We start from the raw sequence: 206871 nt of genomic DNA, 5'->3' as shown, positions 1-206871 counted from the left end.
CCCAAAGGCCGCGGTATCCGGTTCTCAAGGTCCGTCGCGCCGGGACCACCAGGCGGTGGGTGCCGCGGCGCGAGAAAGAACAATACAGGGCTTGGAGCCCCATGCCTTCGAGAATCTCGGAATAGGCTTTCCCCTCATTTTTCCTTCACAAGGACGAGGGGGCATCATTCGTACCCGCACCGGCGGACAACGGCGTCGGCGCACTACAACTATGGCCCGATTCCTGCGATTTCCCGTGCTAACGCCGGCAAACGGCACCGTTCCGTCGGCAAGCGAACCCCATGGATGCGAAGGGGCGGGGCACCGGGAAGGCGCCCCGCCCCGAGGGACGTGCCGTATGGGACGAGCCGTATGGGACCCCTAGGCGGCCGCCACCTTGGCGGGGCCGTCGATCCCCTTGCAGTCGTCGAAGGTGACGGTGCGCAGGGCCGGGTCCTCGTAGGTGCTGTAGTAGTACGTCTTCGTGGCGGAGGAGTAGCCGCCCGTGTAGAAGGTGTACTCGAAGTCGCCGGACTCCTGGCGGCAGTAGCCCTTGACCATCGAGACGGCGCCGAGGGTCCTGAAGAGGCGGGCGACGTTGGCCTTCTCCCCCTCCTCGTCGGGATAGAGGGCGTTGAGGATGGCGACGCGGACGAAGCGCGAGATGGCGGAGGGGTCGCCGGGCAGGCCCATCATCGAGGGGCCGACGCCCATGGCGGAGAGGTGCTCCTCGCGCAGGGTGACCTCGGGGGTCCAGGCGTTGTCGAGGTGCACGTAGTTGCGCATGTTCTCGCAGTGGAACCTGAACTCGGGCTGGTTGGTGAGGACGTCGAAGCCATCGTGGCTCACCTTGAGGCCGTCGGCGTCCTGCTCGACGACGATGGAGCGCTCGCCGTCGGCGACGAACCAGTGGAGGGGCGCGGGCTCGAGGGACGGGGAGAAGCTGTCGTTGGCGATCACGGTCCCGGCGAGGGCCTTCTCGACCTCGTCAACCGAGGAGAACGTCCCGCACACCCAGAGCGGCATCTCGAAGCTGGCGATGTTGGTCTTGCCCTCCTCGGGGTCGCGGTAGACGCCGAAGCCGCCCGCGAACGAGAGGCCGGCGCAGTAGAGGCCGTCCTCGTTGGCGCAGTCGAAGAACAGGGGCATGCCCTCCTCGACGATGGCCATGCCGATCAGGCCGGTGCGCGTCTTGAACGCGCCCTCGTGGCGCGACTGCCACTCCCAACCGGCGGGGACGGCCACGGGCCCCTCGCCGTAGCTGATGCCCCAGTCGTAGTTACGACCGCAGTACAGATGACCCTCGGGGTCGCAGAACCGAACCGCTGTGCACATCGCAAGCCGCCTTTCCCGGGCCTGACCCGGACTCGTTTTGATGTCTGTCGGCTCGTACCCGTATCGCGGCGGTGCAGACTACCAGCAGTAGCTTCTGCCGAACTGGTCCACAAGCTCATGGACCTCGTCGTCGGAGCAGTCGATGCCCAGGCCGCGGATGCGCTCGGGGAGCTCACCCTCCGAGGCGAGGAGCAGGGAGTCGAGGCGCCGCTGGTTGGTGCGGGCGCACTTGAGGGCGGCGAAGAGGCTCTTGACGAGCGCCTCGGCGCTCACCTCCTCCTCGGCGTCCATCTGGTCGAGGGCGAGTCTCGCCTCGTAGGCGATGTCGGAGGAGTCTACGGAGAAATCCCGGGCCTTCATCTGCGGACCTCCCTATGGGGTGACGGTTTGCGGCGCACGTCGCCGCGCGCTGGGAGGGCTATCCCCCCTTTTTCGGGCCCCGTGGCACTCCCATGGGGACCACCCCCGACTCGCCCCATACCTGATACGTCTCCCAAGGAATCTGGAAGGGGCCTTGAGGGGAGACATAAGAAGAGGGTCCCGTCGTCCATCGAGCTGGGAGCATGCAAATTGCTAACCGGTGGTTAGTGGAGGCCCCGACCGGCCTCACCCATCTTCAGAGCCATGAAGGATTCTGCTTACACCACGTTTCTCGCAGGGCTCGGCCGCAGGCTCGGCGCCGTGCGACGCTCCCGCGGGCTCTCCCAGGAGCGCGTGGCGCAGATGCTGGACATGGACCGCGTCTCCATCGGCTACATCGAGCAGGGGCGCCGCTCGCCGCGGCTGGCCACGCTCTACCGCCTGGCCACGCTCTACGACGTCCGGGTCACGGACTTCTTCGACTTCGAGGAGACCGCGGACGAGGCCCTGGGGCGCCTCGTCGACGACGGGCCCGGGGCCTGATCCCACGCACAAGACAAGGGAGGGGCCGCGCCTCGACGGGCGCGGCCCCTCCCCCGTTCTCGCGTCGGGTCGCCCCTACTCGTGGTCGTGGTGGCAGCAGCCCTCGCCGTGGCCATGGCCGTGGCCGTTGCCGTGGCAGCAGCCGTCGCCGTGGTCGTGGCCGTGGCAGCAGCCGTCGTCGTCGCCATGGTCGTGGCCGCAGCCGCAGCCCTCGTCCTCCTCGTCGTCGAACATGTCGGCCGCGAGGTACATGTGCTCGATGGAGCCCACGTACAGGGTGTGGAGGTCGTCGTCGGGATAGTTTTCGCCGTAGACCTCGGGCGCCGTGAAGCAGCCCTTCTCGAGCTGCTGGGCGTAGAGCTTGTGGCAGACGATGACGAGCTGGGCCTCCTCGAAGGCCATGCTGCCGTCCACCTGCATGGGGGAGAGGCCGGCCTCGAGGGCCTTGTCGGTGTCGCGGCCGCTCGTGGAGCCGCAGACCCTGAGGGCGTCGCGCTGCTCCTCCCCGAAGAAGCTCAGCGTGAAGTCGTCGGACCGGTCCACGAACTCCTTGGTGTAGCGCTGCGGGCGGATGTAGCACGTGGCGACGGGGCGGTCCCACAGGACCCCGAGCCCGCCCCACGACGCGGTCATGGTGTTGAAGGCGGAGTCGTTGCCCGCGGTGACCAGCATCCAGTCGTCGCCGATCAGCTCGAACGGGTTGAACTGCAGGTCCTTGGGGTCGATCTCAACGAACTCTCTGGGCATTGTCCCTCCTTGTAGACGATGGGCGCCCGGCCGGCAGCGGCGCCGGCGCCCTCCATGGTCCCAGCTTATCCAAAAACGGGGCTACGGCCCCACGGCGGCGGACGCCACGGCGGCCTTGACGGCGTCGACGACGGCTGCGGGGGCGTCGGGGGACCAGGCGCCCTCGACGACGTGGACCTCTCCGCCTTCGGCCAGCAGGAGCTCCGTGCCCTCCATACCGTCCTCCCGCAGGGGGAGCGTGGCGCGCCACAGGCCGTCCGCGCCCCGCTCGACGGCCACGTCGGCGTCGGCGGAGCCGCCCTGGGCCGACGAGACGGTGCGGGCGAGCGCCTCCATGTCGTCGGCCGAGGAGACTGACGGCACGGGGCCCATGGCGCTCGCCTCGGCGGTGTCGGCGGTCACGCGGGCGACGTCGCCGTCCGACGTGGGGGAAGCCCCCTTGACGCCCGCGACGTCGACCTCCACCCAGTTGTCGGGGACCTGCACCGTGACCCCGCCCGCGGAGAGGGACGTGAGGGTCCCGGAGGGCTCGGGCACGGACCCGCCGGAGGCCCCGTCGGAGGACTCCGCCGCCCCGGACCCGCCGTCGGCCGGCGCGGCGCCGCCCAGGGACCCGAGCGGCGAGAAGACGTCGAGGTCGAACGCCACTGCGAGCACGGCCGCCACGGCGACCACGGCGGCCACGGGCAGCCAGCGCCGCCAGCGCGCCGCGGGGGCTCCCCCGTCCCGGCCTTCCCCGATATGCCTGTCGTCCATGGGCCCTCCCGTCGCCGGCTCTCGTCCCAGGGACCCTACCCGCCCCGGCGCCGGCCTAGCGCGGGACGGCCCCCGGTGTGGAGACGAGCCCCTCCAGGGCGCGGGCGACCCCGTCCTCGCCGCAGGGGCCCACCACCCAGCGGGCCCGCTCGAGAACGGCGGGCTTGGCGTCGGCCACCGCGCAGGAGTTGGGGAACGCCCCGAGGACCTCGAGGTCGTTGTCGGAGTCGCCGAAGACGAGCACCTCGTCAGGGGCGGCGCCCACCGCCTCGGCGAGGGCCCGGGCGCCGGTGGCCTTGGAGCAGCCGGCTGCGAGCACGTCGAGGATGGGCCGGCCGCGGGTGGGGCTCACGAGGTCGAAGGCCGGGTACAGGGCGGAGAGGTAGCCCGCGGCCGCCGCGAGGTCCGCCCCCTCGGGCAGGTGGATGTTGGCCTTGGTGAGGCCGGCCAGGGCCCCCTCCCCGTGGCTCGCGAGCCAGGGGCCGTCCACGACGACGAACTCCCCTGGCAGGCCCGGGAGCCCGCACACCCCGAGCTCGCCGATGCCCTCACGCCGCACCCTGAGGGCGAGGTCGGCCAGGGCCGCCGGGTCGTAGAAGCGGGCGTGGACGCGCTCGCCGTCGAGGTAGGCGACCATGCCGTTGTCGAACACGCCGGACCGATACAGGTCGCCCGTGCCCGGGCCGAAGAGCCCCGGCAGGTGCGCCGGGGAGCGCCCGGTGCAGGGGCCGAAGACCGCGCCGTGGGCCATGACGGCGCGGATGGCGGCCGCCGCGCGGCCGGTGAGCCCGGAGCGGGGCGTGTCAAGCAGGGTCGCATCGAGGTCGGAGAGGACGAGCTTTATCAACGTTTTCCTCCATCGGGACGGGCGTCGGGTCACCCCACGATTATAGGGACGGCCCCGTAGCTGCATGGAGCCTGACAGCGGGGCCGACCCCCTGAAACAGAGGCGACACGGTCTTGGGGTACAGTCTTCGGCGCATAGGTGAACCCTTTGGACGAGGAGTTTGGCGTGACCCAGACAGAGACTCACCCTATGGAGCGGCTGAAGGACGACGGGATCGACACCCCCGAGCGGCAGGTGGCCGCGGAGCGGGCCCTCGACCTCATCGACATCCCCGACGAGCTCAAGCACAACATGATGTTCTTCCTGCACCTCGTGCGCGAGGTGCTCGACGAGTACGACGGCGGGCTGCTCGACCTCTTCGACCGCCTGCTCGTGGACGCCGTGGTGGTGAACCTCCCCGTCACGGCGAGCCGCACGGAGATCTCCCCCCTCCTCGGCCGGTACTCCGCCGACGACGCGTTCGAGGACGCCGTGGCCACCCTCGACGGGCTGCCCGTCGACCGCGCGACCATGCTCGTGCGCGCCTTCACCGTCTTCTTCCACCTCGCCAACATCTGCGAGGAGGACTACCGCGTCCACAGCCTCGACGCCCGCGAGGCCGCCGTGGCCACCACCGAGGCCGAGGACCCGGTGAACGAGCTCACCGTGGGTTTCCACCACCTGATCGACGAGCGCGGGCGCGTGAAGGCGCAGGGCATCCTCGACCGCCTGGAGTTCCGCCCCGTGTTCACGGCGCACCCCACGGAGGCCCGGCGCAAGGCCATCGAGGGCAAGATCCGGAGGCTCTCCGCCCTCCTCGACGAGCGCGGCCGCCTCCATGGCATCAACCTCTTCGAGAACGAGCGGCAGATGAAGCAGGAGATCAGCGCCATGGTGCGCACCTCCCCCATCTCCCACCGCAAGCCCACGCCCGTCGAGGAGGCCGACACCGTCATCGACATCTTCGACAGCACCCTCCTCGACGCGGTCCCCGAGGTCTACCGCCGGTTCGACGACTGGGAGCTGGGCCCCAAGGCCGGCGCCGTGCCCCCGATGTGCCCGGCCTTCTTCCACCCGGGCAGCTGGATCGGCTCGGACCGCGACGGCAACCCCAACGTCACCGCCAAGGTGAGCCGCCTCGTGGCCGAGAAGTACCGCATCCACGCCGTCAAGACGCTGGCCGCGCGCTGCGCCGAGGTGGGCCGCAACCTCACCCTGGACAGCACCTACACCAAGCCCTCCCGGGAGCTCGCCAACCTGTGGAACCACCAGGTGGAGATGAGCGAGGTCCTCACCTCCAAGGCCGCGGGCATGTCCACCCGCGAGACGCACCGCGCCGTCATGCTCGTGATGAGCGAGCGGCTCCTGGCCACGGCCACCCGCACGGCCGACATCATGTACCGGTCCGTGGACGAGTTCCTCGACGACCTCCGCGTGGTGCAGCGCTCCCTCGAGGAGGCCGGCGCCCGCCGCGAGGCCTACGGCCCCCTGCAGAAGCTCGTCTGGCAGGCGGAGACCTTCGGCTTCTCCCTCGTGGAGATGGAGTTCCGCCAGCACTCCCTCGTGCACCGCCGCGCCCTCGAGGACATCCGCGAGCACGGCCGCTGGGGCGAGCGAGGCGAGCTCGAGCCCATGACCCGCGAGGTGCTCGACACGTTCCGCGCCATCGGCTCCATCCAGCGCAAGAACGGCGTCGACGCCGCCCGCCGCTACATCATCTCGTTCACCCAGAGCGCCGAGGACGTGGCCAACGTCTACGAGCTGGCGCGGCTGGCCTTCGCCCACTCCAAGGACGTGCCGCAGCTGGACGTCATCCCGCTCTTCGAGCAGGTGGAGGACCTCGAGCGCGCCGTGGACACCCTCGACCAGATCATCGAGCTCCCCGACGTCCAGCGCCGCCTGGAGCAGACCGGGCGCCGCATGGAGGTCATGCTCGGCTACTCCGACTCCTCCAAGGACGCCGGCCCCACCGCCGCGACCTTCGTGCTCAACACCGCCCAGGAGGCCATCGCCCGCTGGGCCGAGCGCAACGCCATCGACCTCGTGCTCATGCACGGCCGCGGCGGCGCCGTGGGCCGCGGCGGCGGCCCCGCCAACCGCGCGGTTCTGTCCCAACCCAAGGGGTCGGTCAACTGCTGCTTCAAGCTCACGGAGCAGGGCGAGGTCATCTTCGCCCGCTACGGCAACCCCACCCTGGCCCGGCGCCACATCGAGGGCGTGGCCGGCGCCACCCTGGTGCACGCCAGCACCTCGACGCAGCAGGTGAACGGCGAGGCGGGCATCGAGTTCGCCGACCTCGCCCAGACCCTCGAGGACGCCTCCACGGCCAAGTACGCCGAGCTCCTCGGCACGGACGGCTTCGTGGAGTGGTTCTCCCAGGTGACGCCGCTGGCCGAGATCGGCCTCCTGCCCATCGGCAGCCGCCCGGCCAAGCGCGGCCTGGGCGCCAAGTCGCTCGACGACCTCCGCGCCATCCCCTGGATCTTCTCGTGGTCCCAGGCGCGCCTCAACCTGGCCGCCTGGTACGGCCTCGGCACGGCCTGCGAGACCGTGGGCGACCTCGAGCTGCTCCAGGAGGCCTACCGCCGCTGGCCGCTCTTCACCACGTTCATCGACAACATCGAGATGTCGCTCGCCAAGACCGACGAGCGCCTGGCCCGCATGTACCTCGCCCTGGGCGACCGCGACGACCTGGCCGAGACGGTGCTGGACGAGATGACCCTCACCACCCGCTGGGTCCTGGCCATAACCGGCAACGAGTGGCCGCTGCAGAAGCGCCGCGTCCTCGGCCCGCTCGTGCGCATGCGGCGCCCCTTTGTGAACGTGCTCTCGCTGGCCCAGGTGCGCGCCCTCGACCGCCTGCGGTCGAAGGAGGGCGACGAGATGGGTGACGAGGAGCGCGCCGAGCTCACCTACCTCATCCTCTGCACCGTGAGCGGCGTGGCCGCCGGCCTCCAGAACACGGGCTGAGGTGCCGCAAGGAAGCCCCAACCTATATGGCGGGAGCGTGGACGCCCCTATGGGTTTGACAGGCGCCACGGAGCGGCGTAGTGTCTCTTCTTGCGCTGAGGCGCACCCGATATTGCGGGGTGGAGCAGTCTGGTAGCTCGTCGGGCTCATAACCCGAAGGCCGTAGGTTCAAATCCTGCCCCCGCGACCACACAAGATGCGGGCCGGCTCCCCTTCCGGGGCAGCCGGCCCGCTTTTTGTCTCCCTATCGGGCCGCGGCCGGCCCTCCCTGGCCGGGGGCGCCAAAGCCCCCGGGAGGCTCCGTCGCCCCGCCGCCCGGCGAATCGCCCGCCGACGGCGGCTCGGGCGCCAACCCGGACGCCGCCCCCGGCTCCCCTGCCGCCCCGGGGTCCCTGCCGCCCGGGGCACCGGGCACCGTCTGGCCCACGGTGGTCACCCCTTCCGTCAGCTCCGCCTCGCACGACCCGCCCTCCCAGGTCACGGTGCAGGGCCCTGCCTGCAGCTCCGGGCTCGACACCACGGCGTAGGTACTGGCCTGCGGGACCTCGAACCGCGCCATCTCGGCGCCGTCGGAGTCGGCGAGCACCACGGCGCTGCCCGCCGGCACCGTGGCCCCGAAGCCCACGACCGCGACGGGCTGGGTGGCCTCGGTGGGCCACGCCGCCATGCCCCCGCCCACGGCCACGAGCGTGCCCCCGGAGACGACGCAGCTCTCCTCGAAGTCGAGGGCGCCGTCTGCCTGGCCGGTGCAGGCGGCCACCACCGTGCCGCCGGAGAGCTCGAGCGTCCCATTGGAGTCGATGGCGTCGCCGGCGGCCGTGAGGCTGACGGTGCCGCCGCTCACCCTCACCTCGAAGGGACCCGTGTCGCCCGCGGCGTTGATGGCGTCGTCTGTGGAGGAGACCGACACCTCTCCCCCCGACACGGTCACCGAGGAGCCCTCCAGCCCCTCGGTGCAGGAGGTCACGGTGTGGGTGCCGGCGGTGACCGAGAGGGCGCCCTCCGTGTGGACGCCGTCGTCCCCGGCCGAGACCGTGGTCGTGGCGTCCGCGAGCACGAGGTCGCCGTCGGAGCGGAGGCCGTCGCCCTCACCTGCTTCCACCTCCACCTCGGCCCCCTGGTCGACGGTGAGCGATCCCTTTCCCTCGATGCCGTGGTCGGGGGCGGACACCACGAGATGGACGCCCGTGACGCTCAGGGAGCCCTTGGAGGTCACCGCGTCCTTGGCCCCCGCCTGGACCTCGAGGGTGCCCGTCCCGCAGAGGACGAGGTCGGTCTCGGAGTAGAGGCAGGCGTCGGCCCCGTCGGCCGGGGCGTCGCCGGCGTCCGAGACGCGGTTCTGGGTGCCGTCGGCGACCTCGACCACCACCTCCCCGGCCGCGACGACGTCGAACGCACAGGGACCCGAGCTCGCCAGGGAGACGCCGTCGAACACCACGGACACGTCCTGGCCGTCGGCATCCACCACCACGGAGCCATCGGAGAGCGACCCCGAGAGCCGGTAGGAGCCGCCCTGGGAGATGGTCACGACGTCGCCGTCGGCCCTGGCGCCCGCCCCGTCCACGGTGGTGGCGCCGTCGGCGAGGGCGATCGTCGTGGAGGGGCCGGCCGTCCCGGCGCCATCGGGGGCGGCCGGGACGGGGGCCGCGCAGCCGCCCAGGGCAAGGGCGGCGCAGACACCCGGCACAAGGGCGATCGCACCGCCTCGGACCCAGTCGAATCCTCTCATGGCCACAGGCCCCCTTCCCTCTCGGCTTCCTTCCGTCGAGGCCACTGTGGACGCCGGGCCTAAAGCCTCCCTAAACCGCGCCCGCCACTTAAGGGACGCTTTAGGGCCCGGGGCCACCATGACGGCGGTAGCGGCGAGACGGGAAGGAGTGCCGTGCCCCCCAACCTCACGCGCTTCGAGCGCATCGAGAAGAAGTACCCCTTGGACCGCGGTGCCATGGTGGCCCTGGAGCGGATCCTGGAAGGCCGCCTGGAGCCCGACCCCTGGGGAGCCTCCACGGTGTCCAACGTCTACTACGACACCTGCGACCTGGCCCTGGCACGACGTTCCCTGGCAAAGCCCCCGTACAAGGAGAAGCTCCGGGTGCGCTCCTACGGCCCCACCGGCCCGGATGACACCGTCTTCGTGGAGCTCAAGAAGAAGTGGCGGGGCGTCGTCTACAAGCGCCGCATCGCCGCGACCGAGGCCCGGGCCGCCCTCTGGCTCTCCGGGGGACCGGCACCTCCCCTCGAGGGCCGCGCCGACGCCCAGGTGGCGGCCGAGGTCGAGCGCTTCATGGCCGACTGCCCCGTGAGGCCCGCCATGGTGGTCGCCTACGAGCGCCACAGCCTCGTGGACCCCGGCGACGGCGGGCTGCGCGTGACCTTCGACGAGAACCTCCGCTGGCGCCGGGACCGGCTGCGCCTCTCGGCGGGGTCCCACGGGGAGGCGCTGCTCGACGGGGACCGGGTGCTCATGGAGGTCAAGGTGTGCGGCGCGATGCCCCTCTGGCTCTCCCGGGCCCTCGGGGAGGTGGGCGCCCGACCCTCGTCGTTTTCAAAGTACGGCGCGTGCTGCCGGGAACTCGCGGCCCGCGACCGGTCCGTGCTCGTCCGACCCTCTGCGGCCGGACACCGCCATCTGACAGAGGAGGAGCCATGTCCGATCTTCTGAACCTGCTGGGCGCCCAGGGGACCACGGCCTTCGACCCGGTCCGGTTCGGGGCCCTCATCCTTGCCTCCCTGGCCCTGGGATGCATCCTGGCCGCACTCTACGAGCGGCGCTACGGGGGCAGCGGGGGCCTTATCGTCACCCTGGCCCTGCTGCCCGCCACAGTGCAGACCGTGATCATGCTCGTGAACGGCAACGTTGGCACGGGCGTGGCCGTGGCCGGGGCCTTCTCCCTCGTGCGCTTTCGCTCGGTGCCCGGCACCGCCACAGAGATAGGGGCGGTCTTCGTGGCCATGGCCCTGGGCCTGGGCTGCGCCATGGGCCAGGTGGTGTGTGCCGCGATGCTCCTGGGGGCGTCGGTGGCCCTGGTGGCCGCGGCCGAGGCTGTGGGCCTGGGGCGTCGCAACGGGGGCAGCCGCCTCCTCAAGGTGACGCTCCCCGAGGGGACCGATTGGGACGGCCTTCTCGACGACCTGTTCCGGGACCACGGGGCAACCTGGGAGCTCACGGAGGTGCGCACGAGCCACCTGGGGTCGCTCATCGACCTCAGGTACCGGGTGAGGTTCAGAGGGGGCGAGATGCCCGCAACGTTCCTCGACGCAGTGCGCACCCGCAACGGCAACCTCCCGGTGTCGTGCGCCAAGGTAGAGGACGGGCAGTCCCTGTAAGGCGGCCCTTGACGCGGGCGGGGCGGCGGCGTATCGTGTCTGTCTGCGCTGAGGCGCACCCGATATTGCGGGGTGGAGCAGTCTGGCAGCTCGTCGGGCTCATAACCCGAAGGCCGTAGGTTCAAATCCTGCCCCCGCGACCACACATGATGCGGGCCGGCTTCCCTTCTGGGGCAGCCGGCCCGCTTTTCCTTTACCGCACGTTCGCCTTGATAATCTTACAGAGGAACGCGGTCGCCCCCGCGCAAGAGGCAGGGCCCCGCGATGGCCACGGGCCGCCCTCAATACTATCTTTTTAGATAGTATTGGACAAAATAGTGCGTTCTTTCTTCTCGGCATGCTCCGACCTAGAGTTCGACCTGTAGGGGACGTCGGCGACGGCGCCGGCGGCGACCAAGGGAAAGGCAGGTAGACCATGGCAACAAAGAACCTGGGCGGCATCGGCGAGCTGTTCCCGCAATCGGTGTTCATCATCGCGACCTACGGCGAGGACGGCACCCCCAACGCCATGAACGCGGCGTGGGCCGGCGAGTGCACGCGCAACGAGGTGTGCCTCAACATCGGCGACCACAAGACCACCGCCAACATCGTGGCCAAAGGCGCCTTCACCGTGGCGCCGGCCGACGCGGCCCATGTGGTGGAGGCCGACTACTTCGGCATCGCCACAGGGAAGAAGGTGGACAAGGCCGCCGCGTCGGGCCTCACGTTCACCCCGTCGGAGTTCGTGGACGCACCCGTCATCGAGGAGTTCCCGCTCACCATGGAGTGCGAGGTGACGGCCGTGCAGGGCGACGAGCACGGGGCGCGCATCGCGGGCCGGGTGGTGAACACCCGCGCAGACGAGTCGATCCTCGACGGGGAGGGCCGCGTCGACTTCACCAGGATGCGCCCGATCGTCTACGACAGCAGCCACCGGTCCTACCGCGTGGTGGGCGAGGAGGTCGGCGGCGCCTGGAAGGCCGGCAAGGCCCTGATGTGACAGGGAACGGCACCGTGGGCGTATGGGGCCCCGGCCCGGGACCGCGGTCCCGGGCCGGGGCCCCATCGCAAAAGGGATGCGGAAGCGGCGGGTGACGGCGTAAAGTGCGTGGGGACACGAAAGGAGCCTCGATGACCGACATGCTGCTCGTGGCCGCAGGCGGGGCGGCGGGCTCCGTTGCCCGCTACCTGCTCTCCCTCGTGCCTGCGCCGGGCCCGTGGCCCGCCATGACGCTGCTCATGAACCTCGCCGGCGCCGTGCTCATCGGCATCGTCGCCGGGCTCGCGCCCGCGCGGCTCTCCCCCCAGGCCACCCTCCTCCTCAAGACCGGCCTCTGCGGCGGGTTCACGACCTTCTCCACGTTCTCGCTGGAGACCGTGACGCTCTGGCAGCAGGGCCACACGGGGCTCGCCTGCCTCTACGCGGCGACCTCGGTGGTGCTGTGCGTGGCAGGCGTCCTCGTCGGCCAGGCCGTGGCCGGCTCACTGGCCCGGGGTTAGGCGGGCGCCGGACGCCGGGCGGGGCGGGCGGCAGAGGCGCCCGGACCGGGCTTGGCGTCAGCGGCCGCGGTGGCGGCGCTTCCGACGCTCCCTGCGAAGCTCGTAGCGGGCCTCGGCATCCACGGCCTTGCGGTCGCGTTCTCGGCCCTTGCGCTCCTGCGCGCACGCCTCCCGCTGGCGCGCCAGGGCCTCCTGGGCCTTGGTGGACGGGCCCCGGTCACCGAGGGCGCGGGCGACCTCGCGCTGACAGCGCTTGGGGTTTGTGGGCAGCGGGTCCTGCGGGCGGCCCTCCCCCATGGGAAAGCGGATGGACGACCACCGCGCCAGCACGAACCGGTGCAGCTCCTCGGCGGACGGCTCCGCCCCAAAGACCTGCCGCACGCACCCGTAGCGGCTGCCGTCGACATGCTCCATCAGGCCCACCCAGAACTGGCCGTCGAAATAGACGGTGAGGGTGGACGACGTGCCGGTCATCCCCATGGCGATCCTCCTTTATGTGGTGGCGACGCGTTGGAGAAGGGACAACCAAGGAGGCAGGTTACTGGCGGCGTGGGCCGCGCCCCGACTACCCGACGGGGCCGTGTTTTCATCTCCGTGAGCCGATGGTAGCAAAGGGAGAGACTCGGCAGCGGGCGGCGGCCGTCGGGTGGAGGCGCGACGGCAGGCGGCAGAGGTGCCTGGCCAAGATGCAAGGGGGGTCAGGCCTGGCGGAAGAAGCGCTTGCCGAGGAGGCGGCCGGTCCCGGCACCCGGGCCCCAGCTGATGAGGCCGCGGTCGTCGTAGACGCCATGGGAGTCCATGCCGTCGACCTCCACCCCCTCCACATGCTCGTCGAGGGCGGAAAGCGAGAAGGCATTGAGGAAGCGGCCGTCCAGCACCTCGCGCCAGTCGCGTCCCAGGCCCCGGGACACCGACTCGAGGTCCCCCATGGAGAAGAGGCCTCGGGCGAGGCAGGTGGCCGCGGTGTCGTCGGGGATCTCGGGGAAATGCTCGAACACCCAGTCCTCGAACAGCCAGCGGACCTCGTCGGGAAGACAGGGAATGCGGGACGCACCGTCGATGGTCACCATGGCGAGCCTCCCATCGTCGCGTGGGCGGAGCATCATCATATTACACGTTTTCGATATATTCAAGTTAGTTTAAGACTGCGGACACAGGAGCGCGACACAGACGCCGTGGCTAGAATGGTTCCTTGCAGATTCCGCAGAAAGGACACCATGACGACACCCCACGCACCCCTGGTCGCATTCTTCGACATCGACGGCACCCTCATCGACTCGGACCCCGAGGCCTACGCCGCCGCCCAGGCGCCCGGCGCCTCCCCGGAGGAGCAGGAGCGCGTCTTCCTCCCCACCCGGAACGTGCGCGACGCCGTGGCCGAGTTCGTGGACGCGGGCAACCTGGCGTTCCTCTGCTCGGGACGGCCGCCCTCGGGCCTCGCCCTCCTCATGGACTCCGTGCCCTTCTCGGGCTACGTGGCCCTCGCGGGCGCCTTGGGCGTGATGGACGGCCGCGAGCTGTTCAGCCACACGGTGGACCGCGAGACCATGGCGCGCGCCATCGGGGTGTTCGACGAGTGCTCCGTGGCGGCGCTCCTCGAGGGCACCCGCGGCTCCGTGGTGTTCATGCCGGCCGGCGAGCACCCGGACATCGACCTGTCGGTGCCCGTGGTGACGAGCGTCGCAGAGGCCGTGGCCGCCATCGACGACCTCGCCCTGGTGAAGGCCTTCTGGATGGCCGAGGAGGACGGCCGCCTGGACCCGCGCCGCGAGGAGCTCGCAGGGCTCTTCCGCATCAGCGACCTCGGCGTGGGCGGGTTCGAGCTCACGGTGCCAGAGATCTCCAAGGCGAGCGGCATGGCCGACGTCCTGGCCGCCGTGGGCGACCACGGGACGGTGTACGGGTTCGGCGACTCCGAGAACGACACCCCCATGCTCGAGGCGGCCGACGTGGCCGTGGTCATGGAGAACGGCGTGCCCTCCGTGCGGCCGCTCGCCGACGTGACCGCCCCGCCCGTCTCGGAGGACGGCGTGGCGACGGTGCTGAGGGCGATCCTCGCCGGCGAGCTGTAGGCGGAACGACGCGAAAAAGCGGGCGCGACCCGGCATCCGGGACGCGCCCGCTTCCATGTCTGCCCGATGCCCCCTAGCCCCGGACCTCCAGCAGCTTCTTGCGGAGCTCGGCCTCCATGGCGCGGAGCTCGGTCTCGGCCTCGGCGCGCTTGGCGCGGCCCTCCTGCTGGATCTGCATGACCTCGTCGAAGGTCTGGATGAGGCTCTCGTTGGTGGCCTTGAGGGTCTCGATGTCCACGATGCCGCGCTCGTTCTCGCGGGCGATCTGGGTGGTGGACGTCTTGAGCATCTCGGCGTTCTTCTTGAGCAGGTCGTTGGTCATGTCGGTGACCGTGGTCTGCGCCTTCACCGCGGCGTCGGCGTTGGCGATGCCCAGGGCCAGCACCATCTGGCTCTTCCACAGCGGGATGGTGTTGACGATGGTGGTCTGGATCTTCTCCACCATGAGCATCTCGTTGTTCTGGACGAACCGGATCTGGGGCGCCGTCTGCATGGCGATGGTGCGGGTGAGGTCGAGGTCGGAGAGCTTCTTCTCGAAGCGGTCGCAGGCGGCCGTGAGCTTCTGCACCGCCTCGGCGTCCTCGGTGCGGCCCGTGGCGCGGGCCTTGGCGGCGAGCTCGGCGAGCTGGCCGGAGCGCACCTCCTCCAGCTTCTTGCGGCCCGCCAGGATGTACATGGTGAGCTCTTTGAAGTACGTGAGGTTGAGGTCGTAGAGCCTGTCGAGGATCTTGGCGTCCTTCATGAGGGTGAGCTGCTGGTCCTTGAGGTGCCCCACGATCTTGTTGACGTTGTTCTCGGCCTTGTCGTACTTGGCCGTGAGGGCCTCCACGCGGCTGGCCCCGCGCTTGAAGATGCCGAGGAACCCGCGCTCCTCCCCCACCTCGAGGCTGCGGAGCTCGCCCACGACGTCGGTGATGAGCTCGCCCACCTCGCCGAGGTCCTGGGTGCGCACCTTCTCGAGGGCGCTTTGGGAGAAGTCGGCCATCTTCTTCTGGGCGCCGGCGCCGTAGGAGAGCACGAGCGCGGAGTCGGTGAGGTCGATCTGCTTGGCGAAGGCGTCCACCTGGCGGCGCTCGTCGTCGGAGAGGAGGTCCTCGTCGAGGGAGGCCACGGGGACCGCGGCCTCTTCCTCCTCCACGGCCACGACGGGCTCGTCGCCGAGGTCGGGGCTGAGGGTGAGGGTGGGTACGGGCTCGCCCGCGAGGGCGTCGAGCTGGTCGTCCATGGGTACCTCCTAGTCCTTGGCGGCCGGGCCGCCGCGATCGATGAGACCTTCCTGGGCGAGGACGTCGTTGAGCACGGAGATGTCGGCCGAGACGTCCCAGGTCATGTCGCGGAAGATGGTGTCGAGGAGGCGCTCGTAGGCCACCGCGAGGGTGTCGAGCGTGCCCTCGATCTCCTTGCGCGACGTGGAGATGTTGACGCCCTGCACCGGCTGCTCCTCGAGGTCGTCGTAGGCCTTGAGGAGCTTGACGGTGGTGGGCAGGTAGTAGTTCATGAAGCGCTCGAGGTCGTCGGCCACCTCGGGGTGCTGGGACGCGTAGGCGAGGATGTTGGTGGCCACGCACTGGATGCGGTCCACCTTGGCCGACACGGCGTCGTCGTCGATGGCCGCGTTTGCCTCGTCGAGCTCCGCCAGGTAGGCGGCGCCGCGCCGCAGCAGGGGGCGCACCTGCTCGGGGGCGTCGTCCACGGAGAACGGCGCGTCCCCGGCCTCGGCCGCCGACGCGGGCCCCACGGGCTCCACCTTGGCCTCCACCCGCTGCGCCCGGCTGGCGCGGCGGGCCTCGGCGGCAGCGCGCTCCTGCTCCTCCACGGCGGCGAAGGCGGTCTCGGTGACCACGAGGGTGCGGCCCGAGGACGACAGGCGCCCCTCGCGGAGGAGGCCCTTGACGATGAGGCGCCGGGCGTCTGCCCGGACGGCGTCGGCCTTGCGGCCCACCTGGTGGGAGAGCTCCGCGACGGTGCAGGCCTCTCGGCTGCCGATGACGCGGCGGTAGGCGTCGAACCGCCGGGCGAGGGAGAGCCGGTCGACGCCCCCGCGCAGGAGTCCCACGGACAGGAACAGGAAGACGGCGATGACGGCCACCAGCCCCATGTCCATCACACGCAGCGCCAGGGCGCCGAGGAGCCCAAGGACGAACGTGAGGGTGAGCATGGCGCCGAGGAACGCGGCGACGGCGCCCGTGACGCGGAGGCCGACCGCGGAGCCGTAGCGGGCCGCCACGCGCTCCCGGGCCACGCGCTCCTCCTCCTTGCGGCGGGCCTCGGTCATGGAGGCCGCCACGGCCTCCTGGGCCTTGCGCACACCCTCCCCCGCCGCCGCGGCGGTGCGCTCCACCATGGTGCGGAGCTCGGCGAACTCGCGACTGTCGATGGCGTCCTGGACCATCGACCCCAGCGACTGGAAAACGTCCTTGTCCCCGTTGTCTGCCATGGGAGCCTTTCCGCCGGGCGCACAGGGCGTGCCCGATTTCCTAGAATGGAAGGTGCTTTTCAGCAGCCATTGTAGTCTACCCGCCCCATCCGACCATGCCCGGGGCACGGGGAGGGGCGGTTTCCATGGTTATACTCGGCGCCTTGGTCAACGGAGCGCTCACGGTGGCCGGCGGCGTGGCGGGGCTCGCCCTGCGGCGCCACGTGTCCCAGGGGCTGGGAGACTTCCTCATGGAGGGCCTGGGGCTCTGCGTCATCCTCGTGGCCGCGGGCGGCATGACCGGCTCCACCCCGGTGCTCGCGGTGGTGGCCTCCGTGGTGCTCGGCAGCCTCCTGGGTCGGGCGCTGGGCATCGAGGGCGCCCTCAGGCGCCTGGGGGACCGGGTGCAGGACGCCCTGGCCCACCGCTTCCGGGGCTCGGCGGCCATGGGCCGCTTCTCGGAGGGGTTCGTCGCGGCCACGCTGTTCATCTGCGTGGGCTCCATGGCCGTCGTGGGGTCGCTCCAAAGCGGTCTCTCGGGCGACCACTCGACGCTGTTCGCCAAGGGCGTCATCGACATGGTGGTGGTGGCCGTCATGGCCGCCTCCATGGGGGTGGGCGTGCCCTTCTCGGGGCTCTGCGTCTTTGCCTACGAGGCGCTGCTCAGCGCGGGCGCGAGCCTGCTCTCCCCCGTGCTCACCGACGCCGTCATCTCGGCCATGACGGTCACGGGCTCGCTGCTGCTCCTGGCCGTGGGCCTCAACATGCTCGGGGTCACCCGCATCAAGGTGGCCGACATGCTGCCGGCGGCCTTCGTCCCGGTGCTGCTCGCCCCCTGGCTGGGATAGCGGCCCCGGCCGGGTCCGCCGGGCGCCCGTGCGGGCCCTGGGGCAAGCCGCGCCGCCTAGAAGAGGCGCGCGGCCTCCCCGCGCCCGCCCGCCGAGAGAATCTCCTCGGCCTCGCGCGCCGCGAGGGCGGCCTCGTCGGGGACCGCGGCCTCCTCGTCGGGAGACCCCTCCACGGTGGGGAGCCCCTGGTCGCAGGGGTCGAACTCGGCGCCTCGGTAGGGACGGTCCTCGGATGCCATGGTCCTCTCCTTCCCGCCCACTCGGGGCGTCTGGGGTTTCCGAGGGCCTATGCCCGGTAGCGGGCCGGCTTTTTCGCCGCCGTGGGCGAAGCCGCGGAATCTGCGGGGGTACCGTGGCGCCCGAGCACCTCCACGGGCGGCACGGAGTCGCTGGGCCTGAGCCCCGCGTCGCCGCCGTGCTCCCAGAGACGGCCCTCGAGGACGCGGAAGGGCGCCGTCACCACGGGCACGCAGCCGTGGTCGAAGGGCGCGGCGCCCGCGCTCACGAGCGTGAGGACGTAGGGCGCCAGGACGAACGAGGCCACCTGCCAGCCCACGCCGGCATGGAAGCACTCCGCCACCGCGGCCACGCACCAGGCGTAGCAGATCCACACGACGGCGGCCGGCACCACCCAGAACTGCTGGAGAAAGCCCGTGGGCATGGCCCAGAAGACGCCCACGGCGGCGGTCCCGGCGAGGGCGACGCCGTAGAGGAGCACGCAGCGCGCGGAGCGGAACAGGAGGTAGGGGCCGTAGAGCGGCACGAGGAAGAGCCAGGGCCTCTCCCCCGTGCGGCCGAGCGCCCGGCAGCCACCCACGAAGAACAGCACGACGCCCACCACGGCGACCGCGGCCGCCAGGCCCACGAGGGCAGAGAAAGCGATGACGCCCATAGAACCTCCCACCGGTGCGCCCCGGGCCGCGTCGCCCGGGGCCGTCCCCTTCTCGGGCTCATTCCCCGATTATGGCGGGACCTGCGCGTCATGGGCAACAAGGTGCGGGGTGCGCAGGAACGGCATCCAAGGTACGTGGCCGTCCTGTGGTCAAACGGCGGGGGCATTGTGGAACCGTCCCGGCCGTGTCCCAACGGACCCGGCGATGCCACACCATGGGGCAAGGCAGAGACGAGAGGGGGCACCATGGGAAAAGGGAGACGGGCCTTGGCGGCCGTGGGAACGGTCGCCGTCGCCGGCGCGCTCTGCGGCCTCGCGTTCTTCTCCAAGTCCAGCTACCCCACGGTCACGGTGCAGCTGCCCGCCAACCGGGCGGCCGGCTACACCTGGGTGTGCTCGGTGAAGCCGGAGGGCTCCTTCGTCACGGTGGGCACGCGCTACGCGCCCGAGGACGGCGACGACCCGGACGGCGGCGGCGTGGAGACCTTCGTCCTCCAGAGCCGAAGCCAAGGGACGTCGCAGGTGTCGTTCGCCTGCGTCGACGGCGACGACGGCAGCATCGACTCCACGGCCACCTACGAGTTCACCACCGAGGGCTCGACCATCCGGAGCAGCGGCACCACGGCCGACATCTCCGACACCCTCATGGCCCCCTTCGAGGCGAAGGTGGCCGCGGGAAACGCCGCATAAAGAAGGACCCCGGTCAAACGCAGGAGGCCACGCACCCCCACCCGGGTGCGGGGCCTCCCCTGTCCCGGGGCGGCGCCGGGGTCAGGCGAACGACGCCACGAGGGCCTGGAGGACGTCCACGGTGGCCTCGAGGGCGGGCACCGGCACGAACTCGCGCACGGAGTGGGCCAGGCGGCCGCCGGTGGCGAGGTTGGGGCACGGCAGGCCGCGGAACGTGAGCTGGGCGCCGTCGGTGCCGCCGCGGGCGGGCACGCAGACCGGGGTCACGCCGCAGGCCTCCATGGCCGCCTTGGCGCGGTCCACGAGGAACTCGGCCCCGTCCAGGCGCTCGGCCATGTTGCGGTACTCCCGCTTGACCGTGAGCCGCACGCGGCCCTCCCCGTGCAGCCTCTCGACATACGCGGCGGCCGCGGCCATGAGGTCGAGGCGCCCCTCGAAGGAGGCGGCGTCGAAGTCGCGCACGAGGTAGGAGGCACGGCACTCGTCCACGGTGCCCGACACCCCGTGGCAGTGGAAGTAGCCCTCGTAGCCGGCGGTGTGCTCGGGGCGTGCGGCGGCCGGCAGCATCCCGTCGAACTCCTCGAACAGGCCGATGGCGTTGACCATGCGGTCCTTGGCGTCGCCGGGGTGCACGCCCTCGCCGGTGAAGACGGCCTCCACCGAGGCGGCCGAGAAGCACTCGTAGTTGAGCTCGCCCAGGGCCTCGCCGTCCACGGTGTAGGCGTAGGCCGCGCCGAAGGCGTCGAGGTCGAGCAGGGCCGCGCCGTGGCCGATCTCCTCGTCGGGGACGAAGGCCACCGCGAGGGGCGGGTGCGGCAGGGATGGGTCGGCGAGGAGCCGGGCCACGAGGGCCATGACCTCGGCCACCCCGGCCTTGTCGTCCGCCGACAGGAGCGTGGTGCCGTCGCTTGTGACCACGGCCTGCCCCGCCAGGGACGGCAGGTCGGGCACGGCCGCGGGGGTCACGGACACGGTGTCGGAGATGACGAGGTCGCCGCCCTCGTAGGGCACCACCTGCGGATGCACGCCGCGGTTGGGGGCGTCGTGGGCCGTGTCGATGTGCGCGATGAGCCCGAGGGCGGGACGGTCGGCGGCACCCGGCGACGCCGGCACCCTGGCGGTCACGTAGGCGTGGTCGTCCACGGTCACGTCGCTGGCGCCCAGGGCACGGAGCTCGTCGGCGAGCAGGGCCGCCATGGCGTGCTCCGACGGGTCGCTCGGCACCCGCTCCTCGTGGTCGGGGTCGCTGGGCGAGTCCACCTGCACGTAGCGCAGGAAGCGGCGCAGCACGTCGCTCGTGTCGGGGCTCGCCATGACCGTCTCGGCATCCAGGGCCTTCATCGTGCGTCTTCCCTTCTCCATGGGAGGGGGCCCGGCGGCCGGCCGCCGGGCCCCCTCCGCGTCTCCCCCGGACCCCGTCCTAGTCGAGGCCCATCTCCTTCTTCATGGCTGCGAGCTCGTCGTCCACCGCGGCGGACGCGCCGGCGGCGGCGTACTTGGCCTCCAGGGAGGCGGCGGAGTCCTCGGGCTCGGCGTTGAGCTCCTCCATGGCGTTGGAGCGGTCGAGCATCTCGTCGGCCTTGGCCTCCATACGCTCGAAGGCGGCCACGGCGCCCTCGGCGCGGTCGGCGCCGCCGGTCATGCGGCCCACCTTGTCCTGGGTCTTGGCAACGGCGGCCTTGGCCTTGATGACGTCGCGGCGGCCCTTGAGGGTGTTGATGTCGTTCACGAGCTTGTCGTGCATCTGGCGCATCTTCTGCGCGTTCTCGTGGGCGGCGTCGTAGGCGGCGATGAGGCCGGTATTCTTGGCCACGAGCTCCTGCTTCTTGGCCAGGAACGTGCGGGCGTCGCCCTCCTCGCCGGCGGCGAGGGCGCGGCGGGCGAGGCCGTCGTACTTGTCGATGTCGGCCTGGTTGGCGTCGACGAGCCGCTTGCAGCGGGTCTCCTCGGCCATGACGCCGGCGGTGGCCTCCTTGACCTCGGCGAGGCTCTCGGTGAGGTCGCGGAGGTACTGGTCGACCATCTTGGCGGGGTCCTCCGCCTTGTCGAGCAGGTCGTTCACGTTGGCCTTGATGATGGAGGTGAAACGGTCGAGGATGCCCATGGCGCCCCCTTTCCCGGCCCGCCTAGCGGGTCGTCTCGTCGTCGGAAGCCGACGCCTTGTCCGTGTACTTCTTCTCGAGGTCGGCGAGGTCCTTGTCGCCGAAGGTCTCCAGCGGGGTCTTGAGGACCTCGTCGAGGCGACGGTCGCGCTCCTCCTGCCGCGCCTTGCGGCGACGCCAGAGCATGTACCCGCCCGCGCCCACGATGCACACCCCGAGGCCGCCGGCGACCCACAGGCCGGCACGGCGCCCCTCCGCGGGATCGGCCATGATCTGGGAGGCCGTGCGCTCGAAGGCCTGGGAGAATATCTGCTCCTCGGAGAGGGAACGGTCGGCGTAGGCGCGGTCGAGCTCCTTTGCCAGGATGCGGCAGGCCTCGTCGTCCATGACGGAGCGCGCGGCCGAGCCCACGGAGTAGCCGCAGTTGTAGCCGCCGGAGCCGTTGTCGCAGAACACGAGGACGAAGTGGCCCTCGTCGGAGAAGCTCTCGTCGTAGACCTGCTCGGCCATCTCCGTCAGACGGTCCGTGGACGTGGTGGTGCCGTTGGGCAGGATCACAAGGTAGGGGCGCACGCCGGTAAGGCGCCAGAACTCCTCCATGCCATCCTCGAGCTGCGACGTGTTGTGGACCCAGTCGCCGTCCCGGTCGGTGTAGAGGGGCGTGACCTCGGTCGTGCCCTGGGGCAGCGCCGTGCGCTCGTGGGTGGACGACGCCTGGGGGTACGCGCCCGACGGGCCCGAGCACGACGACGGCGCGCAGCCGAACGACGTGACGAGGGCGAGGACGAGGAGCACGGCGCAGACGGCGATGAAGACGGTCCCGCAGCCGCAGCCGCCCGACGACGCCGGGGCGCCCTGGCCGGCGGGGGGCACAGGCGCGCCCGGGGCGGCCCCCTGGCCCTGCGGGGCCGTGGGGGCGGGGGCCTGCCGCGCCGTCGTGCGGCGACCGGACCCGCCCAGGGAGCTGCCGATCATGCCGCCGAGCATGCCTCCCCAGAAGCTGCCGGACGACCCGCCGCGGTAGCGCCGCGGACCCATGGGGCCCATCGGGCCCAACGGACCCATCGGACCCATCGGGCCGAAGCCCATGGGCGGGCGGCCGCCGCCCGAGGAGCTGCGCCCGCCGGAGCGCGACCCCCCGGAGAACCCGCCGGATGCCCGGCCGCCGCCGGAGAAGCCGCCTCCCCCGCCACCAGACGCGCCGCCGCCGGACCTACCCATAGGGACCTCCCCCTCGATCGGTTGCTAGGTGGAAGTGTACCCGAGCCGGACCCGGTGCAGCCGGGGCCCGGGTGCGGAGGGCGGGGCGGGGGCCGGCGCCCCAGGGCCATGAATTATCGAAAAGGGCGCGTGACAGGTGGATCAGGCACCGGTGTCACATCGCCGCGCCGGAGGCGGCGAGCACCCGGTCGAGCACCGCGTCCCAGGAGAGGGCCGTGGCGTCGAGCGACGGCGTCGGGTCCGCGAGGGACGCCGCGAGCCGCCCGGCCAGCCGCTCCTCGAAGGCGGGGAGCTCGTCGGGGCGGGGCTTGTCGACGTCGGTGACCGTGGGCGGCACCACCCAGCGCACCGGGGCGTCGGGCAGGCCGGCCGCGAGCCAGGGGCGCACGCCCGGCAGGTCCGTGAGCACCGCCTTGCAGCCGCAGGCCAGGGCCTCCACGGCCACGAGGGGCAGGCCCTCGAAGAACGACGGCAGCACGAAGGTGTCGGCCGCGCGGTACTCCGCCGCGAGGCTCGCCGGGTCCAGGCGCCCGAGGAACTCCACGGGGGTGGAGAGCCCCTCCGCGGCCGCGCGGATGGCGTCGCACTCCGCCTGGGCGCTCCCCCACCCGCCGGCCAGGCGCAGCCGCGACGGCCCCCGGCCCTCGCGCTCCAGGCGCGAGACGGCGGCCAGCAGGGACGGCACGCCCTTGGCCCGGCAGACCTTCCCCACAAAGAGGAGGGAGCCGGGGTCGCGGGGGACGGCCGGGTCGGGGTGGAAGACCTGCGGGTCGTAGCCCACGCCCACCACCGTGACGGCGCCGGGGTCGATGGAGAAGACGTCGGCGATCTCCTCGACCTGCGCGTCGTGGAGGGCGCAGACGCCGTCGAGGGCGCGGACGGCTGGGACGATCCTGTCGCGCCCGAGGCCGTGCTGACGAAGCTGCCGGAGGTCCGTGGAGTGGCTCACGGCCACCACGGGGATGCCGTCCACGACCTCTCGCACGACGGAGGTGGCGAGGTAGAGGTGGTGGCAGACCACGACGTCGGGGCGGAACCCCGCCACGGCCCGGCGCACCGTCCGGGAGAACGCGCGCACGAAGGCCTCCTCCATCACCGGCGTGAGGTCGCGGTAGCGCGTGGCCGGGTAGGGCATCACGTCGCTCATGCCGCACACGTGGAACGGGAGCTCCCCGGTGCAGAAGCGCACGGGGTAGACCGCGGCGCCGGCGGGAACGGCGTCCAGGGGGTCGCCGTCGTCGATGCCGCAGACCACCGCGGCCTCGTGGCCGGCGGCAAGCTCGCTGCGCACGAGGGCCGAGAGATACGTGCCGCTGCCGGTGGAGTCGGGCTTCTGGGCCGACACGTTGAGGATGCGCATGCTAGGCCCCCGCCGCGCAGTCGGCCGTGCCGCCGCGGAGCATGGCGAGCCCGTGGGAGACGGCGCCCACCACGGCGGAGAGGTTCTCCACGGCCGCCCGCGGGCTGCCCGGCACGTTGACGATGAGGGTGCGGCCGCAGATGCCGCTCACCTCGCGCGAAAGGCAGCCGTGGGGCGTCTTGGCCAGGGACACCGCGCGCATGGCCTCGGGGATGCCGGGGCACAGGCGCTCCGCCACCTGGAGCGTGGCCTCGGGCGTGAGGTCGCGGGGCGAGAAGCCCGTGCCGCCGGTGGTCACCACGAGGGCGACGTCGCGCGCCACGTAGCCGCGGAGCGCGGCCGCCACCGGCTCCACGCCGTCGGGGACGATGGCGCGGTCCACCACGGAGAAGCCGTTCTCGGCGAGGAGGTCGGCGACCGCGGGGCCGCTGCCGTCGGGGCGCTCGCCGCGGGAGCCGCGGTCCGACACGGTGAGGACGGCGGCGGTGAATGGTGCGTCGGGGCAGGCGCGGGGCATGGCGTTCCTCTCGGGGCGTCGGGGGCGGGCGGTGTCGCGGGTCGCGAGGTGGGACAGAAGTGCCCGACCATTGGGACAGAAGTGTCCGGGTGGTGGGACAGGCGGGGGTCAGCGGCCGAAGGGGCAGTGGGGGTAGGTGCACGGCTTGCAGCGCAGGCAGAGGCCGCCCTCCCCCATGGACACGAAGTCCTCGCGGGTCAGGGGCACGCGGGCCGCGATGCGCGGCAGCACGAGGTCGAAGATCGTGGAGTCGGCGTACATGACGCAGCCGGGGAGCCCCACCACGGGGGTGCCGTCGTCGAAGTACGCCAGGCACATCATGGCGCCCGGGAGCACCGGGGCGCCGTAGGTGACGACCTCGGCCCCGCTGCGGCGGATGGCGCCCGGGGTGTTGTCGTCGGGGTCCACCGACATGCCGCCGGTGCACACCACGATGTCCACGCCGGAGGCCTTGGCGTCGAGGATGGCGGCCACGACGTCGTCCATGTCGTCGCCGGGCGTCGACACCGAGACGGTCTCGATGCCGAACGCCGCGAGCTTGCCCTCCACCACGGGCGTGAAGCGGTCCTCGATGAGCCCGGAGGCCACCTCGGACCCGGTGGCCACGACGGCGGCCGTCCGGAGCGTGAAGGGGCGGACCTCGAGGAGGGGCTCGCCCGCGGCGGCCGCCTCGGCCTCGTCGAGCACCGAGGAGGGCACGGCGAGCGGGATCACGCGGGTGCCGGCCACGGCGTCGCCCTCCGACACGGCGAAGTCGCCGCGGCGGGTGGCCACCATGACGTCGGGCACGGAGTTCACGGCCATGAGGCGCGCGGAGTTCACGAGCAGCACGCCGTCGCGGGCGGCGGAGAGGCCGATCTTGCCCTCGCTGGGGTCGCCGTCGCGGGAGATGCCGGGGCCCATGCAGAGGGCGGCCAGGCGCTCGGCGGCGTCGTTCTCGTGGAGCATGCCCGGCTCCATCTCCCAGACGTAGAGGAACCGCTTGCCCATGGAGAGCAGGACGGGGACGTCCTCCTCGGCCACCACGTGGCCCTTGCGGAACCGGGGGCCCTTGTAGCGTTCCGGCCCCTCGGGGACGATCTGGGTCATGTCGTGCACGAGGACGTGGCCGACGGCCTCCTCGGTCGGGATCTTCTTCATGGCTCTACCCCCTAGATCTGGATGACGGAGACGGCGTCGCCCGGACGCACGGTGCCGGGGCGCACCACGACGGCGAAGATGCCGTCCGTGGGCATGACGCACATGCCCACGGTGCGGCGGATCTCGCAGTCGTTGTGGCAGGTCTTGCCGATCTGGGTGACGGCCAGGACGGCGTCGCCCACCTCGAGCAGGGTCCCCACGGGCAGCTCGTAGAGGGCGATGCCCCGGGTGAGGATGTTCTCGGCGAAGTCGCCGGCGGACAGCTCGAACCCGCGGCCGCGCATGCGGTCCACGGACTCGTCGGGCAGCAGGCTCACCTGGCGGTGCCAGGCGCCCGCGTGGGCGTCGCCCTCCACGCCGGAGCCCACGACGAGCCCGATTGACTCCTGCGGCCGCTTGCGCGTGCCCTTCTCGGTGCTGATGCTCGTGGCCACCACGGTGCCCCTGACGTCGCTCATCGTCCGTCCTCCCTCACGAAGTGCCCGCTCTTCCCGCCGTCCTTCTCGAGGAGGCGTACGTCCGCTATGACCATGTCGCGCTGGTGCGCCTTGCACATGTCGTAGATGGTGAGCCCCGCCACGGACGCCGCGCAGAGCGCCTCCATCTCCACGCCGGTCTCGCCCCGGCAGGTGCACACCGCCTCGACGGCGACGCCGTCCTCCTCGAGCTCGAAGGAGATGTCCACGCCCGTGAGCGCCACCTGGTGGCACATGGGCACGAGCTCCCAGCAGTGCTTGGCGGCCTGGATGCCGGCCACCTGGGCCACGCCGAGCACGTCGCCCTTCTTGGTGCCGCCGGTGCGCACGAGCTCCAGGGTCGACGGCGCCATGAGCACCTTGCCGGCGGCGCGGGCGCGGCGCAGGGTGGCGTCCTTGGCGGAGACGTCCACCATGCGGGCGCGCCCCTGCCGGTTCACGTGGGTCAGGTCGTTCAAGGTTCAACCTCCAATGGCGTTCATGGCCCGGGCGCTCTGGCTGGCGTGGTCGGCGTCCATGGTGTGGCGTTCGGGCTTGCGGTGGATCTCGTCGGCGATGACGCGCACGAGGGCGTCGGGGGCCAGGCCCCGGAGCGGCACCTCGCGGCCGGAGTGCAGGCAGGCCTTGAGCATGCCGTCGGCCGTGACCCGGATGCGGTTGCACCCAGAGCAGAACCGGTGGCTCATGGGCCTGATGAGGCCCACGGTGCCGCGCCAGCCCGGGGCCGAGAAGGTCTCGCTCACACCGTCCGCGCCCACGGGGGCGAGCTCGGGGAGCTCCTCGAGCACGCGCTCGGCGGGGACGAACGAGGCCCTCGGCCACGAAGCCGCCTCGCCGATGGGCATGAGCTCGATGAAGCGCACCGAGGCGACGGCGCCGTCCCTGGCGAGGCCCGCCAGGGGGCGGATGTCGGCCTCGTTGACGCCGCCCATGAGCACGGCGTTGACCTTGACGGGGCCGAGGCCCGCCTCCCGCGCCGCGGCCAGGCCGGCGAGGGCGTCGTCGAGGCTCCCCGTGCGGGTGATGGCGCGGTAGCGGTCCGGGTCCAGGGAGTCGAGGCTCACGTTCACGCGGTCGAGGCCGGCGTCGACCAGGGCGCGGGCCTTGGGCGCGAGCAGCGTGGCGTTGGTGGTCATGGCCACCTCCTCGATGCCCGGCACCGAGCGCACCATGGCTACGAGGCGCTCCACGCCCAGGCGGGCCAGCGGCTCGCCGCCGGTGATGCGCACCTTCGTGACGCCGAGCCTCGCGCAGGCGGCGACCACGACGGCCATCTCCTCGAGGCCCATGACGTCGGAGTGGCAGACCTTCTCCACACCGGCGGCCGGCATGCAGTAGCGGCAGCGGCAGTTGCAGCGGTCGGTCACCGAGAGACGCAGGTAGGTGATGGAGCGACCGGTCTCGTCAAGCATGGGCACCTCCTAGGGCGCGGGCGCGGCGGTCCGTGAGCGGCATGACGTGTTCGGGGGCGATGTGCAGCGTGAGCCGGTCCGGGTCGCCCAGGGCCGCCCAGGCGTCCTTGTCCAGCTCGTAGCGGATCTTCCCGGGCCCCCGGGTGGAGAGCATCACGATGGTGGAGAACGTGCTGTCGATCACGCGATCCACGGTGCAGGGGATGGGGTTATCGCTCCCCTCAACGGAGAAGTAGTGGGCGCGCAGCCCCACGTAGTCGGTGGCCGGCCCGGCCTCACCCGCACACGCGAGCGTGACGCCCCAGTCGTCGCAGGCCACCTCGTGGGGGCCCGTGGCGCGGGCGGCCGAGATGTTCTTGCAGCCGGAGATGACGGCCGCCGCCCGGGTGCCGGGCTCCTCGAAGAAGCGCTTGGTGGGCACCGCCGGGTCCGACACGCCGCGGTCGACGGCGCACACCTGGTCGCAGAGGCGGTAGACCTCGTCGCGGTCGTGGCTCACGTAGACGGTGCCGCCGGGAAAGCTCTTGAGGGTGTCGGCCAGGGCCATCTCGAGGGTCCAGCGCAGGTGGCCGTCCAGGGCCGAGAACGGCTCGTCGAGCAGCACGAGGGCGGGCTCGCTCGCCAGCATGCGGGCGAGGGCCGCGCGCTGCTGCTGGCCGCCGGAGAGCTGGGAGGGCCTGCGGTCCTCGAGGCCCGAGAGCTCCATGGCCGCGAGCTGCGCCTCGGCCGCCTCGCGGCGCCGGCGTCGGGCGGCGGCGCCCCTGAGGCCGGGCGCCGGCACGGCGCACATGACGTTCTGGAGCACCGTCATCGTGGGGAAGAGCGCGTAGTTCTGAAAGAGGTAGCCCACGTGGCGCTCCTGGGGCGGGAGGTCGATGCCGGCCTCGGAGTCGAAGAGCGTGCGGCCGTCGAGCACGATGCGGCCCCCGTCGGGGCGCACGGTGCCGGCGATGCAGCCGAGCGTGAGCGACTTGCCGCAGCCCGAGGGGCCGAGCAGGGCGAGCACGCCGTCGCCCTCCAGGGAGAACTCCACGTCGAGCCTGAACGACCCGAGGTCCTTCCTCACCGACACGTCGAGGGCCATGTCACGCCGCCTTCCGGGCGCGGGCGCGCCGCTCGAACATGTTCATGGCCATGAGCACCACGGCCGAGATGGCCAGGTTGACGAGCACCCAGCTGAGGGCGCCGGCGTCGTCGCCGGTGCGCCACAGCTGGTAGACCGTGGTGGAGATGGTGGCCGTCTGGTTGGGGATGTAGCCGGCCACCATGGAGGTGGCGCCGTACTCGCCCAGCGCGCGGGCGAAGGCGAGCACGGCCCCGGCCACGATGCCGGGGGCGCAGGCGGGCAGCTTCACGCGCCAGAACACCCACGCGTTCGACTTGCCCAGCGTGCGCCCGGCCTGGGCCAGACGCTCGTCGAACCCCTCGAAGGCGCCCCGGGCCGTGCGGTACATGAGCGGGAAGCTCACCACCACGGTGGCGAAGACCGCCGAGTACCACGTCATGACCAGCCTGAGGTCGAAGGTGGAGAGGAACCACCCGCCCAGGGGCCGCTTGGGCCCCAGGACGAGCAGGAGCAGGTAGCCCACCACCGTGGGCGGCAGGACGAGCGGCAGGGTGAGCACCACGTCCAGGACCCCCTTGAGCCACCGCGGGGCGCGGGCCACGAGGTCCGCGAGCCCGATGCCCAGGAAGAAGACCGCCACCGTGGCGATGGCCGCGATCCTCAGCGAGTTGAGGAGGGGGAAGAGGTCCATGGCGCGTCCCCCCTACCCCGCGAGCGGGGTGAAGCCCACGGCCTCGAACTCCGCGGAGGCCTTGGAGCCGCGGCAGAACTCGAGGAACCTCTTGGCGTCGTCCAGGTGCGCGGCGCCCTTGATGGCGGCGGCGGGGTAGACCACCTTGCCGCACATCTCCTCGGTGGCCTCGGCCACGGGGTCGAGGCCGGCGGAGTAGGCGTCGGTGGCGTAGACGATGCCGCAGCCCACGGCGGCCTCGCTCACCTGCGTGGTGACCTCCTTGACGTTGGAGCCGTAGGTGATGCGGCCGGCGTCGGCGAGCTGTCCCTCGTCGAGCTTGAGGTAGGAGAGGATCTTCTGGGTGTACTGGCCCACGGGCACGTCCTCGTTGCCCATGGCAAGCACGACGTCGCCGGAGGAGAGCTTCTGGGCCATGGCCTCGAAGGAGTCGATGGCGGCGGGGTTGCCGTCGGGCACCACGAGCACGACCTTGTTCTCGAGGAGGTCGAGGCGGGTGTCGGGCTCCACGAGGTCGAGGTCCTCGGTGTTGGCCTCGTTGCCGGCCTCGAGCTGGTTCATCTGCTTCTGGGCGGCCGAGATGAACACGTCGCAGGGCGCGCCCTCCTGGATCTGGGTCTTGAGGGTGCCCGAGGAGTCGAAGTTGAAGCTGGGCTGCGAGGAGTTCTCCTCGGCGAAGAGCTCGCCGATCTTGGTGAGCGACTCGGTGAGGGAGGCGGCGGCGAAGACCACGAGCTCCTTCTCGGCGTCGTCGGCCGTGCCCTGCTTGGAGTCGGACGAGGTGTCGTCGGCCTTGTCCTGGGACTGCCCGCAGCCGGCGAGGGTGCCGGCAGCGGCGACGGCGGCGGAGGCGCAGAAGGCGCGACGGGTGACTGGCTTCATGGATAGGTCCTTTCCTATGGGTAACCACGGCCCCTGCGGCACGGGTTGGGAACCTTGTTACGAACGGTGATGGGGGCCGCCGGCGCGGTGGCGCACCATCTCGGCGCACACCGACACGGCGATCTCGGCGGGGGTGACCGCGCCGATGTCGTCGCCGATGGGCAGGTGCAGGGCGGCCACCTCGGGCGCCGGGATGCCGGCGGAGAGGAGCTCCTCGTCGAACAGGCGGCGCTTGGAGCGGCTGCCGATGCATCCCACGTAGGTGGGGTGGCGGTCCATGACGGCCTTGAGCACGTCGAGGTCGGCCACATGGCCGTGGGTCATGACCACCACGTAGTCGCGCGGGCCGACGGGAAGCCCCCGGGCCACGTCCACGAAGTCGCCGCAGCGCACGGTGCGGGCGTCGGGGAACCGCTCGGGGACGGCGAGGGCCGGGCGGTCGTCGGCCACCTCGCAGGTGAAGCCCACGGCCGAGAGCGCCGGCACGAGGGCGGCGGAGACGTGGCCGGCGCCGAAGACGTAGACCACGGGCTCCGCCACGGGCCCCTCCACGTAGGTGCGGGCCTCGGGGTACCAGAGGGTCTCGTTGGCCCCGGGGGACGCCGGGCCCGGGACGTCAGGCGCCCCGTCGCGCACCGCGAGCGCGGCCGGGCCCTCCTCGGGCCACGCGGCCTCGAGCCAGTGGCCCGCGCCCGCGTCGAGGGCGTCGAGCAGGCGGTCGAGGAACACGGCGTCGGCCGGCACCAGCCGGTGGATGCCCACGAGGGCGTCGCCGCCGCAGGCCATTCCGGTCATGGCGTGGGTGTACCAGGTGAGGTCGTCGGCGGGGCCGGTGCCGTCGGCCGCCGCGAGGCAGCGCTCCTGCACCATGGCCTCCACCTTGCCGCCGCCCACGGTGCCGATGAAGCCGTCGCCCACGTAGGCCATGGCCGCAGACGCCTCCCGGGGCATGGAGCCGCGGCACGACAGCACCACGGTGACCACCGTGGGGCGGCCCTGGGCGAAGGAGCGGGCGACGGCCCCCACAAAGCGGGGGTCGCGCAGGGTGTCGGTGAGGTCAGCCACGGTCACTCCCCTCCCTTGGGTCGGCGGGGGCGGGCGCGGAAGTGGTCCAGGGCCTCCAGGACGCCGCCGGCGACGGACCGGGCCTTGTCGGAGACCGAGAAGCAGTTGGAAACCTCGCAGCGCGGGTCGATGTCGCCGGCCTTCATGCCGCGGAAGACGGTCAGGCCGTCCTGGAGCAGGCCGCGGAGCACGCCGTCGATGGTGGCCTCCATGGGCACGCCGTCCACCGTGGCCACCACGTCGCCGGCGGCCACCACGTCGCCGATGGACGCCACGCCGCTGAAGACGCCGTCGGCCGGGGCGCGGAGCACCCGCTCCACGGTGTAGCCGCCGATGTTCCCGGGGATGCCGGTGTTGGGGGCCGGGGTGCCGCGGTAGTAGACGCGGCCGAGGTCGTGGCCGCGCTGAGTCTCCACCGCGGCGTCCACGTCGTCGGGGGCCGTGAACCCGGGGCCCACGCCCACGACGATGGGGGCCATGGAGAGGTCGGTGCCGAGGTTGCGCTTGGCCAGGATCGCGTCCACGACAGCGTCGGGGGCGAGCGCGGGGATGGAGCGGCCGTCGGGGTCCACCATCACGGCCACGTCGCCGGCGGCCACCGCGGCCGCGGCCTCGTCGGGGCCGGCCACGGCCACGCCGCGCACGTCCTCCACGAGGGTCTCGCCCAGCCGCACCGCCTCTGAGAAGCACACCGTGCGCCTCACCGACGTGGGCTCCGCGATATCGAGCATGACCACCTGCCAGCCGGCCCGGTGAAGACGCACGGCGATGCCGGAGGCGAGGTCGCCGGCACCACGCACACAGACGAGCATGGGACTTCCCTTCCCCGTTGTTCTCAAGAACAAATAACGATGACAAGGCCGGTGCCCTGTCCCCTAAGGGCCTTTGCCACTTCAGGCCTCTAGAAAACAGGGCACCATGAATCTTCCGGTAAACGAAAGGACCTTGACGGGAGTGCCCTAAACGGTAACCACGCCCGGCTGGGCGGAGAGGATCTGGGCGATCTCGTAGAGGTTGGTCACGCCGCCCACGGCCAGGCTGTCGCGCAGGTGGTGGAAGTCGAGGCAGGTGCCGCAGGTGAGGATCCTGCAGCCGCGCTCCTCGAGGGTGCGGACGTCCTCCACGGTGTCGCTCCCCTCGCAGGTGAGCCGGGCGCCGTCGTTGAAGAACAGGCAGCAGGAGGGCACCTGGTCCTGCTGGGAGAGGGCGTAGATGAGGCCCTTCACGAGGATGTGGCCGAGCTCGGGGTCGCCCTGGCCCATGGAGGAGGACCCGAAGGCGAAGACCGAGGGCACCGTGGCCGACAGGTCGCAGATGGCGGCGGCCTCCTCCTCGGCGGAGGCGACCTCGACGGCGCCCTCGGGCACGAGGGTCATGACGGTGTGGTCGCCGGCCTCGGTCACCGTGAGGGCGCACCCCTTCTCGGAGGCGAGGCGGGTGAGGTTGCCCCGGGCGGTCTCGTCGTCCACGAGCACCTCGAGGGCCTCCCCGGCGAGGAGCTCCTTGAGGGCCTGAAGGGTCATGATGACGGGCTTGGGACAGGTGATGCCGCGGGCGTCGATCTGCATGTCGCTCTCCTAACGGCTGGAGGTTTCGTTGTCTCAATGAGAACATATCGCAAAGGGGCGGCGTCCGTGCCCTCCCCCGTCAGGAACCTACCAGACTCCATGTGGGGCAACCAGATGAATATTCTTGACTTCCTTCGAACGGCACCGGGCGTCACGCCGGTGGTAGGGAGCGGCGGCAAGTCGTCGCTCCTCGCCCACCTCGCCCGGGTGCTCCCGGGCACGGCGGTGCTCGCCACGACCACGCGCGTGCTGCCCTTCGACGGCGTGCCGTTCCTGGGCGACGCCTCGCCCGACGAGGTGGGCCGGGCCCTCCAGGGCCACCGGGCGGTGTGCGTGGGCGTGCCGGCCGAGCACGGCAAGCTCGCGGAGCCCTCCTGCGGCGTGGCCGCGCTGGCGTCGGCGGCCGATTACGTGCTCGTGGAGGCCGACGGCTCCAAGCGGCTGCCGCTCAAGGCCCACGCCCCCTGGGAGCCCGTGGTGCCGGAGGGGGCACGGCCGACGGTGCTCGTGGTGGGCGCCTCCGGGTTCGGCCGCGCGGTGGCCGAGGCCGTGCACCGCCCCAACGCCTTCTGCGGCCTGGTGGGCGGCTCCCCGCTCGACGAGGCCACGCCGGAGCTCGTGGCCCGCGCCGTGGCCGCCGAGGGGCTGGCAGGCACCGTCCTCGTGAACCAGGTGGACCCGGGCGACGGCGCCGCCATGGCCGCGGCCGAGCGGTTCGCCGCGGCCCTGCGGGAGGCCGGCTTCCCCGGCCGCGTGGGCGCGGGATCCGTGCGGGCCGACCGCGTGCGACAGCTCTAGGCGTCCCACCACCCGGACACTTTTGTCCCAATGGCCGGGCACTTCTGTCCCACCCCCCGGACACTTCTGTCCCAGAAGGCCCGGAGCCCGGCCGGCGTTACCGAGCGGAGGCCCCGGGGAGCCGGCTGCGCGCCGCTCCCCGGGGCCTCCGGAATTACATAGATCTTGGAATGTGCGAAGTGACAGATGGGCCAGGCACCGCTGTCACGCTAGACGCGGGCCACGGCCTTGATCTCGACTTTGGCGCCCTTGGGCAGGGCCACCACCTGGAAGGCGGCGCGGGCCGGGAAGGGCTCGGAGAAGAACTCGGCGTAGACCTCGTTCATGGCGCCGAACTCGGCGATGTCGGTGAGCAGCACGGTGGTCTCCACGACGTCGGCCATGGAGGCGCCGGCCTCGGCGAGGATGTTCTTGACGTTGGTGAGGCTCTGACGGGTCTGGCTGGCGATGTCGTCGCCGGCGAACTCGCCGGTGGCCGGGTCGATGGGAAGCTGGCCCGAGACGTTGATCGAGAGGCCCTCGGCGGCCACGGCCTGGCTGTAGGGGCCGATGGCGGCGGGGGCGTTGACGGTGGTGACGGCGCGGTTGTTCATGGGTTCTCCTATCGTTGTCTCCCCCGCCGGCCGGCGGGGCGGATGACCGGGACGGAAAGCGGCCGCATCGGCCGCAGGGGCCTTACGGGACCTCGGGGCCGTCGTCGATGCGGCGCGGCTCGCAGCCGGCGTGGCGCGGCACGTAGCGGCCGGGCTTGGCGCCGGTGGGCTCGCCGTTCTCGGCGGCGAGCTCGCCGTTGACGAACACGTAGCGGGGCATGCCCTGGGCCTCGAAGCCCTCGTAGGGGGTGTAGTCCACGGCCTGGTGCTGGTTCTTGACCGAGATGGTCCAGGCCACGGAGGGGTCCCACACGCAGACGTCGGCGTCCGAGCCGGCGGCCAGCCGGCCCTTCTCGGGATACATGCCGAACACGCGGGCGGGGTTCTCGCTCATGAGCCGGCAGAAGTCCTCGGGGCCCAGCTCGTCGGCGAAGAGCGTGTGGATGAGGGCGGGCCGGTGCTCCACGCCGGGGCCGCCGTTGGGGATCTTGCGGAAGTCGCCGACGCCACGGTCCTTCTGGCCGAAGAGGTTGAAGGAGCAGTGGTCGGTGGCCAGGGTGTCGATGGAGCCGTCCACCAGGGCGTCCTGCAGCACGGAACGGTCGTGGGGCTTGCGGGGAGGCGGGCTCATGACGTACTTGGCGCCCTGGAAGTCGGGCTCGAGGAAGCACGTGTCGTCGAGGATGAGGTACTGCGGGCACGACTCCACGCACACGTCCACGCCGCGGGCCTTGGCGGCCTCGATGGCCTCGAGGCCCAGGGCCGTGGAGAGGTGCACCACGTTGACGCGGGCGCCGGAGAGCTCGGCGAGGTACATGAGGCGCGAGATCGCCTCGGCCTCGCAGATGGCCGGGCGGCTCATGGGATGGCCCTCGGGGCCGGTGACACCGGCGTCGAAGACGCGCCGCTGGAGGCTGTCCACGAGGTCGCCGTTCTCGCAGTGGACGCAGAGGATGCCGCCCCCGGGCCTTATGGTCTCGAGGACGTCGAGCATCTGGTCGTCGGGGAGGCGCAGGTGGTCGTAGGCGAAGTACGTCTTGAACGAGGTCACGCCGGCGTCGAACATGGCCGGGATGTCGGCCTTGGTCTCATCGTTCCACTCGGCGATGGCCATGTGGAAGCCGTAGTTGGCCGTGCACGTGCCGTCGGCGCGGCGGTGCCACTCGGCCAGGGCGTCGGGCATGGTGGTGCCGCGGTCCTGGGTGGCGTAGTCCACGATGGTGGTGGTGCCGCCGCAGGCCGCCGCACGGGTGCCGCTCTCGAAGGAGTCGGCGGTCCAGTCCATGCCGGTCCAGCACTGCATGTGGGTGTGGGCGTCGATGAAGCCGGGGTAGACGTAGCAGCCCGACGCGTCGTAGACCTCGTCGAAGCCGTCGCGCGAGGCCACGCCGCCGGGGACGACGTCGGCGATGGAGCCGCCGTCAAGGACGAGGTCGCCCCGCACGGGCCCGGCGGGGGTGACGAGGATGCCGTCGGCGATGAGTTTCATGGTGTGCTTGTCCTCCTTCACTGGCAGGAGCCGAGGCGCCGGAGCTCCTCGGGCGTGTCGACGTCGGCGACGGAATCCGGCCCCAGGGCCTCCACGGTCACCACGCGCGCGGCGACGTCGGGCCTGGAGGCGATGAGCGCGGCGCCCCCGCGATCGCCCTCGACGCCGGCCAGGGCGCCGAACAGGTCGCGCGGCCAGAGCACGGGGTTGCCGGGCTCGCCGTCGGACGCGAGTCGGACGACGGCGCCGGGGTTGGCCTGGTGACAGGCGACGAGGGCGGAGACGTCCCCGGGCGCGAGCCGGGGCTGGTCCCCGCAGACGAAGAGGCAGCCGGCCGCGTCGCCCACGGCGGAGAGGCCGGCCCTCACGGAGTCGGAGATGTCGGGGCCGTCGGGGGCCACGCAGGTAAGGCCCAGGCCCTCGGCGAGGTCCGCGACGGGCCCGGGGGCCGCCGCCACCACGGTGTCGAGGAGCCCCTCGGGCAGCGCGGTGAGCGTGTGCGCGAGCACCGGCCGGCCGTCGAGGTCGGCGAGGAGCTTCTGGGAGCCGAACCGCTCCGAGCGGCCGTTGGCGAGCACCACGCAGGCGCACCGGGGCATGCCGAAGAGCCCCTCGAAGCACGAGGCGAACGCGGCGTCCGCGGCGTCGGAGCAGGCGGCCTCGAAGGCGCGGTAGCGCGCGAGGAGGTCGGCGCCCCGGGGCGTGAGCTCCGACGAGCCGCCGTCGGCGCCGCCGATACGGCGGGCCAGCAGCGGAAAGCCGCAGGCCTGCTCGGCGTTCTTGACCACGCGGTTGGCCTTGGAGTAGCTCATGCCCATCTCGCGTGCCACGGCGGAGAGACTCCCGAGGCGGTCGACGCCCTCCAGGAGCCGGTAGGGCCCCGGCCCGAAGAACCGGGAACCATCCCCGTCAACCAGCGACGCATGTACCGAAGGCCTCATCCCTCTCCCCTCCCCCGGAAGATCCGACCCATACAGACCGGGCCGGGCACGATCGGTCGCGCCCGGCCCGGTGGAAGCTATGTACCCTCAGGCCCCACGGGCGTGTGGGTCCAGCTTACTTCTCCTGGAAGAGACGGGGCTTGTCGGCGGCGTCGAGGGCGCGCAGGGTGGCCTGCGGGTCCTTGCACTTGGCCAGGAAGATCATGGCCGCGATGGCGTACGGCTTGTAGCTGGCCTCCTTGTACATGCCCACGCGGTGCGCCTCGAAGACGTCGTTGGTGACCTCGCCGTGCTCGCAGGAGACACCCTCGATGTCGGCGGGCAGCGGGTGCATGTAGATGGCGTTGTTGGTGGTGGCCATGAGCTCGGGGGTGGTCACCCAGTCCATGTGCTGCTTGTTCTGCTCGAGGAGCTTCTGCTCGAGGGCGTCGATGCCGTCGAAGTCGCCGGCGGCGTAGAGCTTGGTGCGCTCCTCCATACCCACGAACGGGGCCCAGCTCTTGGGGATCACGATGTCGGCGTCCTTGAAGGCCTCGGCCATGTCGTTGGTCTTGGTGAAGGTGCCGCCGGACTCCTGGGCGTTCTTGCGGGCCACGTCCTCGACCTCGGGCATGACGTCGTAGCCCTCGGGGTGGGCCAGGACGACGTCCATGCCGAAGCGGGTCATGAGGCCGATGATGGCCTGGGGCACGGAGAGGGGCTTGGCGTAGCTGGGCGAGTAGGCCCAGGACATGGCGATCTTCTTGCCCTTGAGGTTCTCGACGCCGCCGAACTGGTCGGCGATGTAGAGGAGGTCGGCCATGGACTGCGTGGGGTGGTCGATGTCGCACTGGAGGGAGACGAGCGTCGGCTTCTGGTTGAGGATGCCGTCCTTGTAGGACTCGTCGACCGAGGCGATGACCTCCTTCTGGTACTTGTGGCCCTCGCCGATGTACATGTCGTCGCGGACGCCGATGACGTCGGCCATGAAGGAGACCATGGTGGCCGTCTCGCGCACGGTCTCGCCGTGGGCGATCTGGGACTTCTTCTCGTCGAGGTCCTGGACGGTCAGGCCGAGCATGTTGCAGGCGCTCGCGAAGGAGAAGCGGGTGCGGGTGGAGTTGTCACGGAAGATGGAGATGCCGAGGCCCGAGTCGAAGATGCGCGGGCTGATGTTGCGCTCGCGGAGGTTGCGGAGGGCGTTGGCGACGGCGATGACGGCCTCGAGGTCGTCCTTGGACTTGTCCCAGGTGAGCAGGAAGTCGTTCTCGTACATGTCCGAGAAGTCGAGGGTGTCGAGCTTGTCGATGAGCTTCTGAAGCTGAGCGTCCATGGGTGCCTTTCTTCGTGGTCGATGGGGCGGCGGGGCCGCAGGGCCCCGCCGCAGGGAACCGGGGTTACTCGCCGTCGTTGTCGGTGCCGAGGTTGTCGGCGCGGAACTCGGTGGCGGACTCGCAGACGGCGTCGCCGTCGTAGAGGTTGACGGAGGCCACGTAGAGGGCGGCGGCGGTCACGAGGTCGTCCTTGTAGGTGACCTCGTTGGGGGCGTGGGCCTGGGACTCGGCGCCGGGGCCGTAGCCCACGCAGGGGATGCCGTAGCGACCCTGGATGGCCACGCAGTTAGTGGAGAAGGTCCACTTGTCCACGAGGGGGCGGTGACGCAGGTCCATGGCGCAGTCGGGTCCCTGGCGCTCGTCGCCGAAGAGGGCCTTGTGGGCCTCCACCATGGCGGCCACGTGGGGCGCGGACTCCTTGTTGATCCACGTGGGGAAGTAGGCCTCGGTCTCGTAGACCTCGCCCGTCCAGCTGGGACGGTCGTAGTTGTACATGGAGACCTGGACGTCGTCGCCGTACTTCTTCACCGCGGGGAGGTCGCGGATCTCCTGGAGGCAGCTCTCCCAGGTCTCGCCGGCGGTCATGCGGCGGTCGATGGAGATGGAGCAGGAGTCGGCCACGGCGCAGCGCGAGGGCGAGGTGTAGAAGATCTGGGAGACGGTGCAGGTGCCACGGCCCAGGAAGCGGGCGTCCTCGAAGTGCTCGGGGTTGTACTTGGGGTCGAGCATCTTCACGAGGCCGCGGATCTCGGTGGACTCGTCGCAGCCGTTGTTGTTGAGGTCGCGGACGTCGGCGATGATGTCGGCCATCTTGTAGATGGCGTTGTCGCCGCGCTCGGGGGCGGAGCCGTGGCAGGAGACGCCCTTGACGTCCACGCGGATCTCCATACGGCCGCGGTGGCCGCGGTAGATGCCACCGTCGGTGGGCTCGGTGGAGATCACGAACTCGGGCTTGATGCCGTCCTTGTTGTAGATGTACTGCCAGCACATGCCGTCGCAGTCCTCTTCCTGGACGGTGCCGACGACCATGATCTTGTAGCCCTCGGGGATGAGGCCGAGGTCCTTCATGATCTTGGCGGCGTAGGTGGCGGAGCAGACGCCGCCCTCCTGGTCGGAGCCGCCGCGGCCGTAGATGACGTCGTCGGTCTCATAGCCCTCGTAGGGGTCGGCGTTCCAGTTGTCGATGTTGCCGATGCCCACGGTGTCGATGTGGCCGTCCAGGGCGATGATCTTGTCGCCGTCGCCCATGAAGCCCATGACGTTGCCGAGACCGTCGACCTTGACCTCGTCGAAGCCGAGCTTCTCCATCTCGGCCTTGATGACGGCGACGACCTCGCCCTCCTCGCAGCTCTCGCTGGGCTTGGAGATCATGGCACGCAGGAAGGCGGTCATCTGGGGACGGTACGCCTCGGCCGCGTCCTTGATCTTCTGGTAGTCGAGCTCTTTGTTCACTGCAGTTCCTCCTCGCTATGGGACCGGTGCCTGTGCGGGCCTCCTCGTGTCTGGGAGGGTCGAAGGGGGTGGCTGGACCCGGCCCGCCGCCGGCCCGGCCACACTCTGGCGATGGATGCCTACCGCTCGACGTCCTCGGTCGGGTAGGCGCCGCCCCAGACCACCTCGCGGTAGCGGACGGGGTCGGTGTCGCCCTCGGTGGAGAAGAGCAGCACACGGGAGTTGCCGTCGAGGCCCAGGGCCTCCTTGAGGTCGGCGTAGTCGGGGTCCTCCATGATGGTGGAGACCACGCCCATGCCCACGGCGCCGGACTCGCCGGACGTGACGGCCGGGTCGCCGGCCAGGGGCGCGGCGAGCATGCGCATGCCCTTGGCGCTCACCCAGTCGGGGCAGCTGACGAAGGCCGTGACGTGGTTGCGCAGGATGTCCCAGCCGATGGTGTTGGGCTCGCCGCAGGCGAGGCCGGCCATGATGGTCTCGAGGTCGCCGCCCACGATGCGCGGTTCGCCGTCGGCGGCCTTGGCGCTCTGGTACAGGCAGTCGGCGGCGCCGGCCTCCATGACCACGAACGTGGGCGGGCAGCTGGGGAACAGGTTGGCGAAGTAGCCCACGACGGAGCTGGCGAGCGAGCCCACGCCGGCCTGGACGAACACGTGGGTGGGACGGTTGACCTCGAGGGCGCGGAGCTGCTCGGCGGCCTCGGAGCTCATGGTGCCGTAGCCCTGCATGATCCAGGAGGGGATCTCCTCGTAGCCGTCCCAGGCGGTGTCCTGGACGATGACGCCGTGCTCGGTCTCGTCGGCCTCCTTGGCGGCCAGGCGCACGCAGTCGTCGTAGTTGAGGTCCTCGATGGTGACCTCGGCGCCCTCCTTGGCGATGTTCTCGAGGCGGGTCTGCGTGGAGCCCTTGGGCATGTGCACGACGGCCTTCTGGCCGAGGCGGTTGGCGGCCCAGGCCACGCCGCGGCCGTGGTTGCCGTCGGTGGCGGTGAAGAAGGTGGCCTGGCCGAAGTCCTTCTGCAGGTCGTCGCCGGTGAGGTAGTCGAAGGTGGTGTCGGCGATGTCGCGGCCGGTCTGCTGCGCGATGTAGCGGGCCATGGCGAAGGAGCCGCCGAGGACCTTGAAGGCGTTGAGGCCGAAGCGGTAGCTCTCGTCCTTGACGTAGAGGCCGCCGAGGCCGAGGCGCCCGGCCATGGCGTCGAGGTCGGCGAGGGGGGTCACGGAGTACTGCGGGAAGCCCTGGTGGAAGGCACGGGCCGCGGCCACGTTCTCCAGGGACATGACGGGAAGGTTGGAGTCCTCACTCTTGGGGCACTTGTTGAGGACCCATTTCATCTCTGGCAGCTGCATGGACGTTCCCTTCCCTGCGACATTGACCACACGTTCAATTTGGGAGCCAAACTTTTTGTTTGGACACCTCAACTATAGTCTGTTCATGGGGGGTTGCAAGGCTCATCCCCCAGAGTCCCCCCAATCGACGCCGTTTACCGGTGGACGGTCGTTCAAGGCCCGTGAGCGGGTATTTTCGCTCCTCCCTCTCCTCGCCGGCTCCATAGGGGAAGGCCCCGGGCGAACACGCTCGCTCCGGGGCCTTCTCGGGCCTGACAAAGGGTCTGCCTGGGGACGGTTGGAGGTCTTGCGTTAGAACTTGCCGTCCTTGAGCTGGGTCACGTACTCCTCGAACTTGGCCTTGGTGTCGGCGTCGACGATCTTGTCGGACACGGCGCCGGCGTAGACGCCGCCGTTGGACAGGTCGCCCTTGATGGTCTTCTTGCCGAAGGAGCCGCTCTCCACGTCGTCCATCACCTCGTTGGTCATCTTCACGTTGTCGGTGACCACGGAGACCAGGATGAGCTCGGGGTCGGTGTCGGTGATGTCGCCGGGCTGGCCAATGTCGAAGTGACCGGCGCCGGCCTCCTTGAGGGCCTCGCGGGCGCCGGTGTCGACGATGGAGGCGTCACCGAACATGACGTCGACGTTGTTGGAGTTGATCATGGTGGTGGCCAGCTCCTTGCCCTTGGCGGCGTCGGAGAAGCTGTTGGAGTAGGCGGTGGTCACCTTGATCTCGGGGTTGATCTTCTGGGCGGCCTCGGTGTAGCCCTTGATCTTGTTGAGGGTGGTGTCGAGCTCCATGGCGCCGATGAAGCCGATGTTGTTGGTCTTGGAGGTCAGGCCCGCCATGATGCCGGCGATCTGGCCGATCTGCACGGTGTCGGGCATGGTGCACTCGATGTTGTCGTAGTCGTTGACCTCGTCGTTGAAGATGCAGAACCTGGCGTCGGGGTTGGACTTGGCGCAGTCCTCGACGGAGGCGGTGTACTGGTTGCCCGGGGCGATGACCAGGTCGTAGCCCTGGTCGACGTAGTCCTGCATGGTGGTGGTCCAGTCGGCCTGGGCGACGTTCTCGGTGTAGGCGGTCTCCCAGCCGTGGTCCTTGGCGGCCTGGACCATGGCGTCGTAGCAGGAGGCGCCCCAGCCGCCGTCGTTCACGGGGCCGTCGAGAATCATGGCGACCTTCTTGCCGGAGCCGCCGCCCTCGGTGCCCGAGTCGCCGGAGCCGGAGTCGGAGTCGCCGGAGCCGCCACAGGCGCTGAGGCCGGCCACGCAGACCACGGCGAGCAGGCCGCACATGAACAGTCCGAGCCATCTCTTGACGTTCTTCATAGACACACCTTTCTCTGCGCACCCCTCTTGTGCGGGGCGCTCTCATGGGCCCTGGGACCAGGGCCCCTTGGGACCTGGGTCAGCGTTCCTCTCGGAAGTAGGGCTTTCCGTTGGCCTTGGGCCCGCCCTTCTGGGCGTTGAAGAAGAACAGGGCGACGATGGTGAACACGTAGGGGATCATGGCGAAGAACTGGTACGGGACCGCGGGGGCGGAGACCTGCAGGGCGATCTGCACGGCATCGAAGAAGCCGAAGAGCAGCGTGGCGCCGAGGATGCCCACCGAGCTCCAGCGGCCGAAGATCACGGCCGCGAGGGCGATGAAGCCGCGGCCGGCCACCACGCCGGTGGCGTAGGTGCTCGTGTAGCAGAGGGTGAGGAAGGCGCCGCCGATGCCGGCGAGGGCGCCGCAGACCACCGAGGCGAGGTACTTGGTCCTGATGGCGTCGATGCCCAGGGTCTCGGCCGCCTGGGGGTTCTCGCCCACGGAGCGGAAGTTGAGGCCGCCGCGGGTGCGGGCGAAGTAGAACCAGCAGAGGGGCACGGCGATGTAGGCCAGGTAGGCGAGGAGCGTCTGGTTGAACAGGATGTCGCCCACGAACGGGATGGCCGAGAGGCCGGGGATGGCCAGCTTGTCCATGGTGGTGCCCTGGACGAGGGTGGAGCCGTCGCCGAAGATGACCTTGTAGGCGAAGGTGGCTATGCCGGGCGCGAGGATGTTGATGGCCATGCCGGTCACCGTCTGGTCCACGCGCAGCGAGACGGTGCAGAAGGCGTAGACCATGTTCACGGCTATGCCCGCCACCGCGCCGCACAGGACGCCGAGCCAGAGGTTGCCGGTCTGGTAGCCCACCACGAAGCCGGTGAAGGCGCCGATGGTCATGAGGCCGTCGAGGCCGATGTTCACGAGGCCGGCGCGCTCGGAGAAGAGCTCGCCCAGGGCCACGAAGAGCAGCGGCACCGTCATGCGGATGGTCGTGGCCAGCACGTCGGGCATGGAGCTGAGGAAGGCTTCCATTACTCGCTCACCTCCACTTTCTGGTCACCGGTGGCCGGGGGCACGAGACCCTCCTGGTCCATGGGACGACGGTTGAGCAGGTTCTTGAAGGTGGGGAGCTTCATGAGGGCCATGCCGGACACCGCGAAGATGATGATGAGGGCGCGGATGATGTCGAGGATGGCGGACGGGACCATGATGCCCACCTGCATGGAGGAGGCGCCGGTGGTGAGCATGCCGAAGAACAGGGCAACCACCATGGAGCCGATCGGGTTGAGCTGGGCGATGAGCGCGATGGCCACGCCCGAGAACCCGAAGCCCGAGCCGAAGCCCGTCATGAGGCGGTACTGGCGCCCGAGGAGGTCGACGGAGCCGCCGAAGCCGGCGATGGCGCCCGAGATCACGAACGAGAGGAGCACGAGGCGCTTGACGGGGAAGCCCGCCACCCGCGCGGCGGTGGGGTTGATGCCCACGGCGCGGATCTTGAAGCCGAAGCTCGTCTTGTAGATGACGTACCAGACCACGACCGCCATGAGGATGGCGATGATGACGCCGAAGTGCATGCGGTCGACGCGGATGAGGTTCACGCTGTCGGCCACGGCGGGCGTCTGGAGGTTGCCGGAGTCGGGGTCGTGGAACGGGCCCGAGTAGATGTAGTTCATGAACAGCGTGGCCACGTAGTTGAGCATGATCGTGGTGATGAGCTCGTTGAGGCCGCGGGTGATCTTCATGACGCCGGGCAGGAGGCCCCAGACGCCGCCGGCGACGATGCCCACGAGGATGCCGAGCAGGACGCCGGGCACGCCCTGGGCGCCCGTGACCTGCAGCACCATCATGGTCACCGTGGCGCCCATGATGAACTGGCCCTCGCCGCCGAGGTTGAAGACGCCGCACTTGTAGGCGAACGCCACGGCGAGCGACGTGAAGATGAGCGGGCACGCGCTCATGAGCGACTGGGCCACGCGCCCGGGGTTGCCGAGGGCGCCGGAGAAGAGCAGGGCGTAGCCCTCCACCGGGTTCTTGCCGAGGCACAGGATGACGATGGCGCCCACCACGAAGGCCAGGAGGATGGCCACGACGGGGATGACGATGCCGAGGGCCTTGTCGCGGTAGCGCTTGCCGAACTTGGTGAATCTGAATCTACTCACTGCCTCTCACCTACTTTCCTGCCATCGCGAGGCTGATCTGGTCGATGGGCGGGTTGTCGCCGGGGTACTCGCCCATGATCTCGCCCTCGAACAGCACCGCGATGCGGTCGGAGAGCTTGAGGACCTCGTCGAAGTCGGCGGAGATGAGGAGCACCGCGCAGCCCTTGTCGCGCTGGGCCACGATGGAGTCGTGGATGAAGTTGGTGGCGCCGATGTCGAGGCCGCGGGTGGGGTACACCGCCACGAGCACCTCGGGGTCGCCGTCGAGCTCCCGGGCCAGGATCACCTTCTGCTGGTTGCCGCCGGAGAGGCTCCTCGCGGTCTGGTTGACCGAGGTGCAGCGGATGTCGTTCTCGACGCGCTTGGTCTCGGCGAACTCCTGGATGGCGCCGGACTTGAGCCAGAGACCGTGGCCGAGGGAGAACCGGTCGGAGTCGGTCTCCTTGAGAATGAGGTTCTGGGCCACGGTCATGTCGCCCACGAGGCCCATCTTGTTGCGGTCCTCGGGGATGTTGCCGAGGCCCTGGTCGATGAAGTCCTCCGGGGAGAACACGGCCACCTTCTCGCCGTTGCGCCACACCTCCCCCGACTCCGGCGCGATGAGCCCGGCCACGAGGGCCGCCACCTGGGACTGGCCGTTGCCGTCGATGCCGGCGATGCCCACGATCTCGCCGCTGTGCACCGTGAGGTCGACGTCCCTCAGGCCGCCGTGCTTCTCCTCGGGGTGGTAGGAGACGCCCTTGATCTCGAGGACCGGGCGATCGCCCGCGACCTTCTCATAGGTGCTCTCCACGTAGTGGTGGCCGATCATGAGGTCGGAGAGCTCCTGGCCCGTGGTGTCGGCCATCTCGAGGGTCTCCACCGACTCGCCGGCGCGCAGCACCGTGACCCGGTCGGAGATGCGGGTGACCTCGCGCATCTTGTGGGAGATGAAGATGACCGACTTGCCCTCGGCCGTGAGCGACCGCATGATCTCGAAGAGGCCCTCGACCTCCTGGTCGGTGAGGACGGCGGTGGGCTCGTCGAGGATGAGCAGCTCGGCGCCGCGGTAGAGCACCTTGAGGATCTCGACGCGCTGCTGCATGCCGATGGACATCTCGCTCACGGGAAGGTCGAGGTCCACCTCGAGGCCGTAGCGCTCGGCCAGCTCCATGATGGCCTTCTTGTCCTTGGCCTCCTCGATGAGGGGCGACGGGTTGACCTTGGAGCCGAGGATGATGTTCTCGAAGCCCGTCATGGCCTCGATGAGCATGAAGTGCTGGTGCACCATGCCGATGCCGTGCTCGACGGCGACTGCCGGAGAGGTGATGTGGACCTCCTCGCCCCCCATGAAGATCCTGCCCTCCGTGGGCTGGTAGAGCCCGATGAGGATGTTCATGAGGGTGGACTTGCCCGCCCCGTTCTCTCCGAGGAGCGTGTGGACCTCGCCGCGCCTGATATCGAGGTTCACGCCGTGGTTGGCGTAGAACGTCCCGAAGCGCTTGCTGATCCCCTCCATCCGCAGCAGTTCTTCCATACGACCGCCTTTCTCGGGATGACGACGATCCGGTGCCGGGCGTGGGCCGCGCCCGCGGTACAGGGAAAATAAGGGAACCCGTTGAGGTACATCCCTCATTTTCAATCCACCTTACACGCCCGTTCCCCAAACGTTCAGTTTGGTTCTGCGAACGGAAAATAAGGGGAAACCGAAGGGCGCGGCCCACGTTTGTGCTATGGGCACACTGTATGGAAGAACGTCAGACCAGGCCGGCCTCCTTGAACCCCTCGAAGAGGCGCTGGGGCGTCATGGGGGCCTCGTAGAGCTTCACGCCCGTGGCGTCGAGGATGGCGTCGCGGATGGCCGGGGCGGCGGGGATGGCCGGCGGCTCCCCCAGGGACTTGTTGCCGAAGGGGCCCGTGGGGTCCCAGGTCTCCACGAACTCGGCCGTGAGGTCGGGCAGGTCGAGCATGGTGGGGATCTTGTAGTCGAGGAAGTTGTCGTTCAGGGTCCGGCCGGTGGCGGGGTCCTCGATGAGCTCCTCGAACAGGCCGAACCCCACGGACTGGGCGATGCCGCCGTGGACCTGGCCGGCGGCCGTGGCCGGGTTGATGATGCGCCCGGAGTCATGGACCTGGACGACGTTCTTGACCTCCACCTTGCACAGGGGGACGTCCACCTCCACCTCCACGAAGCAGGCGCCGAGGCAGAAGGAGTTGAGGTCGGTCTGGGCCGTGCCCTCGGCGCTGATCTGCTGGGAGTCGGTGCGGGAGTAGTACGCGATGCAGGAGAGCTCGCCGAGGCTCATGAGGGGCTCGAGGTGGTCCCTGTCGGGGCCGCCCACGATCTGGCCGTCCACGAGGTCGAGGTTCTGACCGTCGGGGATGAGGCCGGCGGCGTAGGTGAGGATCTTCTCCCTGAGCTGGGCGGCCACCTTCTTGATGGCGATGCCGGTGACGTAGGTCTGGCGGCTGGCGTAGGCGCCGGCGCCGTAGGGGCTCACGTCGGTGTCCTGGGTGGACAGGATGTGCACCGCCTCGAAGGGCACGCCCACCGCGTCGGCGCACATCTGGCACATGACGGTGTCGCAGCCCTGGCCGATCTCGGTGGCACCGAGCTCGAGCATGACCGATCCGTCCTCGGCCAGCAGCATGCGGGCGCTGGCGGTCTCGAGCTCGAGGCCGGCGACGGAGCACTTGTAGCACAGGAGCGCCATGCCCACGCCGTGGCGCACGGGGCCGGTCTCGTCGGCGTAGAGGCGCTTCTTCTCGTCCCAGCCGATGAGCTCCTTGCCCCGCTCGACGCACTCGGGCAGCCCGTTGGAGACGCAGACCAGGGGTGCCGGCCAGAACGGGTCGGAGTAACCGAGCTTGATGGCGTTGTTGAGACGGAACTCGGCGCCGTCCCAGCCCATGTCGTAGGCGATGTCGCTCATCATGCACTCGGCCGCCCAGGTGCTCTCGGGCACGCCGTAGGCGCGCATGGCGCCGGCGGTGGACTGGTTGGAGTAGTAGGTGAGGGCCTTGGTGTAGCAGGCCTTCTCCTGGCCCGAGTACATGTAGCGGAACGACCCCTGGCCGTTGGCGACGATGGCCTGGCCGTGGCTGGCGTAGCCGCCGGAGTTGGAGTAGCCCTCGCAGGAGCGGGCCACGAGGTTCATGTCGTCGTCCCAGCTGGCCTCGGCCACGAAGCGCTTGGGCTGGCGGGAGCGCGTGTAGGCGAAGACCTCCTCGCGGGTGAGCTCGAGCAGCACGCAGCGGCCGCCCACCTTCTTGCAGAGCCAGGCGTTGAGGGGCTCGTAGAGCACGTCCTGCTTGTTGCCGAAGCCGCCGCCCACGCAGGGCTTGATCACGCGGACGTCGCCCCAGGGGATCTCGAGGGCGAGGCCGATGGAGTGGCGGATGATGTGCGGAATCTGGGTGGAGGTGACGCAGACGATGCGCTTGCCCTCCATGTAGCAGTAGGACAGGCACGTCTCGATGTGGGCCTGCTGCTGGCGCGGCGTGGCCATGACGTAGGAGCCGTGGTGCCAACGGGGGTCGGCGTGGATCTCCTCGATGGAGCCGTAGCCGGTGCCCTCGAGGTCGGTGCGGGTGTCCCACTCGGCGTGGACGTTGCCGGGGCACTCCTCGTGGACGGGCGGGGCGCCGGCCGGCGGGTTCACGGCGTCGTCGTAGTCGAAGATGATGGGGTACTCCTCGTACTCCACCTCGATGAGCCTCACGGCCCTGTCGGCGGTCACGGAGTCCTCCGCGACGACGGCGGCGATGTTGTCGCCGTACTGGCGCACCCTGGCGTCGAGGATCTTGCGGTCCTCGATGTCGCCGCGGTGGGCCGGGTCGACCACCCACGGGTGGCCGGCGGTGTAGATCTGGTAGCTGGGCAGGTCGGGGTCGAAACAGGTCCAGACGCCCACCACGCCCGGAAGCCGCTCGGCCTTGGAGGTGTCGATGGACACCACCCGTCCCGAGGCGATGGTGGAGCGCACCACCTTGGCTACGAGGTGGGGGTTGGGTACGAGATCGGCCGTGAACTGGGCTCGGCCGGTGACCTTGTCGATTGCATCGACGCGCGTCACGCTTCTTCCTATGGCCATAGTTACCCCTTCGGGAAAACGTGAGTGTAGACGCGGGTGCTATGGCGGGAGTCCTAGGAGTATGCTCGAAGCTAAGGTACAGTCGGCCGGGCGGCGGGCCATCGGGCCCTCCCGCCGGTCACCTGTCTCCTTGCATTCCGTGCGGCGCCCCGCTCCCGCCAGGTCCTGGGGCGCCGCACGGTCACGTTCCGGGCGTCAGGCGGCGTCGCCATCCTCCCCCACCATGCCGTTGACGAGGTTCACGGCCTTCTCAACAGCGGTGACGATGTTCTGGTAGCCGGTGCAGCGGCAGAGGTGCCCCGAGAGGGCCTTGCGGATCTCGTCGCGGGTGTAGGTCTTGCCGGAGCGCACGAGCTCCTCGGCCGACATGATGATGCCGGGGATGCAGAAGCCGCACTGGACGGCGAACTCGTCGATGAAGGCCTGCTGGACGGGGTCGAGGGTGCCGTCGGCGGCCTGGAGACCCTCGACGGTCTCGATGGTCTTGCCCTCGGCCCACGCGGTGAGGTAGAGGCAGGTGTCGGTGGCCACGCCGTCGATGAGGACGGTGCAGGCGCCGCACTCCCCCACCTCGCAGCCGCGCTTGACGGAGGTGAGGCCGAGGCGGTCGTGCAGGGTGTCGAGAAGGCACTCGCGGACGTCGTAGCCCACCTGGACGGGCTTGCCGTTGACGGTGCAGCTCAGGATTCTCATTTCCATGATGCGCTGGAACCTCCCTTGTTGGCGGCGTTCACCAGAGCGCGCCTGGTCATCTCTTTGATCAGTTGCATGCGGAAGTCCTTGGAGGCGCGCCAGGAGTCGCGGGGGTGCAGGTCCTCCAGGGCGGCGTCGCCCACGACGGCGGCCGCCTCGGCCACGGTCTTGCCCCGGGCGGCGTCCTCGGCCGCCTTGGAGCGGCACGGGTTGGGGCCGGCCACGCCGTAGGCGAAGCGGACGTCCTCGATGGTCTCATGGTCGGCGGCGAGCTTGACCAGGCAGCAACACCCCATGGTGGCGATCTCCAGGGCGTTGCGCTTGCCGTACTTGATGTAGTCGCCGGTGAACCCCTCGTAATGGTCGCGGGGGATCTGGATGGAGACGAGCAGCTCGTTCTGCTCGCGCACGGTCTTGCCCGGGCCCGCGTACCACTCCTCGATGGGCACCACGCGCTGGCCGTCGGGCCCCTCGAGCACCATCCTGGCGCCGAGGGCGAAGAGCGTGGAGGCGGTGTCGGCCGAGGTGATGCCGTTGGCCACGTTGCCGCCGATGGTGCCGGAGACGCGGAGCTGGGGGCCGCCGGGGGTGTCGCAGGCGTCGCAGAGCACCGGGATGCGCTCCTGGCAGATGGGGTCGCGGTTCACCGCCTGGAACCAGGTGATCGGGCCGATGCAGATGGTCTCGTCGTCGGTGACGGTGACGCCCCAGAGCTCGTCTCTGAGCTCGTGGATGGACACCAGCTCCGTGGGGCCGAAACGCCCCTCGCGGATCTGGACCAGGACGTCGGTGCCACCGGCGATCACCTTGGCCTCGGGGTGTTCGGTGAGGTGCCTCACGGCGTCTTGGACGCTCGTTGCCTCGTGGAAGTAGGTGATGTCATACATAGGTTAGATCAATCCCTCCTTCTTGAATCCCTCAAAGAGCCTTTGAGGGGTCATGGGCGCCTCGTAGAACTTGACGCCCGTGGCGTTGAGGATCGCATCGCGCACCGCGGGGGCGGCGGGGATGCACGGGCACTCGCCGAGTGCCTTGTTGCCGTAGGGGCCGGTGGGGTCGTAGGTCTCCACGAAGTCGGCCGTGAGGTCGGGCAGGTCCATCATGGTGGGGATCTTGTAGTCGAGCAGGTTGTTGTTGCGGATGGACCCGTCCTTGGGGTTGGTGAGCAGCTCCTCGGAGAGCGCCATGCCCACGGACTGGGCGATGCCGCCGTGGACCTGCTGCTCGGCGGTCTTGGGGTTGATGATCACGCCGGAGTCGTGCACCTCCACCACGTCGTTGACCGTGACCTTGGCCATGGGGATGTCCACGGTGAGGTCGACGAAGCAGGCGCCCATGGCGAACGTGTTCTCCTGGACGTTGATGCCGTCCTGGGCCTCGATCTGCTTGGCGTTGGTGGGGTGGTAGTACGACTGGATCGACACCTCGCCGATGGTGGTCACCTCGTTGCCGGCGACGTCGTAGATGACGCCGTCGCGCATGTCGAAGGGACCCTGGCGCTTGGGGTTGAGGAAGGCGGCGTAGTCGAGGATCTTCTCGCGCAGCTCCTCGGCCACCTTGCGGCAGGCGGTGCCGGCCACGTAGGTCTGGCGGCTGGCGTAGGCGCCGGAGTCGTAGGGCGTGACGTCGGTGTCCTGCTGGCTGACGATGTGGACCGTCTCGGTGGGCACGCCCACGGTCTCGGCGGCCATCTGGGAGAAGACGGTGTCGGCGCCCTGGCCGATCTCGGTGGCGCCCATCTGCAGCATGATGGAGCCGTCCTGGGCGAGGTGCATGCGGACGTTGGAGGTCTCGAGGGAGAGGCCGGCCACCGACGTCTTGTAGGAGAAGAGGGCCATGCCCACGCCGCGGCGCACGGGGCCGGTCTGGTCCTTGTAGGCGGCGCGCTTCTCGTCCCAGCCGATGAGCTCCTTGCCCTTGGCCACGCACTCGTCGATGCCGCGGGAGTAGCAGCAGAGGGGACCGGGCCAGAACGGGTCCTTGTAGCCGAGCTCCATGAAGTTGTTGAGGCGGAACTCGGCGCCGTCCCAGCCCATGTCGTAGGCGATGTCGCTCATGAGCACCTCGGCCGCCCAGTTGCCCTCGGGCACGCCGTAGGCGCGCATGGCGCCGGCGCAGGTCTCGTTGGAGTAGAACGTGGTGGCCACGCCGTGGTGCGCCAGCTCCTTGGCGGAGTACTCCTGGCGGAACGAGTTGGCGGTGTTGGCCATGAGCGCGTGGCCGTGGGCGGCGTAGGAGCCCTGGTTGGACCAGCCCTCGAGGCTGCGGGCCTTGAGGTTCATGTCGTCGTCCCACGCGGCGTCGATGTGGCACTCCTTGGGCTGGCGGGAGCGCGTGTAGGCGAAGACCTCCTCGCGGGTGAGCTCGAGCAGCACGCAGCGGCCGCCCACCTTCTCGCAGAGCCAGGCGTTGAGGGGCTCGTAGAGGATGTCCTGCTTGTTGCCGAAGCCGCCGCCGATGTAGGGCTTGATAACGCGGATGTCGCCCCACGGGCGCCCGAGCGCCTGGGCCACGATGCGGCGGCAGATGTGGGGCAGCTGCGTGGAGGAGACCACCACGATGCGGTCGCCCTCGCCGTAGGCGAAGGAGAGGCAGAGCTCGATGTGGGCCTGGGATTGGCGCGGCGTCTTGACCTCGATGTGGGTGCGGTGCCACTGGGGGTCGTCGAGGATCTGCTCGACGGTCTCGTAGCCGCCCTGGACCTCGGTGCGGTTGTCAACGTGGGCGATGATGTTGTTGGGGCGCGCCTCGTGCAGCGGCGGGAAGTCCTCGGGACGGTCCACGGCTTCGAAGCGCGTGAGCTCGAGCGGGTACTCCTCGTACTCCACCTTGACGGCGCGCACGGCGCGGTCGGCCGCCACGGTGTCCTCGGCCACGACCGCGGCCACGACGTCGCCGTACTGGCGCACGCGCTGGGTGAGGATGTTGCGGTCCTGGATGTCCTGGTGGCCCGGGTCGCACGACCAGGGGTGGCCGGCGGTGCCGAAGGGCTGCTGGGGAAGGTCGGGGTCGAAGCAGGTGTAGACACCCACCACGCCCGGAATCCTCTCCGCCTCGGCGGTGTCGATGGACACCACGCGGCCGTTGCCGACGGTGGCGAGCACCATCTTGGCCACCAGGTGGTCCGTGGGCAGGAGGTCGTAGCAGTACTTGGCCCTGCCCGTGACCTTGTCGAAGGCGTCAACTCTCTTGAGCGGCCTTCCTACCTCCTTGAACTCCTTCATCGATCGACCTTCTTTCAAAAGATCTCCTGGCGCCTCCGGGGCCGGGCCCCGGAGGCGCGCGGTTTCCTCTGCCGACGCTCCCCTACTCGGCCTTCTTGGCGGCCTTCTTGGCGGCCATGGCGGCGGCGATCTGCTCGGGCGTCATCTTGGCGGCCTTCTTGGGCTTCCTGGCGTAGGGGGTGTCCTCCATGGGGAGCTTGTTGCGGACCTTGCCGTCGCGGGCCATGTACGCGCCGGCGATGGCCTGGGCCGTGGGGATGGAGCTGATCTCGCCGATGCCCTTGGCGCCGTAGGCGAAGGGCAGGAGCTCGTCCTTCTCGACGTAGATGGCGTGGATGTCGGGGATGCGGTCGGCCCTGAGCAGCCCCAGGGTGCCGTACTTGGCCGTGGGCACGCAGTCCTTGAGGGGGAAGTCCTCGGTGAGGCCGTAGCCCATGGACATGAGCACGCCGCCCTCGATCTGGCCCTGGATGGCGATGGGGTTGACCACCTTGCCGGAGTCGTGGGCCTGCCAGATCTGGTCGACGTAGCCCTCCTCGTCGAGGATGGCCACGGAGGTGGCGAACCCGTAGGCCACGTGGCTCTTGGGATAGGGCACGTCGGCGCCGAGCTTGTCGGTGGGGTCGAAGAACTCCTCGTAGTACTCGCGGCCCTCGAGGGCGGCGAGGTCGCCGCCGGCAGCGTCGAGGTCGGCCCGGAGGTCGGCGGCCACCATGCGCACGGCCTCGCCGGAGATGAGCGTCTGGCGCGAGCCGGAGGTGGTGCCGGAGTCGGGGCCGAGCTCGCTGCTCACTGGCATCATGCGCACCTTGTCCAGGGGCAGACCCGACGCCTCGCAGGCCATCTGGGCGAAGACCGTCTTGCAGCCCTGGCCGATGTCGGACGCGGCGCAGTAGACGCAGGCCACGCCGTCGCGGACCACGATGCGGGCGCGGCCCTTGTCGGGCAGGCCCACGCCCACGCCGGCGTTCTTCATGGCGCACGCCACGCCCGCATGGTCGGCGTTGGCCTCGTAGACGTCGCGCACGGCCTCGAGGGTCTCCTTGAGGGCGGTGGAGCAGTCGGCGATCTGGCCGTTGGGCAGCACCTTGCCGGGCTCGATGGCGTTGCGGTAGCGAATCTCCCAGGGCGAGATGCCGGCCTTCTCGGCGAGGAGGTCGAGGCAGACCTCGAGGGCGTACTCGGTCTGGCAGACGCCGAAGCCGCGGAACGCGCCCGCGGGCGGGTTGTTGGTGTAGTAGCCGTAGCCGCGGATGTCGGTGTTCTGGTAGCAGTAGGGGCCCGGGGCGTGGGTGCAGGCACGCTCGAGGACGGGGCCGCAGAGCGATGCGTAGGCGCCGGTGTCGAAGTAGACGTCGCAGTCGAGGCCCACGAGAATGCCGTCCTCGTTGCAGCCCACGGTGAAGGTGGCCTCCATGGCGTGGCGCTTGGGGTGGAAGCGGATGGACTCGTCGCGGGTGAGCTTGGCCTTCACCGGGCGGCCCACGGCACGGGCCGCGAGGACGGCCAGGTGCTGCACGGAGACGTCCTCCTTGCCGCCGAAGCCGCCGCCCACGAGGGCGTTCTCCACCACGACGCGCTCGGGCTCGTCGTCCCACCCGAACATGTGGGCGACCTCCTTGCGGGTGTCGAAGACGCTCTGGTCGGTGGTGACGATGCGCACGCCGCCCTCCGTGGGCCACGCCACGGCGCACTCGGGCTCGAGGAACGCGTGCTCGGTGAAGGGCGTGGTGAAGCTCTCGGTGACGGTGTGGGCCGCCTCGGCGAGCGCCGCCTTGGCGTCGCCGCGGGTGATATGGCGCTGCTGGCAGAGGTTGCCGCCCTCGTGGACGGCGGGGGCGCCCTCGGCGGCGGCCTCGTGCACGTTGCGGACGGGCTCGAGGACCTCGTACTCCACCTTGACGGCGCGCTTGCCCTCCTCGAGGGCGCGCTCGTTCTCCGCCACGACGAGGGCCACGGCGTCGCCCACGCAGCGGGTGACGTCGCCCTCGGCGATCATGACGTCCCAGTCCTGCTGGAGGTGGCCCACCTTGTTGACGGGGACGTCCCCGGCCGTGAGCACGGCGAGCACACCGGGGACCTCGAGGGCCTCGGAGGTGTCGATGGAGACCACGCGGGCGCGGGGGTGCGGGGTGCGCACGGCGCTGGCGTGGGCCATGCCCTCCTCGTAGATGTCGTCGGGGTACTGGCCGTAGCCGAGCACCTTCTCGCGGACGTCCAGGCGGAAGGCGAGGTCGCCCACGCCGAAGCCGTCGGCGCCGTTCTCGAGGGCCTCGTCCACGGGGGCCTCGCCGCGCAGCACCGCCGCGGCCAGCTGGATGGCCTCGATGATCTTCTTGTAGCCGGTGCAGCGGCAGATGTTGTTCTTGATGGCCTTCTTGACGTCGTCCTCGGAGGGGTCCGGGTTGCCGTCGATGAGGGCCTTGGCCGCCATGACCATGCCGGGCGTGCAGAAGCCGCACTGGACGGCGCCCTTGGCGCCGAAGGCGTAGACGAAGGCGTCCTTCTCGGCGTCGGTGAGTCCCTCGCAGGTGACGATGGTCTTGCCCTCGGCCTTGGCGGTGTTGAGCACGCAGGCCTTCTGGGCCTTGCCGTCGACGACGATGGTGCAGGTGCCGCAGGCTCCCTGGCTGCACCCGTCCTTGACGGAGGTGAGGTGCAGGTCGTCGCGCAAGAAGCGCAGCAGGGGCTTCTTCTCTGAGGTGCTCACCTGGCACCCGTTGACGGTGAAGGTGTAGACGTCTTCCACAGGGCACTCCTTCCTACTGAAATATCTGTTCCCTTGAATTCCGATCCTATGAGAAGGACCGTTCGACTAATTGAAGTCGAACGGTCCTCGTTCTCCCTTACCTGCAGAGAAGGTAGGCGTAGTCCCTCCGGACCGCCTGGATGGTCCTCCGGACCCCCTCGGGGAGCCCGCAGGCCTCGTCGTCGGGGTCGAAGACGGCCACCTGGCCGTCGAGGCGCACCTTCACGCCGCCGTCGGCCTCGAGGAAGCCCTCGTTCCCGGAGTTCTCGAAGTCCTCCTCGCTCCAGAACACCGTGAGCTTGTCCTTGTAGGGACGGCCCTCGGAGTACGGGCAGAAGACGGCGCAGTTGCCGCACTCGTTGCACATGCCGTCCACATGGACGATCTGGCGCTGGCGCATGCCGGGCACACGCACGGCGACGTTGGCCCGGTTGGGGCAGACCTCGACGCAGGCCTCGCACACCGTGGGGCACCCGAGGCAACGGGTGGGGGTGCAGTGGCTGCAGTCGTGGGCCACGTTGCCGCGGGTGGCCAGGGCGCGGCCGTACTCGGGGTCGATGTTCTGGGCCGACTGGCCGTTGAAGTCGCAGCCCGAGATGGACGCGGCGACCACGGCGGCGTCGGCGATGGCCTCCACGATGGTGGCCGGCCCGCGGCGGGCGTCGCCGGCGACCCAGACGCCCTCGACGTTGCTGGCGAGGTTGCCGGACACGGCGGGGATGCCGCGGTCGGTGATCTCGACGCCGGCCGACTCGAACAGGCCGCGCTCGACCTTCTCGCCCACGGCCACGATGACGGAGGTGGCGGGCACCTCGACGGTCTCGCCCGTGGGCTCGGGGCGGCGGCGTCCGGAGGCGTCGGGGGCGCCGAGGGCCATGACGTCGCAGGTGAGGCTGCCGTCGTGGAGCTTGCCCGGGCTCAGGAGCTCCATGAACTCCACGCCGTCCTCGAGGGCGAACACGAGCTCCTCCTCCTCGGCGGGCATGTAGCGGCGGTTGCGGCGGTAGACGAGGCGCACGTTCTCGACGCCGGGGATGCGCTTGGCGGCGCGGGCCACGTCCATGGCGGTGTTGCCGCCGCCGATGACCACGACGTCGGTGCCGAGGTCGAGGGTCTCCGGGGACTCCTTGGCCTGGGCCAGGAACTCCAGGGCGTCGAGCTCGTCGCCCTCGGCGAGGACCTGGGACGCGGGGGCCCAGGCGCCGGTGGCCACGACGACGTCGGTGAAGCCCTCGTCCTTGAGGGCGTCGACGGAGTCCACCTCCACGCCGCAGCGCACCTCGGCGCCGTAGGCCAGGCAGAGGTCGATGTCCTTCTGGATGTCCTCGTCGGCGATGCGGAAGCCGGGGATCACGTGGCGCACGACGCCGCCGAGGGACTCGGCGCGCTCGAAGATGGTGGCGGGGACGCCGGCGCGGGTGAGGAAGCAGGCGCAGGCGAGGCCGGCAGGGCCACCGCCGACGATGGCCACGCGGCGGTCGGAGGACTTCTCGGTGGCGGCGAGGGAGGGGGCCACGGCGGCGAAGCCACGCTTGGCGGCCTCGAGCTTGGCCTCGCGGATGAGCACGTGGGCATCGACGTAGTTGCGCATGCAGGAGTCGGTGCAGTGGTGCGGGCAGAGGGTGCCGGTCATGAAGGGCAGCGCGTTGCGCTCGAGGACGATGCGCAGGGCGTCGGCGTAGCGGCCCTCGTCCACGGCGCGGAGGTAGCCGGGGATGTCCTGGTGGATGGGGCAGTCGTGGCGGCACGGGGCCGTGAAGCAGTCGGTGAGCGGGAGCTCGCCGGGGATGTGGCGCTCGGGCAGCGGCTTGATGGGCTTGCGGCAGGCGTCGCCGTGGGCGGCCTCGTCGGCGAGCTCGGCGATGCGCTCGGGGTCGGCGCCGGTGAAGGCCTCGCCGGGCAGCTCGGTGAGCAGGCCCGTGATCTGGGAGAGGCGCTCGTAGCCGCCGGGCTTGAGGATGGTGGTGGCCACGGTGACCGGCCAGATGCCGGCGGAGACCAGGTCGGCCATGTTGTGGGCGTCGGCGCCGCCGGAGTACGACATGCGCAGGGTGCCGTCGAAGCGCTCGGCGATCTTGGCGGCCAGGGCGATGGAGAGCGGGTAGAGGGAGCGGCCGCTCATGTACATCTCCTCGCTGGGGAGCTCGGAGCGGGTGACGTCGACCGGGAAGGTGTTGGTGAGCTTCACGCCGAACTCGAGGCCGCGCTCGTCGCAGAGGGCGCGCAGGCGCTCGATCATGGGGACGGCGTCGGCCCACTGGAGGTCCTCGACGAAGTGATGGTCGTCGAAGGCGATGTAGTCGTAGCCCAGGCCGTCGAGGGTGGTGCGGGCGAACTCGTAGCCGAGCAGCGTGGGGTTGCACTTGACGTAGGTGTTGAGCCCCTTCTCGCAGATGAGGTGGGTGGCGATCTTCTCGATCTCGGCGGGCGGGCAGCCGTGGAGGGTGGACTCGGTAATGGAGGCGGAGACATGGGGCGTGATGGAGTCGACGAAGGCCTCGTCCACCACCTCGAACAGGTCGAGGTGGTCGCGGGTCCACGCGATGGCCTCCTTGAAGACCTCGGTGTCGGAGGCGTCCTTCATGCCCTCGATGTAGGCGTCGATCTTAGGGGTGGTGATGCCCTCGTAGTCGTAGCCCACGCTCATGTTGAAGACGAAGCCGTCGGGGTCGCCGAAGCCGAACTCGCGGGCGATGAGCTTGCAGGCCACCCAGGCCTTGACGTACTCGGCGAAGGCCTGGGGCACGGTGAGCTCGGTGGACCACTCGCAGTTGTATGCCTCGTCGGACGCGAGGATGCAGGGCTTGGGGACGCAGGCGGAGAGCTCGGCGCCGTCCATCTTCTGGACGGTCTTGAGCTCGAAGAACCGGGCGCCGCACACATAGCCGGCCACGAGGTTCTGGGCGAGCTGGGTGTTGGGGCCGGCGGCCATGCCGAAGGGGGTCTCGATGCGCTCGTCGAAGATGGGGAAGGCGCGGTCGGGGTCGCAGCGCACGACGCGCTGCTCGCCGAAGACGGTGCCCTTGGTGCGGTACTCGTCGAGGATCCAGGTCATAAGGTGGTCGAAGCCGATGGGGCGCATGATGTCGCTCATGGGTGTCCTATCTGTCGGGGCCGGGGTGCCGGCCGCTTCCTTTGGGGTGAGGATCAGTACTGGCGGTCGTTGAGGTCGCCCCAGAGGAGCTTCGACTGCTCGAGGGTCCAGGCGTTGATGGCAGCCTCGTCCACGTCAACGAACTCGCGGTCCTTGTAGACCACGCGGCCGTTGATGACGGTGGTGCGGCAGTTCTTGCCCATCATGCCGAAGAGCATGTGGCCGTCGACGTTCTCGTCGGAGAACGGGGTGAAGACGTTGTAGTCGAAGACGGCCACGTCGGCGGCGGCACCGGGGGCGAGCTTGCCCAGGGTGCGGCCGAAGTACTTCTCGCCCATGGCGGGGTTGTTCTGGAACAGCATGGTCATGGCCTCGCCCCAGGCGACGTTGGGCATGCCGGCGTTGTGGCGCTGGATGGCGACGAAGACCTTGAGGCTCTCGAGCATGTCGTTGGTGTAGGCGTCCGTGCCCAGACACACGGGGATGCCGCGGCGGAAGAACTCGAGCACCGGCGAGCAGCCCACGGCGTTGCCCATGTTGGACTCGGGGTTGTTGACGAGCCAGGTGCCGGTCTCCTTGACGATGTCCATCTCGGCCGGGGTGACGTGGATGCAGTGGCCGAGCATGGTCTTGGGGCCGAGCAGGCCGTGGTTGAGCAGGCGCTCCACCGGACGCACGCCGTAGTGGTTCTCCAGGGAGTCGTAGACGTCGTTCATGCCCTCGGACACGTGGATGTGGAAGCCCGTGAGGCCGTCGTTGGCCTCGGCCATGAGGTCCATGGTCTCGTCGGAGAGGGTGAAGGTGGCGTGGCCGCCGAACATGGCGGCGATCATGGAGGAGTCCTCCTTGGCGCACCAGCGGGCGAAGTCGGCGTTCTCCTTGATGCCCTGGTCGCGCTTCTCGACGCCGTCGCGGTCGGAGACCTCGTAGCAGAGGCAGGCGCGCATGCCGAGCTCGGCGCAGACGTCCTTGATGGCGAAGAGCGAGCCCGGGATCTCCTTGAAGCTGGCGTGGTGGTCGAAGATGCAGGTCACACCGTCGCGGATGGAGTCGAGGACCGTGGCGTAGGCGCAGGCGCGGGTGCCGTCGAGGGTGAGGTGACGGTCGATGTTCCACCACTGCTGCTCGAGGTTCTCGAGGAAGTTGTGGGGGTCGCAGCCCTTGATGGCCAGGCCGCGGGCGAGGCCCGAGTAGATGTGCGTGTGGCAGTTGACAAGGCCCGGCATGATCACGCCGCCGTGGGCGTCGACGTAGTCGGCGCCGGGGTTGGCGGCCTTGAGGGCCGCCTCGTCGCCCACCTCGACGATGGTGTCCCCGTCGATGAGGACGGCCCCCTGCTCGAGGTAGGGGTTGGCGGCGTCGCGGGTGATGACCCTTCCGTTACCGATAAGCAGCATAGGGTGTCTCCTTGTGCCGTGTCGCAGATCAGCTACGACTAAAACAGACCGTGGCATGGGCCCTCTCATGCCCCGCCATCCGTGTTCGCCCCAAGGACAGGACCCGGACCGGATGTCCGGCAGTTCAGACAAAATACAGTTTGCGTTTTGGAGCCAAACTTTTTGTCTGTATCCCATCTTGGCACGAGAAGGAAGGGATGCCCCCGCGCTCTCGGCGTGCGGTCGATTTGCGGCGCAAGCGGAAGAAACCGCCAGCGCTGGCAGCTGAATCTTACAGGGACCGTTCACCGTCGCCCTAAAGGGGGAGCACCCTCCCCCACTCCCCTAATCATTACTTTTTTCCTTGTCCCCCGTTATTCCCTTGTGGGAATATCGATAAAGAACGAGGGGACACCGCCGCGGACACCTATACTGTCTAGCCATCGGGACCCCGTGGCGGGAGGAGCATCCGTGACGTCAGCGCGAATCGAGTTTCTGAGCCGGCTGGCCAAGGGCCTGGCCGCCCAGTTCGGCCCCAACTGCGAGGTGGTCATCCACGACCTCGAGGCCGCCGACCCCCAGCACACCGTGGTGGCCATCGAGAACGGCCACGTGAGCGGCCGCTTCATCGGGGACGGCCCCTCCAACGTGGTGCTCCAGTCGCTCAGCGGCGACCCGCGGGCCCTCCAGGACCGCTACGCCTACATCACCCGGACGGAGGACGGCCGCATCCTGAAATCGAGCACCGTCTTCTACCGCGACGACGACGGCAGGCCCACGGCCCTGCTCTCCATCAACTTCGACATCACGATGCTCGTGGCCGCCCAGAACTCCATCGGCACCCTCACCGCCCACGAGGCCTCGGCCGAGGAGAACGCCCCCACCATCCCCCACAACGTCTCCGACCTGCTCGACGACCTCATCGAGCAGAGCGTGCGCCTGGTGGGCAAGCCCGTGGCCCTCATGAACAAGGCCGAGCGCATCAAGGCCATCGGCTTTCTCAACGACTCCGGCGCCTTCCTGGTGCGCCAGTCCAGCCAGAAGGTGTGCTCCTACTTCGGCATCTCCAAGTACACCCTCTACAGCTACCTCGACGAGGCCAAGGCCGCGGCCGAGGGGACCAAGGACGACGGGGGCCGCTGACCGCCCTCCCCTGCCGACGCACATATCCGACCGACGCACATATATAAGAGAAGGGGCCGCATCCGGTGGGATGCGGCCCCTTCCATGGGAGACGTCCGGGGGGTAGCCCTAGAAGATCTGGCGCCCGGCGACGAACTTGGCGTCGACGCGGCCGCCGGCGTTGGCCTCGTAGCAGAAGCGCTCGAGGCGGTGCTGGGTGTCGAGGTCGACGGTGGAGCGGATGCCGGAGTCGTCGAGGACGAGGATGTCGGCCTCGAAGCCGGGCTCGAAGGTGCCCACCTTGCCGAAGAACGAGCCGCCGCCCACGGTGGCGATGTAGATGGCCTCGGGAATGGTGATGGGCTTGAGCGACTCGTCCACGCAGCGCCAGCGCAGCTTGGACAGCGAGACCGTGTGGGCGATGGCCGAGAACATGGACAGGTGCGGGCCGCCGGCCACGTCGCTGCCCAGGGCCAGGTTCATGCCCAGGTCGAAGTACATGCGCACCGGGGCGATGCCGCTGGCCAGGTCGGCGTTGGACTCGGGGCAGAGCGCGATGTAGCAGCCGGTGCCCTTGAGGATCTCGACCTCGTTGGTGGTGGAGTAGACGCAGTGGGCCATGATGGACTTGGCCGGGCCCGCGAGCTGGCCGGTCTGCAGGTAGGTGTCGCCGTAGCACGAGGCCCAGGGGCAGAGCTCGGCCACCCAGTCGATCTCGGAGAGGTTCTCGGACAGGTGGCTCTGGAGCGGCACGTTCTGGGCCGCCTTGAGCTTGCCGAGGCCCTCCATGAGCTCGTCGGTGCAGCTGGGGGTGAAGCGCGGGGTCAGGATGGGCTTGGTGTTCTCGTAGCGGTCGCGGGTGTCGGCAAGCCACTGCTCGGTGTCGGCCAGGGACTGGCGGGTCTCCTCCTCGAGGCCCGGGGCGCCGTTGCGGTCCATGTTGACCTTGCCCACGTAGCTCTTGAGACCGGTGGCATCGAGCTTGTCCATGAGCATCTCGGTGGCCGGCACATGGAGGGTGCCGAAGACGATGGCGCGGCAGGTCTCGGAGTTCTTGAGGTCGTCGACGAAGATGTCGTAGGCGCGCTCGGCGTAGTCGAGGTCGGCGTACTTGGCCTCCTCGGGGAAGGTGTAGGTGTTGAGCCAGTCGAGGAGCTCGAGGTCGAGGCCGGTGCCGCGGAAGGCGTACTGGGGGGCGTGGACGTGGGCGTCCACGAGGCCGGGCATCACGAGCATGCCGGTCTTGTCGATGAGCTCGACGTCCGCGTACTCCGCGGGCAGCTCGGGGAAGACGCCCTCCACGAGGCCGTCCACGACCACCAGGTAGCCGTCCTTGACGGCGGCGAGCTCGGTGGGGCCGGCCGACCAGACGATGTCGCCCTTGATGGTGAAGGTCTTCTCTGCCATGGTGCTTCCTTTCCTTCACGGGGCCGTGCCCCCGTGGGGGCACGGCCTGTCGGAATCGCGCGAAGAACGGTTAGATGAAGAAGTACTTGATGATAAAGAGCACCGTGAGCACCCAGAGCAGCGGGCTTACCTTCTTGACCTTGCCGGCGCAGGCGTTGATGAGGGTGTAGGAGATGATGCCCAGGAAGACGCCCTCGGCGATGGAGTAGAAGAAGGGCATGGCGGCCAGGGTGATGAAGGCGGGCACGCCCTCGGTGGGGTCGTCCCAGTCCACGGCGCAGCAGGCACCGATCATCAGGAAGCCGACGATGATGAGGGCGGGGGCGGTGGCGAAGCTCGGGATGGCCAGGAAGATGGGGCTGAGGAGCAGCGCGATGGCGAACATGACGGCACCGAAGACCGCGGTGAGGCCGGTGCGGCCGCCCTCGGCGACGCCGGCGTTGGACTCCACGGCCACGCAGGTGGGGCTGGAGCCGATGAAGCCGGCGCAGATGGTGGTGACGGCCTCGGCCAGCAGGCCCTTGCCGATACCGGGGATGTTGCCGTCCTCGTCGGCGAGGCCGGCCTTGGTGGCGGTGCCGATGAGGGTGCCCAGGGTGTCGAAGATGGAGGCGAACAGGATGGCGATGACCACGGCCACGAAGCCGACGGTGGCGAACTGCGTGAAGTCGGCCTGGAAGGCGATGGGGGCCAGGGACGGGACGGCGAGGCCGTTGGAGAAGTCGGGGAACAGGGTGAAGAAGCCGGCGTCGGGGTTGGGGACGTAGACGCCGCAGAGCTCGCAGATCATGCCGAGGACCCAGGTGGCAACGATGCCGATGAGGATGTTGCCCTTGACGTTCTTGGCCATGAGCACGGCGGTGATGATGACGCCCACAAGGGCGAGCAGGGCGCAGATGCCCAAGGTGGAGAAGGTGCCGTCCTGGACGGTGCCGTTGAACGAGACCATGGAGACGTAGGTGGACTCGTTGGGCTGCAGCAGGCCGGAGCCCTTGAGGCCGATGATGGTGATGAACAGGCCGATGCCGGCGGTGATGGCCTTCTTCAGGCCGAAGGGGATGGCGTCGGCGAGCAGGTCGCGCAGCTTGGTGAGGGAGATGATGGCGAAGACGATTCCCTCGACGATGACGGCGGCCAGGGAGACCTGCCAGGAGTAGCCCATGCCCACCACGATGGTGTAGGTGAAGTAGGCGTTGAGGCCCATGGACGGCACCAGAAGGAACGGGAAGTTGGTGAGGAACGCCATGAGCAGCGAGCCGATGATGCAGATAAGGCACGACGCGGTGAACACGGCACCGTGGTCCATGCCGGCGTCGGCCAGCACGGAGGGGTTGACGGCCAGGACGTAGGCCACCGTCACGAAGGTGGTGAGGCCGGCGATGAACTCCGTCTTGACGTTGGTTCCGCGTTCCTTGAGGTGGAACAGGGAGTCGAGCTTCTCTTCCATTGCGCTTCCAATCAGGGTGGGTGGCTGACTTGCTTGCAGCCCCTCTCCCGAGGACATCCGCTAGAGCGCACAAGGACGCGCCGTCCTGGGAGACGTCCATCACCTCCATACAAGGGACTGCAGACCGGGTGACCGAGGGCAGGGTCCGGTCCTCGATGACCGAACTCTTTGTTAGTGCCTATGCCTTTCGGTTTGCCCCATAGTCCGTCCCCTACACCCAACGGACGGACGCCATTCGGACGGACGGTCCCTTATTGTCGCCAAATGGTATATCTGATTATTCATTGAAAATCGATTGAAATCCATCTGACAGGACCGTGCCCCGGGGTCCCTACCGTCGGCGCCGGAGGCCCCACCGTTAACCTAGAAGGAATATAACGAGGGGTCTCAGGGCACCGTTTTGGGGTATGACAGACAAAAATCCCGTGACATACCGACCCACCCGCCCGGAGAGACCCCCGTGACAGCCACCCCTCCCGACAACGCGACCCTGAGACGACGCCACAGGCTCCAGACGGTGGGGGCGGACGGGGCCCTGGCCGTGACCGTCGCCCTCGTGGCGGTGTTCTGCGCATGGCCCATCGTGGCGATGCTCGCGAGGAGCCTCGACGGGGGGCCCGCCGCGGCGGCCGCGCGCTTCGCCAAGGTCCTGGGCGACTCGTCGCCCCTGATCGCGAACTCGCTGTTCTGCGGCGTGCTCGCCGCTGCCCTCTCCTGCGCCGTGGCCCTGGCGGTGGCCGTGGTGAGCGCCTTCGGGCCCCGCTGGCTGGGCACGGCCGCCCGCGGCGCCGCGCTGCTGTCCATGGTGTCGCCGCCGTTCCTCGCGTCCCTCGCCTACATCCAGCTCTTCGGCCGGCGGGGCCTGGTGACCCACGGGCTGCTCGGCCTGTCGTGCGACCCCTACGGCTGGCTCGGCATCGTGGTGATGCAGGGGCTCTTCTTCTGCGCCGTGAACGTGATGCTGCTGCAGGCGAGCCTCTCCCGCATCGACCGGCGCCTCATGGCCGCCGCCGCCGACCTGGGGGCGTCGGGCACCCGGGTGTTCCTCGACGTGGTGATGCCCCTGGTACGCCCCACCCTCGCCGCCTGCTTCCTGCTCACCTTCGTGCGCTCCGTCTCCGACTACGGCACCCCCGTGGTGATCGGCGGGGCCTTCGAGACCGTGGCCTCCCGCATCTACGTGCAGCTCACCGGCTACGGCGACCTGGCCGGGGCGGCGGTGCTCAACATCTGCCTCCTGGCGTGCGCCGTGGCCGCCTACGGCGCCCGCCGGCACCTGGACGCCAGGGCCGAGCGGCTGGTGGCGGGCACCATGGGCGAGGGCGACGCCGGCACCTGGCGGCTCACGGGGTCCGCGGCGGCCGTGCTCTCCTGCGTGGCCTGTGCCTTCGCCGCCTTCGTGGCCGTGCTCTACCTCGCCATCGTGCGCTGCGCCTTCGTGCGGGGCATGGGCTGGGGAGCGCCCTTCACCCTGGAGAACTTCCGACACCTGGTCGACTTCGACCTGGCGCCCCTCGGCCGCGGCATGGCCTACGGCGCCCTCGCCGCCCTCGTCGGCTGCGCCCTGGGGGCGGCGGTGGCCTACTTCTGCCACCGCAGGCACGTCGCCGGCGCGCCCCTCCTCTCGTTCGCCGCCGCCATGCCCTACATGCTGCCGGGCACCTGCCTCGGCCTCGGCTACATCCTCTCGTTCAACTCGGGCCCCCTCAAGCTCACCGGGACGGGCGCCGTTATCGTGGCCGTGCTCGCCGCGAAGCAGCTCACCGTCTCTGTGGACGCCTTCTCCAACGCCCTCGGCCAGGTGCCCCGCGACCTCGACCGGGCCGCGGCAGACCTGGGGGCGGGCGAGCTCACCTGCTTCTCCTCCGTGCTCTGGCCCAACCTGCGCGAGGCGGTGGCCGTGAGCCTGCTCAACGGGTTCTCGAGCGCCATGATGGCCTACGGCGCCGTGGTGTTCCTCGTGGCCCCCAGCACCAAGACCGGTATCGTCCAGCTCTTCGACGCGCTCTCGGGCGGCCGCTACGGCTACGCCGCCGCCATCGCCGTCGTGCTCATCGCCATCACCCTCGCCGTGGACCTGGTCTCATGGCGTCTGGCGGGAAGGGGGCGTCACTGAGATGTTCCTCCAGCTCAAAGGACTCACCAAGCGCTACGGCGGCACCGCCGTGGTGGACGCCATGGACCTCGGGGTGGAACGGGGGACCATCTGCTGCCTGCTCGGCCCCTCGGGCTGCGGCAAGACCACGACCCTGCGCATGGTGGGCGGCTACCTCGCCCCGGACGCGGGGGCCGTCGAGGTGGACGGCACCGACATCGCCGGGCTGCCCCCCGAGGAGCGGCCCGTCTCCACGGTGTTCCAGTCCTACGCGCTCTTCCCCCACATGACGGTCCTCGAGAACGTGGCCTACGGGCTCAAGTGCCACGGCATGGACCGCACCGCACGCCGCGCCGAGGCGCGGTCCATGCTCGCCTCGGTGGCCATGGAGGAGCTGTCCGACGCCTACCCGGCCCAGCTCTCCGGCGGCCAGCAGCAGCGCGTGGCCCTCGCCCGCTCCCTGGTGCTCAAGCCCAAGGTGCTCCTGCTCGACGAGCCCCTGAGCAACCTCGACACGGGCCTCAGGGAGGCCATGCGCCGCGAGATCCGCACCATCCAGCGCGACTTCGACCTCACCATGCTCTTCGTCACCCACGACCAGCGGGAGGCCATGGCCCTCGGCGACACGGTGGCCGTCATGGACGGGGGCAGGATCTTGCAGCGGGGCACCCCGGAGGAGGTCTACTTCCACCCCGCCGACGAGTTCTGCGCCCGGTTCCTCGGTCCGGTGAACGAGCTGCCCGGCCCGGACGGCCCCGTGTTCGCCCGCATCGAGGACGTGGCCGTGGTCGACCGCGGCCCGTGGGAGGGCACCGTGGAGTCGTGCACCTTCCTCGGCGACGAGCTCTCCTACACGGTGTCGGTCTCAGGGCACCCCATCACCATCCGGTCGCAAAACCGGGAGCGCCTCACCGTGGGCTCTTCCGTGTTTCTCGACATAGCCCATAGGCTCACATGGAAAGGAACAGCGTCATGAAGCTCAACCTCTCGAGAAGGTCGTTCATCGGTGCGGCCGCAGCCCTCGTGCCCGCCGCGGCCCTGGCCGGATGCAACGGCACCTCCTCGGACGACGGCTCCTCCTCCGACCAGGGGGGCGCCTCCTCGGACAAGACCCTCCAGGTGGTGTGCACCAACGAGTCGTACAAGGCCCTGTTCGACATGTTCACCAAGGACAAGGGCATGCCCGTGGAGTTCGTCTCCATGTCGAGCGGCGACGTGCTCTCCAAGCTCCGGGCCGAGGGTGGCACCCCCAGCGCCGACCTGTGGTTCGGCGGCGGCATCGACTCGTTCATGGCCGCGGCCGCCGACGGCCTGCTCGAGGCCGTGGACTTCCCGGACGCCGACAAGTTCGCCGAGGGCTTCAAGAGCCCCGACAACTACTGGTTCTCCAAGGGCGTCACGGTGGTGGGCTTCATCGCCAACGACGACCTGCTCAAGGAGGTGGGCGCCTCCTCCCCCGCCGCCTGGACCGACCTGGTGAAGGCCGAGTACAAGGACGAGATCGTCATGAGCTCGCCCGCCGTCTCCGGCACCAACTACGCCGCCGTGGCCGCCATCCTGCAGACCATGGGCGAGACCGACGGCTGGAAGTACCTCGAGGAGCTCAACGCCAACATCCCCTTCTACACCAAGCGCGGCAGCGACCCGGCCACCCGCGTCTCCCAGGGCGAGATCGCCGTGGGCATCACCTACCTCGACCGCACCCTGGACGACCTGCTCACCGACGGCATCCACACCATCCAGCCCACGGACGGCATGCCCTACATGCCCGACGGCGTGGCCGCCTTCAAGGGTGCCGCCAACGTGGACGGCGCCAAGGAGTTCATCGAGTGGCTCTTCTCCAGCGACGAGAACCTGAAGGAGCTGGCCGCCATCGACAAGAAGAACACCATCAAGCTGTGCATCCCGTCCCTCGAGGGCGTGGAGCTGGACTTCGACGAGAAGGCCCTCATGAAGGAGGACATCTCGCAGTTCGGTGAGATGCGCGACGCCGTCCTGGAGAAGTGGGACCAGGTGACGAGCGGCAAGGAGGTCCAGGAGGGCTCGAAGTAGGGCCGTCCTGGAACCCCTCGACGCAAGGGCCCCCGGCGAGCGACGTCCGCCCGCCGGGGGCCCTCCATTTGACGCCTGATGTGACAGCGGTGCCTGGCCCATCTGCCACTTCGCATGTTGCGATATCCATCGGGAGGGTCCGGGCGCCCGCCAGGCCGGCGGAGCGCCCGGACCCCACCCGCCGTGGGACGAAAGTGTCCGGGTGGTGGGACAGAGGGTGGTGGGACAGGGACGGCGGGTCAGCGCACGCGGATGCGGGGGCCGCCCTCCCCTGCCGCGACCGTGCGGCCCACGGCGCAGGCCGCCAGGACGCGCCCGTCGGCCGCCAGGGCCGCCACGAAGGCGTCCGCCTCGTCGGCGGGCACGGCGAACAGCAGGCCGCCCGAGGTCTCGGGGGTGAAGAGCAGGTCGAGAAGGGCGAGCTCGGTGTCGCCGCCGTCCACGAAGTCCGCGGCGAAGTGGCGGTTGCGGTAGGTGCCGGCGGGCAGCAGGCCCAGCCTCGCCGCCTCCAGGGCGCCGGGCAGCACGTCGAAGGCGCCGGCGTCCACCTCGCAGGCGAGGTCGGCCCCCTGAGCCATCTCCAGCAGGTGACCCATGACGCCGAAGCCCGTGACGTCGGTGGCGGCGTCCACGGTGAAGCCGCCCTCGAGCGCCACGTCGTGGGGCCAGCGGTTGAGGCGCATCATGGCCTCCTCGGCGAGCGCCAGCTGCTCGGGCGTGGCGAGGCCGCCCTTGGCGGCGGTCACCACGATGCCGATGCCCAGGGGCTTGGTGTAGACGAGGACATCGCCCTCCCGGGCACCGGCGTTGGTCCACATGGAGCCCGGGTCCACGAAACCGGTGACGGACAGGCCGTACTTGGGCTCCTCGTCGTAGATGGAGTGGCCGCCCACGATGGAGGCGCCGGCCTCGTAGACCTTCTCGTAGCCGCCGCGGAGGATCTGGTGCACCACGTCCTTGGGCATGTCCTCGGGAACGGCCATGATGTTGAGGGCCACCTTGGGCTCGCCGCCCATGGCCCAGACGTCGGAGAGGGCGTTGGCGGCGGCGATGGCGCCGTAGGTGTAGGGGTCGTCGGCGATGGGCGGGAAGAAGTCGAGCGTCTCCACGATGGCGAGGTCGTCGGAGACCTTATACACCGCGGCGTCGTCGCTCTTGTCGAAGCCCACGAGCAGGTTTGGGTCGCGGCGGACGTCGAGGCCCTCCAGGAGCTTGGCGAGCTCGCCGGCGCCCACCTTGGCGCCGCACCCCGCGCATTCCGCGAGCTTGGTGAGCTTGATCGGCTGGGTCATGGCTGTACCTTTCCTCTAGAGCTCGAGCTCCTGGATGCTCTCTATGGCGAACCTCCCCTGGGCCGCGGCCTCGAAGGCCCCGCGGTCGGCCGGGTCCATGGACCAGGAGAGGCCGCAGGTGGCGCGCACGGCCACCGGCGTGGGTATGAGCCTGCCGGCGATGCCGGCTCCCTTGCAGAGGGCCTCCGCCTCCACGGCGTCGTGGGTGGAGGCGAAGGTCGCCACGGCCCTGAGCCTCTTGCACCTGCCCATGTCAGCCCTCCTCGGAGGCCATGGCCGCGAGGGCGGCGAGCGCCGCGTCCACGTCGGCCTCGGTGGTGAACGCGCCGAACGAGAAACGCACGGCGCCGGTGTCGGACGTCCCGAGCGCCCCGTGCATGCGGGGCGCGCAGTGCAGCCCCGCGCGCACCGCGATGCCGTAGGCCTCCTCGAGCTCGTCGGCGGCCTCGGACGAGTCCCAGCCGTCGAGGTTGACGGCCACCGCGGCCCCGTGGTCGCACGCGACGCCGTCCAGCTCGGAGAGGTCGTCGGGGAAGTCGCCGTAGACCGTCACGCCGTCGATGGCGCGGAGCCCGGCCACGAAGCGGCGCACGAGGGCGAGGTCGTGGGCATGGACGGCATCGACGCCGCGCTCGAGCAGCCAGTCGACGCCCGCGCCCAGGCCGGCGATGCCGTGGCCGTTGAGCGTGCCGGCCTCGAGATGCTCGGGGTAGGCGTCGGGCTGGTGCGGGAGGGACGAGGCGATGCCCGTGCCGCCGCTCAGGACGGGCTCGACCTCCACGCCGGGCGCCACGATGAGCCCGCCCGTGCCCTGGGGGCCGAGGAGGGCCTTGTGGCCCGTGAAGGCCACGAGGTCGGCGCCGGCCCGCTCCATGGAGAAGGGCACCGAGCCGGCCGTCTGGGAGCAGTCCACGAGGAGCAGGGCGCCCGCGGCGTGGGCCACCTCGGCGCAGGCGGCCACGTCCAGCAGGTTGCCGGTGAGGTTGGACCCGTGGGTGACCGCGACGAGCCGCGTGCCGGGCACGCACAGCCGCTCGAGGTCCGCCAGGTCGAGGCGGCCGCGCCTGTCGGCCCGCCAGAACGAGAGGCGCACGCCCTCGGTGCGCTCCAGCCGGTAGAGGGGGCGGAGCACCGAGTTGTGGTCCCAGTCGGTGGCCACCACCCGGTCTCCGGGCCGCACGCAGCCCAGGATGGCGATGTTCAGGGCCTCCGTGGCGTTGGCGGTGAAGACGACGCGCTCGGGGGAGTCGCTGCCCAGGAGCCGCGCCAGCGAGACGCGCGCGTGGGCCACGGTGCGGGCGGCGCCCAGCTCGGCGTCGCCGGCCCCCCTCCCGGAGCTGCCGAGGTTGCCCATGGCGTCCACCACGGCCTCGGCCACGCACGGCGGCCGGTCGTGGGACGTCGCCGCGCAGTTGAGGTAGATCATGGAAGCCCGTCCTCCCGATAGGTGCGTCCTACCCCTCTGGTCTACCAGAGGGAGGCGGTCCCCTGTGTGCCGCGGCCCGCGTCTCCGCCATGCCGCCACGCGCGGCCGGCGCCGACGGAAGGGCGACGCGCGGTGCCTGGGGCCCCGCGAGAATCCTTGAACGGCCGGTGGGAACGCGGTTCATGCACCCGGTTGCCTTTATCGTGCGACGGGGCCCTCCCTGCAGCCGAGAAGGGCAACCGGCCGCGCGCAGGTGCGCAACCGGTTGCCCTTGTCCATCCATCAGCTGCAGCGACGGCCCGCTCTCATGGGTAGATCCGGCACGGGGCCCCTAGGCGCCCGCCGCGAGCCTCGGGCCGCCTGCCGGCGCACCGCTGCCAGGCGCGCCCTCCCCCGCCGGCTCGACCTCCTCGCGCCCCGGGAGCACGAGGTTGAGCACGATGGCAGCAATGGTGGTCACCACGAGCGAGGACGAGCCGAGCACGCCCTGGACCCACTCGGGCATCCCGGGGCCGGCCAGGGCCCCGGAGGTGAGGGCGATGCCCATGCCGAGGGCGACGGAGAGGCCCGCGACGGAGGCCGTGCGCTGGGACAGGCCGTTCTTGGTGAGCAGGCGCACGCCCGTCATCGTGATGGTGGCGAAGACGTTGATGGTGGCGCCGCCGATGACGGCCTTGGGGATGCCCGAGAGCACGAAGGCGACCTTGGGCACGAGGCCGGCGCAGAGCATGATGAGGCTGGCGGCCACCATCACCTTCTTGTTGATGACCTTGTTCTGGTTGACGATGCCGATGTTCTGCGAGTAGGTGCCGGTGGGCAGCGCCCCGAAGAACGACCCCACCACGGAGAGCACGCCCTGGGAGAGGATGGCACCGGTGACCTCGCGCTCGGTGGGCTCGCGGTCGAGCGCGCCGGCGCAGGCGCCGTTGAGGTCGCCCACGATCTGCACGGCGCCCACGACGAACACGATGGAGAGCGAGGCGATGGCCGCCGGCTGGAACTCGAGGGAGAAGGGCATGAACGCGGGGAGCGCGAACCAGGCCTCGCCGGCCAGCCCGTCGAACGACACCATGCCCAGGGCAAGGGAGAGCCCGTAGCCCACGAGGAGGCCCCAGAGGAGCGAACCGAGCTTGAGCACGCCCTTGCCGAAGTTGGCGAAGGCCACGCACGCCACGAGGGTGACGATGGCGACGAGCCAGTTGCGGGCGCCGCCGAAGTCCTCGGCCCCGGTGCCGCCGGCCATGTAGCCGACGGCCACGGTGTAGAGCGACAGGCCGATGGAGAGCACCACGGTGCCGCTGACCACGGGCGGGAACAGGCGCCGGATGTACTTGAAGAAGAGCCCGAACACGACGGCCACGATGCCACCGATCACCTGCGCGCCGAAGATGGCGCCGATGCCGCCCATGCCCGCGACGGCGGTGAGCGTGGGCACGTAGGCGAAGGCCGCTCCCATGAACACGGGCAACCCCGACCCGAGGTAGCCCACGAGGGGGTGGCTCTGGATGAGGCTCAGAACGCCGGCCATGACGAGCGACGCCTGGATGAGCAGGCTGCGGTCGGCCTGGTCGAGGCCGAAGGCGTTGGCGACGATGATGGCCGGGGTGATGATGCCCACCACCGCCGCCACCACGTGCTGGAGGGACAGGGGTATCAACTGGGAGAGACTGGGGGTCCCCTCCTGGGTGAAGAGGACAGAGGAGCGGTCGTCCTGGGCCATGGTTCCTCCTGAAACGCTGCTTTAAGTACAACCCATGATAGGCAAGGGGCCCGGGTTTTCCTACTTTTTTGTTGACTCCCTTACTTTTTATCTGGTTTTCAGCCGTGCCCGTCGGCGAGCGGCACCGTCCGCGGGGGCGAGCGGCATCAGGGTCGTGGAGGGCCTCCACAACCGGTCGCCGACCGGGGCCCGTGACCCGGGGCCCCGTTGGGTACGAGGTCCCCCGGGGAACCACCGAGAAAAAAGGGGGCCCGCCCGAGGGCCCCCGGGGAAAGGAGCGTCATGGAAGGCCGGGAAGAGGCGGAGCTCTGCGCAGGGCTCGTGCGGACCGAGAGCACCGACCCCGGCACCTACGAGGGTGCGCTGGAGGCACAGGTGAGGGCGTGGCTCGAGGGGCGCGTGCGCCGCGCCGGGCTGGAGGACGTCGTCCGGTTCCGCGAGCTCGAGGCGCTGCCGGGGCGCCCGTGCCTCTCGGCGTGCGTGCCGGGGCGCGACGGCTCGTGCGAGGGGGCGCTCGTCTTCTGCTGCCACATGGACACCGTGGTGGTGGGCGACGGCTGGTCGGCCGACGTGGACCCCTTCGGCGGCGAGGTGCGCGACGGCCTGCTCTACGGCCGCGGCGCCTGCGACATGAAGGGCGGCCTCGCCTGCGCCCTGCTGGCCTTCGACGACCTGCTGCGTTCCGTCTCCCAGGCCCGCTGGGAGTCGGGCTGCCACGGCACCTGCGTCTGCTCCGGCGACGCCCCGTCCGCCGACGACCGCTCGTGGCTGCCGAGAAGGCCCCTCATGATGCTCCTCACCGTGGACGAGGAGGACTTCATGCGCGGCATCGAGGCCGTGCTCGACGCCGGCTGGCTAGACGACGGCTGCTGGGTGGTGGACACGGAGCCCACGGACGGCCGTGCGCGGGTCTCCCACAAGGGGCGCACGTGGTTCGAGGTGGACGTCCGCGGCGTGACGGCCCACGCCTCCACCCCGTGGGAGGGTGCCGACGCCGTGGCCTCGGCGGCGGAGTTCGTGTGCCGGCTGCGCTCGTCGGTGCTCGCGCTCCCCGAGCACCCGGAGCTCGGGCGGAGCACGGTGACGTTCGGGCAGGTGGAGGGCGGCTACCGCCCCTACGTGGTGCCCGACCGCGCCCACGTGTGGATCGACATGCGCCTCGTCCCGCCAGCGGACACCGCCCTCGCGGAGCGGCTCGTGGCCGACGCCCTGGCCGGCGCCGCCGAGGCGGTGCCGGGGACAGGCGGCTCCTACACCGTCACCGGCGACCGCCCGCCGGTGGAGCGCGACCCGGGCTCCCGCCTGCTGGCGGCCCTCGAGGTGGCCTCGGAGGCCGTGACCGGCTCGCCGGCGCCCGTGGACGTCTTCACCGGCTACACCGACACCGCCGTCATGGCCGCCGCCACCGGGAACCTCGAGTTCCTGAGCTACGGCCCCGGCAGCCTGGAGGTGGCTCACAAGCCCGACGAGCACGTGCCCGTGGCCGACCTCGTCAGGGTGCGGAGGGTCCTCTCGGCCCTGGCGGCGGACTGCTGCCTGTGACCCCACCCGGGCATCGGGCCCCTGCGGCCCGATAACGCCGAGGGGGCCTCCCGAGACGTCTCGGGAGGCCCCCTCCTGCCAAGGTGCGCGTGAAACGAGCCGGGCGGCCAAAGCCAGGCGGCGCGGGCCGGGCGGCGCCGTCAGTCGCGCACGGCGGCCTCGGCCCGCTCGGCCCGCCCGGCGGCCCGCTCGGCCGCGGCGGCGCGCTCGGCGGCCTCCGCCTCGGCCTGGGCGATGAGCTCCAGCTGCTCGCGGGAGAGGTGGATGGGCTCGGCCGCCGTCATGTGGCTGTGGCAGAGCGAGGTGGCGTGGCGCGGGGCGGCGTCGAGGCCCACGGGCGCCCCTCCCCCGTTCTTGAAGTTCTCCTTGGCCACGCTGATCATGAGCTTGATGCGGTTGAGCTGGTTGACCTCGGAGGCGCCGGGGTCGTAGTCCACGGCCACGATGTTGCTCTCGGGGTGCATCTGGCGCAGGCGCTTGATCACCGACTTGCCCACCACGTGGTTGGGCAGGCAGGCGAAGGGGCTCGCGCACACGATGTTGGGGCAGCCCTCCTCGATGAGGTCGCACATCTCGGCGGTGAGGAGCCAGCCCTCGCCCATGGTGTTGCAGAGGGAGAGGATCTCCTCGGCCTTGGCGGCCATGTCGAAGATGTCGGGGTACGGCTGGAAGCGCGTGGTCTCCTCGAGCATGCGGTTGATGGGCGCGCGGAAGGCCTCGATGGCCTTGATGCCCGCCATGTGGGTGGCGCGGCGCTTCATCGAGCTGCCGAGCTCGCCCCTCATGTTGATGGGGCTCGTGAGGCCGAAGAGGAAGAAGTCCACGAGGCCGGGCACCTGGGCCTCGCAGCCCTCGGACTCGATGACCTTGACCACCTCGTTGTTGGCCGTGGGGTGGAACTTGACGAGGATCTCGCCCACCACGCCCACGCGGGGCTTGGAGCGGTCGTTGACCAGCGGCAGGAGCTCGAACGCGTCGATGGTGCGCTGGCACAGGCGGTAGAACGACCTGCGGTCCATGGTGGGCATGGCCCGCTCGGCCTCGTCCATGATGAGGGAGAACAGGGCGTCGGCGCTGCCGGGTTCCTCCTCGTAGGGACGGCAGCGGTAGAGCAGCTGCATGATGAGGTCGCCGAAGAGCAGGGCGTAGAGGGCCTTGACGACCACGGCGGGCTTGAGCAGCTCGAAGCCGGGGTTGTCCTCGTCGAGGCCGCCCGCCACGGCGAGGCTGATCACGGGGATGTGGCCGTTGCCGGAGTCCTTGAGCGCCTTGCGGATGAGGGCGATGTAGTTGGTGGCGCGGCAGCCGCCGCCGGTCTGGGTGATGAGGACGGCCGTGCGGTCAAGGTCGTACTCCCCGCTCTCGATCGCCTCCATGATCTGGCCGGTGACCAGGATCGACGGGTAGCAGATGTCGTTGTTCACGTACTTGAGGCCGGCGTCCACGGCGCCGCGGTCCACCGACGGCAGCAGCACCATGTTGTAGCCCGCCGCCTTGATGATGGGCTCCACGAGGGCGAAGTGGATGGGGGCCATCTGCGGCACGAGGATGGTGTAGCCCTCCTCGCGCATCTCCTCGGTGTAGCGGGGCTTGGGGAACGCGGCGCTGCCGGCCTCCCGCTCCACGGGCACGGCGTCGGCGCCGAACTCCTCCTCCAGCCCGGCGCGCTGCTCCTCGAGCGCGGCCATGAGCGAGCGCACGCGGATGCGGGCGGCGCCCAGGTTGGAGACCTCGTCGATCTTGAGGCAGGTGTAGACCTTGCCGCCCGCCTCGAGGATCTCCTGCACCTGGTCGCAGGTGAGGGCGTCGAGGCCGCAGCCGAAGGAGTTGAGCTGGATGAGGTCGAGGTCGTTGCGGCCGGCCACGAAGCGCGCGGCACGGTAGAGGCGGGAGTGGTACATCCACTGGTCCACCACGCGGATGGGGCGCTCGGGGCGGGTGCGGTGCGCCACGGAGTCCTCGGTGAGCACGGCGAAGCCGAACGAGGAGATGAGCTCGGGGATGGCGTGGTTGATCTCGGGGTCGTTGTGGTACGGGCGGCCGGCGAGCACGATGCCGTGGGCGTCGTTGCGCTCGATCCAATCAAGCGCCTCGTCGCCGGCGTCGGCCATGGCCCGCTTGAAGTCGAGGTCGGCCTGCCACGCGGCGTTGACGGCGGCGTCCACCTCGGCGCGGGTGATGTGGGCGCCGCGCACGCGGCCGCGGCCCTCGGCGGCGTCGGCCTCGCGCTGGACGGAGACCACCTCGTAGAGGCGGCGCTTGAGCTCGCGCCTGTCGTCGTAGGGCAGGAAGGGCGCCAGGTACTCCACGGAGGGTGAGGAGAGCTCGTCGACGTTGAGCTCCAGGGCCTGGGGGTAGCTCATGACGATGGGGCAGTTGTAGTGGTTGCCGGCGGTCTCGTCCTCCTGGCGCTCCCAGCGCACGCAGGGCATCCAGATGAAGTCGACGTCCTTGCCCAGCAGGTTCATCACGTGGCCGTGGGAGAGCTTGGCCGGGTAGCAGACGGACTCCGAGGGCATGGACTCGATGCCGGCCTCGTAGGTGGCCTTGGTGGAGTCGTCCGACGGCACCACGGCGAAGCCCAGCTCGGTGAAGAACGTGTGCCAGAAGGGGTAGTTCTCGTACATGTTGAGGGCGCGCGGGATGCCCACGGTGCCGCGGAACGCCTCCTCGCGGGACCAGCCCGGGCGGTCGAACAGCAGGCGGTTCTTGACCTCGAAGAGGTTGGGGGCGGTGCGCTTGGCCTTGGAGCCGCCGGCGCCCTTCTCGCAACGGTTGCCGGTGATGAAGCGCCGGCCGCCGCCGAAGTCGTTGATGGTGAGCAGGCAGTTGTTGGAGCAGCGGCCGCAGTGGGCGTTGACGTGCCTCACCTTGAGGTTGTCGATCTCGTCGCGGGAGAGCAGCGTGGAGGTGCCGTCCTCGCCGGCGCGGTCGCGGGCGAGCAGGGCGGCGCCGTAGGCGCCCATGCACCCGGCGATGTCGGGGCGGATGGCCGTGCGGCCGCAGAGCTGCTCGAAGGCGCGCAGCGTGGCGTCGCTCATGAAGGTGCCGCCCTGGACCACGACCTTCCGGCCGATGGACTCGGCGTCGCGCATCTTGATGACCTTGAACAGCGCGTTCTTGATGACGGAGTAGGACAGGCCCGCGGCGATGTCGCCAACGGTGGCGCCCTCCTTCTGGGCCTGCTTCACGCGGCTGTTCATGAACACGGTGCAGCGGCTGCCGAGGTCCACGGGGGCCGTCGCGCCCACGGCCGCGGCGGCGAAGTCGCGCACGTCCATGCCCATGGAGTCGGCGAAGCTCTCGATGAACGAGCCGCAGCCGCTCGAGCAGGCCTCGTTGAGCATGATCGACTCGATGACGCCGTCGCGCACGCGCAGGCACTTCATGTCCTGGCCGCCGATGTCGAGGATGAACTCCACGTCGGGCACGAACGCCTTGGCGCCGCGGAGGTGGGCCACGGTCTCGATCTCGCCGGAGTCGGCCTTGAGGGCCTCGATGAGCAGGGCCTCGCCATAGCCGGTGGTGGTCACGTGGCCGACGACCGCGCCCTCGGGCAGCGCGTCGTAGAAGTCGTCCATGATGACGCGGGCGGTGCCGAGCACGTCGCCGTTGTTGTTGCCGTACCAGGTGCGCAGGAGCTGGCCGTCCTCGCCCACCATGGCGGCCTTCATGGTCGTGGAGCCGGCGTCGATGCCGATGAACACACGGCCGCGGTAGCCCTCGAGGCTGCCCTTGGGGACCACCTCGGCGCCGTGGCGGGCGCGGAACTCCTCGAGTGCCCCCTCCGTGGCGAAGAGCGGGGGCAGGCGCTCGACCTCGGAGCCCTGGGTGGAGCCGAGGGCGTCGAGGGAGGCGATGACGTCGTCGAAGGTGACGAGCCTGTCGTCCTCGCCGGCCATGGCGGCGCCGGAGGCCACGAAGAGGTGGGCGTTCTCGGGCACCACGCGGTGCTCCTCGTCGAGGTCGAGGGTCTCATAGAAGCGCTCGCGGAGCTGGGAGAGGTACTGCAGCGGGCCGCCGAGGAAGGCGACGTGGCCGCGGATGGGGTGGCCGCAGGCCAGGCCCGACACGGTCTGGTTGGCCACCGACTGGAAGATGGAGGCGGCGATGTCGGCCGGGGCGGCGCCCTCGTTGAGCAGGGGCTGGACGTCGGACTTGGCGAAGACGCCGCAGCGGCTCGCGATGGGGTAGATGTGCGTGGCGTCGCGGGCCAGCTCGTCGAGGCCGGAGGCGTCGGTGTGGAGCAGCGACGCCATCTGGTCGATGAACGCGCCCGTGCCGCCGGCGCAGGTGCCGTTCATGCGCTGCTCGACGCCGTTGTCGAAGTAGATGATCTTGGCGTCCTCGCCGCCGAGCTCGATGGCGCAGTCGGTCTGGGGGATGAGCGTCTCGACGGCGCGCTTGGAGGCGATGACCTCCTGGACGAACTCGAGGTCGAGCCACTGGGCCAAAAGGAGGCCGCCGGAGCCGGTGATGGCCACGCGCATGGGGGCGTCGCCCACGTGGGCGCGGGCGCGCTCGAAGAGCTCCTTGGCCGTGGCGCGGATGTCGGTGTGGTGGCGCTGGTAGTTGGCGTAGACCAGCTCGCCGTCGGCGTCGAGCACGGCCACCTTGACGGTGGTGGAGCCGACGTCGATACCGAGGCGGAGGTCGGTGCCGGAGAGGTCCAGCGGCTCGGAGGGGGCGAGCTCGGCGCCCTCCTCCCTCAGGGAGTACCGGCCGGTGGATGCGTTCTTATCGCTCATCTGCGTCCTCCAAAGATGCCATGAGGGCCAAGCCGTACATGGGGATGTTCATGTCGTAGGAGTTGCCGTACAGGTCGCCGGGTCGCACGAACATGAGCAGGGTCATGAGGCGGGCCATGGAGCCCACGGGCTCCGCCATGCCGCCCTGGAGCCAGCGCTCCAGCACCCCGCACTCCGCGCTCACGGCGAAGGTGACGTAGTAGTCGAAGAAGGCGCCGAGGGTGCGGCCGTCCAGGCCCTCGAGGGCCCGGGACGCGAAGGCGTCGTGGAGGGCGGCCTTGAGGCGCTGCATGAAACTGGGGTCGCCGCCGGGGCCCAGGAGCGGGACGAGCAGCGCGCTGCGGTCCCTGAAATAGGAGAGGAGCTCCACCGACCCGGGCACGGGCTCCAGGGCGTCGCAGGCCGAGAAGACCTGCTCGAGGTGGTTCTCGGCCACGGCCTCGGCGAGGCGCACGACGTCGGCGAGGGTCTCGTCCTCCACCTCGGCCACGAGGTCGTCGATGGAGCGGTAGTGGGCGTAGAAGGTGCGTCGGGTGAGGCCGGCGCGGTCGCTCACCGAGGTGACCGTGACCCGGGCGAGGTCCCCCTGGGCCACGAGGTCGGCGGCGAGGGCGTCGCGAAGGAGCTCGCGGGACCGCACGCAGCGTGGGTCGGCGGCGTTGGACTGGCTGGTTCGGGGCAAGGGCCCTCCTGACCGGTTTCTTATACACGGTGTGCAATACTGCACGGTCCGTGAAGTATTGCACATGCCGTGCAAATGGTTCCCCAAAAATCGCCGCGGCATACCAGTGGACCGCCGTCCCACCACCCGGACACTTCTGTCCCAATGGTCGGGCACTTCTGTCCCAGCCGCCTGGGGCCTCCGACCGTTCGGAGGATATCTATGCACTCATTCGCGTATTCGCCCGGACAATGTGTCAAAAAACGTGTATTAGGCCACTTTCTATAACAAGACTGTTTCAAGGTGCCCCTTTAGGGGAGCACTCCCCCGCACCCGTGTCAGCATCCTCCTCACGCCCGACGCGACAGCACAAGGAGCAACCATGAAGAAGAAGCCCCACCTTTCCACCGTGCTCGGCTGCATGCTGGCAGCCGTGCTCGCCGTGACCCTCGTGGCCTGCGGCGGCTCGCCCTCCCCGTCCGGCTCCTCCGCCCAGGAGCCCGACACCTCCACGACCGACGACTACGCGCTGGTCGAGGACGGCAAGCTCACCATGATCTCCAACTTCTACTTCCCGCCCTTCGTCTCGATGGGCGCGGAGAACGGCGGCGACTTCGAGGGCTTCGACGTCGACGTGTACAAGGCGGTCTGCGACAAGCTCGGCCTCGAGCCCAACATCCTGCCCTCCGTGCAGTTCGACACCATCGTCCCCACCATCAAGCAGGGCGGCAAGGCCGACGTCTCCATCGGCGCGGTCACCATCACCGACGAGCGCCTGGAGGAGGTCGACATGACCGACCCCTACATGGACTCCAACCAGGCCATCGTGGTCAAGAAGGGCGCCACCGCCACCGACGTGGACACCCTCAACGTCGCCGGCACCCAGGTGGCCGTGCAGTCCGGCACCACCGGCGAGTCCTGGGTCAAGGAGAACCTGCCCAACGCCACCTGCGTGCCCCTGGACGACATCATCCAGTGCCTCACGGGCCTGCAGAGCGGCCTCTACAACGCCGTGGTGTGCGACCTGCCCGTGGCCCAGTACGAGATCAAGATCGCCTACTCCGACCTCGAGGTGACCACCGAGATCCCCACCGGCGAGCAGTACGGCATCGTGGTGTCCAAGGACAACCCCGGCCTCACCGAGAAGATCAACCAGGCCCTCAAGGACCTCGAGGACGACGGCACCATGGACAAGCTCGAGCAGAAGTGGTTCGGGACCACGCTGTAAGGCCCCACGGCACCCGGAGCCCGGGTCCCAACGTCATAGAAAGCGGTTCGAACGCCCGCCCGTATCCGACGATACGGGCGGGCGTTCCCGTGCGGCCGCCGTCACCCCGCGGCCTGGCGCACCGCCTCAAGCAGCTCGTCGCCGTAGCGCTCCACCTTGCGGCGGCCCATGCCCGGCACCTCGAGGAGCTCCTCCCGGGTGGTGGGGCGCCTGCGGCAGATCTCCTCCAGGGCGGCGTTGGTGGCAACGACGTAGGCCGGGGAGTCGCCGGCGAGCTCGCGGCGCACGTCGCGCAGGCGCTGGAAGAGCGCCTCGTCCACGGGACCGCCGCCCGAGCCGAAGGCCCTCCCCCGCCCGAAGCCGCCGTGCGCGGCCGACGCCCCGCGCGCCCCGAGGGCCAGCATGAGCGGCTCCCGGCTGTGCAGGTAGGCGGAGCCCTCCTCGGTGAGGTACAGCACCGGGCGCTCCTCGGCGGTGAAGGCGAGCAGGCCGCGGTCCACCAGCACGTCCACCAGGCGGTCCACGCCGGCGGTGCCTGCCGACGAGAGCAGCCCGTAGGTGGAGAGGCGGTCGAGCCCGCGGTCCAGGATGTCGGCGGAGTGCGAGCCCGTGAGCACGGCGCTCACCCGGGCGCGGCCCTGCAGGCGCCCCTGGCACTGCAGCCGGGCCACGCAGGAGAGGACCTTGAGGGCGTCGGTGGTGCGGTCCTCGTCGGCCGTGCCCGCGGCCGCCCGGGCCTCGGCGTCGCGGCACACCCCGCAGGCCTCCACGCCGGGCCCGCAGCGGTCCGGGGCCTCCTCGCCGAAGTACGCGAGGATCCGCTGGCGCAGGCACCGCTCGGACACCGCGTAGCGGCGCATGGCCTCGAGCCTGCCGTAGGCGGCCTGGAGCCGGGCCTCGGCCCCCGGGTCGCCGTCTGCGGCCTCCGACCCGTGGGAGATGAGGAAGCGCGCCGTCTGGAGGTCGGCCTCCCGGTAGAGCAGCACGCACTCGGCCGGCGAGCCGTCGCGCCCCGCGCGGCCGGCCTCCTGGTAGTAGGCCTCGAGCGTGAGGGGCAGCGAGCGGTGCAGCACGTAGGAGACGTCGGACTTGTCGATGCCCATGCCGAAGGCGTTGGTGGCCACGACGCAGCAGCAGCGGTCGTGGGTGAAGTCGTCCTGGGCCTGGGCGCGCTCGGCCTCGGCCATGCCGGCGTGGTAGCGGGCGGCGCGGACCCCGGAGGCCCTGAGCGCCTCGTGGAGGGCGTCCACCTGCTTGCGGGTGGCGCAGTAGATGATGCCCGAGGCGTCGGCGTGGGCACGCACGTAGGAGACGATCCAGTCGGTGCGCCGGCGCTCGTTGGAGAAGCGCTCGCAGGAGAAGGCCAGATTGGGGCGGTCGAAGCTCGCCACCACGCGGAGGGGGTCGACGAGCCCGAGCGACGCCGCGATGTCGGCGCGCACGGCGTCGGTGGCCGTGGCGGTGAGCGCGAGGATGGCCGGGCGCGAGCCCTGGGCGGCGGCCACCGCGTCGACGGCGTCGCGGATGCGCAGGTAGTCGGGGCGGAAGTCGGCGCCCCACTGGGAGATGCAGTGGGCCTCGTCCACGGCCACGAGGGGGCAGCCGCGGCGCGCCACGGCGGCGGCGAGGCGCGGGTCGCCCAGGCGCTCGGGGGCCACGTAGAGGAGGTCGAGGTCGCGCGCGACGCGGGCGAGGACGTCGGCCTGCTCGGCGGCAGAGAGCGTGGAGTTGAGGTAGGCGGCCTCCACGCCGCAGGCCTCGAGGGCGGCCACCTGGTCGGCCATGAGGGAGATGAGCGGCGAGACCACCACGGCCACGCCGGACAGCAGGATGGCCGGCACCTGGTAGCAGATGGACTTGCCGGCGGAGGTGGGCATGACGGCGAGGGCGTCGCGGCCGTCGAGGGCGGCGCCGACGACCTCGCGCTGGTGCGGCCTGAACGAGTCGTACCCGAAGACGTCCTTGAGCACGTCCTCGGGCGTTGACGCGTGGGTCATGGGGCTCCTCTCGCCGGGTTCCGCCGGGCCATCCAGTGTAGGTCATGGGGACCGCGCCACGGTGGAATCGCACCACGGTGGCGCGTCCCGGATGGTTGCGGGGATGCTGTGGAGCGACCCATGAGTTAACCGGAGTTAACGGTTTGCTGGTAGGTTGGGCCCCACCGTAAACGAGTTGGCCGAGACTAACAAAAGGGAAGGTGTGCCCATGAACGCCGCAGAGAACGCCCATGCCGTCGCCGTCGCCGCCCGCGGGGCGGCAGGGCCCGGCCGCGCCGCCAGCCGCCGGGGGCGGCGCCGGGCGGCGAGCCCCCTCACCGGCGCCCTCGTCGTGGCCACCGTCACCTGCGCCCTCTCCCCCGCCCTCGGCGCCCAGACCCACAGGTTGTGCGGCATGGCGCTCGTCGTCCTCGCCGTCGCGCACCTGGCGGCGAGCCGCAAGGGGGTCGCGTCGCTCGTGCGCGGGGCCCGCACCGAGGCGTCTGCGCGCCGGCGCCTCGCCATGGGCTGCGCCCTCGCCGCCCTCATGGTGCTCACGGTGCTCGCGGCCACCCCGCTGGCGTGGGCGCCCCTGGGCGGGCGCGAGGCGGCGCAGGCGGCACACCGGGTGCTCGGCGTGGCGTGGGCGGCCCTCATCGCCTGCCACGGCTGGATCAGCCTGCGCCGCCGCTGAGCCCCCCTCGCCCACCGGCACGGCACGGGTGCGGCCGAAGCGGTTCGGACGTCGCGGCCGCCCGGCGGGCGCACGGCGGCGGGGCATTGAGATCGTAATAGGCGAAGTGACAGATGGGCCAGGCACCGCCGCCACATCCCGCGTGACGGATGCGTCCTCGTATACAATGGCGGGACCGCAACGCCGAGAACGGAGGCCCCATGTCCATCACGCCCGAGGAGGTCTTCGAGACCCTCAACATGGTCTCGCAGCAGAACCTCGACATCCGCACCGTCACCATGGGCATCTCCCTGGGCTCGTGCGCCGACCCCTCCATGGACGCCCTCTGCTCCAAGGTCTACGACCACGTGTGCCGCACGGCGGAGCGCCTCGTCCCCGTGGCGGAGTCGCTGGAGCGCGAGTACGGCATCCCCATCATCAACAAGCGCGTCTCGGTGACACCGGTGGCCCAGGTGGCCGCGGCCTGCCCCGACGAGGACCTCACCCCCGTGGCCCACGCCCTCGACCGCGCGGCGGAGACCCTCGGCGTCGACTTCATCGGCGGCTTCTCGGCCCTCGTCCAGAAGGGCGTGGGCGACTCCGACCGCCGCCTCATCCAGTCCATCCCCGAGGCCCTGGCCGGGACCTCCCGCGTCTGCTCGAGCGTCAACGTGGCCACCCTGCGCGCGGGCATCAACATGGACGCCGTGCTGCTCATGGCCGAGAAGATCTTCGAGTGCGCCGAGCTAACCCGGGACGAGCAGTGCGTGGCCGCCTCCAAGCTCGTGGTCTTCGCCAATATGGTGGAGGACTCCCCCTTCATGGCCGGCGCCGTCCACGGCACGGGCGAGGCGGACGCCGTGATCAACGTGGGCGTCTCGGGCCCCGGCGTCATGGCCGCCGCCCTCGAGCAGCTGCCCCCCACCGCGAGCCTCAACGAGGTGGCCGAGCGCATCAAGGAGACCGCCTTCAAGATCACCCGCGCCGGCGAGCTCATGAGCCGCGAGGCCGCCAGGCGGCTCGGCGTGGCCAAGGGCATCGTCGACCTCTCGCTGGCCCCCACCCCCGCCGTGGGCGACTCCGTGGCCCGCATCCTCGAGATCATCGGCGTGGGAGAGTGCGGCGGCCCGGGCACCACGTGCGCCCTGGCCCTGCTCAACGACGCCGTCAAGAAGGGCGGCGTCATGGCCAGCTCGAGCGTGGGCGGCCTGTCGGGCGCCTTCATCCCGGTGTCGGAGGACGCCGACATGATTCGCGCCGCCCGCGACGGCGCCATCTCCCTCGAGAAGCTCGAGGCCATGACCTGCGTGTGCTCCGTGGGCCTCGACATGATCGCCGTCCCGGGCGACACCACGGTGGAGGCCCTCGCCGGCATCATCGCCGACGAGATGGCCATCGGCGTCATCAACAACAAGACCACGGCCGTGCGCATCATCCCCGCCATCGGCAAGGAGGCGGGAGACACCCTCGTGTTCGGCGGCCTCTTCGGCGAGGCGCCCGTCATGGCGGTGAACCCCCACGCAGGGACCGTCCTCGCCCACCGCGGGGGCCACTTCCCCGCACCGCTCAACAGCCTCAAGAACTAGCCCGGGGGACAGGCCCTGGCGACGGGCCGCCGACCAACGCTATGCTGTGGCCCCGAACAGGCGCCACACACGAGGGGCATGAGGCCCGGGGAGGTTTCCATGGCCCGAACTTCCAGAGAGCGGCCGTCAGCGGACCGCGACCGCCCCGCCGGCGACAGGCGCCGCGACGCCGCACCCGCCCACGGCAGGCCAGCGGCCGACGCGCGCACCTCCTCCCGAGGCGACCGCCCCGCCCACGGCGGGCGCCGCACGGGGTCGGTGGCGGCGTCGGCCGCCCACCGCGCGGCCCGGGCCGAGGCCCGCCAGGGTCGGGCCCACGGCCGCGGCACGGGGCCCGCGCTCCCCGGCGCCCGTGCGCACCGGGGCCTCACGGGGCCCGGCACCCGACGCCGGCCGTCCCTCCCCCTCCTCAGGAGCGCCGTCGGCCGCCCCGCCGCGCCGGCGCGCGCCCTCCTCTGGGCCGCGGTGGCCGCGGCCGTGACGGCCGCGGCGCTCGTGGCGTCGTGCGTGGCCGGCAACGCCGAGGCCGCCCGCCTGGCCCCGGCGCGCACGGCGACGATGTCCGCCGCTGCCGCCGGCCCCCACGACCTCCTGCAGGGGGCGGCCTCCACCGCGACGGCGGCCTCCGACCTCGTCCAGGCGGTCTCGGCCATCCAGGGGCAGGGCGACACCGTGGGCTGGTACCTATGCACCACCGACGGCACGGTCATCTCGGCCCACAACGAGGACACCGCCTACTACGCGGCCAGTGCCATCAAGGGCCCCTACGTGCTCTCGGTCCTCTCCGACGAGGGCTCCGGCGCGCCCGGCGCCCTCTCCGGCTCCGTGGCCAGCGCCATCGTGGACTCCGACAACAACTCCTACTACCGGGTCAAGAGCGCCTTCGGCACCGACCGGATCAACGAGTGGCTCGAGGCCGCCGGGTCCGACGAGACCCTCGACGAGGACGCCGGCTCCTACGTGGACCTCACGCCCCGCCAGCTTGCCGGCCTCTGGGTGCAGGCCTACCCCTACATCCAGGCGCAGGACGCCGAGGGGGACACGTTCGCCGCGTCGGTCTTCTCGGAGCCCGCCAACAGCGTCATCCCGTCCCTGGAGGGTGTCACCGCCAGCTGGTCCAAGCCCGGCTGGATCGCCGTGGAGTCGGAGTCGTCCACCGTCAACGCCGGCGTGGTGGAGCGCGGCGACACGGCCTACGTCATCGCCGTCATGACCGACGACGGGGACGACTTCGAGCGTCTCGACCGGGTGGTCGTGGCCCTGGACGCCATCGGGCGGCTGGCCGCGACCGAGGCGGCCGGGCAGGTGGCCGCGACCGATGCGACCGGGCGGCTAGCCGTGACCGACGCGGTCGGGCAGCTGGCCGTGACCGAGGCGGGGTAGCGGCGCGCGCTCAGGGGCGCCCACCCTTCCAGCGGTCGAGGTGCTCGGCGAGGCGCCGCTCCTCGACGCGCTCCCGCACGGCCTGCACGACGCAACCCGCCACGAGACCGCCCAGGTAGAACGCCGTGAACATGGCCCAGGCCCCGGGACGGTCCACAGGGAACCAGCGGCACGCCGCGGCCACCCAGGCGAGCAGCCCGTAGAACCCCACGCCGAAGAGCAGCACGCGCACCGGGTACGGGACACCCCGGATGAGGACGTCGGTGAAGAAGACCGCCTGGAGCGCGGCCCCCGCGGCCGAGGCCGCCAGGAGCGACCAGCCGTAGGCCACCCCCGCCGCGCCCGCGACCGTCCCCACCGTCAGGGCGACGGCGCACGCCACGGTGAAGATCACGCAGGCCCTGACCGCGACCGACGAGAGCACCGACGGCCACGACGGGCGCTCGGCCCCGTGGGGGGCCCGGCCGTTCCTGTCCGTTGCCATGACTTGCCTCCTCACTCCATGCCGAGGGCGCGCTTGAGCGGCCTCACAAAGCTGCGCGAGACCTGGAGCTCCTCGGCGGTGTCGAGCACGGCGCGGAGCCGGCCGTTGATGTCGGGCCGCAGGGCGGCCACGTGGGAGAGGTTAACGATGCACGACCTGGACGCCCGCACGAAGCCGACGTCGCCCAGGCGGTCCTCGAACTCCGCGAGGGTGAGGCGACTCTCGAGCACCCGGTCGGCCGTGTAGGCGAAGCAGCGGCGGTCGACCGACTCCACGAAGCGCACCTCGGAGGCGGGGACCACGTACGTGGTCCCGTCCTCGACGCCCACCACGGTGCGGTCGAGGATCCTCAGACGCGCGACGAGGTCGGCGACCTCCTGGTCGAGCCGGGCGCAGCCGATGCGCACCACGGTCTCGGTGAACGCCGGGTCCTCGACGATCTCGACCCTCATGGGCCCTCCCTTCCTCGGCACCCACGGTGCCACGGACGCGGCCCGGGACCCGCGGCGCCGGCACGAGACGTCGTCATGGGCGCGCAAGATGCGCCCCGGCGCCCCGTGGTGTCGCGGCGCGGCTCACGGCCTGCAGGTGCCGCAGGGCTCGTAGCCCTCCTCGAGGAGGTCGGAGCGGTCGCCGGAGAAGTCCTCCAGGTTGGCCGCCGACGCCGAGGAGAGCCCGGGACAGTCGGGCCGGTGGAACCGCCTCGAGCGCACGTTGAGCACGTAGTCGCCCCGCTCGGTGCCGCCCGCCGGGGGCAGCGCCGCCACGGCCTCCCCACGGGTGCCGTCGGCCTCCGACTCGCCGGTGGCGTAGTCGATGGAGACGCCGGGCTCCACGTTGTGGCAGAAGACGTCGAACGACAGCTCGCCGTCGCCCTCCACGCAGCGGGCCTCCAGGCGCACGCCGCGGCAGACCTCCTCGTCGCCCACGAAGACGGGCGTGGCCCGGTAGAGCACGTGGTGGGACGTCCTGCGCACGTGGTCTGCCACCGAGGTCTCGTAGGGCACCATGGACCCCGCGTTCATGGTCCGGGTGCCGGTGACGAGGTTGCGCTCGTTGGCGTCCTCGCCGGTGAGGCTCCAGGCGATGAGGTGGCAGCGGTTGTAGAGCATCTCGCCGTCCACCCACGGGTAGCTCGCCTGGCGCCAGCCCGTGGGGCGCACCTCGGAGATGGCCCCGCGCTCGCCGGCGGGCATGGTCTCCTCGCACACGTTGGCGTAGGCGGCGCCGCAGCGGCCCTCGCCGTCCAGCGGCGCGTATTCCTCGAAGGGGTCCGTGCGGCCGTCGTCGGCTCCGAAGTCCGCCTTGCCGTCGCCCACGGGGACCACGAGGTCGCCCTCGAAGACGGGCACGTCCTCGATCCGCCCGTCCGCCGAGAGGCCCACGGGCTCCGGCTGCGGGCGGAGCAGGGCGCCGGCGCGCCAGGCGAGGCCGGTGCCGGGAAGGAAAAGGACCGCGGCGAGGGCGACGAGACAGACGGCCCAGAGGAGCCGCAGCCGCCCGCGGCGCGCCGTGCGGCGGCTCACAGCCCCTCCCCGCCGTCCCCGTCCCCGGCGCTTTCGCCCAAGGCGTCGGCGGGCGCCGCGGGGGCGCCGTCGGTGAGGGTCACGGAGCGCAGGGTGCGCTCCATGGCGTTGGTGCGGGTGGTGATGATCTTGTCCACGGCGTCGCCGGCGAGGTCGATGCGGCGCTTGGCCTGGCGCAGGGCGTCCTGGTAGCGGGGCAGCTCGGCGCGCACGGCCTGGAGCACGGCCATGACCTCGTTGGTCTGGCGCTGGAGGGCGAAGGTCTGGAACGAGAGCTGGAGGCTGTTGAGCAGCGCGGCCATGGTGGACGGCCCCGCCACCACCACGGAGTGCTCGCGCTGGAGCCGCTCCACGAGGCCCGGGGTGGAGACCACCTCGGCGTAGAGGCCCTCGAAGGGCAGGAACATGATGGCGAAGCCCGTGGTGGCCGGCACGGCCAGGTACTTGGAGGAGATGTCCCTGGCCTCCTGGCGGATGCGCGCCTCCAGCTCCTTGCGCGCCTTGGCCGCGGCCTCGGCGTCACCCGCCCCCTGGGCGTCCGCGAGGCGGGCGTAGAGGTCGCCGGGGAACTTGGCGTCGATGGGGAGCAGGACCGGGTCGCCGCCTTCCACAGGCACCTTGACGGCGAACTCCACGCGGTCGCGGCTGCCGGGCTTGCAGGCCACGTCGCAGGCGTACTGGTCGGGTGCCAGGACCTCGGACAGGATGGCCCCCAGCTGCACCTCGCCCAGGATGCCGCGGGTCTTGACGTTGGAGAGCACCCGGCGCAGGTCGCCCACGTCCGACGCCAGGGCCTGCATGGAGCCGAGGCCGCGGTGGACCGACTCCAGCTGGTCGCTGATCTGGCGGAACGACGTGGCCAGGCGGTCGTTGAGGGTGCGCTCGAGCTTCTCGTCGACGGTGGCGCGCATCTGCTCGAGCTGGCGCGCGTTGTCCTCGCGGATGGAGGAGAGCTGCCCCACCACGGTGTCGGTGGTGCGGGCCAGCTGCAGGCCCACGGTGGACGACATGGCGTCGAGGCGGCCGTCGACGGAGCTGAGCCGGGAGGCCACGTCCTGGCGCAGGGCCTCCATGGAGCGCAGGCCCTGGCCCTGGGCGCCGTCCACGCGGGCGAGCGACGAGGCGAGCGAGCCGGCGTCGTCGGCCTGGCGGCGCCCGAGGTCGGACACCGCGGCGGCGGCGGAGCCGGCGGCCCGGGCGGCGCGCGCGGCCACGAGGCAGGCGGCCACGGACGCGGCGGCGGCCACGACGGACAGGAGCAACACGAGGACGTCCATGGGACCCCTTTCGCGACGGTTTGAGGGCCTGCCCATCATGGCACGGACGCGGCGGGGCGCAGTGCGCCAAAAGGGCCCTCCCAAAATGAACCTGATTGATTCCTGTAATTTTACTTCTATACTGATGGATAGGACCTCCCCTCCCGGACGACCGCCTTGGAGCCCGGGCGCGGTTGGGGTAGAACACGGGATGTCCTGGAACCGAGCATTCGCGCGTCCCCGCGGCGCGCCGGAAGGTAGGAATCGTGTCAGATACGGTCAGGTGGGGCGTCCTCGGCGCAGGGTCCATCGCCAGGAGGTTCGCCGCCTCCCTCGCGGGGGAGCCCCGGGGCACCCTCGTCGCGGCCAGCGGCCGCACACCCGCCCACGTGGAGGCCTTCGCCTCCGAGTTCCGCTGCGACGCCTGCGCGGACCACGACGCCCTGCTCGCCCGCGACGACGTGGACGCCGTCTACGTGGCGCTGCCGGCGTCCATGCACGCCGAGTGGTCCGTCAAGGCCCTCGAGGCCGGCAAGGCGGTGCTCTGCGAGAAGCCCGCGGCCCTCACCGCGGCAGAGTTCTCCCGGGTGGCCCAGGCGGCCGTGGACCACGACCGCCTCTACGTCGAGGCCATGAAGCCGCGCTTCACCCCGCTCTACCAGAAGGTCCGCGGCCTCGTCGCCGACGGCGCCATCGGCGAGGTGGGGTCCGTGGCCTTCACCCTCAGGCGCACCATCGAGCACGGCGACGGCCACTGGTACAACGACCCCGTGGGCGGCGGCGCGGCCCTCGACCTCGGCATCTACGGCGCCGCCTGGGCCGACGAGTACGCCGAGGGCGCCATCTCGGTCTCCGCGTGCTCCCACACCTACCGCGACGAGGTGGACCGCTCCGACCGCTGCGAGCTCACCCTGGGCGACGTGGCGTGCACGGTCGACGTCTCGGCCGACGCCGACGACGACTCCCGCATCACCATCTCCGGCAGCCTCGGCTCCGTCGAGGTGCTGGAGGTCACCCGCCCGGAGCACGCCGTGCTGCGCCGCGACGGCGCCGACGACGAGCTCGTCGAGTGCCCGCTGCCCGGCGACGACTTCTCGGCCGAGATCGCCTCGTTCACCGACTCCCTGCTCTCCGGCGCCCAGGAGAGCCCCGTCATGCCCCTGGCCGACTCCCTGCGCTGCGCCCGCATCGTGGACGCCGTGGCGTCGGGCTACGACCGCTACGCCGTGGCCGAGGCCCTGGGCGCCGAGCTCGGCGAGGACTGCGTGACCCTGGGCGAGCCCATGGCGGCCCACACGACCTTCCACCTGGGCGGCCCCGCCGACGTCTTCGTGACGCCGCGCGGCGCGGGCGGCCTCGCCTCCTGCCTCCGTGTGCTCCGCGAGCACGGCGCGCCCCACCTCGTCCTGGGCAAGGGGTCCGACCTGCTGGTCTCCGACGCCGGCTACCGCGGCGTCGTGGTGGACACGACCCGTGGCCTCGACGACGTCTCCCACGACGGCTGCCGCGTCACGTGCCAGGCCGGCGTCTCGCTCCCGGAGGCCTCCGAGATGGCGGCGGCCCTCTCCCTCACGGGCCTCGAGTTCGCCTGCGGCATCCCGGGCACCGTGGGCGGCGCCGTCTTCATGAACGCCGGCGCCTACGACGGCTGCATCGCCGACGTCCTCGAGTCGTGCGAGTGCATGTTCCCCGACGGCCACACCGAGACCGTCGCCGCCGCCGACCTCGCCCTCGGCTACCGCACGAGCCGCGTGCGCACCGACGGCCTCACGGTTGTGTCGGCCACGTTCCTGCTCGCCCCCGGCGACGCGGACGCGATCCGCTCCAAGATGGACGACCTCACCGAGCGCCGCGCGTCCAAGCAGCCCCTCGAGCTCGGCAGCGCCGGCTCCACCTTCAAGCGCCCCGAGGGACACTTCGCCGGCAAGCTCATCGGCGACGCCGGCCTCAAGGGCTACACCGTGGGCGGCGCCGCCGTGTCGGAGAAGCACGCGGGCTTCGTGGTGAACCTGGGCGGCGCCACCGCCGCCGACGTCGCCGCCGTCATCGCCCACGTGCGCGAGACCGTCCGCGAGCGCTTCGGCGTCGAGCTCGAGCCCGAGGTGCGGTTCGTGGGACCCTTCTCGTCATGAGCGCCCCGGTCCCCGTCTCCACCTGGCACGAGCTGCGCGCCCTCGTGGCCGAGGGCGGCTGCGCGGCGGCCCTCCCCGCGTCGGTCGTGGTCGACGGCCCCGTCCCCGTGGGCCCCGGCCGCAGCCTCGACGTCATGGGCTGCGCCACGTCGGTGCGCTTCGCGCCGGGCGTGTCGCAGATGTTCTCGGTGGCCGACGGGGGCCGCCTGCGCCTGGCCGGGTCTCTCCTCGTGACCCCGGGCACGGGCGCCGCGCCCCTCCTCTCGGTGGACGGCGGCGGCCGCCTCGACCTCGACTGCGCCCTCCTGGCGAGACCCGGCGCACCCGGGACGCCGGCGCCGTCGTCGTGCCTGGTCGACTGCCGCGGCACGGCCAACCTGGGCCCCTGCTCGGCCCTGGACGGCTGGGTCGCCGCGCCCTCCGAGGCCGAGCCCTCCCCCTGCGCGCTCCGGGTCTCCGGCCAGGGGGCCGTGGCGCGCATGGGCGGCGGCCGCGTCTCGGGTTGCACGAGCCTCGGCACCGAGGCCGCGCCGGGCGCGGCCGTCCAGGTGCTCGACGGCGCCTGCCTCCTCATCGAGGCGGGGTCGGTCCAGGACAACTGCCGCCAGGAGGGCGACGGCGTCCTCTACGGCGGCGGCGTCTATGTGGACAAGGCCACCCTCTCCATGACCGGCGGCTCCGTCGAGGGCAACCGCGCCGTGCACGGGGCCGGCGTCTACTGCGTGGGCCGCGGCCTCGTGGAGGTCTCCGGCGGGCGCATCGCCAACAACCGGGCCCTCCACCGCGGCGGCGGCCTCTACAGCACCGGCACCGTGCTGCTCGAGGGCGGCGACGTGGCCGACAACCGCGCGTCCTTCGGCGGCGGCGTCTTCAACGCCGGCACGCTCCACGAGCGCTCCGCCGTCGTCTCGGGCAACACCGCCGACTCCGGCGCCGGCGTCTACAACCGCGGCACCGCCTCCGTGGAGGGCGGCTCCATCGTGGGCAACGCCGCCGACGGCGTGCAGGGCTCGGGCGGGGGCGTCTACAACACCGGCAGGCTGGTCCTGGGCGAGGGCATCATCGCGGGCAACCGCGCCCTCTACACCGGAGGCGGCCTCTACAACACCCGCTCCGGCACCGTGGACGTGGACGGCGCGGGCCTCTCCAACAACCGCGCCCTCTACGGCGGCGGCATCTACAACGCCCGGGGCCGGGTGGCCATCGCCACCGGCGACATCGTGGACAACTGCGCCAACTCCACGCAGTTCGGCGGCGGCGGCATCTACAACACGGGCCTGCTCTCCTGCGACCGGGCCACCATCGTCCACAACGCCTCCCAGGGCATGGGCGGCGGCATCTACAACGTGGGCTCCGTTCGCCTGGGGGCCTCTGGCCTCTCCCACAACGCCGCCATGAGCGGCGGCGCCCTCTACAACCGAGGCTCGGCGGAGGCCGAGCGCGCCGTCATCGTCCACAACGCCGCGGGCGACATGGGCGGCGGCGTCGTGAACTCGGGCTCGCTCGAGCTCGCGGGCGGCACCGTGGCCCACAACTCCGCACGGCGCGGCGGGGGCATCCTCAACGCCGGCACCGCGAGCGTGGTGGGCGCCCTCGTGGGGCGCAACACCGCCGAGACGGCCAACGACTTCTACAACTACCTCGACGACGGGTCGCGGGGCACCTTCACCCTCGACGCCCCCGACGACGACCCCTCCCTGGCCGCCCTCGGCTGGTGCGAGGAGGGCGCTGCCGGCACGGCGTCGCGCTTCGTGCTCGACAGCGAGGAGCGCCGCCTCTCGGCCGCGCCGGTGTGGGAGGTGCGGTTCATGGCCGCCGACGGCTCGGACCCCGCCGTGACCCTGGTGGAGCCCGGCGCCGTGCTCGACCGCCCCGACGACGGGGGCACGGACTGGGTGGACGACGCGACGGGGCTGCTCTGGGACTTCGACGAGCCCGTGGAGCGCGACCTCACGCTCCTGGCCCTCGACCCCGACGTGGAGGGGGAGCTCGACGGCGCCGGGGCCGACGGCGACGGCGCGGCCCACCGGGACGCCGGCGACGACCCCGAGGGGGCCGGCGCCCCGGGCGATTCCGGCGCCGGGCCGCGGGCCGCGCCCGGGCCCCGCGGCGGCGGAAGGGGCGGCGCCATCACCGGCGCCATCGTCATCGCAGCGACCGCCGCCGGGCGCATCTCGGGGCGCATGCGCCGACGCGGCAGGACAGGCGGCCCCAAAGAGGGGTAAGCTCGTGGCGTCAGTTTCAGGGCGGGGTGGAAGTCCCCACTGGCGGTAACCCCCGAGGGGGAAGCCCGCGAACCGCGTGCGCGCGGCCGACCCGGTGAGAGTCCGGGGCCAACGGTCACAGTCCGGATGAAAGAAACGGAGTCGCCATGCCTGCGCAGCAGAACCGTCCCTCCTCCCATGCCACGTCCTCGTCCTCCGGCGGCTGGAACAGCCGGCGGGTGGCCGTCTCGGCGCTGTTCTGCGCCCTGGCCATCGTGGCGAGCTTCATCGAGATCCCCCTGTTCCCGCCGGCGCCCTACCTCAAGTACGACCCCTCCGGCATCGTGGGCCTCGTGGCGGGCCTGGCCTTCGGGCCGGCCGTGGGAAGCTGCGTCGCGGTGCTCCCCTGGGTGATCCACCTGTTCGTCGAGCCGTTCGGCGCCGTCATGGGCATGGCGTGCTCCCTCGCCGCCGTGCTCCCGGCGTCCCTCGTCTACCGCCGCCGCCACACCCGCGCGGGCGCCGCGGCCGGCCTCGCGCTGGGATCGGTCGTGGCCATAGTTGTGGCCGTGGCCGGCAACATCGTCATCACGCCCCTCTACAGCGGCGTGCCCGTGGACGCCGTCGTGGCGCTCATCGTACCGGTGCTCCTGCCGTTCAACCTCATCAAGGTCGTGCTCAACGACGTCGTGTGCTGGCTGGCCTACAAGCCGGTCTCCGACATGGTGGGCCGGTAGCGGTGGCACCCGCCACCGGGCGCGGCCCCGCCTGCTCCCTCAGGGGCGTGCGCTTCTCCTACGACGGGGGCGCCACCTGGGCCCTCGACGGCGTGGACCTCGACGTGGCCCCCGGCGAGCGCCTGTGCCTTTTGGGCGCCAACGGCTCCGGCAAGTCCACCCTGGCCCGGCTCGTGGCCGCCATCAGCGCGCCCGACGGGGGCACGGTGGAGCTCATGGGCCTGACCTGCTTCTCCGACGGCCGCCCCGACGGCGCCTCCTACGCGGAGGCCCGCTCCCGCATCTCCATGGTGTTCCAGAACCCCGAGGACCAGATCGTGACCACCCGGGTGGCCGACGACGTGGCCTTCGGGCCCGAGAACCTCGGGTGGCCGCCCGCGCGCATCGGCGCCGCGGTGGCCCGGGAGCTCGACCGCGTGGCCATGGCGGACCTCGCGGACGCGGACCCGACGCGCCTCTCCGGCGGCCAGCAGCAGCGCGTGGCCATCGCCGGGGCGCTCGCCATGGAGCCCGACCTCCTCGTGCTCGACGAGCCCGGCGCCCGCCTGGACGTGCGGGGGCGCCGGGGCGTGGCCCGGGTGCTCGACGGCCTCCGCGGCCGCACCGCCGTGGTCCATGTGACGCACTTCATGGAGGAGGCGGCCTCCGCCGACCGCGTGGTCGTGCTCGACCGCGGCCGCGTGGCCCTGGAGGGCTCCCCCGAGGAGGTGCTCGAGGACCCGTCCCTGGCCAGGCTCTCCCTCGAGGCCCCCTTCACGGTGCGGCTCGCCCGCGCCCTCGCCGAGCGCGGGCTGGACGTCCCCGCGACACTCGACGCCGGCCGCCTGGCCGACGCCGTGGCCCGGGAGGTGGGGAGATGAGCCTCGCCGCCCGGTCCCTCACCTTCCGCTACCCCGACGCCCCCTCCCCCGCCGTGGACGGCGTAGACCTCGAGGCGCGCGACGGCCGGGTGACCTGCCTGCTCGGCGCCACCGGGTCGGGCAAGTCCACCCTCCTGCGCGCCATGGCCGGCCTCGTGGCCCCGACCGGGGGCGAGGCCCACGTGGACGGGACGCCCACGTGGGTGCGCCGCGGCGTGCTGGGCCGCCCGCGCCGCCGGCCCGGCCTCCCCAGGGCCGTGGGCTACGTCATGCAGCGCCCCGAGCGCCAGCTCTTCGCGGCCACCGTCGCCGAGGACGCGGCCTTCGGGCCCCGGAACCTCGGCGCCACCGACGCCGAGGCCGCCGAGGCCGCCGAGGCCGCCCTCGGGTTCCTCGGCATCCGTCACCTGGCCGGCCGCTCGCCCTTCGAGCTCTCCGGCGGTCAGCAGCGCCTCGCCGCCATCGCCGGCGTCCTGGCCATGGACCCGGCCAACCTCGTGCTCGACGAGCCCATGGCCGCCCTCGACCCCGAGGGGCGCGCCATCGTGCGCGACGCCGTGGCCCGCCTCGCCTCGCGGCGCGGGGCCGTGCTGCTCGTGACCCACGACATGGACGACGCCGCCTCGCTGGCGGCGTCCGTGGCCGTGCTCGACCGCGGGCGCGTGGCGCTCTCCGGCACGCCGGAGGAGGTCTTCTCCCGGGCGGGCGAGCTCCGGCGCCTGGGCCTCGGGCTCCCGAGCGCCCTGGAGGCCGCGCACCTCCTCAGGGAGCGCCGCGGCGTCGACGTGGGAGAGCCGCTCACCCTCGACGCCCTGGCGGACGCCCTCGCGGCCCTTGCCCGCGGCCCGAGAGAGGGGGCGTGACCCGTGGCGGCATCCATCGGCCGGTACGTGCCCGGCTCCTCCCCGCTCCACCGCGCCGACCCGCGCGTCAAGACCCTGGCCGTCGCCGTCGCCATGGCCGCCACGTTCCTGGTGGCCACGCCGGCCCAGGCGCTCCTGGCCCTGGGCGCGTTCCTCGGCCTGTGCGCCATGGCCCGGACGTCGCCCCTCCGGTGCCTGCGCACCTGCCTGCCCGTGGTGGCGGCGCTCGTGCTCGTCTCGTGCCTCAACCTCCTGGTGACCCGCACGGGGCCCGTGGTGTGGTCCCTGGGGCCGCTCTCCGTCACGGAGGGGGGCGTCGACTGGGCGGCCCTCTACTCGGTGCGCCTGACGCTGCTCGTGCTCACGGGCTCGCTCCTGCTCTCCACCACCACGCCCACGGAGCTCACCGGCGCCTTCTCGAGCCTGCTCTCCCCGCTCGCCCGCCTCGGCGTTCCGGTGGGGCCCCTCGCCCTCGTGCTCTCCCTGGCCCTTCGCTTCGTCCCCACCCTCGGCGACGAGCTCGAGGGCGTCCGCGAGGCCCAGGAGGCCCGCGGCGGCGACCTCGGGCGCGGCGGCCCCGTGCGGCGCGTGCGCGCCCTCGCGAGCGTGCTCGTCCCGGCCCTCACCGGGGCGCTCCGCCACGCCCAGGGGCTCTCCCTCGCCCTGGAGGCCCGCGGCTACGACCCGACGCGCCCCCGCACCGTTTGGAGGCGGCCCAAGGTCCGTGGAGCCGACGTGGCCTTGGCGGTCGCCTGCGCCGTCTACCTCGCCGTACTGCTGGCGGCGGGGCGGCTCGGTTAGACGCCTCGGCATCCGTGGACTACACTGGGATGGTTTTGACCCTCAAAACCGACTGAAAAAGTCCTCGCCCGTGGTACGACGTGCACGCAGATCGAACGGAGCCGCAATGTCGCAGACCATCCGAGAGGGGCGCCCCGACGCCGCCCCCCGCGGGGAAGCCCCCGCCCCCCACACCCCCCTCCGCGGCCTCTCCCGCCGCGGCTTCCTCCGGGTCGCCTGCGGCCTCGGCCTCGCCGCCCTCGCGACCCCCGTCACCGGCGCCCTCGCCCGGCCGTCGGCCTCCCAGTCGACCCTCGACGCCCTCGCCGACGCCCAGGCCCAGCTCGACGCCGCCCAGGCCGAGCTCGACCGCCTCGGCGACGAGTACGAGAGTCTCGCCGCCCAGCTCTCCGAGACCATGGGCAAGATCGAGGACGTCAACGGCCAGATCGCCGACACCGAGGCGGAGATCGAGAAGAAGGAGCGGGAGCTCGAGGAGAAGAAGGAGCTCCTCGCCGCCCGCGTGAACGCCAACTACAAGGCCGGCGACACCAACTTCCTCGAGGTCCTCATGGCCTCCTCGAGCTTCGAGGAGCTCACGAGCAACATCTACTACATGAACAAGGTCACCCAGGCGGACGTCGCCCTCATCGACGAGGTGACCACGGCCAAGCAGGCCCTCGACAACACCAAGGCCCAGCTGGAGGCCCAGAAGGCCCAGCTGGAGGACCTCAAGGCCTCCCAGGCCTCCGACCTCGAGGCCATGCAGGCCAAGCAGGTGGAGACCCAGAACATGCTCGCCGGCCTCTCCTCCGAGGTCCAGGAGCTCATGGCCCAGCGCGACGCCGAGATCATGGCGTCGGCCAAGGCCGAGCAGGAGGAGCGCGAGCGCGCCGAGGCCGCCCGCGCCGCCGCGGCCGCGTCGAGCTCCCAGGCGGCCAGCGCCAGCGCGGCCCTCGCGGGCTCCGGCGGCTCGGCCTCCGGCAAGGGCGCGGCCATCGTGGCCGCCTGCGGCCGCGTCCCCTCCCCGGGCGCCGGCTACTGCGCCATGTGGGTGAGCCAGGTCTACCAGGCCGCCGGCTGCGGCTACCCCGGCGGCAACGCCGTGGACCAGTACTACTCGTTCTGCACGAGCTCCAACCGCTCCGCCATCCAGCCCGGCATGCTCGTGGCCGTGCCCTCCCACCCCCACACCGTGGCGGGCCGCATCTACGGCCACGTGGGCATCTACGTCGGAGGCGGCATGGTCATGGACAACATCGGCTACATCCGCACCATCGGCCTCGACTCCTGGATCTCCTACTACCAGGCCGGCGGCGTCACGGCCCGCTGGGGCTTCGCCTAGGCCGGCGGCACCCGCCCCCGCCGTGCCCGGCGTTGGCGAGCCTACGGTTTTCTCCCGCAAATGGGCCGGTCTCCCACGGGGGGCCGGCCCGTTCGTCTTATGGTGGGGTTCCCATCCCTGTTCCCGTTGCGAGGAGAACTCATGGACCCCAAGAAGCCTGAGGACACCTGCGTCCTCGTCACCGGAGGCGCCGGCTTCATCGGCAGCCACACCGTCGTCGACCTGCTCGAGAACGGCTACCGCGTCGTGATCGTGGACGACCTCTCCAACTCCAGCCCCCGCGTCCTCGACCGCATCCACGAGATCGTGGGCGACGAGGCCTTCTCCCGCTGCACCTTCCACGAGGTGGACATCTGCGACCGTGCCGCCCTCGAGGAGGTCTTCGCGCGCCACGACGTGGACCGCGTGATCCACTTCGCCGGCTTCAAGGCCGTCGGCGAGTCCGTCGAGAAGCCGCTCGAGTACTACAGCAACAACATCGGCGGCACCCTCACCCTCTGCGAGGTCATGCGCGAGGCCGGCTGCAAGGCCATCATCTTCTCCAGCTCGGCCACCGTCTACGGCGACCCCGACTCCCTGCCCCTCACCGAGGACTCCCCCAAGAAGCCGGCCACCAACCCCTACGGCTGGACCAAGTGGATGATCGAGCAGGTCCTCACCGACCTCACCGTGGCCGACCCCGAGTGGGACGTCGTGCTCCTCCGCTACTTCAACCCCATCGGCGCCCACCCCTCCGGCCTCATCGGCGAGGACCCCAAGGGCATCCCCAACAACCTCGTGCCCTACGTGGCCCAGACCGCCGTGGGCAAGCGCGAGGCCGTCCACGTCTTCGGCGACGACTACGCCACCCCCGACGGCACCGGCGTGCGCGACTACATCCACGTGTGCGACCTGGCCGCCGGCCACGTGGCCGCCCTCGCCTGGATGAACGGGCGCACCGGCGTCGAGGTGTTCAACCTGGGCACCGGCGTGGGCTCCTCCGTGCTCGACGTCGTCAAGTGCTTCTCCGAGGCCTGCGGCCACGAGATCCCCTACGTCGTGGAGGCCCGCCGTGCCGGCGACGTCGCCGAGAACTACGCCGACTGCGCCAAGGCCGAGCGCGAGATGGGCTGGAAGGCCCGGTACGACCTCGCCGACATGTGCCGCGACTCCTGGAACTGGCAGTCCAAGAACCCCGACGGGCTCGGTGCCTGACGTGGCGCCCGCCTCCCCGTCCGCGGCCGTGCCCCAGGCGTTCCCCGACTACGTGGCCGCGCGCCGCGACGCCGTCGACGCCGAGCTCGCGGCCGCCTACGCGCTCGTCCCCACCGACGACCTGCGCCGCTACCTCTACCGCCCCCTCCAGGACTTCTCGGCCCACGGCGGCAAGCGCATCCGCCCGGCCCTCGTGCTCATGGGCTGCGCCGTCACCGGCGGCGACGAGTCGGCGGCCATGCCCGTGGCGGCGGCCGTGGAGCACTTCCAGAGCGCGGCGCTCATCCACGACGACATCGCCGACGAGTCCGAGACCCGCCGCGGCGTCCCCTGCCTGCACCGCTCCGAGGGGGAGGGGCTGGCGATCAACGCCGGCGACCTCTCCCTCGTGGAGAGCTTCGCCTGCGTGGCCGACGACACGCGCGTGCCCGCCGCCTGCCGCCACGCCGTCATGGTGGAGCTCTGCGAGATGATGATGCGCACCGTCGAGGGCCAGGCCCTCGACCTCGGCTGGGCCCGCGACGGCCGCTGGGACGTGACCTGCGAGGACTACCTGGCCATGGCCACCCTCAAGACGGCGCACTACTCGGCCGCCTCGCCGCTGGCCCTGGGCGCCATGGTGGCCGGGGCAACGTCGGCCCAGGTGGACGCCCTGCGCTCCTTCGGCCTCGACGCCGGGCTCGCCTTCCAGATCCAGGACGACGTCCTCAACGTCGTCGGCGACCCCGCCGCCCAGGGCAAGGACTTCCGGAGCGACATCACCGAGGGCAAGCGCACCCTCATGGTCTGCTGGGCCCTGGGGCACGGCACGGCCGAGCAGGCCGCCGAGCTCCGGCGGATCCTCGAGTCGGGCACATCCGACCCCGCGGGGCTCTCCCGCGCCGTCTCCATCCTCGAGGCCACCGGCGCCGTGGACCACGCCCGCGCCTACGCCGCGGACCTCGCGGACCGCGCCGTCACGCGCCTCGAGGACGTGGGGCTCGTGCCCGGCGAGGCCCTCGACGCCCTCCTGGCCATGCCCTCGTTCTTCGTCTCCCGCACCGCCTGACACCGCCCGGCCCGCCCGGGCACCGCACCACGCACCGCCTGTACAAAAAGGAGCACCATGGATCCAATCAAGGAAGGGATGGACGGCATCGCCGTGGAGGACGTGCAGGACCGTCTCGTCTCCCTCGGCTACGCCATCGCCCCCGACGAGCGCGACGCCGAGCGCTTCGGCCCCTCCACGGCCGAGGCGGTCCTGGCCTTCCGCCGCGCCCACGGCCTCGAGGCCGGGCGCGACGTCGACGCCACCATGTGGTCGTCCCTCGTGGACGAGGGCTACCACATGGGCGACCGCACCCTCTACCTGCGCCTGCCCAACTTCAAGGGCAACGACGTCCGCACCATGCAGAACGCGCTGTCCATCCTCGGCTTCTCCTGCGGGGAGATCGACGGATGCTTCGGCGCCCACACCGAGGCAGCCGTCAAGCAGTTCCAGGACAACGTGGGCATGCTGGCCGACGGCATGTGCTTCCAGGACACGTTCCAGGCCATCTGGCGCCTCTACCACGTGTGGGGCGGCAAGGAGGCCCAGGGCCCGGTGCCCCAGGCGGGCATCGGCTTCGCCCGGGCGGCCTCCGTGCTCGAGGACAACGACCTGGCCCTGTTCGCCGACGGGCCCATCGCCCGCACGGTGGCCGGCCGCATCTGGAACCTCGCGAGCGCCACGAGCGAGGACTCCGGCCTCGCCCTCTACAACGGCCTCGACGAGGTGCCCGGGGACGTGACCGCCATCCTCGAGCTCGTCTGCGACGACCCGGAGGCCCAGCCGGGCGTGACCTCCGTGCACATGGACCGCTGCGGCGACGACCTCCCGCGGCGCCTGCGCACCTCCCTGGCCGCCAGCCGGCACCGCCCGCCCTACGTGCGCATCCAGCTGCCGGCCGACGCCAACGAGTACGACGGCAGCTTCACGAGCAACCGTGCCCAGATGATCGCGAGCGTGATCCTGGACGCCGTCTGCGCCGCCTTCGACGAGGCGTAGAGAACCCGGCATCGGGAGAAAAAGGCGGCCGCATCCCACACGGGATGCGGCCGCCCTGCGTTGAGCCGAATGCCCCCTTCCGCCTTTGCCGCCAGGCCGGCCAAACAAATAGTGGCAATTATTTTTCAAGCAAGCTGATAATACGCGTTGACAGCCCCCCCCCATCGCTTATCTTGCTATAAGAGTTCTGAAAAACTCCAGTCAAATTGACGACTGTTTTATTTCGTCGTCACATACCTATCGGGGGGGTACCATGAAAATAGCCGGTAAAGACATTAATAACAAAATTATAATCATAGCAGCGGTTCTTCTCGTCGCCGCTGTCGGATTGGGAGGAAAGGGCGAAACCTCCCCAGCACCCAAAGCATCGGAAAGCCCGACAAGCCAGAGCGCCACCACTGTCGAAAACGTCGACGCTGACAAGGGGGAAGCAGAACCCGCAACCCCGAAAGTCGACAAAAAGACGTTGGAGGGTACGGTGACCAACGCCACCGGCCTTACCAACGAAGGCTACACCGACGAAAGCTGGTCTGCCTTCCAAACAGCACTGGAGAGCGCCCAGGCCACCGTCTTGGACGAAACCGCCACACAGGACCAGGTCGACCAGGCAAGGACCGCCCTTACAGATGCCATTTCCGCACTGGAGGAAAAGCCGAAGAGCCCCGAAGACTACCAGTCAATCCCCTACGACGACCTCGCTCGTGACCCCGACTCCTACACCGGTCATGATATCAAGATCACAGGAAAGGTCTTGCAAGTTGTCGAAGGCGACACCGAGACGAATCTTCGTGTGGCCACTGATGGAAACTACGATGACGTCGTAATGGTCGGCTTCGACCCCGCCATTCTCGATGGAAAACGCGTCCTAGAGGATGACACTGTGACTGTCTGTGGAACCTATATCGGAATTTACAAGTATCAGTCCACCCTCGGAGCCACCATAAGTGTTCCCGGCCTCTATGGGGAGCTCGTCACCGTCAACTAGGCACTTCATCCCGTATCGAAAACGAGGGCGCCCCGCCAGCCGGCGGGGCGCCCTCGTTCCAGACTGTGGCAGGCCATAAGGGTCAACACCGCAATCCTATGACCCTCTCCCCCGCCTTGACGGGGCCCGGGGCCGCCGGCGTGACGGCGCCGTACTCGGCGGAGTTGGAGACGAGCACCATCACCTCGTCGGAATGGCCGGCCGCCGCGATGGCGTCGGGGTCGAACCCCAGCAGCGGCTGCCCCGCCCTCACGGCATCGCCCTGGGAGACGTAGGCCGTGAAGCCCTCCCCCTCCATGGCCACGGTGTCCACGCCGACGTGCACAAGGACCTCCGTACCGTCTGCCGTCTCGAGCCCGACGGCGTGGCCGGAGCCCACCAGGGCGGCCACAATGCCGTCCACGGGCGAGAAGACCGTCCGCCCGCTCGGCCTCACGGCGAGCCCCTGCCCCAGGAGCCCCTGGGAGAACGCGTCGTCGGGGACGTCCGCGAGAGCGACCGCCTCACCGTCGACCGGCGAGAGCACAGTCAGGGGCTCCCAGTGGCACGGCACCGCGTCGGGCCTCGCCGGCCCTTTCTTGAACCTGTCAAAGAGACCCATGGCCTCTCCTCTCTGAAAAATGGGGTGCCCGCCCCGCAGGACGGGCACCCGGACGGTCGTTACGCCAGCTTCTCGTCCTTCTTGCAGAAGGCGTACCCGAGCACCGCCCCGAGCACGGTGGAGATGCCGAGGCCGATCATGGCGTTCACGAAGTTCATCATGTCGGCCGAGATGAAGGCGGGGAAGGTCACCACGGAGCCGAACACGAAGGCGGTGGTGTGCACCTGCAGGAGGCCGAGGACCGCGCCACCCACGGCGCCCGCGACGATCTGGGCCAGGAAGAGACGCTTGTTCTTCACGAGCAGGCCGAAGAGCGTGGGCTCGATGATGGCGGAGAGCACGATGGTGATCACGCCGGTGAGGGAGAAGCTCTTCACGTCGCGGTCCTTGGCCTTGAGGAAGACGCCGAGGGCGACGCCGATGACGGCGAAGTTGCAGGCGAAGGTCATGGGGCAGATGTAGTCCATGCCGTTCTGCGCGATGTTGTTGATCATGATGGGGTTCACGGCCCAGTGCATGCCCACGGAGACGAGCACCGACCAGCCGCCGCCCACCACGGCGCCGGCGACCATGCCGGACACGCCGAGGAGCCAGTTGACGCCCGCGGCGATGAGCTCGCCGCCGTACACGCCGATGGGGCCGATCACGATCATGGTCAGGGGGACCATCACGACGAGCGACACGAGGGGCGTGACGACGAGCTGCAGGTCCTCCGGCACCTTGGAGTCGAGGAGCTTGAAGAGGTGGCTGTAGACCCAGATGGCCAGGATGATGGGGATGACGGTGGAGCTGTAGTTCATGAGCACGACGGGGATGCCGAAGAAGTCGCCCATGGCGCCGTTGCCCACGTCGCCCATGAGGCCCAGGAAGTCCGGGTAGATGAGGGCCGCGCCGATGAGGGCCGAGATGTAGGGGTTGGCGCCGAAGCGCTTGGCCGCGCTCACGGCGAGGAGCACCGGGAGGAAGTAGAACACGGCCATCGACGCGGAGTAGAGGATCGTGTAGGTGCTCGAGCCCTCCGCTATCCACCCCAGCTGGGTGCACAGGATCAGGAGGCCGCGGAGCACGCCGGAGCCGGCCAGGGGGGCCAGAAGCGGCGAGAAGATCGCCGAGATGGCGCTGAAGACCTTGGTGACGGGGCTGCCCCCCTCGTCGACGGCGACGGCCGTCTCGGCGGCGCTGCCCGACACCAGCGGCTGGAACCGCTCGTAGAGCTTGGGCACGTTGATACCCACGAGGATCTGGTACTGGCCCGAACCGTGGGCCACGTTCGGGATGCCGTCGAGGGCGCGGATGGCGTCGTCGTCGGCAAGGGACTCGTCCTTGAGGATGAGGCGCAGACGCGTGGCGCAGTGGGAGACGTTCGCGACGTTCTCGGGGCCGCCGACGTACTCGAGGATCCTCTCGGCCGTCTCTTTGTAGTCCATCGTGATTCCTCTCTCGGGTTCTCTGTGGCTCAGTTCATGAAGGCGTCGAGCACGAGGCGGCTCACGCCCACACCGTCGTTGGCGTCCACGGCGGCCTGGATGCGGTCGAGGCCCAGGCGGTCGATGGTCTCGTCGATGCGACGCACCATGGCGACGTTGGCCGCGCACTCGGCTGCCGCGCGCTCGCGCTTGGGGAAGGTGTCGAAGTAGACGGCGTGGTCGAAGCCGTGCTTCTTCACGTAGTAGAGGAACTCGAGGGTCTGGGGCAGGGTGACGGTGCCCACCATGAGGCCGTCGTCGAAGCGCCCGTAGCCGTCGTTGAGGTGGACGCCGAAGAGGCGCCCCCTGGAGCCGAGGATGTCGGCGCCGTAGGCGGGGTTGTCATGCTTCATGAGCATGTGGCAGTAGTCGAGGGTGGCGCCGATGTTGGGGCGGTCGATCTCGTCGATCATGGCGAGCACGAGCCCGAAGCTGTCGATGAGGGCGAAGGAGCGCTCCTCGAAGGGCTTGTACTCGATGGAGAAGAGCATGTCGGGGGCGTAGTCGCAGAGCTCGCGGAAGGCCGAGGCGACGGCGTCCCACATGCGGCGGTAGTCGGCCTGGAAGGGGTAGTCGAAGCCGTCGAAGCCCAGCCAGAGGGTGACCACCCTGCCGCCGATGGCACGGCAGTAGTCGGTGCCCTCCTTGGCGAGGGCGAGGGCGTCGGCGGCGACCGCGGGGTCGGCGTTGCCGAACTCGCCGTTGAGGAAGTGCCCGCGGAAGCGCACGGCGACGCCGTTGGCCTCGAGCCCGTTGGCGTCGAGCATGGCCTTGAGGTCGGCCGCGGGCAGGCCCTCCACATGCTCGGGGTAGTTGAAGTCGCAGTGGGTGAGGCCGAGTCCCGAGAACTCCTGGAGCACGGAGGCGAGGTCGCCGTCCCCCTCCGAGAGGAACGAGTTGATGCGGGTGGCCAGTTTCATGGGGCGTCTCCTTCTCTTCCGTCAGTTCCTGTCAACCACGTTCATTTGCGGTCGTTGAGAAGGACTATACCGTCACAAAATGTCACTCAGAGTTGGAAACTGTCATTTCTTGTCACTCAAGGTCATTCCATGGGATGAACGGTAGATAATCTCCCGCGAACGGTAGATTTCTTTCATGGACGGTCATGTACAGTCATAGACAGTCGACCACCGGGCCGAGAAGGCCCCATCGGGAACACGAGGGCCCATGATTCCCTACAAGCGCCAGCAGACCATCCTCGACCTCCTCTCCCAGGAGGAGGTCGTGCGCTTCTCCGACATACAGGAGCTCCTGCCCGAGGTGTCGGAGTCGACGCTCCGGCGCGACGTGCGCGAGCTCGAGGCGGACGGCAGGCTCCAGCGCCTGAGCGGCGGCGCCGTGAAGGCCGCCGGCGGCCCCCGCGAGACGCCCATCAGCGTCAAGGCGGCCATCCACGTGGGCGAGAAGCGCGCCATCGCGGCGGCGGCCGCCGCCCTCGTGGAGGACGGCGAGACGGTCTACGTGGACTCCGGCTCCACCTGCTCGGCCCTGCTCGCCCTCCTCATGGCGAGGCCGGTCACGGTGGTCACCACCAACGCCGACGCGTTCTCCCTCGCAGGCGCCGACCCCTGCGCCACCCTCGTGATGCTGGGCGGTATCCTGAGCCCCGACCTCTCCTCCGTATACGGCCCCATGACCGAGGAGAACGTCGGGCGCTTCGTGTTCGACCGGGCGTTCCTGGGGGCCAACGGAGTCGACGTCAGGTTCGGGGTCACCACGCCGAGCATGCAGGAGTCCAACAAGAAGCAGGTGGTGGCCGAGCACGCCAAGGAGACCTACGTGCTCGCCGACTCCTCCAAGTTCGGGGAGGTCCTGAACGTCAGGGTGCTCCCGCTGGACCGCGTCACGGTCGTCTCCGACCGCAGCGACCCCGCGGTCGCCGCCGAGACGCGCGTCATCACCGCCTGAGCCTCCGGCACCGCCGACGATACGTGCATGAAAAAGGCCGCCGGCTGCTGCCGGGCGGCCTGCCGCGCGCTGGCGGGGGCAGAGGGATTCGAACCCCCATAACTGGTACCAAAAACCAGGGTCCTGACCGTTGGACGATGCCCCTGTGGGAGGCAAGTGTACCACGGGCTCCCCACGGCCTCGCCGAAGCGGCTCCTATCTGCGCTATCATGCAAGGCGTTCATGCATCTGTGCCGCGAGTTCAACGGCCGCGGCCCGTTGCCCAGGAGGCACCCTTCTATGGCATTCACCGCCATCGTCCTCGCCGCCGGCGAGGGCACCCGCATGAAGTCCAAACACCCCAAAGTGGCCCACAGGATGCTCGGCCGTCCCCTCGTGGTCTGGGCGGTCGAGGCCGCCCGCCAGGCGGGCGCGGACCGCGTCGTCGTGGTCGTGGGCAACGGCGCCGAGGAGGTCAGGGAGCTCCTCGCCGACGAGAACGTCGAGTGCGTGCTCCAGGGCGAGCGCCTCGGCACCGGCCACGCGCTCAAGGTCGCCCTCGACGAGACGGGCGTCGCCTCGGGGTGCGTGGCCGTGCTGTACGGGGACACGCCCCTCGTGGAGCCCTCCACCATCGCCGCCCTCACCGACCAGGTGACCGACGGCGGCCGCGCCGCCGCCGTGCTCACCATGGCGCCCGAGGACCCCACCGGCTACGGCCGCATCGTCCTCGACGACGCCGGCGAGGTCGTGGCCATCGTGGAGCACAAGGACTGCACCGAGGAGCAGCGCGCCAGCCTCACCGAGTGCAACTCCGGCGTCTACGCCTTCGACGGCGCCCAGCTGGCCGCCCACATCGGCGAGATCGGCAACGACAACGTCCAGGGCGAGTACTACATCACCGACATGGTTGAGATCCTCAGGGGCCACGGCCTCTCCGTCACCGCCGTGCACGTGGAGGACGACACCGAGATGCTCGGCGTCAACTCGCGCACCCAGCTCGCCGAGGCCACCAAGGTCATGCAGCGCCGCATCAACGGCCGGCTCATGGCCGAGGGCGTCACCATGCTCGACCCCGACCTCGTGTGGGTGGGCCCCGGCGTCACCGTGGGCCGCGACACCGAGCTCCTGCCCGGCACCTACCTGTGGGGCTCCACCTCCGTCGGCGAGGACTGCGTCGTGGGCCCCGACTCCCGCCTCACCGACACCTCGGTGGGCGACCGCTGCACCGTCGACGAGACCGTGGCCGAGGGCGCCCTCATCGAGAACGACGTCTCCTGCGGCCCCCGCGCCTACCTGCGCCCCGGCACCCACATGCTGGACGGCTCCAAGGCCGGCACCCACGTGGAGATCAAGAAGTCCACGATCGGGCGCGGCTCCAAGGTCCCGCACCTCTCCTACATCGGCGACACCGCCATGGGCGACGACGTCAACGTGGGGGCCGGGTCGATCACCTGCAACTACAACGGCTACGAGAAGAACCCCACCACCATCGGCGACCGGGCCTTCATCGGCTCCAACACCATGATGGTGGCCCCCGTGAACCTGGGCTCCGACGTCATAACCGGGGCCGCCAGCTGCATCGTCGAGGACGTTCCTGACGGCGCCCTGGGCATCGCCCGGGCCCGTCAGACCAATGTCGAAGGGTACGCCGCCAAGCGCGCCGCCAGCCGAGAGTCGTAGAGAAAGGCGACCATGAACCAGGATCAGGACCTCAACAAGATCACACCGATGACCAAGCGCTTCAAGCTCTACACCGGTTCCAGCAACCCGGTGTTGGCCCAGCGCATCGCCGACCTGCTCGGCGTCGAGCTCTCGGGGCTCCTCCTCGAGAAGTTCGCCAACGGCGAGATCTACGCGCGCTTCGACGAGTCGGTGCGCGGGGCCGACGTCTTCTTCATCCAGTCCATCGTGGGCGCCAACGTCAACGACATGATGATGGAGACCCTCATCACCGCCGACGCCGCCCGCCGCGCCTCCTGCCGCACCTTCACGGCGGTCATCCCCCACTACGGCTACGCCCGCCAGGACCGCAAGGCCGCACCCCGCGAGCCCATCACGGCCCGCCTCGTGGCCAACCTCCTCGAGACCGCCGGCGTCGACCGCGTGGTCACCCTCGACCTCCACCAGAACCAGATCCAGGGCTTCTTCAACATCCCGGTGAACCACATCACCGCCATGCCCCTCTTCGGCGAGTACTACAACGCCATGGACTTCGACACCGACGAGCTCGTGGTGGTCTCGCCCGACGTGGGCCGCGCCAAGGCCGCCAAGAAGCTCTCCGACATGCTCGGCTGCTCGCTGGCCATCGCCCACAAGGGCCGCCCCAAGCACAACCAGGCCGCGGTCACCGGCATCATCGGCGACATCAAGGGCAAGACCTGCATCATCAACGACGACATGATCGACACCGCCGGTACCCTCTGCGCCAGCGTCCGGGAGCTCAAGAAGCTCGGCGCCGGCGACATCTACGTCTGCGCCACCCACGGCATCTTCTCGGGCCCCGGCGTGGAGCGCATCGAGGACGCCCCCATCGTTGAGTGCGTGGTCACCGACGCCGTGCCCCTGGACCCGGCCTGCCACGACGGCAAGATCAAGACCATCTCGGTGGCCGACGAGTTCGCCGAGTGCATCCAGCGCATCTACAACGAGGTGAGCGTGAGCGGCATGGTGGGCGCCGACATGAACCTCTAAGGTCGACGACCCCGGCCCGGGGCGACCCCGCCCCCGGCCACAGGCCCCGGCCTCGCCCCCGTCTCCCCCGCAGGAGGGGACGGGGGCTTCTCATGTCTCCCGGGCGCGGGCAGGCCCCGACCGGCCGGGTCCTGCCCACGGGCCCCATGGCGGCAGCATCCGGCGGCGGGCGCATCCCCGGCCACGCGCCCCCGCACCCCGGGCCCCGCCTCCCCGACCATGGCGCCGTGGGCCATACTGGACACGTCACCTCCTCGACAGCAAGGAGCACCATGGCAGCAAGGAACCGCGACCAGGCCCCCACCGGCGGCAAGAGGCCCCGGGGGGCCAACCCATCCAAGGCACCCGTGCCCATCGGCATGGTCGTGGGGCTCGGCAACCCCGGGGACGAGTACGCCGAGACCCGGCACAATGCCGGCTTCCAGGTGGTGGACCTCCTCGCCGAACGATGGGGGGCCGGCTATTGGAAGCAGGATGCCGGCGCCCTTGTCACCCCCTGCACCATCGAGGGGCAGGCGGTGCTCCTCGCCAAGCCCCAGAGCTTCATGAACACGAGCGGCGGCCCCGTCTCCAAGCTGGCCCGGGAGCACCGGGTGCGACCCGAGGGCATCCTCGTGGTCCACGACATGCTCGACATCCCCGCAGGGGCGGTCAAGTTCAAGGCGGGCGGCGGCCTCGACGGCCACAACGGCCTGCGCTCCATCGCCGACAAGCTCAAGACCCGCGACTTCAAGCGGGTGGAGGTGGGCATCGGGCGCCCGCCGGGACGCATGGACCCTGCCGACTTCGTGCTGCGCACCCTCAAGGGGAAGTTCCTGGAGGAGTTCGACCTCACGGTGGCCGACGCGGCCGACCTCGTGGAGCGGGAGCTCAGACGGCAGGGCCAGGCCTGAGCCCGTCGACGCCGCAGCCCCGCGACGCCACCGTGGCGCGGCCGCACCCCCGTTTTGCCGAGACACCCCGCCACAGTGGCGCGCCGTCGCCCGCATACCGCCCGGAGAGGCCCATGGAGATCAGCGGCACCAACTTCAAGCTGGAGGAGTACCTGCGCTATGCGAGCCCCGCGGAGGCACCCGTCATCGAGTACGTGGTGGGCGACGTGGAGCGGGCGGCGGGCCTCACCGTGCGCTCCCTGGCCGAGGCCACGGGCACCTCGGTGTCCACCATCATGCGCCTGGTCCACAAGCTCGGCTACAAGGGCTACCGCGACTTCCAGCAGGCCCTGATCTACGACCTCGCCGTGCGGCGCCGATCGGCCCGGGCCTCCATGGGCGACGTGGGCCGGGGAGACTCCACCCGGTCGGTGATCCACAAACTCAGCAGCCGCACCGTCCACGCCCTCGACGCCACCGCCGTGGCCCTCGACGTCTCGGCCGTGGACCGGGCGGCCTACCTGGTGGGCCACGCCAAGAACGTGGTGCTCTTCGGCATGGGGGCATCCCAGATCGTGGCCGAGGACCTGGGCCTCAAGCTCCTCCGGGCCAACATCCCGTGCACCTGCAACGCCGACTGGCACGCCCAGCTCCTCGCCGCCAAGAACATCGGCCCCGACGACGTGGCCGTGGCCTTCAGCTACTCCGGGGAGACCCGCGAGGTGGTGGAGTGCGCCCGACGCTGCAAGGAGGCCGGCGCGCCGGTGATCTCGGTCACGGCGGCCGTGAGCGGCCACGGGCTGCTCCCCTACACCGACGTCGCCCTCTGCGTCGCCGCGAGCGAGCACGGCCTGAGAAGCGGCGCCATGGCCAGCCGCATCGCCCAGCTCCACGTGGTGGACATCCTGTTCACCGTGGTGGCCCTGCGCGACTACGACGCCGCCTCCCAGCGCTTTGCCGGCAACTACCACCACAAGGCCCTCGGGGAGACCTAATAGGGGCACCGCTCGGGACACCTGAGCCCATCCTGTGAACTCAAACTGGAATATCACCGTCCTCCCATTCTGCCGACGGTAGCCCTCCGTCGGCAGACGGCCTTTCCCGGCCCTTCTTTTTTCCATGGCGCGGTACAAAAACGTCATTTACCGATGGCAAGACGAACACCTTGTGAGAACGGCGACGATGGGGGCGACGGAAAACGACGACGAAGGGAGGAGCTTTGGTCGATCTCGAATCCCTCGTGACCGAGAGTCCCAACCCCGCGACATCCGACCTCGACACCATGAGCCCCCTGGAGGTGGCCCGGGCCATGAACCGGGAGGACCGCGAGGTGGCCCGGGCCGTGGGCGAGGTGCTCGACCGGGTGGCCCAGGCCATCGCCTGGGGCAGGGACGCCCTGGCCGCCCAGGGGCGCATCGTCTACGTGGGGGCCGGCACCTCGGGCCGCCTCGGGGTCCTCGACGCCGTGGAGTGCCGTCCCACCTTCGGGGTGCCCGACGGCGTGGTGGTGGGCCTCATCGCCGGGGGCGCCCCGGCGTTCACCCAGGCCGTGGAGGGGGCCGAGGACGACGAGGGCCTCGGCGCCTCCGACATCGACGGGCTCTCGGTGAACGCCTCCGACATGGTGGTGGGCCTTGCCGCCAGCGGGCGCACCCCCTACGTGGCCGGCGCCCTCCGGCGGGCCCGGGAGCTCGGGGCTCGCACCGTGGCCGTGGCCTGCACCCGCCCCTCCCTCATCGGCACCATGGCCGACCTCGCCATCGAGGTCTCCTGCGGCCCGGAGGTGCTCACCGGCTCCACCCGGCTCAAGGCCGGCACGGCCCAGAAGATGATCCTGAACATGATCTCGACGGGCTCCATGGTGGGCACGGGCAAGGCCTTCGGCAACCTCATGGTGGACGTGCAGCCCACCAACGAGAAGCTCCGCGCCCGGGCCCTGTCCATCGTGGAGCAGGCCTGCGGCACGGACGCCTCCCGGGCAGAGGCGGCCCTGGAGGACACAGGCGGCATGGCCAAGCCGGCCATCGTCTCCATCCTCGGCGGCGTCGACGCCAAGACCGCCGACACCCTGCTCGCCCAGGCCTCCGGCGACGTGCGCCGGGCCATAGCCCTTGCCCAAGACGCCCAACAAGAACAGGAGGAGCGATGAACCAGGAGACCGCGCTCGAGAAGGCCTTCGCCATCGTGGCCATCGGTGGCAACGCCAAGGGAGAGGCCTACGAGGCCCTCGCGGCGGCCGAGGAGGGACGCTTCGACGACGCCGACAAGGCCCTCGCCCAGGCCGAGCAGGACCTCGTGGACGCCCACAACATCCAGACCGAGTTCATCCAGCGGTCCGCCGCCGGAGAGGACATCCCCCTCTCCATGATCTTCATCCACGCCCAGGACCACCTCATGTGCGCCCTCGAGGCCCAGTCGCTCATCGGACACCTGGTGGCTCAGGCCAAGCGCATCGACGCCTTGGAGCGGCGCGTCGAGGCCCTCGAGGGGAACGGCCGTGGCTAGGGCGGCCGGCACGCCGGACCTCGCCCGCCGCTGGCTCGGGGAGACCGACTACGACATCCCCCGCTTCGGCTTCGTGAGCGCCGCCGTGGTCACCGCCTCCCTCGTCCTCGCCGTCTTCGTCGTCCCGGCCCTCGCCGCCCCGCTGACCCCGGCCCTCCCGCTGGCCACGCCCGTGGCCCAGGGCCTGCTCGTGGGCTTCTCCGTGGCCGTCATGGAGTACTTCCACGAGAACGACCGCGGGCCCTGCCCCGGTTTCTGGTTCGTGGCGGCGGCCCTCTCGGTGGCCCTTGCCGCCGTGTTCACCGTCCTGTTCGTCTGACCCGCACCCAGCCGTCAAGGAAAGGAGCATGTCATGAAGGTTCTCGTCGTCTGCTCGGGAGGCATGTCCTCCACCATCGCCGAAGACGCCCTGAGGAAGGAGGCGGCCAAGCGCGGCCTCGCCCTCGAGGTGGCCGCCTGCGGCACCTCGGCCCTCGAGGACGAGCTCAAGGAGGGCTACGACGCGGTGCTGGTGGCGCCCCAGGTGCGCCACCGGTTCAAGGAGCTCGCCGCCACCTGCGAGGCGGCCTCCGTGCCCGTGTGCCTCATCCAGCCCATGGCCTACAGCCCCATGGGCGGCCCGAAGCTCTTCGCCCAGCTCGCCGAGCTTCTGCCCGACCTGGCCTAAGGCCCTCGCCACCCACGACCCCAAGGAGTACCCATGGCCGCATTCGAGTCCATGTCCACCTGGATCGACGAGCACCTCGCCGGCCCCATGGCCCGCGTGGCCGAGCAGAGGCATCTACGTGCCATCCGCGACGGCATCGTCTCCACCCTCCCGCTCATCATCGTGAGCTCGTTCCTCATGGTCATCGCCTTCGCCTACAACCAGATGCCCGCCGACTGGGCCCTGGCCGCGTGGCTCAAGGCCAACGCCGTCAAGATCCTGCTCCCCTACCGCATGTCCATGTACATACTGTCGCTCTACGCCTGCTTCGGCATCGGCTACTCCCTGGGCCGCTCCTACAAGGTGGACGGCCTCATGAGCGGCCTGCTGTCGGTCATGGCCATGCTGCTCACCATCGTGCCGGTGATGATGCCCGACCTCGATGACGCCATCAACGCCGCCCTGGCCGCCTCCCCCCTGGCCGACGCGGGCTTCCCCGACGCCATGGCCGCCGTCAACGGCGCCTACGTCATGAACATGAACTACCTGGGCACCGGCCAGCTCTTCGTGGCCATCATCGCCGCCTTCGCCGCGGTGGAGATCTACCGCCTCTGCGTGCAGCACAGGCTCACCATCAAGATGCCGGCCCAGGTCCCCGAGGCCGTCTCCAACTCCTTCGCCGCCCTCATCCCCACGGCCATCGTCTTCTTCCTGTTCTCCGCGGTGTGCATCTGGGGCGGCTTCAACATCCACGACTTCATCACCGCCCTAATCATGCCCCTGGTCTCCGGCGTCGACACCCTGGGTGCCGCCCTGGTGGTGGTCTTCCTCGAGATGCTCTTCTGGTTCTTCGGCATCCACGGCAGCTCCGTGGTCTACTCCATCGCCCGTCCCCTCTGGCTCGTGCTGCTCGACGAGAACGCCGCCGCCTACGCCGCCGGCACCGCCCTGCCCCACGTGGTGTCCGAGCCCTTCTTCCAGTGGTTCGTCCAGATCGGCGGCTCCGGCTGCACCATCAGCCTCGCCATCCTGCTGCTGTTCGCCTCCCGCTCCAAGTACGGCAAGATGATGGGCAAGGCCACCATCGTGCCCGCCGTCTTCAACATCAACGAGCCCCTGATGTTCGGCGTGCCCCTGGTGCTCAACCCCACGATGATGATCCCGCTCATCCTGGTCCCCGTGGTCAACGTCCTGATCTCCTACCTCTGCCTGTCGGTGGGGCTGGTGGGCCGGTTCGTGGGCGCCATCGTCCCCTGGACGCTGCCCGGGCCCGTGGGCGCGTTCCTGGCCTGCGGCGGCGACTGGCGGGCCGCCGTGCTCTCCGTGGTGCTCATCGCCATCGGCGTGGCCATCTACTACCCGTTCTTCCGCGCCTGGGAGAAGCAGGTCATCGCCGAGGAGCAGGCCGACGAGGCCGAGGCCGCCTAGGCCCAGGCGAGCCATCGCCCGACGAAACCCATGGCCCGGCCCCGGCCGGGCCTTTTCCGAGAGGACCATCCATGTACGTGGCAACGGTCGACGCCGGGGGCACCCGGACACGCTTCGAGCTTCGGGGGCCCGACGGCACGGTGAGGTGCTCCCATACCGGCACCACCTGCCACCCGGCCCAGGTGGGCCTCGAGGCCATGGCCCGCATGCTGCGCGAGGGCGTGGAACACGTGGCCTCGGCCGCGGGGGCGCCCATGGCGTCCACCGCGGTCTCCCTGGGCGTGGCCGGCTACGGGCCCGGCCGCGAGGGGGCCGTCGAGGCCGCCCTGGAAGACGCCTTCGGCGACGCGGCGGCGCTGCTCGTGGCCAGCGACGCCGAGGTCGCACGGGTCGGAGCCCTGGGAGGTGCCGACGGCGTGCTCGTGGTGGCCGGCACCGGGTCGATCGCCGTGGGCTCCTTCGACGGGCGCCCGGTGCGCGTGGGCGGCTGGGGCTGGCCCGTGGGCGACGAGGGGTCCGGGGCGTGGCTGGGCCGCGAGGCGGTGGGCCTGGTCCTGCGCCGCCACGACGGCCGCGACCCCGCGGGGCCCCTCCTCGACGCCGCCGTCTGCGAGGCCCTCGCCGTGGACCGCCCCGAGGCCATCGTGGGCGCCCTGGCGGCCTCCCGCGACCAGCGGCGCCTCCTGGCCCGGGCGGCCCCGGCGGCCGTCTCGAGCGCCCGAGAGGGCGACGAGGGCGCCCAGGCCCTGGTGGCCCGGGCCGCCACGGAGCTCGCCCGCCTGGCCAACCGCGCGGCGGAGGGGCACCCCGGGGCGCCGGTCTCGTGGACGGGCGGCCTCTTCTCGGCCGGCGACGTCGTGCTCGACCCGTTCGAAGCGGCCCTCGACGACACCCTCGTGCCCCAGGCCCCCCAGGGCACGCCCCTGGACGGGGCCTGGATGCGGGCCGTACACGCCCTCGACCTCTGAACCCATCCCTGCGACCAAAGGAGCACCCATGACCCGCACGCTCATGTGGGGAGGCGCCACCGCCTCCTCCCAGTACGAGGGGGCCGCCACCGTAGGCGGCAAGGGCCTCGACACCCAGGACGTCCGCCCCTGGAAGCCCCGCACCAGCAACGCCACCTGCGAGACCCGCCTCCTCACGGCCTCGGCCGTGGCCAAGGCCAAGGCCGACCTCGCCGCCGGCGAGGGCAACTACCCCTTCACCCGGGGTACCCAGGGCCACGACCACCTCGAGGAGGACATCGCCCTCCTCCAAGAGCTCGGCATCGACATCTACCGGTTCTCCCTCAGCTGGGCCCGGCTCTTCCCCCAGGGAGACGAGGCCGAGCCCAACCCGGAGGGGCTCGCCTACTACGACCGGGTCTTCGAGGCGGTGAGGGCCGCCGGCATGAAGACCTTCGTGACCCTCACCCACTACGCCATCCCCCTCCACCTGGTGGAGGCCTACGGCAGCTGGACCAACCGCGCCCTCATCGACCTCTACGAGCGCTTCGCCCGGACGGTATTCGAGCGCTGGGGGTCCATGATCGACTACTACCTCCCCTTCAACGAGATCAACGCCGGCTACTTCTCGCCCTGGAACGGCGTGGGGCTCCTCAGGCCCGAGGACGGCCCCTACGACCAGTCCGCGGTGTTCCAGAGCCTCCACCACCAGTTCGTGGCCAGCGCCAAGGTCATCCGGGCCCAGCGCGAGATCTGCCCCGACGCCCGGTCGGGCTGCATGGTGGCGGCCTTCTGCTACTACCCCCACACCTGCTCGCCCGAGGACAACTGGATCAAGCTCCACGACGAGCAGGTCAACATGTGGTACCCGGTGGACGTGCTGGCCTGCGGCATCCAGCCCTACTACATGGACGCCTTCTACCGCAACCACGGCATCACCGTGGACATCACCGACGAGGACCTAGAGCTCTTTGCCCGCTACAGCTGCGACTTCGTGAGCTTCTCCTACTACTCCAGCTCCGTGCTGGGAGCCGCCGACAACGGCGAGCAGACCGCCGGCAACCTGGTGTGCTCCATCAGGAACCCCTACCTGGAGGCCAGCGAGTGGGGCTGGCAGATCGACCCGGTGGGGCTCCGCACCCAGCTCAACGCCTTCTACGACCGCACCCACAAGCCGGTGTTCGTGAGCGAGTGCGGCTTCGGCGCCCGGGACCGCCTGGAGGACGACGGCTCCATCCACGACCCCTACCGGGTGGAGTACCTCGAGAGGCACTTCGAGCAGCTGCTCCTGGCCCAACAGGACGGCGTGGACGTGCTCGGGTTCATCCTCTGGGGCGTCATCGACATCGTGAGCGCCGGGTCCTGCGAGATGGCCAAGCGCTACGGCGTGGTCTATGTGGACGCCGACGACCGGGGCGAGGGCACCTACGAGCGGCGCAAGAAGGACAGCTTCGACTGGTACCGGCGCTATATCGAGAGCTACCACGCCACCCACGGCGCCTAGGCCGACGGCGGCATACCGGACGCACCCCACAGGAAAGGGCGGCCCCGATGCGGGACCGCCCTTTCCCCATGGAGAGCGGGTCTTGGGGGCCGAGGGCTACTCGGCGTCCTCGCCGAGCAGGGCCTGGGTCATGGACGCGGCGGCCTGCTTGCCGGCGCCCATGGCCAGGATGACCGTGGCGGCACCGGTGACGATGTCACCGCCGGCCCACACGCGCGGGTCGCTCGTGCGCCCGTCCTCGTCGGCCTCGATGTAGCCCCACTTGTTGAGCTTCACCGGGGCGGCCTTGGAGGCGAAGGGGTTGGCATTGGTGCCGATGGCGGTGATAGCCACATCGCAGGGCAGCTCGAACTCGCTGCCCTCCACGCGCACCGGGCGGCGGCGGCCGGAGTCGTCGGGCTCACCGAGCTCCATGCGCTCGAGCTTCACCTTGGCCACGAAGCCGTCCTCGCCGGCCTCGAACTCCAGTGGGGAGACGAGCTCCAGCACGCGGACGCCCTCCTCCTTGGCGTGGTGCAGCTCGGCCACACGGGCGGGCATCTCCTTCTCGGTGCGGCGGTAGGCCAGGGTCACCGACTCGGCGCCCAGGCGCAGGGCCGTGCGCGCCGCGTCCATGGCCACGTTGCCGCCGCCGAAGACCACCACGTTCTTGCCGTGCTTGATGGGGGTGTCGTACTCGGGGAAGTCCATGGCCTTCATGAGGTTCACGCGGGTGAGGTACTCGTTGGCGCAGAAGACGCCGGGGAGGTTCTCGCCCGGGATGTTGAGGAACTTGGGAAGGCCGGCGCCCACGGCGAGGTACATGGCGTCGAAGCCGTGCTCGTTGAAGAACTCGTCGGCGTCGTAGAGGTTGCCCACCACGGCGTCGTACTCGAACTTCACGCCGAGGTCCTTGAGGCCGTCGATCTCACGCTTGACGATGGCCTTGGGCAGGCGGAACTCGGGGATGCCGTAGGTGAGCACGCCGCCGCCGGTCTGGAAGGCCTCGAACACCGTGACGTCGAAGCCCTCGCGGGCCAGGGCGCCGGCGCAGGCGATGCCGGAGGGGCCGGAGCCCACCACGGCCACCTTCTTGCCGTTGGCCGGCTTGCACTGGGGCGTGGCACCCACGGACTCGGTCATGTCGCCGAGGAAGCGCTCGAGCTGGCCGATGGCGATGGGGTCGTTGCCGGTCTTGTTGAGGATGCAGTTGCCCTCGCACTGGTTCTCCTGGGGGCACACGCGGCCGCAGACCGAGGGGAGCATGTTGGAGTCGCGGATGGTGGCCAGGCCGCCGGCGAAGTCCTCGTCGCGGATCTGACGGATGAAGGTGGGGATGTCGATGCCCACGGGGCAGCCGGCGACGCAGTGGGGCTTCTTGCAGTCGAGGCAGCGGTTGGCCTCCTCGATGGCGTCCTCGGTGGTGTAGCCGGTGTCCACGGGCTCGAAGTTCTTGGCGCGGACCTCGGCCGGCACCTCGTTGGCGGGGACCCTCGGGTCCTTGTTGTTGGCGCGGTACTTGCCGTTTACGAGTGGCATTTGCAACCCCCCTCATGCTTGGCGTGCTCCAGGGCCTCGCCCTCCTCGGCGCGGTAGGAGCCCTGACGGGCGGCGAGGTCGGCCCAGTCGACCTTGGTGGCGTCGAAGTCGGGGCCGTCGACGCAGGCGAACTTGGTCTCTCCGCCCACGGTGACGCGGCAGCAGCCGCACATGCCGGTGCCGTCGACCATGATGGGGTTGAGGCTGGCCGTGATGGGCATGTCGTACTTCTCGCAGGTGAGGGCCGAGAACTTCATCATGGGCACGGGTCCCACGGCAAAGACCTGGTCGATGGCGTGGTCCTGGCAGAGGCGCTCGAGCGGCGCGGTGACCACGCCTTTCTCGCCCTCGGAGCCGTCGTCGGTGGTGATGATGAGGTTCTCCAGGGGAAGCTCGCGGAACTGCTCGGTGAGGATGAGCAGGTCCTTGGTGCGGGCGCCCATGATGACTGTGACCTTGTTGCCGGCCGCCACGAGGGCGCGGGCCACGGGGTAGGCGATGGCGAGGCCCACGCCGCCGCCGATGACGCACCAGTTGCCGGGCTTCATCTCGGTGGGCTGGCCCAGAGGACCGGTGACGTCGAGGATGGAGTCGCCCGCCTGGAGCTGGGAGAGGTCCTGGGTGGTCTTGCCGATCACCATGAAGATGAACTCGATCCAGCCCTCCTCGGGGTTCCAGTCGGCGAAGGTGAACGGCACGCGCTCGCCCTTCTCGTCCGTACGCACCATCAAGAACTGACCCGCCTTGGCCTTCTTGGCCATCTGCGGCGCATGTACGCGGAATTTGAACACCTTCTCCGAGTACTGCGTCTTCTCGAGGATTTCGAACATGCAGCGGCTCCTCTCTCCTCCTCGACAGACATCTGGTTCATGGGGACATGCGCGGCACGGACCCACGGCCCGAATCCACGGCTGTATTTCAGTTTAGCGCAACCGGTTAACCCCACAGGCCGCGGTGAGCCCCGCGCACCATAGTTAACCTCGGAAAACTACCGTGGAACCGGCCCCTCACCACTCCTCGAGCGGGTGGCAGCCCACGAGGTCGACCTTCTCCGCGTCCACCGAGAAGTCGGCCTGCCAGAGCTCGACGCCGCGGGCACGGACCTCGTCGACGCAGGCCATGACCTCGTCGTAGGTGGTGCCGTGGTAGAAGTGGAAGCCGTCGTTGGCGTAGTAGAGGCAGTAGAGGATCACGGCCCGGTCGTGGTCGGCCAGGGAGTCGGCGAGCTCGTGCAGGTGGCGCACGGCGCGGTCGGTGGACGAGAAGGGCGGCTGCGGCAGGCGCCCCACCCCCTCGGGGACGGCGCACTCCAGCTGGCGCAGGGGCGTCTTGACCTCCAGGTACACGGAGTCGTCCACGAGGAAGTCCAGGCGCGACGACCCGAGCGGCACCTCGCGGCGCACGGGCACCGGCTCGTCGACGATGCCGGGCACGGCCCCTTGCCGCAGGAAGTGCTCCACGTAGCGGTTGGAGGCGTTCTGGTTGAGGCCCACCCAGCGGCGGCCGGGGTCGCCCGGGGCCGTGAGCGAGAGGGCCTCCACGGCGAGCGGGAGCTTGCGGCGGGGATTGTGGGAGTCCGAGACCAGGCAGGGCAGTCCCGCGGTGTCGATGTCGCCGATGCGGCTCACCACGGGGCAGTGGCACCGCACGGTCTCGCCGTCGAGGTCCACGTCCATGATGAAGCGGTTGGGCCTGGCGAGGATGGTGCCCTCGCGCAGGGGCTCGGGAAAGCGGAAGGGCTCGGCCACTACCCCACCTCGACGAGCTCGATCTCAAAGGTGAGGGGCTTGCCGGCGAGCTCGTGGTTGGCGTCCACGGTGACGGAGTCGTCGGTCTTCTCGGTCACCGCGGCGGCCACGGTGGAGCCGTTGGAGGTGGACAGGGTCACGGTGTCGCCCACCTCGAGGGAGTCGAAGTCGGGGACGTCGTCCTTGGAGAAGGTGGTCACCATGGCGTCGGAGCGCTCGCCGTAGGCGTCGGCGGGCTCGAGGCGCACGGTCTTCTTCTCGCCCACCTCCATGCCTTCCACGGCGGCGTCGAAGCCCGAGATCATCTGGCCGGAGCCCACGGTGAACTCCAGGGGCTGGCCGCGGTCGTAGGAGCTGTCGAACTGGGTGCCGTCGTCCAGGGTGCCGCGGTAGTTCACCTTCACGGTGTCGCCCTTCTCGGCCACGGTCTTGGCCTCGGCCTGCCCCTCCTGGGCGGGCGGGTCGCCGGCATCCTGGGAGGCGGGCTGGCCGGAGCAACCGGCGAGGGCGATGAGGGCGGAGGCGCCGAGGACTGCGAGGGCGCGCGGCAGCGTGTGGGTCATGGCGGGTTTCCTTTCAAGGGACGGGCGCCCCGCGGCACCCGGGAAGGGCACGAGATTTCGAACCAGCCTACCCCATGGGCACCGCCTTTGTTCAAATTCGCCTGAAAACGCACAGGACGCCGGCCGCCCCCCCCTCGCAAACCCGGCCAAGGGATAGAATCGACGGCGTCAGACGCCGTCAGAGGGAGGTTCCATGTTCGAGCAGTGCCGAGGGTGCGTGGCGGACAACGCCGCCAGGATCGCCAGGGTGGCCGGCGTGGACGAGGAGGGCTGCGGCCGGCTCCGCAACCGCGCCCTCACGCTCATCGCGCACTTCCCGTCAGACGACGACATCTCCCGCGCGCCCTACGCCATGAGCGAGGTGTGGGCAGACCTCATCGACGCCGTGGGGCCCGACCCCTACGCCGAGGTCAAAGCCACCTTCGAGCGGCTCACCACATCGCTTGCCCCGCGCATCCGCTCCGTCGTGGAGGCCTCCGACGACCCCGCGCCCCTCGCGGTCCGCTTTGCCGTGGCCGGCAACCTCATCGATGTGGGCACGCCGATGGGCTTCACCGAGGACCGCGTGGCCGAGCTCCTGGATTCCGTGCCGTCCCTCGCCTTCGCCCGCGACGACTCCCCCTCGCTCATCGAGCGGGCCGCCACGGCCCGCACCATCGTCTTTCTCGCCGACAACTGCGGGGAGTCGGCCCTCGACCGCATCCTCATCGAGACCCTGCACCGCCTGAACCCGTCGGCTCGCATGGTCTACGTGGTGCGCAACAACGTCATCCTCAACGACCTCACCATGGACGAGGCCCTGGCGGCCGGCATGGACGAGGTGGCCGACCTCATGACCAACGGCGATGCCGACTACGGCGCGGGCACCCTGCTCGACGGCTCGCTCTCGCCGGAGTTCAGGCACCTGGTGGAGACGGCGGACCTCGTGGTCTCCAAGGGGCAGGGCAACTTCGAGACCCTCTACGGCCGCCTCCACGACCGGCTCTACTTCCTGTTCATGGCCAAGTGCCAGCACATCGCCGACGTTCTGGGCGTCCCCATGGGCGGCCTGCTCTGCCTGGAGAACCGGGTGTAGGCCGGCCGCCGCCACGGGCACCGGCACCCCTCACGCCGTCGCCGCCGCGGCCTCCCTAGGCGACGAGAACAGCCCGCACGCCAGGCTCGCCCAGAGGCGGGCCTTGGCAGCGGTGGCGAAGTCCACGCTCGCCTTGGCGCCCACCAGCTGCGCGCGCCAGACGTCCTTGTCCACCTCGACGACGGTCGCGACCTTGCCGGCACCCTCGATCCGCTCCACCATGGAATGCTCCCCTCTCTCGTCACTGGGGGACCCATGATAGAACATCTGTTCTGATTTGGGAGCGCCAACCGGTTACCGGTTTTCCAACGCCTCCGCCCAAGCCCGGGCCACCTCTCGGCAGTCCCCCACCACGGCGTAGTCCGCCGCCGAGAGGATCGGCGCCTCCGGGTCCTCGTTCACGGCCACCACGCAGCCGGCGCCGGAGATGCCGGCGAGGTGCTGCACGGCGCCGGACACACCGAGGCTCACGAGCAGCCGGGGCGCCACGGAGACGCCGGTCTGGCCCACCTGGCAGCCGTGGTCGAGCCACCCGGCCTCCACCACGGGGCGCGTGCAGCCGAGGCCGGCGCCGAGGGCGTCGGCCAGGCGGCGGGCCACGGCGAGCGACTTCTTGTCGCGGATGCCGCGCCCCACCACCACGAGCACGTCGCACGCCGCGATGGAGGTGCCGTCGTCGGCGGGCTCCTCGGCGAGCACCTCCGGGGCCGCCACGTCGCACGGCGCCGGCGCCATCTCGTAGACGGTGCACACCCGCGAGGCGTCGCGCTCCGGGGCCGCGAAGACGCCCGGGCGCACCGTGGCCATCTGGGGCCGCGCCTCGGGCGAGACGATGGTGGCCATGAGGTTGCCGCCGAAGGCCGGGCGCGTCTGGAGCAGGAGGCCCGTCTCGCCATCCACGGACAGTCCCGTGCAGTCGGCCGTCAGGCCGCAGCCCAGGCGCTGAGCCACGCGCGGGGCGAGCTCGCGGCCGAGGTCCGTGGCGCCGAAGAGCACGGCCTCGGGCTTGGTGGCCCCCACGGCGGCGGCCACCGTGGCGGCCATGGCGGCGCAGTCGCGGGCGCCGAAGCGCGGGCTGCGGGACACGAGCACCTCGTCCGCGCCGTCGGCCCCGAGCCCGGAGAACCCGCCGGTGCAGGCGCAGCCGTGGGTGCCCGGCGCCAGCACGAGGACCCTGAGCGCGCAGCCTCGGGCGTCGGCCAGGCCGCGGCCCACGCCCACGAGCTCGCTCGCCACGGGAAGCGGTGCGCCGTCGCCGTCGGTCTGGGCCACCACGAGCACGCCCGACCACTGCGAGAGGTCCGCGCCGGTGCCCTCGCGCACCATCTCGAGGGCGCCCACGGGGCAGGCGTCCACGCACATGCCGCACGAGACGCACCCCGGGAGCACCCGGGCGAGGCGGTCGACCACCTCGATGCCGTCGTTGGCGCACACGCGCACGCAGCGCCCGCATCCCACGCAGAGGTCGGCATCCACGACGAGGCCGCTCATGAGGCCGCTCCTTCCAGGACGGGGGCGAGGAGGTCGCACAGGCGCGCCGCGGCCTCGGCCGGGGCGCCCTCCACGACCACGCAGGACGACGAGGTCTCGGGCACGGTGCAGGAGGCCACCTGGGTGGGCGAGCCGTCGAGGCCGCAGCGGGCCGGGTCGGCCCCCGCCTCGGCCGCACCCATCACGGGCACGGGCCGGCCCTCGGCCGCGAGCACGCCCTCGACGGAGGGCATCCGGAGGTCGGCCGCGGCCTTCTCGACCGTGAGCACGCAGGGCAGCGGCACCCGCACGGTGCGTCGCACGCCGTCGGAGACCGCCGTGCAGGTGGCGCGGCCGTCGCCCACGGAGAGCGACCCCACGGCCGAGACGCAGGGCACGCCCAGGGCCTCGGCCACCTCCGGCCCTATCTGCGCGGTGTCGCCGTCCACGGCCATCTTGCCGCAGAGCACGAGGTCGAAGCCGCCGAGCGCCCGGAGCCCGAGCGTGAGGGCGTAGGACGTGGCGAGGGTGTCGCTGCCGGCGAAGGCGCGGTCGGACAGGAGCAGGCAGCGGTCGGCGCCGCGGGCCACGGCGTCGCGCAGCAGGGCGGCGGTGGCCGGGATGCCCATGGAGAGCACCGTCACCGTGGCGCCACAGCCGTCCTTGAGGCGGAGGGCCAGCTCCAGGGCCGCGGTGTCGAAGGGGTTCCAGACGGCGTCGCCGCCGTCGCGCACGATGGTGTGGATCACGGGGTCCATGGAGACCTCGGTGGAGGCGGGGACCGCCTTCATGAGCACGCAGACGTCCACTACGCCTCACCCCCTTCCAGAAGCGACGCGTCGAAGAGGTTGCCGCGGCCGAGGACGCCTCCCGGGTCCAGCACCCGCTTGACGGCGGCCATCTCAGCCACCCCCTCGAGCCCGTACATGGGCACGAGGAAGTCCCGCTTGATCTTGCCCACGCCGTGCTCGGCCGACACGGTGCCCCCCATGGCCGAGACCTCCTCGGCCCAGCGGCGGAACAGCGCCTTGCCGCGCGCGTGCTCCCCGGCGTTCCGGGGGAGCACGTTCACGTGGAGGTGGTTGTCGCCGATATGGCCCCACGTGGCGCTCTCGAGGCCCTCCTCGGCGAGCGTGCGGCGGTAGAGGGCCACGACGTCGCGGAGGCGGCCGTCGGGCACGGCCATGTCGCTGCCGAGCTTGGTGATGGCGGGGTCGGTGCGGCGCCGCTCGTCGATGAGCATGTTCACCGACTCGGGCACGGCGTGGCGGAAGAACCGCTGGCGCTCGCGGTCCACATCCGTCGTGCCCACCCACGTGGCCGCCGGGTCCGCGCCGGCCTCCCCCATGGCGCGGCCCACCGCGGCGAGCGCCTCGAGGGCCTCGGGGCGGCCCGGCTCCTGGAGCTCCACGAAGACGCAGCAGGCGTAGGCGGGCGGCACCTCGGGCAGCGAGGAGAACGCCGGGTCGCAGTGGCGCTGGGAGCGGAGGATGTCGAGGGCCGCCGGGTCGAAGTACTCCACGGCCCCGAGGCCCGGCACGGCGCCGCGCACGGCCTCCACGAAGCCCACGGCGCGGTCCTCGCCGTCGAAGAAGCAGTTGACGCCCCACACGACGGGCGGCGTGGGCGCGAGGGCCAGCTCCACCTCGGTGACGACGCCGAGGGTGCCGTCGGACCCCACGAAGAGGTCCACGGCGTCCATGCCGTCCGCGGCGAAGTAGCCGCTGGCGTTCTTGACGTCGGGCATGGCGTAGGTGGGCAGCGGCACCTCGATCACGGTGCCCTGCTCGGTCGCCAGGGTCAGGCGGCGCCCATCCGCCACGGCCGCGCCGCGGGAGAGGGCGAGGGTCTCGCCGGAGGGCAGTACGACGCGGAGGCCCCGCACGTGGCGGCGCATGGCCCCGTAGCGGTAGCTCCGGGCGCCCGACGCGTTGCAGGCCACCATGCCGCCGACGGTCGCCGAGGTCTCGGTGGGGTCGCAGGGGAAGAAGACGGGATCGGCCCCGCGGAGGCGCCTGAGGGCGGCCAGGGACGCGTCGTCCCAGCCCGCGGTGTCGAACGCCCGCTTGGCCAAGGCGTTCCTGAGGTCCTGGAGCACTACGCCCGGCTGCACGCGCACGGAGAAGCCGCCCTCAGCGTCGCCGGAGACACCGAGCACCCGGTTCATGCGCTGAAGCGACATCACGTGGCCGCCGTCCGGCACACAGCCGGCGGCGAGGCCCGTGCGGGCCCCCTGCACCGTCACCGGCACCGGAGCACCGGGGGCCGACGCGAGCTCCCGGAACACCTGCCGGACCTCGGCCTCGTCGGCCGGCTGCGAGATCGTCTCGGCACGGCCCTGCGTGCGCGACTCGTCGCGCAGGAAGCCGGCGAGGGTCTCGTCGACGGGTCTGATCAGCGCCATGGGCACGGCCTTTCTCGCTCGGCGGAACCGTCCGTGGGGATAGAGCGTACGTCGCCCACGTTGCCCCGGCGTTACGCGGCGGGAACAACGGCGCTTCCCACGGGACGCGTCCCCGCGAGACGAATCGCGCCGAGTACCCCATAATGGGGTGATCCCAAGGGAGAGAAACCGAGAGAGGGGTCTTCATGCAGGCTCTGGAAGAGCGCATCCGCCGTGACGGGATCGTCCGCGAGGGCAACATCCTCAAGGTCGACAACTTCCTCAACCACCAGTGCGACACCGCCCTCTACGACGAGCTCGGGGCCGAATGGGCGCGGCTCTTCGCCGGGCGCCCCGTGGACAAGATCCTGACCATCGAGTCCTCGGGCATCGGCCTCGCCTGCGTGGCGGCGCGCCACTTCGGCAACGTGCCGGTGGTCTTTGCCCGCAAGACCGAGTCGCTCAACCTCGACGGCAGCCAGTACCGCAGCCACATCGTGAGCTACACCAAGAAGCGCGAGTACGACGTCATCGTCGCCAAGCGCTTCATCCAGGAGGGCGAGCACATGCTCATCATCGACGACTTCCTGGCCATGGGCTGCGCCCTGAACGGCCTGCTCGAGATCTGCGAGGACGCCGGCGCTGTGGTGGAGGGCATCGGCATCGCCATCGAGAAGGGCTTCCAGCCCGGCGGCAAGAGCCTCCGCGAGCGCGGCTACAACCTGAAGTCGCTGGCCGTCGTGAGCTCCATGGACCCGGAGACCGGCGCCATCGAGTTCGCCTAGGGCGAGACGGGCGGGACGGCCCCGGCGTCTTCGGACGTCGGGGCCTTTTCCATGGGCCGAAGCCGCCCCTGCCGCGCCACAGTGGCGCGTCCCGCCAGAAAAGGGCCTTGGGGCCGAAGCCGCTACTCCCCCACCTCGACGAGCTCGATGTCGAAGTTCAGGGGCTTGCCGGCCAGGTCGTGGTTGGCGTCCACGGTCACGGCCTCCTCGGTGATGGAGGTCACGACGGCCGGGATGGGCTGGCCCATGGGGCCCTGGAGGAAGATGCGGTCGCCCTCGGAGAGCTGGTCCAGGTTGGGCACCTGGTCCACCGGGAAGCTCACCACGAGCTCCTCGCGGGGCTCGCCGTAGGCGTCGGCGGGCTCCAGGTGGGCGGTCCTCTTCTCACCCACCTCCATGTCCACGACGGCCTTGTCGAAGCCCGGGATCATCTGCCCGGCGCCGACGGTGAACTCCAGGGGCTCGCCGCGGTCGTAGGAGCTGTCGAACTGCGTGCCGTCGTCAAGGGTGCCGCGGTAGTGGACCTTGACCTTCTTGCCGGTGTTGTCTGCCATGGTGTCCCCCTTCTGGGAAGGTTCCTCTCGTACCAGCTGGTGCCTACCCGCCCGCGGCTCCCCCAAGCGTCAGGCGCCCACACTCCACGGATACCGGGCCGGCCGGCCCCTAGCGGCGGGCCTTGAGCGAGGCGAAGAGCCGAGGGTCGGCGCCCTTGACGAGGGAGATGACCCGGCCCTCGAGCATGGCCATGGAGGCGTCCTTGCGGCGGATGGGCACGAGCATGGCCCGCATCATGGCGCTCCGGGGCTGGGCGAGCTCCACGGCCATCTGGGCGCGCGGCGTGGAGATCATGGCCTCGATCTGGGCGCGCTTCTCCTCACGCGGGAGCGTGCAGGCGTCGTTGCAGACGTTCTCGATGCAGCCCACGAGGCGCTCGATGTAGCGGCGCTGCACCATCTCCACCGACGACGGGTCGGCCGAGAGGCCCCAGTGGTCGTAGAGGTCGAGCATCCAGCCGTGCTCCTCCTCGCGCTTCTCGTACATGCCGGGGCGCCAGCGGGCGGTCTCGCTCTCCGCACGGCTGCGGCCGAAGTGGTAGAAGCACTCGCCCATGACGCCCACGCGCCCGACGTCGCGGATGTAGTCGAGCACGAAGGGGAAGTCGTCCCAGAACGTGGGCCTGAAGCGCAGGCCCATCTCCTCGATGCGGCTCCTCAGGAACAGCTTGTTCCAGGGCACGTACAGGAGGTTCTGGTCGAAGAGGCGGAAGGCCTGGGAGCGGAACTCGGACCGGGTGGCGAAGACCTGCCCGTCCACGCGCTTGGCCTCGGTGAGGTGCTCGCCGCCGTTGCCGTAGAAGGTCTCGATGTAGAAGCCGGCCACCACGAGCTCGAGGTCGTTGGCCTCGGCGAAGGCAACCTCGCGCTCCAACATGGCCGACTCGACCCAGTCGTCGCCGTCGAGAAAGTGGATGTAGCGGCCCCGGGCGCGGTCGAGGGCGGTGTTGCGCGCCGCCGCGGCACCGTGGTTCTCGGTGTGGATGACCTCGATGCGCCAGTCCCGGGAGGCCAGGCGGTCGAGGATCTGGCCGGTGCGGTCGGTGGAGCCGTCGTCCACGACGATGAGCTCCCAGTCCCGCAGGGTCTGGTTCTGCACCGACTCCACGGCCCGGGCCACGTAGGCCTCGATGTTGTACGCAGGCATGATGAGCGTGACGGCGGGCGGCTTGGGAGACATAGGGCTGGAACCCCCTGACGGGTCGTGTGGTCAGAGGTAAATGTAGCAGCGTCACAATATAAGATTTAAAACGAGACGCGCCACCACACACCCGTCACCGAGCCTTCAGCAAACACCCACAGAGTCATCCGCGGAGCGTGCCCACGAGGACGCCGAGGGCCGCGCGGTCCACCCCGTCGCCCGCCATGGGGCAGGGCTCGGGCTCGGCGGCCGAGACGCCGGTCCCCGCGAGGGAGTCCGGCAGGTCCATGAGCTGCCCGGTGTCCATGTCGGTCCTGAGGGAGGAGAGGAGCTCCGGCCCGGCCTGGGCCGCCCCCTGGATGCCGCCGGCCACCGCGCGCTCGAAGAGCGACCAGCCCTCGCCGTCGAGCTCCACCACGTGGGAGACCGCGAGGCCCGTGGCCGCCGAGACCGGGGCCACGCAGGCGCCCTCGCCCCGGGCGGCGAAGAGGTCGGCGAGGGTGGTGGCCGCGCCGCCCGCCGTCACGGCGAGGTCGGTGGGGAGCGTGACCCGGTGGCTGTCCTTGGCCGTGTGGTCGACGCAGAGGAGCTCGGCCCCCTGGAGGGCCGGGGCGTCGGCGCGGACGTCGTCCACCGTGAGGACGAGGAACGTCTCGACGTCGGCGCCGGTGGGCTCGGAGCCCTCGGGGACCGCGAGGGCGTTGTCCCGGGACGCCACGGCCTCCTGCAGGACCCCGTCGCCCAGCGTGGAGGCGTTGGTCTCGTTGGCGAGGTGCCAGAGGGCCGGCAGGCCTGCGAGGAGGGCGCAGCCGATGGCGACGAGCACCGCCACCGCGACGGCGGTGCGGTGCCTGCCGGGCTTGGGGACGTCGGGTCGCTCGTACACGGCTGCCTCCTCGGATACGCGCCCCGGGACCCGGGGCCTTGGGTCAGAACACGAACCCGCTGGCGTTGACGCAGAGGCCGCAGACCACGGCCACGACGTAGAGCACGGCCACGATGGCCAGGTTCGACCGGAGCGGGCGGTTGGCCCTGAAGAGCACGAGCAGGCCCACGCCGGCACCCACGAGCAGGCCGCTGATCATGGCGCCGGAGCCCAGGGCCCCCTCGAGGAAGAGCTCGCTGATGAGGACGGAGGCGGCGCAGTTGGGGATGAGGCCCACGAGGCCGGCGTAGAAGACGGCCTGGCCGGGGTGGGCGAGCATGAAGGCGGCGAAGACGTCGGTGCCCACGGCCTCGATGACCACCTCGAGCACGAGGGTGATGACGAAGATGAACGCGGTCACCTGCACCGTGTGGACGAGGGCGCTCCGCCAGATGGAGCCGTGGCCGTGGGAGTGGGAATGGGGGTGCCCCTCGGCGCCGTGGCCGTGGCCGCAGGCCCCGTGACCGTCCCCGTCGTGGCAGCACCCGTGGCCGCGGGCCTCGGCCGGGAGCTCGTGGCCGCAGGACGGGCAGCACCCGCCGTGGGCCTCGGCCTCGGCGAGGTCGCCGTCGTCCTCGTAGACGCGCTCGGCGAGGCCCTCGACGTCGCCGCAGCCGCAGTGGTCGCGCTCGCACAGCTCGTGGATGCGCAGGGCGTTGGAGGTGGGTATGCGCAGCACGCGCACGGCGAGGTCCACGAGGAGGCCGGCCACCATGCCCACGGCCACCTTGAAGGCGAGGATGGCGGCGATCTGCGACACGGGCGCCCCGTTGGCCACGAAGACCGGCAGCATCTCGTCGGACGTGGACAGGATCACCGCCACGAGCGTGCCCACGGTCACCACGCGGGCGCTGTAGAGCGTGGCGCCCATGGCCGAGAAGCCGCACTGCGGCAGGGCCCCCAGGAGCGCGCCCACCACGGGCCCGGCCTTGCCGGCCCTGAGGATGACGCGCTCCGAGAACCCCGCCGCCCCGTGCTCCAGGGCCTCCATGGCCAGGTAGGTGACAAAGAGGAACGGGACGAGGACCAACGTGTCCTCGACGCTGTGCTCGAGCGAGTGCCCGAGCAGGTGCCAGAGACCCTCTTCCATACCGTTAGATCACATCCCGTTCTGATCGGAGGTTTCGGACCGGCGCCCTACTCGCCGTCCTTGCCGAAGGTGTCGCGGTCGGGCGCGATGGCCTTCATACCCTCGATCACCATCGCGAACAGCTCGTCGAGCTCCAAGCCGTTGATCTCGGCGCCGCGGCGGATGTCGTCGCGGTTGCAGCCCGCCGCGAAGCTCTTGGTCTTGAACTTCTTCTTGAGCGACTTCACGTTGAAGTCCATGACGCTCTTGGACGGGCGCATGGCCACGGCCGCCGTCACGAGGCCCGAGAGCTCGTCGCAGGCGTAGAGCATCTTCTCCATCTTGAGCTCGGGCGCGGGGAGCTCCGGGTTGAGGTCGGACTGGTGGGTCTGGATGGACTTGGCCAGCTCCGGCGAGGCCCCGGCCTCCTCGAGCAGGCGCGCCGTCTCCACGGTGTGCAGGTCGGGGTCGAACATCTCCCAGTCGAGGTCGTGGAGGAGCCCCACCTGGGTCCAGAAGTCCACGTTCTCCGGGTCGTACTCGGCGGCGAAGTGGCCCATGAGGCCGCCGACGGTCTCACCGTGCTGGACGTGGAAGGGGTCCTTGTTGTAGGTGGTGAGAAGGTCGTGGGCCTGCTCGTAGGTGAGCCCGCTCTCAAGGTTGGCCATGGCCGGTCCTCTCTCTCGCTCGCGGCCCGCAGCCGGGCCTACGAATGAACGTCGCGCCGACGTGCGGCGCCTGTCCTCGCAACCCAGGTGCTGTGCCACGGCCCGGGCCGCGCCACTCCCCTACCAGGTGACAAGTGCTGATGGGGGGTATTGTACCTCAACAAAGGTCAAACCCTCGGGGGGCGCCGTGGGGCCCGCCGCCTCGCGGTCGCATGCGGCCAGGACGTCGGCCACCCAGGACTCGGGCCTGCGGCCGGCGCCCACCTCCACGAGGGTGCCCACGACGATGCGCACCATGTTGTGGAGGAACGCGTTGGCCGCCACGTCCACGCACACGAGCTCCTCGCCGGCCTCCACCTGGCGCGAGACCGCGCACCCGGTGAGGCAGCGGAAGGTGCGCCGCCCCTCGGCCGACGACTTCTTGCAGAAGCTTCTGAAGTCGTGCTCGCCCACGAGGGCGCGGGCCGCGCGGTCCATGGCGCCCACGTCGAGCCCGTCGCGGAGCCACCAGACGTGGTCCGCCAGCAGCACCGGCTGGGGCCCGCACTTGATGCGGTAGCGGTAGCGGCGCCCTAGCGCGTCGAAGCGCGCCGAGAAGCCCGGCGCCGCGCGCCAGGCCCCCATGACCGAGATGTCCGGCGGCGTGAGGGCCGTGAGCGACCAGAGCAGGCGCCGGGCGGTGAGGCCCTCCCACTCCCCGCGCGTCACCGGCAGCGAGACGTGCTGGGCGACGGCCGAGACGCCGGCGTCCGTGCGCCCGGCGCAGGCGATCTCCACGGGCCTGCGGAGCAGGGTCTCCAGGGCGCGCACGAGCTCGCCCGCCACGGTGCGTTGCCCGTCCTGGGCTGCGAAGCCCGAGAAGCCGGCGCCCCGGTACCCCACCTTGAGCACGAGGGTCCCCGCGTCGGGGGCGCCCGTCGAGGTCGCGTCTGTCACGGCAGTCTCCTTCCTACAGGGCACAGCATAGGCACACGAGGGCCACCGCCGCCACCGCGCAGGCGACGTCGGCGGCCGAGAGGGGCCGGCGCACGGGGGTCCGGGGGCCGTAGCCCCAACAGCGGTCGGCCATGGCGCGGGCGCTCTCGTCGGCGCGGCGGAACAGGGCCACCACGAGCGGTGCCAGCACGAGGCGCCAGCGGGCGAGCCGGGCCACGGGGCCTCCGCCGTCGAGCATGACGCCGCGGGCCCGCTGGGCGTCGCGCACGCGCACGAGCTCCTCGGCGCAGAGCGGCACGAACCGGAGCACGAGCGAGGCCACCATGGCCCAGGAGTCCACGGGGGCGCCCAGGCGCCCGAGGGGCGAGAGCGCCCGGGAGAGGGCGTCCACGGTGGCCTGCGAGGGCGTCGTGGCCGTGTAGACGAGGGCCCAGGCCACGAGGGCCACGATGCGCAGCACGGCGGTGACGCCCCGCACGAGGCCCGGGAGGCTCACCCCCACGGTGCCGAGCAGCGCCACGTCGCCGGTGCCGTCGGCCACGAGGGCGTTGGCGGCCAGGGCCAGGGCGAGGACGACGGCCGTCGGGGCCACGGCCTCCCCGACCCGGCGCCAGGCGACCCCGGCGACGCGGGCGCACACCGCGGCCCCGGCCACCAGGGCGAGGACAACGGCGGGCGACGGGGCGGCGAAGGCGGCCACGGTGACGGCGAGGAGCCAGAGGATCTTAGGGCCGGCGGAGAGCCGCTGGAGCGGCCCGTCCAGACCGAGGTAGGCCCCGGGGACGGTGCGGATCACAGGAGCCCCGCCTCCCTCGCCACCGCGAGCTCCAGGGGGAGCCTCACGCCGGCCGCCTCGAAGGCGCCGGAGGACGGCCCCTGGGCGGCCGGGCCCTCCCACACCGTGCGGCCCCCGGCCACGAGGGCGAGGCGGTCGGCCACGGGGAGCCACTCCCCCACGTCGTGGCTGACCACGCACACGGCCGCGCCCCCGTCGGCGAGGGAGCGCGCCACGGCGTGCACGGCGGCGCGGCCCGGGCCGTCGAGGCCCACCGTGGGCTCGTCGAGGATGTAGGCGCCGGACGGACGGGCGACCACGGCGGCTAGGGCCGCGCGCCGCCGCTGGCCGCCCGAGAGGCACCAGGTGGGGCGGTCCCAGAGGGACTCGTCGAGCCCCACGGCGGCCAGGGCCGCGGCGGCCCTCCCGCGGGCCCCGGCCGGGTCGCACGGGGGCAGGGACGGCCCCATCATGACGTCCGCGAGCACGGAGTCGGCGAGGGTCTGGTCCTCGGGGCGCTGGAAGGCGATGCCCACGGCGCCGGCCCGCACGGGGGCGCCGTCGAGGGTGGCCGAGCCGGAGTCGGGCCCGAGGAGGCCCGCCGCCACGCGGGCGGCCGTGGTCTTGCCGCTGCCGGAGACGCCGGCCACGAGCGTCACGGCGCCCCGGGGCACGGCGAGGGAGAGGCCGGCGAGCACGGGGCCCGAGGGGGCCGACACGGAGACGCCCTCGAGCACGAGCCCGCCCGCGGCACCGGACGCCGTGGCGGGGCCTGAGGCCGGGCGCCGGCCGATGCCGCCCGCCGCTGCCGGGCCGAGGGCACGCGCGAGGGCGGCGGGGTCCGCCAGGAGCGAGAGCGGCAGGTCGGAGAGCACGAGGTCGCGCGCCCACGCCGCGGGGACGGACTCCCCCATGCCGGCCTCGGCCACGAGGTCGAGGTCGCAGAAGAAGTCCCGGGGGCTCCCCTGCCAGGCGACGCGGCCGCGGGCCATGACGGCCACCGACGTCGCCGACGCCACGTCGAGCACGTCGTGGGTGGCCCGCACGCGGCCGCAGGACGCCAGGGGCCCCTCCCCGAGGAGCGCCCGCACGCCGGCCCGCGCCCCCTCGTCGAGCTCGCCGCCCACCTCGTCGAGGGCGAGGTACGGGGGCTCCATGGCAAGCGCCGACGCGAGGGCGAGCCGCTGGGCCTGGCCACCGGAGAGCTCCGAGCACGGCTGCGCCGCGCGGTCCGCGAGCCCGACGGAGCCGAGGGCCCACGCGACGCGGCGCGCGACCTCCTCCGGGGCGAGCCCGAGGTTCCGGGGGCCGAAGGCCGCGTCCTCGCCCACCGTGGAGCCGAGGATGCGCGACTCCGGGTCCTGGGAGACGAGGCCCACGGCCCGGGCGGCCCCGAGGCGCGACGACCGGCCTGCCCCGACGGTCGCACCGTCGACCACGACCTCCCCGCGCCTCGGGGCGAGGCCGCCGTTCAGCGCCGAGAGGAGCGTGCTCTTGCCGGAGCCGTTGCGCCCCACGAGGCAGAGGTCCTCGCCCGGCCGCGCGGCCAGGGTGGCGTCCTCCACCGCCCAGGCCGCGTCCTCGCCGTAGGCGAGCCAGACGGCCCGTGTCTCGAGCATGCTCCCTCCCCTCTCCGTCGGGCGGTCAAAAAACGGGGCCCCGAAGTAACCTTCGAGGCCCCGTTGGTCTGTCGCTGCCGCAGGGGCGCCTACTCGGCGTCCTCGGCCTTCTCGGCGACCGGCTCCACCTTGGTGGGGGCGGCGGCCTTCTTCACCGGCTCGTTGACGAGCTCGATGATGGCGATCTCGGCGTTGTCGCCCTTGCGGGGGCCGAGCTTCATGATGCGGGTGTAGCCGCCGTTGCGGTCGGCCCACATGCCCTGCTCGGCCTTCTCGAAGACCTCGCGCACGATCTCCTTGTCGCCCACGGCGGCGATGGCGAGACGGCGGGAGTGCAGGTCGCCCTTCTTGGCCCACGTGATGACGCGGTCCACGTTGCCGCGGATGGCCTTCGCGCGGGGGAGCGTGGTCTTGATGCGGTCGTTGGCAAGCAGCGCCGCGACCAGGCTCTTCTTCATGGCCTTGGTATGGCTGGCATCGGTGCCGAGCTTCATACCGCGCTTCTTCTGGTGCCTCATGTTGCGTTACTCCTAAAAGTTCAGTGTCGTCGACGTCAGGCCTTGAGGCCGAGGCCCATGGACTCGAGCTTGTCCTTGACCTCCTCGATGGACTTCACGCCGAAGTTGCGAATGTTGAGCAGGTCGTTCTCGGAGAAGTCCACGAGCTGGCGCACGGAGTGGATGCCGGCGCGCTTGAGGCAGTTGTAGGAGCGGACCGAAAGGTCGAGCCCCTCGATGGCCTTGTCAAGCTCGCTGTTGTCGTCCTCCTCACCGGTGGCGAAGATGGAGACCTCCTCCTCGTCCTCGCCCTCCTCGTCCAGCGACATGAAGGCGCTCATGTGCTGGTTGATGATGTTGGCGGCGTCGACCACGGCCTCGCGGGGAGTCATGGCGCCGTTGGTCTCGATCTCGAGGACGAGGCGGTCGAAGTCGGTGTGCTGCCCCACGCGGCAGGGCTCGACGGTCTTGGCGCAGCGGCGCACCGGCGAGTAGAGGGAGTCGACGTGGATGACGCCGATGGCGTCGTTGTCGCCCTCGTTGCTCTCGCCGGACACGTAGCCGCGGCCGCAGCCCACGTACATGGTCATCTTGAGGTGCGCACCCTCGGCGAGGTGGCAGATGACCAGCTCGGGGTTGACCAGCTCGAAGCCGGCGGGGACGGAGAAGTCGGCGCCGGAGACGGTGGCGGGACCGTCGATGTTGACCTCGCACTCGGCGGTGTCGACGGAGCCGGTGCGCTGGAAGACGAGGCGCTTCACGTTGAGCACGATGTCAGTGACGTCCTCGTAGACGCCCTCGACGGTGGTGAACTCGTGCTGCACGCCGTCGATGCGGATGGCCTGGACGGCCGCCCCCTCCAGGGAGGAGAGGAGCACGCGGCGAATGGAGTTGCCCAGCGTGTCGCCGAAGCCGCGCTCGAGCGGCTCCACGGTCACGCGGGCGACGTCGCCCTTGACCTCTTCCACCGACACCTGCGGTCGGATGAACTCGGACATGTATACCTCCAACCGGGGTGACGGGCTACTTGGAGTAGAGCTCGACGATGAGCTGGGCGTTGATGTCGAGGTCGATCTGGTCGCGGGAGGGCACCTGGAGCACCTTGCCCGAGAGCTTCTCGATGTCGACCTCGAGCCACGACGGGACAGCCATGTGCTCGGAGGCGATGATGGCCTCCTTGATGGGAAGGAGGTCGGAGTACTTGGGGGCGACGGACACGACGTCGCCGCCCTTCACGCGGTAGGAGGGGATGTCCACGCGGTGGCCGTTCACCTGGATGTGGCCGTGGCGGACGGTCTGGCGGGCCTCCTTGCGGGTGCGGGCGAAGCCGAGGCGGAAGACGACGTTGTCGAGGCGGGTCTCCAGGATCGACATCAGGTTGTCGCCCGTGATGCCCTCGACCTTGAGGGCCTGCTCGTAGTAGCCGTGGAACTGCTTCTCGAGGACGCCGTAGATGAACTTGGCCTTCTGCTTCTCGCGGAGCTGACGGCCGTACTCGCTCTCCTGGCGACGCTGGCGCTTGGGCTGACGGTTGGACTTCTTGTTGATGCCCATGACAATGGGGTCGATGTCGAGAGCCCTGCACCGCTTCAGGACAGGAGTCCTATCAACTGCCATGCTTGTATTCCTTCCTGATCCTGATTACATGCGACGACGCTTGCACGGACGGCAACCGTTGTGCGGGATGGGGGTCTTGTCCTGGATGCTCGAGACCTCGAGGCCGGCGGCCTGGAGGGAGCGGATGGCGGTCTCGCGGCCGGAGCCGGGGCCCTTGGTGAACACGGCGACCTTGTGCATGCCGTGCTCCATGGCCGTCTTGGCGCAGGCCTCGGCGGCCATCTGGGCGGCGAAGGGGGTCGACTTGCGGGAGCCCTTGAAGCCCACGGTGCCGGCGGACTGCCAGGCGATCACGTTGCCCTGGGGGTCGGTGATGCTGATGATCGTGTTGTTGAAGGTGCTCTTGATGTGGGCCTGGCCCACAGCGATGTTCTTGCGCTCGGCACGACGGATGCGCGTCTGCTTCACGTTCTTCTTCTGAGCCATGTCTCTCCCTTAGCCCCTCTTCTTGGCACCGATCTGACGCTTCTTGCCCTTGCGGGTGCGAGCGTTGGTGTGGGTGCGCTGGCCGCGGACGGGCAGGCCCTTGCGGTGACGGAGGCCGCGGTAGCAGCCGATCTCCATCAGGCGGGCGATGTTGGTGCGGGTCTCGCGACGGAGGTCGCCCTCGACCGTGAGGTTCTGGTCGATGTAGTCGCGCATCTTGGAGACCTCGTCCTCGGTGAGGTCGCGGACGCGGGTGTCGGGATTCACGCCGGTGGCGGCGCAGATCTTCTCAGCGGTGGTGCGGCCGATGCCGTAGATATAGGTAAGACCGATCTCCACGCGCTTCTCGCGCGGGAGGTCGACGCCGTTGATACGGGCCAACTTGAAGCTCCTCTCGATTCTTTAACCCTGGCGCTGCTTGTGACGGGGGTTCTCGCAGATGACGAGGACCTTGCCGTGGCGCCTGATGATCTTGCACTTGTCGCACATCTTCTTGACGGAAGGACGTACCTTCATCTGTCATCCTTTCAAGTTGCGCTTGCTATATCTTCGCCCAGCCGCTGGCGTAAGTTTCTGCGGTTGGAATGCGAGGGCGTCGCCCTCCTATTTGTAGCGGTAGGTGATGCGCCCGCGGGTGAGGTCGTAGGGGGAGATCTCTACGACCACACGGTCGCCCGGGAGGATGCGGATGTAGTTCATCCGGATCTTGCCGGAGATCGTGCACAGGATGGTGTGACCGTTCTCAAGCTCGACGTTGAACATGGCATTGGGCAGGGGCTCGATGACCTTGCCCTCGAGCTCGATCGCGTCCTGTTTACTCACGTGGCAACCTTTCTCCACACGTTACGGCGATTTTCCAGTGTATCCGATGGTCCCCCACCCGTCCACGAGCACGACGGAGCAGGACCCCGTGACGGCGGTCCTGCACACAGGATGACCACGCTTGGCGTCAGTTCTGACCGCCCTCCATCGGGCACCAGGGACCCTGGTCGTCCTCGGTGAGGATGACCGGGCCGTCCTCGGTGATGGCGACGGTGTTCTCGTAGTGGGCCGCGCAGCCGCCGTCAGCGGTGACGACGGTCCACCGGTTGGGCATGACGCGGGAGGCGTAGTCGCGCTCCACGATCATGGGCTCGATGGCGATGACCATGCCGGCCTGGAGCTTGACACCCCGGCCGTGGTGCCCGTAGTTGGGGACGCTCGGCTCCTCGTGCATCTCGTGGCCCACGCCGTGGCCCACGTAGTCGCGGATGACCCCGAAGCCGTGGCGCTCGGCGTGCTCCTGCACGGCGTGGCCGATGTCGCCGAGGCGGTTGCCCGGGACGGCCTGCTTGATGGCGAGCTTGAGGCAGTCGCGGGTGACCTCGCAGAGCTCCTTGTGGGAGGGGGTGGGCGTACCGCAGTAGAACGTCCAGGCGTTGTCCCCCACCCAGCCGTTGAGGACGGCGCCGGTGTCGATGGACACGATGTCGCCGTCCTCGAGGATCACGTCCGCGGACGGGATGCCGTGGACGATCTCGTCGTTGATGGAGCAGCAGATGGAGGCCGGGAAGCCGCCGTAGCCCTTGAACGCGGGCACGCCGCCGTGCATGCGGATGATGCCCTCGGCCACGCGGTCGAGCTCGAGCGTGGAGACGCCGGGCACGATGCGCGCACCCACGCGGCGGAGCGCCGTCTTGGAGAGGGCGCCCGCGTTCTTCATCTGCTCGATCTCTTCGGGGAGCTTGATCTTGATCATGGGGGATCAGCGTCCTTTACAGGCCCAGGAGGGTCTTGACGTCGGCGTAGACCTCGTCCTGGGAGCGGTCGCCGTCCACCTCGCGAAGCAGGCCCTTGTCGCGGTAGTAGCCCACGAGCGGTGCCGTGGACTCCTCGTAGACGTCGAGGCGCTGCTTGATGGTCTCGGGCTTGTCGTCGTCGCGCTGGTACATCTCGCCGCCGTCGCGCGGGCAGGTCTCGTCCGCGGCGGTGCCGGTGTAGCCGCAGGTGCGGCAGGTACGCCTCGAGCTCAGGCGCTCAACGATGACCTCGGGCTCCACGGAGACGAGGAGCGCGGCGTCGAGGCTGACGCCCATCCCGGCGAGCTCCGCGTCGAGGGACTCGGCCTGGGAGGTGTTGCGGGGAAAGCCGTCGAGGATGAAGCCCGCGGCGGCCTCGGGGGTGCCCAGGCGCTCCTTGACAAGGCCGATGACCACGGAGTCCGGCACGAGCTTGCCGGCGTCCATATAGCCCTTGGCCTCCTTGCCGAGCTCCGTGCCGGCCTTGACGGCGGCGCGGAGCAGGTCGCCCGTGGAGATGTGGTCGAAGCCGAACTCCTCCACGAGCTTCTGGGCCTGGGTGCCCTTGCCGGCGCCGGGCGCCCCGAGAAGAACGATGTTCATGGTGTCTCCTTACGTTGGGGCGCTCCGGCGCCGGGATGTGGCATCTAGCGGATGAACAGGCCCTCGTAGTCGTGGGTCTTCAGCTGGCTCTCCACCTGGGTGAGGGTGTCGAGGGCGACGCCCACCATGATGAGGATGGAGGTGCCGCCGAAGGCCTGGATGAGGGTGTTCGACGTGAACGTGAACAGGATCGAGGGGGCGACCGCGATCACGGCCAGGAAGAGCGCGCCCGGCAGGGTGATGTGATCGAGGACGCCCTTGATGTAGGCGGCCGTGGCGGCGCCGGGGCGCACGCCGGGGATGTAGCCGCCCTGCTTGCGGAGCTGGTCGGCCGTCTCCTCCGGGTTGAACACCATGGAGGTGTAGAAGTACGCGAAGGCGACGATGAGCAGCACCGACAGGATCCAGTTGAGCCAACCGGCCGAGACCGCGTTGGCGAAGACCTGCATCCAGCCCACCGTGGGGAAAAACACGGCGATCTGGGCCGGGAAGTACAGGATGGCCGAGGCGAAGATGATGGGGATGACGCCGGCGGTGTTCACCTTGACCGGGAGGTAGGTGGACTGGCCGCCCATCACGCGACGGCCCTGTACACGCTTGGCGTAGGACACCGGGATGCGGCGCTGGCCGCGCTCGATGTAGATGATGAACGGGATGACGGCCAGGATCACCAGCACCACGAGCACGGTCATGAGGGCGCCGTTGTCGCCCTGGGAGACCGAGCTGAAGATGGCCGCGGGAAGGCCGGCCATGATGTTGGCGAAGATGATGAGCGACATGCCGTTGCCCACACCGCGCTGGGTGATGACCTCGCCGAGCCACATGATGATCATGGCGCCGGCCAGCATGGTGACGACCACCATGACGTCCATGAGCCACTCGGGGGCGGGGATGCCCGTGAAGTTGATGCCGTAGGCGTCGCTCTTGAACAGGAAGAGGTAGCCCACCGCGTTGAGCAGCGCGAGCCCCACGGTGATGTAGCGGGTGTACTGAGTGATCTTGCGCTGACCGGCATCGCCCTCCTTGGCGAGCTCGCCGAGGGAGGGAATCACGGCCTGGAGCATCTGCATGATGATCTGGGCCGTGATGTAGGGCATGATGCCGAGGCTGAAGACCGACACGCGGGCGAGCGCGCCGCCACTGAACAGGTTCAGGAGGGCGAGCGCGCTCTGATCGCCGAGTGCGGTCTGGAATTGGTTGAGCATGCCCTCGAAGGGGATGCCCGGCACCGGCACGTAGGCGCCGATGCGGTACAGCACGAGGATGCCGATCGTCAGCAAGATCTTGTCACGGAGTTCCTTCACACGGAACGCGTTGGCAATACCTTTTAGCACGATTACTCGACCTTTCCTCCGGCTGCCTCGATCTTCTTCTGGGCAGAGGCGGACACCTTGTCGACCTTGACGGTGAGGGCCTTGGTGAGCTCGCCGTCGCCGAGGACCTTCACGGGCGTGGAGGCCTTCTTGATGATGCCCTTGGCCTCGAGGGAGGCGCCGTCCACCACGTCGCCGGCCTCGAACTTGGCCTCGAGGCGGTCGAGGTTGACGGGGGCGTACTCCACGCGGTTGGGGTTCTTGAAGCCGGGGAGCTTGGGCAGGCGCATGGCGAGCGGGTTCTGGCCGCCCTCGAAGCCGGCGCCCTTGCCGCCGCCGGAGCGGGAGAGCTGACCCTTGGTGCCGCGGCCGGCGGTGGTGCCGTGACCGGAGGAGTTGCCGCGACCGATGCGCTTGCGCTTCTTCTTGGCACCGTCTGCGGGACGGAGATCATTGAGCTGCATGGGGGTACTCCTAGTTCTCTTCCACTTCGACCAGGTGCTTGATCTTGAAGACCATGCCCCTGATGCTGGGGTTGTCGGGCTGCTCGACGACGTCGCCGATACGACGGAGGCCGAGGGCGCGGGCGGTACGCGTCTGGTCGCCCTTGACCTGGGTGACCGCGCTCCTGACGAGCTTGATCTTGAGGGTGTTGGCCATCGTTAGTTCTCCTTCGTGCCGAACATCTGGGCCACGGTGATGCCGCGACGCTCAGCGGTCTGCTCGGGGCTCTCAAGCTGCTTGAGGCCGTCGGCCGCCGCCTTGATGACGTTCATGGCGTTGGTGGTGCCGAGCGACTTCGACATGACGTTCTTGATGCCGGCGAGCTCGAACAGCGGGCGCACGGAGCCACCGGAGATGACACCGGTACCCTCGATGGCGGGCTGGATCAGCACGCGGCCGGCGCCGAAGTGGCCCATGACCTTGTGGGGGATGGAGCCCTCGTCGGTGACGGGCACGTGGAACATGTTCTTCTTGGCGTCGTCGACGGCCTTCTGGATGGCCAGGGGCACCTCGGCGGACTTGCCCATGCCGAGGCCGACGTTGCCCTTGCCGTCGCCCACGGCCACGAGGGCGACGAGGGAGAAGCGGCGGCCGCCCTTGACGACCTTGGACACACGGTGGATGAAGACGACGCGCTCCTGGAGATCGGAGGCGTCACGCTGCTTCGGGTTACGAGCCATCTGTCATACCTCCTAGAACTTCAGGCCCGCAGCGCGGGCACCATCGGCGAGGGCCTTGACGCGGCCATGGTAGATGCGGCCGCCACGGTCGAACGTGACGGTGGTGACGCCCTTGGCGAGCGCGCGCTCGCCGATGAGCTTGCCCACGATCTCGGCGGCCTCCTTGTTGGAGCCCAGCTTGCCGGTGGCGCGGAACTCGGGGTCGAGGGTGGAGCAGGTGCAGATGGTCTTGGCGTCGACGTCGTCGATCACCTGCGCGTAGATGTTGGCGTTGGTGCGGTGCACCGAGAGGCGCGGACGCTCCGCGGTTCCGGTGATCTTGCTGCGGACGCGACGCTCGCGGCGCTTGAGCCCGAGCTTCTTCGCCTTCTGCTTGTTCATGGAAACAGTCTCCTTCTATCACGCCGCCACCTGACGGGGTGGCGGACTTGAAAACCGGGCGCAGGCGCTACTTGGCGGCCTTACCGAGCTTGCGGCGCACGTGCTCGTCCTCGTAGCGGATGCCCTTGCCCTTGTAGGGCTCGGGGGGACGCTTGGCGCGGATCTCGGCGGCAACCTGGCCGACCTGCTCCTTGGAGATGCCCTTCACCACGATGTGGGTGTTGTCGGGGACCTCGAAGGAGATGTTCTCCGGGGCCGCCATGATGACGGGGTGGGAGTAGCCCAGGGAGAGGTCGAGGTCGCGGCCCTTGAGGGCGGCGCGGTAACCCACGCCGACCAGCTGCAGGCGCTTCTCGAAGCCCTGGGACACGCCCAGGACCATGTTGTGCACGAGGGTGCGGGAGAGACCCCACTGGGCGTTGGCCTCGCGGGTCTCGTTCTCGGGGGCGACGAGCACCTCGTCACCCTCGACCTTGAAGGACACCAGGGGCGAGAAGGTGCGGGTGAGCTCGCCCTTCGGGCCCTTGACGGTCACGGTGCTGTTGTCGACTGCCACGGTGACTCCGGCGGGAATCTGGACAGGCATCTTGCCGATACGGGACACGGTATCTCCTTTCAGTCCTGCCGGGTTACCACACGAAGGCGATGATCTCGCCGCCGACGCCGGCCTTGCGGGCGTCGCGGTCGCACATCATGCCACGGGAGGTGGAGATCACGGCAGTGCCGAGGCCGCCCAGCACGCGGGGCAGGTCGGCAGCGGAAGAGTACTTGCGCAGACCGGGCTTGGAGATGCGCTTGATGCCCTTGATGGTGCGGGCGCGCTTGGGCCCGTACTTGAGGGTGATGACGAGGGTCTTCTGGGGCTTGGTGTCGTTCACCACGTAGCCCTCGACGTAGCCCTCCTCCTGGAGCACACGGGCGATCTCGACGAGCACCTTGGTGGACGGCATGGCCACCTCGGCCTTGCCGACGGTGTTCGCGTTGCGGATGCGCGTGAGCATGTCGCTGATGGGGTCGTTCACGTTCATGCAGATTCTCCTTCGTTACGGATGAAACCACCACGATCGGTTCGTCGGCACCCGTGGCGCCGACGCCTTCTCGCGGGTCCTCCTCCGAGGTCCCCCAGCCTTACCAGCTGGCCTTGCGGACACCGGGGAGATCGCCCTTGTTCGCCAGCTCGCGCAGGCAGACACGGCACAGGCCGAACTTGCGGTACACCGAGTGCGGACGGCCGCACCGCTGGCAGCGGCGCTGCGTGCGCGTGGAGTACTTCGGCGTGCGCTGGGCCTTGACGATCATCGAAGTCTTAGCCACAAATCCTCCTTCATCAATGCGGCCCGGCAGCCGCCGGGCGACACATGGAAACCTGGTTTACTTGCCGTTCTTCTTGAACGGGAAGTTGAAGCCCTCGAGCAGGGCCTTGCCCTCCTCGTCGGTGGCGGCGGTGGTGACGATGGTGATGTCCATGCCGCGGGTGTGGTCGACCTTGTCGAAGTCGATCTCAGGGAAGATCGTCTGCTCGGTCACGCCGAGGGAGTAGTTGCCGCGGCCGTCGAAGCTCTTGACGGGGAGGCCGCGGAAGTCGCGGATGCGCGGGATGGCGATGTCGATGAGACGGTCGAGGAAGTCCCACATGCGGTCCTTGCGCAGGGTCACCTTGGCGCCGATGGGCATGCCGGCACGGAGGTGGAAGGTGGCGATGGACTTGCGGGCGCGGGTGACCATGGGCTGCTGGCCCGTGATGGTGCGGAGGTCGGCGACGGCGGCGTCGATGGCCTTGGCGTCGGTGGCGGCCTCGCCCACGCCCATGTTCACGACGATCTTCTCGATCTGCGGGACGGTCATGGGGTTGGTGTAGCCGAACTGCTCGATGAGCTTGGCGCGCACCTCGTCCTCGTACCTGGTCTTGAGGCGGGGGACGTACTTCTCTTCTGCCATGGTTCTCCTTCTGGGGTTTTAAGCGCGGGGCTGTCCTATGGCTCCGGGGTCCTCGCGCCCCCTGGTCATGGTCTTTGGCCAGGGGCCGGCACAGTGCAATTCAGAATCATAGGACAGAGTCAATGGCGGGCACGCGAGAATCGTGTCCGCCACACAATGAATCCGACAAAAACGGGCCCCGACGACCGTGTCGCCGGGGCCCGTTGTCAGGCGCTGGCCGGGTTCCTTAGAACTGGGCGCCGCACTTCTTGCAGACGCGGACCTTCTTGCCCTCGTCGTTCCAGTCGTGGCCCACGCGGGTGGCCTTGTCGCAGCTCGGGCAGACAAGCATCACGTTGGACACGTAGATGGGGGCCTCCTGGCTCACGATGCCGCCCTGGGGGTTGGCCTGGGTCGGGCGCATGGCCTTCTTGACCATGGCGACGCCCTCGACGACCACGCGGCCCTCGGAGGGCAGCGCACGCAGCACCTTGCCGCGGGCGCCCTTGTCCTTGCCGGAGATGACCTCGACGAGGTCGCCCTTCTTGACGTTCATCTTAGGCATATCGTCTGGACCTCCTACAGCGTCTCGGGTGCGAGCGAGACGATCTTCATGTACTTGCGGTCGCGCAGCTCGCGGGCGACGGGCCCGAAGATACGGGTGCCGACGGGGTTGCCGTCCTTGTCGATCAGGACGCAGGCGTTCTGGTCGAAGCGGATGTAGCTGCCGTCCTTGCGGCGGGTCTCCTTGACGGTGCGCACGACGACGCAGCGGACGACGTCGCCCTTCTTCACCGAGCCACCGGGGGTGGCCTCCTGGACGGCGCACACGATGACGTCGGCGATGCCGGCGTAACGGCGCTTGGAGCCGCCCAGGACCTTGATGCACTTCACCTTGCGCGCGCCGCTGTTGTCAGCGACGTTGAGCACGGTCTCCATTTGAATCATAGTTCTATCCTCCGTACCGCCGGTTTCCAGAGGTGCGCCCACCAGTGCGACGCACGTGTGCCGGGGTTCTGATGGCGGTGGCTACTTGGCCTTCTCGACGATCTCCACGAGGCGCCAGCGCTTGGTCTTGGACAGGGGGCGGGTCTCCATGACCCTCACGGTGTCGCCGATGCCGCACTCGTTGTTCTCGTCGTGGGCGTGGAGCTTCTTGGTGACGTTCATCATCTTGCCGTACTTGGGGTGCGGCTTGCGCTCGGTGATCGACACCGTGATGGACTTGTCGCCGGAGATCGACGACACGACGCCGGTGCGGACCTTGCGCGAATTACGGGAATCGCTCATGTTTCTTCTCCCCTAGCGACTAGTTGGCGGCTTTGGCGGCCGCGATCTCGCGCGCGCGCATCTCGGTCTGGATTCGGGCGATGTCACGCTTGACGGTGGTCACCCGAGCGGTGTTGTCGAGCTGGCTCGTGGCCATCTGGAAGCGCAGGTTGAAGAGCTCGGCCCTGGCCTCCTCGAGCTTGGTGGACAGCTGCTCGTCGGTGAGCTCGCGAATCTCTTTGGCCTTCATACTGGTTAATCCTCCTCGGCCTGGTCGGCGCGGGAGACGATCTTGGTGCGGATGGGAAGCTTGTGCTGCGCCAGACGCAGGGCCTCCTTGGCAACCTCTTCGCTCACGCCGTCGATCTCGAACATGATGCGGCCGGGCTTGACGACGGCCACCCACTCCTCCGGGTTGCCCTTACCGGAACCCATGCGGGTCTCGGCGGGCTTCTTGGTGATGGGCTTGTCCGGGAAGATGGTGATCCAGACCTTGCCGCCACGCTTCATCTGGCGGGTCATGGCGATACGGGCGGCCTCGATCTGGCGGTTGGTGATCCAGTGGCACTCCTCGGCGCGGATGCCCCAGGAGCCGAAGTTGAGCTTGGTGCCGCCCTTGGCCTTGCCCTTCATGGAACCGCGCTGCACCTTGCGGTGGAGAACACGCTTGGGAGCCAGCATTAGTTGCCCCTCCTCTCGTTACGGCGACGGGGGCGGGACGGGCCCTCGAGCGCGGGGTTGGGCGCAGGCTGGCCCGGCAGCTTCTCGCCGAGGTAGATCCAGGTCTTCACGCCGCAGGCACCCATGATGGTGCGGGCAGTGGCCTCGGAGAAGTCGATCTTGGCGCGGAGGGTCTGCAGGGGCACGCGGCCCTCGCGGTACCACTCGCGGCGGCCCATCTCGGCGCCGCCGAGACGGCCGGAGCACTCGATGCGGATGCCCTTGGCGCCGGACTTGCGGGCGCTCTGGACGGCCTTGCGCATGGCGCGACGGAAGGCGATGCGCTGCTCGAGCTGCTCGGCGATGGACTGGGCGACCAGGCTGGCGTCGAGCTCGGGGCGCTTGACCTCGATGACGTCGACGGACACGCCGCCCTTCTCGGTGCCGGCGATCTTCTCGAGCTCGCGACGGAGGGCGTCGATCTCGGAGCCCTTCTTGCCGATGACGATGCCGGGGCGGGCGGTGTAGATGACCACCTTCACCTTGTTGCCGGCACGCTCGATGTCGACCCTGGAGAGGGCGGCACGCTCGAGGCGCTTCTTCAGGAACTTGCGGATCTTGAGGTCGTTGCCGACGTTGGCCGAGTAATCCTTATCGGCGTACCAGCGAGAACGCCAGTTCTCGGTGACGCCGAGACGGAATCCGGTGGGAGAAACCTTGTGACCCATGGATCTGTTACGCCTCCTTTCGGGGAGCGACGGTGACGGTGATGTGGCTGGTGCGCTTGTTGATGCGCGAGGCCGAGCCCTTGGCGCGGGGACGGATGCGCTTCAGGGTGGGGCCCTCGTCGACGTAGGTCTCGACGATCACGAGGTCGTCGGGACGGAAGCCCTTGTTCTGGTAGGCGTTGGCCACCGCGGAGCGGAGGACCTTCTCGACGTCGACCGCCACGGCACGCTCGGAGAAGCGGAGGATCTCCATGGCGCGCTCGACGGACTTGTTGCGGATCTGGTCGACGACCAGGCGCGCCTTGCGCGGCGCGACGCGCACGTACTTCGCGGTCGCGGACACGTGCGACGGATTAGTGGTGCTCTTTGCCATGCTTGTCTATCCCCTCTTTTAGGCCTTGTGTCCGCGGAAGGTGCGGGTGGGGGCAAACTCGCCGAGCTTGTGGCCCACCATGGACTCGGTGATGTACACGGGCACGTGCTTGCGGCCGTCGTGGACGGCGATGGTGTGGCCGACCATGTCGGGGAAGATGGTGGAGGCACGCGACCAGGTCTTGATGACCTCCTTGGTGCCGGCCTCGTTCTGCGCGACGACGCGCTGGAGGAGGCGGGTCTCCACGTACGGGCCCTTCTTGAGACTCCTGCTCATAGGTAATTGCTCCTGCTTCTCGCGACTGCGCTACTTCGTCTTGCGACGGCGGATGATGAGACGGTTCGAACCCTTCTTCGGGTCGCGGGTCTTGGCGCCCTTGGACGGCTTGCCCCAGGGAGAGACCGAGGGACGGCCGGAGGTGTGGTTCTTGCCCTCGCCGCCGCCGTGCGGGTGGTCGACCGGGTTCATGACCGTGCCGCGGACGGTGGGACGGATGCCCTTGTAGCGGTTGCGGCCGGCCTTGCCGATGCGGATGTTGGAGTGGTCGGCGTTGCCGACCTCGCCCACGGTGGCGCGGCAGGTGACCAGCACGCGGCGCATCTCGGAGGACGGCATGCGCAGGATGGCGTACTTGCCCTCCTTGCCCATGAGCTGCACCGAGGTGCCGGCGGAACGGGCGATGGCAGCGCCCTTGCCGGGCTGGAACTCGATGGCGTGGACCAGGGTGCCGACGGGAATCTCGGACAGCGGCAGGGCGTTGCCGGGCTTGATGTCGGCGCCGGGGCCGGAGATGACGGTGTCGCCCACCTTGAGGCCCTTGGGGGCCAGGATGTAGGCCTTGGCGCCGTCGACGTAGTGCAGCAGGGCGATGCGGGCCGAGCGGTTGGGGTCGTACTCGATCGTGGCGACCTTGGCGGGCACGCCGTCCTTGTTGCGCTTGAAGTCGATGCGACGGTACTTGCGCTTGACGCGGCCGCCCTGGTGACGGGTGGTGATGCGGCCGTTGTTGTTGCGACCGGCCTTCTTGGGCAGGGGCTCGAGAAGCGACTTCTCGGGCGTGGTGCAGGTGATCTCGGAGAAGTCCGAGACCGTCTGCCAACGCCTGCCCGCGCTGGTCGGCTTGAGATGCTTGACTCCCATGGTGATGTTCCCTTTCGAATATGTCCGATGGCCGCCCCGGCCAGGGATCGGCTTTACGCCGGGACCGGGACGACGCCGGATTACCACGGTACCGCGCGTATCCATTGCGGCACCGACCCGGACCCGCGACGGGGCCCGGGCCTCATCAGAGGACTACTCTGCGACCTGCTGGCCGAAGATCTCGATGGTGTCGCCCTCGGCGAGGGTGACGATGGCCTTCTTCCAGCGGCGGGTCTTGCCCTGGGCGTAGCGCACGCGCTTGTTCTTGGGCTTGACCCACATGGTGTTGACCTTGACGACCTTCACGTTGAAGATCTGCTCCACGGCGCTGGCGATCTCCTGCTTGGCGGCGTCACCGGCCACCTCGAAGGTGTACTTGTTGTCGCCCATCTGGTCGAAGGTGCGCTCCGAGACGATGGGGCGGATGATGACGTTGTAGACGGAGTTCATTAGACGAGAGCCTCCTCGAGGGTCTTGGCGACGGCCTCGGTCATGAGGAGGGCGCCGTTGTCGATGAGGTTGTGGGTGTTGGCCTCGTTGACGCCCAGGACGCGGACGTTGGGGAGGTTGCGGAACGAGATCATCTCGACGATGTCGTCGTTGCCCACCACGACGGTCACGCGCTTGTCGGCGATGCCGAGGGACTCGAGGAGGGCCTTGGCCTTCTTGGTCTTGGGCTCGTCGCCGAAGTCGATGGAGTCGACGAGGAAGAGCTCGCCGTCGACCAGCTTGCCCGAGAGGACCGAGCGCATGGCCAGCTTGATCTCCTTCTTGTTGGTGCGCTTGTAGTGCGAGCGCGGGGTGGGGCCGAAGGGCACGCCGCCGCCGACCCACTGGGTGGCGCGGATGGAGCCCTGACGGGCACGGCCGGTGCCCTTCTGGCGCCACGGCTTCTTGCCGCCGCCGGAGACCTCGGAGCGGCCCTTGGTGTCATGGGTGCCCTGACGCAGGCAGGACAGGTAGTTGACCACCACGTGGTGCACCACCGGGATGTTCGGCTCGATGCCGAACACGCGGGAATCGAGCTCGACGGTCTTGACCGAGGCGCCCTCCGCATTCTTGACTTCGATGTTGGACATCTGGATTCTCCTTGTGAGCCTGAGGGTGAGAACGTTCGAAGGCCCTTAGGCCATGCGGATCTGGACCAAGGCGTTCTTGGGGCCGGGCACGGCGCCCTTCACGAGCATGAGGTTCTGCTCGGCGTCGATGCGCACCAGCTTGAGGTTCTTGACGGTGACGCGCTCGTGGCCCATGTGGCCGGCCATGTGCAGGCCCTTGCGCACGCGGGCGGGGTAGGCGCACTGGCCGATGGAGCCCGGGCGGCGCTGGTTGCGGGAGCCGTGGGTGATGGGGCCGCAGGCGAAGTTCCAGCGCTTGATGGTGCCCTGGAAACCCTTGCCCTTGGAGGTGCCGGTAACGTCCACGTTCTTGACGCCCTCGAAGTCCGCCACGCTCACGACGTCGCCCACCTTGTGGTCGGCGGCGTTGTCCACGCGGACCTCGCGCAGGTAGCGCATGGGCTCGACGCCGGCCTTGGCGAAGTGGCCCTTCATGGGCTTGTTGACGCGGGAGGCCTTGATGTCGCCGAAGCCGATCTGGACGGCGTCGTAGCCGTCGGTGGCCTCGGACTTGACCTGCGAGACGACGCAGGGGCCGGCCTGGATGACGGTGACGGGGACGACGTTGTCCTCCTCGTCCCAGACCTGCGTCATCCCGAGCTTGCGGCCGAGAATCGTGCTGACCATTCCTGTTCCTTACCTTCGGTGGTCATGGGACGGCACGGGGACCGCATGCCCCCGTTCCCAGAGGACCACATCCTACGGGTCGCCGCTCTTTGGGATACGCCCGACCCCGTGGTATGGGTCTCGGCACAGAACACCCCAAATTGCAGCCTGAATAGTATAGGGTCCGCCTTCCCCATTTCATAGATTCTCCCCAGAGGAAGAACCAAACGGGAAGGGCGGGCCTTGGAAAGGGGGCTGGGCCCGTGGCCCAGCCCCCTTCGGCTGCCTTGGCTTTAAGCGTCGAGCTTGATGTCGATCTCCACACCGGCGGGGAGGTCGAGGCGCATCAGCGAGTCGACGGTCTCGCTCGGGGGGTCGAGGATGTCGATGAGGCGCTTGTGGGTGCGCATCTCGAACTGCTCGCGGGAGTCCTTGTCCTTGTGCGGCGAGCGGATGACGCAGTAGAGGTTGCGCTCGGTGGGCAGGGGGATCGGGCCGGAGACGCGGGCGCCGGTCTTCTGGGCGGTCTCGACGATCTGCCGGGAGGACTGGTCGACGACCTCGTGGTCGAAGCCCTTGAGGCGGATCCTGATCTTCTGGTTAGACAACGTGGTACCTCCATCGATGGGCGGGCGGAATGCTCGCGGGCTTGGTGACTAGGCGTTTCCGCCGGCCTTGCTGACGATCTCGTCGGCAACGTTCTTGGGGACGGGCTCGTACTCGGCGAACTGCATGGTGTAGCTCGCGCGGCCCTGGGTCTGGGAGCGCAGGTCGGTGGCGTAGCCGAACATCTCGCCCAGGGGCACCTTGGCCTTGATGACCTTGGTGTTGCGGCGGTCCTCCATGCCCTCGATCTTGCCGCGACGGCTGGAGAGGTTGCCCATGACGTCGCCCATGTACTCCTCGGGGGTCTCGACCTCGACGGCCTCGATGGGCTCGAGCAGGACGGGGTTGGACTTCTTGAGGGCGTCCTTGATGGCCATGGAACCGGCGATCTTGAAGGCGGCCTCGGAGGAGTCGACCTCGTGGTAGGAGCCGTCGGTGAGGGTCACCTTGACGTCCACGACCGGGTAGCCGGCGATGACGCCGGACTGCAGCGCCTCCTGGATGCCCTTGTCGATGGAGGGGATGAACTCCTTGGGCACCACGCCGCCGACGATGGCGTTGACGAACTCGTAGCCGCTGCCGGGCTCGGTGGGCTCGATGTCGATGATGGCGTGGCCGTACTGGCCGCGACCGCCGGACTGGCGGACGAACTTGCCCTCGGCGTGGGTGACGGGCTTGCCGGCGGTCTCGCGGTAGGCGACCTGGGGCTTGCCCACGTTGCACTCGACCTTGAACTCGCGGCGCAGGCGGTCGACGATGATCTCGAGGTGCAGCTCGCCCATGCCGGCGATGATGGTCTGGCCGGTCTCGTGGTCGGTGTGCACCTTGAAGGTGGGATCCTCCTCGGCGAGCTTGGCGAGGCCCACGGACATCTTGTCCTGGTTGGCCTTGTCCTTGGGCTCCACGGCGACGTCGATGACGGGCTCGGCGAACTCGATGGACTCGAGCACGATGGGGTGGGCCTGGTCGCAGAGGGTCTCACCGGTGGTGGTGTTCTTGAGGCCCACGACGGCGACGATGTCGGCGGTGGAGCAGGACTCGCGGTCCACGCGGTCGTTGGCGTTCATCTCGAGGATGCGGCCGAAGCGCTCGCGGTCCTCCTTGACCGAGTTGTAGACGTAGCTGCCGGCGTCGGCGGTACCGGAGTACACGCGGACGTAGGTGAGCTTGCCCACGTAGGGGTCGGTCATGATCTTGAACGCGAGGGCGCTGAAGGGCTCGTCGTTGGACGGCTTGCGGACCTCGGTCTCGCCGTTCTTGGGGTTGAAGCCCTCCACGGGGGGCACGTCGAGCGGGCTCGGCAGGTAGTCGATGACGGCGTCGAGGAGCTCCTGGATGCCCTTGTTCTTGTAGGCGGAGCCCACGAAGACCGGGTTCATGGCGTTGCCCAGGGTGGCGGCACGGATGGCGCCCTTGAGGACGTCGACGGGGATCTCCTCGTCCTCGAGCACGAGCTCCATGAGCTCGTCGGAGTAGTCGGCGGCGGCGTCGACCAGCTCGGTGCGCTTCTCGTTGGCGAGCTCGACGAACTCGGCGGGGATCTCATCGAGGGCCTCGGGGTAGATCATGCCCTTGGCGTCCTCCTTGAAGTCCCACGCGGTCATGGTGACCAGGTCGATGAGGCCCCAGAAGTCGTTCTCGGCGCCCATGGGGACCTGGGCGGCCACCGCGGGGGCGGACAGGCGGTCCTTCATGGTCTCGATGGCGTTGAAGAAGTCGGCGCCCACGCGGTCGTACTTGTTGATGAAGGCGATGCGCGGGACGTTGTACGTGGAGGCCTGGCGCCACACGGTCTCGGACTGCGGCTGCACGCCGGCCACGGCGTCGAAGACGGCCACGGCGCCGTCGAGGACGCGCAGGGAGCGCTCGACCTCGGAGGTGAAGTCCACGTGGCCCGGGGTGTCGATGATCTGGATGGTGTGGTCCTTCCAGAAGCACGTGGTGGCGGCGGACGTGATGGTCACGCCGCGCTCCTGCTCCTGGGCCATCCAGTCCATGGTGGCGGCGCCGTCGTGCACCTCGCCGATCTTGTGGGTCTTGCCCGTGTAGTAGAGGATGCGCTCGGTGGTGGTGGTCTTACCGGCATCGATGTGGGCCATGATGCCGATGTTGCGCATGTTCTTGAGGTTGTACTTGCTCTTGGCCATTGCGGTGTTCTCCCTTAGCGCGGCTTACCAGCGGTAGTGCGAGAAGGCGCGGTTGGCCTCGGCCATCTTGAAGACGTCCTCGCGCTTCTTGACGGAGGCGCCCACGCCGTTGGAGGCGTCGATGATCTCGTTGGCCAGGCGGTCGGCCATGGTCTTCTCCTTGCGGGAGCGGGAGAAGCCGACGATCCAGCGGATGGCGAGGGTGGTGGAGCGACGGGAGTTGACCTCCATGGGCACCTGGTAGGTGGCGCCGCCCACGCGCTTGGGCTTGACCTCGAGGGTCGGGCGCACGTTGTCCATGGCCTTCTTGAACACGGCGAGCGGGTCCTGACCGGTCTTCTCGGCCACCTGGTCGAAGGCGCCGTAGACGATGCGCTCGGCGGTGGACTTCTTGCCGTCGAGGAGGACCTTGTTGATGAGCTGGGTCACGAGACGGTTGTTGTAGACGGCGTCAGGGGTGACCTCACGGCGGTTCGCTGCTGCACGACGCGGCATGTGTTTCTCCTTACGTGCTGATCTTCAGGGCTTGAGGCTAGGAGCGCTTGGCGCCGTAGCGGGAGCGGGACTGCTTGCGGTTCTGCACGGCGGCGCAGTCGTAGGCGCCGCGGATGATCTTGTAGCGAACACCGGGGAGGTCGCGCACGCGGCCGCCGCGGATGAGGACGATGGAGTGCTCCTGGAGGTTGTGGCCCTCACCGGGGATGTAGGCCGTGACCTCGATGCCGTTGACGAGGCGCACGCGGGCCACCTTGCGCAGGGCCGAGTTCGGCTTCTTGGGCGTGGTGGTGTACACGCGGGTGCAGACGCCGCGCTTCTGGGGGTTGCCCTTGAGGGCCGGCTTCTGGGACTTGGCCTTGGTGCTCTTGCGGCCCTGGCGGACCAGCTGGTTGATGGTAGGCAAGTTTTCTCTCCTTCGTACCTGTTTGAGGCTCACATCGACCATATGTAGAGGCGACGCAGCACAACATCGCCTGGATCGGCGCAAGACGGGATATTATGCCGGTGTTTTCTCGCTGTCAATTGTCCACGTGGCCGGGCGTATCCCATTCCACCCGGCCTCCATCCCACAGCGAAGGGGCCCTCCCGGACAGTCCGGGAGGGCCCCTCGGGAAGAGCCGCTCGCTTAGCCGTTCTTGCGGGGACGACCGCGCTTCTTGGGCCTCAGCGCCTGGGCACCGCCGTCGCGGTAGGCGGCGCACCAACGGAAGAAGGCGCTCTTGCTGGCGACGCCGTGGGAGAGCATGGCGTCGCTTGCCGTCATGCCACGGTCGAGATGATCCTCGACCGCCTTGAGCTTGGTCTCATAGGTGTAGGAATTCCTCTGAGCTCCTGGCTGCATAATCCACCCCAACAATGCATTGGTCCGGGGGTGCCGCATTGGGGAGACGGTCTCCCAGTCCGATGGCGGTCGGCCCCCATATCGATGTGACGAACACTGTTGGTTGGGTACCCAGCGCCCCTCCCCCATTACTCCCCGGTCCATCAAATGTGTCGACACCGTAAACGGAACACAAAAAGGAGCCGGTCCTTAAAGAAACCGGCTCCTTTAATTACTAGAAAGCTGTAAGCAGAAAGCTGTTATGACTCCCCTACTCGCCGCCCAGCATCTCGTCCTGGTGGGCCACCTGGGTGAGGATGTCGTCGAGGGAGTTGAGGTCCTCGTTGATGGCGGCGGGGTTGACGTTGTCGCTCGCGGTGCCGCCGATGAGCTCGTCGTCGAACCCGTGGTGGGTGGACGGCGCGGCGGTGCCGAGCATGACGTTGTCGGCGTCGGGCGAGAACACCATGTTGAGGAGCTGGGAGAGCTCGTCGACGTCGGCGGCGTCGTCGTCCTCAGGCTGGAGCAGGTAGAGGAGGTTGCGCTCCTCGAGGCCCGCACGGAGCTCCTCGATGGCCTTGGCGCCGATGCCGTCGATGCGCAGCAGGTCGTCCTCGGTCTTGCCGATGAGGTCGCCGACGGTCTCGATGCCCACCTCGCTGAACTTGTTGGTCCAGCGCTGGGACACGCCGAGGTCGTCGAAGAGGTAGAGCTTGGCGTCCTCGGAGGACAGCGTACGGCCGTTCTTGGAGTACACGCCGGGGTAGTAGTCGTCGCCGGCCCACTCGAGCTGCTTGGGCAGCTGCTCCTCGATGCTCTTGAGCTCGTCGGGGGCCCACTCGGGCAGCGACTTGTCGAGCGGCGAGGAGGGGTGGTCGATGGACTCGCCGTGGTAGGTGAGCTCGACGTCGCGGTAGGCCTTGAGGCCGGTGCCGGCAGGGATCTGCTTGCCCACGATGACGTTGCTCTTGAGGTCCATGAGGTGGTCGACCTCGCCCTTGATGGCGGCCTCGGTGAGGACGCCGGCCGTGCGGATGAACGAGGCGGAGGACAGCCAGGAGTCGATGGAGCTCGCCACCTTGAGCGTGCCGAGGATGGCGGGCTCGGCCTCGGGCGGGGTGCCGCCCTCGAGGGCGATCTCGTTGACCTTGTCGGCGAACTCGTAACGGTCCACGTACTGGCCGAGGAGGTACTTGGAGTCGCCGGGGTTGGTCACCTGGACGCGGCGGAGCATCTGGCGGGCGATGACCTCGATGTGCTTGTCGTTGAGGTCGACGCCCTGGGAGGTGTAGACCGACTTCACCGACTCCACGAAGGTGTGCATGGTGGACTCGATATCCGTGAGCTTGCGCAGGTTGCGGAAGTTCACGAAGCCGTGGGTGAGCTGGTCGCCCGCGCGCACCGTGGCGCCGTCCTCGATGCCCGGCATGAAGCGCACCGACGCCGGGACGTCCTTGGTGGACAGCACGCGGCTGGGGTCGTCGGAGTCGAGGATGGTGATGTGGTACTCGTTCTGCTCGGGCACGATGTGCAGGAGGCCCGAGTAGGGGGCGAGGTCGGCCTCGCGGCCGAGGATCTTCTCGTTGACGTTGCCGACGACGTCGAACATGCGGCCGACGGTGGGCAGGCCCTGGGTGATGTCGTCGGCGCCGGCCACGCCGCCGGAGTGGATGGTACGCATGGTCAGCTGCGTGCCGGGCTCGCCGATGGACTGGGCGGCGATGATGCCCACGGCCGTGCCGATGTTCACCGGGCGGCGCGTGGAGAGGTCCCAGCCGTAGCACTTCTGGCAGACGCCATACTTGGAGCGGCAGGTGAGCAGGGCGCGGAGCTCGACCTTCTTGAGGCCGGCGTCCACCATGGAGCGGATGTCGTCCACGGACTCGATGTAGTCGCCCTCCTGGAAGAGCACCTCGCCGGTCTCGGGAGCCACGACGTCGTCGAGGACGCAGCGGCCCACGAGGTCGACGTTGAGGTCGTCGGTGCCGGGGAGCACGAGGTTGTAGGTCACGCCCTCGGCCGTGCCGCAGTCGGCCTCGCGCACGATGACGTCCTGGGCCACGTCCACCAGGCGGCGGGTGAGGTAACCGGAGTCGGAGGTGTGCGACGAGGTGTCCACGAGACCCTTGCGGGCGCCGTAGGTGGAGATGAAGTACTCCAGCGGGCGCAGGCCCTCGCGGAAGTTGGCCTTGATGGGCAGGTCGATGGTGTCACCGGACATGTCGGCCATGAGGCCGCGCATGCCGGCGAGCTGGCGCAGCTGGGTCTTGGAGCCACGGGCGCCGGAGTCGGCCAGCATGTAGATGGGGTTGTCCTCGGAGAAGCCCTTGAGCATGACCGAGCCGAGCTCGTCGGTGCAGGAGGTCCAGGCGTTGACGACCTCGGTGTGGCGCTCGGCCTCGGAGAGGAAGCCCATCTCGTAGTTCTCGTTGATGGTGTCGACCGCGATCTGCGTGTCGGCCAGCATCTTCTCCTTCTCCTCCGGGATGACGGCGTCCCAGACGGACACGGTCAGGCCGGCGCGGGTGGCGTAGTGGAAGCCCGCGTACTTGATGGCGTCGAGGATGGGCTCGACGTCGGCCAGCGGGTAGCGGTCGCAGCAGTCGTTGACCAGACGGCCCATGTCGGAGCTGACCATCTTGTAGTTGATGAAGGGGTAGTCGTTGGGGAGGCACTGGCGGTTGAAGATCACACGGCCGGCCGTGGTCTCCACGCGGACCGCGCCGTCGGTGACGTCGTAGTCGGTGTAGGAGTCCTTGGAGTCCATGACGCGGAAGAGCAGGCGGTCGTCCTCGGTCTGGATGTTGGCGTCCTCGGGCCCCACGCGCACGAAGACCTTGGCCTGGATGTCGAGGTCGGCATGGGCGTCGTAGGAGGAGATGACGTCGTCGAAGTCGGCGAAGGCCCTCCCCTCGCCCGCGGCACCCTCGTGCTCGGTGGTGAGGTAGTACACGCCGAAGACCATGTCCTGGGACGGCACCGTCAGCACCTTGCCGGAGGCGGGGGTGCGCAGGTTGTTGGACGACAGCATGAGCACGCGGGCCTCGGTCTGGGCCTGGGTGGACAGCGGCACGTGCACCGACATCTGGTCGCCGTCGAAGTCCGCGTTGAAGGGCTTGCAGACGAGCGGGTGCAGGTGGATGGCCTTGCCCTCGATGAGCACGGGCTCGAACGCCTGGATGGACAGGCGGTGCAGGGTGGGGGCGCGGTTGAGGAGCACGAGGCGGTCGGAGATGACCTCCTCGAGGACGTCCCACACACCCGGCTCGGAGCGGTCGATGGCGCGCTTGGCGCCCTTGATGTTCTCCACCTTGCCGAGCTCGACGAGGCGGCGCATCACGAAGGGCTTGAACAGCTCGAGGGCCATGGTCTTGGGCAGGCCGCACTGGTGCAGCTTGAGCTGGGGGTCGACGACGATGACCGAGCGGCCGGAGTAGTCGACGCGCTTGCCCAGGAGGTTCTGGCGGAAGCGGCCCTGTTTGCCCTTGAGGGTCTCGGCGAGGGACTTGAGGGGCCTGCCGCCACGGCCGGTGACGGGGCGCCCGCGGCGTCCGTTGTCGAACAGGGCGTCGACGGCCTCCTGCAGCATGCGCTTCTCGTTGTTGACGATGATGTCGGGGGCCTCGAGGTCGAGCAGGCGCTTGAGGCGGTTGTTGCGGTTGATGACGCGACGGTAGAGGTCGTTGAGGTCCGAGGAGGCGAAGCGGCCGCCGTCGAGCTGCACCATGGAGCGCAGGTCGGGCGGGATGACCGGGATGACGTCCAGGATCATGTTGGTGGGGTCGTTGCCGCCCTCCATGAAGGCCTCGACGATCTCAAGGCGCTTGACGGCCTTCTCGCGGCGCTGCTTCTGGCCCTTCTCGTTCTCGAGGATGGCGCGCAGCTCCTTGGCGGTGGCGGCGAGGTCGATGTCGGCGAGCAGGTCGCGCACGGCCTCGGCACCCATGCCGCCGTCGAAGTACAGCGAGTAGTACTTCTTCATCTCGCGGAACAGAGCCTCGTCGGCGATGAGCTCGCCCTTGGCCACGGTCATGAACTTGTCGAAGGCGTCCGTGCGGAGCTGCTTCTCCTCGGCGTACTCCTCCTCGAGGTCGGCGATCTCGGCGCGGATCTCGTCGGCGGACATGGGCTCCACGTCGCCGAACTCGTCCTCGCCGCCCTCGCCCTGCTCGCGGATGCGGGCGATCTGCTCGTCGCGCTCGGCGTCGAGCTGCTCGAGGTCGGCGGCCAGCTCCTCCTTGAGGTCGGTGGCGTCGGCCTCGCGGGCCTCCACGTCGACCTTGGTGATGACGTAGCTCGCGAAGTAGAGCACCTTCTCGAGGTCCTTGGACTTCATGTCGAGCATGCGGGCGAGCGGGAAGCTCGTGGGGCTCTTGAAGTACCAGATGTGGCTCACGGGGGCGGCGAGCTCGATGTGGCCCATGCGCTCGCGGCGGACCTTGGAGCTGGTCACCTCGACGCCGCAGCGGTCGCAGACGATGCCCTTGAAGCGGATGCCCTTGTACTTGCCGCAGGCGCACTCCCAGTCCTTGGAGGGCCCGAAGATCTTCTCGCAGAAGAGGCCGTCGCGCTCGGGCTTCAGCGAGCGGTAGTTGATGGTCTCGGGCTTCTTGACCTCGCCGTGGGACCAGGAACGGATCTGCTCGGCAGAGGCCAGGGAGATCTTGATGGCGTCGAAATCAGTGGTGTCGAAATCTGCCACAGGGCTACTCCTTATCAGAATCGAGGTCGGCGACGAGGTCGTCGGTGACGACCTGGGCGGCACCGATCAGGTCGTCGGCGTCGGCGTCGGCGAAGGCCTCAACGGCGTCGACGGTGACCTGGGCCGGGGCGGCAGCGGGCGCCTCGGGACGCTTGTCGGAGATGGGCTCGATGTCGAGGGCGAGGGAGCGGATCTCCTTGACGAGGACCTTGAAGGCCTCGGGGATGGAGGCCTCGGGCACGTTCTCGCCCTTGACGATGGACTCGTAGGCCTTGACGCGGCCGTTGGTGTCGTCGGACTTGATGGTGAGGATCTCCTGGAGGACGTTGGCCGCGCCGTAGGCGTAGAGGGCCCACACCTCCATCTCGCCGAAGCGCTGGCCGCCGAACTGGGCCTTGCCGCCCAGCGGCTGCTGGGTGATGAGGCTGTAGGGGCCGGTGGAGCGGGCGTGGATCTTGTCGTCGACCATGTGGCCGAGCTTGAGGATGTAGCTCGTGCCCACCGTGATCTTGTCGCGGAAGGGCTCGCCGGTGCGGCCGTCGTACAGCGTGGTCTTGCCGAACGAGTTGAGCTGCGGCACGAACGACTCCATCATGGCGTCGCCGTAGTCCTCGCGGGCGCGGTTGAGCAGGTTGACGTTGGTGCGGCGGATGCACTCGGCCACCTCGTCGCCCGTGGCGCCGTCGAAGACCGGCGTGGAGACCGGCATGGGGCCGGGCACGTAGCGGTCGGAGTCGGCGGACTCGGTGTCCCAGCCCTTGGCGGCGCACCAGCCGATGTGGCACTCGAGCAGCTGGCCCACGTTCATACGGGACGGCACGCCGAGGGGGTCGAGCAGGACGTCGACGGGGGTGCCGTCGGCCATGTAGGGCATGTCCTCGACGGGGAGCACCTTGCAGACGACGCCCTTGTTGCCGTGGCGGCCGGCGATCTTGTCGCCCTGCTGGATCTTGCGGCGCTGGGCCACGAAGACGCGGACCATCTCGTTGACTCCGGGCGGGAGGTCGTCGCCGGCCTCACGGCTGAAGCGCACGACGTCCACCACGCGGCCGTAGGAGCCGTGGGGCATCTTGAGGGAGGTGTCGCGCACGTCGTGGGCCTTGGCGCCGAAGATGGCGTGGAGCAGGCGCTCCTCCACCGTGGGCGTGGTCTGGCCCTTGGGGGTCACCTTGCCCACGAGGATGTCGCCGGGGCCCACCTCGGCGCCGATGCGGATGATGCCGTCGGCGTCCAGGTTGGCGAGCATGTCGGCGGACAGGTTGGGGATCTCGCGGGTGATCTCCTCGGAGCCGAGCTTGGTGTCGCGGGCGTCGATCTCGTGGCGGGAGATGTTGATGGAGGTCAGCAGGTCCTCCTGCACCACGCGCTCGGAGACGACGATGCCGTCCTCGTAGTTGAAGCCCTCCCACGGCATGTAGGCCACGGTGAGGTTGGCGCCGAGGGCGAGCTCGGAGTTCTCCACGGAGGTGGAGTCGGCCAGCGGCTGGCCGGCCACGACCTTCTGGCCCACCTCGACGATGGGGCGGTGGTTGATGCAGGTGGACTGGTTGGAGCGCTGGTACTTGGGCAGGTCGTAGCGCATGAGGCCGTCGGCGCCGGCGTCAACGACCACGTGGGCGGCGTCGACCTCGACGACGGTGCCGTCGCGGTCGGAGCAGATGAGCTCGCCGGAGTCCAGCGCGGCGCGGTACTCCATGCCGGTGCCCACGAGCGGGGCCGTGGGACGGATCAGGGGCACGGCCTGGCGCTGCATGTTGGCACCCATGAGGGTTCGCTTGGCGTCGTCGTGCTCGAGGAACGGGATCAGCGTGGCGGCGACGGAGAGCATCTGGCGCGGCGAGACGTCCATGTAGTCGATCTCGGACACGGGGGTCTCGGCGGGGGCGCCGAAGGACCCGTCGTAGTCGCGGGTACGGGCCACGACGCGGTCGGCCTCCACGAGCTCGCCGGTGAGCGGGTCGACGGTGAGGATGCGGCCGGTCTCCGGGTCGATCGCGGTGTCGGCCGGCGCGATGATGTGGTCCTCCTCCTCGTCGGCGGTCATCCAGTCGATGACATCGGTGGCGCAGCCGTCCACGACGCGGCGGTACGGGGTCTCGATGAAGCCGTAGTCGTTGACGTGGGCGTAGAGGGCGAGGGTGCCGATGAGGCCGATGTTGGGGCCCTCGGGGGTCTCGATGGGGCACATGCGCGCGTAGTGGGAGTTGTGGACGTCGCGCACGGCGGTGGGCACGTTGGTGCGGCGGCTGGAGCCCGACTTGTGGCCGGCGAGGCCGCCGGGGCCGAGGGCCGACAGGCGCCTCTTGTGGGTGAGGCCGGACAGCGGGTTGGCCTGGTCCATGAACTGCGACAGCTGCGAGGAGCCGAAGAACTCCTTGATGGCCGCCACGATGGGCCTGATGTTGATGAGCGACTGCGGCGTGATGTCGTCGGGGTCCTGGGAGGCCATGCGCTCGCGGACCACGCGCTCCATGCGGCTCATGCCGATGCGGAACTGGTTCTGCACGAGCTCGCCCACGGTGCGGACGCGCCGGTTGCCGAAGTGGTCGATGTCGTCGACCTTCTTGGTGGTGTCGCCGTCGTGGAGGGCGAGGAGGTAGCGGAGGGCCGCCACGATGTCCTCGGCCGTGAGGATGGTCTCGTCGGCCGGCACGTCGATGCCGAGCTTCTTGTCGATCTTGTAGCGGCCCACGCGGGCGAGGTCGTAGCGCTGCGGGTTGAGGTAGAGGCCGTCCACCAGCGAGCGGGCGGCGTCCACGGTGGGGGGCTCGCCGGGGCGCTGGCGCTTGTAGATCTCGATGAGGGCCTCGTCGCGGGTGCGGGCGGTGTCGGAGGCCAGGGTGTCGCGCACGATGTCGGAGTCGCCCAGGAGCTCGACGATCTCGTCGTCGGACTCGGCGATGCCGAGGGCGCGGAGCATGACCGTGGCGTTCTGACGGCGCTTGCGGTCGATGGACACCACGAGCTTGCCGCGCTTGTCGACCTCGAACTCGAGCCACGCGCCGCGGGCCGGGATGAACTGCACCTTGAAGACCTCGACGTTGCTGTCGAGCTCCTTGGAGAAGTAGACGCCCGGGGAGCGCACGAGCTGCGAGACGACGATGCGCTCGGTGCCGTTGATGATGAAGGTGCCGCGGTCGGTCATGAGCGGGAAGTCGCCCATGAACACGAGCTGCTCCTTGATCTCGCCCGTCTCCTTGTTGGTGAAGCGGACCTCGACCAGGAGCGGGGCCTGGTAGGTGACGTCCTTGGCCCGGCACTCGGCCACGGTGTGGGCAGGGTCGCCGAACTCGTGGTCACCGAAGGTGATCTCCATGGTGCCGGCGTTGTTCTCGATGGGAGAGCTCTCGGCGAAGGCGTTCGCAAGGCCCTCCCCCATGAACCGCTCGAACGACTCCTTTTGAATGGTGATGAGGTTGGGCAGCTCCATCGCAGGGGCGATCTTGCTGAAGCTCACGCGGCCCGTGACGTCGGTGGAGGTGACGGAAGAGTTTGCGGTACGCACCGGGCATTTCCTCCTTATAACGGCATACAGCGGCAATTGTCGCAAGGTAGTAATCTAGCCAAGAACGACGGGCCCGTCAATGAAAAGTATTGACATTGTCGGGGGCTTGGATAAACTATCCCGTTTTACCCCGACGTCCTGCAGGGATGCCCCTCCCCTCACCGCGGCGGATGTGGAGGGTCTGTGATGGGCCGGGGCCCTTCGACCGCTCGTCGGCCGCAGGGCCCCGTCGCACAAGAAAAGGGGCCCCGCTCCCATGAGCGGGGCCCCTCGAAGGTTCGGTGGGAACCGGAGTTACTTGATGGAGACGGCGGCGCCGGCCTTCTCGAGCTGCTCCTTGGCGGCCTCGGCCTCGTCCTTCTTGACACCCTCGAGGATGGGCTTGGGGGCACCCTCGACGAGCTCCTTGGCCTCCTTGAGGCCGAGCTTGGTGAGGCCGCGGACCTCCTTGATGACGGCGATCTTGTTGTCGCCGAAGCCCTCGAGCACGACGTCGAACTCGGTCTTCTCCTCGGCGGGCTCGGCGGCGCCACCGGCGGCGGGCATGGCGCCCATCATGACGGGGGCGGCGGCGGACACGCCGAAGGTGTCCTCGAGCTCCTTGACGAGCTCGGAGAGCTCGAGGGCGGGCATGGCCTTGATGGCCTCGATGATCTCATCCTTGGTGACAGCCATGGCTGTTCTCCTTCTTCATAGGCGGGGCGCGCTGGCCCCGGACTTAAAAACGACGGTGGTGCGGGAGCGCCTAGGCAGCGGCCTGGCCCTCCTTCTGCTCGGCGATCTGGGTGAGCGCGGTGGCGAGACCCTGGACGGGCCCGTTGAGGACGCGCACGAACCCGGTGAGGGGCGCGGACACGGCCGCGGCCAGACGGGCGAGCAGCTCCTCGCGGCTGGGGAGGTCGGCGATGGCGAGCGCCTGGGCGGCGTCGATGGCCTGACCGTCGGAGATACCGCCGAGGAACTCGACCTTGTTGAGCTCCTTGGAAGTGTCCTTGATGGCCTTGGCGGCCTCCACGGGGTCGACGGCGTAGAACACGCAGGCGGTGGTGCCCACGAGGATGTCGTCGATGTTGGGCATGTCGTGCTCGGCGAGGGCGATCTTGACGATGTTGTTCTTGTACACCTTCATCTCGGCGTCGGCGTCGCGGAGCTTGCGACGAAGCTCCTGGCTCTCCTTGACCGAAAGACCGCGGTAGTCGATGACGAACAGGCCCTTGGAGGAGTCGAGGGACTCGTTGACCTCCTTGAGCATGGCTTCGTTCTTCTTGGATGGCATGGTTACACCTCCTTGAGGGATTTCCCGGGCATGCCGTGCGGCTGAGGGGAAGCCTCGCAAAAGAAGAGGTCCCGTGTGGCGCCAGCCAGACGGGACCTCGAACCATCGGTTTCGAAGACCACCTCGGCAGGCGGGACTCGCGTCCCCTTGGGTCGCCTGGGCGACACCGGCTGTCTCTGGCAGCGGACATGCTGTGATACGTGCAGGAACCAGTATGGCCCCTTGCGCGGGGGAGTCAAGGGCCGTCGACGCCTGCCTCCCCCGCTCCACGAAAAAGGGACGCGCCGGAGCGGCGCGTCCCTTCCTGCGATCGTCTGTGCGGGTGCGCTAGTCGTCGAGCAGGTTGCGCACCATGGTGGGGTCGACCTTGACGCCCGGGCCCATGGAGGAGGAGAACGCCACGGACTTGACGTACTTGCCCTTGGCGGAGGACGGCTTCACGCGGAGCAGCTCGTTGATGAGCGCGCTGTAGTTCTCCACGAGGTCCTCCACGGAGAAGGACACGCGGCCCATGGGCACGTGCACGATGCCGTAGCGGTCGGCGCGGTACTCCACGCGGCCGGCCTTGAGCTCCTGGACCATCTTGGCGACGTCCATGGTCACGGTGCCCAGCTTGGGGTTGGGCATGAGGCCGCGGGGGCCGAGGATCTTGCCGATGCGGCCGACCTTGGCCATCATCGGCGGGGTGGCGATGGCGGCGTCGAAGTCGATGTTGCCGGCCTGGATGGCGGCCACGAGCTCGTCGCCGCCCACGACGTCGGCGCCGGCCTCCTCGGCCTCGCGGGCCTTCTCGCCCTCGGCGAAGACGGCCACGCGCACGGACTTGCCGGTGCCGTGAGGCAGGGAGATGGAGCCGCGGACGTTCTGGTCGGCCTTGCGGGTGTCGACGCCCAGGCGCACGGAGGCCTCGACGGTCTCGTCGAAGTTGGCGAAGTGGATGTCCTTCACCGTCTCCATGGCGGCCTTGGGGGTGTAGAGGCGGTTCTCGACCTTGGCCTCTGCGTCGCGGTACTTCTTGCCGTGCTTGGGCATGGTGGTGCCTTCCTGTGGTCAACGGGCGCGTCGCGCCCTCCCACATCGGGCCCCTCGCGGGGCCGTGAGGGGAGCCTGTCTCCCCGGGACTACGGTTGTGCCGGTGCTATTCGGCGATGGTGACGCCCATGGAGCGTGCGGTGCCGGCGACGATGCGCTTGGCGTGCTCGATGTCGTTGGCGTTGAGGTCCGGCATCTTGATCTCGGCGATCTTGGTGAGCTGCTCGTCGGTGAGCTGGCCGACCTTGTCGCGCTGGGGCACGGCGGAGCCGCTCTTGATGCCGAGCTCCTTGAGGATCAGCTTGGCCGCGGGCGGGGTCTTGCAGACGAAGTCGAAGGAGCGGTCCTCGTAGACCGAGATCTCGACCGGGATGATGTCGCCGGCCTGGTCCTTCGTGGCGGCGTTGAACGCCTGGCAGAACTGCATGATGTTGACCTGGGCGGCACCGAGGGCGGGGCCGACCGGGGGCGCGGGGTTGGCGGCGCCGGCAGGGATCTGCAGCTTGATGAAGTTGACGACCTTCTTCTTGGGGGCCATGGTGATAAGCCTTTCTTTGCGCTGTGACGATCGCTATGACGCGCGCCGCCCACAGAAGCGTTTCTCACCAAAACGAGGGCGGTGCCGTGTAGCCGGTTAGTGGATGAGGACCACCTGGTCCACGGAGAGCTCGACGGGGGTCTCGCGGCCGAAGATGAGCAGCGTGACCTTGATCTTGCCGGACTCGGGGTTGACCTCGGAGATGGTCCCGTCGAAGTCCTCGAGGGGGCCGGAGGTGACACGAATGGCCTGGCCGGGCTCGAAGTCGGTGACGGTGCGGCGCGGGGCGGTGTCGCCCTTGGGGGTGGCGTTGCCCATCATCTTCTTGAACTCGTCGCGGGAGAGCGGGCTCGGCTTGCCGTCGATGCCCACGAAGCCGGTGACGCCGGGGGTGTTGCGGACGACGGACCACGTGTTGTCGTCCACCTCCATGCGCACGAGAACGTAGCCGGGGAAGACCTTGTTCTCCTTGGTCTGGCGCTTGCCGTCCTCCTTGAGCTCCGTGACCTCCTCGGTGGGGATCTGGATGTCGACGACCTGGCGCTGGAGCCCGTAGGACTCGATGCGGCGCTCGAGGTCGGTCTTGACCTTGTTCTCGTAGCCCGAGTAGGTGTGGATCACATACCAACGCTTGGCCATGGCCTATCCCCTCAGTCCGGAGTAACCGATGAGCGCGGCCACGACACCGGAGTCGATGAGCCAGATGGCCACACCGAAGACCACGAGGATGGCTACGACGGCGACGGTGTAGTTCTTGAGATCCTCGCGGGAGGGCCAGACGACGCGCCGCATCTCGGAGCGGACCTCTCCGAAGTAGGAGGTGGCACGCTTGACGAGACCGGGCTTGCCGGACTTGGCGGCCTTGGCGGCCTTGGCGGGGGCCTTGGTGCCCTCGGACTTGGCCGGGGCCTTCTCGGGGGCCTTCTCGGCCATGATCTGGGCCTGGGCCTCGTTGCGCTGACGCTCGGCCTGACGTGCCTTGCGGGCGGCTCGTTTGTTGCGGTCCTTCTTGGCCATGGGGCTCATGTCCTCCACAAAGCTCGGACTTCTCGACTAGACATTAAAAACCGGCCCGTCCCTATAGGGAGGGCCGGTGAATTGGCTGGCAGCCCAGGTAGGACTCGAACCCACAACAAACGGTTTTGGAGACCGCCGCTCTACCATTGGAGCTACTGGGCTGTGTGAGACTCTATTCTAGCGCGTCTCTTTGTGCAGCGTGTGGTGACGGCACCACCGGCAGTACTTTTTGAGCTCCATACGCTCAGGATGGGTGCTCTTGTTCTTGTAGGTGGTGTAATTGCGACGCTTGCAATCGGTGCACGCAAGGGTGACGAGAGTACGCATGAATGGATTCCTTCCCAAGTACCGGACATGGCCGCTCTTACGTCACAGCCATGCGCGAGTGATTACGCTACCACCCCGCCGGTGAGCCGTCAACAGAGATGGCCCACCAAATCGTACGTTCACGGGATGGGCACGGCCGAGGTGGGAACGGTCGGCAACAAAAAAGCCCGGCACACGGGGTGCCGGGCTTTCACGATCGAGGAAGCGAGTTACTCGATGATGGTGGCAACACGGCCGTCGCCCACGGTGTGGCCGCCCTCGCGGATTGCGAAGCGGAGGCCCTCCTCCATGGCGATCGGGTAGATGAGCTCACCGGTGATGGTGACGTGGTCGCCAGGCATGGCCATCTCGACACCCTCGGGGAGGGAGATGTTGCCGGTGACGTCGGTGGTGCGGAAGTAGAACTGCGGACGGTAGCCGTTGAAGAACGGGGTGTGACGGCCGCCCTCCTCCTTGGTCAGGACGTAGACCTCGGCGGTGAACTTCTTGTGCGGGGTCACCGAGCCGGGCTTGCAGAGGACCTGGCCGCGCTCGATCTCCTCGCGCTTGACGCCGCGGAGCAGGATGCCCACGTTGTCGCCGGCCTCGCAGAAGTCCATGGACTTGCGGAACATCTCGATGCCGGTGGCCACGGAGTTGGAGGTGGGCTTGATGCCCACGATCTCGACCGGGTCGTTGAGGCGGAGCTGGCCGCGCTCGACACGGCCGGTGGCGACGGTGCCGCGGCCGGAGATGGTCATGACATCCTCGACGGCCATCAGGAACGGCTTCTCGTTGTCACGGGCGGGGGTGGGGATGTAGTTGTCCACCTCGGTCATGAGGGCGCGGATCTGCTCGACCCACTTCTCGTCGCCCTCGAGGGCGCCGAGGGCGGAGCCGCGGATGATGGGGAGGTCGTCGCCCGGGAAGTCGTACTCGGACAGGAGGTCGCGGGTCTCCATCTCGACGAGGTCGATGAGCTCCTCATCGTCCACCATGTCGCACTTGTTCAGGAACACGACGATGTAGGGCACGCCGACCTGACGGGCGAGCAGGATGTGCTCGCGGGTCTGGGCCATGGGGCCGTCGGTGGCGGCGATGACCAGGATGGCGCCATCCATCTGGGCGGCACCCGAGATCATGTTCTTGATGTAGTCGGCGTGGCCGGGGCAGTCGACGTGGGCGTAGTGACGGTTCTCGGTCTCGTACTCCACGTGGGCGACGGAGATGGTGATGCCACGCTCGCGCTCCTCGGGAGCCTTGTCGATGTCCTCGAACGCGGTGAAGTTGGCGCGGCAGCCAGGGGTCTCGGAGAGAACCTTGGTGATCGCGGCGGTCAGCGTGGTCTTGCCGTGGTCGACGTGGCCGATGGTGCCGATATTGACATGCGGCTTAGTACGCTCGAACTTCTCCTTGGCCATGTGCCATCCTCCTTCTGGAAACAGGACTTCCCGCTTCGCAGCCATTGATGCCTACGTGCTAAATATGTCTAGCGGCCCCCGGAGGGACCGCAAGATAACCTGGTAGCGGTGACTGGATTCGAACCAGTGACGCCGCGGGTATGAACCGCGTGCTCTGACCAACTGAGCTACACCGCCATGCTTGAAATGGAGCCCGCGACCGGATTTGAACCGGTGACCTCTTCGTTACCAACGAAGTGCTCTACCGACTGAGCTACACGGGCATGGTGGGGATGCTTGGACTCGAACCAAGGAACCCATAGGGAGCGGATTTACAGTCCGCCGCAGTTGCCGCTGTGCCACATCCCCATCCGTTTTCAAGCCGCGTTGCCGGGTGCTGGACCCACAACGCGCTAGTGATACTACGCCCGGGGCAAATCCGTGTCAACGTATACCCCGGACCCGGGTGTATCCATACCATCGTTTCTGCACAACCCCAGCTAGATACCGCTAAAAGTGCGCCATCACGGGGGACTTCCCACCGAGGGCGCCGCCCGCGCCGCCAAATCGGCCCGAGAAAAAAGGCGGCCCGCGGGCCGCCTTCGTCGCCGAGTGGAGCTGATGGTCGGATTCGAACCGACAACCGTCCGATTACAAGTCGGGTGCTCTGCCGTTGGAGCTACATCAGCGCAGGGACGATGATAGCGCTTAGACCCGGCGCCCGAGCAGCGCGTTGAGCTTGGCCGCCGTCTCGGGGTCCAGGCGGTCCTCCAGGCTCATGCGGGACCACGTGCGCTCCTCGCGCTCCCGCTCGATGGACCGGTTCATGGCCGCCACCTCGTGCACGAGCATGCGGCTCGACACGCGGGTGACGCCCGGCCCCTCCACCGTGGCCTGGATCGTGCCGTCGGAGGTGACCACCGTGACCCGGCGGCCGGAGTCGCGCGCCTCGGTCACCAGCCCCTCGATGACGGTGTCCGCCGAGACGCCCCTGCGGGAGAAGACCTCCCGCACGCCGCCGCGCCTCGTCTCGGGGCGGTGCTCCCCGCGGTTGTTGGCGCCGTCGTAGACGATGACGGCCTCGTACTCGTGCTGGGCGTAGGCGGCGACGTCGGCCAGGAGCGCCTCGCGGGCGCGGCCGAACGGGTCGGTGCCGAGACGCTCGGGCACGGAGCCGTCGGGTTCGTCGAAGAGGTCCTGGTAGCGGGGGTCGGCGAAGAGCACGTTGTAGCCGTCCACCACGAGGAGGGCCCGAGGGGCCCCCTTAGCCACGGTCGGCGCCCCCCTCGCGGCCGGCCTCCCGGAGGCGCCGCATCCACTCGTAGGCCATGACCGTGGCGGCCTGGGCCACGTTGAGCGACTCCACGCGGCCGCGCTGGGGCAGGCGGCAGGAGAAGTCGCAGCGGTCGAGGAGCAGGCGGCTCACGCCGGTCTGCTCGTTGCCCATGACCAGGCAGAAGCGGCCGCCGAGCGGCGCGTCCCAGACGTCCTGCTCGGCATGCTCGGTGGCCGCGCCGGCCCAGAACCCGGCCTCCTTGAGGCGGTCCACCGCCGTGGCGAGGTTGGAGACGCGCGCGATCGGCACGTGGAGCACGGCCCCGGCCGACGTCTTGTAGGCCCCCACGCCCACGGAGGCGGCGCGGGCCTTGGGGATCACGACGCCGGCGGCGCCCGCCACCTCGGCGGAGCGCACGATGGCGCCGAAGTTGCCCTCGTCGGTCACGTGGTCGAGCACGAGGACGAGCGCGTCGCCGTCGCCGGCGGCCGCGACGACGTCCTCGAGGTCGGCGTAGGGGAAGTCCTCGAGCTCCACGACCACGCCCTGGTGGGCGCCGTGGCTCGACATGGCGTCGAGGCGGGCCTTGGAGCAGATGTCCACCTCCACGCCGTCGGCCTCGAAGGCGGCGGCGAGGCGGGCGAGCTTGGGGTCCTGGCTGCCCTTGTTGAGGGCGATGTGGGCGCGCCTCACGGGCACGCCGGCGGCGAGGGCCTCGTCGACGGCGCGGCGGCCCTCCACGAGCACGCGCTCCTCGGCGCGCGGCTGCCGGCGGGCGGCCTGGGGGCGCCCCTTGCCCCGGGCGCCCCCGCGGCGGTCCCCCTTGGGCGCCTTGGGCGCCTGGGGGCCCGCCTTGCCGGCGAGGCCCGCCTTGCGGCCGTCGCGGCCCCTCCACTGGCGGCCGTCCTCGCTGCTCCAGGCGCGGGGGGCCTGGCCGCGGCCCCGGCCGCGCCTCCCCTGCTGCCCGTTGCCGTGCTGGCCCCTGGGGCCCTGGTTCCTGGACGCCATGGTCAGCGCCCCCCTTCCTGACGGGTGATGCGGGTGCCGGCCTGGGTGTCCTCCACCACGAGGCCGAGGTCCGAGACGGCGTCGCGGATGGCGTCGGCGCGGGCCCAGTCCTTCGCGGCGCGGGCCTCGGCGCGGGCGTCCACGAGGGCCGCCACGGCGCCGTCGACGTCGTCGCCGTCGAAGCCCACGAGGTCGCGGGCCACGTCCACGAGCCCGGCGGGCAGCGGGTCGGCCTGGGGCCGGACGCTCTCGAGGCCGAGCACCTCGAGGAGCTCCACGAGGGTGTCGGAGGCGCGCAGCAGCGTGGAGGTGCACGCCTCCGCCCCGGCGGCGTCGAGGTAGGCGTTGGCCTGGTTGGCGAGGGAGAAGACGGCGGCGAGGGCCGAGGACGTGTTGAAGTCGTCGTCCATGGCCGAGGTGAAGCCGTCGCGGGCGGCGTCGATGGCGTCGGACAGGGCCTGGGCGCCGTCGCCGCCGCAGCTGGAGCCGTCGGAGTTCTCGGCCGCCCAGCGCAGGTTCCTCGCCGTGGTGCGCAGGCGCTCCAGCGCGCCCACGCAGCCGTCGAGGCGCTCGAACGAGAAGTCGAGCGGCGAGCGGTAGTGGGTCTGGAGCATGAGGAGGCGCACGGCGTCGGCCGGGTAGCGGTCGAGGACCTCCTTGAGCGTGTGGAAGTTGCCGAGCGACTTGCTCATCTTCTCGCCGTCGACGCGGAGCATGCCCGTGTGCATCCACAGGTTGGCCAGCGGCTCGTGCCAGCGGCAGCAGGCCTGGGCGCTCTCGTTCTCGTGGTGCGGGAACACGAGGTCGGAGCCGCCGCCGTGGATGTCGATGGGCGTGCCGAGGTAGCGGTGGACCATGGCGGCGCACTCGGTGTGCCAGCCGGGGCGCCCCTCGCCCCACGGCGACTCCCAGCTGGGCTCGCCGGGCTTGGCCGCCTTCCAGAGGGCGAAGTCGAGGGGGTCGCGCTTGTCGGAGTTCTCCTCGATGCGGGCGCCCACGAGCAGCTCGTCGACGTTGCGGCCCGAGACGCGGCCGTAGGTCTCGCAGCTGCGCACGGAGAAGTACACGTCGCCCGAGGGCACGGCGTAGGCGTTGCCCTGGTCGATGAGGCCCGAGATCATGGAGACCATGGCGTCGATCTCCTGGGTGGCGCGGGGCCGGATGTCGGGGGCCAGCACGTTGAGGCGCCCCATCTGCTCGATGAAGGCGTCGGAGTAGGTGCGGGCGAGCTCGGCGGCGGTGACGCCCTCCTCGTTCGCGCGCTGGATGATCTTGTCGTCGACGTCGGTCAGGTTCTGCGCGAAGCGCACCTGGTAGCCCTTGTAGACGAGGTAGCGGCGGATGACGTCGAACGCGAGGAACGTCCTGCCGTTGCCGATGTGGATCTGGTCGTAGACCGTGGGTCCGCACACGTACATGGAGATGTGCCCGGGCTCCACGGGGACGAGCTCCTCCTTGCGGTGGGTCTGGGTGTTGTAGACGAGCATGGTCACTCCTCGGTGCCGCTGGGTGCCTGGGCGGCCTCGCCGCCGTCAGGTTGGAATCGTACATCTTGGGAGGGGACCGCCTGGGCGGTGAGGGCGGCCACCTGCTCCTCGAGCTGGGAGATGCGCGCCGTCAGGATCTCGACGGTCTGCTCCATGGGGTCGGGCAGGTACTGGCGCCGGCGGTCCGTGTGGGCCGGCTGGGTGCGCACCCGCACGCCGCAGCGCGTGGTCACGTGCCCGGGGACGCCCACCACGGTGCAGCCGGCCGGGACGTCCTTCACCACCACGGCGCCGCCGCCCACCTTGGAGCCGTCGCCCAGTGTGATGTCGCCGAGCACGGCGGCCCCCACGCCCACGGTGACGTTGTCGCCCAGGGTGGGGTGGCGCTTGCCGCTCTGCTTGCCGGTGCCCCCCAGGGTGACGCCCTGGTAGATCATGCAGTCGTCGCCGATGATCGTGGTCTCCCCCACCACGATGCCGCTACCGTGGTCGATGAGGAAGCGGCGGCCGATGGTGGCGCCGGGGTGTATCTCGACCCCGAACCGGTGGCGGCTCCACGTGGAGAGGGTGCGGGCCAGGAAGCGGTGGCCGTGGGTCCAGAGCCAGTGCTGGCGCCGGTAGGCCCACACGGCGCGCATGCCGGGCGAGTTGACGAGGATGGAGATGGTGGACGTGGCCGCCGGGTCGTGCTCCCGGAAGGCGCGGACGTCCTCGCGTATGGAATCGAACATGGGTGTCCCATCGACGGGGCGGTTCGGGAGGTCGGCGGGGTGCCTAGGGGCGCCCCATGAGGCAGACCGCCCAGGCCTCGATGCCCTCCTCGCGGCCCACGAAGCCGAGGCGCTCGGTCGTGGTGGCCTTGAGTCCCACGCGGGAGACGTCGCATCCCATGGCGCGGGCCATGGCGGAGCGCATGGCATCGCGGTGCGGGGCGAGGCGGGGGGCCTGGGCGGCGACGGTACAGTCGCAGTCGAGGAGTTCGTACCCAGCCTCCCGCGCGAGCCCCATGACCCGGGACAGCAGGACGAGGGAGTCCGCGCCGGCGTAGGCGGGGTCGTCGTCGGGGAAGAGGCGGCCGATGTCGCCCAGGCGGCAGGCGCCGCAGACGGCGTCCATGAGGGCGTGGGTCACGACGTCGGCGTCGGAGTGGCCCGCGAGGCCGCGGGCGCAGGGCACGGTGACGCCGCCCAGCACGAGGGGGCGCCCCTCGCAGAAGGCGTGCACGTCGTAGCCGTGGCCGATGGAGAGGGCCATGTCACTCCCCTTCCCGCTCGGCGGCCAGGAGGGCGGCCTCGACGACGGCCAGGTCCTCCGGGTAGGTGAGCTTGAGGTTGTTGCGCTGGGCGTCCACCACGGCCACGGGGAGCCCCATGGCCTCCACGAGGGAGGCGTCGTCGGTGCCCACGGAGCGGGCGCGCCGGTGGGCGGCGCGGATGACCTCGATGGGGAACGCCTGGGGCGTCTGCACGACCCAGAGGCTGCCGCGGTCGGGCGTGGCGGACACGGTGCCGTCCCGGACCACCTTGACGGTGTCGGTGCAGGGGCAGCCGGCCACGGCGCCGCCCAGCGAGGCGTCGGCCCGCAGGCGGGCGGCCACGGCCTCGAAGGTGTGGGGGCGCACGAGCGGCCGGGCGCCGTCGTGGAAGGCCACGAGGGGGACCTCGGACGAGACGGCGGCGAGGCCCGCGGCGCAGCTCGCCTGGCGGTCGTCGCCGCCAGGGACCACCGTGACGGGGAGGGCCAGGGGCAGGCCGGCCACGAGGGCCTCCATGGCGGCGAGGTCGGCGGGGCGGCAGACGAGCACGAGCGCGGCCACGGAGGGGGCTGCGTCGGCGGCGAGGAGCGACCACGCCACGAGCGGGCGGCCGGCGACCTCGACGAGGGCCTTGCCGCCCGGGTGGCCGAACCGCTCCCCCGATCCGGCGGCGACCACCACCACGGCGAGGTCGGCGCCCGGGTCGGGCACGGCGACGGCGGCGGGCCGCGCCTCGGTCTGGCAACGGCAGCGGCTCATTCCTTCCTGCCCCACATGCGGTAGAGGCTGTCGGCTAGGATGCCGGGGTTCTTGACGCCGATGTCGTCGAGGCGGCTCGGGTTGTCCTCGATGTCGTCCATGAGCTCCTGGAGGCTGCCGTACTCGTCCACGATCTTGTCGGCCATGCCCTCGCGCACCACGGAGATGCGTGACAGGGTGCGCAGGCCCAGGGGCGCCATGATGGAGTCCTCGCCGAGGCCCTCGTAGCCGAGCATGGCGCCCACACGCTTGAACGAGTGGAGCTGCGCGGCGTCGAGCTCGTGGAACTGGCGGCGCACCTCCCGGGCGGTCTCCTCGGAGGAGTCGCGGGCGTAGTCGCGGATCATGAGGGTGTACTCGTCGTCCATGTCGCCCACGAGCTGCTCACGCTGCATGGCGATGGTGCGGCCCTCGCTGCCGAGCTGGTCGATGAGGTCGTCGAGCTCGTCGGCGGCCGTCATGAGCACCTCGAAGTACGAGAAGATCTTGGAGATGTCGGCCAGCGTGACGTAGTTGTCGAGCTCGAGCGTGGTGAGGCGGAGCAGGTTGCGGTCCAGCGCCTGGCGCGTGGACTGGAGGGTCACCAGCAGCTGGTTGACCATGTCCATGATCTCCTGGACGGTCTTGATCTGGAAGGAGCGGCCGTCGAGGTAGACGTTGACCACCTGGCGGCGCTCGGAGACCGAGATGACCATGGCGTTGGTGAGGATGCTCATGCGCGCGGCCGTGCGGTGGCGCATGCCGGTCTCGGAGGTGGGCAGCGACGGGTCGGGGTTGAGGTGGAAGTTCGCCCGCTTGATCTGGGTGAGGTCCTTGTCGATGACGATGGCCCCGTCCATCTTGGAGAGCTCGAACAGGCGGTTGGCCGTGAACGAGATGTTGAGCGGGAAGCCGTCGTCGCCGGCGGCCAGGACGGCGTCGACGTCGCCCACGCAGATGAGGGCGCCGAGCCGGCCGGCGATGATCATGTCAAGGGCGCGGCGCAAGGCCGTGCCCGGCGCTGTCTGGCGCATGGCGCACTCCATGCGCTCGTCCAGGGACAGCGACCGGTCGCAGAAATCCCCCATGAAGACCCTTCTGTCCGAAGCGCGCCGCGACGCGCGGCACACCCCTTAACCCTAACAAAGCGGGCGGGCGCCGTGGGGCGCGGCGGGGCTGCGACAGAGGTCCCACAGAGCGGCGCCCGGCCCCGCGGGGTGCGGGACCGGGCGCACGGCCGGGTTCGCCTGGAAGGGCCCGTCAGGCCGAGGCCTCCTGGGAACCGGCCCCGGAGCCCTTGGCGAGGGCGCTCCGGCCCGGTGCGCCGCCGGGGGCCGGCAGGCGCGACATGGTCTCGCGGACGGTCTTCTCGGGAATCTCGCCGGCCACGTGGTCGAAGACGAGGGCGCCGTCGCGGACGTCCACGGAGACGACCTCCCCCTTCTCCCACCTCCCCTCGAGGAGCTCCTCGGCGAGCGGGTCCTCGATGAGGGTCTGGATGGCGCGGCGCAGCGGGCGGGCGCCGTAGACCTGGTCGGTGCCCTCCTTGGCCACGAGGTCGCGGGCTGCGTCCGTGAGCTCGATGGACATGCCCTCGTCCACGAGGCGGTCGCGGAGCTCCCGCACCATGAGGTCGACGATGGAGCGGAGCTGGTCCTTCTCCAGCGACTTGAAGACCACGACCTCGTCCACGCGGTTGAGGAACTCGGGGCGGAACTGCCGCTTGAGCTCGCCGGTGACGCGCTGCTTGATCTCGCGGTCCGAGAGCCCCTTGCCCGAGGCGCCGAAGCCCATGGGCGCGGTGGTGGCGATCTCGCGGGCGCCGATGTTGCTCGTCATGATGATGACGGTGTTGGAGAAGTCCACCTTGCGGCCCTGGCCGTCGGTGAGCCGGCCCTCGTCCAGGATCTGGAGGAGGAGGTTGAAGACGTCGGGGTGCGCCTTCTCGATCTCGTCGAACAGCACCACCGAGTACGGGCGGCGCCGGACGGCCTTGGTGAGCTCGCCGCCCTCGTCGTAGCCCACGTATCCCGGAGGGGCGCCCACGAGCTTGGAGACGGCGAACTTCTCCATGAACTCGCTCATGTCGTACGTGATGAGGGCGTCCTCGCTGCCGAAGAGGAACTCGGCGAGCGACTTGGCCAGCTCCGTCTTGCCCACGCCCGAGGGGCCCAGGAAGATGAAGGAGCCGCCGGGGCGGCGCGGGTCCTTGAGGGGCGAGCGGCTGCGGCGGATGGCGCGGGACACCGAGCTCACGGCCTCGTCCTGGCCGATGACGCGCTCATGGAGCACGGACTCGGCACGCAGGAGCTTGGAGGCCTCGGCCTCGGTGAGGTTGGACACCGGGACGCCGGTGATGAAGCTCACGACGTCGGCGATGTCGGCCGAGGAGACCTCCACCGTGACGGCGTCTAGCTCGGCGTGCCACTGGGCCTCGAGCTCCTCGCGGCGGCCGGTGAGCTCCTTCTCGCGGTCGCGCAGGCGGGCGGCCTCCTCGAACTCCTGGGCCTTGGCGGCGCGGGACTTCTCCTCGGCCACGGAGGCGAGCTCCGCGTCGCACTCGACGATGGCGTCGGGCACCACGATCTTGTGCACGCGGGTGCGCGCGCCGGCCTCGTCGATGACATCGATGGCCTTGTCGGGCAGGAAGCGGTCCTGGATGTAGCGGTTGGACAGCACGACGGCGTCCACGAGGGCCTCGTCGGTGTAGCGGACGTGGTGGTGCTCCTCGTAGCGGTCCTTGAGGCCCTTGAGGATGGTCACGGTGTCGGCCACGGAGGGCTCGTTGATGTAGACGGGCTGGAAGCGGCGCTCGAAGGCGGAGTCCTTCTCGATGTGCTTGCGGTACTCCTCGGCGGTGGTGGCGCCGATGACCTGAATCTCGCCGCGGGACAGCGGCGGCTTGAGGATCGAGGCGGCGTCGATGGAGCCCTCGGCGGAGCCGGCGCCGATGAGGGTGTGGATCTCGTCGATGAACAGGATGTCGCTCTCGGACTCCATGACCTCGTTGACCACGCGCTTGAGGCGCTCCTCGAACTCGCCGCGGTACTTGGAGCCGGCGACGAGGGCGGCCACGTCGAGCGTCCAGATCTGCTTGCCGCGCAGGACCTCGGGAACGTTGCCGTCGGCCACGAGCTGGGCGAGCCCCTCGGCGATGGCGGTCTTGCCCACGCCGGGGTCGCCGAGGATCAGCGGGTTGTTCTTCTGGCGGCGCGCCAGCACCTGCATGACGCGCTCCACCTCGGAGTCGCGGCCGATGACCGGGTCGAGCCGGCCGTCGGCGGCCAGCTTGGTGAGGTTGCGGCCGTACTCCTCGAGCATGGAGCCCTCGCCGGGGCCCTGGCCGCCGGCGACGTCGGCGCCGGAGCGGACGTCGGCCATGGCCGGACGCATGCGGCCGTCGGACGAGCCGGCGGTCAGCCGGTCCACGGCGTTGCGCACGGCGTCGCCGGAGATGCCCATGCGGGTGAGCGCCTCCATGGCCACGCCGTTGCCCTCGCGGACGATGCCGAGCAGCAGGTGCTCGGTGGAGATGTAGGACTGGCCGCGGGTGATGGTCTCGCGGTAGGCCCCCTCCAGCACCCGCTTGGCGCGGGGCGTGAAGGGGATGTGGCCGCCGGGGACCGGCTCGGCCTCGCGGCGCGTGATCTCGCGGACGATGGCCAGGGCCTCCTCGTAGGTGACGTCGAGCTCGGCCATGGCCTGGGCGGCGATGCCGTCGCCCTGTTTGATGAGTCCGAGCAGCAGGTGCTCGGTGCCCACGTACATCTGCCCGAGCTCGCGGGCCTCGTCCTGGGCGAGGCTCATGACCTTGCGGGCCTTCTCGGTGAACTTGTCGAACATGGTGGTTTGCACCCCCTATGCAGTGACCTCCGGGCGCATGTGCGGGAAGGGCAGCACGTCGCGGATGGAGGGTTGGTCGGTGAGGAGCATCGCCATGCGGTCGATGCCGATGCCGATGCCGCCGGTGGGCGGCATGCCGTACTCGAGGGCACGGACGTAGTCGTGGTCGTACTCCATGGCCTCGTCGTCGCCGGCGGCCTTGGCGGCCACCTGGTCGGCGAAGCGGCCCTCCTGGTCGACCGGGTCGTTGAGCTCAGTGAACGCGTTGGCATACTCGTGGCCGCAGATCACGAGCTCGAAGCGGTCGGTCAGGCGCTCGTCGGAGGGCTTGCGCTTGGCGAGCGGCGACACCTCGACGGGGTAGTCGCAGACGAAGGTGGGGTCGACGATGGTGGACTCCACCAGCTCGTCGTAGAGGTTGAACAGGAGCTTGCCGGCGCCCCAGGACTCCTCCCACTCGAGGCCGCGCTCGGCGTTGACCTCGCGGAGGCGCTCCACCGGGGTGTCGACGGAGAGCTCCTCGCCCACGGTCTCGCTCACGAGCTCGGCCATGGTGGCGCTCCGCCAGGTGCCGCCAAGCTCCACGGGCGTGCCCTGGTAGACGATGCTGTGGGTGCCGCAGACCTCGTCGGCCGCGGCCTTGAAGGCGCCCTCGGCGAGCTCCTTCATGCCCTCGATGTCGGTGTAGGCGCGGTAGGCCTCCATGGTGGTGAACTCGGGGTTGTGGGTCTGGTCCATGCCCTCGTTACGGAACTGGCGGCCGATCTCGTAGACGCGCTCCATGCCGCCCACGATGAGGCGCTTCAGGTGCAGCTCGGTGGCGATGCGCAGGTAGAAGTCCATGTCGAGGGCGTTGTGGTGCGTGACGAACGGGCGGGCGTTGGCGCCGCCGAGGGTGTACTGGAGGATGGGCGTCTCGACCTCGAAGTAGCCCTGGCCGTCCATGTAGCGTCTGATGGCGGCGATCATGCGGGAGCGCTTCTTGAAGGTCTCGAGCACCTCGGGGTTCACGATCATGTCGGCGTAGCGCTGGCGGTAGCGGGTCTCCTTGTCGGAGAGGCCGTGGAACTTCTCGGGCAGCGGGCGCAGGGCCTTGGCGAGCATGGTGAGCGACGTCGGGGCGACCGAGATCTGGCCGCGGCGGGTGCGGAGCACCGTGCCGGTGACGCCCACGATGTCGCCGAGGTCCACCGTGCCCAGGAGGTCCCAGGCCGCGGGCTCGAGGTTGTTCACGCGGAAGAAGAGCTGGATCTGGCCCGTATGGTCCTGGAGCATCACGAAGCAGACCTTGCCCTGGTTGCGGATGGCGCGCACGCGGCCCGCCACGCAGACGACGTCCTCGGTGTCCTGGCCGGGCTCGAGGGAGGCGTAGTCCTCCTCGATCTGGGCGGCGTGGGCGTCGGGCTCGAAGGAGGACGGGTAGGGGTTGCCGCCGGCGTCGATCATGGCCTGGCGCTTGGCACGGCGCAGCGTGCGCTCGTCGGTGGTCTCCGGGGTGGTCTGGTCGTCGTGCTGGGACATTCCGTCTCTCCTTCTTAGGTCCTGGCCTCGGGCCGGCGTCGGCCGGCCCCGGTCCACGTATAACGCAAAACCCTGCCTGTGGGAAACCACAGGCAGGGTCTGAGAAGTCTCGCTTCCCCGGCGGGCTTTACGAACGCTCGATGGAGAGGACGGTGTAGGTCCTGGTCGAGCCGTTCGGCGAGGTCACGGTGACCTCGTCGCCCTTCCTGTGGCCCAGGAGCGCGGCCCCCACGGGGGACTCGGTCGAGATCTTGTGCTCCAGGGAGTTGGTCTCTGTGGTGCCCACGATGGAGAAGGTCATCTCCTTGCCGGTGTCGCCGTCCTGGAGGACGACGGTGGAGCCGATGGAGACGGCGTCGGCCACCCCGGCCTTGTCGACGATGACCGCGTTGGCGAGGATCTGGCGGATCTCGTTGCAGCGGGCCTCGTTGCGGGCCTGCTCCTCCTTGGCGGCGTCGTACTCCGCGTTCTCGGAGAGGTCGCCGAAGTCCTTGGCCGTCTTGATGGACTCGGTGATCTCCTTTGCGTGCTCCCCCTCGCGCCAGGCGAGCTCGTCGGCGAGTTTCTGGCGGCCGTCGGGGGTCAGCTGAATCTGGGTGCTCTGCACGGGTCGACGCCTTTCTCAAGAACGAAAAACAGATGCGACAGGCAATGATACCCGTTTACTGGGCGTCCTTGTCGGAGTCGCCGTTGTCGACGACCTCGACGTCCTCGGCCTCGATCTTCTTCTGGGCCTTGGGGTCGTCGGTGCTCTCCATGCCCTCGCGGATGTTCTTGACGGTCTTGCCGAGGGAGGCACCGAGCTTGGGGAGGTTCTTGGGCCCGAAGATCACGAGCACGACGACGAGGATGATGAGGAGTTCGGGAATGCCGAGTCCACCGAGCATGGAGACCTCCAATGGGTTGAAGGCGCCGTATGCGCCCTGGGTTCTGGTCTGTCTCTGGTCCGAGCGTGCACCCGGACGAGTATATATGGCGACCCCGTGGAGCACAAACCGGGCGGTGTCCCCTGAAATAAATCTGCACAGGAGTTGCGCACCGGCGCCGGGAGCTGGGGGATCTGTCAGCGGGCGCCGCGGCCGTGCGCGCGGTCACCGGTGGAGGGGCGTCCCCGGCCGCCACGCGTACAGGGTACGGGCGCGCACGGCCGCCCGGGCCGCACCCGCGGCGACGGGGCGGGCCCGGGCGGCCAGCGGGGAAGGGTATGCCAACCGGTCACCGGACCGGCGGGGCCACGGCGGCCACACGGGGAGCGGCGTGGCTGGGACAGAAGTGCCCGACCATTGGGACAGAAGTGTCCGGGTGGTGGGACGGGGGCGTCAGGCCTTGGCGGCCTCCTTCTCGGCCAGCAGGCGCTCGGCCTCGGCGGCCACCTCGCGGGGATAGCCCACGAGGTCCTCGCCCTCGGGCACATCGGTGAGCGAGACCTCGTCCCAGGCCTCCTCCTCCTCGGCGTGGACCACGGTGGGCGTGGCCACGAAGACGACGTAGCGCACGACCACGAAGGCCACGAGCACGGCGGCGACCGCCACCTGCACCGGCACCGCCAGCTCCACGACGGCGAGGGGCGCCCCCTGGGCGGCCGCGGCGCGGGACAGCATGAGGCTCGCCATGGCCGAGATGACGAAGGGGAAGGTGAAGGCCGCGTAGCTGGGATAGAAGTCACGGCGCAGGCACAGCACGCAGTTGACGGCGGAGACCACGTAGAGGGCGGCGCCGATGGACCAGAGCACGGTCACGAAGGCGAGGGGGGCGGGCTCGACGGAGTTGAGGCACCCCACGACGCACAGGTTGAACGGGGCGGCGTAGATGCAGATGAGCGGCAGGGTGGCCTCGGCCATCTCGCGGTGGGCGAGGTAGCGCACGGTGACCAGCACGAACAGCACGACGAGGGCGACGAAGCCGAACCAGAAGACGCCCGCGCCGAAGGCCTCCAGACCGAAGGCGGGCGCCGTCACCGAGGCCACCACGAGGCCCACGTAGGCGATGAACCAGCTGGCGAAGACCTGCTCGATCCTCAGGTGGAACACGTAGTGCACGGTGAAGAAGACGATGAGCGCCATGTGGAGGGCCACGGCGGCGCCCCAGAAGACGAAGGCCACCGGCCCCCAGAACGGCGCCATGAGGGCCGAGAGCTGCATGACGGTCATGGGGAAGGTGCCCGACACCGAGGCGGAGATGGGGTTCTCCATGTTCTCGCGGAAGAACCCGGGGACGAGCACGCACTTTGCCACGAGGGCGCAGAGCATGAGGGCCGAGAGAGCGGCCAGGACGTAGCGGATGCCCGGGACGAAGTTGTCGAGCAGGTTCCCGAGGGCGACGGTGCCGAGGGCGACGCCGCACACGGGGAACGGCACGCGCTCGATGGCCTCCTTGAACATTGGCACTCCTTGACTGACGGGCCGGCGTGGGCCGGCGCACCATGGATATGGAACCCCCGCGCGGGCGAAGGCGGCGGCAGCGTGTCGTCGGATGTCCGTGGAGGACCGATGACCCAGGGCCACCGGCGGCCCCATCATATGGGGTGCCCGGAAACCGGCGGCCCCATACGTCCAAAAGTCCCACCTTTTCACTGGGATTACAGACTGGGGCCGGAGGGCCTAGGAGATGGCGGTGTCGGCGGGCTCGGAGCCGGGGAGCAGGTCGTAGGGCATGGAGCGCAGGAACGGGTAGAGGGCCACGCAGGCAAGGGGCACGAGCAGCCAGTTCCCCGGCAGCAGGCTCGGCAGGGTGAACAGGCAGAGGAAGACGAAGAGGCGTACGGAGTAGAACAGCGCCCGACGCCATCCCGTGCGCGCCCTCGTCTCGCAGCTCATGCGCACGAAGGCGCCGCCGGGGGTGGAGCCGTCGCGACCCACGGGAACGAGGAGCTCCACCACCAGGAGCAGGGCCGCGAAGGAGCCCACGGAGACCCACCCCACCGCCACCGAGGCCGCGTCGGACGCCGTCATGGAGACGCCGGCCAGGGCGATGCGGGGCTCCAGGGAGCCGGGGTCGGCGACGGGGAGGAGGTTCCACACCGCGAAGGCCGCAACGGCGGTGGCCAGGGCCGCCCCCACGAAGCAGAGCCCCAGGTCGATGACGGCGGCCACGCAGCGGCGCACGAAACCGGGGCTGTGGGTGACGGGCGGCGCCACGTAGTCGCCGCGGCGCACCACCCGGCCGACGACCTTGGCACAGGCGAGGCCCACCAGGGCGCCCGCGGTGTTGGCCATGAGGTCGTCGACGTCGAAGGTGCGGTAGGCGTAGGGGTAGAGGCCGAAGAAGCCGGTGAGCTGGGCGCACTCCACCAGGAGGGACACGGCGAAGCCCGACGCGGCCACGGCGGGCACCCGCCAGCGCAGCCCGTAGGCGAGCATGTAGCCGAGGGGCATGAACAACACCACGTTGGCCACCACCTGGAAGACCGCCCTGAGGCCGTCGGTGCGGATGTCGCCCACGAACGCGAACGGGTGGAGCTGGGGCGCCACGCCGTAGGTGATGCCGGGGCCGCTCGTGCCCTCGGGCATGGGGTAGAGGGTGAAGCAGGCGACGCCGAGGGCGTAGAGCACCGCGAGGTAGGACCAGGCGAGCGACGCGAGCGTGACACGGCCGCGGCGATGGTAGACCAGGGCGAGCACGGGCAGCGTGAGCACCAGCGAGGCCAGGGGCCACATGGCGATCGCCAGTTTGAACGGGCCGGAAAAGGCGCGGAGCATCGGATCCTCTCCTCTCGGGAACGGTTCGCGGAGAACAGGATGGCAAAGGGGCCCCTCAGGTTCCATGGAACTTGATGACCGCACGCTTACGTTTTTGAAAGGCACACGCCCCCTGTCCCACCACCGTCCCACCACCCGGACACTTTTGTCCCAATGGTCGGGCACTTTTGTCCCACCACCCGGGCTCTTGCGGCGTCACACGGTCATCGCGCCACGGCGGCGTGCCGGCGCGGCAGAATCCATCACTTCTCCAATAGGAGAAGTGATGGATGGGCCAGGCACCTCTGTCACGCATCCGACGTCAGGCCAGGTCCTGCAGGGCCACGGGGCCGGCCCCTCCCCTGCGGGCCGCCGAGACCGCCTGCACCAGGGCCACGGCGCCGCTCATGGTGCTCACGAGGTCGATGCCGCGCATGACCGCCTCGCCGCGCAGCAGCACGCCGTCGCCGCGGCTGCTCTCGCCGTGGGGCGTGTTGATGAGGAAGGCCACCTCCCCGCCGCGGATGCGGTCCAGGATGTTGGGGTGCCCCTCGGCCACGCGCTTGACCTCCTCGCAGGGAATGCCTGCCGCATGCAGCGTCTTGGCCGTGCCGCGGGTGGCCACGAGGTCGTATCCGAGGCCCGTCAGGGCGAGGGCCACGGGGGCCACGGAACGCTTGTCGCGGTCGCACACGCTCACCATGACCGTGCCGCCCTCGGGCAGCCGGTAGTCGATGGCCTCGCGGGTCTTGGCGTAGGCCTCGGGAAACGTGGGCGCGACCCCCATGACCTCGCCGGTGGAGCGCATCTCGGGGCCCAGGGTGACAGGGCTGCCGGGGAAGCGGCTCCACGGCATGACCGACTCCTTGACGGCGAAGTAGCCCGGCTCGCGCCCCTCTTCGGGAAGCCCCATGGCCGCCAGGGGCTCGCCCGCCATGACCCGGGCCGCCAGCGCGGCCAGGGGCACGCCGGTGGCCTTGGACGAGAAGGGCACCGTGCGGCTGGCGCGCGGGTTGAGCTCGATGACGAGCACGCGGTCGTCCTTGACGGCGTACTGCACGTTGAGCGGGCCCACCACGCCGCAGGCGAGGGCCAGGCGCCGCGTGATGTCGCGCACCCGCCCCACGACGGCGTCGGAGAGCGAGAAGGGCGGCCAGCAGCAGGCGGAGTCGCCGGAGTGGATGCCGCACTCCTCGATGTGCTCCAGGACCGACCCCACGTAGACGTCGGTGCCGTCGCAGAGGGCGTCCACATCCAGCTCCACGGCGTCCTCGAGGAAGGCGTCCAGGTAGAGCGGCCGGTCGGGGCTCACCGATGCGGCCTGGGACACGTAGGTCCCCAGCTCGTCGGCCGAGTAGACGATGGCCATGCCGCGGCCGCCCAGCACGTAGCTCGGGCGCACGATGAGGGGGTAGCCGATGCGCGCCGCGGCCTCGGCCGCCTCCGCGAGGGTGGAGGCCACGGCCGAGGGCGGGCACTCCACGCCCAGGCGGTCGAGGAGCGCGGCGAAGCGGTCGCGGTCCTCGGCGAGGTCGATGGCCTCGGGCTGGGTGCCGAGGATGGGCACGCCCGCGCGCTTGAGGCGCCCGGCGAGGTTCACCGGCGTCTGCCCGCCCAGCGTGACCACCACGCCGCAGGGCCGCTCCACCTCCACCACGTTCATGACGTCCTCGAAGGTGAGCGGCTCGAAGTAGAGGCGGTCGCTCGTGTCGAAGTCCGTGGAGACGGTCTCGGGGTTGCAGTTGACCATGACGGTCTCGTAGCCCATGGCCGAGAGGGCCTGCACGGCGTGGACGCAGCAGTAGTCGAACTCGATGCCCTGGCCGATGCGGTTGGGGCCGGCCGAGAGGACCATGACCCGCGGGCGCGCGGCCTCGCGGTGCTCGGTGGCGCCGCCCGCACGGTAGGTGAGGTAGTGGTACTCGGTGGCCGCGGCGAACTCGCCGGCGCAGGTGTCAACGGTCTTCACGCAGGGCACCACGCCCAGGATCCGCCGGAGGGCGCGCACGGTGTCCTCGGCCTGACCGGTGAGGGCGCCGATCTGCACGTCGGAGAAGCCCAGCTGCTTGGCCGCGAGCATGAGGGGCGCGTCGAGCCCGGCGAGGCCGAGCGAGGCGATGCGCCCCTCGGCCGCCACGATGTCCGCGATGCGGCAGACGAACCACGGGTCCACCCCCGACAGGGCCGCCACCCGGCCGGGATCCCAGCCGCGGCGCAGCGCCTCGGCGAGCCAGAACACGCGGTCGGGGGTGGGCTCGGCCACGAGGTCGGCCAGCTCGTCGGCGCCGGCGGCATCGGCGCCGGCGGGGCGGTCCAGGCCGGCGTGGCCCTGCTCGAGGGACCGGAGGGCCTTCTGCAGCGCCTCCTCGAAGGTGGTGCCGAGCGCCATGGCCTCGCCCACCGACTTCATGCGGGTGGTGAGCTCGCAGGACGCGCCCTCGAACTTCTCGAAGGCGAAGCGCGGCACCTTGACCACGCAGTAGTCGAGGGCCGGCTCGAAGCACGCCGGGGTGGCGCCGGTGACGCGGTTGACCACCTCGTCGAGCGTGAGGCCCACGGCGAGGAGCGCGGCGCACGTGGCGATGGGGAAGCCCGTGGCCTTGGACGCCAGGGCCGAGGAGCGGCTCACACGCGGGTTCATCTCCACCACGAGCACGCGGCCGTCCTCCGGGTTCACGGCGAACTGCACGTTGGAGCCGCCGCAGGCCACGCCCACGCGCTCGAGGACGGCGAGGGAGCAGTCGCGCAGGTGCTGGAGCTCGGTGTCGGTGAGGGTCTGGCACGGCGCCACGGTGATGGAGTCGCCGGTGTGCACGCCCATGGGGTCGAGGTTCTCGATGGAGCAGACCACCACGCCGTTGCCGGCGCCGTCGCGCACCACCTCCATCTCGATCTCCTTCCAACCCTCCACGGACCGCTCCACGAGCACCTCGGACACGGGCGAGAGCGAGAGGCCCTCGGCCGCGACGGCGGCGAGCTCCCCCGCGTCCCGGGCAACGCCGCCGCCGGCGCCGCCGAGCGTGAAGGCGGGGCGCACCACCACGGGGTAGCCGATCTCGTCGGCCACCGCCAGGCACTCCCCCACCGTGCGGCCCACCTCGGAGCGGGCGCACTCGAGCCCGATGTCGGCCATGGCGGCGGCGAAGAGCTCGCGGTCCTCGCCCACCTTGATCGACTCGATGTCGCAGCCGATCACCTCCACGCCGAAGCGCTCGAGCACGCCCTCCTCGGCGAGGGCCACGGCGCAGTTGAGGGCCGTCTGGCCGCCCATGTTGGCGAGCAGGGCGTCGGGCCGCTCCCGCTCGATGACCTTGGCCACGCAGGCGGGCGTCACGGGCTCCACGTAGGTGCGGTCCGCCGTCGACGGGTCGGTCATGACCGTGGCGGGGTTGGAGTTGACGAGCACCACCTCGATGCCCAGCTCCTTGAGGGCGCGGCACGCCTGGGTGCCGGAGTAGTCGAACTCGCAGGCCTGGCCGATGACGATGGGACCGGAACCGATGACGAGGACCTTGCGGATGTCTGCGCGCGCGGGCATCAGGCGCACCTCCCCTGGACGGCGTGGACGAGGTAGTCGGGGTCGCCGGCCATGAGGGCGCAGAAGGCGTCGAAGCCGTAGGCGCCGTCGAGCGGGCCGGGGCGCCCCTCGGGGTGGTACTGGAGCGAGAAGGCACGGCGGTCGAGGTACTCCACGCCCTCGCAGGTGCCGTCGTTGAGGTTCACGTGGGTGAGGCGCACGCGCCCCACCTCGGGCGACAGGGCCACCGGCGCCACACCCCGTTCGGCCCAGCACCGGAGGTCGGCCTCGTGGGAGGTGCGGCCGCCGGACTCCCCCGGGACGAGGGGGCCGAACGAGGGGAAGTCCACGGCGTAGTTGTGGTTCTGGGCCGTGACCTCGCAGGTGCGGGTGAGGAGGTTCATCACCGGCTCGTTGCCGCCGTGGTGGCCGTAGGCGAGCTTGACGGTGCGCGCGCCCGCAGCGAGGGCCATGACCTGGTGGCCGAGGCAGATGCCGAAGGTGGGCACGCGCCCGAGGAGCCCGCGGGCGCAGGCCACCACCCCGGGCACGGAGGCGGGGTCGCCCGGGCCGTTGGATAGGAAGGCGCCGTCGGCGCCGAGGGCCAGGACGTCGGCGGCCGTGGCGTCCCACGGCAGCGTGTGCACCGTGAGCCCGCGGGCGGCGAGGCCGGCGACGATGCCCGCCTTCTGGCCGCAGTCCACCGCCGCCACGGAGCGGCCGCAGCCCGCGGCGGGGACCTCGGTCCACGGGGCGTCGCATGAGACGGCCGCCACGAGGTCGCGCTCGGCGATGGGCGGCTGGGCGCGCACGAGGGCCACGAGCTCGTCGGGGTCGAGCACCTCCGTGGAGACGCCCGCGGCCATGGCTCCCCCGCCGCGGACCGCGAGGGTCACGGCGCGGGTGTCGACCCCCTCCACCGCCACGACGCCGTGGCGCGCCAGGTAGGACGGCAGCGACTCGCGGCTCCGCCAGTGGCTGGGGGTGCGGCAGACGTCGGCCACCACGAGGGCCGAGAGCGCCGGGCGGGCGGCCTCGGAGGCCTCCGGGGAGATGCCGTAGTTGCCCTGCTGGGGATAGGTGAGACAGACGACCTGGCCGGCATAGGAGGGGTCCGTCGCGATCTCCTGGTAGCCGGCCATGGACGTGTTGAAGACGATCTCGCCGAAGGCGGTGCCGGGCGCGCCGCAGGAGTGGCCGCGGTGCCAGGTGCCGTCCGCGAGGGCGAGCAGCGCCGGCATGGGCGGGGTGGGTGAGGCAAGGGGGTTCATGGCCGTCCTCTCCATCGTGGCCTTCGGGCCGTCCCGCGGCCCCTTAAAGGTGCTCGGGCCATGCTAGGCGCGCCCGCGCCGGGTCTCCCCGCCACGGGTGCCCATGACACAAGATGGATACACATGCCGGTAATATGCGCTAATCGGTGTATAAATGGCAGCGTTATCCGCATACAGGTGCCGGATGCGGCCGAGACGCGACCGTCAGCCGCCGGCCGCTCCTCGACCGGACCACGACTGCCACCTGAAAGCGGTTGAGGGCGACTCCGGAGGCGCGGACGTGCCGGAATCCGCCCCCAACCGCGTTCAGGTGCCCGGAATCCGCCCCCAGCCGCGTTCAGGTGCCGAGAGGGTCGCCCCCAGCCGCGTTCAGGTGCGGAGAGAAGGCAGGATGCGGAGAGGCCGGCTGCTGGGGGACGGGCGTCACGCCACGTCGGCCCCGAGGGGCGGCACCTCCCCCTCAAAATGGAACGACACCGTGAGCGGCCCGCCGTCGCGGACGTTCTCCACCAGCACGAAGGCCGCCTCCACCACGCGGTACCCCTGGGCCATCAGCACGTGGGCGTAGTAGCGGGCCTGCATGGCGTGGTGCTCGGCGGCCGCCGCCGCGTCCATGTAGGTCTCGCCGGTCTTGTAGTCCACCACAAGGGCGCGGCCGTCGCCGTCCGACGAGAACAGGTCGATGGAGCCGGTGACGTAGCCCGACGCGCCGCCGTCCTCCGCCGAGAAGAACGGCAGCTCCGGCACCACCGTGGCGGCCGAGAGGGCCCGCTCCCGCAGGGGCGTGGCCCACCAGGCGTCGAGGGCGCGCGCGAGGCGCCCCCGGGCGTCGCGGTCCAGGCCGCGGCGGTCGGCCACGGCGGCCACCCGCGCGGCGTCGGGCACCCGACCGTCGCCTGCGGCCAGGCGCGCGAGCTCGTGGAAGGCGTCGCCGAACCGCACGGCCTCGTCGTCGAAGGCCGCCGGCGCGTCCCAGCTGGGCTCGTCGCCCGCGGGGGGCTCGGCGTCCTCGGGGACCTCCGTGGCGTCCTCCTCGGCGTCGAGGGCGGCCGTCACCTGGGCCTGGTGGAGGTCCTTGGAGTAGCTGCGCACGTCGTCCCGGGCCGACCACGCCGTGGTGGGCGGGGCCGTGCGCACCTCGTCGAAGAGTGGGAAGTCCGGGCGCTCCTCCTCGGGCCGCTCCACGGGCTCCTCGGGCTCCACAGGGTCCTTGGGCGTGGGCTCGGCCACCACGGTGACCAGGCGCCCCTCCTGCCCCCCGCCGTAGTCGATGGGCACGGTGCCCTGCAGCGTGGGGACCTCGCCCCAGAGGGCCTCGAGGAAGCTCTCGGCCATGGCCGGCCTGACCGTGCCCTTGGCGGAGACCGCGGTGGTGACGCCCACCACGAGGGCCTCGCGGGCGCGGGTGAGGGCGACGTAGAGCAGGCGCGCGGCCTCCCGCACCTCGACGTCGGTCTCGCACTCCTCCAGCCGGCGGCGCCACTGGAGGCCGGTGCGAGGCTCCCCCTCCGGCTCCCCGAGGAGTTTGGCCGCCGCCTCGGCCGGCGATCCCTTCTCGGCCCTGGGCTTCAGGGAGAGGCGCACCTCGGACCCCTCGCGGCTGGTCACGAGGTTCTGCCCGCCCTGGCTGTGGGGGTCGTCGAAGACGCCCGCCACGGCCACCACGGGGAACTCCAGGCCCTTGGAGGAGTGGACCGTCATCACGCGCACGGCGTCGGTCTCCTCGCCCGAGAGGGCGCCGGGACCCTCCTTGGCGCTCGCGAGCCAGTCGCCGAAGACCTTGGCCGCGCGGGAGAAGCCCAGCCCCGCGTCGTCCACGAGCCGGCGGATGTGCCGCACGGCGGAGAGCACGTTGGCCGCGCGGGAGCGGCCCACGACCCCCTCGCGCTCCAGGCGGGGGAGCCAGCCCGACTCCGTGCACACGGCCAGCACGGTGTCGGCCACACCGGTGTAGCCCATGCGGCGGCGTGCCAGCTCCATGACCCTGAGGGCCTGGGCCAGGCGCGGGCCGGGGCGCTCCCCCAGCACGCGCTCGGCGCCCCCGGGTCCGGCGAGCAGGCCCTCCACGAGGCCGGCGGACGAGCCGCCGCGGGCCAGGAGCACGAGGTCGTCGTCGCCCAGGGAGAAGATGGGGCCCTGGAGCACCGGGAGGAGCCCCCGCTGGGTGTCGCGCGGGTTGGCGAGGGCCCAGAGCAGCGCCTGCACCTGCTGCACCTCCATGGCCGAGGCGAAGGTGGAGCCGCCGGCCACCACGGCCTCGAGGCCGTGGTCGCGCAGGGCCCGGAGGTAGGGGTCGGCGACGTTGAGGCCGCGGAGCAGGAGCGCCATGTCGCCGGGGCGCACGCCCTGCTTTGCGAGCTCCTGCAGGCGGTTGGCCACCTGCTCGGCGTTCCGGGCGACGAGGACGTCCTTGGTGGCCTGCTTGAACCCCTTCTCGGCCGGGGGCGCCTGGGTGTGCTCCACCATGATGCGGGGCATGTCACGGGCGGCGTAGCCGTCGGGGCGGCCGGGGAAGGCCTCGAGGTCCATGAATCCGGGGAGGATCTCGGAGTCGCCGAGGGCGCGGCTCACGAACCGCAGGATGTCGTCGTGGCTGCGGAAGTTGCGGTCCATGCGCACCACCCGGGAGGCCCGCTCGCGGGCCAGGTCGTACTGCTCGACGTCCGCGCCGCGGAACCGGTAGATGGACTGCTGGCGGTCGCCCACGAAGCACAGGCGGCTCTCGTCGGGCGCCAGCAGGCTCACGATGCGGAGCTGCTGGGAGTCCGTGTCCTGGAACTCGTCGATCATGACGAGCTCGAAGGTGCCCTGGAACCGCTCCTTGACCACGGGGTGCTCCGAGAGGCCCTTGAGGGCCAGGCGCAGGAGGTCGCCGTTGTCCAGGGCACCGCGCTCGCGCTTGACGGCGCGGTACCGCCCGTCGATGGCGCGGGCGAGGTCCATGAGCGGGCCCTCCAGCCGGCGGATGCGGGAGTAGGAGCCCTCGAGGACCAGGGCAGCCACGGCCTCCTTGGCGTCGGCGAGGAGGTCCAGGGCGTCCTTGGCCTTGATGAACGTGCCGCTGGGCAGCACGACCGACGCCTCCAGGCCGTCCCAGGCGTCGGCCGGGGCGCCGGCCTCCAGCCAGGCGGTCAGGGCCTGGGAGGTGCGCGCGAGGTCGGCCTTGTGCTCCATGCCCTTGGCCCCCTTCTTGGGCACCCAGGCGTCGAGCAGGGCGTCCAGCGCCGCCACGGCGCGGCGGGCCAAGGGGCCGAGCTCGGCGTCGCCCCCCTTGAAGGCCACGGCGTCGAACCCCTCGGGGCTCTCGTTGGCCTTCTTGGTGATGAGCTCGGCCATCTCGGGGGCGGACATGGGCCGGTTGAACCCGCGGCGGCGCTGGGCCACGCCGGACTCCGAGGCGGCGTCGAACGAGTCGCCGAAGGTGGCGAAGAGCTCGGTGTAGCGGGGGTCGCCGCGCACCTCGAGGAGCACATCGGAGACGGCGCGGCTGCGCAGGTACTGCTCCTCGTTGTCGGCGATCACGGTGAAGGCCGGGTCGATGCCCAGCTCGAGGGCCGAGGAGCGCAGGATGCGCTCGCACATGCCGTGGATGGTGGAGATCCAGGCGCGGTCCACGGCCAGGGCCTCGTCGTGGAGGCCGCGGGCCATGAGCTCGGCGCGCACGCGCTCTCGGATCTCCGACGCGGCCTTGTTGGTGAACGTGATCACGAGGGCGTTCTCGATGGACGAGAGCGGCGCCCTCCCCGTGGCCGGGTCGGGCTCCAGGGCGTGGGCCAGGCGCTGCACCAGGGTGAACGTCTTGCCCGAGCCTGCGCCCGCCTCCACGAAGAGCTCCTCGTCGAGGGTCTCGACGATGGTTCGCTGGGGTCCGTCGAGCTCGATCATCGGTCGATCCTCTTCTCGCAGGCGACGGCAGGGCAGCCCATGCAGGCCCACCGGTCGCGGGGTCGGGGCTCCACGTGGCCGGCGGCCATGGAGGCCACCGCCTCGGCGGCGACCTCCTCGGCGCGGGCGAGCACGTCTTCGAAGGACGCTGCCGCCACGTGGTCGGGGGTGACGACGTTGGGGGTCTTGCCGCGGTACGCACCCTCCATGGACTCGGCGAAGCCGCGCTCGGCCATGCCGCCCACCCCGGGGTCGTCGCCCGTGGTGAGGTAGACGGCGGCCACGGGGTCCAGGCCGGGCGCCACCTGGGGCAGCACGCGGGCGTAGAGCAGGGCCTGGATGTTGCCCGGCACCCAGGAGGAGAGGTCGTCGGCGGCCTCGGGGCGGTAGCGGGAGCCGCCGGAGTTGCCGCTCTTGTAGTCGATGACCGCGGCGCGGCCCCTCGCGTCGACGTCCACGCGGTCGATGGTGCCGCGCACCCGCACGCCGGCGTAGGTCACCGGGTCCTGGCCCGGGTTGCCGAAGGTCTGCTCGAACAGCCGCGGCGTGAAGCCGACGAAGGAGCCCTCGTTGCGGTCGAGCGTGGCCAGGAGCTGGTCCTTGAGGTGGCGCACCTGGCTCTCCTCGCTCACGGAGTGGGGCATGAAGCCGGCGGCCGGCCCCTGGCCCGTGGGCGCGGAGGCCACGGCCCCGTCGAAGACGCGCGAGAGGACGTCGCCGGCGAGCCCCCGCTCGAAGGACCCCTGGGCCTGGAGCTCGCGGCCGGTGCGCTCGAGCACGCCGTGGGCGAAGCTGCCGCGGTCGAGGCCCGAGAAGTCCGCGTCGAGGCGGTCGGCCGGCACGGCGCGCTCGAGGAACCAGCGGCGGGGGCAGCCGAGGTAGGTCTCGAGGTCGGTGGCAGAGACCACCGGGACGTCGCCGGCGACGTCCGAGCGCATGACGGCGAGGTGCGCCGCCCGCCCCGACAGCGTGCCGACCTCCAGCGGGGGGACGAAGCCCGAGGGCTCGGGCTCGCGGCCCTGGGGCGACAGGTTCTTGGAGACGCGCTCCTCGCCCAGGGTCACGGTCTCGGGGCGCTCGCGGTAGCAGGACAGGAGCTCGGCGAAGAGCGGCGAGGGGTGCGTGGCCTCGGCCGAGGCGTCGCGCAGGGAGCGCTCGACGGCCAGGCCGTGGGTGGGGGCGGCCCAGACGTGCCAGGCGCGGGCCCGGGCGACGGCGTCGGGGGCGGCGGGGCGGGCGAGGCCGAGGAGGCCGAGGAGCCCGTGGACCGCGTCGTGGGGCGCCGAGATGGGGTCCTCGGCCGCCGTCTGGCCGCAGAGCAGCACGTCCTCCACGGAGCCCGGGGGCGTGGAGGCGGCGCGGGCGGGGTCGAGGATCTCCACCGTGCAGCGCTGGGCCTCCCCGTAGCGGCCGCGCTCGGGCGAGCGGGCGACGCCCATGCGCGAGAGCACGGAGGCGAGCACCGTGAGGCGGGCGTGGGGGTCGAGGCCGTCGCCGAACAGCCCGTCCACCGCGACGCAGGCGTCCTCGACGGCGCAGAGGGCCTGGTGGGCCTCGCGGTCGCGGGCGGTCTGGGCGTTGGGGCGCAGGGCGCGTGCGGCGCCGGCCCAGTCGCCGGCGGCCACGAGCTCCACGGTGCGGGCGAGGGGCTCGCTCTGGGTGGCCACGCGGGCGACGTCCGAGAGCACCGCGGCCGGCGAGAGGGCGCGGTTCTGGCGCCAGGCGGCGTCCAGGGAGAACACGATGTCGCGGGGCAGGCCGGAGAGCTCCGAGAGCAGGAAGTCCGTCACGGCGCGAGGGGGCCACCAGCTGCGGTCCGCCTCCACGGAGGCCGAGAGGACCTCCTCGGCCGCGGCCGCCGCGTCGGGGGCACCCTCGGCCGCGCGGTCCAGGCGCCACTGCGACGCGGCCGCGGCGATGGCGGAGAGCTGCTCCACGAAGGCGAGGAACTGGCGGGTGGCGCGGAGGTCGGACGCCGGCTCCACCCAGGAGGCGCGCACGGCGATGCCGCGGTTGGAGGCCTTGGGCGACACGGTGCGCCAGACCTCGCGGGGGTCGCGGGTGACGAGGAGCACGCGCTCGGCGCCGGCCTCGGCCAGGCGGGCGAGCTCGCGGGCCACGAGCTCGGGCTCGGCCTCGGGGCCGGCCGCCTCCAGCAGGCGCACGGACCCGGTGGGCTCCACGGCGCCTCCCCCGCCGAACACGGAGCCGAGCAGGGCCTGGAGCTCCGGCGAGCGCGGCGGCGCCGGGACCGCGGCACGGGCCGGGGCCTCGGAGACGGAGGCGTCGGCGAGCGCGGCCTCGGAGGCGACGGCGGCCTCGCAGGCCCGGGCGGCGTCGCCGGCGGCGCCGGGGTGGGCGGAGGCGGCCCAGGTGAGGCCCACCCGGGCGGCCAGGCGCCCGAAGAGCCGCGCCTGGGAGGCGTCGAGGTCCTCCCAGCCGGCGGCCACGAGGGCGCAGAGGGCCTCGCCGGGATGGGCCGCGAGGGCGTCGGGGAGCTCCTCGAAGACGCGGGAGCGGGTGGAGATCCCCCGGGCCACGAGGGCGTCCGCCAAGGCGAGGGCCATGGTGCAGGCGTCGCGCTGCTGCGGCGAGAGCGCGTCGCCGGCAGCGGCCACGGCGGCGGGCAGCTGGGCCGAGAAGGTGCCGGCGAGGGTGGCGACGACGTCCACGTAGCCGGGATAGACGCCGGCGGACTCGGGTCGGCCGTCCATGAGCGCGTTGCCTCCGAGGACCTTCCAGGCCGTGGCCGTGACGTCGGCGCCCCGGGCGAGCGCGGTGCCGTCCCCCAGGCGCCCCCAGAGGGCGTCGGCCCAGGGCACGGGGCAGGTGACGTCCACGCCCACGCCGATGCCGGCGCGCGCCAGGGTGCGGCGGGCGTCCAGCGCGGCACGCATGGAGGGGACGATCACGGTCACCGGCCGGTGCTCCGCCAAGGCCTCCGTGACGGCCGTCAGGGCCGCGGGCCCGAGGACGGCCCCCTCTGTGTCGCGGACGACGGTCAAAGCCATGGCGGCCCCCTTCGCATCGGTGGACGGCGATAAAGACGTCAAACCACCCTACCACGGCCGGCCGGGACCGGGATGGCGCCATGGGGCAGGCCCGGCGCCGCCACCGCGGTGCGTCCCACCCGCCGCCACGCCACCGTGGTGCGGGCAGGAACGGCAGGGGCTCTCGTCCGGCGCGCCTCCCGCCCGGCAGGCCCGGCGCGCCCCGCCCCTCCTCCGCACCTGAATACGGTTGAGGGCGACTCCCGAGCTCCTCGACGGCCCGAATCCGCCCCCAACCGCGTTCAGGGAGGGAAAACCCGCCCTCGGACGCGTTCAGGTGCGGAGGAGGTCGCCCTCAGATGCGTTCAGGTGGGAGAGGGGGTGGGAGATGGGGCGGGCCAAGCCGACGTGGAGATGGGGTGGGCCGCCCGACCGGCGCGGCATAGCAAAGCAGGCCACCGGACTACCCCGATGGCCTGCGACTTTGCTGGTCGGGTTGACTGGATTCGAACCAGCGACTTCTGCGTCCCGAACGCAGCGCTCTACCAAGCTGAGCCACAACCCGTTGCAGTTGTGCAGTGTAGCACGTTTCTCCCGGGACGGTAAAGCCCTCCTCGGCCTTCCCCCTCCCCTACCCGTGCCAGGTGTCCGAGACGATCGCCGGGCCGCCCCCGCGGGTGGACGTCCCGTAGGCCCACCATCCCCGGCGGACGGCGTCGGTGGCCGCGTCCTCGGCGGCGGCGCGGGATGTGCAGAACCCGAAGACGCAGCTCCCCGACCCCGACACCTGGCTCGCCAGCACGCCCGGCCGGGCGGCGAGCCAGGTGGCCACGGCCTCCTCGGCGGGCATGAGGCGCCGGGCCACGGGGTCCAGGTTGTTGGCCACGGCGAGGGGGACGGCGCGGGCGTCGCCGGCTTCGAGGGCCGAGACGAGCGGCGCCGGGTCGGCGGCGGGCACCGGGCTGCGGTCGAACTCCCGGTAGGCCTCGGCCGTGTCGACGCCGGGACCCAGGGGCCGCACGAGCACCACGGGCAGCTCCACCGGGTCGAAGGTGCGCTCCAGGACGTCGCCGGCGCCCCCCATGAGGGCCGGGGCGCCGTAGAGGAAGAACGGGACGTCGGCGCCCACCGCGCGGGCCGCCCCCACCACCTCGGGGCCGGCGGGGTCAAGGTCCCAGAGCCTCGCCAGGGCCACGAGCGTGGCCGCGGCGTCGGACGACCCGCCGCCGAGGCCGGCCTGGGACGGGATGCGCTTGTCGATGACGATGCGCACGTCGGGCACGCGGTCGATCGACTCCGAGAGGACGAGGGCCGCCCGGGCGGCCAGGTTGTCGCGGGGGGCACAGCGCACGGACGGCACGCACGCCACCTCCAGGGTGCTCGCCGGCTGGAGGGTGAGGGTGTCGACGAGGTCCACCGCGGTCATGACGGTGCGGACGGCGTGGAGCCCGCGGGGCGTGCGCTCCGTGGACACGCCCAGGTAGAGGTTGACCTTGGCGGGCGTGGTGACGACGATCTGGGGCAGGGCCACGGCGGCTCCTCTCGACTGCGCACGGAAAAGGGGCGCGGACCCGCCGGCCCGCGCCCCTGAAGTCTAGCCGACAGGCGTCTCCCCTAGGCCTCCTCGACGAAGTCGAAGATGGGCTCGCCGCTCTCGGTGTCGAACAGCTCCACCGAGCCGGTGAGGACGTCGACGTACTGGTAGCTCTGGCGCGCGATGCGGCCGCGGCGCTCCTCGACCTCCACCATGAAGAGAGAGGGGTGGGCCGAGACGAGGGTGCCGGTGCGCTCGACGATGCGCGAGCGACCCATGTTGGCGCGGACCCGGATGCGGCTCCCGGTGAGCGATGCCAACTCCTCGTGGATCTGGTCGACGCGGTTGACGGACGGGATCTCGTTCTCCATGCCTGTTACTCCAAACGCCGGCTCTGAGACGCCGCTCACCGGATAGGTGGCGTCGAGGCAGAATCCAGCCAATGTTGAATGTGCAGTGACCTATACTATCTGGTTTTGCTTTTGGGAGGAAGGGCCCTCACAGAGAGCGTACAGTCGGGCGTAACGGGCACGTACCCCCGGAATGCCTCGAGAAAGGAAGCCCATGAACGTCCAGCGCCTGGACCGGGTGCGCCAGAACCTGCGCGACCTCGGCCTCACCCAGACCGTGGTCACCGACCCGGTCTCCATCGCCTACCTCACCGGCTACGACAACGACCCGATGGAGCGCTTCGAGGCCCTCTACCTGGCCGTTGACTCCGAGCCCGTGCTCTTCGTCAACCGCCTGTTCCCCGACCCCGGCGACTGCGTGCCCAACGTGGTCACGCTCTACGACACCGACGACCCCGTGGCGTCCCTCGCCCAGGTCACCATCGCCGAGGCACCCCTCGGCATCGACCGCACCATGGAGGCCCGCTGGCTGCTGCCCCTCATGGAGGCCGGCGCCGCGTCGTCGTTCCGCCTGGCCTCCTCGGCCGTGGACGACGCCCGTGCCCGCAAGGACGCCGACGAGCGCGAGGCCATGGCCGCCGCCTCGGCCGTCAACGACCGCGCCATGGACTGGCTCAAGGACCAGCTCAAGGCCGGCGTGACCGAGCGGCAGATCGCCGAGGCCCTCGAGGGCGAGTACCGCCGCCTCGGCGCCGACGGCAACTCCTTCGACCCCATCGTCTCTTTCGGCGCCAACGCCGCCGACCCGCACCACGAGCCCGACGACACCGCCCTCGAGCCCGGCATGGTGGCGCTCTTCGACGTGGGCTGCCGCCTGGGCGGCTACTGCGCCGACATGACCCGCACGTTCTTCTTCGGGGCCGAGCCGGACGAGGAGTTCCGCCGGGTCTACGAGGCCGTGGAGGCCGCCAACGCCGCGGCCGAGCAGGTGGCGGCCCCGGGCGTGAGCTTCGCCGCCATCGACCGCGCCGCCCGCGAGGTCATCGAGCGCGCCGGGTACGGCGAGTACTTCACCCACCGCACCGGCCACTCCATCGGCCTGGAGGTCCACGAGCCCGGCGACGTCTCCAGCGCCCACACGGCCCCCGTGGAGCCCGGCATGTGCTTCTCGGTGGAGCCCGGCATCTACCTGCCCGGGAGGTTCGGCGTGCGCATCGAGGACCTCGTGTGCGTGACCGAGAACGGGTCGCAGGTGCTCAACCACCACCCCAAGGGCCTGGAGGTCGTGGGCGCGTAGCCCGGCCGCACCTCCATGGGAACGGGGCCGCGCCCGCAGGTTGACTGCGGGCGCGGCCCCGTTTTGGTACCTCTCGACGGGCGGGCGCCGCCGGCCGGGACGTCAGCGGCGAACGGCCCGGACGAGACCCGCGGCCACGACCGCGGCGGCGAGCGCCAGCCCGAGGACGGGCGCCCCGACGTCGCCGGTGGAGGCGATGCGGGCGGCGCCGGTGGACCGGCCCCCTGCCCCTGCCGTCGGACGGCTCGCCCCGGACCCGGGGCCGTCCGGGGTCCCCGCGGGCCCGTCGGGTGCGCCCGGCTCGCCGGGCTCCTCGGGCGCGGCCGGGTCATCCGGCCCCTCAGGATTCTCGGGCCCGTTCGGGTCATCTGGACCCTCAGGGTCATCGGGCTTGCCAGGATCTTCCGGCTCGCCCGGATCGCCCGGGCCCTCAGGGTCGCTCGGATCTTCAGGATCGCTCGGGTCATCCGGCTCACCCGGCTCCTCGGGATTGCCCGGCTCCTCGGGCCCGCCCGGGTCATCGGGCCCGCCCGGCTCCTCAGGCCCGCTCGGGTCCTCAGGTCCGCCCGGCTCCTCAGGCCCGCTCGGGTCCTCAGGGTCATCGGGCTCGCCCGGGTCCTCGTCCACGACGTTCACGAACACCGCCGTGGCCACGCCCCCGGCAGGGACCTCGCCCCCGAGGGAGGGCTCCCTGGCCGAGAAGCCCTCGGCCTCGCGCTCGGTGAGGATCCAGCGGGTGCCCTCCGGCAGTCCGCCCACCACCGCTATCTGGCCGTGGGAGAGCTCGAGGGTGCCCCCGGAGGCGACCGTGCCGGAGGCGCCGTCGGAGCGCTCCCACCCAAAGTCACCGGCCAGCGGCTCACCCTGGGCGTCCGTGAGCACAAGCTCGAACACGAAGGCGGTCTGCCGGTGGCCCTCGTCGCCGCCCTCCACGGTCTTGGAGACGGCGATCGAGCCCGTCGCCGGGGCAGGCTCGTCGGGGGGCGTCACCGGGTCGGGGTCGCCCTCCACCGTCACCTCGACCCTGTTGGACGGGATGTCGGTCCCCGGGCCGGCCGGGTCGTTCTCAAAGCGGGCCACGCCCACGTTCTCCCAGGTGACCTCTGTCCCCGCGGCCACCTCGGGCAGCCTCACGGAGAAGTGGACGAAGACCGTCTGGCCGGGGCGGAGATCGCCTACGTCCCACGACACGGTGCCGGTCTCGGCGTCGAAGGAGCCCGCCTCCGGGGAGCCCGCGATGCCGGCCGAGCCCTCCACGTATCCGAGGGCCGGCCCCTGGGAGCCGGACGGCTCCACCGGGGTCTGGGGCACCGTGTCGGTGACCGTGACGCCGCGGGCGACGGCCGCGCCGTCGTTGGTCACGGCGAGGCGGTAGGTGAGCAGGTCGCCGCCGCGGCCCTCCACGGGGTCGGCGGTGAAGGCGCCGCCGGCCAGGGACTGCTCCTTCCTCAGGACCAGGTGGGCCACGTCGGTGGCGACGAACACGTCCTCGGAGGGCGGCACCTCCACCCGGGAGGACGGGTCGTCGGGGGTCCCGTGGTCGGCCACGGCCACGTTGTGCCAGACCGTGGCCTCCGCCACCGTCGGGACCTCCACCTCGAAGGTCAGCTCCACGGCGCCGCGGGACGCCAGCTCTCCGAGATGCCAGACGAGGGTGCGGGCGCCCCCGTCGTAGGCGCCCCCGTGGGAGGCGGACCCCTCCACGTAGGCGAGGCCGTCGGGGAGCGGGTCGCGCACCACCACGTCGGGGGCCGCGCCGGCGCCGTTGTTGACCACCCGCAGCCGGTAGACCACCGTGTCACCGGGCTCCACGGGCAGGGGCGAGTCGGCGCCCTCCTGGCCGAACCCCGCGTCGGAGCCCTTCACCTGCTGGTGCTTGTGGATCTCCACGAGCGGGCGCGGCTCCCCCTCCTCCACGTCCACGGGGTTCGAGGGGATGTCGGCGGGCGGCTCGGAGGGGTCGGCGGGGTTGTCGGGGTTGTCGGGGTTGTTGGCGAAGCGGGCCACGGCCACGTTGCGCCAGCTCCACACGGCACCGGAGTCCTCCGGGGTGGCAGGCGCGTCGGGCACGGGAAGGGCGACCCTGAAGCTCACCGTGCGCGACTCACCGCCCGCAAGGGTCCCAAGGCGCCACGTCACCCGGGCCGCCCCATCGGCGTCCGCCGGCCGGAAGACGCCGCCGTCCGAGGCGGAGCCGTCCACGTAGGTGAGGGGCAGGTCAACGGTCGCGGGGACCGAGGCGCCGGGCGACGTCTTGGTGGCCGTGGCGGGGACCTCGTCGGACACCTCCACGTCCTCGGCCGCCGCCTCGCCGGTGTTGGTCACCGTGAGGCGGTACTCCACCGTGGCGCCCTCGGGCACCTGGAGGCCGTCGGAGGTGGGCCCGGAGGCCGTGCCGTCGGCCGCCACCGGTGCCTGGGCCTTCTCGACCTTGAGGGCGGGCGGCGCCACCCGGCGGTTGACGAAGATGAGGCTGCCGGTGGAGGAGCCCTCCTCGACCACCCCCTCCAGCGTGGGCTCGGCGGCGGTGAACCCGTCAGACGGCTCCTCGGCCACGGCGTAGCGGGTGCCCACCGGCAGGCCGTGGATCAGGAGCACCTGGCCGTGGCGCAGCTCGAACCGGCCGCCGTCGCCGAGGGTGAGGGAGGAGACGTCCGCACCGTCCAGCAGCTCGGCGTCCACCGTGCCGCCGAGAGGGGCCCCGTCGCCGTCGGTCAGGGAGAGGACGAAGGTGAAGGCCCGCTCAAAGTCGCCGTCCTGGGCGCCGGCGGGGTCGACGGTCTTGGAGACCGCCACGTCGCCGACGGGCTCCTCGGGCTCCTCGGGATCGGGCCCGGGTCCGGGCTCGGGGTCCTGGGGCTCCCGCACGTTGACGAAGGTCGCCGAGGCCTCCGCGTCACCGGGGACGACGCCCTCCTGGCCCACCGAGACCGCCTCGAAGCCCTCCGTCTCCTCCTCGGTCACGGCGTAGCGGGTGCCCTGGGGCAGCCCGTCCACCGTGACCCGCTGCCCATGGGCCAGGGCGAACGTGGAGCCGTGGGAGACCTCCGAGGCCGAGCCGTCGGCCATGGTCGCCGGGAAGCTCCCCGCCAAGGGCCTGCCCTCCCCGTCGAGGAGGGACAGGGAGAACGTGAAGGCGCGGGCCCGGTCGTCGTCGGTGGCGGCCCCGGCCACGGTCTTGGCGATGGAGAGGGAGCCGAGCACGGGGTCGGGCTCGTCGGGCGGCAGGGCCCTGTTGACGAAGGCCGCCTGGGCGCCGGCGAGGCCCACGGCGCCGCTGGCCTTGTCCCTCTCGGCCTCGAAGCCCTCCGCGGGGTCCTCGGTCACGGTGTAGAAGGTGCCGTCGGGCAGCCCCCGCACCGTGGCCGTCTGGCCGTGGGAGAGCGAGACGGTGAGCATGCCGCCGAGCTGGGTGTAGTTGGCGAGGGTCACGGTCTCGCTGCCCGTGGGCGCGCCGTTGTCGTCATAGTCCACCGTCACCTGGGCCGGCAGGGCGGCCCGGGGGTGGGCCAGGCGCACGGTGAAGTGGAACCGGGCGCCGCGCTGGTCGTCGGTGGGCTCAGAGCCGTCGGCGGCGGTCACGGTCTTGGAGACCCCGAGCGCCCCTGTCCCCAGGTCGGTGCCCACCCTCACCGGGTCGGTCGGCAGCTCGGCGTCGGGCCCGTGCGGGTTGTTGGCATACCGGGCGACGCCCACGTTCTCCCACTCGGTGGCCTCGCCCACCCAGGGGACCGTCACCGAGAACTCGACGGTGCGGCTCTCCCCCGCGGGAAGGTCGCCCAAGGCCCAGGTCACGGTCTTGGAGTCGCGGTCATAGGAGGCCTCGCCGTCGCCGTCCACCACCCGGGCCGAGCCGTCGACGTAGACGAGGGCAGGGCCGTCGGCGCCGGCGGGCTCCACCGGGTCCTGGGGCACCGCGTCGGTCACGGTGACGCCCTCGGCCGCGGCGCCGGTGTGATTGGTGACGGTGATGCGGTAGGTCACCGTGGCGCCGTGTGCGGCCGTGAGCGGGTCCGTGGTGAACTCACCGTCGTCGCCCAGCCTCTGGGTCTTCGCGACCTCGAGACCCGGATCGGCGAGCCTGTTGGCAAAGGCCACCCTCACCGGGGCGTCCCCGGAGCCGATCTCACCCTCGAAAGAGGGGGTCTCGGCCTCGAAGCCCGCCTGCGGGACCTCGCTCACCCGGTAGGTTGTCCCCGCCGCGAGGCCGGCGATGGCCAGCGCCTCCCCATGGGTCAGGGAGAACGTCGCGGACGCCTCGTCGGCGTCGCCGTCGAGGGCGAGGCGCTCCGCGGCCTCGGTCCCGTCGGCCCTCACGCGCACCGCCTCCACCTCGGCGGGCAGCAGGCCGCCGCCGCTCCGGAAGGTGACGGAGAAGGTGAACTCACGCTGCGCGAGGAACCCGGTGAGCTCGGGGGCCTCCAGCACCTTGGAGACGTACAGGCCCCCCACGGGCATCGTGACGGACGCCTCCACCTCGTTGGAGGTCAGGGACCCGTCGCCGTCGGGGTCGTTGGCATAGCGGGCCTCCCCCACGTTCTGCCAGCGCGTGGTGCCCGTGACCAGGGGAGCGGGCACCGTCACCTGGAACTCCACGGTGCGGCTCTCCCCCGCGGGGACGTCGCCCACCTCCCAGGTCACCGTCTTGGTGCCGTCGTCGTAGGAGGCCTCGCCGTCGCCGTCCACCACCCGGGCCGAGCCGTCGACGTAGGCGAGGGCCGGGCCGTCGGCGCCGGCGGGCTCCACCGGGGCCTGGGGCACCACGTCGGTCACGATGACGCCCCGGGCCGCGTCATCGCCGCCGTTGGTCACCGTCAGCCGGTAGGTGACGGTCTGGCCCTCCACCACGGCGATAGGCCCATCGGTGAAGGAGTCGGGGTCGCCCGTAGCGCTCTGGGTCTTCTCGATGGAGAGGTCGGGCCACACCGCCGTGTTCGTGAAGCCCAGCACGCACCCGTCACCTTCCACCACGCCCCCGAGGACCATGTCCACCGCCTGGTAGCCGGGGGCGTCCCCCTCGGTCACCTCCACCTCGGTACCCACGGGCAGGCCGGACACGGTGGCCGTCTGGCCGTGGGAGAGCCCCAGCCCGAACGTGCCCCGGGCAGGGTCGGTGCTGTCGGCCGTCACGGCCACCTCGGTCTCCTCGGGCTCGCCGCCGTCGGAGGCTACGGACACGGCCAGCCTCTCCGGGAGCGCGCACGCCTCCGGCACCGTCACCGCCACGTCGAACGTGAAGGCCTGGCTCCTCTGGTCGTCCGTGAGGCCGGAGCCGCCCTCGGCGGGCAGCACCTCCTTGGACAGGGACAGCGTCGCGGTGGGCACGTTGGCGACCTCCACCACGGGTGCCCCGCCCACGGCGTCGCCCATCTGGGCGCCGGACTCACGGGGGTTGGCCACGCTCAGGACGCCGTCGTCACACGCGAGGACGATGGGCGCCGCCGGGGCGGCATAGCCGTCGGGGGCCGCCACCTCCCGCAGGGCGAAGCGGGCGGAGCCGGTCTCGGGGAACCCGTGGGTGAGGGTGACGGACCCGTCCTCCGCGGTGGTGGCCCTCTCCAGGGCGTCGCCGACCGCCTCCCCGCCCTCGTCGAGGGCGTAGAGCTCGAAGGTCACCCCGGCCAGAGGCGCGGACGTGGCGCCGTCGGTCTTGACCAGGTGCAGCGTGGCCGCGCCCTTTGCGTTCACGAAGGGGGCCGAGAACACCTTGCCGTCGGGGTCGTCCTCCCCTATCTCGACGACACCCTCATGGACGGCGTCGTAGGGCGTCTTCGTGTAGAAGCCCGAACCGTCCGGCACGGTCTCGGTCACCCGGTAGCGGGTGCCTGCAGGCAGGCCGCGTACCTCGATGGTCTCGCCGTGGTGGAGGGGGATGGTGTCGCCGCTCTTGAGGGAGCCCCACTCGTCCCGGCCGATGAAGTGGTAGGAGCGGTCGCCGTCGAGGGGCCTCCCCTCCCCGTCGGTGAACTCGAAGGTGAAGGAGAAGTCGCGCAGATAGTCCTCGGGGGTGAGGCCGTCGCCCACCACCGTCTTGCTCACCTCGAGGGTGCCGGTCTTTTCCGGGTCCACCTCGCGGTCGGTGACCACCACGACGTTGAGCAGGCTGAAGAGCCCGGTGATGTCCTGGCCCTCGATGTCGTCGAAGTTGACCCCGCTGGCCTCGCCCTCCTCCCGGAGGGCCTGGGTGTCCTGGCTCACCGTGGCACGGACGTAGCCGGTGTCGGTGACGAAGAACGGGCGCACGGTCCGGCCCCCGTCCTCGTCGGACAGCCCGTAGTCGACCAGGGCGTTCTGGCCAAAGACGAGGCGCATGATGCGGGGCTGGCCGGGGTCGCCGGAGTCGGGGAGCTCCATGGCGGTCCAGTCGCCGTCCCATCCGCCGCTCGGCTTCGTCTGGCCCGCGGCCAGGATGCGCCGGAGCGTGATGTTCACGTCGCCCTTGGTGTACTTGACCATGGTCTGGGTGAGCTTGCCCACCCCGGCCATGACGGTGACGCCGTCATCGGCGTCACCCGCGTCGGCGTAGATGGAGTAGGCGCCCACCTTCACGGGGACCACCGTTTCGTTGACCTCGTAGCCCTCGGGGACGCCGGTCTCCTTGAGGTAGTAGGTGGCCATGGAGGAGTTGTCGGAGGTGGCCGGGGTGTCGGGCCAGACCATCCGGCCGTGGCCGTCCTCCTGGGCCTCGCCGGGCCCGAAGACGAGCATGCCGTCGACCCCGTCCACGGCGGCCGTGGTGCCCGCGGCCACGGGCGCGCCCTCGCAGGCGGCGTTGTCGTAGAGGGAGAAGGTGGCCCCGTTCACGGGGGCGCCCTTCTGGTCCACCTTCATCACGCGGAGCTGGCGCACCTCGTTGGGCACGTTGATCACCGAGCGGTAGTTGCGGACGAAGTCGCGGATGTCCACGGTGGAGTAGCCCCTGGAGCCCGCCTCCGGGGCGGCCAGGTCGAGGCGGTCGAGGAGCCCGTCCACGTCGTCTCCCTCGACCGCCCGGCCCAGGGCGAGGTAGCGCTCCTCCGGGGCCATAGCCCCCACCGCCTCGGGGTCGAGGCCCGTCAACGCGGCGATGGCCCCGGCGTCGATGAAGCCGTAGAGCATGCGCATGTCCCCCTGGGCGTTGACCTGGAGGTAGCGGTCGGAGCGCCCGGGCAGGTCGTAGAGGGTGCCGGCGATGCGCCCCGTGGCCTCGTCCCAACCGAGATACCACGGCCGGGCGCCGGTGTCCCGGGCGTACAGGGCCGCCTGGCGCAGGGCCCCGGCGAGGGTCGCCCGCCGCACCTGCACGAGGCGCTCACCGTAGTCGTCGCTCCGCCCGTACTCCACGGCGTCGAAGCCGTTGAGGTTGTCGCCGTAGAGGGGCAGCCAGGCGTCCGCCCTCCTCAGCATGGGCACCGCCAGGACGAGGCCGCCGCGCTGGGCGGCGGTGTCGATGGGCGCGGCGCCGTCGGGCTTCGACACCAGGCCGCCGTCCTCGGCGAAGTCGCCGTAGAAGATGCCTCCCGGCTGCCCGGTCACGAGGACGTTGAAGCCGGCGTAGGCCCCGGTCTGGTAGCGGTTGTTGACCCTGAACTGGCTGGTGGCCGGGTTGTAGGAGAGCACGATGTCCTGGGGCAGCGACTTGTAGCCCGCAGGCGCCCGGGTCTCCCGGAGCACGTAGAGCAACCCGTCGCCGGTGGCCTGGTCGTAGCGGTCGGCGAAGTTGAGGGGGTCGCCGCTCCCCTCCACGAACCGGGCCACGCCGTCGTCCCCGGTGGTGACGCCCGAGACGACGGGTGCCGAGGAGAGCCGGAGCCCAGAGCCGTCGGCGTAGGAGGGGGCCGTCTCCGGGGTGGGGACGGAGCCGTCGAGGGGCTGGGCGGCGTAGAGGTCGAACTCGGCGCCCGCGAGGGGGTTGCCGTACTGGTCGACCTTCACGACCTCCTGGAAGAGCTCGGGCTGGAGGTTGAACCGCAGGGAGAGCGACGAGTCGTAGTTGCCGCGCTCGAGGTAGAACATCTTGAGGCTGTGGCCGGTGTCGGAGGCGAAGGTCTCCCCGTTGAAGCGGACGCCGCCCACGGTGGCGGTGTCGGTGCGCGCGGGGGCGTCGCCCTGCCACGTCCCGTCCTCGATGACGTAGCCGTTATCGGCGGAATAGGTGTAGGACCGGCTCGCGTAGGGGTCGGGGGCGCTGTCGGGGTCCTGGGCGTACTCGAACATGCGGCGGATGGTGGTCTTGCGCACGGCGAAGTCGGCGGGGTCCTCCGGGATGCCCTTGGTGCCGTAGGAGGGGCCGAGGAGCACCTCGCCGGTGGCGAAGTCGATGGTGCCGAAGAGCTCGGAGTGGATGCCGCCCAGGTCGAGGACGAGGACGTCGTCGATGAAGACCCAGACGTCGTCGTCGCCCGAGAACTGGAAGGTCATGGGGGCGCCGTTGTCGCCGATGGTTCCCCCCGAGGGCTGGCGGAACACCGTCTCCACGGTCATGCCCAGGTGGTGGTTGAGGTTGTGGTCCTGGGTGTTGCCCGCGGCGACCGCGTTCTCCAGCTTGCCGTCGGCCACGCGGAACACCTCGGTGGCCGGGTCGAAGGGGAAGAAGCCGCCCACGGAGTCGGTGCCGTCGGTGCGGGTCACGGCCGGGGCGTCGTAGAGGGTGAAGTGGCCGGCGCTGCCCTCGGTGGCGTCCTCGGTGAACTCGGCGAAGTTGCGACGCATGTCGTAGTAGTAATAGCCCTCGTCGTCGAGCTGGAAGAGGCCCGTGACGTTCTCGTAGCGCGTCTTTCCCGGCTGGTCGGAGCCGTCGAAGAGGTAGCCGAGGGTGAGCAGGTCGTCGGGGAGCGACCCGCCCTCGAAGGAGCCGTTGCCCTGTTGGACCCAGGCGGCGTCGCCGTAGGCGCCCGGGTGACCCGCCAGGTACTGCACGCCGGTGGCGACGTTCCTGGCCCCGGCGTTGGCGAAGATGGGGTTGCCCTCGCCGGCGGTGCCGCGCCGGGCGTCACCGTAGACCGACGGGTCGCCGTTGTAGCCGTCGAGGACCGAGTCGGCGGGGTCGGTGCGATCGCTCAGGGACGGCTGGCCCTCGGAGAGGGTCGGGGCGACCATGAACGGGAAGCCGGGGTTGTTGTAGGAGAACAGCCCCTGACCCGATCCGGAGCCCTGGTTCCAGTAGCCCATGAAGCGGTTCATGCCGGTGCCGAAGGTGAGCAGGCGGCCGCTGTTGATGTTCTGGCCCCCGTTGCCCCCGAACCACCACTCGTACACCGACGCCCCGTCGGACCCGGAGGGGGAGTTCAGGTCGCCCGTGTCCCTCGAGCTCTCGTCGAGGCGCCCCATGTCGTAGTCGAAGAGGTTCACCACGGTGTTCTCAGGGTCGAGGCCCGGGACCACGCTCCCCTCGAACACCTCCTGCTCCTGGGGGCCGAGCTCGCGGGACGAGCCCGCCTGGCCGGGACCCGCCATGGCGAGGCCCAGGGGTGCGGCCAGGGCCAGGGCAGCGACGGCAGCCACGACCCGCCGTGCGGCCCGGAACCGCAGGGTCCGTCTCCGGTCTCGTCTGAACGCGAACATGAGCTCCTCCTTGCACTCGGGGCCGCCCGCGGCCGGGAAAGGTGGCAGGCGGTGCCCCGACCCCGTTTGCCCGGGGCCCGCCGACCATCGATTGCGAATGTACTTGGAAAGCTATCACGTTAAGACTGATTTCAATCTGCAATGCTCACCGTTGTGAACTATATCTTTTATTTTCATTATTGTTGTAATAGAGGGTAGAAATGCGTCACCCCAAAGTAATCGCTGGTAGAAATCGATTCTTGGGATAACGGAGAAGGCTATCTGTTCCACATCCTGAGTATCATTTTTATTCTCTTTACGGGAGCGGGAACCGTCTTGCTTTCTATATTGTTCTCGTTGCCCCACTCACCGGC

General features: G+C 70.3%; 186 protein-coding genes, 8 tRNA genes and 1 riboswitch. Of the genes, 47 read left to right on the top strand and 147 right to left on the bottom strand.

The window, feature by feature from the left end:
• Window positions 1-360 precede the first annotated feature (360 nt).
• Window positions 361-1314 (bottom strand): linear amide C-N hydrolase, encoded by a 954-nt coding sequence (locus tag NFR49_RS09305; RefSeq protein WP_251159316.1) that lies wholly within the window; start codon window positions 1312-1314, stop codon window positions 361-363.
• Between the two features lie 78 nt (window positions 1315-1392).
• Window positions 1393-1674, bottom strand: a complete 282-nt coding sequence (locus NFR49_RS09300; protein WP_251159315.1) for a hypothetical protein — start codon at window positions 1672-1674, stop codon at window positions 1393-1395.
• A 264-nt stretch (window positions 1675-1938) separates the two neighbouring features.
• Between NFR49_RS09300 and NFR49_RS09295 the strand changes: the two genes are divergently transcribed.
• Complete coding sequence (locus tag NFR49_RS09295) at window positions 1939-2217, top strand: helix-turn-helix transcriptional regulator (RefSeq protein WP_251159314.1); 279 nt, start codon at window positions 1939-1941, stop codon at window positions 2215-2217.
• Window positions 2218-2292: 75 nt separating this feature from the next.
• Here NFR49_RS09295 and NFR49_RS09290 read toward each other — a convergent pair whose 3' ends face one another.
• The 3 genes from NFR49_RS09290 to NFR49_RS09280 form a co-directional block, all read right to left on the bottom strand.
• Entirely contained in the window at window positions 2293-2964 is a 672-nt protein-coding gene (locus tag NFR49_RS09290; RefSeq protein ID WP_251159313.1) for a flavin reductase, read from the bottom strand.
• Between the two features lie 81 nt (window positions 2965-3045).
• Window positions 3046-3720: a hypothetical protein gene (locus NFR49_RS09285; protein ID WP_251159312.1), complete on the bottom strand. Its 675-nt coding sequence runs from the start codon at window positions 3718-3720 to the stop codon at window positions 3046-3048.
• Between the two features lie 55 nt (window positions 3721-3775).
• Window positions 3776-4567, bottom strand: coding sequence for an HAD family hydrolase (locus tag NFR49_RS09280; RefSeq protein WP_251159311.1), 792 nt, complete (start codon window positions 4565-4567; stop codon window positions 3776-3778).
• Between the two features lie 189 nt (window positions 4568-4756).
• Between NFR49_RS09280 and NFR49_RS09275 the strand changes: the two genes are divergently transcribed.
• Window positions 4757-7516, top strand: coding sequence for a phosphoenolpyruvate carboxylase (locus NFR49_RS09275; protein ID WP_251159326.1), 2760 nt, complete (start codon window positions 4757-4759; stop codon window positions 7514-7516).
• 113 nt (window positions 7517-7629) lie between these two features.
• Window positions 7630-7706, top strand: a tRNA-Met gene (locus NFR49_RS09270).
• Window positions 7707-7760: 54 nt separating this feature from the next.
• Here the strand turns inward: NFR49_RS09270 and NFR49_RS09265 are convergent.
• Complete coding sequence (locus tag NFR49_RS09265; RefSeq protein ID WP_251159325.1) at window positions 7761-9245, bottom strand: carbohydrate-binding domain-containing protein; 1485 nt, start codon at window positions 9243-9245, stop codon at window positions 7761-7763.
• A gap of 153 nt (window positions 9246-9398) precedes the next feature.
• Between NFR49_RS09265 and NFR49_RS09260 the strand changes: the two genes are divergently transcribed.
• The 5 genes from NFR49_RS09260 (at window position 9399) to crcB (ending at window position 12322) form a co-directional block, all read left to right on the top strand.
• Entirely contained in the window at window positions 9399-10178 is a 780-nt protein-coding gene (locus NFR49_RS09260; protein ID WP_251159310.1) for a polyphosphate polymerase domain-containing protein, read from the top strand.
• Entirely contained in the window at window positions 10163-10843 is a 681-nt protein-coding gene (locus NFR49_RS09255) for a DUF4956 domain-containing protein (RefSeq protein WP_251159309.1), read from the top strand. Before NFR49_RS09260 ends, NFR49_RS09255 begins: the two co-directional genes overlap by 16 nt.
• A 66-nt stretch (window positions 10844-10909) precedes the next feature.
• Window positions 10910-10986: transfer RNA gene (locus NFR49_RS09250), tRNA-Met, on the top strand.
• Window positions 10987-11258: 272 nt separating this feature from the next.
• Window positions 11259-11822 (top strand): flavin reductase family protein, encoded by a 564-nt coding sequence (locus tag NFR49_RS09245; RefSeq protein WP_251159308.1) that lies wholly within the window; start codon window positions 11259-11261, stop codon window positions 11820-11822.
• 131 nt (window positions 11823-11953) lie between these two features.
• Window positions 11954-12322 (top strand): fluoride efflux transporter CrcB, encoded by a 369-nt coding sequence (gene crcB / locus NFR49_RS09240; RefSeq protein WP_251159307.1) that lies wholly within the window; start codon window positions 11954-11956, stop codon window positions 12320-12322.
• Window positions 12323-12379: 57 nt separating this feature from the next.
• Here the strand turns inward: crcB and NFR49_RS09235 are convergent, their stop codons facing one another.
• Window positions 12380-12802, bottom strand: coding sequence for a YjdF family protein (locus NFR49_RS09235; protein ID WP_251159306.1), 423 nt, complete (start codon window positions 12800-12802; stop codon window positions 12380-12382).
• Window positions 12803-13020: 218 nt separating this feature from the next.
• Window positions 13021-13431 carry a hypothetical protein gene (locus NFR49_RS09230; RefSeq protein ID WP_251159305.1) on the bottom strand — a complete coding sequence of 137 codons (411 nt, stop codon included), beginning with the start codon at window positions 13429-13431 and terminating at the stop codon, window positions 13021-13023.
• A 108-nt stretch (window positions 13432-13539) separates the two neighbouring features.
• On the opposite strand from NFR49_RS09230, the gene NFR49_RS09225 reads away from it, so the two are divergent.
• Window positions 13540-14394 carry an HAD hydrolase family protein gene (locus NFR49_RS09225; protein ID WP_251159304.1) on the top strand — a complete coding sequence of 285 codons (855 nt, stop codon included), beginning with the start codon at window positions 13540-13542 and terminating at the stop codon, window positions 14392-14394.
• A 73-nt stretch (window positions 14395-14467) separates the two neighbouring features.
• On the opposite strand, the gene NFR49_RS09220 is transcribed toward NFR49_RS09225, so the two are convergent.
• Together NFR49_RS09220 and NFR49_RS09215 are read right to left on the bottom strand one after the other, a co-directional pair.
• The gene (locus NFR49_RS09220) at window positions 14468-15619 is read right to left on the bottom strand and encodes a toxic anion resistance protein (RefSeq protein ID WP_251159303.1); all 1152 of its coding nucleotides are present in this window, start codon (window positions 15617-15619) and stop codon (window positions 14468-14470) included.
• Between the two features lie 9 nt (window positions 15620-15628).
• Window positions 15629-16831: a 5-bromo-4-chloroindolyl phosphate hydrolysis family protein gene (locus NFR49_RS09215; protein WP_251159302.1), complete on the bottom strand. Its 1203-nt coding sequence runs from the start codon at window positions 16829-16831 to the stop codon at window positions 15629-15631.
• A gap of 125 nt (window positions 16832-16956) precedes the next feature.
• On the opposite strand from NFR49_RS09215, the gene NFR49_RS09210 reads away from it, so the two are divergent.
• The gene (locus NFR49_RS09210; RefSeq protein ID WP_251159301.1) at window positions 16957-17658 is read left to right on the top strand and encodes a DUF554 domain-containing protein; all 702 of its coding nucleotides are present in this window, start codon (window positions 16957-16959) and stop codon (window positions 17656-17658) included.
• Between the two features lie 56 nt (window positions 17659-17714).
• Here NFR49_RS09210 and NFR49_RS09205 read toward each other — a convergent pair whose 3' ends face one another.
• Both NFR49_RS09205 and NFR49_RS09200 read right to left on the bottom strand, forming a co-directional pair.
• On the bottom strand, window positions 17715-17897 hold the full coding sequence (locus NFR49_RS09205) for a hypothetical protein (RefSeq protein ID WP_251159300.1): 183 nt from the start codon (window positions 17895-17897) through the stop codon (window positions 17715-17717).
• Window positions 17898-17944: 47 nt separating this feature from the next.
• The gene (locus NFR49_RS09200; RefSeq protein WP_251159299.1) at window positions 17945-18550 is read right to left on the bottom strand and encodes a hypothetical protein; all 606 of its coding nucleotides are present in this window, start codon (window positions 18548-18550) and stop codon (window positions 17945-17947) included.
• A gap of 246 nt (window positions 18551-18796) precedes the next feature.
• Between NFR49_RS09200 and NFR49_RS09195 the strand changes: the two genes are divergently transcribed.
• A complete protein-coding gene (locus tag NFR49_RS09195; RefSeq protein WP_251159298.1) occupies window positions 18797-19240 on the top strand; it encodes a protease inhibitor I42 family protein in 444 nt (147 codons plus the stop codon).
• A gap of 81 nt (window positions 19241-19321) precedes the next feature.
• On the opposite strand, the gene pepT is transcribed toward NFR49_RS09195, so the two are convergent.
• From pepT to yedF, 15 genes are all read right to left on the bottom strand, one after another.
• The gene (gene pepT, locus NFR49_RS09190; protein ID WP_251159297.1) at window positions 19322-20581 is read right to left on the bottom strand and encodes a peptidase T; all 1260 of its coding nucleotides are present in this window, start codon (window positions 20579-20581) and stop codon (window positions 19322-19324) included.
• A gap of 79 nt (window positions 20582-20660) precedes the next feature.
• Complete coding sequence (locus NFR49_RS09185) at window positions 20661-21344, bottom strand: PspA/IM30 family protein (RefSeq protein ID WP_251159296.1); 684 nt, start codon at window positions 21342-21344, stop codon at window positions 20661-20663.
• Window positions 21345-21366: 22 nt separating this feature from the next.
• A complete protein-coding gene (locus tag NFR49_RS09180) occupies window positions 21367-22380 on the bottom strand; it encodes a hypothetical protein (RefSeq protein WP_251159295.1) in 1014 nt (337 codons plus the stop codon).
• Window positions 22381-22717: 337 nt separating this feature from the next.
• Window positions 22718-23923, bottom strand: a complete 1206-nt coding sequence (locus tag NFR49_RS09175; protein ID WP_251159294.1) for a glycosyltransferase family 4 protein — start codon at window positions 23921-23923, stop codon at window positions 22718-22720.
• Window position 23924: 1 nt separating this feature from the next.
• Window positions 23925-24440 (bottom strand): MogA/MoaB family molybdenum cofactor biosynthesis protein, encoded by a 516-nt coding sequence (locus tag NFR49_RS09170; RefSeq protein WP_251159293.1) that lies wholly within the window; start codon window positions 24438-24440, stop codon window positions 23925-23927.
• A 108-nt stretch (window positions 24441-24548) separates the two neighbouring features.
• On the bottom strand, window positions 24549-25580 hold the full coding sequence (locus tag NFR49_RS09165) for a molybdopterin-binding protein (RefSeq protein ID WP_251159292.1): 1032 nt from the start codon (window positions 25578-25580) through the stop codon (window positions 24549-24551).
• An 11-nt stretch (window positions 25581-25591) separates the two neighbouring features.
• Window positions 25592-26038, bottom strand: a complete 447-nt coding sequence (locus NFR49_RS09160) for an MOSC domain-containing protein (protein ID WP_251159291.1) — start codon at window positions 26036-26038, stop codon at window positions 25592-25594.
• The gene (gene moaC, locus NFR49_RS09155; RefSeq protein ID WP_251159290.1) at window positions 26035-26514 is read right to left on the bottom strand and encodes a cyclic pyranopterin monophosphate synthase MoaC; all 480 of its coding nucleotides are present in this window, start codon (window positions 26512-26514) and stop codon (window positions 26035-26037) included. The genes NFR49_RS09160 and moaC overlap by 4 nt, the downstream gene beginning before the upstream one ends.
• A gap of 3 nt (window positions 26515-26517) precedes the next feature.
• Window positions 26518-27468 carry a GTP 3',8-cyclase MoaA gene (gene moaA / locus NFR49_RS09150; protein WP_251159289.1) on the bottom strand — a complete coding sequence of 317 codons (951 nt, stop codon included), beginning with the start codon at window positions 27466-27468 and terminating at the stop codon, window positions 26518-26520.
• Window positions 27461-28552, bottom strand: a complete 1092-nt coding sequence (locus NFR49_RS09145) for a sulfate/molybdate ABC transporter ATP-binding protein (protein ID WP_251159288.1) — start codon at window positions 28550-28552, stop codon at window positions 27461-27463. The genes moaA and NFR49_RS09145 overlap by 8 nt, the downstream gene beginning before the upstream one ends.
• Window position 28553: 1 nt before the next feature.
• Window positions 28554-29225, bottom strand: a complete 672-nt coding sequence (gene modB / locus NFR49_RS09140; protein WP_251159287.1) for a molybdate ABC transporter permease subunit — start codon at window positions 29223-29225, stop codon at window positions 28554-28556.
• Window positions 29226-29237: 12 nt separating this feature from the next.
• Window positions 29238-30107 carry a molybdate ABC transporter substrate-binding protein gene (gene modA / locus NFR49_RS09135; RefSeq protein WP_251159286.1) on the bottom strand — a complete coding sequence of 290 codons (870 nt, stop codon included), beginning with the start codon at window positions 30105-30107 and terminating at the stop codon, window positions 29238-29240.
• A 57-nt stretch (window positions 30108-30164) separates the two neighbouring features.
• Window positions 30165-31172: an XdhC family protein gene (locus tag NFR49_RS09130; protein WP_251159285.1), complete on the bottom strand. Its 1008-nt coding sequence runs from the start codon at window positions 31170-31172 to the stop codon at window positions 30165-30167.
• A 2-nt stretch (window positions 31173-31174) separates the two neighbouring features.
• A complete protein-coding gene (yqeB, locus tag NFR49_RS09125; RefSeq protein ID WP_251159284.1) occupies window positions 31175-31984 on the bottom strand; it encodes a selenium-dependent molybdenum cofactor biosynthesis protein YqeB in 810 nt (269 codons plus the stop codon).
• A gap of 147 nt (window positions 31985-32131) precedes the next feature.
• Window positions 32132-32740: a sulfurtransferase-like selenium metabolism protein YedF gene (yedF, locus tag NFR49_RS09120; RefSeq protein ID WP_251159283.1), complete on the bottom strand. Its 609-nt coding sequence runs from the start codon at window positions 32738-32740 to the stop codon at window positions 32132-32134.
• Between the two features lie 114 nt (window positions 32741-32854).
• On the opposite strand from yedF, the gene yqeC reads away from it, so the two are divergent.
• On the top strand, window positions 32855-33538 hold the full coding sequence (gene yqeC, locus NFR49_RS09115; protein WP_251159282.1) for a selenium cofactor biosynthesis protein YqeC: 684 nt from the start codon (window positions 32855-32857) through the stop codon (window positions 33536-33538).
• A gap of 209 nt (window positions 33539-33747) precedes the next feature.
• Here the strand turns inward: yqeC and NFR49_RS09110 are convergent, their stop codons facing one another.
• The 17 genes from NFR49_RS09110 to ssnA all read right to left on the bottom strand — a co-directional run bounded on the left by NFR49_RS09110 (window position 33748) and on the right by ssnA (window position 59361).
• Window positions 33748-34131 (bottom strand): Rid family detoxifying hydrolase, encoded by a 384-nt coding sequence (locus NFR49_RS09110; protein ID WP_135978656.1) that lies wholly within the window; start codon window positions 34129-34131, stop codon window positions 33748-33750.
• Between the two features lie 82 nt (window positions 34132-34213).
• Window positions 34214-35620, bottom strand: a complete 1407-nt coding sequence (hydA, locus tag NFR49_RS09105) for a dihydropyrimidinase (RefSeq protein ID WP_251159281.1) — start codon at window positions 35618-35620, stop codon at window positions 34214-34216.
• 17 nt (window positions 35621-35637) lie between these two features.
• On the bottom strand, window positions 35638-36561 hold the full coding sequence (locus NFR49_RS09100) for an NTP transferase domain-containing protein (protein WP_251159280.1): 924 nt from the start codon (window positions 36559-36561) through the stop codon (window positions 35638-35640).
• Between the two features lie 115 nt (window positions 36562-36676).
• Window positions 36677-37873 (bottom strand): knotted carbamoyltransferase YgeW, encoded by a 1197-nt coding sequence (gene ygeW, locus NFR49_RS09095; RefSeq protein ID WP_251159279.1) that lies wholly within the window; start codon window positions 37871-37873, stop codon window positions 36677-36679.
• A 64-nt stretch (window positions 37874-37937) separates the two neighbouring features.
• On the bottom strand, window positions 37938-39326 hold the full coding sequence (locus tag NFR49_RS09090; protein ID WP_251159278.1) for a YgeY family selenium metabolism-linked hydrolase: 1389 nt from the start codon (window positions 39324-39326) through the stop codon (window positions 37938-37940).
• Window positions 39327-39445: 119 nt separating this feature from the next.
• A complete protein-coding gene (dpaL, locus tag NFR49_RS09085) occupies window positions 39446-40675 on the bottom strand; it encodes a diaminopropionate ammonia-lyase (protein WP_251159277.1) in 1230 nt (409 codons plus the stop codon).
• A gap of 291 nt (window positions 40676-40966) precedes the next feature.
• On the bottom strand, window positions 40967-41989 hold the full coding sequence (locus tag NFR49_RS09080) for a BMP family protein (RefSeq protein ID WP_251159276.1): 1023 nt from the start codon (window positions 41987-41989) through the stop codon (window positions 40967-40969).
• A 79-nt stretch (window positions 41990-42068) separates the two neighbouring features.
• A complete protein-coding gene (locus NFR49_RS09075) occupies window positions 42069-43004 on the bottom strand; it encodes an ABC transporter permease (RefSeq protein WP_251159275.1) in 936 nt (311 codons plus the stop codon).
• Complete coding sequence (locus NFR49_RS09070; protein WP_251159274.1) at window positions 43004-44131, bottom strand: ABC transporter permease; 1128 nt, start codon at window positions 44129-44131, stop codon at window positions 43004-43006. Before NFR49_RS09070 ends, NFR49_RS09075 begins: the two co-directional genes overlap by 1 nt.
• A gap of 10 nt (window positions 44132-44141) precedes the next feature.
• On the bottom strand, window positions 44142-45647 hold the full coding sequence (locus tag NFR49_RS09065) for an ABC transporter ATP-binding protein (protein WP_251159273.1): 1506 nt from the start codon (window positions 45645-45647) through the stop codon (window positions 44142-44144).
• Window positions 45648-45867: 220 nt separating this feature from the next.
• Window positions 45868-48204: a xanthine dehydrogenase subunit XdhA gene (gene xdhA, locus NFR49_RS09060; protein ID WP_251159272.1), complete on the bottom strand. Its 2337-nt coding sequence runs from the start codon at window positions 48202-48204 to the stop codon at window positions 45868-45870.
• A 195-nt stretch (window positions 48205-48399) separates the two neighbouring features.
• On the bottom strand, window positions 48400-48903 hold the full coding sequence (gene xdhC / locus NFR49_RS09055; protein WP_251159271.1) for a xanthine dehydrogenase subunit XdhC: 504 nt from the start codon (window positions 48901-48903) through the stop codon (window positions 48400-48402).
• On the bottom strand, window positions 48894-49784 hold the full coding sequence (gene xdhB, locus NFR49_RS09050; protein WP_251159270.1) for a xanthine dehydrogenase subunit XdhB: 891 nt from the start codon (window positions 49782-49784) through the stop codon (window positions 48894-48896). Before xdhB ends, xdhC begins: the two co-directional genes overlap by 10 nt.
• A 3-nt stretch (window positions 49785-49787) precedes the next feature.
• The gene (xdhA, locus tag NFR49_RS09045; protein WP_251159269.1) at window positions 49788-52121 is read right to left on the bottom strand and encodes a xanthine dehydrogenase subunit XdhA; all 2334 of its coding nucleotides are present in this window, start codon (window positions 52119-52121) and stop codon (window positions 49788-49790) included.
• Between the two features lie 82 nt (window positions 52122-52203).
• Window positions 52204-54870 (bottom strand): selenium-dependent xanthine dehydrogenase, encoded by a 2667-nt coding sequence (gene xdh, locus NFR49_RS09040; RefSeq protein WP_251159268.1) that lies wholly within the window; start codon window positions 54868-54870, stop codon window positions 52204-52206.
• A 97-nt stretch (window positions 54871-54967) separates the two neighbouring features.
• Entirely contained in the window at window positions 54968-57964 is a 2997-nt protein-coding gene (gene ygfK / locus NFR49_RS09035) for a putative selenate reductase subunit YgfK (protein WP_251159267.1), read from the bottom strand.
• Between the two features lie 53 nt (window positions 57965-58017).
• Window positions 58018-59361 carry a putative aminohydrolase SsnA gene (gene ssnA, locus NFR49_RS09030; protein WP_251159266.1) on the bottom strand — a complete coding sequence of 448 codons (1344 nt, stop codon included), beginning with the start codon at window positions 59359-59361 and terminating at the stop codon, window positions 58018-58020.
• Between the two features lie 450 nt (window positions 59362-59811).
• Here ssnA and NFR49_RS09025 point away from each other — a divergent pair, with 450 nt between their 5' ends.
• A complete protein-coding gene (locus tag NFR49_RS09025; RefSeq protein ID WP_251159265.1) occupies window positions 59812-60483 on the top strand; it encodes a helix-turn-helix transcriptional regulator in 672 nt (223 codons plus the stop codon).
• A 108-nt stretch (window positions 60484-60591) separates the two neighbouring features.
• Here NFR49_RS09025 and NFR49_RS09020 read toward each other — a convergent pair whose 3' ends face one another.
• Window positions 60592-61869 (bottom strand): amidohydrolase family protein, encoded by a 1278-nt coding sequence (locus NFR49_RS09020; protein ID WP_251159264.1) that lies wholly within the window; start codon window positions 61867-61869, stop codon window positions 60592-60594.
• Window positions 61870-61939: 70 nt separating this feature from the next.
• Entirely contained in the window at window positions 61940-63316 is a 1377-nt protein-coding gene (locus NFR49_RS09015) for an NCS2 family permease (RefSeq protein WP_251159263.1), read from the bottom strand.
• A 460-nt stretch (window positions 63317-63776) separates the two neighbouring features.
• Here NFR49_RS09015 and NFR49_RS09010 point away from each other — a divergent pair, with 460 nt between their 5' ends.
• From NFR49_RS09010 to NFR49_RS09000, 3 genes are read left to right on the top strand one after another with little or no spacing between them, the layout of a single operon-like run.
• Window positions 63777-65432: an ABC transporter permease gene (locus tag NFR49_RS09010; RefSeq protein ID WP_251159262.1), complete on the top strand. Its 1656-nt coding sequence runs from the start codon at window positions 63777-63779 to the stop codon at window positions 65430-65432.
• A 1-nt stretch (window position 65433) separates the two neighbouring features.
• Window positions 65434-66387: an ABC transporter ATP-binding protein gene (locus tag NFR49_RS09005; protein ID WP_251159261.1), complete on the top strand. Its 954-nt coding sequence runs from the start codon at window positions 65434-65436 to the stop codon at window positions 66385-66387.
• Entirely contained in the window at window positions 66384-67463 is a 1080-nt protein-coding gene (locus tag NFR49_RS09000) for an ABC transporter substrate-binding protein (protein WP_251159260.1), read from the top strand. Before NFR49_RS09005 ends, NFR49_RS09000 begins: the two co-directional genes overlap by 4 nt.
• Window positions 67464-67702: 239 nt before the next feature.
• Here the strand turns inward: NFR49_RS09000 and selD are convergent, their stop codons facing one another.
• The 4 genes from selD to NFR49_RS08980 all read right to left on the bottom strand — a co-directional run bounded on the left by selD (window position 67703) and on the right by NFR49_RS08980 (window position 71901).
• On the bottom strand, window positions 67703-68755 hold the full coding sequence (gene selD / locus NFR49_RS08995; protein WP_251159259.1) for a selenide, water dikinase SelD: 1053 nt from the start codon (window positions 68753-68755) through the stop codon (window positions 67703-67705).
• A 15-nt stretch (window positions 68756-68770) separates the two neighbouring features.
• Window positions 68771-69007 (bottom strand): putative Se/S carrier protein, encoded by a 237-nt coding sequence (locus NFR49_RS08990; protein ID WP_251159258.1) that lies wholly within the window; start codon window positions 69005-69007, stop codon window positions 68771-68773.
• Window position 69008: 1 nt separating this feature from the next.
• The gene (locus NFR49_RS08985; protein ID WP_251159257.1) at window positions 69009-70181 is read right to left on the bottom strand and encodes an aminotransferase class V-fold PLP-dependent enzyme; all 1173 of its coding nucleotides are present in this window, start codon (window positions 70179-70181) and stop codon (window positions 69009-69011) included.
• 331 nt (window positions 70182-70512) lie between these two features.
• Window positions 70513-71901 carry a uracil-xanthine permease family protein gene (locus NFR49_RS08980; RefSeq protein ID WP_251159256.1) on the bottom strand — a complete coding sequence of 463 codons (1389 nt, stop codon included), beginning with the start codon at window positions 71899-71901 and terminating at the stop codon, window positions 70513-70515.
• Window positions 71902-72183: 282 nt separating this feature from the next.
• Between NFR49_RS08980 and NFR49_RS08975 the strand changes: the two genes are divergently transcribed.
• The gene (locus NFR49_RS08975) at window positions 72184-73443 is read left to right on the top strand and encodes a M20 family metallopeptidase (RefSeq protein WP_251159255.1); all 1260 of its coding nucleotides are present in this window, start codon (window positions 72184-72186) and stop codon (window positions 73441-73443) included.
• A gap of 140 nt (window positions 73444-73583) precedes the next feature.
• On the opposite strand, the gene NFR49_RS08970 is transcribed toward NFR49_RS08975, so the two are convergent.
• Window positions 73584-78191 (bottom strand): 2-hydroxyacyl-CoA dehydratase, encoded by a 4608-nt coding sequence (locus NFR49_RS08970; protein WP_251159254.1) that lies wholly within the window; start codon window positions 78189-78191, stop codon window positions 73584-73586.
• The gene (locus NFR49_RS08965) at window positions 78181-78873 is read right to left on the bottom strand and encodes a TetR/AcrR family transcriptional regulator (RefSeq protein WP_251159253.1); all 693 of its coding nucleotides are present in this window, start codon (window positions 78871-78873) and stop codon (window positions 78181-78183) included. The genes NFR49_RS08970 and NFR49_RS08965 overlap by 11 nt, the downstream gene beginning before the upstream one ends.
• 361 nt (window positions 78874-79234) lie before the next feature.
• Between NFR49_RS08965 and NFR49_RS08960 the strand changes: the two genes are divergently transcribed.
• A complete protein-coding gene (locus NFR49_RS08960; protein ID WP_251159252.1) occupies window positions 79235-80080 on the top strand; it encodes an ABC transporter substrate-binding protein in 846 nt (281 codons plus the stop codon).
• A 101-nt stretch (window positions 80081-80181) separates the two neighbouring features.
• Here NFR49_RS08960 and NFR49_RS08955 read toward each other — a convergent pair whose 3' ends face one another.
• Window positions 80182-82077: a RecQ family ATP-dependent DNA helicase gene (locus NFR49_RS08955; RefSeq protein WP_251159251.1), complete on the bottom strand. Its 1896-nt coding sequence runs from the start codon at window positions 82075-82077 to the stop codon at window positions 80182-80184.
• 208 nt (window positions 82078-82285) lie between these two features.
• Between NFR49_RS08955 and NFR49_RS08950 the strand changes: the two genes are divergently transcribed.
• The 3 genes from NFR49_RS08950 to NFR49_RS08940 all read left to right on the top strand — a co-directional run bounded on the left by NFR49_RS08950 (window position 82286) and on the right by NFR49_RS08940 (window position 85698).
• The gene (locus NFR49_RS08950) at window positions 82286-82750 is read left to right on the top strand and encodes a hypothetical protein (protein WP_251159250.1); all 465 of its coding nucleotides are present in this window, start codon (window positions 82286-82288) and stop codon (window positions 82748-82750) included.
• Window positions 82751-82950: 200 nt separating this feature from the next.
• Window positions 82951-84315 carry a PFL family protein gene (locus tag NFR49_RS08945; RefSeq protein ID WP_251159249.1) on the top strand — a complete coding sequence of 455 codons (1365 nt, stop codon included), beginning with the start codon at window positions 82951-82953 and terminating at the stop codon, window positions 84313-84315.
• 99 nt (window positions 84316-84414) lie between these two features.
• Window positions 84415-85698 (top strand): class A beta-lactamase-related serine hydrolase, encoded by a 1284-nt coding sequence (locus NFR49_RS08940; protein WP_251159248.1) that lies wholly within the window; start codon window positions 84415-84417, stop codon window positions 85696-85698.
• A 10-nt stretch (window positions 85699-85708) separates the two neighbouring features.
• Here the strand turns inward: NFR49_RS08940 and NFR49_RS08935 are convergent, their stop codons facing one another.
• The 4 genes from NFR49_RS08935 to NFR49_RS08920 form a co-directional block, all read right to left on the bottom strand.
• A complete protein-coding gene (locus NFR49_RS08935) occupies window positions 85709-86182 on the bottom strand; it encodes a hypothetical protein (protein WP_251159247.1) in 474 nt (157 codons plus the stop codon).
• Window positions 86183-86193: 11 nt separating this feature from the next.
• Window positions 86194-86634 carry a LytTR family DNA-binding domain-containing protein gene (locus tag NFR49_RS08930; RefSeq protein ID WP_251159246.1) on the bottom strand — a complete coding sequence of 147 codons (441 nt, stop codon included), beginning with the start codon at window positions 86632-86634 and terminating at the stop codon, window positions 86194-86196.
• Window positions 86635-86757: 123 nt separating this feature from the next.
• Window positions 86758-87708, bottom strand: coding sequence for a DNA/RNA non-specific endonuclease (locus NFR49_RS08925; RefSeq protein ID WP_251159245.1), 951 nt, complete (start codon window positions 87706-87708; stop codon window positions 86758-86760).
• Window positions 87705-88985 carry a DNA recombination protein RmuC gene (locus NFR49_RS08920; protein WP_251159244.1) on the bottom strand — a complete coding sequence of 427 codons (1281 nt, stop codon included), beginning with the start codon at window positions 88983-88985 and terminating at the stop codon, window positions 87705-87707. The genes NFR49_RS08925 and NFR49_RS08920 overlap by 4 nt, the downstream gene beginning before the upstream one ends.
• Window positions 88986-89230: 245 nt before the next feature.
• On the opposite strand from NFR49_RS08920, the gene murB reads away from it, so the two are divergent.
• The 11 genes from murB to NFR49_RS08860 all read left to right on the top strand — a co-directional run bounded on the left by murB (window position 89231) and on the right by NFR49_RS08860 (window position 102090).
• Window positions 89231-91096, top strand: coding sequence for a UDP-N-acetylmuramate dehydrogenase (gene murB / locus NFR49_RS10200; RefSeq protein WP_338032534.1), 1866 nt, complete (start codon window positions 89231-89233; stop codon window positions 91094-91096).
• Window positions 91093-93321, top strand: a complete 2229-nt coding sequence (locus NFR49_RS08905) for an autotransporter outer membrane beta-barrel domain-containing protein (RefSeq protein WP_251159243.1) — start codon at window positions 91093-91095, stop codon at window positions 93319-93321. The genes murB and NFR49_RS08905 overlap by 4 nt, the downstream gene beginning before the upstream one ends.
• Window positions 93322-93329: 8 nt before the next feature.
• A riboswitch (FMN riboswitch) is annotated at window positions 93330-93463 on the top strand.
• A gap of 4 nt (window positions 93464-93467) precedes the next feature.
• The gene (locus NFR49_RS08900; RefSeq protein ID WP_251159242.1) at window positions 93468-94037 is read left to right on the top strand and encodes an ECF transporter S component; all 570 of its coding nucleotides are present in this window, start codon (window positions 93468-93470) and stop codon (window positions 94035-94037) included.
• A 2-nt stretch (window positions 94038-94039) separates the two neighbouring features.
• Window positions 94040-94897, top strand: a complete 858-nt coding sequence (locus NFR49_RS08895; RefSeq protein ID WP_251159241.1) for an ATP-binding cassette domain-containing protein — start codon at window positions 94040-94042, stop codon at window positions 94895-94897.
• Window positions 94894-95760 carry an energy-coupling factor ABC transporter ATP-binding protein gene (locus tag NFR49_RS08890; RefSeq protein ID WP_251159240.1) on the top strand — a complete coding sequence of 289 codons (867 nt, stop codon included), beginning with the start codon at window positions 94894-94896 and terminating at the stop codon, window positions 95758-95760. The genes NFR49_RS08895 and NFR49_RS08890 overlap by 4 nt, the downstream gene beginning before the upstream one ends.
• A 3-nt stretch (window positions 95761-95763) precedes the next feature.
• Window positions 95764-96561 carry an energy-coupling factor transporter transmembrane component T family protein gene (locus NFR49_RS08885; protein WP_251159239.1) on the top strand — a complete coding sequence of 266 codons (798 nt, stop codon included), beginning with the start codon at window positions 95764-95766 and terminating at the stop codon, window positions 96559-96561.
• A 106-nt stretch (window positions 96562-96667) separates the two neighbouring features.
• The gene (locus tag NFR49_RS08880; RefSeq protein WP_251159238.1) at window positions 96668-97885 is read left to right on the top strand and encodes a coiled-coil domain-containing protein; all 1218 of its coding nucleotides are present in this window, start codon (window positions 96668-96670) and stop codon (window positions 97883-97885) included.
• Between the two features lie 141 nt (window positions 97886-98026).
• Window positions 98027-99079: a UDP-glucose 4-epimerase GalE gene (gene galE / locus NFR49_RS08875; protein ID WP_251159237.1), complete on the top strand. Its 1053-nt coding sequence runs from the start codon at window positions 98027-98029 to the stop codon at window positions 99077-99079.
• On the top strand, window positions 99072-100127 hold the full coding sequence (locus NFR49_RS08870; RefSeq protein WP_251159236.1) for a polyprenyl synthetase family protein: 1056 nt from the start codon (window positions 99072-99074) through the stop codon (window positions 100125-100127). Before galE ends, NFR49_RS08870 begins: the two co-directional genes overlap by 8 nt.
• Before the next feature lie 57 nt (window positions 100128-100184).
• Window positions 100185-101105: a peptidoglycan-binding domain-containing protein gene (locus NFR49_RS08865; protein WP_251159235.1), complete on the top strand. Its 921-nt coding sequence runs from the start codon at window positions 100185-100187 to the stop codon at window positions 101103-101105.
• 253 nt (window positions 101106-101358) lie between these two features.
• Window positions 101359-102090 carry an FIVAR domain-containing protein gene (locus NFR49_RS08860; protein ID WP_251159234.1) on the top strand — a complete coding sequence of 244 codons (732 nt, stop codon included), beginning with the start codon at window positions 101359-101361 and terminating at the stop codon, window positions 102088-102090.
• Window positions 102091-102172: 82 nt separating this feature from the next.
• On the opposite strand, the gene NFR49_RS08855 is transcribed toward NFR49_RS08860, so the two are convergent.
• The 3 genes from NFR49_RS08855 to NFR49_RS08845 are packed head-to-tail and all read right to left on the bottom strand — an operon-like array spanning window position 102173 to window position 105077.
• Window positions 102173-102691 (bottom strand): PTS sugar transporter subunit IIA, encoded by a 519-nt coding sequence (locus NFR49_RS08855; protein ID WP_251159233.1) that lies wholly within the window; start codon window positions 102689-102691, stop codon window positions 102173-102175.
• Window positions 102692-102750: 59 nt separating this feature from the next.
• Window positions 102751-104118 carry a PTS transporter subunit EIIC gene (locus tag NFR49_RS08850; protein WP_251159232.1) on the bottom strand — a complete coding sequence of 456 codons (1368 nt, stop codon included), beginning with the start codon at window positions 104116-104118 and terminating at the stop codon, window positions 102751-102753.
• 29 nt (window positions 104119-104147) lie between these two features.
• Window positions 104148-105077, bottom strand: coding sequence for a sugar phosphate isomerase/epimerase family protein (locus NFR49_RS08845; RefSeq protein WP_251159231.1), 930 nt, complete (start codon window positions 105075-105077; stop codon window positions 104148-104150).
• Window positions 105078-105324: 247 nt separating this feature from the next.
• Between NFR49_RS08845 and NFR49_RS08840 the strand changes: the two genes are divergently transcribed.
• The 12 genes from NFR49_RS08840 (at window position 105325) to NFR49_RS08785 (ending at window position 116640) form a co-directional block, all read left to right on the top strand.
• Window positions 105325-106065, top strand: a complete 741-nt coding sequence (locus NFR49_RS08840) for a DeoR/GlpR family DNA-binding transcription regulator (RefSeq protein WP_135978702.1) — start codon at window positions 105325-105327, stop codon at window positions 106063-106065.
• 279 nt (window positions 106066-106344) lie between these two features.
• Window positions 106345-107727 (top strand): bifunctional UDP-N-acetylglucosamine diphosphorylase/glucosamine-1-phosphate N-acetyltransferase GlmU, encoded by a 1383-nt coding sequence (glmU, locus tag NFR49_RS08835; RefSeq protein WP_251159230.1) that lies wholly within the window; start codon window positions 106345-106347, stop codon window positions 107725-107727.
• A gap of 12 nt (window positions 107728-107739) precedes the next feature.
• Window positions 107740-108738 (top strand): ribose-phosphate diphosphokinase, encoded by a 999-nt coding sequence (locus NFR49_RS08830; RefSeq protein ID WP_239654472.1) that lies wholly within the window; start codon window positions 107740-107742, stop codon window positions 108736-108738.
• Between the two features lie 272 nt (window positions 108739-109010).
• Window positions 109011-109631 carry an aminoacyl-tRNA hydrolase gene (pth, locus tag NFR49_RS08825; RefSeq protein ID WP_338032533.1) on the top strand — a complete coding sequence of 207 codons (621 nt, stop codon included), beginning with the start codon at window positions 109011-109013 and terminating at the stop codon, window positions 109629-109631.
• 113 nt (window positions 109632-109744) lie between these two features.
• Complete coding sequence (locus NFR49_RS08820) at window positions 109745-110605, top strand: MurR/RpiR family transcriptional regulator (protein ID WP_251159229.1); 861 nt, start codon at window positions 109745-109747, stop codon at window positions 110603-110605.
• A gap of 224 nt (window positions 110606-110829) precedes the next feature.
• Window positions 110830-111759: an N-acetylmuramic acid 6-phosphate etherase gene (gene murQ, locus NFR49_RS08815; protein WP_251159228.1), complete on the top strand. Its 930-nt coding sequence runs from the start codon at window positions 110830-110832 to the stop codon at window positions 111757-111759.
• Window positions 111756-112115, top strand: a complete 360-nt coding sequence (locus tag NFR49_RS08810) for a PTS lactose/cellobiose transporter subunit IIA (RefSeq protein WP_251159227.1) — start codon at window positions 111756-111758, stop codon at window positions 112113-112115. The genes murQ and NFR49_RS08810 overlap by 4 nt, the downstream gene beginning before the upstream one ends.
• Window positions 112108-112434: a hypothetical protein gene (locus tag NFR49_RS08805; protein WP_251159226.1), complete on the top strand. Its 327-nt coding sequence runs from the start codon at window positions 112108-112110 to the stop codon at window positions 112432-112434. Before NFR49_RS08810 ends, NFR49_RS08805 begins: the two co-directional genes overlap by 8 nt.
• Window positions 112435-112467: 33 nt before the next feature.
• On the top strand, window positions 112468-112782 hold the full coding sequence (locus tag NFR49_RS08800; RefSeq protein WP_251159225.1) for a PTS sugar transporter subunit IIB: 315 nt from the start codon (window positions 112468-112470) through the stop codon (window positions 112780-112782).
• A gap of 33 nt (window positions 112783-112815) precedes the next feature.
• A complete protein-coding gene (locus NFR49_RS08795) occupies window positions 112816-114189 on the top strand; it encodes a PTS sugar transporter subunit IIC (protein WP_251159224.1) in 1374 nt (457 codons plus the stop codon).
• A gap of 71 nt (window positions 114190-114260) precedes the next feature.
• A complete protein-coding gene (locus NFR49_RS08790) occupies window positions 114261-115157 on the top strand; it encodes an N-acetylglucosamine kinase (protein WP_251159223.1) in 897 nt (298 codons plus the stop codon).
• 28 nt (window positions 115158-115185) lie between these two features.
• Window positions 115186-116640, top strand: a complete 1455-nt coding sequence (locus NFR49_RS08785) for a glycoside hydrolase family 1 protein (RefSeq protein WP_251159222.1) — start codon at window positions 115186-115188, stop codon at window positions 116638-116640.
• Between the two features lie 96 nt (window positions 116641-116736).
• Here NFR49_RS08785 and gltA read toward each other — a convergent pair whose 3' ends face one another.
• The 4 genes from gltA to NFR49_RS08765 all read right to left on the bottom strand — a co-directional run bounded on the left by gltA (window position 116737) and on the right by NFR49_RS08765 (window position 120469).
• The gene (gltA, locus tag NFR49_RS08780; protein ID WP_251159221.1) at window positions 116737-118158 is read right to left on the bottom strand and encodes an NADPH-dependent glutamate synthase; all 1422 of its coding nucleotides are present in this window, start codon (window positions 118156-118158) and stop codon (window positions 116737-116739) included.
• Window positions 118146-118988: a sulfide/dihydroorotate dehydrogenase-like FAD/NAD-binding protein gene (locus tag NFR49_RS08775; RefSeq protein ID WP_135978713.1), complete on the bottom strand. Its 843-nt coding sequence runs from the start codon at window positions 118986-118988 to the stop codon at window positions 118146-118148. Before NFR49_RS08775 ends, gltA begins: the two co-directional genes overlap by 13 nt.
• A 177-nt stretch (window positions 118989-119165) precedes the next feature.
• Window positions 119166-119906 carry a DNA/RNA nuclease SfsA gene (locus NFR49_RS08770; protein WP_251159220.1) on the bottom strand — a complete coding sequence of 247 codons (741 nt, stop codon included), beginning with the start codon at window positions 119904-119906 and terminating at the stop codon, window positions 119166-119168.
• Entirely contained in the window at window positions 119906-120469 is a 564-nt protein-coding gene (locus NFR49_RS08765) for an FKBP-type peptidyl-prolyl cis-trans isomerase (protein WP_338032532.1), read from the bottom strand. The genes NFR49_RS08770 and NFR49_RS08765 overlap by 1 nt, the downstream gene beginning before the upstream one ends.
• Window positions 120470-120662: 193 nt before the next feature.
• On the opposite strand from NFR49_RS08765, the gene NFR49_RS08760 reads away from it, so the two are divergent.
• On the top strand, window positions 120663-121544 hold the full coding sequence (locus NFR49_RS08760) for a damage-control phosphatase ARMT1 family protein (RefSeq protein ID WP_251159219.1): 882 nt from the start codon (window positions 120663-120665) through the stop codon (window positions 121542-121544).
• A 30-nt stretch (window positions 121545-121574) separates the two neighbouring features.
• On the opposite strand, the gene NFR49_RS08755 is transcribed toward NFR49_RS08760, so the two are convergent.
• The 4 genes from NFR49_RS08755 to NFR49_RS08740 all read right to left on the bottom strand — a co-directional run bounded on the left by NFR49_RS08755 (window position 121575) and on the right by NFR49_RS08740 (window position 125418).
• Entirely contained in the window at window positions 121575-121766 is a 192-nt protein-coding gene (locus tag NFR49_RS08755; protein WP_204829641.1) for a hypothetical protein, read from the bottom strand.
• Window positions 121767-121838: 72 nt separating this feature from the next.
• Entirely contained in the window at window positions 121839-123035 is a 1197-nt protein-coding gene (locus NFR49_RS08750) for an electron transfer flavoprotein subunit alpha (RefSeq protein ID WP_251159218.1), read from the bottom strand.
• Window positions 123032-123823, bottom strand: coding sequence for an electron transfer flavoprotein subunit beta/FixA family protein (locus tag NFR49_RS08745; protein ID WP_251159217.1), 792 nt, complete (start codon window positions 123821-123823; stop codon window positions 123032-123034). Before NFR49_RS08745 ends, NFR49_RS08750 begins: the two co-directional genes overlap by 4 nt.
• A complete protein-coding gene (locus NFR49_RS08740) occupies window positions 123823-125418 on the bottom strand; it encodes an FAD-binding oxidoreductase (protein ID WP_251159216.1) in 1596 nt (531 codons plus the stop codon). The genes NFR49_RS08745 and NFR49_RS08740 overlap by 1 nt, the downstream gene beginning before the upstream one ends.
• 185 nt (window positions 125419-125603) lie before the next feature.
• Between NFR49_RS08740 and NFR49_RS08735 the strand changes: the two genes are divergently transcribed.
• A complete protein-coding gene (locus NFR49_RS08735; protein WP_251159215.1) occupies window positions 125604-126182 on the top strand; it encodes a xanthine phosphoribosyltransferase in 579 nt (192 codons plus the stop codon).
• 122 nt (window positions 126183-126304) lie between these two features.
• Here the strand turns inward: NFR49_RS08735 and NFR49_RS08730 are convergent, their stop codons facing one another.
• The 78 genes from NFR49_RS08730 to NFR49_RS08345 all read right to left on the bottom strand — a co-directional run bounded on the left by NFR49_RS08730 (window position 126305) and on the right by NFR49_RS08345 (window position 195699).
• A complete protein-coding gene (locus tag NFR49_RS08730; protein ID WP_251159214.1) occupies window positions 126305-126736 on the bottom strand; it encodes an FKBP-type peptidyl-prolyl cis-trans isomerase in 432 nt (143 codons plus the stop codon).
• A gap of 109 nt (window positions 126737-126845) precedes the next feature.
• Entirely contained in the window at window positions 126846-127916 is a 1071-nt protein-coding gene (locus NFR49_RS08725) for a glycosyltransferase family 2 protein (protein WP_251159213.1), read from the bottom strand.
• Window positions 127917-128040: 124 nt separating this feature from the next.
• Window positions 128041-128763, bottom strand: coding sequence for a hypothetical protein (locus NFR49_RS08720; protein ID WP_251159212.1), 723 nt, complete (start codon window positions 128761-128763; stop codon window positions 128041-128043).
• A gap of 43 nt (window positions 128764-128806) precedes the next feature.
• Window positions 128807-129892 carry a putative manganese transporter gene (locus NFR49_RS08715; protein WP_251159211.1) on the bottom strand — a complete coding sequence of 362 codons (1086 nt, stop codon included), beginning with the start codon at window positions 129890-129892 and terminating at the stop codon, window positions 128807-128809.
• 47 nt (window positions 129893-129939) lie between these two features.
• On the bottom strand, window positions 129940-130539 hold the full coding sequence (locus tag NFR49_RS08710) for an HD family phosphohydrolase (RefSeq protein WP_251159210.1): 600 nt from the start codon (window positions 130537-130539) through the stop codon (window positions 129940-129942).
• Window positions 130540-130659: 120 nt separating this feature from the next.
• Entirely contained in the window at window positions 130660-131475 is an 816-nt protein-coding gene (truA, locus tag NFR49_RS08705) for a tRNA pseudouridine(38-40) synthase TruA (RefSeq protein WP_251159209.1), read from the bottom strand.
• Between the two features lie 13 nt (window positions 131476-131488).
• Complete coding sequence (locus NFR49_RS08700; RefSeq protein ID WP_251159208.1) at window positions 131489-132271, bottom strand: energy-coupling factor transporter transmembrane component T family protein; 783 nt, start codon at window positions 132269-132271, stop codon at window positions 131489-131491.
• Window positions 132268-133869, bottom strand: coding sequence for an ATP-binding cassette domain-containing protein (locus NFR49_RS08695; RefSeq protein WP_251159207.1), 1602 nt, complete (start codon window positions 133867-133869; stop codon window positions 132268-132270). The genes NFR49_RS08700 and NFR49_RS08695 overlap by 4 nt, the downstream gene beginning before the upstream one ends.
• 89 nt (window positions 133870-133958) lie before the next feature.
• Window positions 133959-134387 (bottom strand): 50S ribosomal protein L17, encoded by a 429-nt coding sequence (gene rplQ / locus NFR49_RS08690; RefSeq protein ID WP_204407064.1) that lies wholly within the window; start codon window positions 134385-134387, stop codon window positions 133959-133961.
• Between the two features lie 35 nt (window positions 134388-134422).
• Complete coding sequence (locus NFR49_RS08685; RefSeq protein WP_135978825.1) at window positions 134423-135364, bottom strand: DNA-directed RNA polymerase subunit alpha; 942 nt, start codon at window positions 135362-135364, stop codon at window positions 134423-134425.
• A 25-nt stretch (window positions 135365-135389) separates the two neighbouring features.
• A complete protein-coding gene (gene rpsD, locus NFR49_RS08680; protein WP_135978826.1) occupies window positions 135390-135983 on the bottom strand; it encodes a 30S ribosomal protein S4 in 594 nt (197 codons plus the stop codon).
• Between the two features lie 24 nt (window positions 135984-136007).
• Window positions 136008-136409, bottom strand: coding sequence for a 30S ribosomal protein S11 (rpsK, locus tag NFR49_RS08675; protein ID WP_135978827.1), 402 nt, complete (start codon window positions 136407-136409; stop codon window positions 136008-136010).
• Window positions 136410-136418: 9 nt separating this feature from the next.
• Window positions 136419-136790, bottom strand: coding sequence for a 30S ribosomal protein S13 (gene rpsM, locus NFR49_RS08670; RefSeq protein WP_135978828.1), 372 nt, complete (start codon window positions 136788-136790; stop codon window positions 136419-136421).
• A 21-nt stretch (window positions 136791-136811) separates the two neighbouring features.
• Window positions 136812-136925, bottom strand: coding sequence for a 50S ribosomal protein L36 (gene rpmJ, locus NFR49_RS08665; RefSeq protein ID WP_006363204.1), 114 nt, complete (start codon window positions 136923-136925; stop codon window positions 136812-136814).
• Window positions 136926-137012: 87 nt separating this feature from the next.
• Window positions 137013-137231 (bottom strand): translation initiation factor IF-1, encoded by a 219-nt coding sequence (infA, locus tag NFR49_RS08660; RefSeq protein WP_135978829.1) that lies wholly within the window; start codon window positions 137229-137231, stop codon window positions 137013-137015.
• A 127-nt stretch (window positions 137232-137358) separates the two neighbouring features.
• Window positions 137359-138147, bottom strand: coding sequence for a type I methionyl aminopeptidase (gene map, locus NFR49_RS08655; RefSeq protein ID WP_251159206.1), 789 nt, complete (start codon window positions 138145-138147; stop codon window positions 137359-137361).
• Window positions 138148-138163: 16 nt separating this feature from the next.
• The gene (locus tag NFR49_RS08650) at window positions 138164-138790 is read right to left on the bottom strand and encodes an adenylate kinase (RefSeq protein WP_251159205.1); all 627 of its coding nucleotides are present in this window, start codon (window positions 138788-138790) and stop codon (window positions 138164-138166) included.
• Window positions 138791-138834: 44 nt separating this feature from the next.
• Window positions 138835-140124, bottom strand: a complete 1290-nt coding sequence (gene secY, locus NFR49_RS08645) for a preprotein translocase subunit SecY (protein ID WP_135978832.1) — start codon at window positions 140122-140124, stop codon at window positions 138835-138837.
• Window positions 140125-140126: 2 nt separating this feature from the next.
• Complete coding sequence (gene rplO / locus NFR49_RS08640; protein ID WP_135978833.1) at window positions 140127-140567, bottom strand: 50S ribosomal protein L15; 441 nt, start codon at window positions 140565-140567, stop codon at window positions 140127-140129.
• Between the two features lie 10 nt (window positions 140568-140577).
• Window positions 140578-140763, bottom strand: a complete 186-nt coding sequence (gene rpmD, locus NFR49_RS08635) for a 50S ribosomal protein L30 (RefSeq protein ID WP_135978834.1) — start codon at window positions 140761-140763, stop codon at window positions 140578-140580.
• Window positions 140764-140765: 2 nt separating this feature from the next.
• Window positions 140766-141287 (bottom strand): 30S ribosomal protein S5, encoded by a 522-nt coding sequence (gene rpsE, locus NFR49_RS08630; protein ID WP_135978835.1) that lies wholly within the window; start codon window positions 141285-141287, stop codon window positions 140766-140768.
• 12 nt (window positions 141288-141299) lie between these two features.
• On the bottom strand, window positions 141300-141668 hold the full coding sequence (rplR, locus tag NFR49_RS08625; protein ID WP_135978836.1) for a 50S ribosomal protein L18: 369 nt from the start codon (window positions 141666-141668) through the stop codon (window positions 141300-141302).
• Between the two features lie 67 nt (window positions 141669-141735).
• Window positions 141736-142272, bottom strand: coding sequence for a 50S ribosomal protein L6 (rplF, locus tag NFR49_RS08620; RefSeq protein WP_251159204.1), 537 nt, complete (start codon window positions 142270-142272; stop codon window positions 141736-141738).
• Window positions 142273-142297: 25 nt separating this feature from the next.
• On the bottom strand, window positions 142298-142696 hold the full coding sequence (gene rpsH / locus NFR49_RS08615; RefSeq protein WP_135978838.1) for a 30S ribosomal protein S8: 399 nt from the start codon (window positions 142694-142696) through the stop codon (window positions 142298-142300).
• A 100-nt stretch (window positions 142697-142796) separates the two neighbouring features.
• Window positions 142797-142982 carry a type Z 30S ribosomal protein S14 gene (locus NFR49_RS08610; RefSeq protein ID WP_135978839.1) on the bottom strand — a complete coding sequence of 62 codons (186 nt, stop codon included), beginning with the start codon at window positions 142980-142982 and terminating at the stop codon, window positions 142797-142799.
• Window positions 142983-143039: 57 nt separating this feature from the next.
• The gene (gene rplE, locus NFR49_RS08605; protein ID WP_135978840.1) at window positions 143040-143606 is read right to left on the bottom strand and encodes a 50S ribosomal protein L5; all 567 of its coding nucleotides are present in this window, start codon (window positions 143604-143606) and stop codon (window positions 143040-143042) included.
• 226 nt (window positions 143607-143832) lie between these two features.
• Complete coding sequence (rplX, locus tag NFR49_RS08600) at window positions 143833-144150, bottom strand: 50S ribosomal protein L24 (RefSeq protein ID WP_204406481.1); 318 nt, start codon at window positions 144148-144150, stop codon at window positions 143833-143835.
• A gap of 14 nt (window positions 144151-144164) precedes the next feature.
• Complete coding sequence (gene rplN, locus NFR49_RS08595; protein WP_135978841.1) at window positions 144165-144533, bottom strand: 50S ribosomal protein L14; 369 nt, start codon at window positions 144531-144533, stop codon at window positions 144165-144167.
• 81 nt (window positions 144534-144614) lie between these two features.
• Entirely contained in the window at window positions 144615-144875 is a 261-nt protein-coding gene (gene rpsQ, locus NFR49_RS08590) for a 30S ribosomal protein S17 (RefSeq protein ID WP_135978842.1), read from the bottom strand.
• 19 nt (window positions 144876-144894) lie between these two features.
• Entirely contained in the window at window positions 144895-145104 is a 210-nt protein-coding gene (gene rpmC / locus NFR49_RS08585) for a 50S ribosomal protein L29 (protein WP_135978843.1), read from the bottom strand.
• Between the two features lie 5 nt (window positions 145105-145109).
• Window positions 145110-145535 carry a 50S ribosomal protein L16 gene (rplP, locus tag NFR49_RS08580; protein WP_135978844.1) on the bottom strand — a complete coding sequence of 142 codons (426 nt, stop codon included), beginning with the start codon at window positions 145533-145535 and terminating at the stop codon, window positions 145110-145112.
• Entirely contained in the window at window positions 145535-146242 is a 708-nt protein-coding gene (rpsC, locus tag NFR49_RS08575; protein WP_135978845.1) for a 30S ribosomal protein S3, read from the bottom strand. The genes rplP and rpsC overlap by 1 nt, the downstream gene beginning before the upstream one ends.
• Window positions 146243-146249: 7 nt before the next feature.
• Entirely contained in the window at window positions 146250-146615 is a 366-nt protein-coding gene (gene rplV, locus NFR49_RS08570) for a 50S ribosomal protein L22 (RefSeq protein ID WP_135978846.1), read from the bottom strand.
• Window positions 146616-146633: 18 nt separating this feature from the next.
• The gene (gene rpsS / locus NFR49_RS08565; protein ID WP_135978847.1) at window positions 146634-146891 is read right to left on the bottom strand and encodes a 30S ribosomal protein S19; all 258 of its coding nucleotides are present in this window, start codon (window positions 146889-146891) and stop codon (window positions 146634-146636) included.
• Between the two features lie 30 nt (window positions 146892-146921).
• Window positions 146922-147755, bottom strand: coding sequence for a 50S ribosomal protein L2 (rplB, locus tag NFR49_RS08560; RefSeq protein WP_135978848.1), 834 nt, complete (start codon window positions 147753-147755; stop codon window positions 146922-146924).
• 153 nt (window positions 147756-147908) lie between these two features.
• Window positions 147909-148205 carry a 50S ribosomal protein L23 gene (gene rplW, locus NFR49_RS08555; protein ID WP_204406482.1) on the bottom strand — a complete coding sequence of 99 codons (297 nt, stop codon included), beginning with the start codon at window positions 148203-148205 and terminating at the stop codon, window positions 147909-147911.
• Window positions 148205-148834, bottom strand: coding sequence for a 50S ribosomal protein L4 (gene rplD / locus NFR49_RS08550; protein ID WP_251159203.1), 630 nt, complete (start codon window positions 148832-148834; stop codon window positions 148205-148207). The genes rplW and rplD overlap by 1 nt, the downstream gene beginning before the upstream one ends.
• Window positions 148835-148879: 45 nt before the next feature.
• Entirely contained in the window at window positions 148880-149500 is a 621-nt protein-coding gene (gene rplC / locus NFR49_RS08545) for a 50S ribosomal protein L3 (protein WP_251159202.1), read from the bottom strand.
• Between the two features lie 272 nt (window positions 149501-149772).
• A complete protein-coding gene (gene rpsJ, locus NFR49_RS08540) occupies window positions 149773-150087 on the bottom strand; it encodes a 30S ribosomal protein S10 (protein ID WP_135978852.1) in 315 nt (104 codons plus the stop codon).
• A gap of 48 nt (window positions 150088-150135) precedes the next feature.
• Window positions 150136-152232, bottom strand: a complete 2097-nt coding sequence (gene fusA / locus NFR49_RS08535; protein ID WP_251159201.1) for an elongation factor G — start codon at window positions 152230-152232, stop codon at window positions 150136-150138.
• A 24-nt stretch (window positions 152233-152256) separates the two neighbouring features.
• Window positions 152257-152727, bottom strand: coding sequence for a 30S ribosomal protein S7 (gene rpsG / locus NFR49_RS08530; RefSeq protein WP_251159200.1), 471 nt, complete (start codon window positions 152725-152727; stop codon window positions 152257-152259).
• Window positions 152728-152764: 37 nt separating this feature from the next.
• Window positions 152765-153133, bottom strand: coding sequence for a 30S ribosomal protein S12 (rpsL, locus tag NFR49_RS08525; protein WP_135978855.1), 369 nt, complete (start codon window positions 153131-153133; stop codon window positions 152765-152767).
• Between the two features lie 222 nt (window positions 153134-153355).
• Window positions 153356-153571, bottom strand: coding sequence for a helix-turn-helix domain-containing protein (locus NFR49_RS08520; RefSeq protein WP_168354118.1), 216 nt, complete (start codon window positions 153569-153571; stop codon window positions 153356-153358).
• 250 nt (window positions 153572-153821) lie between these two features.
• On the bottom strand, window positions 153822-158252 hold the full coding sequence (locus NFR49_RS08515; protein ID WP_251159199.1) for a DNA-directed RNA polymerase subunit beta': 4431 nt from the start codon (window positions 158250-158252) through the stop codon (window positions 153822-153824).
• A gap of 4 nt (window positions 158253-158256) precedes the next feature.
• Complete coding sequence (gene rpoB, locus NFR49_RS08510; RefSeq protein WP_275557153.1) at window positions 158257-161757, bottom strand: DNA-directed RNA polymerase subunit beta; 3501 nt, start codon at window positions 161755-161757, stop codon at window positions 158257-158259.
• A 294-nt stretch (window positions 161758-162051) separates the two neighbouring features.
• Window positions 162052-162432, bottom strand: a complete 381-nt coding sequence (gene rplL, locus NFR49_RS08505) for a 50S ribosomal protein L7/L12 (RefSeq protein ID WP_135978859.1) — start codon at window positions 162430-162432, stop codon at window positions 162052-162054.
• Between the two features lie 70 nt (window positions 162433-162502).
• Entirely contained in the window at window positions 162503-163033 is a 531-nt protein-coding gene (gene rplJ, locus NFR49_RS08500; protein ID WP_135978860.1) for a 50S ribosomal protein L10, read from the bottom strand.
• 327 nt (window positions 163034-163360) lie between these two features.
• Entirely contained in the window at window positions 163361-164065 is a 705-nt protein-coding gene (gene rplA, locus NFR49_RS08495) for a 50S ribosomal protein L1 (RefSeq protein ID WP_204406486.1), read from the bottom strand.
• A 106-nt stretch (window positions 164066-164171) separates the two neighbouring features.
• A complete protein-coding gene (rplK, locus tag NFR49_RS08490; protein ID WP_135978862.1) occupies window positions 164172-164603 on the bottom strand; it encodes a 50S ribosomal protein L11 in 432 nt (143 codons plus the stop codon).
• Window positions 164604-164699: 96 nt separating this feature from the next.
• Window positions 164700-165242, bottom strand: coding sequence for a transcription termination/antitermination protein NusG (nusG, locus tag NFR49_RS08485; protein ID WP_135978863.1), 543 nt, complete (start codon window positions 165240-165242; stop codon window positions 164700-164702).
• A gap of 3 nt (window positions 165243-165245) precedes the next feature.
• Window positions 165246-165620: a preprotein translocase subunit SecE gene (secE, locus tag NFR49_RS08480; RefSeq protein ID WP_251159198.1), complete on the bottom strand. Its 375-nt coding sequence runs from the start codon at window positions 165618-165620 to the stop codon at window positions 165246-165248.
• A gap of 86 nt (window positions 165621-165706) precedes the next feature.
• Window positions 165707-165782: transfer RNA gene (locus tag NFR49_RS08475), tRNA-Trp, on the bottom strand.
• Between the two features lie 15 nt (window positions 165783-165797).
• Complete coding sequence (gene rpmG, locus NFR49_RS08470) at window positions 165798-165947, bottom strand: 50S ribosomal protein L33 (protein ID WP_135978865.1); 150 nt, start codon at window positions 165945-165947, stop codon at window positions 165798-165800.
• 209 nt (window positions 165948-166156) lie between these two features.
• Window positions 166157-167347: an elongation factor Tu gene (gene tuf / locus NFR49_RS08465; RefSeq protein ID WP_135978866.1), complete on the bottom strand. Its 1191-nt coding sequence runs from the start codon at window positions 167345-167347 to the stop codon at window positions 166157-166159.
• A 100-nt stretch (window positions 167348-167447) separates the two neighbouring features.
• A tRNA-Met gene (locus tag NFR49_RS08460) sits at window positions 167448-167524 on the bottom strand.
• A 10-nt stretch (window positions 167525-167534) separates the two neighbouring features.
• A tRNA-Thr gene (locus NFR49_RS08455) sits at window positions 167535-167610 on the bottom strand.
• A gap of 1 nt (window position 167611) precedes the next feature.
• Window positions 167612-167695, bottom strand: a tRNA-Tyr gene (locus tag NFR49_RS08450).
• 244 nt (window positions 167696-167939) lie between these two features.
• A tRNA-Thr gene (locus tag NFR49_RS08445) sits at window positions 167940-168015 on the bottom strand.
• 19 nt (window positions 168016-168034) lie between these two features.
• Entirely contained in the window at window positions 168035-168598 is a 564-nt protein-coding gene (locus NFR49_RS08440; protein ID WP_251159197.1) for an NYN domain-containing protein, read from the bottom strand.
• Window positions 168591-169610: a 23S rRNA (guanosine(2251)-2'-O)-methyltransferase RlmB gene (rlmB, locus tag NFR49_RS08435; protein WP_251159196.1), complete on the bottom strand. Its 1020-nt coding sequence runs from the start codon at window positions 169608-169610 to the stop codon at window positions 168591-168593. Before rlmB ends, NFR49_RS08440 begins: the two co-directional genes overlap by 8 nt.
• Window positions 169611-169612: 2 nt before the next feature.
• On the bottom strand, window positions 169613-171097 hold the full coding sequence (gene cysS, locus NFR49_RS08430; RefSeq protein WP_251159195.1) for a cysteine--tRNA ligase: 1485 nt from the start codon (window positions 171095-171097) through the stop codon (window positions 169613-169615).
• A gap of 2 nt (window positions 171098-171099) precedes the next feature.
• Entirely contained in the window at window positions 171100-171828 is a 729-nt protein-coding gene (gene cysE / locus NFR49_RS08425; RefSeq protein WP_251159194.1) for a serine O-acetyltransferase, read from the bottom strand.
• A gap of 43 nt (window positions 171829-171871) precedes the next feature.
• The gene (gene ispF, locus NFR49_RS08420; protein WP_251159193.1) at window positions 171872-172351 is read right to left on the bottom strand and encodes a 2-C-methyl-D-erythritol 2,4-cyclodiphosphate synthase; all 480 of its coding nucleotides are present in this window, start codon (window positions 172349-172351) and stop codon (window positions 171872-171874) included.
• 1 nt (window position 172352) lies between these two features.
• On the bottom strand, window positions 172353-173111 hold the full coding sequence (ispD, locus tag NFR49_RS08415) for a 2-C-methyl-D-erythritol 4-phosphate cytidylyltransferase (protein WP_251159192.1): 759 nt from the start codon (window positions 173109-173111) through the stop codon (window positions 172353-172355).
• Window positions 173108-174178: a DNA integrity scanning diadenylate cyclase DisA gene (disA, locus tag NFR49_RS08410; protein ID WP_251159191.1), complete on the bottom strand. Its 1071-nt coding sequence runs from the start codon at window positions 174176-174178 to the stop codon at window positions 173108-173110. Before disA ends, ispD begins: the two co-directional genes overlap by 4 nt.
• A gap of 172 nt (window positions 174179-174350) precedes the next feature.
• Entirely contained in the window at window positions 174351-176933 is a 2583-nt protein-coding gene (locus NFR49_RS08405; protein ID WP_251159190.1) for an ATP-dependent Clp protease ATP-binding subunit, read from the bottom strand.
• Between the two features lie 15 nt (window positions 176934-176948).
• A complete protein-coding gene (lysS, locus tag NFR49_RS08400; RefSeq protein WP_251159189.1) occupies window positions 176949-178454 on the bottom strand; it encodes a lysine--tRNA ligase in 1506 nt (501 codons plus the stop codon).
• 127 nt (window positions 178455-178581) lie between these two features.
• The gene (greA, locus tag NFR49_RS08395) at window positions 178582-179061 is read right to left on the bottom strand and encodes a transcription elongation factor GreA (RefSeq protein WP_135978875.1); all 480 of its coding nucleotides are present in this window, start codon (window positions 179059-179061) and stop codon (window positions 178582-178584) included.
• Between the two features lie 55 nt (window positions 179062-179116).
• Complete coding sequence (gene tatA / locus NFR49_RS08390; RefSeq protein ID WP_251159188.1) at window positions 179117-179341, bottom strand: twin-arginine translocase TatA/TatE family subunit; 225 nt, start codon at window positions 179339-179341, stop codon at window positions 179117-179119.
• Window positions 179342-179773: 432 nt separating this feature from the next.
• Window positions 179774-180835: a TDT family transporter gene (locus NFR49_RS08385; RefSeq protein WP_251159187.1), complete on the bottom strand. Its 1062-nt coding sequence runs from the start codon at window positions 180833-180835 to the stop codon at window positions 179774-179776.
• Between the two features lie 219 nt (window positions 180836-181054).
• Window positions 181055-182152, bottom strand: coding sequence for a VanZ family protein (locus NFR49_RS08380; protein WP_251159186.1), 1098 nt, complete (start codon window positions 182150-182152; stop codon window positions 181055-181057).
• Window positions 182153-182453: 301 nt separating this feature from the next.
• Window positions 182454-185669, bottom strand: coding sequence for a carbamoyl-phosphate synthase large subunit (gene carB / locus NFR49_RS08375; RefSeq protein ID WP_251159185.1), 3216 nt, complete (start codon window positions 185667-185669; stop codon window positions 182454-182456).
• Window positions 185669-186919 (bottom strand): glutamine-hydrolyzing carbamoyl-phosphate synthase small subunit, encoded by a 1251-nt coding sequence (gene carA, locus NFR49_RS08370; RefSeq protein WP_251159184.1) that lies wholly within the window; start codon window positions 186917-186919, stop codon window positions 185669-185671. Before carA ends, carB begins: the two co-directional genes overlap by 1 nt.
• 423 nt (window positions 186920-187342) lie before the next feature.
• Window positions 187343-190804 (bottom strand): UvrD-helicase domain-containing protein, encoded by a 3462-nt coding sequence (locus NFR49_RS08365; RefSeq protein ID WP_251159183.1) that lies wholly within the window; start codon window positions 190802-190804, stop codon window positions 187343-187345.
• Window positions 190801-193815, bottom strand: coding sequence for a PD-(D/E)XK nuclease family protein (locus tag NFR49_RS10180; protein WP_275557152.1), 3015 nt, complete (start codon window positions 193813-193815; stop codon window positions 190801-190803). The genes NFR49_RS08365 and NFR49_RS10180 overlap by 4 nt, the downstream gene beginning before the upstream one ends.
• A gap of 467 nt (window positions 193816-194282) precedes the next feature.
• Window positions 194283-194359, bottom strand: a tRNA-Pro gene (locus tag NFR49_RS08355).
• Between the two features lie 66 nt (window positions 194360-194425).
• On the bottom strand, window positions 194426-195325 hold the full coding sequence (ispE, locus tag NFR49_RS08350; protein WP_251159182.1) for a 4-(cytidine 5'-diphospho)-2-C-methyl-D-erythritol kinase: 900 nt from the start codon (window positions 195323-195325) through the stop codon (window positions 194426-194428).
• Between the two features lie 83 nt (window positions 195326-195408).
• A complete protein-coding gene (locus NFR49_RS08345) occupies window positions 195409-195699 on the bottom strand; it encodes a Veg family protein (RefSeq protein WP_135978884.1) in 291 nt (96 codons plus the stop codon).
• A gap of 193 nt (window positions 195700-195892) precedes the next feature.
• Here NFR49_RS08345 and NFR49_RS08340 point away from each other — a divergent pair, with 193 nt between their 5' ends.
• Window positions 195893-196975 carry a M24 family metallopeptidase gene (locus tag NFR49_RS08340; RefSeq protein ID WP_251159181.1) on the top strand — a complete coding sequence of 361 codons (1083 nt, stop codon included), beginning with the start codon at window positions 195893-195895 and terminating at the stop codon, window positions 196973-196975.
• Window positions 196976-197077: 102 nt separating this feature from the next.
• On the opposite strand, the gene NFR49_RS08335 is transcribed toward NFR49_RS08340, so the two are convergent.
• Entirely contained in the window at window positions 197078-206518 is a 9441-nt protein-coding gene (locus NFR49_RS08335; RefSeq protein WP_251159180.1) for a DUF7601 domain-containing protein, read from the bottom strand.
• Between the last annotated feature and the right edge of the window lie 353 nt (window positions 206519-206871).

The organism is Caniella muris, assembly GCF_943193035.1.
GTDB lineage: Bacteria > Actinomycetota > Coriobacteriia > Coriobacteriales > Atopobiaceae > Granulimonas > Granulimonas faecalis.
Note: the sequence above shows the minus strand (reverse complement) of the source record. Positions and strands in the feature narration are given on the sequence as shown.

Coding starts and splice junctions, on each gene's coding strand:
- rpmD (WP_135978834.1), bottom strand. CDS start 140,763: ATGGCCAACACCCTCAAGATCAAGCTCGTCAGGAGCGCGGTCACCCAG.
- NFR49_RS08760 (WP_251159219.1), top strand. CDS start 120,663: ATGTTCGAGCAGTGCCGAGGGTGCGTGGCGGACAACGCCGCCAGGATC.
- NFR49_RS08960 (WP_251159252.1), top strand. CDS start 79,235: ATGAAGAAGAAGCCCCACCTTTCCACCGTGCTCGGCTGCATGCTGGCA.
- NFR49_RS08335 (WP_251159180.1), bottom strand. CDS start 206,518: ATGTTCGCGTTCAGACGAGACCGGAGACGGACCCTGCGGTTCCGGGCC.
- NFR49_RS08765 (WP_338032532.1), bottom strand. CDS start 120,469: ATGACCCACACGCTGCCGCGCGCCCTCGCAGTCCTCGGCGCCTCCGCC.
- NFR49_RS08740 (WP_251159216.1), bottom strand. CDS start 125,418: ATGGCGCTGATCAGACCCGTCGACGAGACCCTCGCCGGCTTCCTGCGC.
- NFR49_RS09275 (WP_251159326.1), top strand. CDS start 4,757: ATGGAGCGGCTGAAGGACGACGGGATCGACACCCCCGAGCGGCAGGTG.
- NFR49_RS09110 (WP_135978656.1), bottom strand. CDS start 34,131: ATGAACAACCGCGCCGTCACCACCGTCAACGCCCCCGCCGCCATCGGC.
- rplE (WP_135978840.1), bottom strand. CDS start 143,606: ATGGCAGAAGAGAAGTACGTCCCCCGCCTCAAGACCAGGTACGAGGAC.
- rpsG (WP_251159200.1), bottom strand. CDS start 152,727: ATGCCGCGTCGTGCAGCAGCGAACCGCCGTGAGGTCACCCCTGACGCC.
- NFR49_RS09255 (WP_251159309.1), top strand. CDS start 10,163: ATGTCCGATCTTCTGAACCTGCTGGGCGCCCAGGGGACCACGGCCTTC.
- NFR49_RS08850 (WP_251159232.1), bottom strand. CDS start 104,118: ATGGACTACAAAGAGACGGCCGAGAGGATCCTCGAGTACGTCGGCGGC.
- NFR49_RS08785 (WP_251159222.1), top strand. CDS start 115,186: ATGACCCGCACGCTCATGTGGGGAGGCGCCACCGCCTCCTCCCAGTAC.
- ssnA (WP_251159266.1), bottom strand. CDS start 59,361: ATGCTGCTTATCGGTAACGGAAGGGTCATCACCCGCGACGCCGCCAAC.
- NFR49_RS08955 (WP_251159251.1), bottom strand. CDS start 82,077: ATGACCCACGCGTCAACGCCCGAGGACGTGCTCAAGGACGTCTTCGGG.
- NFR49_RS08900 (WP_251159242.1), top strand. CDS start 93,468: ATGCCTGCGCAGCAGAACCGTCCCTCCTCCCATGCCACGTCCTCGTCC.
- NFR49_RS09015 (WP_251159263.1), bottom strand. CDS start 63,316: ATGGAAGAGAAGCTCGACTCCCTGTTCCACCTCAAGGAACGCGGAACC.
- rpmG (WP_135978865.1), bottom strand. CDS start 165,947: ATGCGTACTCTCGTCACCCTTGCGTGCACCGATTGCAAGCGTCGCAAT.
- NFR49_RS09300 (WP_251159315.1), bottom strand. CDS start 1,674: ATGAAGGCCCGGGATTTCTCCGTAGACTCCTCCGACATCGCCTACGAG.
- NFR49_RS09100 (WP_251159280.1), bottom strand. CDS start 36,561: ATGAGGCCTTCGGTACATGCGTCGCTGGTTGACGGGGATGGTTCCCGG.
- glmU (WP_251159230.1), top strand. CDS start 106,345: ATGGCATTCACCGCCATCGTCCTCGCCGCCGGCGAGGGCACCCGCATG.
- NFR49_RS08790 (WP_251159223.1), top strand. CDS start 114,261: ATGTACGTGGCAACGGTCGACGCCGGGGGCACCCGGACACGCTTCGAG.
- cysS (WP_251159195.1), bottom strand. CDS start 171,097: ATGCTCGTCTACAACACCCAGACCCACCGCAAGGAGGAGCTCGTCCCC.
- NFR49_RS09210 (WP_251159301.1), top strand. CDS start 16,957: ATGGTTATACTCGGCGCCTTGGTCAACGGAGCGCTCACGGTGGCCGGC.
- NFR49_RS08860 (WP_251159234.1), top strand. CDS start 101,359: ATGAAAATAGCCGGTAAAGACATTAATAACAAAATTATAATCATAGCA.
- xdhA (WP_251159269.1), bottom strand. CDS start 52,121: ATGAAGGAGTTCAAGGAGGTAGGAAGGCCGCTCAAGAGAGTTGACGCC.
- NFR49_RS08345 (WP_135978884.1), bottom strand. CDS start 195,699: ATGGAGAACGAGATCCCGTCCGTCAACCGCGTCGACCAGATCCACGAG.
- NFR49_RS08945 (WP_251159249.1), top strand. CDS start 82,951: ATGTCCATCACGCCCGAGGAGGTCTTCGAGACCCTCAACATGGTCTCG.
- gltA (WP_251159221.1), bottom strand. CDS start 118,158: ATGCCACTCGTAAACGGCAAGTACCGCGCCAACAACAAGGACCCGAGG.
- NFR49_RS08865 (WP_251159235.1), top strand. CDS start 100,185: ATGGATCCAATCAAGGAAGGGATGGACGGCATCGCCGTGGAGGACGTG.
- NFR49_RS09265 (WP_251159325.1), bottom strand. CDS start 9,245: ATGAGAGGATTCGACTGGGTCCGAGGCGGTGCGATCGCCCTTGTGCCG.
- rpsK (WP_135978827.1), bottom strand. CDS start 136,409: ATGGCTCAGAAGAAGAACGTGAAGCAGACGCGCATCCGTCGTGCCGAG.
- modB (WP_251159287.1), bottom strand. CDS start 29,225: ATGGACCTCTTCCCCCTCCTCAACTCGCTGAGGATCGCGGCCATCGCC.
- rplC (WP_251159202.1), bottom strand. CDS start 149,500: ATGGTCAGCACGATTCTCGGCCGCAAGCTCGGGATGACGCAGGTCTGG.
- NFR49_RS08810 (WP_251159227.1), top strand. CDS start 111,756: ATGAACCAGGAGACCGCGCTCGAGAAGGCCTTCGCCATCGTGGCCATC.
- nusG (WP_135978863.1), bottom strand. CDS start 165,242: ATGGCCAAGCGTTGGTATGTGATCCACACCTACTCGGGCTACGAGAAC.
- NFR49_RS09220 (WP_251159303.1), bottom strand. CDS start 15,619: ATGGACGACCAGCTCGACGCCCTCGCGGGCGAGCCCGTACCCACCCTC.
- tatA (WP_251159188.1), bottom strand. CDS start 179,341: ATGCTCGGTGGACTCGGCATTCCCGAACTCCTCATCATCCTCGTCGTC.
- NFR49_RS08365 (WP_251159183.1), bottom strand. CDS start 190,804: ATGATCGAGCTCGACGGACCCCAGCGAACCATCGTCGAGACCCTCGAC.
- NFR49_RS08750 (WP_251159218.1), bottom strand. CDS start 123,035: ATGAGCGGCCTCGTCGTGGATGCCGACCTCTGCGTGGGATGCGGGCGC.
- rplA (WP_204406486.1), bottom strand. CDS start 164,065: ATGCCCAAGCACGGCAAGAAGTACCGCGACGCAGAGGCCAAGGTCGAG.
- map (WP_251159206.1), bottom strand. CDS start 138,147: ATGATCAAGATCAAGCTCCCCGAAGAGATCGAGCAGATGAAGAACGCG.
- NFR49_RS09005 (WP_251159261.1), top strand. CDS start 65,434: ATGTTCCTCCAGCTCAAAGGACTCACCAAGCGCTACGGCGGCACCGCC.
- NFR49_RS09295 (WP_251159314.1), top strand. CDS start 1,939: ATGAAGGATTCTGCTTACACCACGTTTCTCGCAGGGCTCGGCCGCAGG.
- NFR49_RS09160 (WP_251159291.1), bottom strand. CDS start 26,038: ATGAGCGACGTCAGGGGCACCGTGGTGGCCACGAGCATCAGCACCGAG.
- NFR49_RS09235 (WP_251159306.1), bottom strand. CDS start 12,802: ATGGGGATGACCGGCACGTCGTCCACCCTCACCGTCTATTTCGACGGC.
- NFR49_RS08830 (WP_239654472.1), top strand. CDS start 107,740: ATGAACCAGGATCAGGACCTCAACAAGATCACACCGATGACCAAGCGC.
- carA (WP_251159184.1), bottom strand. CDS start 186,919: ATGAACCCCCTTGCCTCACCCACCCCGCCCATGCCGGCGCTGCTCGCC.
- NFR49_RS09020 (WP_251159264.1), bottom strand. CDS start 61,869: ATGGCAGAGAAGACCTTCACCATCAAGGGCGACATCGTCTGGTCGGCC.
- NFR49_RS09305 (WP_251159316.1), bottom strand. CDS start 1,314: ATGTGCACAGCGGTTCGGTTCTGCGACCCCGAGGGTCATCTGTACTGC.
- NFR49_RS08755 (WP_204829641.1), bottom strand. CDS start 121,766: ATGGTGGAGCGGATCGAGGGTGCCGGCAAGGTCGCGACCGTCGTCGAG.
- rplB (WP_135978848.1), bottom strand. CDS start 147,755: ATGGGAGTCAAGCATCTCAAGCCGACCAGCGCGGGCAGGCGTTGGCAG.
- NFR49_RS08710 (WP_251159210.1), bottom strand. CDS start 130,539: ATGGCCAACCTTGAGAGCGGGCTCACCTACGAGCAGGCCCACGACCTT.
- crcB (WP_251159307.1), top strand. CDS start 11,954: ATGACCGACATGCTGCTCGTGGCCGCAGGCGGGGCGGCGGGCTCCGTT.
- NFR49_RS08840 (WP_135978702.1), top strand. CDS start 105,325: ATGATTCCCTACAAGCGCCAGCAGACCATCCTCGACCTCCTCTCCCAG.
- NFR49_RS08980 (WP_251159256.1), bottom strand. CDS start 71,901: ATGGCCCAGGACGACCGCTCCTCTGTCCTCTTCACCCAGGAGGGGACC.
- NFR49_RS08880 (WP_251159238.1), top strand. CDS start 96,668: ATGTCGCAGACCATCCGAGAGGGGCGCCCCGACGCCGCCCCCCGCGGG.
- NFR49_RS08725 (WP_251159213.1), bottom strand. CDS start 127,916: ATGTCTCCCAAGCCGCCCGCCGTCACGCTCATCATGCCTGCGTACAAC.
- NFR49_RS09170 (WP_251159293.1), bottom strand. CDS start 24,440: ATGCCCCGCGCCTGCCCCGACGCACCATTCACCGCCGCCGTCCTCACC.
- dpaL (WP_251159277.1), bottom strand. CDS start 40,675: ATGCAGCTGCCAGAGATGAAATGGGTCCTCAACAAGTGCCCCAAGAGT.
- NFR49_RS09175 (WP_251159294.1), bottom strand. CDS start 23,923: ATGCGCATCCTCAACGTGTCGGCCCAGAAGCCCGACTCCACCGGCAGC.
- rplL (WP_135978859.1), bottom strand. CDS start 162,432: ATGGCTGTCACCAAGGATGAGATCATCGAGGCCATCAAGGCCATGCCC.
- NFR49_RS08405 (WP_251159190.1), bottom strand. CDS start 176,933: ATGTTCGACAAGTTCACCGAGAAGGCCCGCAAGGTCATGAGCCTCGCC.
- NFR49_RS08340 (WP_251159181.1), top strand. CDS start 195,893: ATGAACGTCCAGCGCCTGGACCGGGTGCGCCAGAACCTGCGCGACCTC.
- NFR49_RS08990 (WP_251159258.1), bottom strand. CDS start 69,007: ATGGGCAGGTGCAAGAGGCTCAGGGCCGTGGCGACCTTCGCCTCCACC.
- NFR49_RS08940 (WP_251159248.1), top strand. CDS start 84,415: ATGGCCCGAACTTCCAGAGAGCGGCCGTCAGCGGACCGCGACCGCCCC.
- NFR49_RS08385 (WP_251159187.1), bottom strand. CDS start 180,835: ATGTTCAAGGAGGCCATCGAGCGCGTGCCGTTCCCCGTGTGCGGCGTC.
- NFR49_RS09195 (WP_251159298.1), top strand. CDS start 18,797: ATGGGAAAAGGGAGACGGGCCTTGGCGGCCGTGGGAACGGTCGCCGTC.
- NFR49_RS08795 (WP_251159224.1), top strand. CDS start 112,816: ATGGCCGCATTCGAGTCCATGTCCACCTGGATCGACGAGCACCTCGCC.
- selD (WP_251159259.1), bottom strand. CDS start 68,755: ATGACCCAGCCGATCAAGCTCACCAAGCTCGCGGAATGCGCGGGGTGC.
- disA (WP_251159191.1), bottom strand. CDS start 174,178: ATGGGGGATTTCTGCGACCGGTCGCTGTCCCTGGACGAGCGCATGGAG.
- rplV (WP_135978846.1), bottom strand. CDS start 146,615: ATGGCAAAGAGCACCACTAATCCGTCGCACGTGTCCGCGACCGCGAAG.
- NFR49_RS08820 (WP_251159229.1), top strand. CDS start 109,745: ATGGAGATCAGCGGCACCAACTTCAAGCTGGAGGAGTACCTGCGCTAT.
- NFR49_RS08935 (WP_251159247.1), bottom strand. CDS start 86,182: ATGGCAACGGACAGGAACGGCCGGGCCCCCCACGGGGCCGAGCGCCCG.
- NFR49_RS09000 (WP_251159260.1), top strand. CDS start 66,384: ATGAAGCTCAACCTCTCGAGAAGGTCGTTCATCGGTGCGGCCGCAGCC.
- pth (WP_338032533.1), top strand. CDS start 109,011: ATGGCAGCAAGGAACCGCGACCAGGCCCCCACCGGCGGCAAGAGGCCC.
- NFR49_RS08975 (WP_251159255.1), top strand. CDS start 72,184: ATGGAAGGCCGGGAAGAGGCGGAGCTCTGCGCAGGGCTCGTGCGGACC.
- NFR49_RS08380 (WP_251159186.1), bottom strand. CDS start 182,152: ATGCTCCGCGCCTTTTCCGGCCCGTTCAAACTGGCGATCGCCATGTGG.
- yqeC (WP_251159282.1), top strand. CDS start 32,855: ATGAATATTCTTGACTTCCTTCGAACGGCACCGGGCGTCACGCCGGTG.
- NFR49_RS09225 (WP_251159304.1), top strand. CDS start 13,540: ATGACGACACCCCACGCACCCCTGGTCGCATTCTTCGACATCGACGGC.
- NFR49_RS09200 (WP_251159299.1), bottom strand. CDS start 18,550: ATGGGCGTCATCGCTTTCTCTGCCCTCGTGGGCCTGGCGGCCGCGGTC.
- NFR49_RS09145 (WP_251159288.1), bottom strand. CDS start 28,552: ATGGCCCTCGACGTGTCGGTGAGGAAGGACCTCGGGTCGTTCAGGCTC.
- rplJ (WP_135978860.1), bottom strand. CDS start 163,033: ATGCCATCCAAGAAGAACGAAGCCATGCTCAAGGAGGTCAACGAGTCC.
- rpsH (WP_135978838.1), bottom strand. CDS start 142,696: ATGAACGTGAACGACCCCATCAGCGACATGCTCACGCGCATCCGCAAC.
- rplR (WP_135978836.1), bottom strand. CDS start 141,668: ATGAACAAGCAGAAGGCGAAGAAGCTCGGGCTCAAGCGCCGCGAGCGT.
- rpsE (WP_135978835.1), bottom strand. CDS start 141,287: ATGGCTCGTAACCCGAAGCAGCGTGACGCCTCCGATCTCCAGGAGCGC.
- NFR49_RS09285 (WP_251159312.1), bottom strand. CDS start 3,720: ATGGACGACAGGCATATCGGGGAAGGCCGGGACGGGGGAGCCCCCGCG.
- yedF (WP_251159283.1), bottom strand. CDS start 32,740: ATGCAGATCGACGCCCGCGGCATCACCTGTCCCAAGCCCGTCATCATG.
- xdhA (WP_251159272.1), bottom strand. CDS start 48,204: ATGGCCATAGGAAGAAGCGTGACGCGCGTCGATGCAATCGACAAGGTC.
- NFR49_RS08845 (WP_251159231.1), bottom strand. CDS start 105,077: ATGAAACTGGCCACCCGCATCAACTCGTTCCTCTCGGAGGGGGACGGC.
- rplQ (WP_204407064.1), bottom strand. CDS start 134,387: ATGAGGCACCAGAAGAAGCGCGGTATGAAGCTCGGCACCGATGCCAGC.
- ygeW (WP_251159279.1), bottom strand. CDS start 37,873: ATGGACGCTCAGCTTCAGAAGCTCATCGACAAGCTCGACACCCTCGAC.
- NFR49_RS09215 (WP_251159302.1), bottom strand. CDS start 16,831: ATGGCAGACAACGGGGACAAGGACGTTTTCCAGTCGCTGGGGTCGATG.
- NFR49_RS08715 (WP_251159211.1), bottom strand. CDS start 129,892: ATGGAAGAGGGTCTCTGGCACCTGCTCGGGCACTCGCTCGAGCACAGC.
- rlmB (WP_251159196.1), bottom strand. CDS start 169,610: ATGGCGTCCAGGAACCAGGGCCCCAGGGGCCAGCACGGCAACGGGCAG.
- rplD (WP_251159203.1), bottom strand. CDS start 148,834: ATGTCCAACATCGAAGTCAAGAATGCGGAGGGCGCCTCGGTCAAGACC.
- NFR49_RS09165 (WP_251159292.1), bottom strand. CDS start 25,580: ATGAAGAAGATCCCGACCGAGGAGGCCGTCGGCCACGTCCTCGTGCAC.
- NFR49_RS08920 (WP_251159244.1), bottom strand. CDS start 88,985: ATGGACGTCCTCGTGTTGCTCCTGTCCGTCGTGGCCGCCGCCGCGTCC.
- lysS (WP_251159189.1), bottom strand. CDS start 178,454: ATGTCCCAGCACGACGACCAGACCACCCCGGAGACCACCGACGAGCGC.
- rplN (WP_135978841.1), bottom strand. CDS start 144,533: ATGATTCAAATGGAGACCGTGCTCAACGTCGCTGACAACAGCGGCGCG.
- NFR49_RS08775 (WP_135978713.1), bottom strand. CDS start 118,988: ATGTTCGAAATCCTCGAGAAGACGCAGTACTCGGAGAAGGTGTTCAAA.
- NFR49_RS09080 (WP_251159276.1), bottom strand. CDS start 41,989: ATGAAGAACGTCAAGAGATGGCTCGGACTGTTCATGTGCGGCCTGCTC.
- rpsD (WP_135978826.1), bottom strand. CDS start 135,983: ATGGCAGTTGATAGGACTCCTGTCCTGAAGCGGTGCAGGGCTCTCGAC.
- NFR49_RS08520 (WP_168354118.1), bottom strand. CDS start 153,571: ATGCAGCCAGGAGCTCAGAGGAATTCCTACACCTATGAGACCAAGCTC.
- NFR49_RS10180 (WP_275557152.1), bottom strand. CDS start 193,815: ATGGCTTTGACCGTCGTCCGCGACACAGAGGGGGCCGTCCTCGGGCCC.
- rplW (WP_204406482.1), bottom strand. CDS start 148,205: ATGAACTCCGTCTACAACGTCATCATCCGCCCCATCGTCTCGGAGCGC.
- rplO (WP_135978833.1), bottom strand. CDS start 140,567: ATGCAGCTCAATGATCTCCGTCCCGCAGACGGTGCCAAGAAGAAGCGC.
- NFR49_RS08855 (WP_251159233.1), bottom strand. CDS start 102,691: ATGGGTCTCTTTGACAGGTTCAAGAAAGGGCCGGCGAGGCCCGACGCG.
- modA (WP_251159286.1), bottom strand. CDS start 30,107: ATGAAGCCAGTCACCCGTCGCGCCTTCTGCGCCTCCGCCGCCGTCGCC.
- NFR49_RS08685 (WP_135978825.1), bottom strand. CDS start 135,364: ATGTCCGAGTTCATCCGACCGCAGGTGTCGGTGGAAGAGGTCAAGGGC.
- ispF (WP_251159193.1), bottom strand. CDS start 172,351: ATGGCCCTCTCCATCGGCCACGGCTACGACGTGCACGCCTTCTGCGAG.
- NFR49_RS08730 (WP_251159214.1), bottom strand. CDS start 126,736: ATGGCAGACAACACCGGCAAGAAGGTCAAGGTCCACTACCGCGGCACC.
- rpmJ (WP_006363204.1), bottom strand. CDS start 136,925: ATGAAGGTACGTCCTTCCGTCAAGAAGATGTGCGACAAGTGCAAGATC.
- NFR49_RS09065 (WP_251159273.1), bottom strand. CDS start 45,647: ATGGAAGAACTGCTGCGGATGGAGGGGATCAGCAAGCGCTTCGGGACG.
- NFR49_RS09075 (WP_251159275.1), bottom strand. CDS start 43,004: ATGGAAGCCTTCCTCAGCTCCATGCCCGACGTGCTGGCCACGACCATC.
- NFR49_RS09245 (WP_251159308.1), top strand. CDS start 11,259: ATGGCAACAAAGAACCTGGGCGGCATCGGCGAGCTGTTCCCGCAATCG.
- yqeB (WP_251159284.1), bottom strand. CDS start 31,984: ATGCTCGTCTGTGTGCGTGGTGCCGGCGACCTCGCCTCCGGCATCGCC.
- xdhC (WP_251159271.1), bottom strand. CDS start 48,903: ATGGAAATGAGAATCCTGAGCTGCACCGTCAACGGCAAGCCCGTCCAG.
- NFR49_RS08930 (WP_251159246.1), bottom strand. CDS start 86,634: ATGAGGGTCGAGATCGTCGAGGACCCGGCGTTCACCGAGACCGTGGTG.
- NFR49_RS09180 (WP_251159295.1), bottom strand. CDS start 22,380: ATGGGTCCGCGGCGCTACCGCGGCGGGTCGTCCGGCAGCTTCTGGGGA.
- moaA (WP_251159289.1), bottom strand. CDS start 27,468: ATGCTTGACGAGACCGGTCGCTCCATCACCTACCTGCGTCTCTCGGTG.
- xdhB (WP_251159270.1), bottom strand. CDS start 49,784: ATGTATGACATCACCTACTTCCACGAGGCAACGAGCGTCCAAGACGCC.
- tuf (WP_135978866.1), bottom strand. CDS start 167,347: ATGGCCAAGGAGAAGTTCGAGCGTACTAAGCCGCATGTCAATATCGGC.
- NFR49_RS09205 (WP_251159300.1), bottom strand. CDS start 17,897: ATGGCATCCGAGGACCGTCCCTACCGAGGCGCCGAGTTCGACCCCTGC.
- NFR49_RS08950 (WP_251159250.1), top strand. CDS start 82,286: ATGAACGCCGCAGAGAACGCCCATGCCGTCGCCGTCGCCGCCCGCGGG.
- rplP (WP_135978844.1), bottom strand. CDS start 145,535: ATGCTGGCTCCCAAGCGTGTTCTCCACCGCAAGGTGCAGCGCGGTTCC.
- rplK (WP_135978862.1), bottom strand. CDS start 164,603: ATGGCCCCCAAGAAGAAGGTCGTCAACTTCATCAAGCTGCAGATCCCT.
- NFR49_RS08735 (WP_251159215.1), top strand. CDS start 125,604: ATGCAGGCTCTGGAAGAGCGCATCCGCCGTGACGGGATCGTCCGCGAG.
- cysE (WP_251159194.1), bottom strand. CDS start 171,828: ATGTTCGATTCCATACGCGAGGACGTCCGCGCCTTCCGGGAGCACGAC.
- pepT (WP_251159297.1), bottom strand. CDS start 20,581: ATGAAGGCCCTGGATGCCGAGACGGTCATGGCGAGCCCCGACACGAGC.
- carB (WP_251159185.1), bottom strand. CDS start 185,669: ATGCCCGCGCGCGCAGACATCCGCAAGGTCCTCGTCATCGGTTCCGGT.
- NFR49_RS08890 (WP_251159240.1), top strand. CDS start 94,894: ATGAGCCTCGCCGCCCGGTCCCTCACCTTCCGCTACCCCGACGCCCCC.
- NFR49_RS08905 (WP_251159243.1), top strand. CDS start 91,093: ATGAGCGCCCCGGTCCCCGTCTCCACCTGGCACGAGCTGCGCGCCCTC.
- fusA (WP_251159201.1), bottom strand. CDS start 152,232: ATGGCCAAGAGCAAGTACAACCTCAAGAACATGCGCAACATCGGCATC.
- rpsS (WP_135978847.1), bottom strand. CDS start 146,891: ATGAGCAGGAGTCTCAAGAAGGGCCCGTACGTGGAGACCCGCCTCCTC.
- NFR49_RS08650 (WP_251159205.1), bottom strand. CDS start 138,790: ATGAACATCGTTCTTCTCGGGGCGCCCGGCGCCGGCAAGGGCACCCAG.
- NFR49_RS09230 (WP_251159305.1), bottom strand. CDS start 13,431: ATGATGATGCTCCGCCCACGCGACGATGGGAGGCTCGCCATGGTGACC.
- NFR49_RS08985 (WP_251159257.1), bottom strand. CDS start 70,181: ATGATCTACCTCAACTGCGCGGCGACGTCCCACGACCGGCCGCCGTGC.
- ygfK (WP_251159267.1), bottom strand. CDS start 57,964: ATGAGCGACATCATGCGCCCCATCGGCTTCGACCACCTTATGACCTGG.
- secE (WP_251159198.1), bottom strand. CDS start 165,620: ATGGCCAAGAAGGACCGCAACAAACGAGCCGCCCGCAAGGCACGTCAG.
- NFR49_RS08800 (WP_251159225.1), top strand. CDS start 112,468: ATGAAGGTTCTCGTCGTCTGCTCGGGAGGCATGTCCTCCACCATCGCC.
- rpmC (WP_135978843.1), bottom strand. CDS start 145,104: ATGAAGGCCAAAGAGATTCGCGAGCTCACCGACGAGCAGCTGTCCACC.
- NFR49_RS08970 (WP_251159254.1), bottom strand. CDS start 78,191: ATGAGCGATAAGAACGCATCCACCGGCCGGTACTCCCTGAGGGAGGAG.
- NFR49_RS08695 (WP_251159207.1), bottom strand. CDS start 133,869: ATGCTCGAGACACGGGCCGTCTGGCTCGCCTACGGCGAGGACGCGGCC.
- hydA (WP_251159281.1), bottom strand. CDS start 35,620: ATGAAACTCATCGCCGACGGCATCCTCGTCACCCCCGCCGGGCCCGTG.
- rpsC (WP_135978845.1), bottom strand. CDS start 146,242: ATGGGTCACAAGGTTTCTCCCACCGGATTCCGTCTCGGCGTCACCGAG.
- ispD (WP_251159192.1), bottom strand. CDS start 173,111: ATGAGCCGCTGCCGTTGCCAGACCGAGGCGCGGCCCGCCGCCGTCGCC.
- NFR49_RS09185 (WP_251159296.1), bottom strand. CDS start 21,344: ATGGGCATCCTCGACCGTTTCACCTCCATCATCAAGGCCAACGTGAAC.
- rpsQ (WP_135978842.1), bottom strand. CDS start 144,875: ATGAGCGATTCCCGTAATTCGCGCAAGGTCCGCACCGGCGTCGTGTCG.
- rplX (WP_204406481.1), bottom strand. CDS start 144,150: ATGCCTAAGATGAACGTCAAGAAGGGCGACCTCGTCGAGGTCATCTCC.
- galE (WP_251159237.1), top strand. CDS start 98,027: ATGGACCCCAAGAAGCCTGAGGACACCTGCGTCCTCGTCACCGGAGGC.
- NFR49_RS09290 (WP_251159313.1), bottom strand. CDS start 2,964: ATGCCCAGAGAGTTCGTTGAGATCGACCCCAAGGACCTGCAGTTCAAC.